This window comes from Streptomyces sp. NPDC047971, assembly GCF_040653355.1.
Taxonomy (GTDB): domain Bacteria; phylum Actinomycetota; class Actinomycetes; order Streptomycetales; family Streptomycetaceae; genus Streptomyces.
This window is the reverse complement of record NZ_JBEZNW010000006.1, coordinates 1-229,559: the sequence shown is the minus strand read 5'-3', so window position 1 is coordinate 229,559 and position 229,559 is coordinate 1. Positions and strand designations below refer to the sequence as shown.

The window sequence follows — 229,559 nt, the reverse complement described above, 5'->3', positions numbered from 1 at the left end:
CACGGCGCGGTCATGCGGTGCCTCCCAGGGCGTTCGGACCGAGGGCGGCCCGCAGTTCGCGGCGGGCCCGCTGGGCACGGGTCTTCACCGTGCCCTCCGGTATCCCGAGCAGCCGGGCCGTCTCGCGCGTCGTCAGGCCGTCGACGACGGTGGCCCGCAGGACCTCGCGGAGCTCGGGCGAGATCCGGTCGAGCGCGGCGCCGACGTCTCCGTACTCCAGGCCCGCGAGGACCCGGTCCTCCGCGGACGGGGCGGGGGCGACCGGTTCGGGCGCGGCGCGCTCCGCACGGGCCCGGGCGCGCTGGGCGTCCACCAGGCGGCGCGCGGCGACGACCCAGAGCCAGCCGCCGGCCTCGCCCCGGCCGCGGTGGGAGCCGGCGGAGCGCCAGACCGTGACGAAGGTGTCCTGGAGGACCTCCCGTACCGTCTCCTCGTCCGCGCAGCGCCGCGCCAGCCGGGCGTGCAGCCAGCCCGCGTGGCGGTCGTACAACAGGGCCAGCGCCTCGGCGTCCCCGCGGGCGACGGCGCGCAACAGCGCGGAGTCGTCCCGGTCTTCTCCCCGTTCGGGGCGCAACAGTCTCACGCCCCACTATCGCTCGATGGGCCCCCGGCGGTTCACGCCGTCGCCGAGGCCGTGGTCGCGGCCGGCACATGGGCGGACTCGGGGGCCGTAGGCGGGGTGGGCTCAGGGGCTGGTCGGGGGGCCGCCGTCGGGGAGGGCCGAGAAGACCCGTCGCAGCGCCTCCGGGCGGTCGCCGTCCGTGCTGACGACGACGCGGTAGTCGTACGTGACCACGTAGGTGAAGCCGTCGTGCACCGGCTTTCCGGACGGCCGCGCGGCCACCTTCGCGTAGGCCGGCGCCTCCAACGCCGCACGCAGCCGCGCCACTTCGGCGGGACTCATGCGGCCGTCGCGCGGCGGCCCGGTGCCGGAGCGGGTCGTGTGGCTGCCGTCGTAGCGGACGGTGAGCCGGTTGTTCACGCCCGCGAGCCCGCCACTGACGTTCACCGTCACCAGGACCTCGCGCGGGCCGTGCTCCCGGTCCTTCCTCGGGCTCCCGTCCGCGTGCGTCGGCACGGGCGGCGCGGTGCCCCCGGGGCCGGTCGGCACGGGCGTCGTCGTGCCGTCCCACGTCGCGACGGGCGGTTCCGGGGTGGCCTCGCCACCGCAGGCCGACAGCGCCGACACCGACAGCGCCAGCACCGGGAGCAGCAGCACCGGCGCGGCCCGGAGCCGCCCCGCGTACCGCCGTCCGCGTCCCGCTCCGCGCGTCACTCCCCTGAGCGTCATGGGTTCGAGCATCCCCTCGGCCGAGCCGATTGACCAGGGTCGCGCGCGGTCCGTCGGCGCCCGGCCGTCCACCGGCCCGGCCGGGTGGTCACGCGTTTCGGACGACTCCGGTCAGCGGGCCCTCGTGCCGCCAGCCCAGGGAGTCGTAGAGGGCCAGGCCGTCCCGCGTCGCCGACAGGACGCCCGTCTCGGCTCCCGCCTGCGCGCCGGCCGCTTCGAGGGTGCGCATGACGTTGCCGCCGAGGCCGCGGCGCCGGTGCTCCGGATGGGTCTCGATCCGGTCGGCGACCGCCGTGGCGCCCGTCGGCGCCAGCCGGCCGGAGGCGGCGAGCGTGCCGTCCGGAGCCACGATCCGGACCCGGATCACCCCGTCCCGGGTCTCCGTCGTCCGCGCGTACCCCTCCGGCGCGGGCGGCCGTGCGCCCGCGTCCAGCGGCTTGGTCATCATGAAGCCGGGGTCGTCCGGGACGGTCCATCCGGGGGTGATCCACTCCACCACGTCCTCCGGCTCCGCCATCACCTTCAGCCACGCGTTCGGCTCGGTGATCTCCGCGCAGAGCTTGCCCACGGACACCGCGTCCGGCGCCGGCAGCACATGCCGGAAGACGTGCGTCGGCAGGCCCACGTCGATGCGGTAGCCCCAGGGCTCCACGACGGCGGGCGGGGTGCCGCGCGAGACGGTCCAGCCGGCCACCCACGCAGATGTAATAGACGCCATATCCATGGAGGTATTACACGCCATCCTTCACCTGGGAGGGAGTGTGATCGCTCAGAGCGAACGCGGTCGGGGGAACATTCGATGGCTCACATGCATTGAGTCCACATAGCTCAACTTGACTGCCGAAGGGGAGATCATGGCTTCGACGTCCTCACCGCTCACTCTGCCTGTGCTGCCGCTCGACGACGAGGTCGTGCTGCCCGGAATGGTGGTGCCGCTCGACCTGTCCGACAACGACGTACGCGCCGCGGTCGAGGCCGCCCAGGCCGCCGCCCGCTCCGGGAGCGGCACCGGGAAGCCCAAGGTGCTCCTGGTGCCCCGCGTCGACGGCACCTACGCCGCGACCGGTGTGCTCGGCACCGTCGAGCAGGTCGGCCGGCTGTCCGACGGCGACCCCGGCGCCCTCATCCGCGCCCTCGGCCGCGTGAGGATCGGCGCGGGCACCACCGGCCCCGGCGCCGCCCTCTGGGTCGAGGGCGGCGTCGTCGAGGAGACCGTTCCCGACCCGCTCCCGGGCTCCGTGACCGAACTGGTCAAGGAGTACAAGGCGCTGGCCACCAGCTGGCTGCGCAAGCGCGGCGCCTGGCAGGTCGTGGACCGCGTCCAGCAGATCGACGGCGTCTCCGCGCTCGCCGACAACTCCGGCTACTCGCCCTTCCTCACCGTCGAGCAGAAGGTCGAACTCCTGGAGACCGCCGACCCGGTCGCCCGCCTCAAGCTCGCCACCGCCCAGCTCCGCGAGCACCTCGCCGAGCAGGACGTGGCCGAGTCCATCGCGAAGGACGTCCAGGAGGGCGTCGACAAGCAGCAGCGCGAGTTCCTGCTGCGGCGCCAGCTGGATGCCGTGCGCAAGGAACTGCGCGACCTCAACGGCGAGACGGACGGCGACGAGTCCGACGACTACCGGGCGCGCGTCGAGGCCGCCGACCTGCCCGAGAACGTCCGGGAGGCGGCCCTCAAGGAGGTCGAGAAGCTGGAGCGCTCCAGCGACCAGTCCCCGGAGGGCTCCTGGATCCGCACCTGGCTCGACACCGTCCTCGAACTGCCGTGGAACGAGCGGACCGAGGACCGGTACGACATCCAGGGCGCCAAGGCGACCCTCGACGCCGAGCACGCGGGCCTGGAGGACGTGAAGGAGCGGATCACCGAGTACCTGGCGGTGCGCAAGCGGCGTGCCGAGCGCGGGCTCGGCGTGGTCGGCGGCCGGCGCGGCGGCGCGGTCCTGGCCCTGGTCGGGCCGCCCGGTGTCGGAAAGACGTCGCTGGGAGAATCGGTCGCGCACGCCATGGGGCGGAAGTTCGTCCGCGTCGCGCTCGGCGGCGTACGGGACGAGGCGGAGATCCGCGGCCATCGGCGCACGTACGTCGGGGCGCTGCCGGGCCGGATCGTCCGGGCGATCAAGGAGGCCGGGTCGATGAACCCGGTGGTCCTGCTCGACGAGATCGACAAGGTCGGCTCCGACTACCGGGGCGACCCGGCGGCCGCGCTCCTGGAGGTCCTGGACCCGGCGCAGAACCACACCTTCCGGGACCACTACCTGGAGGTCGAACTGGACCTCTCCGACGTCGTCTTCCTGGCGACGGCGAACGTCCTGGAGGCCATCCCGGAGGCCCTGCTCGACCGCATGGAACTGGTCAGGCTCGACGGGTACACCGAGGACGAGAAGGTCGTCATCGCCCGTGACCACCTGCTGCCCCGGCAGCTGGAGCGGGCCGGCCTGGAGCCGGGCGAGGTGGTCCTGGAGGACGCGACGCTGCGGAAGCTGGCGGGGGAGTACACCCGGGAGGCGGGCGTACGGAACCTGGAGCGGTCCGTCGCGCGGCTGCTGCGGAAGGTCGCGGCCCAGCACGAACTGGGCGACCGTGAGCTGCCCTTCTCGGTCGGCGTGGACGACCTGCGCGGTCTGATCGGCCGCCCGCACCACGTGCCCGAGTCGGCGCAGGACCCTGCCGAGCGCCGCACCGCGGTGCCGGGCGTGGCGACCGGCCTGGCCGTCACCGGCGCGGGGGGCGACGTCCTCTTCGTGGAGGCGTCGCTCGCGGACCCGGAGACGGGCGCGGCGGGGCTCACCCTCACCGGGCAGCTGGGCGACGTGATGAAGGAGTCCGCGCAGATCGCGCTCTCCTTCCTCCGCTCGCACGGCGCGGAACTGGAGCTGCCCGTGACCGGTCTGAAGGACCGGGGCGCGCACATCCACTTCCCGGCGGGCGCGGTCCCGAAGGACGGCCCGAGCGCGGGCATCACGATGACGACCGCGCTGGCCTCGCTGCTCTCCGGCCGCCTGGTCCGCACGGACGTGGCGATGACCGGCGAGGTCTCCCTGACCGGCCGGGTGCTCCCGATCGGCGGTCTGAAGCAGAAGCTCCTGGCGGCGCACCGCGCGGGGATCACGACGGTCGTGATCCCGAAGCGCAACGAGGCCGATCTGGACGACGTCCCGGCGGAGATCCTGGAGAAGCTGGAGGTCCACCCGGTCACGGACGTCCGCCAGGTCCTGGAGATCGCCCTCGCCCCCGCGGAGATCGCGGTGAGCGCGGCGGCCTGAGCCGGTCGGGTACGAAGAGGCGGGGTGCTCCTCAGGGGCACCCCGCCTCCTCGTGCCGGGTGGCGCTCCTCGTGGCGCGCCCCGCTTTCCGATGCCGGGTGGTGCTCCTCGTGGCGCGCCCCGCCTGCTTCGGCCCGTCAGCCGTTCCGGCGGCGCGTCAGAAGCAGGCTGCCCGCTCCGAAGGCCGCCAGCGCGCCGGCGCCCGCGAGGGCGAGGGGGAGTGGGGAGGAGGGTGTCGGGGCGGATTCGGCGGAGAGCGCGGGTGCCTGCTCGTCGCCGCCGTGGCCCGCGTGGCTCACCGTGGAGCGGTCGGCGCCCGCGGCGATCTTCGCCTCGCTCGGGGCCGAGGCCGCTGTCGTACCGCCGCCGAAGGTGACGTCCGAGCAGCTGTAGAACGCCTCCGGGCTGTCGTTGCGCTGCCAGACCTTGTAGACGATGTGGCGGCCGGTGCGGGCCGGCAGGGTGCCGGTGAACTGGTAGAAGCCGTCGGTCGCCGTGCGGGTGGTGGCGTAGGTGGCCACGGGGGTCGCGTCGAGGTCGGACCAGTTGAGCGGCTGGGTCGGGTCGAAGCCCTGCTTGGTGATGTAGACCGTCATCGTGCCGGAGTGCGGCGCCGTCACCCGCACCTTGAAGTCGAAGGCTCCGGCACCGACCGCCGTGGCCGGCCAGTCCGTGCGGGCCCAGTCGAGCGCGCGGTACTTCTCCCGGTTGGCCGAGCAGAGCTTGCCGTCCGGGATGAGCAGCCGGTGCTGCCCGTCGGCGTTGGCGATGTTCACCTCGTTCCAGTCGTACAGCGGCTGGGTGCCGGAGTCGGCGACCAGGTCCTTGCACACCTGTGACTTCGGCGTCTCGGGCCCTTCCGCGTAACAGGCCGCCACCCGGCTCACCGGGTTGAAGACGGCGCCGTGTGCTCCCGCGGTGGCGGGGGTCAGGGGGATCAGGGCGGCAGCGGACAGGGTGACGGCTGCCGCGGTGCGACGGTACGAGGCCATGACGGGGCTCTCTCTCGTGCGTGGGGAGTAGGGGAGGAGCAACGAGCGGGCCGTGTACGGAAGTTGAAAGCCGTACGCGCTCCCTGAGCCTCGCATTGGTCCATACCAATGAGCAAGGGGGTGGGCGCAGAAAGGCGAAGGCGCCGCGGGCCGTGGGGGCGGACGGTGGACGGGGCGAGCGGGTCCGGACGCGGCTCCGGCCCCGCGCCTCGCCCGTCGGGCAGGGTGCGGGGCCGGAGCCGTCGCGGAGGTCTTTCCGGGGGAGACGGGGCTCGGCTCAGCCGTTGGCCAGCGCCTGGACCCGCGAGAGGTCGCCGTTGAAGCGGTTGTGGTCGCCGACCGTCGGGCCGGTCGAGGTGTACTGCCACATCGTGTAGTACGGCCAGCCCGCAGGGAGCGTGCCGACCGTCGACGCGTACCGCGCGATCCACAGCGGGTTGCTCGCGCCGAAGCCCGCGTAGTTGCCGGTGCACTGCGTCCACCAGCTCGTCGCCGTGTAGATTACGGCGTCCCGGCCGGTCCGCGCCTTGTAGCGGTTGAGGAAGTCACGGATCCACGTGACCATCGCGGACTGCGACTTGCCGTAACAGGTCGCCCCGTAGGGGTTCCACTCGATGTCCAGGGCGCCCGGCAGCGTCCTGCCGTCCTTGGACCAGCCTCCGCCGTTGTTCACGAAGTAGTCGGCCTGGGCCGCTCCCGTCGTGGTGTCCGGCGTGGCGAAGTGGTACGCCCCGCGGATCATGCCGACGTTGTACGAGCCGTTGTACTGCTGCGCGAAGTAGGGGTTCTTGTAGTAGGTGCCCTCCGTCGCCTTGACGTAGGCCCACTTCACCCCGCTGTTCCACAGGGTCGCCCAGGCCACGTTCCCCTGGTGGCTGGAGACGTCCACGCCTTCGGTCTGGACGGCGCGGGGTGTGCCGGGCGTGCCGATCCGGCCGTCGTGTTCGATGACGCCCATGCCCATGTGGGCGGAGCCGCGTGGGGGGACGGCCTCGGAGTCGGCGGCGTTCGCCGCGCCGGGGAGGGAGAGGGGCAGGAGGAGGGCCAGGGCCGCGAGGGCGCTGCCGGCGAGGGTCTTTCCGGATCTGTGCACGGGCATTGCGTGCCTCCGAAAGGCGGTGGGGGAGAGACATGGCCTGGTGTGGACATGTCAGCGAAGCCGCTGGGGAAGACGCTACGCACGTAGACCGGCCGGGCGGAAGGGGGGCTGGGTGCTGCCGTTGGTCTACGCCTGCGAAATACTGGAGGAGCTGCGGCGATGGCCGCGGCCGGAAGAAACTTTCAGCGACCGGAAAGCGCGCGAGGGGTGCTGACGTGCACGGAAGCGGTACGGGGAGTGAAGGCGAGCCGACCGGTTCGTCGGCGCGGAGTGGTGTGGACCAGGAATTCCTCGCCCTCGAAAGGGAACTGGCGGTCTTTCTGCGCCGCGCCCGCGCCCAGTCCGGCGAGATGGCCCGCGAGGTCCACCCCGAACTGGAGCCCGCGGCCTACGGCCTGTTCGTCCGGCTCGACGACACCGGTCCGCAGCGCGCCACCGACCTCGCCGGCTACTTCGGCGTCGGCAAGGCGACGATGAGCCGCCAACTGCGCGCCCTGGAGGAGCTCGGCCTCGTCGCCCGCGACCCCGACCCCGCCGACGGGCGCGCCTCGCTGGTCCGGCTCACGGAGGAGGGGCGCCTGCGCTTCCGCCGGGTACGGGACGCGCGGCGCGGACGGTACGTCCGCAAGCTCGCGGACTGGGACCGGGGCGAGGTCGCCGAACTGGCCCGCCTCCTCCATCAGCTCAACACCCGCGCGGAGAGCTGACCGGCCGTGGCAGACCGTCAGAGGACCGCGTAGGCGGCGGTCGCGTCGTCGTGCGTCTTCCGGCGAGGCATGCCGCCCGCCGCCGCGTCGGCCGTCTCCCGGGCCCGGACCCGGGTGAGCAGCCCGCGCGGGCCCTCCTCCCGCAGCACCCCGCAGCAGTCGGCCCAGTCGCCCTCCGCGAACAGGTCCACCCACCGTGTCGCGCCGTCGGTGAGGGCCGCCACGGCCCGTACGGCGGCGCGGGGCGTCGTCCCCGTCACGGCACGTCGTGCGACGTCCGGGTCGGCGGCCGCCGTGAAGAAGCCGCCCTCCTGGTTGCGCAGCCGGTCCGTCGCCGCCAGGGAACGGCGGATCTCGTCCGGGACCCGGTCGAGCCGGTCGTCGAGCACCGCCCGCACCGAACCGTCCGGCGCCTCCAGGAGCAGCGCGGCGTCGGAGAGGACCAGATGCTCGACCCGGTCCGCGTCCCAGCGGGCCATCGCGACGGTCGCCTGTGGAGTACGGACGTGAGAAAGGTCACAGGTCTCCCGATGGCCGTCCGCGGTGCGCCGGATTGCCAGCGCCAGGATCCCGGAGAGCGTCATATCGGTTCGCGAAGCGGATAGTTCGGTCAAAGCCCCGCCCAGCCGGGCGGTGAACCAGGGCACGTCGTGCACGCAGCCGTCGTCGCCCGCCGGTGGTGTGACCCCGTCCAGCACCACGACCGTCCCGCCCCCGCCGTACGCGGGGAGAGCCGTCGCCACCCAGTCCTCATTAGGGCGTTCGGGGTTGCCGGGGAGGGTGGCCGCTTCGGTGCGCATGATCCCCAGTCTGCCCCCGCTCCGGAAAGCCTGCATGACTCCTTCACACGGCCTCCAAATGGCCGGATCCGGGCCGTACCGAACCTCCATGGGGCGCACGCGGGGCGGAAGGGGGGCCTCCGGGAAGCTGCGGGCGGGCATCCTGCCAAAGCCCGCACGGAAGATCCAACCGGCACACCGAACGGGCCGGTGAAGGTCCTCGCGCGGAGTTGTTCGCCAACTCGGGAGTGTTGTTCACTCGTTCGGGTGGCGGAGCGGCCGATGCGCGTCCCCTTCCCAAAAGCGCTGGAATGGTCGGAAGCCGTACCAGGGGTGGGGGCGCTCTGAGATGTGACCGGTCGTCACCTCTGCTTCATGGGTCGACGAGTCGAGAATGCGAGCACCGGTGCAGAAGAAGCGGCCTCGGAGCAACAGCGGCACGCGGAGCCAGGGCCCCGGTGACCCGCTGACCACAGGCGGAGCCACGAGCCCCGAGAGCGGCGCCACCACCGGCGTCCCCGCGGGCCGGCCCAAGCGCGTCCGCAACAGGCTGGTCGCCGGCGTCGCCCTCGTCGGCGTCACCGTCCTCGCCGCCGGCGCCCCCGCGATCCTCACCGTCTCCGGCGAACTGACCGACGCCCAGAACCTGGTCACCCTGGCCGAGCTCGACCGCCAGGCCGTCACCCTCGCCCACTCGCTCGCCGACGAGCGCGACGAGGTCGTCGCCTACATCGCCGCCGGCCGGGACGAGCAGAAGGGCGACAGCGCGAAGAAGCGGCAGGTCACCAGCGCGCGTTCCACCCGCGTCGACCGGCAGATCGACGAGATCAAGCCCGCCGCCTCCGCCGAACTGCGCAGGGACCTCGCGGACCTTCCGGCCGTCCGCCGTACCGCGCTCACCGGCAAGGGCACCGCCCTGGAAGCCCACAAGGCGTACTCGGACGTCATCGCCAAGCTCCAGGACCTCGCCGACGAGCTCGCCGAACAGACCCCCGCCCGCGCCGCGGAGGCCACCCGCGCCCCTGCCGCCCTCGGCCGCGCCGTCGAGCAGGCGGCGGCGACCCGCGGACTCCTGCTCGCCGCCCTCGCCGTCCCCCAGCCCGAGGCCCCGGGCACCACGACCTACGACCCGGAGACCGGCACCTACGTGCCCGACGAGGCCGAGGGAGCCGACGAGGCCGACCGGGCCCGCAACGCGCTGACGGCCGCCGCCCAGCAGGCCCGGGTCCGCGAACTGGGCGCCCTCGCCGACTTCGACCAGGCCGCCACGGCCGCCGGGCGGGACTCCCTCGCCGGCACCGTGACGGGCCCCGACGTCAAGAGCGCCGAGCGCTTCCTGACCGGTCTCACCGACCAGCCGACGCTCAGCGCGTCCGAGCGCGGCACCGACCCCGAGAAGCTGGAAGCCGCCCTCTCCGCCCGCATCGAGCAGATGCGCGGCGTCGAGTCGGCGCTCTCCACCGAGCAGGTCGCCCGGCTGACCCAGCTCCGCGACGACGACGTCACCGCCCTCGAACTGCGCATCGCCTTCCTGGGCGGCTGTCTGCTGGTCGCGGTCGGCATCTCCACCTTCGTGGCCCGCACCCTGACCCGCCCGCTCGCCGTGGTGCGCATCGGCGCCGCGCGGCTCGCCGCCGCCCCGGAGGCCGAGGAGCCGGTCCGCTTCACCGGCCGCAACGACGAGTTCGCCCAGGTCGTACGGTCCCTCAACACCCTCCAGGGCAAGCTGGCCGACCTCGCCAGGCGCACCGAGCGGCTCGACAGCGAGCGCGCCGACCTGACCGGCGCCCGCGAGGCCCTCACCGCCGAGCTGGCCGACCAGCGCGCCGAACTCCAGGGCCACACCGCCCTCCTCACCGCCGAACTCGAACGCCTCCGGCACACCGTCCACCACACCTTCGTCAACCTCTCGCTGCGCAGCCTCGGTCTCGTGGAGCGTCAGCTCGGGGTGATCGAGAAGCTGGAGGAGCGCGAGCAGGACCCGGACCGGCTGGCCACCCTCTTCAAGCTCGACCACATGGCGACCGTCATGCGCCGGCACAGCGAGAACCTCCTGGTCCTCGCGGGTCACGAGCACGTCCACGGCCACCCCGGAGCGGTCCCGCTCGTCGACGTGCTGCGCGCCGCCGTCAGCGAGATCGAGCGCTACGAGCGGGTGACCATCCAGTCCCTGCCGCCGCACGCCCAGGTCGCCGGCTTCGCCGCGGACGACCTCAGCCACCTGGTCGCCGAACTCCTCGAGAACGCCACGTCCTTCTCGCCGCCCGACGCACAGGTCCAGCTCTCCGGCTGGCTCCTGGAGAGCGGCGAGGTGATGCTCTCCGTCCAGGACGAGGGCATCGGCATGACCGAGTCCCGGCTCGCCGAGCTCAACGCGCGGCTCGCCGAGGCCGACCCCGGCGACATCGCGGGGGAGGGGCTCGGCATCCGGGTCACCGCGCTGCTCGCCGCCCGCCACGGCGTACGCGTGCAGCTGCGGGAGCAGAAGCAGGGCGGCATCGCGGCCGTGGTCGTGCTGCCGCTGCCGCTGCTGCCGACGGCCCCGCCCACCGCGGTCCCGCCGGTGGTCCCGGTCGCCGGGGCGGCGCCCACGCTGAACCTTCCGGGCTCGGTCGCCGAGGCGAACTCCAACGCCTTGCCGTCCCGTACCCGGGATCCCCTGGTGGAGGCCGCGGAGCAGGCGTTCGCCGAGGCCGAGGCCGAGGCCGCGGCGGAACCGGCCACGGAGGCACCCGGGGCGGAGGTGCCCCCGACCACGGCACCCGGGGCGGAGGTGCCCGCGACCGAGGCGCCCGCGACCACGGCACCCGGGGCGGAGGTGCCCGCGACCACGGCACCCGAGCCCACGGCGGCCGAGCCCACGGCACCCGAGCCCACGGCGGCCGAGCGCGAGTCGGCCGTCGGCCCGGACCCCGCCGTGCCGGCCGGGCCCGACCCCGTGCCGGCCGGGCCCGACCCCGTGCCGGCCGGGCCCGAGCCCGTGGCGGACAAGACGGAGCCCGAGCCCACGGCGGCCGAGACGACCCTCCAGGTCCGTCTCCCCGACCCGCCGCCCGAGCCCGACACGCACGAGCGGGCGGCCGAGGAGACCGAGCCGGCCGCCCAGCGCCTCACGGACAAGGGGCTGCCCAAGCGCACGCCCCAGATCGTCCAGCAGGCCGACGCGCCCGCCGCCCCGCGTGCGGGCGCGATCGACGCCGAGGAGCTGCGGCGCAGGCTCGGCGGCTTCCACCGGGGGGCGGAAGAGGGGCGCCGAGACGTCGAGGCGGAGATCGAAGCCGTACAGACACAGACCGCAGGTACCGAGGAGAAGACGGGGGACACAGTCGAGGAGGCACGCAGTTGACTGCGACCGGAACATTCGGACTGAGCAGGGAAGCCCGCAACCTGCAGTGGCTGCTGGGCAACCTCGTCGAGGAGGTGCCAGGGCTCCGCTCGGTCGCCGTCGTCTCGTCCGACGGGCTGCTGCTGCTCTCGTCCGACCCGGCAGCGCAGGCCGCCACTCCCACCGAGGGCCGCGCCAAGGGCCCGCGCGGGTCCAGTGCCGACCTCGCGACCATCGTCTCGGGCATCGGCAGCCTCACCGTCGGCGCGGCACGGCTGATGGACGGCGGCGGCGTCAAGCAGACCATGGTGGCGATGGACGAGGGCAGCGTCTTCGTCATGTCGATCAGCGACGGTTCGCTGCTCGGGGTGCATGCCGACCCCGACTGCGACATGAGTGTCGTGGCGTACCACATGGCGCTCTTCGTCGGACGCGCCGGACATGTACTCACCCCCGAACTCCGCAGTGAGCTGCGCAAATCGTTGGAGAGCACCCAGTGACGTCCGCATCCCACGCCCACAAGCTGCCCCTGCGCGGCGACGGCCGGCGCCCGGCGCGCGTGCGCCCGTACTCGCTCACCGGCGGCCGTACCCGCTTCGGCCACGTCCTGCTCGTCGAGACCTTCGTCGCGGCGCTGGAGGCGTCGCCCGAGCGGAAGGCGCTGACGAACGGCGGGCGGGCCCGCGGGCTGATGCCGGAGATGCGGGCCATCGTCGAGATCTGCCGTCGGATGCGTACCGTCGCGGAGATCTCGGCCCTCCTGAAGATGCCGTTGGGTGTCGTCCGGGTGCTGCTCAGCGACCTGGCCGACCAGGGAAAGATCCGCGTGTACGGGACCGGTCACGGCACCGGCCAGCCCGACCGCGCGCTGCTCGAAAGGGTGCTGAGTGGACTCCGCCGTCTCTGAGGTCGCTGCCCCGCCGCTCGCCGGGATACCGGCCCAGCCCGAAGCCCCCGGTACCCGCACCGAAGAGGGCGCCCAGGACTGGCAGCTCGACCACACCCGGGCCCCGATCGCGACCAAGGTCGTCGTCGCGGGTGGCTTCGGGGTCGGCAAGACGACCTTCGTCCGGGCCGTCTCGGAGATCACTCCGCTGCAGACCGAGGCCCTGATGACCCGGGCCAGCGAGGAGACCGACGACCTCTCCGACACGCCCGACAAGCTCACCACGACCGTGGCGATGGACTTCGGCCGGATCACCCTCGCCGAGGACCTCGTGCTGTACGTCTTCGGTACCCCGGGACAGCAGCGGTTCTGGTTCATGTGGGACGACCTGGTGCGCGGCGCGATCGGCGCGATCGTGCTCGCCGACACCCGTCGGCTGACCGACTGCTTCCCCGCGCTCGACTACTTCGAGAGCTGCGGGCTGCCGTACATCGTCGCGGTCAACCACTTCGAGGGCACCGAGGCGTTCGAGGCCGAGGACGTCCGGGAGGCCCTCACGGTGCCCCCGCACGTGCCGGTCGTGATCATGGACGCGCGCAAGCGGTACAGCGTCATCGAGTCGCTGCTCGCGATGGTCGCGCACGCGCTCGAAGCCACCCCCGAATAACGCGTTAGGAACCCGCCATGCGGAAGATACTCATCGTCGGAGCCGGTCAGTCCGGTCTCCAGCTCGCTCTCGGACTGCAGTCGCAGGGGTACGAAGTCACCCTCATGTCCAATCGCACGGCGGACGAGATCCGGTCCGGCCGGGTCATGTCCACCCAGTGCATGTTCGACACCGCGCTCCAGCACGAGCGGGACCTCGCCCTGAACTTCTGGGAGTCCCAGGCCCCGCGGATCGAGGGCCTCGGCGTCTCCGTGGCGGCCCCGGACTCCAGCCGGGTCATCGACTGGGTGGGCAGGCTCGACGGGTACGCGCAGTCGGTCGACCAGCGGGTGAAGATGGCCGGCTGGATGGAGACCTTCGCCCAGCGCGGCGGCCAGCTCGTCATCCACGGCGCGGCAGTCTCCGACCTGGACTTCTTCTCCCGCACGTACGACCTGGTGCTGGTCTCCGCCGGCAAGGGCGAACTGGTCTCCATGTTCGGCCGGGACGCGTCCCGCTCCCCGTACGCCGAGCCGCAGCGCGCGCTGGCCGTCGCCTACGTCCACGGCCTGGGCCCGCGCCCCGAGCACCCGGACTTCGACGCCGTGCGCTGCAACCTGGTCCCGGGCGTCGGCGAGCTCTTCGTCATGCCGACCCTGACGACCTCCGGCCGTGCCGACATCCTCTTCTGGGAGGGGATCCCCGGCGGCCCCCTCGACGTCTTCCAGGGCGTCAAGGACCCCTCCGAGCACCTCTCCCTCACGCTGGAGCTGATGGAGAAGTTCACGCCCTGGGAGTACGCGCGGGCGACCAAGGTCGAGCTGACCGACGCCAACGGCACGCTGGCCGGCCGGTACGCGCCGACCGTGCGCAAGCCGATCGGCCGCCTGCCCGGCGGCGGCCTGGTCCTCGGCGTCGCGGACGTCGTCGTCGCCAACGACCCGATCACCGGACAGGGTTCGAACTCGGCCTCCAAGTGCGCGGCCGCCTACCTGGCCTCGATCGTCGAGAACGGCGACAAGCCCTTCGACGAGGCGTGGATGCAGGCCACGTTCGACCGCTACTGGAACACCGCGCAGCACGTCACGAAGTGGACGAACGCCATGCTCGGTGTCCCGCCGGAGCACGTCCTGAACCTGATCGGCGCCGCCGGCCAGCTCCAGCCGGTCGCCGACCGCTTCGCGAACGGCTTCAACGACCCGGCCGACTTCGAGAACTTCTTCTACGAGCCGGAGAAGACGTCCGCCTACCTGGCGTCGGTGACTCAGGGCTGATCGAAGCCCTCGTCCGAGCCGTCCGTCGCTCCCTCCGGGAGCGCGGGCGGCGCGTACGTCTCCAGGCCCGGGAGGCCCGGGTCGGGGCGGACGGCGCCCAGGAGCGGGTTGGCGGCGATCGGGGAGACCTTGACCTTCGCTCCCGGGCGCGGTGCCTGCACGACCAGACCGTGGCCGAGGTAGATCGCCACGTGCGTGGCCTCGGGGAAGTAGACCACCAGATCGCCGGGGCGCAGCTCCCCGAGGGACACCCTCGGGAGCGTCCGCCACTGCTCCTGGCTGGTCCGCGGGATCTCCCGGCCGGCGCTCGCCCATGCCTGCGAGGTCAGCCCCGAGCAGTCGTACGACTCCGGTCCCTCGGCGCCCCACACGTACGGCTTGCCGATCTGCCGTACCGCGTACCTCAGCGCCTCCCCGCCCTCCCGCGACGGGGTCAGGCCGGTGTCGAGGACGCCCGAGTCGAGGAGTTCGCGCTGCGCCCCCGCGGTCTGCGTCCTTTCCAGCTCCGTCAGCCGGGCGAGCCGGTCGGGAGAGAGCGTGGCGAGCAGCCTCTGGACGTCCTTCAGCTTCATCTGGACGTCGTCCCGCTGCTTCCGCTGCCGCGCGACGAGCGACTGCTGCCGGTCCAGGGCCTGGCGCGAGCGGCTCGCGAGGGCGTCCGCCTTCTTCTCCGCCTCGGCGAGGCGAGAGAGGGTACCGGCCCGGTCGCGGGCCGCACGGGCCATCAGATGGTGCTGGTCCAGGGCGTGCTGGGGCTCCTTCGCGAGCAGCAGCCGCAGATATCCGGAGATCTCCGAGCGGCCCTGGTACTGCTCGCGCGCCAGCCTCCCGGCCGCGTCACGGCCCTCGGTGAGCGCCTTGCGGGCCGCGGTGAGGGCGGCGGTGACCTTCTTGGTGTCGGCGGTCTGGAGCCGTAGGTCCTCGTCGGTGGCGTTGAAACTCTCGGTGGCCTGCTCGGCCCGGCGGTAGAGGGTCTGGAGTCGGGTGAGGAGGGCGGCGACGGAGTCGCCTCCCGGGGGCGGGAGTTCGGCGGCGTCGTCGAGGGGGGTGCCGTCGGCCGGGTCCGTGGTGGTGCTCGGAGCCGAACCCGTCGGCGCCTCCGGGAGTGCGTCGTCGGCAGGCGGGTCTTCGGCGGGCGGGTCGACCGGCGGGGCCGACGACGCCTCGGCCGGGGTCTCGGCCGGCGCGTCCGCCGGATCGTCCGCGGTCGCCGACGGCAGCCCCGCAAGGGTCGTCGCGGCGACCAGCACCCCCGTGCACACCGTGCGCAGCAGCCTTCCTGACACGTCATCACCTCCAGGGAGATGATGAGCGCGCGGGATGGTGCGATGAGCCCATGAAGGGGCGATTCGGCCTAAGCGGCTCACCCGTTCGGCTTGGACCAGGGCCACTTCAGTTCGTGGCGTTCCCGCCCCTCGGGGGCGTACTCGTAGACCCAGCCGCGCTGGATCCCGAGCCGCTTGGTGTGCCCGGCCGGCTCGCGCCGGTACGCGTGGACGGTCGGTGGCCCGCCGTCGGCGTCCGGCACGGGCACCTCGTACCACTTCGGCGGATGTCCGGTGGGGCCGACGAGGACGGGCAGGACCCGGCCGTCGAGGGGGCCGCCACGGAAGGGGGTGTTCTCGCTTCTCACGCCACCAGTCTCATATGAGGTGTGCCGCCTCGCTCACCACGGGGGTCACTCGGAGCGCGAGGGTGCCTACCGGTCCCTGCGGGCGCTCCTGTGCGAGGAGCCGCTTGACGACCGCCGCCGTCTCCTCGTCGGTCGCGGCCGTGGCGGCGAGCAGCGCGATCAGATGGTCGACGAGCCAGTCCCGCAGCTCGGCGGCGGGCGGCTGCTTGCCCTCGTCGAGCCAGATCAGCGAAGCCGCCTCCACCGCCGCGATCCAGGTGCGGACCATCATCCGCAGCCGGGGGCCGGGGGCGTCCACCCCCAGGTGCACGAGGATCTGCTCGGCCGCGGCCCTCCGCACCTCGTCCACGATCGCCGTCGTACGGGAGGTCTCGGCGACGCTCCCGCCCTGGAGGAGCGCGCTGAACCCGGCGTCGTGCTGGTCGACGAAGGCGAGGTAGCGGTCGAGCACCCTGCCGAGGCGCTCGGTCGGCGGACCGGCGGGGGGCTCCGAGAAGCACCGCTCCAGGGCGTCGGCGGAGGAGCGCAACGCCGCCTCGTACAGCTGCTGCTTCCCGCCGGGGAAGTAGCGGTAGACGAGCGGCCGTGAGACGCCGGCCGCCTCGGCGACGTCGTCGAGGGAGACCTCGTCCGGAGCCCGGTGGGCGAAGAGCGTCAGGGCGGCGGCGAGGAGCTGCAGCCGTCGTTCCTCGACGCTGAGCCGGCGGTACGCGGGCGAGGCGGCACTGGTCATGCCTCGCAGGGTAGCTCCGCGAGGTGACGGGCAGGAGGGCCGCATCGACGCGCGGCTCCACCGCCCGGCCGGGGCGGCCGGTGCGGGCGGGCGCCCGCACCGGAACCGGCGCCGCATCCCGGGGCCGCCCCGCGCGGGGTGCCGCTCACGCCAGCAGCCCGGAGGACTTCCACAGCCGCCGGCCCGGTCCCCGCAGGACCCCGATGTCGTCGAGGAAGTCCGTCAGCCGCTTCGCGCCGGACTGCATGACCTCCCGGCGGTGCCCGCTCGCGCGGACCTGGGCGAGGGCCTGGCGGCGGTCCAGGCCGACGTTCTCGTACACCTGGGGGTTGATGAAGCAGGTGGAGAAGACGCGGGCTGCCTCGCCGCAGCTGAGCCGGGTGAACTCCTGCTCCCAGCGGGGCGCGGTCACCATCTGGCGCCGCAGCTCCTCCCGGGCGTAACGGACATGGCGTGCCTCCTCGACGACGTGGATGCGGGTCACACCGCGCACCAGGGTCTGGACGCGCTCGTCCGGGAAGGTCAGACGCTGCATCCAGTCGAGGATCTCCTCGCCGAGGAGGGTGGCCGCGAAGGAGCCGGGGGTGGTGGAGACGGTCTTCAGGACCCGGGCCAGGTTGTGGTAGATCCGCGGGACCCGGTACGCGGGTGCGCCGCCCTTCTGGATCATCCGGGCGAACATCATCGAGTGCCGGCACTCGTCGGCGATCTCGGTGAGCGCGTAGCGCACGTGGTTGCTGGTGAGGGACTTGTCGTAGATGTGCCGGACGAGCAGCTGCATCAGGATGATCTCGAACCAGATGCCCAGCGAGGCCAGCGAGGCGGCCTCGTGGCGGGCGAGGTCCATCCGCTGCTCCTCGGACATCCTCCGCCACAGCGGGGTGTCGTAGAGGGAGACGAGCTCGGGCGGCCAGAACCACTTGCCGTCCTCGATCGGGGCCTCCCAGTCGAGTTCGGTCTCCGGGTCGAAGGAGTGCTTCAGGGAGGACTCGAGAAGCCGCGCGGCGACCTGCTCCCGGTCGCGCAGGGGGCCGAGGGCGTCCCGGATGAGGGTGAAGTCGTGCTCGGTCCGAGTGGTCATGACGGAGAGACACCTCGCTGTGCACACGGTCGAGTTACCTGGGTCAGCACTTATGAGACTCCCCGTCAGTAAGGTCGTCAATCCCTTGCGCACTACTTGTTGACCGTCTGTCTACCAACGTGTGAGCCTGCCGGAAGGAGCACGTTCGGCGAGCGAAGGAGTCGTCAGTGTCGACGCACGACCTCTACGTGAAGGCCACGAGGGAACCCCTCTGGAACGTCCCCGCGGCCGGGGAGGCCCGCTTCAGCTGGGAGTACGAGGACGGCCGCGAGCGACTCCTCGCCCTCTACCAGAAGGGCAAGGACAAGCAGTGGGACGGCGCCACCCGCATCGACTGGGAGCTGGAGGTCGACCCGTACGACCCGCTCGGCACCCCTGACGACGTCCTCACCCTCCACGGCACGCGCCACTGGGCGATGATGACCGAGAAGGACAAGGGCGATCTGCGCAGGCACTACGCCTCCTGGCAGTTCAGCCAGTTCCTCCACGGCGAGCAGGGCGCGATGGTCTGCGCCGCCCGGATCGTGGAGTCGGTCCCGGACCTGGACGCCAAGTTCTACTCGGCGACCCAGACGATGGACGAGGCACGGCACGCGGAGATCTACGGCCGCTTCCTGCACGAGAAGGTCGGGATGCTCTACCCGATCAACGACAACCTCCAGGGCCTGCTCGGCGACACCCTGCGCGACTCGCGCTGGGACATGCCGTACCTCGGGATGCAGGTCCTCATCGAGGGGCTGGCGCTGGCCGCCTTCGGGATGATCCGCGACACGACGGACAAGCCGCTCCCGAAGCAGATCCTGGCGTACGTGATGCAGGACGAGGCCCGCCACGTGGCCTTCGGCCGGATGGCGCTGCGCGACTACTACAAGCAGCTGTCGGACGCGGAACTGCGCGAGCGCGAGGAGTTCGTGATCGAGGGCTGCTACCTGATGCGGGACCGGCTGCGCGGGGTCGAGGTGCTGGAGAACTTCGGCATCCCGAAGAAGGAGGCGGAGGAGCTCAGCGAGCAGAGCGAGTTCCTGCACCTCTTCCGCAAGCTGCTGTTCAGCCGGATCGTCCCGTGCGTGAAGGACATCGGCCTGTGGGGCGAGCGGCTGCAGCAGGCGTACCTGGACATGGGCGTCTTCGACCTCGGCGACTCGAACCTGGACCTGTTGATGACCCAGGACGAGGAGGTGGCCGAGGCGCTGGACCGTGAGCGCTTCGCGGCGGAGGAGGGGGAGCGGATCGCGGAGGTCGACGAGGCGATCGCGCGGGGCGCGGCGGAGGCGTAGCGCGAGAGTCGGGGCGGGTGGCGGAGGTGTGGCCGGGAAGTTCGGGGCGGTCGCCCGGAGGCGTGAGGCCGGGACGGTCGCCCGAGGCGTGAGGCCGGGACGGACCCGGGGCCCGGGCGTTCGGACCGGTGACGTAGCGTGCCCGGCATGACCATGCCGCCTTCGCCGCACCAGCCGCCCCACCACCCGTACGGCGGCCCGGTGCCGCCCCCGCAGCAGCCGGGAGCGTTCGGGGCTCCGCAGGGCTTCCCCCAGCAGGGCTTCCCGCCGCAGGGTTTCCCCCAGCAGGGTGTGCCGCCGCAGTACCAGGGGCCGGGCGCGGGAGCGTGGGGGCAGCCGTCCATGGGGCCGCCGCCGAAGAAGGGGCTGTCGGCCGGGGCGATCGTGGCCATCGTCGTCGGCTCCCTGGTCCTGGTCGGCGGTATCGGTTACGGAGTGGTCGCCGGGCTCTCCGGTGTCACCGGCTCCTTCCCCGAGGCGACGCACCGGCTGGTCGTCCCCAAGACCCTGCTCGCCGGCGAGTACACGCTGGTCGCCGACCTGTCCGAGACCGAGGGCAAGGAGATCGAGGACACGCCCGACCTCACCGTCAAGGACGCCGAGGCGGCGGTCGGGCAGTACAGCGGCGAGGACGACTCCGCCCTCGTCGTCTCCGGGATGCACGGACGGATCAAGAACGCCGAGCTCACCCGGTCGTCCATCCTCAAGGGCGCCGCCACCGAGAAGGGCTCGACACTCGTCGTCCGGCCCAAGGACTTCACCCCCGCCGGGTACGGCGTGACCATCAGCTGCCAGGTCACCACGTCGAAGGACGGCCTGGCCACGACCACGCTCCCCATGTGCGCCTGGGGCGACGACAACACCGCCGCCGCGGTGGCCCGGGTCACCCCCGAGCAGGCGACCGCCGACCCGAAGGACATCGACCTGGCCGAGCTCGCCGAGATCACGGCGAAGATCCGGGCGGAGATCCGCAAGCCGATCAGCTGACACCCGCGGACGGGGCGGGGCGCAGCGCCTCCTCCATCACCGCCCGGGCGATCGGCGCCGCGCTGCCGCCGCCGCTGATGTCCGTACGGCTGGCCTCCGCGTCCTCGATGACGACCGCCACCGCCACCGCGGGCTGGGCCGCGTCCGCGGCCTGCGCCCAGGCGATGAACCAGGCGTACGGCGTCCCGGTGTTGCCGAGGCCGTGCTGGGCCGTGCCGGTCTTGCCGCCGACCCGCGCCCCGGGGATGGCGGCGTTGCCGCCCGTGCCCTCCTCGACCGCCCTGACCATCAGCCGCTGCAGCTGGGCGGCGGTCGAGGGGCGCATCGCCTGCCGGTAGCTGCGGCGGCCGGTGGTGTCCACCGTGGTGCCGCCGGACGTCGTCGTCCGTTCGACCAGATACGGGTGGGCGATCTCCCCGTTGTTGGCGACCGCCGCCGCCACCATCGCCATCTGCAGCGGGGTCGCCGTCGTGTTGAACTGGCCGATCGACGAGAGTGCCAGCTGGTCGGGGCTCATGTCCGTGTCGAAGTTGGACCTCGCGACCCAGGCGGGGACCTCCAGGCGCGTGTCGTCGAAGCCGAACCTCTCCGCCGCGTCGACCATCCCCGTCAGGCCCACCTCCACTCCGAGCCCGGCCATCACCGTGTTGCAGGACCACTGGATCGCGTACGCCAGCGAGGCGTTCCCGCACCCCTTCGTGGCGTTCGGGAGGACCTGTCGCGTGCCCGGCAGCACGAAGGGGTCCGGGGTGTCCGTCGGCGCGTCGACGTCCGTCACCACGTCCGCGTCCAGCGCCGCCGCCGCGGTCACGATCTTGAAGGTCGATCCGGGGGGATAGGTCTGCCGGATCGCGCGGTTCAGCATCGGCTGGTTCGGCGAGGAGTTCAGTCGCGCCCACGCCTCCTCGACCTTCCGCCCGGTTCCCGAGAGCAGCCCGGGATCGTACGAGGGCGAGGAGACCAGGGCCAGGATCCGCCCGCTCGACGGCTCGATCGCCGCGACCGCCCCGCGCTTCCCGCCGAGCCCCCGGTAGGCGGCCTCCTGCATCGAGGCCCGGACGGTGGTCACGGCCTTCCCGCCCGGCTGCCGGCCCCGGGTGATGTCGTTCCAGAACGGCAGGGGGGCGAGCAGCGCGCTCGTGCCGGCGAGGATGCCGTCCTCGGCGCTCTCGACGAACGCGGTGCCGTACGTCTGGGACGCGTAGCCGGTCACCGGCGCGTACAGCGGCCCCTGTCTGTACGTCCGTTCGTAGCGCAGCTGCTGCCCGCTGTCCCGTGAGCCGGTCACCGGTCGCCCGTCGACGAGGATCGCGCCTCGCGGCTGCTCCCAACGCGCGATGGCCGGGCGCCGGTTGGCGGGGTTCTCGTCCAGCTCGTCGGCCCGGAGGACCATGACCCGTACGGCGTTCACCAGGAGCGCCACCAGGAGGACGAGGCAGAGCGCGGCCGCGCGGCGGATGTAGGGGATCACCGGGCGTCCTCCACGACCGGGGCGACGACCCCGGTCTCGACGGCGTCGGGGAGCGGGGCGCGGGCCGAGTCGCTGACGCGGATCAGCAGCGCCACGATGACCCAGTTGGTGACGACGGACGAGCCGCCCTGCGCGAGGAAGGGCATGGGCATCCCGGTCAGCGGGATCAGGCCCATCACCCCGCCGGCGATCACGAAGACCTGCAGCGCCAGGATGGAGGCGAGGCCGATCGCGAGGAGGCGGCCGAAGGGGTCGCGCAGCGAGAGTCCGGCCCGGTAGCCGCGGGCGACGAGCAGCGCGTACAGCAGGAAGAGCGCGGTCAGTCCGACCAGGCCGAGCTCCTCGCCGGCCGTGGCGAGGATGAAGTCGGACTTGGCGGCGAATCCGATCAGGATGGAGTGCCCGAGCCCGAGACCGGACCCGAGGACCCCGCCGGCGGCGAAGGAGAAGAGGGACTGGGCGAGCTGGCCCGGTCCGTCGCCGGCCTCGATGGAGGCGTAGGGGTTCAGCCAGTCCTCGACCCGGCTGTGCACATGGGGTTCCAGGGAGCCGACGGCGAACGCCCCGACGGCGGCCAGGAGCAGCCCGACGGCGATCCAGCCGGTCCGGCCGGTCGCCACGTACAGCATGATCACGAAGAGTCCGAAGAAGAGCAGCGAGGTGCCGAGGTCCCTCTCCAGGATCAGGACGCCCACGCTCAGCGCCCAGATCGCGGCGATCGGCCCGAGCACCCGGCCCGTGGGGAACTGGAGCCTCCAGATCCTGCGGCCGGTGTAGGCGAGCGCGTTGCGGTTCGCCGCGAGGTAGGCGGCGAAGAACACGGCCAGCAGGATCTTGGCGAACTCGCCCGGCTGGAAGGAGAGTCCGCCGATCCGGATCCAGATCTTGGCCCCGTTCACGGCCGGGAAGAAGATCGGCACCAGCATCAGGGCGAGCGCGCTGGCCATCGACAGGTACGCGTAGCGCTGGAGCACCCGGTGGTCGCGCAGCAGGACGACGACGGCGATGAAGAGGGCCACCCCGAGCGTCGACCAGACCAGCTGGGTGAAGGCCGCCTGGTCGTGGGGGGTCTCCAGGTCCAGCCGGTAGATCAGCACCAGGCCGAGTCCGTTGAGCAGGACGGCGATGGGCAGCAGCAGCGGATCGGCGTACGGGGCGCGCAAACGGACGGCCAGGTGGGCGAGGAGCGCGAGCCCGCCCAGACCGGCGCCGTAGCGGACGGCGTCCGGCGGCACGGCACCGCTCCTGGCCAGGCCGACGTCGGCGTAGCCGAGCACGGAGATCAGGACGGCGCAGACGAGGAGGGAGAGTTCCACGCCGCGGCGCTTCGGGTTGCGAGGCCCGGGCGGGGGAGCGTCCGCCGTCGTTGCGGTCATGGTGCGCAACGTAGCAAGCGGTAACCCTTATATCCCTTATGTGTGACGGTGTGCCGTCAGGGCTCCGGCTCGGTCTCCGTCACGTCGAAGGAGACGTACTCCGGCAGCGTCAGCCTCGCCAGCGCGCCGCCCTCGCCGTCCGGCGCCGCGCCGAAGACCAGCTCCGCGCCGATCACTTCGGTCTGCCCCACGGCGATCGTGAGCCCGAGCCCGTGCCCCTTGCCTCCGCTCTCCGTACGGAACCGCTGCGGCCCGGTCGCCAGGAGGTACTCGGGGTATCCGGGGCCGTGGTCCCGCACCGTGACGACCGGGCCGTCGACGGTCAGGACCACCGGCGGCGCGCCGTGCTTGTGCGCGTTGGCGAGGAGATTGCCGAGGACCCGCTCCAACCGCCGCTTGTCCGTCTCGACGGTGGCGTCGCGGACGACCCGCACCTCGGTTTCCGTCCCCGACGCGCGCACCACCCCTCGGGCGAGCGGGCCGAGGTCGTGCACGGCCAGGTCCACCGTCTCGTTGCGGGCGTCGAGCCGGGAGATCTCCAGCAGGTCCTCGGTCAGATCGCGCATCGCCCGCACCCGGTCGCGTACGAGCTCCGAGGGCCGGCCTTCCGGCAGCAGTTCGGCGGCGGCCGACAGGCCGGTCAGCGGGGTGCGCAGCTCGTGCGCGACATCGGCGGTGAAGCGTTGTTCCGTCTGCAGCTTGCCCTGGAGCGAGGAGGCCATCGTGTCGAGCGCCCCGGAGACCGTGGCCACCTCGTCCTGGGGGCGCGAAGGGTCCTTCGTCCGGGGGTCGTCGACCCGTGCGTCGAGGTCGCCCGCGCTGATCCGCCGGGCGACCTGGGCGGTCAGGTGCAGCCGCCGGGTGACCCGGGTGACGGCGAAGGCGCCGAGCAGCAGCGTGGCCCCGATCGCCAGGACCGAGGACCCCAGGATCGAGCGGTCGAGCCCGTCGATGGTCTCGGCGCTCGTCGTGTAGTCCTGCTGGACGGCGAGGGCGCGGCCGTCCGCGGGACCGGCCGCCCACATCGTCGGCCTGCCCTCGTGCTCCGCGACCATGGTGCCGTGCTCGCCCCGGAGGGCGAGGGCCCGCAGCGAGGCCGGCAGGCCCTCGGGGTCGATCCCGGAGAACCGGGGAAGCGGGTCGCCCGCCTCGTAGGCGCGGGTGGCGGCGGTGAGCCGGGTCAGCGCCCTCTCCCTGGAGTCGGTCACCGTCTGTCCGGCCACCGATACGTGCACGAGCGCGCCGAGCAGCGCCGCAAGGGCGCAGCACATGACCGCGATGAAGACCGTGGACTTCCAGGTGAGGGTCGCGGTCCAGGCGGGGAGGCGCGGCCTCGCACGCCGGGTCACCGGGGCTCTCCGGAGAGCTCGTCGGCGGGCGGGGACGGGCGGGGCGAGGGGGACGGGGGAGCCGTCGGCTCCACGAAACGGGGCGCGGGGGTCGGCGAGGGTGACGGGACCGGCGGTTTGACGCGCACGATCTCGTCCCGGGCCGGCAGCATCGCGCGCTGCTGCTCGTCCCAGGACCAGGCGGTGCGGTACTCGTACCCCGGAATCCCGGCCGAGGCGGCCCGCACGATCACGTCCCGGCCCGCGAGTTCGACGCTGATGACCTGATCGATGGTGGACATGATCCGGGTGAGGGTGTCGTTCTCGGCGAGATAGACCCGCAGGCCGACCTGCTGGTCGGGCATCCGGATGCCGACGATCAGCTCGTCGCGTCCGTTGCCGGTGAGGTCGCGGTAGTACGGCCGCATGACCGGGCACTTCGTGGGCTCGGTGGCGCAGCGGCCGATCTGCCGGGCCGTCTCCTCGTACATGCCGTCGGCGCCGGAGTAGGTGTCGGGGTGGGCGTTCGCCTCGGCGCGGACCACGGCCACGGCGTCGACGCGGTGCACGTCGTTGTCGGGGGCCTTGATGCCGGGGACGGTCTGGGTGTCCGTCTCGCCGTAGTCGAGGGGCGGCTCGCTCGCGGGCGGAAGGTCGGGCCAGAGCCGGACCGGGCCGACGGCGGTCCGCGTGGGGCCGGCGCTCTCCAGTCCGCCCACGCCACCGCAACCGGAGAGCACGAGCGGCGCCGCCGCGGCCAGGGCCACGGCGGCGACGAACGGCCGTCCGCGCGCTCTCACACTGCTCCTCGGGGCTGATGGCTTCGCCGCTTCACCGGGTCGGCGAAGAGGGCGATGTCGTCGGTGCGGTGACCGTCCCGGATCGGGCCGCGCAGGCGTTCGACCGGGGCTCGGGACGGTCGGTCTTCCCGTAGACCTTATTCGTAGGGAAGTCCTTTTTGTCTACTCGCCGGATCTCGCGGACCCGGAAGGCGGCCGTGAAGCCGCCGTCGCCGCGTCGGCGTGCGGTCGCGTCCGGGGTGAGGGCGGCGAGGTCCCGCGCCGGCGGCGCCCCGTGACCGCCGCTCGCAGCCTGCCGCCCCGCGTCCGGCCGCCCGCCGCCCGCCACCCCCCGCCCTGCGACCGGCCGCCCGCACCCGCCAGCCCGCAGCCCGCCGCCCCGACGGCCTCGGCCGGCGGGGCCTTGGGGCGCGGCGGCGGGGGCGTGCTCATCGGGCTGCGGACCCTTGCCGCGACCGCTGACGGACGCGAAGCCGAACGTCCGACATCGCCGCTTCGTGGTCAGAGCCCTGGGGGGTCGCCTCGGAGCTGTTACAGCTCCATCCGGTCGAGCGCCGCACGGCAGAAGGTGAGCAGCTTCTCGTCCTCGTGGACGTCATGGCTGCTGAAGCCGCTCTCGCGCACGTTGTGACGGCGGCGCCGGGTCAGCTCCGCACGGATCAGCCCCTCCGCCGCCGCGGCGGCCGGGCCCATCTCCGCCAGGCACTCGGCGATGTCCACGCGCGCGTGCCGGTTCTCCTCCCAGGCGGCCATGAGCACCGGGAGCGCCGACTCCACGTCCCCGGCGACCCGCCACAGGGCCGTCGCGCTGCGCACCCGCACCCACAGGTCGCGTGCCGTGAGGCCGGGAAGCAGGGACGGCGCGCCGCCGGCCGCGGCCGGACCGATCTCACCCAGGGCCCGCGCGGCGGCGCAGCGGTCGGCGTCCGGCAGACCGGACGACAGCCGGGCCTCCAGGGCGGGCAGCACGGCGCCCCGGTCGCCCTCCACGGACCAGAGCGCGAGCGCCGCCTGGGCCGAGACCGCGGCCGCCTCGCTCTCCAGCAGCTCCCGCACCTCCGGCAGCGCCTCCCGGGCGGCGGGCCCGAAGGCCGCGAGCGCCCGCAGCGCCGCCTCCCGCACCCAGTCCCTGCGGTTCGCCGGCGCCCCGCGCAGCACCCGCAGCACCTCGGGCAGCGCCTGCACGCCCCGGACCGAGGCGAGCGCGAAGAGCAGCGGCGCCGCGTGGTCGTAGAGCCGGTCGTCCAGCTCGACGCGGGCCAGGCGGCGGCGCAGCGCGGGGGCGAGCGGGACCGCGGCGGGGCCCAGGGTGGGCACCGCGTACAGCAGGTCGCGCCGCACCTCGGGCTCCCCGAGAGCCCGGGCGAGCAGCGGCACCGCCCGCGGGTCGCCCGACCTGGCGAGGGCCAGCAGCGCCCTCGCCCGGGCGTCCGGAGCTCCGGGCCCCGGGGCGGCGAGCCACCCGGCGAGGGCGTCGACCGCGGGGCCGGTCAGCTCGAACAGCCCCTCAAGGAACGACGCGGCGGCCTCGCGCAGCCGCGGATCCGGGTCGGCGAGCTGCGCCCCGACCAGCCGCACCACCTCCTCGTACCGCCCCCGCCATACGCGTATCAGCCCACCGCACAGCCAGATCGCGTCCGCCCGCTGGGACCGGTCGGGGCTGCGCAGCTGGGAGAGGACCAGCGCGATCCGGTCGTCGACGCGATCGTCGAGCGCGGTGTGGAGCGTGCGCATCAGCTCGTCGGTCCACGGGGTCGGGCGGCCGGCGGCGCGGTCCTCGAACAGCTCGCGGACCTGCCCGATCAGGGTGGGCGTCGACGGCCGGGGGCTGTCGGGGCGGACCGGCTCGACGGACGCGGTCCGCACCTCGTCCAGCAGGCAGGTCACCCGCTCCACGACGTCGTCCGGAACCTCGCCCGGCGCGCACCTGGCCAGCTGGGCCAGGGCCGCCAGCCGCAGGCCGGGCGCCTGCGCGGCGCGGCTGAGCCAGCCGAGCCACTCGACGGTCTCCGCCCGCAGCGACTCGTGCCGCCGCGCGATCCGCCCGACGGCCTCCACCAGGGCGAGCCGCACCTCCGTGTCGCACTCGACCGTCAGCCGCTCCCGCAGCAGGCTCAGGACGTGCGCCGGGTCGGGGTGCAGCGAGGCGAGCGCGCAGGGGGCCGCCAGCCGCACCTCGGGATCGGGGTCGCCGACCAGGCCGAGGAAGACGTCCGCTCCGGCGGCGACGGCCGCCGCCGCCATCGCGTAGTTGGCGGCCGGGATGAACTCCTCGTCGTCCGGATCCAGTTGGTCCAGCTCGTCGTCGCCGCTCAGGTCGATCCCGCCGATGCTGGTCAGCAACTCGACGATGCCGCCCCGGTCCTGGACCTTCGGATCGGCGACGAGTTCCAGCAGGAAGGGGATGCAGGCGAGCGTCGAGTCGTACACGTCGCCCTGGTGGTGGACCGCGCCGTACATCGCGTCGAGGGCGGTCTCCCGCTCCGCCGGATCCGCGGAGGCGAGTCCCCGCAACAGTCCCGGCACATCGTCCGCGGGGCCGTAGGCATGGCCCAGCGAGGCCCAGTCGACCTCCTCGATCCCCGTCAGCATGCGGCCGCCGCCTTCCCCGTGAGCGCTGTACCAGGCAGCAAGTGTGCACCACGGTCCCGACAACCAGGACCCGCTGACCGGACGCGGTCCACGAACCGCCCCCGGGGCGCATGCTTTGCGCCACGCGCTCGGCGCGGCCGGGGAGTTGCTCCGGGGCGCGGCCGGCGCACGGGACGGCTCGAACCACTGCTTCCGGGTGCCTTCCGTGTGTCCCAGGGCTGAATCGGCCCGGATCGGGAGTAGCGGAGGCCGCTCGGGGTGAGGACTGACCCGTGGATCTGCCCCGTATCGCGCCGATGCTCGCCACGCCCGGCACGCTGCCACCCCCCGGGCGGGACGCAGCGTGGGCCTACGAGACCAAACAAGATGGCCAAAGGGCGATGCTCTATCTCGGCGGGGACGGCGGCCTCGTGGTGCGCTCGCGCTCCGGCGAGGACGTCACCGCCGCCTATCCGGAGCTCGGGGCGCTGGCCCGGGCGCTGCCCGCCGGCCGGGCGGCGGTGCTGGACGCGGAGATCGTCGTGCTCGACGCGAGCGGGCGCGGCGACTTCGCCCGGCTCCAGCCCCGGATGGGCCTGGCGGGCTCGCCGGCCCGGGCGCGGCGGATGGCGGTGAGCGACCCGGTGCACGCCGTCCTGTTCGACCTGGTCTTCCTGGACGGACGGCTGCTCACCGGGCTGCCCTGGACGGGGCGCCGCGAGGAGCTCGAAGGGCTGTCGCTGGAAGGCCCGGCCTGGTCCACGCCGCGCGCCCTGGTGGGCCACGGCGAGGCGGCGCTCAGGGCGACCCGCGAGCACGGCCTGGAGGGGCTCCTCTGCAAGAGGATCACTTCCCGGTACGAACCGGGGGTGCGCTCGAAGAACTGGATCAAGATCCGCAACATGCGCACCGCGGACATCGTCGTCGGCGGCTGGCTGCCCGGCGGCGGACGGCTCTCCGGCCTGCCGGGATCGGTCCTCATGGGCCAGCGTCACGCCGGCGGGCTGCGTTACGTCGGCAGCGTGGGCACCGGCTGGAGCGAGTCCGAACGCGCCGACCTGGCCCGGCTGCTGCACGCCGCCGAGATCGAGGACTGCCCCTTCTCGGAGGTGCCGCCGGTGGCGGGGGCGCGCTGGGTCGTGCCGCGGCTGGTGGGCGAGGTCCGGTACGCCGTCCGCACCAGGAACGGCCTGCTGCGCCAGCCGTCCTGGCTGCGGCTGCGCCCGGACCTGACGCCCGAGGAGTCCGCCGCCGACTTCGCCTGAGGCGACGCGACGCCGGGACGGTGCGCGACGGCTCCCGGCAGGACCCGGCGGGGCCGGGCGGGTTCGGAGAGCGGCCGGTCAGGACGGCGCTGGGAGGGGTGCGGCCCGGGCGGGTTCGAAGAGCGGGGCGAGCAGGTCCCCGTACCGCTGAAGACGTGGCGCGATGTCGTCCATCAGCAGGACGAGATCCTCGGGCTCCCCGCACGCCTCGACCTCCTCCCAGGTCACCGGTGCGGAGACGGTCGGCCGTGGCCGCGCCCGCAGGGTGTAGGGGGTGGCGGTGGTCTTGGCGGCCGCGTTCTGGCTGAAGTCGACGAAGACCTTGCCCGGCCGCAGGGCCCGTGCCATCCGGTGCACGACCAGGGAGGGGTGATCCGCCTCCGCCCGGACGGCGAGCTGTCTCGCGTACGCCGAGACCTGGTCGGACGGTGTCGGCTCCACCGGTACGAGCAGATGCAGGCCCTTGGCGCCGGAGGTCTTCACGAACGCCTCCAGGCCGTCCTCCGCGAGCCGCTCCCGCAGCCAGAGAGCCACCCGGCAGCACTCGACGACGGTCGCGGGGGGCCCGGGGTCGAGATCGAGGACGAGGCGGTCGGCGACGGCGGGGGAGTCGGAGCGCCACTGCGGGGTGTGGAACTCCACCACCAGGTTGGCCGCCCACATCAGTGCGGGCAGGTCCTGGATCATGACCTGCCGGGCGCGCGGGTCCTCGGAGCGCGGCACCGGGGTGGTCTTCACCCAGGCGGGCGTGCCGGGCGGCGGGTTCTTGGTGAAGAAGAGCTGGCCCTCGGGGCCGTCCGGGTAGCGCAGGAAGGAGACCGGGCGGTCGCGCAGATGGGGCAGGAGCGCGGTGCCGACGGTGGCGTAGTAGTGCAGCAGCTCGCCCTTGGTGGTGCCCGTGGCCGGGTGGAGGATCTTGTCCAGGTTGCTGAGCGCCAGGCGCCGCCCCTCCACCTCTGTGATCGGCGTCATACGATGAGAATCCCATGTTTCCGGGAATCTCGTGTGAAAGGGATGAAACGTGCGATCCATCTGGAACGGCGCCATTTCCTTCGGCCTGGTCAGCATCCCGATCAAGCTGGTGAACGCCACCGAGAGCCGGTCCGTGTCCTTCCGCCAGATCCACGCCGAGGACGGCGGCCGGATCCGCTACCGCAAGGTGTGCGAGCTGGACGGCGAGGAGGTCTCCCAGGCGGAGATCGGCAAGGCGTACGAGGACGCCGACGGGACCATGATCCCGATCACCGACGAGGACCTGGCCTCCCTGCCGCTGCCGACGGCGAAGACGATCGAGATCGTGGCCTTCGTGCCGGCGGGGGAGATCGACCCGCTCCAGATGGACGCCGCCTACTACCTCTCCGCGAGCGGGGTGCCGGCCGCCAAGCCGTACACGCTGCTGCGGGAGGCGCTCAAGCGCAGCGACAAGGTGGCGGTGGCGAAGTACGCGCTGCGAGGGCGCGAGCGGCTGGGGATGCTCAGGGTCGTGGACGACGTGATCGCCATGCACGGACTCCTCTGGCCGGACGAGATCCGCGCCCCCGAGGGGGTGGCGCCGGAGACCCCCGTCGCCATCCGCGACGCGGAACTGGACCTGGCGGACGCCCTGATGGCCACGCTCGGCGAGGTGGACATCAGCACGCTGCACGACGACTACCGGGAGGCCGTCGAGCAGATGATCGCCGCGAAGGCGGAGGGCGGTGAGGGGGTCGCGCCCCCGGAGCCGGAGGCGGAGGGCGGCGGCAGGGTCATCGACCTGATGGCCGCGCTGGAGAGCAGTGTCCGCGCGGCCAAGGAGGCCCGCGGGGAGGGCGAGGTCGCCGAGGTGACCAAGCTGGCGTCCCGGAAGACGGCGTCACGGACGCCCAAGGAGACGGGCGCGCGCAAGTCCACGTCGAAGACGGCCGCGAAGAAGACGGCGGCGCCGGCCCGGAAGTCCACGTCCGGGACGGCGGCGGGGGGCAAGGCGTCGACGGCGAAGTCGACCGCCAAGTCCACGGCGAAGTCCACCGCGAAGAAGGCGGCGAAGAAGACGACGGCGAAGAAGGCGACCCCGCGCAAGCGCAGCGCCTGAGCGTCCGACCGGCCCCGTCAGGACCGAGCGGGCGGCCGGGGCACTCCGGGCCACGCCCGCCCGGGCGCCACGCCCGCGCCCGCCCCGCCCGGCCTTGCCCGACCGGGCCCCTTGCCCGGTCGCTCCGGTCGCCCCCCTACCGGGCGTCCCGGAGCAGTTCCCGCAGGGACCCCTTCATGGCGTCGACGAACGCCTCCCGCTCCGTCTCGCCCACCAGGTCGAGCGAGAGGTACGGATTGAGGTCCTCCAGCTCCACGAGCAGCAGCTCCCCGTCCGGGGCGCGGCAGGCGTCGACGCGCTGGATGCCGAAGTCCAGGTCGTTCCAGTCGACGAAGCGCTGCGCGAACTCCAGGTCCGCGGCGGTCGGGGCGTACGGTTCGAGCCGCCAGCGGGCCTCCGGGTCCGGTGCGTACAGCGCGTACTGGAAGGTGCGCCCGACGAAGTAGAAGGACACCTCGTAGGCGAAGTCGATGCGCGGCTGCACGAGCATCCCGGCGGGGTCCACCTCGCCGAGCCGGTCCCGTTCCACGAAGTCGAGGCCGACCGAGTCCGCGCCCAGCAGGGGCTTCACCACGTACTCCGCGGCCTCCGGCAGCAGCGCGAACTCCTCGCGCCGTCCCACCGTGGGAATGACCGGAAACCCCTCCTTCGACAGGTGGAGGAGATAGTCCTTTCCGGCCATGTCCCCCTTGCCGGAGAGCGAGTTGAACATCCGCGTGCCGGCCCCGCGCGCGGCGCGGACGAAGGCGTCGTACGCCTCCTGGTAGTGGATCACGGGCCCGCTGTTGCGTACGACCACGGCGTCGAAGCCGCCCATCAGCGCGGCCGCGTCGAGCGGGTGGCAGAGCGCGACCGCGAACTCCTCGCGGAGCCGGCCGGAGAGCCAGATGTCCTCGTCGCAGTAGCGCCGCCCGCGCGCCTGATAGCCGAGGTCGGTGACGTAGAGAAGCGTTCCCATGGGGGCATCCAAGCAGAACGATCCGATCGCATATCGGACAGGGTCGGTCGCTGGGCGGGCACGAACGAAGGCTCGACCGGTCGCGTTCCCATCCTCGCCGGATCCCCGTGCCGTCTCGCCGCCGATTCCTCCGATCGCCGCACCCGGGTGCGGGAGAATGGCGGGCCGATGGGGCAGGAATCGGGAGGGGACGCACGTGCACGCCCAGGAGACGACGTTCAGCAAGCTGGTCCATGGTGAGACGCAGTTCCAGGTCCCGCTGTACCAGCGCACCTACACCTGGCAGCGGGACGAGTTGCGGCAGTTGTGGGACGACGTGCTGGAGCTCGTCGAGGACAAACTGGAGGGGCGGGAGCCGGCGGCCCACTTCCTCGGGTCGGTGGTGCTCGCGCCGGAGCGGGTCGCGGCGGGCGGGATGCAGCGCTGGCTGGTCGTGGACGGCCAGCAGCGGCTGACCACGCTGATGCTCGCCTTCACCGCGCTGCGCGACCACCACAGGGCCCGGGGGCGGGACAAGAAGGCGGCCCGCATCCACGACCTCATCCTGGTCAACGGCTACCAGGACGGGAACGACCACTACCGCCTGCTGCCGACCCAGGCCGACCGCGAGGCGTTCGTCGCCTGTGTCGAGACGCTTCCCACGGCCGGCGGACCGGGCAACATCGGCGGGGCCTACCGGTTCTTCCTCGCCGCGCTGACCGAGGGGGAGGAGCACTCCGGCGAGGAGTGGGCCGCCGCCGTGGAGTCCGTGCTCCGCGACTTCCTGTCCATCGTGTCGATCACCGCGGCCGAGGGCGACAACGTGTACCGGATCTTCGAGTCCATCAACAACACGGGTGTCGGCCTCAGCCAGAGCGACCTGCTGCGCAACTACCTCTTCATGTGTCTGCCCGAGCGAGGAGAGGCCGTCTACCGGAATCTGTGGCTCCCGATGCAGGAGCTGCTCGGCCCGGCCAGGCTGGAACTCCTCGTCTGGCTCGACCTGGTCGTCGGCGGCGACAACCGCGCCAAGCAGAGCGAGATCTACCGGGACCAGAAGAGGCGTCTCGAACCCCTGAGCTCGGACGAGGCGGCGCTGGAGAGGGAGATCGCCCGGCTGCACGTGCGGGCCGGCCGTCTGATGCGGATCGTCGAACCCGCGCGGGAGGGCGACCCGGGCCTGCGCGAGGTGCTGGAACGGCTCTCCCGCTGGGGCGGCCAGACCCACTTCCCGCTGGCGCTGCTCCTTCTCGACCGGGTGGACGAGGGGAGCTGTGGTCCCGCCGAGGCCGCCACCGCCCTGTCGTACGCGGAGAGCTACATGGTCCGGCGGCTGTTCGCCGGCAACTCCACCACGGGCAACAACCGCACCTTCATGGAGCTGCCCAAGGAGGTGGAGAAGGAGCTGGAGAACGGGCGCTCGCTCCCGGACGCGGTACGCCATGCCCTGTCGGCCAAGACCGGCACCCGCGTCTGGCCCTCCGACGCGGTGACGCGCGAGGCCGTCCGCGCCCGCCCCTTCTACAAGTCGGGCCGCTCGAACCAGCGCTTCGAGATCCTGCGCCGGTTCGAGGAGAGCCACAACGCCAGCGAGCCGGTCGACTACGCCAGGGCGAAGCTCACCGTGGAGCACGTGCTGCCCCAGCAGCCCGCCCAGCAGTGGTTCGATCTCCTCGCGGAGGAGGCCGGCGAGAGCGAGAGCCCGGAGGAGGTGCACACCCAACTGGTGCACACGCTCGGCAACCTCACGCTCTCCGGCGACAACACCCGCCTCTCGAACCACCCTTTCCGGCGCAAGCAGCAGATCCTCGATTCCAGCTCCCTGCGGATGAACCAGCGGATCGCGGCCGAGGGACGCTGGGGGAGGGCCGAGATCCTCGCGCGCGCGGACGAACTGGCGGACCGCGCGATGGAGTTGTGGCCCGGGCCCATCGACGGGGTGGCCCACGCCGGCGCCGAATGGGCGGGCTGGGGCGAGCTGCGCCAGGCCCTCCTCGCGATGCCGTCGGGCACATGGACCACCTACGGTGACCTCGCCGCCCTGATCGGCACCTCCGCCATCGCGGTCGGCAGCCATGTCGGCACCAGGCCCGCGCTGCACGGGGCGTATCGCGTCCTGATGGCCGACGGCAGGATCTCGCCCGGATTCCGCTGGCCGGAAGGGCGGGAGGCGCCCGCCCCGCGGACGGTCCTGGAGTCCGAGGGGGTCGTGTTCGACGAGGCCGGCCGGGCCCGCCGCTCCCACCGGCTGACGGCCGCGGACCTGGCCACGCTGGTCGGCAAGGACGACTTCGAGCAGGAGACGCCCTCCCGGGGCCCCGGCGGCCTCGGGAGCGACGGGGAGACCGCCGCGGGCCGCTTCGAGACGCTGTTGCGCGACAACCAGACGCCCGACACGGTGGAGGGGGTGCTCGCGTCCCTGCGGTTCTGGGAGGAAGAGGGCGGGACCCTCGACTACGGGAAGAAGAGCGAGACCAGCTGCTTCCCCATGCTGTCGGTGGGCGACGGCCGCGCCCGTTCGCTGTGGCCGCTCGCCCTGTACCCCGTGACGGGCACCGTCGAGGTCGTCTTCCAGCATCTGAAGCGCCGGCCCCCCTTCGACGACGAGCTGGCACGACGCGAGCTGATGGCGCGCCTGAACCGGATCGACGGTATCGACCTCGCCGAGGCGAAGCTGGACCTGCGCCCGTCGTTCCCGCTGGAGGTCTTCGCCGAGCACGGTGACGAACTCCGCTCCGTCCTGACGTGGTTCGTCGCCACGGTCGCGTCCGCGGAGACCCGCCGGCCGGCCGGCGGCGACACGGAGGCGGAGCGCTGACCTGACCCGACGCTGTCCTCCGCGAGCATCGCGTCCGAGGGCGGCACCCGCACAGCGCATCGTCGGCCGAGGGCCGCGCGGCAGCCGCCGCGCGGCCCTTCGTCGTGTGCGGGGGTGCTCGGGCGAGGGTTCGCACTCCGATCAGGAGGGCTAATCAACGGGCCCTGGGGCGGCGGCGGTTACCTCCGTATCGTTTTTGGAGGTAACAGCTACGGAGGAGGAACCTTCAGATGAGCCCCATCGCCTCGCGCCACTACTTCGAGACCCAGCTCCAGCTCACCGAGGACCCGCTGCTGGTCGCGGCCCGCCTCGCCGACTCGGGGCTGCACGAGTCGTACGTCGTCTACGAGAACGGTGGCAGCTGGTCCTACGCGGGCGGCGTCCGCGCCGAGCTGACGCTGGACCGCGCCGGCGCCCGGCTGACCCAGGAGGACGTCCCGGACGCCTTCCGCCCCTGGAACGACCAGCCGCTGCGCCTGGTGTCCGAACTGCTCGACACCGTCACCGTGCCGTACTGGAGGGCCTACGGCTGGGCCACCTTCGAGCTCTCCTACGCCAAGGACGGCAACCTGGACGGCATCGGCGACGGCCGCCTCATGCACCTCGTCGTGCCGCGTGCCGAGGTCCGCTTCGAGGCCGGTCACGCCCTGCTGCGCGCCTCCGACCAGGCCACCCTCGACGCGCTCCTCACCACCGTCGCCAACCCCGGCCCGGCCCTGGACGGACAGCCCCGCCCGCTGGACGTGCACGCCACCGGCGGCGCCCAGTACCGCGAGGCGGTGCGGCTCGCCGTCGACGAGATCAACGCGGGACAGCTGCACAAGGTGATCCTGTCCCGTGTCGTCGAGGTCGACGACGACGTCGACCTGACCGGCACCTACGTGGCCGGCCGCCGCGGCAACAACCCGGCCCGCTCCTTCATGCTCAACCTGGGCGGCACCGAGGCCATCGGCTTCAGCCCGGAGATCGTCGTCCAGGTCTCCGAGGACGGTCGCGTCGTCAGCCAGCCGCTGGCCGGCACCCGCGCCCTCACCGGCGACCTGCTCACCGACGAGGGCCTGCGCGCGGACCTGTTCGGCTCTCCCAAGGAGGTCTACGAGCACGCCATCTCCGTCAAGGTCGGCGCCGACGAGCTGGTCGACGTCTGCGTCGAGGGCTCGGTCGAGGTGCCGGAGTTCATGGCCATCCGCGAGCGCGGCAGCGTCCAGCACCTCGCCTCCCGCGTCGCGGGCAAGCTCGCCCCCGGCCGCGAGGCATGGGACGCGTTCGGCGCGGTCTTCCCCGCCGTCACCGCCTCCGGCGTGCCGAAGTCGGCCGCGTACGACTCCATACGCCGGCACGAGCCGGAGTCCCGCGGCCTCTACAGCGGCGCCGTCCTCACCGTCGACCACACCGGGGCGATGGACGCGGCCCTGGTCCTGCGCAGCGCCTACCGCAAGGACGGGCGCACCTGGCTCCGGGCCGGCGCGGGCATCGTCGGCCACTCCACGCCGGAGCGCGAGTTCGAGGAGACGTGCGAGAAGCTCGACAGCGTCGCGCGGTTCCTGGTGCCCGCCGGCGCCGGGGCGGGCGGTACCCGATGAGGGTCGCCCAGGAGGTCTACCTCGCCGGAGTCGGCAGCTGGCTGCCGGACGAGGTGACGACCGCCGACGCGGTGGCGAGCGGCTGGTACGAGGAGGCCGACCGCACGGCGTCCGGGATGCTGGCCGTCCGGGTGGCCGGGGAGCTCCCGGCGCCCGAGATGGCCGTACGGGCCGCCCGCACCGCCCTGCGCAGGGCGGCCCGGACCGGGATCACCCCCGACGACTACGGCGCCTTGCTGCACTGCGCCACCTACCACCAGGGCCCCGACGGCTGGTCCGCCCCGCACTACGTCCTGCACCGCACCCTGGACCGGCCGGTCGGCGCCGCCCAGGTCGGCCCCGGCTGCCTCGGGATGCTGACCGCCCTGGAGATGGCCGCCCACCGGCTGGCGGCCGACGACGGCAAGGACGCCGTCCTGCTCACGGCGGCCGACAACTTCTCCGCACCCCTCGTGGACCGCTGGAACTCCTCCCGGCTCTTCCTGCTCGCCGACGGCGGCGCGGCTGCCGTGGTCTCACGGCGGGACGGCTTCGCCCGGCTGCTGTCCGTCGGCTCGGTCTCCGCCCCCTCGATGGAGGAGCTGCACCGCGGTGGCGAGGAGCTCTTCCCGCCCGGCATCACCGTCGGCCGCTCGCTCAACTTCGAGGAGCGCAGCGACCACTGGCGCAAGCGGTGGGCCGAGGGCGCGGCGCCGCCGAAGGTACACCTCGGCGACGTGGTCGCCGAGGCGGTGGACCGCGCCCTGGTGGACGCCGACACCGACCTGGAGAAGGTGGCGCGGATCTGCCACACCGGCTACGCCGACGGCGCCCTGCACACCATCTACCTCGACCCGCTGGACGTCGAGGCCGCCCACGGGACCTGGGAGTTCACCCGCCACATCGGGCACGTCGGCGCCGCCGACCCGTTCATCGGGCTCGAACGCCTGTGGACACGGGGCGAGGTCGCACCCGGTGACCGCGTGCTGCTGCTCGCGGCCGGCCCCGGCATGGAGGTCGCCTGCGCGGTCGTCGAGATCACCGCGCCCTATCTGCCCGCCGCAGGGACCGACGACGGCGCCGGAACCGAGAGCGACAACGGCACCGCACCTCAGGAGGAGGACCAGTGATGCTCGAAGGATGCACCCCCTGGCCGGCCGAGACGGCCGAGCGCTACCGCCGGGAGGGCGTGTGGAACGGCACCGACCTCGGGTCGCTGCCGCGCGCCTGGGCCGACCGGTACGGCGACGCCACCGCGCTCGTCGCCGGTGAGGCCCGGATCAGCTACACCGAGCTGGCCGACCGGGTGGACCGCAGGGCCGCCGGATTCGTCCGGCAGGGAGTCGAACCGGGCGACCGGATCGTGCTCCAGCTGCCCAACGTGCCCGAGTTCGTCGAGGTGGCCTTCGCGCTGTTCCGGGCCGGCGCCAAGCCGGTGTTCTCGCTCACCTCGCACCGGTCGAACGAGATCCGGCACCTGTGCGAACTGTCGGGCGCCACCGGATACGTCGTCCCGGGCGTCTTCCGCGGCTTCGACCACACCGCGCTGGCCCTGGAGCTCGCGGCCGAACTGCCCGCACTGCGCAGGATCTACGCCCAGGGCGAGCACGGCTCTCCCGCGGTCGTCCCGCTGGAGTCGGTGGACGCCGACCCGGTCGACCTGCCCGCCAACGACCCCTCCGACGTGGCCTTCTTCCTGCTCTCCGGGGGGACGACCGCGCTGCCCAAGCTGATCCCGCGCACCCACGACGACTACGCCTACCAGACCCGCACGGTCGGCGCCCTCGCCGGTCTGACCCCCGAGGACGTCTATCTGGCCGCGCTGCCGGTGGAGTTCAACTTCACCTGGGGCTGCCCGGGAGTCGTCGGCACCCTCGCGGCCGGCGGCACCGTCGTCCTCGCCCCCGACCCCACGGCGGACGACTGCTTCACGCTGATCGAGCGGGAGCGCGTCACCCTCACCTCGGTGGTGCCCACCGTCGCCAGGCTCTGGCTCGACGAGCGCGAGTGGTCCGACGCGGACCTGTCCAGCCTCAAGGTCCTCCAGATCGGCGGGGCCCGGCTCGAACCGGAGCTCGCCGCCCGCGTCACCCCCGAACTCGGCTGCCGGCTCCAGCAGGTCTTCGGCATGGCGGAGGGACTCCTGACGATGTCCCGCCCCGACGACGACCCGCACTCCGTCCTGCACACCCAGGGCCGGCCGGTCTCCCCCTTCGACGAGGTGAAGATCGTCGACGAGCGGGGAGAGGAGGTGCCCGCCGGGGTCACCGGAGAGCTCCTCACCCGGGGCCCGTACACGCTGCGCGGCTACTACCGGGCCCCCGAGCACAACGCCAGGGCGTTCACCACCGACGGCTTCTACCGCACCGGGGACCTCGCGAGCCTCACCGAGGATGGCCGGCTGATCGTCCGGGGGCGGCTCAAGGACGTCGTCATCCGAGGCGGCGACAAGATCGCGGCCGGCGAGGTCGAGGCCCACTTGCTCAGCTGCCCGGGGGTCGCCGCGGCCGCCGTGGTGCCGGTGCCGGACGAGTTCCTCGGCGAGCGGATCTACGCCTTCCTCGTCGGCCGCCCGGACGTCGAGGAGCCCTCCCTGGCCGACCTCAAGGCCGCGCTGCACGCGCGCGGACTCGCCGACTACAAGCTGCCGGACCGCGCCGAGTTCGTCGCGGACCTGCCGCTGACCCCCCTCGGAAAGATCGACAAGAAGGTGCTCTCGGCCGCCGCCGCCGACGCCTCCCTGCCGCGCCGCTGGACCCCCGCGCCCCGGCCCGGGACCACGTCCGACGCCGCGCCCGCGCCCGCGCCCGTCCCGTCCCTCTCGACCTCACAGAAAGGGTGAACCGCCATGGCCGGCATACGTGCCGCACGTACCGCTCCGCGCACCTCACCGCTCTCCGCCGTCGAACTCCGCCAGGAGGTGGCCGCCGTCCTCGGTGCACAGCCCGACACCATCCCCGGTGACGCCCACCTCGTCCACCTCGGACTCGGCTCGCTGGAGATGATGCGCCTCGTCACCCGCTGGCGCCGGCAGGGCCTGCCCGCCGAGTTCGCCGAACTCGCCGCCGCCCCCACCCTCGACGACTGGCACCGTCACCTCACCACCGCCTGGAACACCCGGACCGCGGAGGTGGCGTGATGAGCGCCCTGCTGGTCAAGGGCGGCTGCCTCTATCCGGCGGACGCCGGCGACACCGTCGTCCCCGACGGCGCCGTCCTCGTCGAGGACGGCGTGGTGATCGCGGTGGGCCCGGCCGCCGAGGTCGAGGGCTTCGTCCGGCCCGAACAGCGGGCCGCGCTGCGGACCATCGACGCCCGGGGCCGGATGATCCTGCCCGGCTTCGTCAACCCGCACTGGCACGAGATGTTCGCGATGCGCTTCCCCTTCAAGGGCGCCCTGCGCGACGCCTCCGACCGGGACGACAAGCCGGTGTTCATGGCCCTCGGCGGAGACGTCCCGCAGATCTCCGTCATCTTCGACTCCTTCCACGGCCAGGTGGACCGCCTCACGCCCGACGAGGCACTCGCCATCGCCCGGTACTCGATGTGGACGCAGCTGCGCTCCGGGGTGACCGCACTGGGCGACGTCGGATCCCTCAACAAGCCGGAGGCGCTCGCCCGCGCCGCCCGTGACCTCGGGATGCGCCTCACGGTGAGCACCTGGGCCTCCGACGCGGTGTGCGCCCCCGGGGACACCCGCTTCCGCCGGACCCGCGACGCCGACGACGAGCTCCAGCGCATCGAGAAGCTCCTGATCGACTGCTCGAACGACCCCGAGGGGCTCGTCCGGGCCTGGCCGACCGCGGTGTACGGCACCAACATGACCGATGAACTGGGCGCGGGGTTCGCCGAGTTGGTGGCCCGCTTCGACGTCCCCTTCGCCGCGCACGTCGGGGCGCTGCGCAACGAGGCCGAGGTGATGCTCGCGTACCACGGCTCCACCCCGGTGCGCAGGTTCGCCGACCTCGGACTGCTCTCCGACCGGTTCATGGCCGTGCACTGCGCCTTCGCCGACGCCGGCGAGCGGGCGCTGCTGATCGGCGCGGGCGCGCACATCAGCCACTCGCCGGCCAAGTACGGCCCCGCGGGGGAGGCGTCCCTCACCGAGACCCGGCTGTTCCCCGAGTTCCGCCGGGCCGGACTCGACGTCTCGCTCTCCACCGACGGCGCCGCCATGCCGATCGGCGGCATGGCCGAGTCCATGCGGGTCGCGTGGCAGATCTACAACGAGATGTACGCCGACCCCACCGAGGTGCTCCCCACCGACGCGCTGGCGATGGCGACCCGGCTGCCCGCACGCGGGCTCGACCAGGGCGAGCGGATCGGCAGCCTCGAACCGGGCAAGCAGGCCGACCTGCTGCTGGTGAAGGCCGACGACTGGCGCTACCTCCTCAACCCGCGCCCGCTGGAGGGCTTCCTCGCCCTGGGCGGCTCCATGGACGTGGACACCGTGATCGTCGCCGGCCGGGTGCTGATCGAGGACGGCCGGTCCACCGGCCTGGACGAGGAGGTCCTGGAGGCCGACTACCTGGAGGCGCTGAGCTCCTTCACCGTCCGCTGCCTGGGGGTCGACGCCGACGCGGTCGCCGCCCGGCTGCGGCAGCGCACCGAGACGCTCGCGGCCCGCAGGCTCGCCAGGGCCGGCCTGGTCTCCCTCCCCACCGACCGGAAGGAACGGCGATGAACACGAAGACGGCCCTGGTCACCGGGGCGGCGGGCGGAATCGGGGCGGCCGTCGCCCGCGCCCTCGCCGAGGAGGGCGTACGCGTCGCGCTGCTCGACGCCGATCCGCTCGCCCTGGAACCGCTGACCAAGGAGCTGCGGACGGCGGGCGCGTCCGTCCTCGCGCTGGGCGTGGACGTGCGCTCCAGCGAGGAGGTGGACGCCGCCGTCGACCGCACCGAGCGCGAACTGGGGCCCCTCGACCACCTGGTGAACGCGGCCGGAGTGCTGCGCACCGGTGAGGTCGCGGGATACAGCGACGAGGACTGGGACACCACCTTCGCCGTCAACGCCACCGGTGTCTTCCACGTCAGCCGCGCGGTCGCCAACCGGATGGTGCCCCGCCGGTCGGGGGCGATCGTCACGGTCGCCTCGAACGCGGCGGGAATCCCGCGCTGGAACATGGCGGCCTACGCGGCCTCCAAGGCCGCCGCGACCAGCTTCACCAAGACGCTCGGGCTCGAACTGGCCCGGTACGGCATCCGCTGCAACGTGGTCGCGCCCGGCTCCACCGAGACGCCGATGCTCACCGCGATGTACGCCGACGGCGACGCGGCCCGCCCCTCCGTCGAGGGCTCGCCCGGCACGTACCGCCTGGGCATCCCGCTCGGCAAGCTCGCCCAGCCCGAGGACATCGCGCACGCCGTGCTCTTCCTGCTCTCCGACCGGGCCTCGCACATCACCCTGCACGGTCTGACGGTGGACGGCGGCGCCGCGCTCGGCGTCTGAGCCGCGCGCCCTTGTCCCCGTTCCTCCTCCTCTTATCCCTGGAGCCACCATGGCCATTCCTCTGATCGACTCCTATCCCATGCCGGCCGAGGACGAGCTGCCGCGCAACACCGCGCCCTGGACGGTCGACCCCGACCGCGCGGTCCTGCTCGTCCACGATCTGCAGAACTACTTCCTGAGCCCCTTCGGCCACGGCGGCCCGGACGAGGGCCGTCAGCCCCTGACCGATCTGATGGACCACACCGAGGCGCTGCGCGGAGCCTTCGCCGCGGTCGGCGCGCCGGTCGTCTACACCGCCCAGCCCGGCGGGATGACGGACCGGCAGCGCGGACTGCTCAAGGACTTCTGGGGCGCGGGGATGAGCGCCGACCCGGACCACCGGGCCATTCCGGAGCGGATCGCGCCGGCCCCCGGGGACCGGGTGTTCACCAAGTGGCGGCCGAGCGCCTTCTGCCGTACCGATCTGCTCGCCCTGCTGCGCGACACCGGCCGCGACCAGCTGGTGATCTGCGGCGTCTACGCCCACGTCGGCATCCTGATGACCGCCCACGAGGGCTTCTCCCACGACATCCAGACCTTCGTGGTGGGCGACGCGGTCGCCGACTTCTCCGCCGAGCGGCACCGCGAGACGCTGGAGTACGTCTCCTCCCGCTGCTCGGTCACCGTCTCCACCCGCGCGGTCCTGGCCGCGCTGGACGGAGGGGCGCGATGAGCATCCACCCCCTGCTCGACCGGGTGCTCGGCGCCGATCCACCACCGTTCGCGCTGCTGCACCGGCCCGGCGCCACCGGGCCCGACCGGATCGACCTGATCGTCGGACCGACCGCCGAACACGACCTGATCGCCGACATCCCGCTGCCCGCGGCGGCGGCGGGCGGCGCCCGGCACGAGGTCCTGGCGCTGCTGCCGTACCGCCAGATCCGCGAACGGGGCTACTCCTGCCCCGACGACGGGGCGCCGCTCCTCACCATGGACGTCCGGGACCAGGCGGTGCTGCCGCTCGACGAGGTGCTCGCCGCCCTGCCCGACCTGCCGATCGCCATGGACGAGGGGTGCTTCGACGCCGACGACGAGGAGTACGCGGCCCGGGTGCGCCGGGTGCTCACCGAGGAGATCGGCAGGGGCGCCGGGGCCAACTTCGTCATCAAGCGCTCCTTCACGGCGCGGATCGACGACTGGTCGGCGCGGACCGCGCTGTCGTTCTTCCGCCGGCTCGCGGGCCGCGACCCCGGCGGCTACTGGACCTTCGTCGTCCACACCGGGGACCGCACCTTCGTCGGCGCGTCCCCGGAGCGTCACATCAGCCTGGACGCCGGCCAGGTCGTGATGAACCCGATCAGCGGCACCTACCGCTACCCGGCGGACGGCCCGGAGCTGACCGGACTGCTCGACTTCCTCGCCGACCCCAAGGAGGCCAACGAGCTGTACATGGTGCTCGACGAGGAGCTCAAGATGATGGGCCGGGTCTGCGACCTGGGCGGCCGGGTCACCGGCCCCGCGCTCAAGCAGATGGCCAGGCTCGCCCACACCGAGTACCTCATCGAGGGCCACAGCTCCCTGGACGTACGGGACATCCTGCGCGAGACCCTGTTCGCGCCCACCGTCACCGGCGGCCCGCTGGAGAGCGCCTGCGAGGTGATCAGCCGTCACGAGCCGGAGGGGCGCGGGTACTACGCGGGCGTCGCCGCCCTGATCGGCAGGGACGAGCACGGGGACCGCAGCATGGACTCGGCCATCCTCATCCGGACGGCGGAGATCGACGCGGCGGGACGGGTCCGCATCCCGGTCGGCGCCACCCTCGTCCGCGACTCCGACCCGGCGGGGGAGGCCGCGGAGACCCGGGCGAAGGCGGCCGGGCTCATCGAGGCGCTGCGCTCCCCGGCGGGCGCTCCGGCCGGACGGGACCGGGCGGCGGCCCTCGCCGCCCACCCGGAGGTGCTCCGCGCGCTGGCCGCCCGCAACGAGCCGCTGGCCGACTTCTGGTTCCGGGAGCCCGCCGAGCGCAGCCGCCCCGTGGACGTCCTCGCCGGCCGGCGGGTCCTGGTCATCGACGCCGAGGACACCTTCACGGCGATGGCCCGCCATCTGCTGGAGGCCCAGGGGCTGCGGATCGTGGTCAAGCGCCACGACGAGGACTTCCGGCTCGACGCGCACGACCTCGTCATCGTCGGGCCGGGGCCCGGCGACCCGAGGGACCCCGCCGATCCCAAGATCGCTCGGATGCGGCAGGTGACCGCCGAACTCCTCGAACGGGGCATCCCGTTCCTCTCCGTCTGCCTCGGCCACCAGGTGCTCAGCACCCTGCTCGGGCTCCCGCTCGTCCGGCACCCCATGCCGACCCAGGGGCTCCAGCGGGACATCGAGTGCTTCGGCGGGACCGAACCCGTCGGCTTCTACAACACCTTCGCCGCCCACGCCGAGCAGGACCTCATCGACTGCCCCGCCGGCCGACCCGGGCAGGTGCGGGTGTTCCGCGAGGAGACGGGCGAGGTGCACGCGCTGCGCGGTCCCGGCTTCGCCTCGGTGCAGTTCCACCCCGCCTCGGTCCTGACCAGGCGCGGCGGCGAGCTGCTCGCCGAACTCCTCTCCGGGCTGCTCGGAGAGGTAACGGAGCTTTATCGGGCGGCCGTTGTCCCCGCGTCGATACCTGCATAACGTTTTAACCGGTAACAGAAGTCCGGGCCGCACCGCCTCGGCCCGCCCCCCCCGCGCCCACCCAGGAAGGACCTGTCCGATGCGCTTCGACAACATCTGGATCGCCGGCACCGGAGGCACCCTCGGTGAATCCGTGCCGGTGGACGAGGCGGTGGCCGACGGCTCCTACTCGGCCGACGCCGCCGCCAGCACCGGCATGATCAGCTACTCCCGCTCGGCCGAGGCGCCGCCGGAGATGGCCGTCACCGCGGGCCGGCAGGCGATCAAGGAGGCCGGCGAGAAGGGGGCGACGACCGACCCGGACTCCCTCGTCCTGCACAGCCACGGCCACTTCCAGGGCATCGACATGTGGCCCGCCGCCTGCTGGATCGCCCGCGAACTGCTCGGCCCCACCCTCAACAGCATGCCGATGACCGTCGCCGCCTGGTCCAACGGCTCGCTCGCCTCGCTCGACCTCGCCGCGTCCACCCTGATCGCCCGCCCCGACGTGCCCTCCGCCCTGATCACGCTCGCGGACCGCTTCGCGCCGCCCAGCAACCGCTGGTACACCTCGCCCGGCATGGTCTTCGGCGACGGCGCCGCGGCCGCCGTGGTCACCCGCGACACCGGCCGGCTCCGCCTGCGGTCCCTGGTCAGCGAGACCGACACCGTCCTGGAGGGCCTCTCCCGCGGCGCCGAGCCCTTCCGCACCGCACCCGGCGAGCAGCCGGACATGCGCCGCAGGACCCGCGAGTTCCTCGCCACCGGCGAGGTGTCGCTGCGCGACGTGCAGACCAGGTCGGTCGAGCGCACCCGCAGCGTCGTCGGTCGCGCCCTCGACGAGGCGGACGTGGCACCGGACGGCATCGACTGGCTGGTGACCCCCTTCGTCGGCCGCACGCTGCACCGCGAGAGCTTCGTACGCCACCTGGACATCGCCCCCCGGAACTCGCTGCACGAGCTGGGACTGACCATCGGTCACCTCGGCCCCTGCGACCAGCTGTACGGCCTCGACCACCTGCTGAAGAACGACCTGCTGAGCCCCGGCGACCGCGTCCTCGTCATCGGCACCGGCATGGGCTTCACCTTCTCCGCCGCGGTCCTCACCGCCGACGGGATCTGACCCGCCCCACCACGCTCCTCACCTCCCCTCACGAAAGGGACCCACGCAGATGAGCCTCGTCCGCACACCGGCCACCACCCCCACCGACACCTTCTCCGGCATCCCCGCCGCGGCCCGGCTGCCCACGCCCGCCGAGCTCCGCGAGGAGATCCCGCTGCCTCCGCTCGCCCGCAAGACCACCCAGAGAGCCCGGCGCGAGATCGCCCGGATCCTCTCCGGCCAGGACGACCGCCTGCTCGTCATCGCGGGCCCCTGCTCCGTGCACGACCCGGACGCCGCCCTCACCTACGCCGAGCGGCTCTCCGCGCTCGCCGCGGAGCTGCAGGACCGGATCCTCGTCGTCATGCGGGTGTACGTGGAGAAGCCCCGCACCCGGGTGGGCTGGAAGGGGCTCCTCAGCGACCCCCGCCTCGACGGCTCGCAGGACCTGCCGAGCGGGCTCCGGCTGGCCCGCGGGCTGATGGCCCAGATCGCGGGCAGCGGGCTGCCGGTGGCCTGCGAGTTCCTCGACCCGCTGGTGCCGCACTACCTGTCCGACGCGGTCTCCTGGGGCTGCATCGGCGCCCGTACCGTCCAGAGCCAGGTCCATCGCCAGGTCACCAGTGGCCTCGGTATGCCGATCGGCTTCAAGAACGCCACCGGCGGCAGCGTCGAGGACGCGGTCGACGCCATCGTCTCCGCCTCCCACCCGCACGTGTACCCCGGAATCGGTGACGACGGCAGGGCCGCCGTGGTCAGCACCGACGGCAACCCCGACGGCCACGTGGTGCTCCGCGGCGGCAGCGCGGGCCCCAACTACGGGGCCGAGCCGGTCGCCGACGTCCTGGCGCAGCTGGCCGCCGCCGGGCTGCCGCAGCGGCTCGTCGTCGACGCCAGCCACGGCAACAGCAACAAGGACCACGAGCGCCAGCCGCTGGTCACCGGCGACATCGCCCGACGCGTCGCCGCCGGTGAGGAGGGAGTCGCGGGCGTCATGATCGAGAGCTTCCTCGCCGCCGGCCGGCAGGACCTCCGGATCGGCCGCACGGACCTGCTCACCTACGGCCAGAGCGTCACCGACGCCTGTGTGGACTGGTCGCAGACCGCGCACATGATCGAGGAGCTGGCCGCCGCGGTCACCACCCGCCGCGCGGAGCGGGCGGCGCGCGACACGCACTGACCCGGGGCCCCGCCCGGGCCCCACCGCGAGACCCCGCCGATCACACCCCCCACCGCGACACCCGCCGCCGGGACCCCCACGGGCCCCCCACCACCGCGCGCACCCCCTCCGCGCGCGGTGCCCGCCCGGCGCCCCCTTCCCCGGCAGACCCGGCCCCGCCCTCTTCCGACTTCGTGACCATCCCGAGAGGAATCAACACCGTGGCAGTCAACACGAGTTCGACCCTGCCCCTGGCCCGCGTGCTCGACGGTGCCCGGACCGCGACCCCGCACCGGCACGCCCTCACCGTCCCCGCGCCCGCCGCGGCCCGCCCCGAGGAGCACGCGCTGGCCGCGCTGGCCGCGCTCGTGCACCGCTACACCGGAGAGACGGAACTCCTCGTCGGGCGGCAACGACACCCGGACTCCGTCGAGTCCGTCGCGATACGAGTGGCCGGCGACACCACCGCCGCACAGCTCCTGGAGGCGGCCGCGCGGCCCGCGGCCGACGCCGCCCAGGCCCCCGCGGGCCGTCCGGCGCACGCGGCCGTGACCACCGTCGGCAGCCCCGCCGGCGAGGCGCCGGCCGCCCTCACCCTGGCCGTCTCCCCGACCGAGGGCACCTTCGAACTCCTCCTGGACAGCGCGGAGTTCGACGCGCAGGCGGCCGAGCAGTACGCGCGCCACCTGGAGCGGGTGCTCGACGCCCTGGCCGCCGGGCCCGAGAGCACCGTGCACGACATCGCGCTGCTCACCGAGGAGGAGCTCCACCGCACCCTGGTGGAGTGGAACGACACCGCGGGCCCGGTCCCGCAGCCCTTCTTCCACGAGCGCGTCGCCGAGCACGCCCGCCGGACCCCCGACGCCCTGGCCGTGATCCTGCCCGGCGCCCGGCTGACGTACCGCGAACTCGACGAGCAGGCCAACCAGCTCGCGCACCGGCTGAGGGCCCGTGGCGTGCGGCCCGGCTCCCGGGTCGGCGTCTGCTTCCCGCGCAGCGCCGAGAGCCTCATCGCCCAGCTGGCCTGCTTCAAGCTGGCCTGTGCGGCGATCCTGCTGGACAGCGACTTCCCGGCGGAGCGCATCCGCTACATGATCGAGGACGCCTCGGCCGCCGCCGTCCTGACCCTGGCCGACCACGAGTCGAAGGTCGAGGGGCTCGCCCCGGTCCTGGCCCTGGACACCGACGACTGGCGGACCGAGCCGGTCACCGAGGTCAGCGAGCCCGTCGGCGCCGACGACCTCATCCACATCTGCTACACCTCCGGCTCCACCGGCGCGCCCAAGGCCGTCATGGTCCGCTTCGGCGCCGCCCGCAACCTGATCCACAGCATGAGCGAGCTGTGCGGCATGTCCGGCGCCTCCCAGGGCACCTGGCTGGCCGCCCCCGGCTACGGAATGATCGAGGTCGAGTGCTTCCCCGTGCTCGCCGTCGGCGGCACCGTGCACATCCCGGACGTCTCCGTGGTCGCCTCCGAGTACCGCCTTCAGGAGTGGTTCCTGCGCGAGGGCATCACCACCACCCTGCTGATGAAGCCGATGGCCGAGCGCCTGTGGCGGCTGGAGTGGCCCGAGGACACCCCGCTGGAGAACATCCGCGTCTGCGGCGAGCGCATCCAGTCCTGGCCGCCGGCCGGCCTGCCCTTCCGCCTCATCAACCTGTACGGCTCCGCCGAGGCGACCGTCGTCGCCAGCTGCGACATCACCGAGATGGGCGAGCGGCTCGGCGAGGAGGGCCGCGCCCGCAGGCTGCCGCCCATCGGCCGGCCCACCACCAACGTCACCATCTACGTCCTCGACGAGGACCTCCGCCCGCTGCCGCCGGGCCTGGTCGGCGAGCTGTGCATCGCCGGCGTCAGCCTCTCGGCCGGCTACCTGGGCCGGCCCGAGGCCACCGCCGAGAAGTGGATCACCAACCCGATCGACCCGGCCCGCCACCCGATCATGTACCGCACGGGCGACCTCGCCCGGTACTGGCCGGACGGCAGCATCGAGATCGTCGGCCGCACCGACAACCAGGTCAAGGTGCGCGGCAACCGCGTCCACCTCGGTGAGATCGAGGTCGTCCTGACCACGCTCCCCGGGGTCCAGCAGGCCGCCGTCCTGGCCCGCCAGGACGGTCAGGGCGATGTCCAGCTGACCGCCTACATCGAGCCCGACACCGGCGCCACTCCCTCCGTCCGGGAGATCCGGCGCGGACTCGCCCAGCGGCTGCCGTCCTTCATGGTCCCCGCGGCCTTCGTCGTCGGCGGGCTGCCCACCAGCGTCAACGGCAAGATCGACCGCGCCGCGCTGCCCGAGCCGCCGCGTTCCCGCCCGGACGTCGACACCGCCTACCAGGCGCCGTCGGGAGCCCTGGAGGAGTCGCTGCACGGGCTGTGGACCAAGGTCCTCGAACTGGACGGGGTCGGCGTGCTCGACAACTTCTTCGACCTGGGCGGCGACTCGCTGCGGGCGGCCCGGCTGACCGAGCTGGTCCGCGAGGAGCACGGGGTCGAGCTGGAGCTGGTCGACCTCTTCGACGAGCCGACGGTGGAGAGGATGGCCGCGCTGGTGGCCCGCACCGCCGCCGCGGCCTGACCCGGCCCGGCCGGCACACGACGGTGGCCCCCACGTCTCTCGTGGGGGCCACCGTCGTGTCCGTGGTGCGAGCGCCCGGGCCGTCGGGGGCGCGTCAGGCGCCCAGCATCTCCAGATAGTGCTCGTTGTACATGATGCCCAGGACGTTGCCGAAGGGATCGGTCACGGAGGCGGTGACGAAGCCGGGACCGTACTCGGTCAGCGGCGTGTACAGCGTGGCGCCCATCGACAGCAGCCGGGCGAGCGTGCCCTCCACGTCGTCGACGTGCCAGTGGCCGATCGCCCCGCCGGGGGCGTCGGGGAGGCCCGGAGGGGCGTAACGCCGGTCGATGAGGCCGAGTTCGGTCTGGTGGTCACCGATCCTGAACTCGTAGTAGGCGGCGGGCTGCCCGTCGCCCGGGCGCTCGAAGTACGGCTCGACGCCCAGCAGTTCCGCGTACCACGTCTTGGCTGCTTCCACGTCGTCGGCAAAGAAGTTGACGGTGGCAAGTCCTCGCAGCATGGGTGGTTCCTTCCTTCGTTCCGTATCCGAGACCATCCTCCGACCCAAAGTGCTCACCAATTGAGCACTTTAAAAGAGAAGCTGGGAACATGCGCGCCGACCGACTCGTTTCCGCCCTTCTGCTCATGCAGCGCAGGGGCCGGGTGACCGCCGCCGAACTGGCGAAAGAGCTCGATGTGTCCGTCGCCACCGCCCGCCGTGACCTGGAGGCGATGGCCGCCGCAGGCATCCCGGTGTACCCGCAACCGGGCCGAGGCGGTGGCTGGTCGCTGGTCGGCGGGGCGCGCACCGACCTCAGCGGCCTCTCGGCCAACGAGGCCCAGGCGCTGTTCCTGCTCGTCGGCCCCGCCGCGGCGGCCTCCGGGGACGCCAAGGCGGCGCTGAACAAGCTGCTGCGGGCGCTGCCGCGGACCTTCCGGGCCGACGCGGAGGCGGCCGCCGACGCCACCATGGTCGACCCCACCCCGTGGGGCGAGCGCGAGCGCGGCCGGCCCGAGATGGTCGAGCTCCTGCAGGCCGCCGTGGTCCGCCGCCGCAAGGTCCGGCTGACGTACACCAACGGTGTCCGGGAGCGGACCGAGCGGCTGGTCGACCCCTGGGGCCTGGTCGACAAGGACGACATCTGGTACCTGATCGCCGGCACCGAGCGGGGGCGCCGCACCTTCCGGGTGGACCGGATCGGCGCCGCCGAGCAGACCGGCGAGACCGCCGAACGGCCGGACGACTTCACGCTCGCCACGGCCTGGGAGGAGGTCGTCGGCGACGTGGAGCGCAAGCGCTCGCGCACCTGGGCCACCGTGCTCGTCGAGACGCGCCACGCCGACGTGCTGCGTCACCGGTTCGGCCGCCACTGCCATCCGGACGGCGAGGCCGCCGACGGCCGGGCCCGCATCCGTCTCGCCTCTCCGACCCCGCTGGACGTCGCCCGGAACCTGGCCGGCTGGGGCGGTCTGGTCGAGGTGCTCGAACCCGTCTCCGTACAGCGGGAGCTGGCTCGCATCGGGGCCGAACTGTCCGCCCGGTACGCGGAGGTGGGCGCGGACGGCGACGCCCGGCCGGACGGGCCGGGCCGTCGGGACGCGGGCCACCCGGACCGGAACGCCCGCACGGACGAGGACGACCGCCACCCCTCGCTCGAAGCGGGGTGGCGGTCGCCGTCGGACGCGCCGGGGGAGCCGCGTGTCATGCCGCCTCGGCGAGCGCCAGAGCGGGCTTCCGGGTCTCGGTGAACGACGTGGAGCCGTGCAGCCACGCCACGGCGTCGCGGAGGCCGGCGGGGGAGAGGTCCGCGAGCATCGCGTTGCGTACCGGCACGTCCTCACCCGCCGCGTGGTAGAGCCGTTCGCCCAGTTCGCGCGCGGTCAGGGTGGTGCGGGCGGTACGGTCCCGCCGCAGCGTGTTGTACTCCACCAGCCACCGCGGCGCGTCCACCGACGCGCGGGCACCGAGCAGCCCGCCCAGGACCACCGCGTCCTCCAGGGCCATGCAGGCGCCCTGGGCCGCGTACTGGAGCATCGGATGCGCCGCGTCCCCGAGCAGGGCCACCCGGCCGTCCACCCACCCGTCGACCGGATCGCGGTCGCAGAGCACCCAGATCTTCCAGTCCCTGCCGAGTTCGAGCAGCCGCCGCGCCTCCTCGCAGAGCCCGGGGAACTCGCCGAGGACGTGGGACCGGCCGGCGGGAGCCCCGGTGATCTCCTCGCGGGCGCCGTCGTCCCGGGTGGCCGCGAGGTTGAGGAACGCGCCGCCCCCGATCGGATAGTGCACGAAGTGCCATCCCGGGCCCGCCCACAGGGTGACGGCCTTCGACCGCAGCTCCTCGGGCACCTCCGCCATCGGGATCACGGAACGGTAGATGGTGTGTCCCGAGATCCGCGGGCCGCCGTCGCCGACGAGCTGGGCCCGCACCGCGGAACGCAGCCCGTCGGCGCCGAGCAGCACGTCCGCGGAGAACCGCTCCCCGGCCGAGGTCAGCGCCGTCACCCGGTCACCGGTCTGCCGGTATCCGGCCACCCGGTGACCGGCGAGCAGCTCCACGCCGGCCTCGCGGCAGCCGTCGAGCAGCGCCCGGTGCAGATCGCCCCGGTGGACCACGGCGTACGGGCCGCCGAAGCGGGTCCGGTAGGTGCCGGTCAGCTCCAGGGCGGCGACCCGCTGCCCCGACGTGCCGTCCAGGAACCGCAGTTCGTCGATGAAGTCCGCCCGCTCGGCCACCCGGTCGCGCACCCCGAGGACGCCGAGCGCGTGGAAGGCGTTGGGCGCCAGCTGGATTCCCGCACCGATCTCCGAGAACTCCGGCCGGCCCTCCAGGACCGTCGCCCGGTGTCCGGCCCGGGCCTGGGCCAGCGCGGCGGCGAGTCCGCCGATGCCGCCGCCCGCGACGAGTATGTGAGTCATCGTCTGCTCCTCCTACGATGCGGCGGCCGGCCCCGTCAGCACGGGGCCGGCCGCCGGAATCGACTGCTGGGACCTACTTCGCCGTGGCCGGGGCTCCGACCGTGGCCTTCTTCTCGCCGCCGGAGGGGGCGGCGGGGGCGGCGTGCGCCGAGGCGACCGCGGTACGCCGCAGACCGAGGACCGAGACCACGACGATGGCGACGGAGAGGCCGGTCGTGAACCAGAAGGCGGACTGGAAGCCGCTGACCGGGATGGTCGCGACCTTGGCGCCGTGCACCACGCCGGCGAGGGCGACGCCGACCGCGAGGCCGATGCCGACACCCAGCTGACGGCTGGAGTTGAACAGGCCGGAGGCCAGACCCATCTGAGGGCCGCTGACACCGCTGGTGCCCGCGATGGCGGTGGAGATCATCATCACCGTCACACCGAGGCCGATCAGCACGCCGCCGGGCAGCACGCCCAGCCAGTACGAGCTGTCCGCGGTGACCTGCGCCAGCAGCGCCGCACCCGCGGCCAGCAGCACACCACCGGCGATCAGCACGTTGCGCGCACCCAGCTTGTGGGTGAGCTTGACGACCGGGAGGCTCGCCAGGAAGACCACGAACGCCTGCGGGAAGAAGCCCATGCTCGCCCGCAGAGCGGAGTAGTCGAGCACCTGCTGCATGTACATCGTGATGAAGAAGGTCGACACCGACATCACGCCACCGGACAGGAACGCGATCCCGTTGCCCGCCGACAGCGCGCGGTTGCGGAAGATCGACAGCGGCACGAGCGGCCCGGAGACCCGGGTCTGGACGATCAGGAAGGCGATCAGCAGGGCGGCGCCGCCACCGAGCGAGACGAGGACGCTCGTGGCGCCCCAGCCCTCGTCGGACGCCTCGGTCAGACCGTAGGTGAGGGCGCACATCGCCGAGGTGACCAGGATCGCGCCGGGCAGGTCGAGCTTGGCGGAGCCGGTGGCCTTGTCGGCGACGAGCCGGCGGCCGGCGAGGGCGACGAGCAGGATGCCGACGGGGACGTTGACGAGCATCACGGCGCGCCAGGTGAGGAACTCGGTGAGCAGACCGCCCGCGACGACACCGCCGGTGAAGCCGGCGGAGGAGACCGCGCCGAAGACGCCCATCGCCTTCACGCGCTCGGGGCCCTCGGGGAAGCCGCCGGCGATCATCGCGAGGACCGCGGGGGAGACGGCCGCGGCCGACAGGCCCTGGACCGCGCGGGCGAGCACGAGGATCCACGGCTCGTTGGCGATGCCGCCGACGAGCGAGGCGATCGTGAAGACCGCCAGACCGGTCACGAACATGTGCTTGCGGCCGAAGACGTCACCGGCACGGCCGCCGAGCAGCAGGAAGCCGCCGTAGAAGAGCGCGTACGCGCCGACGACCCACTGCAGCCCGCTGGCGGTGAACCCGAGGTCGCGCTGCATGGCGCCCAGGGCCACGTTCACGATGGCGAAGTCGAGGACGAGCATGAACTGTGCGGCGCACAGCAGCCCGAGCGGCGGCCGGGTCGACCCGGCCGTGCTGGTGGAGCTGGTCATGATGTTCCTTTCACGGGGAGTGAGGAGGGAGCGGGGGATACCGGCGAAACGATGTGGCCGGTAGGGTCTGCGGGATGACGGAACCCAAGCGCGTGCGGCAACCGGGCGACCGTGAGGTGGCCCCCGGCCGGCTCGCTCTGGTCCAGTCCTTCGTCAACAGCGTCAATGTCGAGTTCGGGCCGGACGCGTTCACGTCCGTCGCGGGGCTGACGCGGTGGATGGAGCGGCAGGGCTTCCCCGCGGGAGCCCTCGCCCCCTCCGAGCTCGACCGCGCCGAGGCGGTCGAGGTCCGGGAGGCGCTGCGCGCCCTCATGCGGGAGAACAACGGAGCCGACGCCGACCCGGCGGCCCGCGCCGTCGTCGAACGCGTCGCCGCCGACTGCCCGTTGGTCCTGGCCTTCGACGCCGACGGCGTCCCCGGCCTGCGCCCCGGCACCACCGGCACCCGGGGCATGATCGGCCGGATCCTGGCGATCGTCGTCGAGGCCGCCGGCGACGGCTCCTGGCAGCGGCTGAAGGCCTGCCACGAACACCGCTGCGAGTGGGCCTTCTACGACCGGGCCCGCAACCGCAGCGGCCGCTGGTGCTCCATGGCCGTCTGCGGCACGCGCTCCAAGATGCAGACCTACCGTCAGGGGCTGCGCGCCCCGGCCGGCGCCCGCTGACAGCAGCGCGGCCACGGACCGCACGGCGTCCGCCGGCCGTAACGCGCCTGCCGGGCTCTCGGCCACGGGGGCGGTCACGGCGCGTACTCCTTGCCGAGCAGCATCCGGGCCACGGTCAGCTTCGTGGCCGCGGCCGTGCCGTCCGCGAGCTGGAGTCCGATGACGTCCCGCAGCCGCTGCGCGACCGGTCCGTCCTCGCTCCACCCCTGGTGACCCATGGTCAGCAGCGCCTGGTGCACCGCCTCCACGGCCGCCTTCGGCGCCCACCACTTGGCCATGTTCGAGGGGATGCGGGGATCCTCGCCGCGGTCCGCCTTCCCCAGCGCCTCGAAGGAGACCAGCCGGGCCGCGTGCAGCAGCGTGGTGTGCTCGACGAGCGGGAACACCACCGACTGGAAGCGGCTGATCGGCTGCCCGAAGGCGGTGCGCCCGGTCGCGTGCGCGTACGCCTCCGCGAGGGCGGCGTCCCCGACGGCGATCGCCATCAGAGCGATGTACGCCCGGGAGACCCCGAAGCCGCGCATCACCGCGCCGAAGCCCCCGCCGGGGGTCCCGACCAGGTCCTCGGGCCCGACCCGCAGACCGTCGAAGACGATCCGGCCGCGTCCGCCGGAGCGGCAGCCGAGGTCGGTCAGCGGCTCCTTGCGGACCCGGTCGCCGTCGAGCCGGGTGTAGAAGGCGCTGATGCCGTGCGCTCCCTCACCGCCCGTCCGGGCGAAGACCAGCGCGTGGGTGGCGTAGGCGGTGACCATGATCGAGGTCTTCTCGCCGGAGAGCAGCCAGCCGTCGCCGTCGGGCTCGGCGCGCATCTCGATGCCCGCCGCGTCCGTCCCGTGGCCCGCCTCGGTCAGGGCGAGCGCCACCACCGCCTCGCCGCGGGCGATCGGCGGCAGCCAGCCCTCCAGCTGCTCCGGTGTGCCGTTGGCGGCGAGCACCCCGCCGATGAGCGCGGCGTTGAGCACGGGGAAGCACACGGACAGATCGGCCGCCGCCAGCTTCTCCAGGGCGATGCCCGCGCTGACCGCGTCGAGCCCCTGCCCGCCGTACTCCTCGGGCACCCGCAGCGCGAACAGACCGGCAGCGGCCATGTCCTCGATCAGACCCGGGCGGTACGCGCCGCGGCGGTCGTTCTCCTGCCGGTACGGGGCGATCTTCTCGGCGGCGAACTCCTCTATGCGCTTGCCCAGTTCGTCCTGGGCCGCGGTGAAGGCGTCGTTCATGAGGCCGTGCGTCCTTCCTGGGCCCGGAGCCGGTCCCGCAGAGCGAATTTCTGGATCTTTCCGGAGGGTGTCCTCGGCAGCGCCGGCACGAGCTCCAGCCGCTCGGGCCAGTACGTGCGCGCCATGCCGAGCCCGGCGAGGTGGCTGCGCACGCCCTCCAGGTCGGGGGCTGTGGCGCCGGTCGTGACGAGGAAGGCGCAGGCGCGCTCGCCGAGCCGCTGGTCCGGGTAGCCGACGACGGCGACGTCCCTGACCACGGGATGGCGCAGCAGGGCCGCCTCGACCTCCACCACGGGGATGTTCTCGGCGCCCCGCATGATCACGTCCTTGACGCGGCCCGTGATCCGTATCCCGCCGTGGCCGTCGGCCCGGGCGAGATCGCCGGTGTCGAACCAGCCGTCGGCGGTCACCGAGGCGTCGTACACGTCCTGGCGCCGGAAGTAGCCCAGGCACTGGGCGGACCCGCGCACCTGGAGGTGTCCGGGGGTGCCCGGTGCCACCGGTCCGCCGTCCTTGCCGACGATCCGCACCTCCATGCCGGGCACGGTGGTGCCGTCGCTCTCGGCGGCGCGCAGCGGCGGCTGCTCGGGGCGGGTGACGGTGACACAGCCGTTCTCCGTCATGCCCCACAGCGCGTACACCCGGCAGCCGAGCACCTCGTCCGCGTCCTCCACGAGCAGTGGCGCTATCGGCGCGCTGCCGGTGGCGAAGCTCCGCAGCGCCGACAGGTCGTGGGGCGTCTCGCGCTGGGCGTGGATCAGGTCGGAGAGGAAGGTCGGGGCTCCCATGAAGAAGGTCACCCGCTGCTCCTGGAGCGTCCGCAGCATCTGCGCCGGATCCCAGCGGTCCACCTGGACGGCGGTCGCGCCGAGCAGCAGCGGCATCACGAAGTTCCAGGTGAACCCGGCCTGATGGGTGGTCGGCGACCCCATCGCGGTGACCTCGGAGCCGGTCAGGCCGAGGACGTCGGCCTGCGCCTTGTTCATCGAGTACAGGGTGTTGTGGCTGTGCAGCACGCCCTTGGGCTCGCCGGTCGTCCCGGAGGTGAACATGATCTGGGCGGCGTCGTCCGGCCCGGCCTCGATCGAGTCGAGGGAGGCCAGCAGCTCCGGATCCGGCTCCGGACCGTACAGATCGCGTACGAAGTCCAGGGCGCCGGCCTCGATGTCACCGTCCCCGGCGCCGAGCAGCACCCGGTGGCGCAGGGTCGGCACGGCCTCGGCGATCTCGGCGGCCATCTCCCCGTAGGAGAAGCCGCGCACCTCGGCGGCGGCGATGTACACCGGGCTCGCGGTGAGCCGGGTCATGAACTCCACCTCGCGCCGGCGCATCACCGGAACCACCGGGCCCGCGATCGCGCCGACCCGGGCGGCGGCCAGGCAGAGCGCCACCAGCTCCCAGGAGTTGGGGATCTGCAGGGTGACCACGTCGCCGCGGCGCACCCCGAGCCTGAGCAGGCCGACGGCGAGCCGGTCGACCCTGCGGGCCAGCTCGGCGTAGGTCAGGGTCTCCTGCTCCGCCCCCCGGTAACAGACCAGGGCCGGCTTGTCCGGCCGCTCGCGGGCCCAGCGGCGCAGATCGTGCAGGACGGTCTCGTCCCGCCACCAGCCGGCGGCGCGGTAGGTGTCGGCGGCGGTCACCGGATGCCTCCACGGCGGGAATCGAGAGAGGTACGGGCGCGCTCGGCGATCGCCTCCGCGCTGACCCCGCCCCGTTCGAGCAGATAGCGCTGGCTTCCGGCGACCGGCACGAACTCGTCCGGCAGCGCCATCCGGTGCACCCGCACCGGACGCACGGCGCTGAGCGCCTCGGCGACGGCCGAGCCGAAGCCGCCGGAGCTCCAGTGCTCCTCCACGGTGATCACCGTGTCGCGCACACCGAGCGAGCTCAGCAGAGCCGGGGTGTCCAGCGGCTTGACGGTGTGCAGGTGCAGCACGTTCGCGGTGATGCCCTCGGACTCCAGCAGGTCGGCCGCCTCCAGGGCGGCGAGCGTGGGGTACGGTCCGCAGGCCGCCAGGGTGATGTCCGTACCGTGCCGCAGCTGCTGGGCCTTGCCGAGCCGTACCGGCGGTCCGGCGGGCAGATCGGGGGTGGCGCCCCGGCCGAGCCGGAAGTAGACCGGGCCGCCCAGCGTGAGCGCCTGGCGCAGTAGCTCCTCGGTGCCGGCCGCGTCGCCCGGGACCACCACGGTCATATGGGGCAGCGCCCGCATCACCGCGAGGTCTTCCAGGGCGTGGTGGGTCGGCCCGAGGTGGCCGGCCGACACACCGGAGTGGGTGGCCGCGATCAGCACCGGCAGGTTGCCCATCGCGATGTCGATCTTCACGGCCTCGACCGCGCGGGAGGAGGCGAACGCCGCCATGGTGTTCACCAGCGGGATACGGCCCTCCCGGGCGAGGCCGGCGGCCGTGCCCATCAGGGTGTGCTCGGCGATGCCGAGGTTGAGGTAGCGGTCGGCGGCGGAGCCGAAGTCCACCCCGCCGAACAGTCCGGTGTCGCTGTCCAGGACGACGAGCCGAGGCTCACCGGGGAGCAGCTCGGCCACCGTGTCGCGGTAGACCTCGCGGGCGGCGCGGGGCGGGGCGGGGGCGGGAGCCGTGGTCATCGACGGTCACCGCCCGCCGGGGTGCCGGAGGAGGCGCGGACCGCGTTGAGCGCCCGCTGGTGCTGCCGTCCGCTCAGCCGGGCGTAGTGGCTCTTGGCCTGGCCCTCGATGAACGGCACGCCCTTGCCCTTGACGGTGTGGGCGATGATCACGGTGGGCCTGTCCAGGTCCGCCGGCAGGGTCAGCGCCGTCGTCAGCGCCTCGGTGTCGTGGCCGTCGGCCTCCACCACGCGCCAGCCGAAGGAGCGCCAGCGATCGGCCAACGGCTCCAGGGAGTTGACGGACTCGGTGCCGCCGGTGATCTGGAGGCCGTTGCGGTCGACGACGGCGGTCAGGCTGTTCAGCCGGTGCGCGGAGGCGACCGAGGCGGCCTCCCAGACCGAGCCCTCCTGGAGCTCGCCGTCGCCCATCACCACGAAGCAGCGGCGGTCCGAGCCGTCGAGGCGGTTGGCCAGCGCGTAGCCGACACCGAGGGCGAGGCCGTGGCCGAGCGAGCCGGACGCGATCTCCACGCCGGCGATCTCGGGGTGCGGATGGGCCATCAGATGGCTGCCCGGCCTGGCGTACTGGTCGAGGTCCTCGGCCGGGAAGTAGCCGGCCTCGCAGAGCGTCGCGAACAGGGCGATGCCGCCGTGTCCCTTGCTCAGCAGCAGGACGTCGCGCTCGGGCAGGCCGGGGAAGTGGGGGTCGTGCCGCATCACCCGGAAGTACAGGACGGACAGGATCTCGACGAGGGACATCGACCCGCCCAGGTGGCCGCCCTCGGGGCCGGCGCACATGGCGACGATCTGCTCCCTGATCCGGCCGGTGATGCCGGCGAGCTCAGCCGCGTCGGGGCCGGGTGCGTCCGGGCGGCGCTCGTCGAGGCCGGTGCCGGTGAGATCGGTGCGGGCGGGGGCGCCCCGCAGCAGAGGCGGGCTGCTCATGCCTGGGTCCTTTCGGCTGGTACGTGAGGCGGCTGGTGGGTGGGGCGGGGCTGCTCGGGGTGCGGCGGCCGGGGGCGCGCCGGAGGCGGTCAGTTGGGGTGCAGGCCGGTGAATTCGAGACCGCGCGTCTCGGGCTCCCCGAAGCGCACGTTCATGCACTGCACCGCGTTGCCGGCGCCGCCCTTGACGAGGTTGTCCAGGGCCGCGATCACGGTGACGGTCGCCGCGCCCCGGTCCAGGGCGAACCCGACGTCGCAGAAGTTGGAACCGGAGAGGATCTTGGCGTCGGGGAAGCGGTGCATCCCGCGCCGGGCGGCGACGATCCGCATGAACGGCTCGTCGGCGTAGCGGCGCCGGTACGCGGACCGGATGGCGCGCTCGTCGACACCGTCGGCGAGGGTCGCCCGGCTCAGCAGCTGGACACCGCGCACCGCTTCGACGCCCGTCGCGGACATCCGGACGGTGTGCCCGGTGGCCTGGGCGATCTCCGCCTCGTGCCGGTGCCGCGTGGGGGCGAACACCCGCAGGGCACCGCTGCGTTCGGCGTGCAGGTTCTCCGCGCCCGCCTTGGCGCCCGAACCGCTGGAGCCCGTCCTGGCGTCGACCGTGACGTCGCCGGTGATGAGCCCGGCCTCGGCCAGCGGGACGAGGGAGAGGATGCCGGCCGCTGCCATGCAGCCCGGTACGGAGATCCGGTCCGCGGTGCGCAGCCGGTCGCGCTGCAGCTCCGGGAGCCCCTGGACGAAGGTGCCGATGAGCTCGGGCGCCTCGTGCGGGGTGCCGTAGTAGTCCTCGTACACCTCGGGGTCGGCGAGCCGGAAGTCGCCGGAGAGGTCGATGACGACGTTCGCCCTGGTGAGGAACTCCGGCATCCGCTGCATCGTCTCGCGGTGCGGGGTCGCCAGGAACAGCACGTCGACGCGGGGGAGTTGCTCCTCGGAGGAGAACGTCAGCCGGGTGCGGCCGCGCAGATTGGGGTGGACGCCGTCGATCTGACGCCCCTGGAGGGTGCGCGAGGTGGCGGCCGCCAGGTCGACCTGGGGATGGTTGACGAGCAGCCGCAGCAGCTCCCCGCCGATGTAGCCGGCCGCTCCCAGCACTGCCGCGCGGATCATGACTCTGCCTTTGCTGTCAGGAGGGCGGCGATGGCGTCCGCCACATCGAGGTCGGTTCCGTACGTCGACTGCAGGCCGCGGAACTCGACCCGGTCGTTGACCTCCAGGACGGTGAGCCGGCCGCCCGGCTCCTCCAGGAGGTCCACTCCCGCCACGCAGGCGCCGACGGTGTCCGCCGCCGCGACCGCGAGCTCGGTGAGGTCCGCTTCGAGCGGGCAGCGCTCGCTGACCGCGCCGCGCGCCACGTTGGTGCGCCAGTCCTCGCTGCGGCGGTAGGTGGCTCCGACCGCCCGGCCGCCGACGACCAGGACCCGGATGTCCCGGTCCGCCTTGGCGACCTCACGCTGGACGTAGACGATGTGCGACTGCGGGGAGGGCAGGGCCGCGAGGTGCTCCAGCACCGCCTCGGCCATCGCCCGGTCGGTGACCCGGGTGACGAGCCGTCCCCAGGAACCGACCAGGGGCTTGATCACCGCGGGGTAGCCCAGCTCCTCCAGGGCCTTCAGGGCCGCGTCCGGAGTGAGGGCGAGCGTGGTCTCCGGGGTCGGCAGGCCCCGGGCGACCAGAGCCGCCGAGGTCTGCCACTTGTCCCCGCAGACCGCCGTGGCGGCGGCGCTGTTGAGCACCGTCACGCCCGCCGACTCCAGAGCGGAAGCCGCGTACAGGGCACGGTAGTGACCCACTTCGCGGTTGAGCACGATCTGCGGGCCGTTCCAGGGCGTTCCGGCCCGGACCGACAGAGCGCGGGGGTCGATCTGTTCACAGGCGACGCCGCGCCTCTCCAGCGCGGTCAGGATGTTCTTCTCCTCGAACCGGACCCGGGAGGCGAGGACACCGAGTCGCGCTGCCGCAGAGCTCATCAGGGAAATCTCCTTCTCGTCTTCTCGTCGGGATGGCCGGGCCCGTTACTCGCCCCAGTCCTCCTCGACCTCCGGGGCGAGCAGAAGTCGCGGCGGCTCGACGGATTCGATCTCCAGCTCCAGCCGGCATTCCGGGCACTCGACTATTTCGCTCACCCGGGCATCGGTTCCCAGCGACACCTCTGCGTCGCACTCGGGGCATTCGGGGGCGACAAGGGTTTCCTGCATGGCGATTTCCTCAATTCTTCCGTGAGTTGGCGAACCGGAAATTACTGTAGTGCCGTCGCGACGCCCTATTCCGTGGTGCTCCGACGAATGATCTGATCGGAACGAGGGCGAATGCTTATGGAAGGGAAGAGGCCGTCAGGCCGCGGCGGTCGCGAGCACGGGCGTCCCGGCGGAGCCGGACGGGTCCGGGTCCTGGGCCGTGCCGGCGGCCGGCGCGGACGCCGGATCGGCGGGTGAGCCGGCGCGGGTCTCCGCGTCCGCCTCCGGGAGGAGCGGATAGCCCCTGAGCGCCTGGCGGAACGCCTTGTCCGCGATGGCGGTGAAGCCCTCGGGCACGCCTCCCGGAGCCAGTGCCAGCGTCACCGGCAGCGGCCCGGGCGGCTCCGGAAGCCCGGGGCGCACGGACGGGGTCAGGCCCCACAGTTCGTCCCCGTTGGCGACCAGGCAGGTCATCCCGAGACCCGCCTTGGCGGCCGACCTCAGGCCGATCAGCTCGCTGCTCTCGTAGGCCACGCGCCACTCGATGTCCGACGCGTCGAGGACCTCGCGGACCCGGCCCCGCAGGGTGCACGGCTCGGGGAAGAGCGCCAGGGGCAGCGCGCCCCGCTCCCCGTGGGCGGGCCGTCCGAACCAGGCCATGCGCATCCGGCCCAGCTCCCGGCAGTCCGCGCCGGCGGCGGGCGGATCGGCCTGCAGCAGCAGCGCCGCGTCCAACTGGCCGCCGGCGAGCTGGGCCGCCAGCTCCTCGCTCGCCCCGGTCCGCACGCTCAGCTGGGCCTGGGGCATCCCCCGGTTCAGCAGGCGCAGGAACTCGGGCAGAACCTCCGCGAGCTGGTTCGAGACCCCGATCGAGAGCATGAGCTGGCCGGCCCGCGGGACGAAGCGGTCGACCGCCTCGTCGTTGAGCGCCACCATCCTGCGGGCGTATCTCAGGAGCTCCTCGCCCCGCGGGCTGAGCCGCAGATTGCGTCCCGTGGAGGCGAACACCGGGCTCCGGATGAGACCGCTGAGCTGGCGTATCTGCTGGCTGACGGCGGGCTGGGTGATGTGCAGTGACTCCGCCGCCCTCCGGAACCCGCCGAGCTCGACGACGGCCACCAGAGTCCTCAGCCTGTTTATCTGCAAGTCGTGATGCATTCTCCCACCCACATCGTCGAAGGACGTTCCGTGAAGTCTGCGGCTCAGCCTAGGGTCGGCCGTTTCGACGGCGCCATGGATGCGGTCACGGGCTGGATGTGACATCTTCATGTGACGGGTGTGCAACGCTCAAGAACAGGGGTCCGGGGCGGGAATCAACGCCTCTTATTCGAGCCATAAACACCAGCCATCGACTTTCTCCCTCGAAATGCGCTCGGTTGCCTAATGTGAATGGCCGACCGAACATTTCACCGAACACCCGAGGAGACGTCATGCTGGCAGCCACCGCTGATTCCGCAGTGCAGCAGGGAGTCCAGATACAGCTCGCCGACCCGGCCCTCGCCACCCGCAGCCCGGGCGAGGAGTTCGCCTGGTCGGTCCGCGCGGCCGGCCGGGACCAGGACCACGAGGTGCCCTTCCGCGCCCATCTCCCGGCCGTCTTCCCGCTGTTCGCGACCCGCCCGCGGTACGCCGTGCGGCACCTGCTGAAGACGGCGTCGGTCGCCGACGCGCCGGTCACGTTCGTCCACGAGCCGCCGGCCGCCCGGCTGGCCGCCGCCGGCACCTCGTACCAGGCCACCCCCGAGGGCGCCTTCGCCCCGCGCCTGGAGCAGGCCGAGCTCACCGATCTGACGGTGCGTGTCCCGCTGCCCGCCGGGCTGCTCGACCAGCCGGCGCTGCTCGCCTCCTTCGTCGACTACCGCGTGCTGGTCCGGCTCTCCGTCGTGGAGAACGAGACGCTGCTGCACGGCAGCGCCGACAAGGCGATCAGCGGCCTGCTGAACCTTCCGGAGATCCGCCGCGGCACCCTCGGCGACGACGTGTACGCCGCGATCACCGAGGCCGCCGCCGAGGTCGAGGAGACGGGCGGCTCCTGCGACGGGATCGTCGTCCACCCCTTCACGTACTGGGAGCTGGTCCGGGCCGGAGTCCTCGGCCAGCTGGGCGCGGCCGGCATCACCGTCTCGCGCACCCGCATGATCCCGCGCGGCCAGATCCTCCTCGGTGACTTCCGCGCGGCCGTCACCCTGCTCGTCCCGGGGGTCGCCTCGCTGGCGCTGCGCCGCGGCGCGGGCCCGGACGGCTCCGACGCCGTCGAGGCGACCAGCCGTATCGGTCTCGCCGTCCACCTGCCGCAGCACTTCCTGCTGCTGACCCGCGACTGACGCGGACCGACCCCGCGACCGACCCGCGACGACCGCGCCCGGGACGGACCGGCCACGTCGCGCCCGAGCCCGTGAACACCGGGCCCGCGTCCGGCGGCCACCTCAGGCCCGTGCCCGGCCCGTCGAGGCCGCGCCCGGCCGGCCCAGGCCCGCGCCCGGACCGCGTCCGACCGTGTCGGTGGCACCACGAAGGGACCCCCACCACCATGACAGGCCCCTCCCCGCGCGTCCTCTACATCACCGGATGGATGCGCAGCGGCAGCACCCTGCTCGGCAATGTCCTCAACGAGATCCCCGGCGTCCGGCACGTCGGAGAGCTCTACTACCTCTGGCGCAACGGCGTCCTCGACGCCGGCACCAACTCCAGCTGCGGCTGCGGCAGTCCGCTGCGCGAGTGCCCGCTGTGGGCCGGCGTCCTCGCGGCCCTGCCCGAGGGGTCCGCCGATCACACCGCGCACCGGATGGCCACCCTCCAGCAGGCGCTGCTGCGCACCCGGCACACGCCCGCCCGGCTCGCCGAGGTCCGCGGCGAGCGCCCGACCGCCCCCGGCGTGACGGAGCTCCTCGACCACTCGGCCTCCGTCTACCGGCAGGTGGCCGCCCTCGGCGGCGACCGCCTCATCGTGGACGGCTCCAAGTACCCGGCGGAGGCGGCCGCCCTGCTGGGCCGCACCGACCTGGACGTACGGGTGCTGCACATCGTGCGGGACCCGCGGGCCACCGCACTGTCCTACCGCAGCGCCAAGGACTACATCGACCCCATGTCCCCGGCCCGCAGCAGCGGTTACTGGACCGCCTTCAACCTCGCCTCCGAACTGGTCGGCCGGACCGCGGGCGAGCGCTACCTGCGCATCCGCCACGAGGACCTGGCCCGCGACCCCCGCGAGGTGACGACCCGGGTCCTGCGGTTCGCGGGGCTCGACGACGAGTCCCCTGTGGACGGATCCGGCCGGATCCCGCTCGGCGCCAACCACACCGTCACCGGCAACCCGGACCGGCTGCGCCGCGGCGTCACCCAGATCCGCCCCGACGAGCGCTGGCGCACCGCACTGCCCGGCACCGACATCGCGGCGGCCACGGCGGCGGCGGCACCCCTGCTGACCCGCTACGGCTACCCGCTCGCCCCCGTCCGTCCCTCCCGGACCACCACCGGCGCCCCCCAGGGCTCCGGCCGGAGCTCCGGACCCGCGGGCCGGCCGGCGTCGCGGACCTCGGGTCCGCCCTCGCGAGGTGAGGGCTCGTGAACCTGGGCCTCTCCGGACGCTCCGCCCTGGTCGCCGCGTCCAGCAGCGGGATCGGCCTCGCGGTGGCCAAGGTCCTGGCCACCGAGGGCGCCGACGTGTCGATCTGCGGCCGCGACCCCGAGCGGCTGGCCCGCGCCCACAAGGAGGTGGACGCCTGCGGTACCGGCCGGGTGCTGAGCACGGTCGTGGACCTGAGCGACGAGGACGCCGCCGCCGGCTGGGTGCGGCGCACCGCGACGGAGTTCGGCGCCCTGCACGTGGTCGTCACCAACTCCGGAGGGGTGCCCTTCGGCCCCGTGGAGGAGTTCGAGGTCGCCGAGTACCGCCAGGCGGTCGACGCCAACCTGCTGCCCCACGTGTCGATCTCGCTCGCCGCCGCGCCGTACCTGCGGCACGCCGGCTGGGGCCGGATCGTCATGATCACCTCCGAGTCGGTGCGCCAGCCCCATCCGGGCAGCGGACTGTCCTCGGTGGCCCGGCTCGGCGTCCTCGGGTTCGCCAAGGGCCTCGTCCACGCCTTCGGCCCGGCCGGGGTGACCGTGAACGTGCTGGCACCCGGCTTCCACCGCACCCCGATCCTCGACGTCCAGTACGGCGACGAGGTGGAGGAGAGGCTCGCCGAGGTCGCCGCCGGAATCCCGCTGGGCCGCATCGGACGGGCCGAGGACCTGGGCGCCCTGGTCGCCTTCCTCGCCAGCGAACAGGCCGCGTTCGTCACCGGAGCCGTGCTGCTCGCGGACGGAGGCAACACCCGCGGCATCGGCTGACACCCGCCCCGCCCGCCCCCTCGCGACCGGGGCGGCCCGGCTCGCCCTCCGCGACCCGGGCGGCCCGCTCGCCCACCCCAGGACCGTCCGCCCTCCCAACAGCCGAAGGAGTTCCGTACATGCCAGCCCTCGGGGAAGTCGCCAGCTCACGCGAGGCCGCGCTCTACGTGGTCAAGCTGGGCAGTGCCACGCTGCTCCACACACAGGTCTTCGACGAACTGCTCGAACTCAACCGGCGCGGCGCGCGCCTGCTCGTCATCGCCGGGGGAGCGGCCGGCATCCGGGAGCACTACCGGCGCACCGGCCGCGAGATCCGCACCCTGCTCTCCCGCACCGGCGACGAGATCCGCTACTGCCCGCCGGAGGAGATGCGGCACATCGTCGCCGCGTACGAGGAGGTCACCCTGCCGCTGGTGGAGGAGGAGCTGACCCGGCGCGGACTCTCCGTCTTCGCGGCGGTCGCCCGCACCGGGGCCCTCGTCAAGGCCACCGCCAACGGCCCGCTGCGCGTACAGGAGGACGGCAGGACCCGGGTGATCCGCGACCACCGCGCGGGCACCGTCAGCTCCGTGGACGTCCCCAGGCTGAACGGCCTGCTCGCCACCTTCGACGTGGTCTGCCTCTCCCCGCCGGTCGCCGACGCCGACGGCGGTACGGCGCTCAACGTGGACGCCGACGTGCTCGCCGCCGAGGCCGCGCTCGCCCTGGACGCCGACCATCTGCGGCTGGTCACCGGCACCGCCGGTCTCCTCACCGACCCGGCCGACCCCACCAGCAGCCTGCGCCACCTCACCGAGGGCGAGGGCCGGCGCTACGCGAAGGGCCGGATGCGGCAGAAGGTCAGGGCCGCCGAGATCGCCCTCAAGGGCACCTCCGACACCGCCATCACCGGGCCGCACACCCTCTCCGCGGCCGGTGCCACCTGGTTCTGGCGGGCCCCCGCCCCGGCCCCCGACCTCGATCTGCTCGCCCGGACGGTGGAGCTGTCCTCCGTCTCGCGCGACGAGCGGGAGATCGCCGAGTTCCTCGCCGAGTGGTGCGCGGAGCGCGGCATCAAGGCCGAGGTCGACGCCGCGAACAACCTGGTCGCCACCAAGGGAGCGGGCCCCCGGCGGCTGCTGATGCTCGGTCACCTGGACACCGTCCCGCACCGCTGGCCCGTCCGCTGGGACGGCGAGGTGCTGTCCGGGCGCGGCTCCGTCGACGCCAAGGGCAGCCTGGTGTCGTACCTCCAGACCCTGGCCGACTTCGACCCGCCCGAGGGGGTCGAGGTGCGCGTGGTCGGCGCCGTCGAGGAGGAGATCACCGGCGCGGGCGCCTTCCACGTCCGCGACGCCTACCCGGCCGACGCGGTGATCGTGGGCGAGCCCAGCGGCGCCGAGGCCCTCACCCTCGGCTACTACGGCCTGGTCAAGGTCCGGTACGGCGTCGAGGAACCCACCGGGCACACGGCCGGCGAGGGCGTCCGCACGGCGGGCGACCGGATGGTCGAGGTGCTCGCCAAGGTCCCGGGGACCGTGGCCGGACTGCACCCGGACGCGCTCACCGCCGTGCTCGGCGTACGGGCCCTCAACCAGGGCGACGCCCAGGTCGGCGAGGCCGTCGTGGACGTCCGCGTACCGCCGGGTCTCGACGTGCGGACGACCGTGGACGCGCTGTGCGCGCTCGCGACCGCCCCGGTCCGGATCGACGTGCTGCGGGCCACCCCCGGAGTGAGCACCGGGCGGACCAGTCCGCTGGTCAAGGCGTTCCAGCGGGCCTTCAGGGCGGAGGAGATCACTCCTCGGTACCTGATGAAGAAGGGCAGCAGCGACATGAACACGCTCGCCACCACCTGGCACGGCGTCCCCATGGTCGCCTACGGCCCGGGCGACGCGAAGCTCGACCACACCCCCGACGAACACCTGCACGCGGACGAGTTCCGGCGGGCCCAGCGCCTGCTGGCCGCCGCGGTCCGAGAATGGAGCTTGCTGTGACCGTCCTGATGGCCGCCCCCGGGCACGACCGCGCGGCCCCCGTCGTCCACTGCACCTGCTACCCCGGCTCGACCCTCTGGCTGACCGGACTGCCCAGCGCCGGCAAGACCACCCTCGCCTACGCCACCGCCGAGGTGCTGCGCGCACGCGGCAGACGCGTCGAGGTCCTCGACGGCGACGAGCTGCGCCGGACCTTCTCGGCCGGCCTCGGCTTCTCCCGCGCGGACCGGATCGACAACGTGGAGCGCATCGGCCGGATGGCCCAGGTGCTCGCCCGCAACGGCGTGACCGTCCTGGTCCCCGTGATCGCCCCCTACGCCGAGTCCCGCGACACGGTGCGCTCCTGGCACCGGGAGAGCGGCACCGACTTCCTGGAGGTCCACGTCGCCGCCCCGCTGTCGGTCTGCGCCCGACGGGACGTCAAGGGTCTGTACGCCCGGCAGGCGGCCGGCGAGATCAGCGGCCTGACCGGTGTGGACGACCCGTACGAGGAGCCGGCCGCACCCGACCTGAGGATCGCCTCGCACACCCAGAGCGTCGCCGAGTCCGCCCAGGAGCTGCTCGATCTGCTCACCCGGCGGGGCCTCCTCGCCGACGCGGAAGAGAAGGAGAGGAGTGCCGCATGACCGCCACGACCGTCACCACGTACGCCGCCCCGTCGCTGCCCGACGTCCGGACCGGGGACGCCTTCGGGCTCTCCCACCTCGACGCGGTCGAGTCCGAGGCCGTCCACATCTTCCGTGAGGTGGCGGGCGAGTTCGAGCGGCCGGTGATCCTCTTCTCCGGCGGCAAGGACTCGATCGTCATGCTCCACCTGGCGCTCAAGGCGTTCGCGCCGGCGCCGCTGCCCTTCTCCCTGCTGCACGTCGACACCGGGCACAACTTCCCCGAGGTCCTCGCCTACCGCGACCGCGTCGTCGCCGAGCACGGCCTGCGGCTGCACGTCGCCCGGGTGCAGGACTTCATCGACGACGGCCGGCTGCGCGAGCGCCCGGACGGCACCCGTAACCCGCTGCAGACCGTCCCGCTGCTCGACGCCATCGCCACCGGCCGTTACGACGCGGTGTTCGGCGGCGGCCGACGCGACGAGGAGAAGGCCCGCGCCAAGGAGCGGGTGTTCTCGCTCCGCGACGAGTTCGGCGCCTGGGACCCCCGCCGACAGCGCCCCGAGCTGTGGTCGCTGTACAACGGCCGTCACGCCCCCGGCGAGCACGTCCGGGTCTTCCCGCTCTCCAACTGGACCGAACTCGACGTCTGGCAGTACATCCAGCGCGAGAACATCGCCCTGCCGGAGATCTACTACGCCCACCACCGCGAGGTCTTCGCCCGCGACGGCATGTGGCTGGCCCCCGGCGACTGGGGCGGCCCGCGCGCCGACGAGCACCTGGAGACCCGGCTCGTCCGCTACCGCACGGTCGGTGACATGTCCTGCACCGGAGCCGTGGAGTCCACCGCCGCCACCGTCGAGTCCGTGATCACCGAGATCGCCGCCTCCCGGCTCACCGAACGCGGCGCGACCCGCGCCGACGACAAGCTCTCGGAAGCCGCCATGGAAGACCGCAAACGCGAAGGGTACTTCTAGCCGTGAACCTCACCGAAGCGCCGAACACCGCCCCGTACCCGACCGGTTCGCCCTCCGCCGACCAGCGCGCCGCCGACCCGCAGCGCGCCGTGGACACCCTGCGGTTCGCCACCGCCGGCTCCGTCGACGACGGCAAGTCCACCCTGGTGGGACGCCTCCTGCACGACTCCAAGTCGGTCCTCGCCGACCAGTTGGAGGCCGTCGAGGCCGCCTCCCTCAAGCGCGGCCAGGAGGCACCCGACCTGGCACTGCTCACCGACGGCCTGCGCGCCGAGCGCGAGCAGGGCATCACCATCGACGTGGCCTACCGCTACTTCGCCACCGCCCGCCGCCGGTTCATCCTCGCCGACACCCCCGGCCACGTGCAGTACACCCGCAACATGGTCACCGGCGCCTCCACCGCCGACCTCGCCCTCGTCCTCGTCGACGCCCGCAACGGAGTCGTCGAGCAGACCCGCCGCCACCTCGCCGTCGCCGCCCTGCTCCGGATCCGCCACGTCACCCTCGTGGTCAACAAGATGGACCTGGTGGACTGCTCGGAGGAGGTGTTCGCCCGCACCGCCGCCGCGTTCTCCGAGTGCGCCGCCGCCCTCGGCGTCGAGCGGGTGACCGCCATCCCGATCTCGGCACTGGCCGGCGACAACGTCGTACGCCCCTCGGAGCGCATGGACTGGTACGCGGGGCCGACCGTGCTCGAACACCTGGAGTCGGTGCCGGTGGGCGCCGATCCCCGCACCGAGGCGGCCCGGCTGCCCGTCCAGTACGTCATCCGGCCCAACACCGCCGCGCACCGCGACTACCGCGGCTACGCGGGACAGATCACCTCCGGCGTGCTGCGGGTCGGCGACCGCGTCACCGCCCTGCCCTCCGGCGCGGTCAGCACCGTCGCGGCCATCGACACCCTGGACGGCACGGTCACCGACACCGCCTGGGCGCCCCAGTCCGTGACGGTCCGGCTGACCGACGACCTCGACATCGCCCGGGGCGACCTGCTGGCCCCGGCCGCCGCCGCGCCCCGTCCCGTCCGGCTGCTGACCGCCACCGTCTGCCACCTGGGCGAGCAGCCGCTCCACGCCGGCCGGCAGGTCCTGCTGCGGCACACCACCCGCACCGTACGGGCCGTCGTCGTGGACATCACCTCGCGGCTCGACCTCCAGGACCTCTCCGAACGCCCGGGGCCCGACACCCTCGGCGTCAACGACATCGGCCGGATCGTCGTCCGCACCGCCGAACCGCTCGCCCTGGACGACTACGCGGACTTCCGGCGCACCGGCTCGTTCCTGCTCATCGACCCCGCCGACGGCAGCACCCTCACCGCCGCGATGGCCGACGGGGCGACCCCCGCGGAAGGGGTGTGACGCCATCGCGAGATGACCATGAGAACTTCATGTCGGCCCGGTGACACAGGCACTGTCGGCCCTTCCCGGCGGCCAGCAGACTCTTCCCCGTCAGCAGGTCACCGACTCCAGGAAGGGCCGACATGAACCTCACCGTCGCCACCGCCGTCACCGCCACCCCGGTCACCGAGGACCTGGTCATCGAGGACTTCGGCGCCATGGCCGCCGAGCAGTACCAGCCCGGTACGTGCATCTGCTGGATGGGCGACTCGGTCGCGGAGTAACCGCCCGCACCTCAGCCGCGCACAACCGACCGCAGGCCGCACACCAGACAGGGGGAAACACGGTGGCACACCGCCAGGGCACCACGACCGGACTCGGGTTCAAGCCTCATCTCAAGGCCGAAGTCGTCCCCGGGGAAGGCGTGTTCCTCATATCCGAGCGTGGCGTGACCGCGCTGCGAGGATCCTGCGTCACCGCTCTCGCCCCGCTGCTCGACGGCACCCGCACCCTCGACCGGCTGATCGCCGACGCCGCCGGCTCCCTCCCCGCCGACCAGGTGCGCCAGGTCGTCACCCGCCTCCTCGGCTCCGGACTGCTCGCCCACCGGGCACAGGACACGACCACCAGCGGCTCCGGCGAGGCGTTCTGGGAACTGGCCGGAGTGGACGGCGGCGAAGCCGCCCGCCGCACCGGCAGCGCGGCCGTCGCCGGACTCGGCCGCGGCACGGAGGACGGCGCCGGCACCGAGGAACTGCTCGCCGCACTCGCCTCGGCCGGCCTGCGCATCCACCGCACCGACACGGACACCGAACCCCCCGGTCTCGCCGTCGTCCTCTGCGACAGCTACCTCGACCCCGCGCTCGCCGAGCTCGACGCGGGCTTCCGCGCCACCGGCACCCCCTGGCTGCCCGTCCGGCTGACCGGCGAACAGCCCTGGATCGGGCCGGTCTTCCAGCCGGACGACGGACCGTGCTGGCACTGCCTGGCGGAACCCCTGCGCCGCAACCGCCCCGCCGAGACCTATCTCGGCCAGGCCCTCGGACGCCCCGTCAGCGTGCCGCCCTCCGGTCTCGCCGCGGGCCGTGCCGTCGGACTCCACCTGGCCTGCCTCGAAGCGGTCAAGTGGATGGCCGGACACCGCCACTCCGGTCAGAACGCCCTGTGGACCATGGACACCCTGACCCTGGCCGGCCGCCACCACCCCGTCCGCCGCCGCCCCCAGTGCCCTTCCTGCGGCGACCCCGAGCTGACCGCCCGCCGGATCTGGTCACCGGTCCGGCCGGTCAGCCGCCCCAAGTCCGGCACCGGCACGGGCGAGCGGTCCCTCACCCCCGAGGAGATGCTGGAGACCTACGGCCACCTGGTGGACGACCTGACCGGCGTGGTCAAGGAGGTGCGCCGGGACCGGCGCGACCCCGGATTCCTCAACTGCTTCCACTCCGGCCACAACCCGGCCACCTCGCCCACCGGACTCGCCGCGGTCCGCGCCGGACTGCGCAGCCACAGCTCCGGCAAGGGCACCACCCCGCTGCAGGCCCGGGTCAGCGCCCTCTGCGAGGCCGTCGAACGCCACAGCGGCTACCGGCAGGGTGACGAACCCACCCTCCGCGCCACCTACCGCGAGGTCGCCGACCGCGCCGTCCACCCCGACGCCGTCCAGCTGTTCCACTCCCGCCAGTTCACCGACCGGGCCGCCTGGAACGCCGAACACGGCCCCGCGCACCGGATCGTCGCCCCCTTCGACGAGGACACCCCGGTCGACTGGACCCCCGTCTGGTCCCTCACCGAGGACCGCCACCGGCTGCTGCCGACCTCGATGCTCTACTACGACGCGCCCTGCCCCACCGGCTTCTTCTCCGCCCACTCCAACGGCACGGCGGCCGGCAGCTCCCGCGAGGACGCCATCGTCCAGGGCTTCCTGGAACTCGTCGAACGCGACGCCGTGGCCCTGTGGTGGTACAACCGCACCCACCAGCCCGGCGTGGACCTCGGCTCCTTCGCGGACCCCTGGATCGAGCAGACCCGGGCCGCCCACACCGACCTCGACCGCGAGCTCTGGGTCCTCGACCTCACCAGCGACCTCGGCATCCCCGTCTTCGCCGCGCTCTCCCGGCGCACCGACAAACCCGCCGAGGACATCACCCTCGGGTTCGGCGCCCACTTCGACCCGCGCGTGGCGCTGCGAAGAGCCGTGGCGGAGGTCAACCAGATGCTGCCGCCCGTCGTCAACGTGACAGCGGACGGGACCGGTTACACCTGCGACGACTCCGCCGCGCTGAACTGGTGGCGATCCGCCACCACCGCGAACCAGCCCTACCTGCTCCCGTCGGGACCGGACCGGACGCCCGCCGACTTCCCGTACACACCGCGCGCCGACCTGGCGCAGGACGTGGCCGCGGCCGCGGAGCTCGCCCGCGGCCTCGGCAGCGAGCTCCTCGTCCTCGACCAGACGCGGGCCGACATCGGGCTCCCGGTCGTCCGGGTGATCGTGCCCGGCCTGCGCCCCTTCTGGACCCGCTTCGCCCCCGGCCGGCTGTACGACGTCCCGGTACGCCTGGGCCGGCTCGCCACCCCCACCCGGTACGAGGACCTCAACCCGGTCCCCCTGTTCCTGTAACACCCGTCGCGCGCCATCCGTGAGGTCCCGGCCATGAAGTCATCCGCCCCACCCGCCCCGCGGGAATCCCGACTGATCGAACTGTGGTCGCTCCGCGAGGACACCACGGTGGAGACTGCGGCGGACGATCCCGGCACCGGCCTCGTCAGCACCCGCTGGGACGAGATCCGGCTGCCCTTCACCGACCCGGTGATCTCGCGCGCCCTGGAACGCATGACGTACGGCCCGGTGTCCCTGGACAACGTCCTCCCCGGCTTCAGCGACACCGGGTCCCACCCCGGCGACCCGCGCCGCGCGGCGCTCCGGGCCACCCTCGACTCGGTGCGGCACGCGGTGATCCGCACGCTCGCCCTGTCCGACGGCACCGAGCAGCTGGCGGTCGTCCCCATCGTCCGCGAGGCCCGCTTCGCCCCCGGCAGGCCGCCGCTGGACGCCGTCCACCGGCTCTCCCGGTTCGCCGCCCTGCGCGTCGGCAGCCGCGACATGATCCTCGAATCACCGCTCAGCGCCCACCGGGTGCTGCTGCACACCCCCCAGGCGATGTGGCTGGTCAGCTGCTACGTACGCCCCACGTCGGTGCGCGACACGGCCCGGCTCCTCGACGTCCCGGTGGACGTGGTGCGCACCGCCGTCGGCTATCTGGAGGCGACCGGGATGCTCGTGCCCGGGACGCCCCGGGGAAGCGCCGACGACCTCGCCACCGCGGCGCAGGGCGGCGAGGCGCACACCGTCACCTTCGCCGAGGACGGGGACCCCGCACTGGAGCACTGGTCGCCGCGCGAGCTGATGCTGCACAACCGCAGCAGACCCGGTCTCCACGACGAACCGCTCGGCCTCGACGTCAAGGACGGCGCGACCGCGCGGGAACACCCGGCCCCCGGCGGCGCGCCCCTGACGCTCCCGGTGCCCGACCTCGACCTGGTGCTCGCCCGGGACCCCCGTCTGACCACCGTGCTCGAAGCCCGCCGCTCGGTCCGCCCGGACGGCGGACTTCCGCTGTCCCTGTCCCAGCTGGGGGAGTTGCTCTACCGCTCCGCCCGGGCCCGGCCGGCCGACGGGCGCCCGTACCCGAGCGCCGGCTCCGTCTACCCGCTGGAGCTGTACGTCACCGTCGCGGGCTCCACCGAACTCCCGCGCGGGGCCTACCACTACGACCCGGCGGGCCACACCCTGTTCCCGCTCGGCACCGAGCCGATCCTGGTGGACGCCCTGCTCGGCGAGGCCGGAGCCCACGCGGGGCTGAGCGAGGAGCCGCCCGTACTGATCAGCATGACGGCCCGCTTCCGCCGTATGAGCACCGCCTACCCCGGCAGCGCGTACAGCATGCTCCTCAAGGAGGTGGGGGCGCTGCAGCAGACGCTGTACCTCGTCTCCACGGCCATGGGGATCGGGCCGTGCGCCCTGGCGTTCGGCGACACCGCGACCTCGGCGCGGGCCTTCGGGCTCGACTGGCGCGCCGAGTCGGGAGTCGGCGAATTCGTCCTGGCCGCACTGCCGACCGGGAGCCGTTCGGCGGCCGATGTCGCGGAACACCAAGTTCCGGACGGATCAGGTGGCTTGACCGCGAGAGGTTCCCGACCGGAGATACCTCCCAGTCCGTAACCTACTCGGCCTATGCTGCACACCCCGTGCGAAAACGCAGTCGAGTAGGGAGCCCCTGTGCGATGGTCCCGCACCGCAGATTCAGACGCTCACACCCACCGGGCCACCGAGGGAGGTGACTTGGCGCCGCGCGTCGCCGGCACCATCACCGTCGTCGTCATCCTCTGCTTCTTCGCCGTCGCGCTGACCTACGCGATCGGCGGGGGATTCGGAGGCGCGGAACTCGCCCTGTGCGGGGTCCTCATGCTGATGCTCCTCTTCCTCCAGCTCAGCCACTCCTTCCCGGACTGGATACCGGCGGCCGCCCGCCACCGCCGGTGGACCTTAGCGCTCCAGGCGGTGCTCACCTTCGCCCCGTTCACCCTGTTCGGCGCCGCCTGGCTGGGCATGCCCGGCTTCCTCGCCGCTTCCTCGCTGCTCGTCCTCAGGGCGGCCCTGAGCTGGACCGTCTTCGCCGTCGTCATCGTCGCGACCGGCGTCGTCCAGTTCGCCGTGGGCTACGGCGTGAGCCAGCTGGCGTACAACACCATCGCCACGGTCCTCACCGGCCTGGTCGTCCACGGACTCAGCCGGCTCTCCGGCCTGATCCGGGAGGTGCAGGCGGCCCGTGAGGAACTGATCCGGCTCGCCGTGACACAGGAACGACTCCGCTTCGCCCGCGATCTGCACGACCTGCTCGGCTTCAGCCTCTCCACCATCACGCTCAAGTGCGAACTCGCCCACCGGCTCGTACGGGTCGCGCCGGAGCGCGCCGAGATGGAGATCACCGAGATCGTCCAGACCGCGCGCCAGGCGCTCACCGACGTCCGCTCCGTGGCCAGCAGCTACGTCCAGATGAGCCTGAGCCGCGAGGTCGGCTCCGCGGCCTCCCTGCTGCGCGCCGTCGGCATCCGCACCGACATCCGGGTCACCGACGAGCCCCTGGAAAGCTCCGTGGACACCGTCCTCGCGACCGTACTGCGCGAAGGCGTCACCAACCTGCTGCGCCACAGCAAGGCCCAGAACTGCGTGATCGAGGCGAGGGTCGACGACGGAACCGCCCGCCTGCGCATCGCCAACGACGGCCTGCGCGACCGGGACTCCGCCCACTGCCCCGACAGCGAGGGCGTCACCGGAGGCGTCGGCCTGCGCAGCCTCACGATCCGCGCCGAGGCCGTCGGCGGGCGGCTCACCAGCGGGGTCCGGGACGACGGCTGGTTCGAACTCACCGTGGAACTCCCCGCCCCGGCACCTGGACCCGGCGCGGAATCCCCCGACCACGCGGTGGCGGACACCCCCTGAGCCCCGGAGACCCGGGGGACCCCGGGCGACGGACGCCGCGCCCTGTCCGGCCCTCACCCGCCGGGCACGCCCCGAGGCACCTCCCGCGGACCGGGCCGCGAACGATCACGGACCGGTCCGCGGGACACGCCCCCGCTCACAGCCAGCCGGCGTCCCTCGCGATCCGCACGGCGTCCATCCGGTTCCGCGCGTTGAGCTTGGTCACCACCGTGGTCAGATAGTTGCGCACCGTCCCCGCGGACAGGAACAGCTTCCGCGCGATCTCCGGCGCGTCGAGCCCCTGCGCGGCCAGCCGCAGCACCTCGCTCTCCCGCGCGCTCAACGGACTCCCCCCGGCCGTCAACGTCGCGAGCGCCAACTGCGGGTCCACGACCTGCTCCCCGGCGACCACCTGGTGGATCGCCGCCGCGAGCCGCGTCGGGTCGGCGTCCTTGAGCAGGAATCCGGACACCTTCGCCTCCAGCGCCCGACGCAGGTTCCCCGGCCTGCCGAGACTGGTGAGAATGATCGTCCTGCACTCCGGGAGCTCCCGGCTCAGCAGCTCCGCCGCCCTGATGCCGTCGATCCCCGGCATGTCGATGTCCAGCACCGCCACGTCGGGCCGGGTCTCCAGCGCCACCGGAAGCACCCGGTCCCCGTTGTCGGCCTCTCCCACCACTTCGATGCCGTCCTCCAGCTCCAGCAGCGAGACCAGGGCCCGCCGGAGCATCAGCATGTCGTCCGCGAGCATGACTCTGATCACTGTTGTCCCCCCTCACGAACCCCCCCTTGGGGCCCGTTCGCGAGGTGAATCGTAGTGCGGTAGAGGCGATTTGGCGGATAATCGTCACCGGACTCCGCAATCCGCGCTGGTCAGAGCTCCGGCGAGAGAGCGACCGCCGCGGCATGATCGTCCGGGGTGGCCACATCCCGTACGGTCCAGCCGTCGGGGCCCGCGGCCGGCGTGACACCCGTACCGACGTAGTCCAGCGCGGGGGAGCGGCCGAGCCCCGTACCGATGCCCTTGAGGTACGCCTCCTTGCGCGCCCACGCCCGGGTGAAGGCCGACGGGCGCGACTCCTCGTCGAGCACCGCCAACTCGGCCTGCTCGTCCGGATGCAGGACGGCCGCCGTCTCCGCGATCGCCTCCGGCGTCGGCACACGCTCCACGTCCACACCGAGCGGCACCGGAGCGAGGCCGAGCAGCACCATCGACCCGCCGTGCGAGAGCGAGAAGTGCGCCCCGCCCCCCTCGACCACGGGCCGGCCGTGCGGTCCGCCGCAGCACGGGCACACCGCCCGCCCCAGCCGGACCGCCTCCGGCGCGAGACCGAGCCGTTCGCCGAGCAGCACCCGCAAGGCCACATGGGCCACGAGATAGCTCCGCCGGTCCGCCTCACGCCGCAGCGACTCCGCGCGCCGCTTCTCCCCGGCGTCCAGCACCCGAGGAGCGAGCCGCCCCGCCCAGTCAGCCCAGACATCCGCCTCGGCCAGCCACAACGTCGTCTCCGACGCCCGCTGCACGGGCAGGGCGGACGGCGGCGCGAGGAGCGGCGACGGGGACCGGGGCGGGATCACGGCTGCCTCCGGGGCCCGTGCGGGGGATCGCCGGCCTCCAGCCGCTCGACGTACCCCGCGATCCTGCGCGCCCGCGTCTCCGCCTTCACCGCCTTCTCCACGTTGAGCAGGATCTGGTACCGACCGCTCCTGCTCAGCGCCTCGTAGGCGGTCGCCGCCCCCGGAGAGGCGTCGAGCGCGGCCCGCAGATCGGGCGGCATCTCCGCCGTGCTCTGCGGGGCGTACGCGGCGGCCCAGCGGCCGTCGGCCTTCGCCAGCTCGATCTGGGCGAACCCCGCCGGCCGCATCCGGCCGGCGGCGATCAGCTTCTCGACCTTGGCGCAGTTGATCTTCGACCAGGGGCTGCGGCGCTTACGGGGCGAGAAGCGCTGCGCCCACCAGCCGTCCGGCACGTTCCCGGAGAAGGCCTTGCCGTCGATCCAGCCGTAGCAGAGCGCGACGTCCAGGGCCTCGGACCGGGAGACGGAGGCGACCGGAGTGCCCTTCTTCGGCAGCGCGAGCCAGACCTCGTCGGCCGCCTCGTGATGCCTCTCCATCCAGGCGGCGAACTCCTCGACGGTCGAGCAGCGCAGATTGTCGTCCGTCATGCCGCCGTGTCCACCTCCACCGTCTCCGAGACGCGCGCACCGGAGCGCGCGGTGTCCGGCACGCTGCTCAGCGGCCGGCCCTGCTGCTCGGCGGCGGCCTTGACCCGCTCCAGAGTCATCCGCATCCCCTCACGCAGCTCCTCCGTGTGGTTCTCGTAGCCGCCGAGCATCGAGTTGGCGAAGGACGCGGTCCGCTTGCGCTGCCCGGTGCTCTGTCCCGAGACGTCCCACACCTCGGTGACCAGTGTGCCTCCCTGGCCGTCCCGTTCGAGACGGTACCCCCAGCGCACCCCGTTGGTCGTGGTGTGGAAGGCGAAGGACCTGCCCCGCTCCCACTGCTCGACGGTGTTGGAGGTGATCCAGGCGACCCACCCGCGGCGGTTGACGCCGATGAACTTCGCCCCCACCCCGCGCTTGTCGCCGCGCCAGCGGCAACGGCGGCACTCCGGGCTCCACTCGCCCATCCGCGTCACATCGCTGATCAGGTCCCACACCACCTCGGGAGACGCGTCGATCCGGATCGACACCTCCTCCGGACGGTAGTCGGCCGCGAGCGTCGCACCGGCCTTCCTCGCCAGCTTGGCACCCCGGCGCCGTACCCCCCGCAGCTCGGCGAGGTACGGGTAGTGGTCCACCTGCATGGTGTGCCGCTTGGACGTGATGTACCGCTTGGCGAGCTTCTCCTTGTACCGGGTGATCTCCTTGCGCATCGCGGACAGGGACGGCAGCGCCGCCCTCCCCTGGAGCAGGTCGGCGATCCAGTGCGACTGGGCCTCGGCCAGCACCGTCGTCGCTCCCAGCGGCTGGAAGAGACCGACGAAGTACAGCCCGGGGTGCTGCGGGTCCACCACCCGGTGGAAGAGCGAGACGTCGTTGTCCGTCGGCGCGATCACCGACTCGTCCAGGAACGGGAAGCTGACCTTGTAACCGGTGCTGTAGATGACCGCGTCGACGACCTCGCTGCTGCCGTCGGTGAAGTGCACCGTGTCGCCGTCGAAGTGCGAGATGTTCGGCTTGACCGAGAGGCCGCCGTGGCCGAGCCGGGGGAGCAGGGACTCCGAGACGGTCGGGTGGGAATTGAACAGCTTGTGACCCGGCTTCGGCAGTCCGAAGTCGGTGACCTTGCCGATCGTCATCCGCAGCAGGAGGGCCATGACCCAGCGCTGGGTCTCGCGCGGCATCACCCGGGTGATGAACGGGCTGATCATGTCGTCGCCGGGCTTGCCGAACATGAACTTCGGGAAGACGTAACCACCGGTCCGGATCGACAGGAACGTGCGCTCGGAGACGGTGGAGGTCTCCACCGCGATGTCGGAGGCCGAGTTGCCGAAGCCCAGCACCAGCACCCGCTTGCCGGCGTACTCGTCGGGGACCTTGTAGTAGTGCGAGTGGATCTGGGTCCCGGTGAAGGTGTCCGCGCCGGGGAAGCCCGGCTCGGGGTCGCGCGGGTCCCAGTGATGGCCGTTGGCCACGACCACGGAGCCGTAGTGCCGGGTCGTCTCGGCCCCGGTGTCACGGTCCCGCGCGGTCACGGTCCAGCCGCCGCCCTCCGCGGGCTCCACATGGGTCACCGACGTACGGAAGGCGATCGACTCGCGGAAGCCGAAGTGGTCGACGTAGTCGTCCAGGTACTGCGCGATCTGGACGTGGTCGGGGTAGTGCGGATAGTCCTTCGGCATCGGGTACGCGCGGTACTCGGACAGCTTCTTGGACGTGTTGATGTGCAGCGACCGGTAGCCGGAGGACATGCCGTTGTCGTTGAGATAGCGCCAGTTGCCGCCGACCTTCGAGCCGGCTTCGTAGCAGTCGAACGCGATCCCACGCGCATGCAGGACCTGGCAGGCGGCGAGACCCGACCAGCCGGCTCCGATGATGCAGACCTTCTCCATGGGGGTGCTTCTCCTTGTGTGTCAGGACAGGTGGTGGCCGCCGGCGGTGACCCGGGCGGGCCCCGCGACGGCGGAGATGACCTGGTGGGCGCTGCGGAGCAGCACATGTCCGACGGCCGAGTCGATCGCGCCCGCGAGATGGGGGACGCTCGTGCTGTAGCCGACCTCGAAGACGACCTCGCTGCCACCGGGGACGTCGGTACTGGTCCAGGCCCCCTCCAGATGCTGGAAGTCCCCGCTGACCTGCTCGAACTCGATCCGGTACGGCCCCTCGCCCGTCGGGGCGCCCTCGTCGGTCCGCACGACGGGCCGGGTGCGCTGCACCCAACGCGCCACACCGCCGCGGAAGGCGAGCACCCACTCCTGGTCCCCGTCGGCGGTGGGCGCGACGGAGACGATGTCCTCGGCGTACGAGGGGAACGCCGAACCGTCCGCGAGGCGTTCGATGACCTCGGCGGCCGAGGCGGAGACCGTGGCCTTCAGTACACGGGTCGTCATGACGCGTCCTCCTTGTCCGCCGACGGGCGCAGCACGCTCACGGCCTGGTAGCGGGTGGTGCGCAGCATCGGGTGGCTCGCCTCGCCGAAGGCACCGCCGGTGAGACCGGGGCCGCCCTGGTTGGGAAGGAAGGGGAGGAAGCCGCTGTGCGAGTCGTTGATCTTCAGATTGCCGGCGTTGGTGACCCCGTCCAGGAAGCGCTCGATCGTCGAGAAGCTGGAGGACCAGACGGAGTTGCGCAGCCCGTACGCGTTGCTGTTGACGAACTCCAGCACCTGCTCCAGGAGTTCGTCGTCGGAGGCGACGGGCTCGGGCACGATGACCGGCAGCAGCGGGAAGAAGGTCTCGTCACGGACGACCGAGAGCGACCTGGCCCCCTGCAGCCCCTCCACACGCACGATGCTCGGCTCGACGAAGAAGCCGGTGCGCGACTCCGACCCGTCGACCTCCAGCCGGCGCCCGCCGTGCACGAGCTTCGCCCCCTTGGCGAGCGCCTCGGCCAGGCAGCCGAAGAACCAGTCCACCCCGAGAACGGGGGTGAGGACCACGCCCGGCTCGTCCGGATACCCCGGCTGGATGTCCTTGGTGGCCGCGACGAGCCGCTCGACGAGCTCGTCGGCGATCGCCGGATGGGCGACGACCTGGTTGGGGACGTTGCAGATCTGGCCGGAATTCAGGAAGAACTGGGTGATGGTCTCCACCGCGGCGTCCAGGTCGGCGTCGTGCCAGACCACGCAGCAGTCGTTCCCCGCGAGTTCCAGGATCGGCTTCTTGCCCGCGGCGATCGCGTCCGCCTCGAACTCCAGCCCCTTCTTGCTGCCGCCGAAATAGAGCACGTCGTCGACGTGCTCGCTGGCGAGCCAGGTCTCCAGCATGGGAGCCCCGCAGAACGCGTTGACCGTCCCGGCCGGTGCGCCCACCTCCTCCAGCACGGGCGCCACGACCTCTCTCATCGCGTACATGCAACTCAGCGCGACGCCACGCGGCGCCCGCACCACCACGGTGTTGCCGGCGATGAGGGCGGTGAGCCCGTTCAGCGCGTTCACCGTCGCCGCGTTCTGCGGCGGATTGATGCACACGACGCCGTCGGGAATTCGCCGCAGAATCATCTCCCGCTCGCCGTCGACGCGCCGGAACTCCAACTGCTCGGCACACCATTCGAGCGTTTCCCTGCTCCAACTGGTGAACGGAATTCCGGTGATCATTCCCTCGGCCGCGTCCCGGGGAGTCCCTTCGGCGACCAGAATCTCGACAAGCGGCTCCCGGTGCTCCAGCAGACGCTCTCCGATCCGCCGCCCCACCTCCAGACGTGTCTCGATCGGCACCCGCCGCCACTCGTCGGCGGCCTTGGCGGCCGACTCCAGCGCCAGCGCGGCCATGCCCTCGTCAGCGACGACACAGGCGCCGACGACGCGCTCCCCCGCCGCATCCGGACCGACGATTCCCCGATCGAGATCGCGCTTGAGACGCAGACTGGGGAAGGTGTCCTCGATGAGGGAACGGGCGGTAATGGTGTGTACGAACTGCGGATTGTCGCCGGTGATGTCCTGGCCACCGATGTAGGCCGGATATACGCCGAACTTCATTTCGCCCCCTTCGGTCAGTCCGAATACGGCTGACGTTTGTCCCCAAAGCTAGGGCGGCGAATCGACGCGAACAATGAGCCCACCATCAACCCTCCTTATGGAACCGATCCGGCCCCGCCCCCGGCACGCCACGACCATGACGCCCACGGCTCCCCGAGGTGCCGCGTCACGGACCGTCGGCCGTCTGCCGAGGGCCCGCCGTCGCGAGGCGGAACGGCCCGACGCCCTCACACCGGGCAGGAACACCGCCCACCCCGTCGCTCCGCATCGCCGGGTGACACGCGCGCGACCAGCCGGCCCAGAGGGGCGAGAACGAGACCCGCGGCCGGTTCGTACCCCTATCCGACGGGGCGGGTTCTCTTCACACTCAGGTGGGAGTGAGCGACACGTCCATGGGCTTGGTGCCGAGAGCGCTGGGGGAAAGCCGTTGGCCTACGTTCCGATCCTGAAGGGCAAGGCGGGGGAGTTCGCGGCCCTCGGGCACGTCACGCCGGAGGTGCGCTCGCACATCCGCCCCGTCATGGAGCTGGTCCCCGACCCGGACGTCCGGGATGTCCTGGAGACCTTCTGCGACCGTGCGATGGACGCGGTTCCGCAGGGCGCGGTCCTGAGCGTCGACTGCGGAGCCCTACCGACGGCGCGAGTGCTGGCGGGCGACGCCGGTGGCCCCATGGCCCGACTCAGCGAGTCCCTCGGCCTCCGCGGCGTGGCCATGTGCCCGGTCGTCCGGCACACGGACGAACGAGACGTCCTGGTGGAGGCGGCATGGGCGAGCGCCGAGCACCGGACTGGTGCCTGCCTCAGAGTCTCCGTTGCGCTCGACCCGCCCCGGCGTCTTCCCGACTACGACGAGATCCGGTGGCTCCTCACGGCTCTGCGCCTCGAACCGGAAGAGGTCGACCTCCTCATCGACGCCGGTCCGGTGGATTCGGAGACCGAAAGGGATCGACTCGCCGACCGCGCCGTCCGCGCCCTGGAAGCCCTCGCCCCATGGGGCTGGCGCCACGAGTGCATCGCCGCGGGCGCCTTCCCGGTCGACCTGACCGGCTTCCCGAGGGGCCGGGCGACGCCGGTGGCGCGGCGGGACGCGCAGCTGTGGCGACGGGTCCTGAACGGATGTCACGGGAGGGTCCCGGACTTCGGAGACTTCGGCGTGACGCATCCGCGGATGCCGGCACGGTCCCGGGGGACACCGGACCCCAACCTGCGGTACACGACGCCGGATGCCTGGCAGGTCTTCGTCTATCCGCGAGTCCGCGCCGGCAACGACGACTTCTTCGTCCTGAGCGCCGACCTGGTCGACTCCCCGCACTGGCCGACCACCGGCGCGGGAACGTCGTGGGGCGACGCCCGGCTGAAGGAGTGCGCGAGTCGCCGGAGATCCAGGGCCGGAGGCGGAACGGAGTGGCGGGCCTGGGCCACCTCGCACCACCTGGCAGTGGTGACCGCCGACCTGACCACGCGTGGAGGCCCCTGAGGCACGACACCACCCCGGCCCCCCAGCTCAATATGTCACTGGCCCAGGGTCAGCGACCACTTCACACCGAATGGTGCTTCGACATCGATGAACGCCTGCTCGCGGCGAGTGGTCAGGCTCAGCTGGTTGTACGTACTCAGCACCTTTTCCGCCGTACATTCCAGCGGGAAGCTCATTCCTGTCGGCGTGAGTGACACCGTCAAGGTGCCTTCACCTTGACAATTCACGAGAACGGACAGGTTCCCCGGATCGATGCCGTTCTCCAACTCATAGGTCTGACTGCCCCGTGAAGCCTGGATTTCGAGGAGCGGCTTCCCGTCGACAAGGATGGGCGCCTTCGTGACGCTCTCTGCGGGCCCGGCGGAAGGCGTCGGTGAGGATTTCGACGGACGGGAAGGAGAGACAGACGCAGTCGGATGGGCAGATGCGCCCTGGTCCGCGGTGCATCCTCCGACAGCGAGGGCGGCCATGGACGCCGCGATGAAGACCGATCCACGTCGTAGGTCTCGGCGGGGGCGAGTCATCAACTCTCCTTGAGCCGGCAGCCCACCTTCCAGGGGGGTGCAGCTGGTAGTGGACTTGGCTGTCGCCGGCATTCCGCCGTCGGAACCCCGTAGTAGCCGGTGGTCGTCCTCTGCGGGTGGGCCGCCGGCCGTCGCCGCCTCGACGAGCGTCAGGACTTCGCCAACCGTCGTATCGAGGTTCTCCTCCGCGAAGGCGCGTGAGCCGACCCAACACTGAGGCCCCAGGCGTGTCGTCTGGGGCCTTCTTTGTCTTGAGCCTAGCCGTGCCGGCGCCGGTGCTTCCTCACTTGCGCGGGCAGTTGCGCTTGTCATGCCCGCGATAGTCGCACACGCTGCACTTCCCGGCGTTGGGAGAGACATCGCACGACCGCCTGTCGTGCCCTCCCTCGCCACACCAAGAGCAAGTGCGGGTCCCGCTCGCGCTCATTCGTGTCCTCCGTGTCGTCTGTCGCTGACCGCCGTCGCGACGGAGTCTAAACGTTGCGAACGTTGCCAGTTGGCGTTTTGTCAGACGAAAAGCCCTATAGGGCGGGGGAGTTTGCCGCTGAGCGGTACCCGCCTGCCACATCGGCTCAGCCTGCGTTCCTCTCTCGCGCGGGAGGGCTCTTCGCGGCGCGCCGGCATCCATGGTCTCCCGCGCGCCGGGGCGGCCCGATGGCGCTGCTGGGCAGTCGCCATCGCCGTGACCTCACTCGCGGCGGTCCGTGCAGATCCCGTCCGCGCGCCCCGACACAGGGGCGGCTCAGGCGGCGAATGCCTGGGCATACGACAAGACCCCGTCCTCAGCGTCTTAGCTGGTGGCGGGGTCTTTAGGCACTTCCTGCGAAGTGCCCCCGGCAGGATTCGAACCTGCGCACACGGCTCCGGAGGCCGTTGCTCTATCCCCTGAGCTACGGGGGCGTCCGCCGTGTTCGGCGGCGACGGGTAGAACCCTACCAGCATCCGAGGAGTGCCTGTGAACAGGTATTTCCGTCGAGTCACCGACCCCTCGTTCCCCCTCACGGGTCGGAAGTGGGCAAAACCCGGACGCAGCCCCTCTCCGCGACCTACTCTCGTTCGTGTGTCAGGCGTGTCCGGTCGGGTGCTCGTTGTCGATGACAACCGGGTGATCCGGCAGTTGATCAGGGTCAATCTCGAACTCGAGGGGTTCGAGGTCGTGACCGCGGCCGATGGTGCCGAGTGTCTGGATGTCGTGCATCAGGTATGTCCTGATGTGGTCACTCTCGACGTCGTCATGCCCCGGTTGGACGGGTTGCGTACCGCCGAGAAGCTGCGGTCCGATCCGCGGACCAGTCATGTCCCCGTCGCCATCGTCAGTGCTTGTACGCAGCACGAGATGGACAGCGGTGTCGCGGCCGGTATCGACGCGTTCCTCGCCAAGCCCTTCGAGCCCGCCGAGCTCGTCCGCGTCGTGCGGCAGCTCATGCACCGGGAGCGCGGCGAGCGGCGCGACGGACAGGAGGGGCCTTCTGCCGTCGATGTCGACGGCAGACAGGGGGCCGGGCGTGCCGGCACTCCCAGCGGGTCCCACTAGCGCGTGATTCTCGTACGTGCGTGACTCTCGTACGCACGTGATCCTTACCTACGCGCGTGAGTCTCCACCCACGCGCGTGATCCCCGTGCGCCCGCCACGCCCCGTACAGAGCGTGTGATCGGTCCGGGCGGCTCCTGCTGCGCGCGACCCCGCACCGCGCGACCCCGGACCGCGCGCGTCCCCGCACCACGCGTCCCGCACCACGCGTCCCGCACCGCGCGTCCCCGCACCGCGCAACCCCGCGCCACGCGTCCCGCGCCACGCGTCCCGCGCCGCGGCGGTCATCCTCCATGCGTGGCCGTCAGCGCGTCGCGGCATGGGCCGGGCTCGGTGATCAGCGTCGGGTCACTCCCGCGCCCCCTGCCGCCGCGTCCATCCCGCGCGCGCCTCTCCGCCCCCTGCTGCCGGTCCATCCCGTGCGCGCCTCTTCGCCCCCTGCCCGCATAGCGAAACCGGTTCGCGTTCCGACCCCCCTTCTCCCATACGCTTGTCCCGTGACCCCCGCGGACCTCTCCCTCACCGTGCTGCACGCCGTGCGCCGTGCGGTCGACGACGGTGCGCTGCGGGTCGACAGCGGTGACATGCCCCGGCACGTGAGGGTCGAGCGGCCCCGGCCCGGCGGGCGCGGGGACTACGCGAGCAACGTGGCCCTGACCCTCGCGCGGGCCGCCCGGCGCACCCCCCTCGACGTGGCCGCCATCCTCCGGGACCGGCTCCACCACAGCCCCGGGCTCGCCGCAGTCGACATCACCGGGCCCGGCTTCCTCAACTTCACCCTGCGCCAGGAGGCACAGCAGGACCTCGTGCGCGAGATCCTCCGCCGCGGTGCCGAGTACGGGTGGATCCCACCCTGCGGCGAGACCGTCCAGCCCTGCCACCGCGCCGACCTGCGTGCCGCCGTCACCGCCGACGCGGTGCGGCGGATCCTCGTCTCCCAGGGCTTCGCCGTCCGTACGAGCTGCGAGGGTCCCGCCGACCCCGACTGGGAGCTGCTCGGCGTACGGACCGAGGCCCAGGGCGCGAAGGGGAGGGTGTCCGTCGACATCGCGCCCCTTCCCGTCCCCGACACCTCCCGCGCCCTCCTCCGCCGTCTCGGCGTCGACGCCGCCCGCTGGGGGCTCCTCTCCGCCGCCGCGCACGACCGGGCCCGGCTCGGTGACGAACTGCTCCGGCAGCACGAGGACAATCCCCTCTTCCGGATCCGGTACGCCCACTCCCGTACCCACGCCCTCCTCCGCCACGGCCGGCAGATCGGGATCGGGTCCCTCGCCGTCGAAGACGCCTTCGCGCCCGCCCCGGCCGCCCTCGCCGTCGAAGACGCCTTCGCGCCCGCCCCGGCCGCCCTCGCCGTCCAGGACGCCGCCCCCGCGCCCGCCCACCCCGCAGGCCACGGCGCCGCGCCCGCCCCGGCCCTCGCCGTCGAAGACGCCCCCGCCCAGGACCTCGCCCGTGCCCTCGCCGACCACCCCGTGGTCCTGGCCTCCGCCGCTCGCCATCGCGCCCCCGATCGGGTCGCCCGGCACCTCGAAGTCGTCGCCGACGCGCTGCTCGACTTCCAGCACACCGTCCTGCCCCTCGGCGACGAGAAACCCTCGGCCGCCCACCGCTCCCGGCTCGCGCTCGCCGAAGCCGCCGGGGTGGTGCTCGCCGGTGGCCTCTCCCTGCTCGGCATCAGCGCACCCGACCGGATCTGAAAGATTGCAGACATGAGCCGTTCCGCCCACCCCGCCGGGCCCCGTCACGCCGACGTCCTCCCCGAGGGGCACTACACCGCCCCGCCCTCCGACCTGAACCACCTCGACCCCAAGGTCTGGGCCAGGACCGTCGAGCGGAACGACCTCGGCGTCGTCACCGTCGGCGGCATCGGAGTCGACGAGCTCCGCGAGCAGTTCGGCACCCCCGCGTACTTCCTCGACGAGACCGACTTCCGCGCCCGCTGCCGGGCCTGGGCCGACGCCTTCGGCGCCGACGCCGACGTCTTCTACGCCGGCAAGGCGTTCCTCTCCCGCGCCGTCGTGCGCTGGCTCAAGGAGGAAGGGCTCAACCTGGACGTGTGCTCCGGCGGCGAGCTGTCCACGGCGCTCTCCGCCGGGATGCCCGCGGAGCGCATCGCCTTCCACGGGAACAACAAGTCCGAGGAGGAGATCCGGCGCGCCGTCGAGGTCGGTGTCGGGCGCATCGTCCTCGACTCCTTCCAGGAGATCGTCCGCGTCGCCCACATCGCCCAGTCCCTCGGCAAGCGGCAGCGCGTGCAGATCCGGGTGACGGTCGGCGTCGAGGCCCACACGCACGAGTTCATCGCCACCGCCCACGAGGACCAGAAGTTCGGCATCGCCCTCGCCGGGGGCCAGGCCGCCGAGGCGGTCCGCAGGATCCTCAAGCTCGACGGGCTCGAACTCATCGGCATCCACTCCCACATCGGGTCCCAGATCTTCGACATGGCCGGTTTCGAGGTGTCCGCCCGCCGCGTCGTCCAGCTGCTCGCCGAGGTGCGCGACGAGCACGGCGTCGAGCTGCCCGAGATCGACCTCGGCGGCGGCCTCGGCATCGCCTACACCTCCGACGACGACCCCCGTGAGCCTCACCACATCGCCAAGGCGCTCAACGAGATCGTCACCCGTGAGTGCGAGGCCGCCGGGCTCCGCACGCCCCGCATCTCCGTCGAGCCCGGGCGCGCCATCGTCGGGCCCACCGCCTTCACCCTGTACGAGGTCGGCACCGTCAAGCCCCTCGAAGGGCTGCGGACGTACGTCAGCGTCGACGGCGGCATGTCGGACAACATCCGCACGGCGCTGTACGACGCCGAGTACAGCGTCTCCCTGGTGTCACGGACGAGCGACGCCGAGCCCATGCTCGCCCGCGTCGTCGGCAAGCACTGCGAGAGTGGCGACATCGTCGTACGGGACGCGTTCCTGCCGGCCGACATCGCGCCCGGTGATCTCATCGCCGTACCGGCCACCGGCGCGTACTGCCGCTCCATGGCCAGCAACTACAACCACGCACTCCGCCCGCCCGTCGTCGCCGTCCGCGACGGCGAGGCGAGGGTGATCGTCCGGCGTGAGACGGAGGAAGATCTCCTGCGTCTCGATGTCGGCTGATGAAATAAGCATCTCAGGATCCGGACGAGGGACAGAAACCCTCGTCCGGTGAGTGAGACTGGTCCAACCGTAGAGATACGAAGTAGTACGAGAAACGAGGTCGGATGATGCGTACGCGTCCGCTGAAGGTGGCGCTGCTGGGCTGTGGTGTGGTCGGCTCAGAGGTGGCGCGCATCATGACGACGCACGCCGACGACCTCGCCGCGCGCATCGGCGCCCCGGTCGAGCTCGCCGGCGTGGCCGTCCGCCGCCCGGACAAGGTCCGTGAGGGCATCCCCGCGGAGCTGATCACCACCGACGCCACCGCCCTGGTCAAACGGGGCGACATCGACGTCGTCGTCGAGGTCATCGGCGGGGTCGAGCCGGCCCGCTCCCTCATCACCACCGCGTTCGAGCACGGCGCCTCCGTCGTCTCCGCCAACAAGGCCCTGCTCGCCCAGGACGGCGCGAGCCTCTACGCCTCCGCCGACCAGCACGGCCAGGACCTGTACTACGAGGCCGCCGTCGCGGGCGCGATCCCGCTCATCCGGCCGCTGCGCGAGTCGCTCGCCGGCGACAAGATCAACCGCGTGATGGGCATCGTCAACGGCACCACCAACTTCATCCTCGACAAGATGGACACCTCCGGCGCCGGGTACTCCGAGGCGCTGGACGAGGCGACCGCCCTCGGATACGCCGAGGCCGACCCGACCGCCGACGTCGAAGGCTTCGACGCCGCCGCCAAGGCCGCCATCCTCGCCGGGATCGCCTTCCACACCCGCGTGCGCCTGGACGACGTCTACCGCGAGGGGATGACCGAGGTCACCGCCGCCGACTTCGCCTCCGCCAAGCGGATGGGCTGCACCATCAAGCTGCTCGCCATCTGCGAGCGCTCCGCCGACGGCGGCTCCGTCACCGCGCGCGTCCACCCCGCGATGATTCCGCTGAGCCACCCGCTCGCCTCCGTCCGCGAGGCGTACAACGCGGTCTTCGTCGAGGCGGAGGCCGCCGGGCGGCTCATGTTCTACGGCCCCGGCGCCGGCGGTTCTCCGACCGCCTCGGCCGTCCTCGGCGACCTGGTCGCCGTGTGCCGCAACAAGCTCAACGAGGCCACCGGCCCCGGCGAGTCCGCGTACACCCAGCTGCCCGTGAGCCCCATGGGCGAGGTCGTGACGCGGTACCACATCAGCCTCGACGTGGCCGACAAGCCTGGCGTACTCGCCCAGGTCGCGACGGTCTTCGCCGAGCACGGCGTATCCATCGATACGGTGCGCCAGCAGGGCAAGGACGGCGAGGCGTCCCTCGTCGTCGTCACCCACCGCGCGCCCGACGCCGCCCTCTCCGGGACCGTCGAGGCGCTGCGCAAGCTCGACACCGTGCGCGGTGTCGCCAGCATCATGCGTGTTGAAGGGGAGTAAGGACCCATGACCAGCAAGGGCACCCACCAGTGGCGCGGCATCATCGAGGAGTACCGGGACCGCCTTCCGGTCACGGACACGACGCCCGTCGTCACGCTCCGTGAGGGCGGCACGCCGCTCGTCCCCGCTCAGGTCCTCTCCGAGCGCACGGGCTGCGAGGTGCACCTCAAGGTCGAGGGCGCCAACCCCACCGGTTCCTTCAAGGACCGCGGCATGACCATGGCCATCTCCAAGGCCAAGGAGGAGGGCGCGCAGGCCGTCATCTGCGCCTCCACCGGCAACACCTCGGCGTCCGCGGCGGCTTACGCGGTGCGCGCCGGGATGGTCTCGGCCGTCCTCGTGCCGCAGGGCAAGATCGCGCTCGGCAAGATGGGCCAGGCCCTCGTGCACGGCGCGAAGATCCTCCAGGTCGACGGCAACTTCGACGACTGCCTCACGCTGGCCCGCGCGCTCTCCGAGAACTACCCGGTGGCGCTGGTCAATTCGGTGAACCCGGTCCGTATCGAGGGCCAGAAGACCGCCGCCTTCGAGATCGTGGACATGCTGGGCGACGCCCCCGACATCCACGTCCTGCCCGTGGGCAACGCCGGCAACATCACGGCGTACTGGAAGGGGTACCGGGAGTACGCCGGCGACGGTCTGGCGACGCACACCCCGCGCATGTGGGGCTTCCAGGCGTCCGGATCCGCGCCGCTCGTGCGCGGCGAGGTCGTCAAGGACCCGTCGACCATCGCCACCGCGATCCGGATCGGCAACCCGGCCTCCTGGGACTTCGCGATCGCCGCCCGGGACGAGTCGGGCGGTTTCATCGACGAGGTGACGGACCGTGAGATCCTGCGCGCCTACCGGCTGTTGGCCTCGCAGGAGGGCGTCTTCGTCGAGCCCGCCTCCGCCGCGTCCGTCGCCGGTCTGCTGAAGGCGGCCGAGCAGGGCAAGGTCGACCCCGGCCAGCGGATCGTCTGCACGGTCACCGGCAACGGCCTGAAGGACCCGGACTGGGCCGTCGCCGGCGCACCCCAGCCGGTCACCGTCCCCGTCGACGCGGCGACCGCCGCGGAGCGCCTCGGCCTGATCTGATCGGGCCGCGCGGCCCGATCGGCGGCGGATCCCCGGTGGATCCGCCGCGCCCGGCCCGATCAGTCCCCTGATCTGGCCTGATCCACCTCTGCCTGGCCTGATCCGGCCCCTCCGCGCGGAGGGGCCACCGGGTGAAACCCGATCAGGAACGTACATAGGTGCACAGGATGGCTCGCGACACGCATCGTGCGCCTCCTGTGCGCCCTATGTCGCCACAGAACCTTCCTTCGATAGGCTGTACCGAACCCGCCCCGTTGCATATGCGCGGTGTCGTTGCCGTTGTCGCCCTCCGAGGCAGACGCGGCCCCCGGGTTTCCGTGTACTTCTCTTGAAATCCCGTAGTCGCACATCAAGGAGAGTCATCGAGCGATGGCCGGTCCCGCGTTCCGCGCCGCCGCCGTACGGGTGCGCGTTCCCGCCACCAGCGCCAACCTCGGCCCGGGCTTCGACGCCTTCGGCCTGTCGCTGGGTCTCTACGACGACGTCGTCGTCCGGGTCGCCGACTCCGGGCTGCACATCGACATCGCCGGAGAGGGCGCCGACACGCTCCCGCGCGACGAGAGCCACCTGCTCGTACGCTCCCTCCGCACGGCCTTCGACCTGCTCGGCGGACAGCCGCGCGGCCTCGAGGTCGTCTGCGCCAACCGCATTCCGCACGGCCGCGGCCTCGGCTCCTCCTCCGCCGCGATCTGCGCCGGCATCGTCGCCGCCCGCGCCGTGACCATAGGCGGCGACGCCCGCCTCGACGAGGCGGCCCTCCTCGAACTCGCCACGGAGATCGAGGGGCACCCCGACAACGTCGCCGCCTGCCTGCTCGGCGGCTTCACGCTCGCCTGGACCGAGTCCGGTGCCGCGCGGGCGATCAGGATGAACCCCTCGGATTCCATCGTTCCGGTGGTTTTCGTCCCCGGAAAGCCGGTGCTGACCGAGACCGCCCGCGGTCTGCTGCCGCGCACCGTCCCGCACGTCGACGCCGCGGCCAACGCCGGGCGCGCCGCGCTGCTCGTGGAGGCGCTGACCCGCCGCCCCGAACTGCTGCTCGCGGCCACCGAGGACCGGCTGCACCAGGAGTACCGGGCTCCCGCGATGCCCGAGAGCATCGCCCTTGTGAACCGGCTGCGGGCGGACGGAGTCCCCGCGGTCATCTCCGGCGCGGGCCCCACGGTGCTCGCGCTGGCCGAACACGGGACGGCCGACAAGGTCGCCCGGCTGGCGGGAGAGGGATGGGCCGCGAACCGGCTCGACCTCGACGTGTCCGGAGCGAGTGTTCTGCCGCTCGCGCCCTAGGGACACGTGATTGCCGGTGATGGAGAGGGGGAATGTTTGTTGGAGCCGGTAGTGTTAACCTCAAGTCAGCACCCGGCGCCTTTGAGGCGCGGTGCTGAGTGTCCCCATCCGGGACCACCGATTCTTCCGGGAGCCTCCCCAACTGCCTGAGCAGCCTGCCTGAGCAGTTTCGAGCACGCTCCGGAACCGGCACGACACCCCTCGCTCTTCCCGGTGAGGGCCGAGCAGGGGGCCTCGGGCCGGACCCACAGCACGTCTTTTTCTCTTCCGCCGTACCCGGCGGGACCACCGCCCCGACACGGTCCACAAGCCAGGACCGCTGCCGGACAGCACAACCGGTCGCCGAGCCAGATGGCCGACGTCCGCTCCAGGGAAGGACCCTTCGTGAGCGACACCACCGATCTGATGGGCGTGACTGCCGACAACAGTGTCGACAACGCCGCGCCCGCCGAAGGTGCTGCCACTGGCACCACCGCACGGCGCCGCCGCTCCGGCACCGGCCTCGAGGGCATGGTCCTGGCCGAGCTGCAGCAGGTCGCGTCCGGCCTCGGCATCAGGGGCACCGCGCGGATGCGCAAGAGCCAGCTGATCGAGGTCATCAAGGAGGCGCAGGCCGGAGGCGGCTCGTCCGCCCCCGCCAAGGCCGCCGACACGGCTGCGACCAAGCCGAAGCGCCGCGCCACCTCCAAGACCCGCACGGGCGAGGCCGCGGCCGAGACCGCCGCCCCGCAGCCCGAGAAGGCCGTCGCCCAGCAGCAGATCGACATCCCCGGTCAGCCCGCCAGCGACGACCAGCCGGCCGGCGAGCGCCGTCGCCGCCGGGCCACCGCGCCCGCCGGCAGCCCGGAGGGCGAGGCCAAGGGCGAGACCGCCCAGGCCGTGAAGACCGAGGCCAAGGTCGAGGCCCGCACGGACTCCCGAACCGAGTCCCGTACGGACACGTCCGCCGACGCCAAGGCCGACTCCGCCGTCGAGACCGCCGAGGGCCGCGGCCGTCGTGACCGCGGCGAGCGCCGTGACCGCGGCGACCGTCAGCGCGACCGCCGTGACCGCGGCAAGGGCGACGACCAGCAGGGCGGTGGCCAGGGCGGCCAGCGTCAGCAGCGTCAGGGCGGCCAGCAGGCGAACACCGGCCCGCAGGACGACTTCGACGACGAGGGCGGTCGCCGTGGCCGTCGTGGCCGCTACCGCGACCGTCGTGGCCGTCGTGGCCGTGACGACTTCGCGACCGGCGAGCCGCAGGTCTCCGACGACGACGTCCTGATCCCCGTCGCGGGCATCCTGGACATCCTCGACAACTACGCGTTCATCCGGACCTCCGGCTACCTGCCCGGCCCGAACGACGTGTACGTCTCCCTCGCCCAGGTCCGCAAGAACGGCCTGCGCAAGGGTGACCACGTCACCGGCGCCGTGCGTCAGCCGAAGGAGGGCGAGCGTCGCGAGAAGTTCAACGCGCTGGTCCGCCTGGACTCCTCGAACGGCATGGCCGCCGACTCCGGCCGCGGCCGCCCGGAGTTCAACAAGCTGACCCCGCTCTACCCGCAGGACCGGCTCCGTCTGGAGACCGACCCGGGCGTGCTGACCACCCGCATCATCGACCTCGTGTCGCCGATCGGTAAGGGCCAGCGCGGTCTGATCGTGGCCCCGCCGAAGACCGGCAAGACCATGATCATGCAGGCGATCGCCAACGCGATCACCCACAACAACCCCGAGTGCCACCTGATGGTCGTCCTGGTCGACGAGCGGCCGGAAGAGGTCACCGACATGCAGCGGTCGGTCAAGGGCGAGGTCATCTCCTCGACCTTCGACCGTCCGGCCGAGGACCACACCACGGTCGCCGAGCTGGCCATCGAGCGCGCCAAGCGTCTCGTGGAGCTGGGTCACGACGTGGTCGTCCTGCTCGACTCGATCACCCGCCTGGGCCGCGCGTACAACCTCGCGGCGCCGGCCTCCGGCCGCATCCTGTCCGGTGGTGTCGACTCGACCGCGCTCTACCCGCCGAAGCGCTTCTTCGGTGCCGCCCGCAACATCGAGGACGGCGGCTCGCTGACCATCCTGGCCACCGCGCTGGTCGACACCGGCTCGCGCATGGACGAGGTGATCTTCGAGGAGTTCAAGGGCACCGGCAACATGGAGCTCAAGCTCGACCGGAAGCTCGCCGACAAGCGCATCTTCCCGGCCGTCGACGTCGACGCCTCGGGTACGCGCAAGGAAGAGATCCTGCTCGGCAGCGACGAGCTCGCCGTCACCTGGAAGCTGCGCCGTGTGCTGCACGCGCTCGACCAGCAGCAGGCGATCGAGCTGCTCCTCGACAAGATGAAGCAGACGAAGTCGAACGGCGAGTTCCTGCTCCAGATCCAGAAGACGACTCCCGGAGCCGGCAACAACGACTGAGTGACGTCGACGACCGAGGCGAGACCTCGGTCACACGGCGGGGAACCGGCCTTCCGGCCGTAACCCCGCCGTGACCTGGACAAACACACCGCGCCCACCGTGCCTCGCACGGTGGGCGCGGCGCGTTGCGGTCCGTCGCTCTGCGAAACCTCACAGGTTCCTATGCAACCCTTTTGGGCGCTTCGCCGTCACAGAAGGTGAACCTAGGACCTGAGGTAGCAGATGAGTCAGCAGAGCAGGAGCGGTCGAATACCCGGCAGCGGCAACGGCCGCCGACGCAAGCCGCCCACCAAGGGCCGCCGCGCGGTGACCGTCGCCGCCTGGGGTGCGGCCGCGCTCGTCGTGGTCGGCGGCTCCGGACTCGGCTACGCGTACCTCAAGCTGAACGGCAACCTCAAGGGCGTCGACATCAACGCCCAGCTCGGCACCGAACGCCCCGACAACGTCGACAACGGCTCGATGGACATCCTCGTCCTCGGCTCCGACTCCCGCTCCGGCGACAACGGCGCCTACGGCAAGGACGAGGGCGGGGCCCGCTCCGACACCGCGATGGTCGTCCACGTCTACGAGGGCCACAAGAAGGCCAGCGTCGTCTCCATCCCGCGCGACACCCTCGTCGCCCGTCCCGCCTGCACCGACGGACAGGGGGAGACCGTCGCCGGCGAGAAGCGGGCGATGTTCAACACCGCGTACGAGGTGGGCGGACCGGCCTGCGCGGTGAAGACCGTCGAGTCGATGTCCGGCATCCGCATGGACCACTACATCGAGGTCGACTTCACCGGCTTCACCAAGCTGATCGACAAGCTCGGCGGCGTGGAGGTCACCACGACGCGGCGCATCACGGACGACAAGAGCCACCTCGACCTCGCACCGGGCACCCACACGCTCGACGGCGAGCAGTCCCTCGGCCTGGTCCGCACCCGCAAGTCCGTCGGCGACGGCAGCGACCTCGGCCGGATCCAGCTCCAGCAGGACTTCATGAAGGCGTTCATCGAGCAGGTCAAGGACGTCGGTGTCCTCACCAACCCCAAGAAGCTCCTGGACGTCGCGGACACGGCCACCAAGGCCATCACGCCCGACTCCGAGCTGGACTCCGTCAACGAGCTCATGGGCTTCGCCAAGGGGCTCTCGGGGATCGGCTCGGAGGACGTCCACATGGTGACGATGCCGGTCCGGTACGACCCCGCCGACCCGAACCGCGTCCTGCCCCTGGAAGCCCAGTCGCGGCAGGTCTGGCAGGCGCTCAAGGCCGACAGGTCCATCCCCGCCTCCGCGACGAAGGACACGGCCACCGGGCAGGCGGACGGCGTCGTGAAGTAGCGCCCGGGAGACCGCTCGGCGGCCCCGGAATAGTTTCACCACGGACCCGGTTTTGGGAGATACGGCCGGTCCTGGCAGACTGGTACGTCGGCTCCGGTTCACGCAGGTGCAATCCGCACGGCGACCCGGCGCCCTCCCGAAACTAGGAGACACCTTGAAGCGCGAGATCCACCCCGAGTACGTCGAGACCCAGGTCAGCTGCACCTGCGGCGCGTCGTTCACCACCCGTAGCACCCTGACCGAGGGCACCATCCGTGCCGAGGTCTGCTCCGAGTGCCACCCGTTCTACACGGGCAAGCAGAAGATCCTCGACACCGGCGGCCGCGTCGCCCGCTTCGAGGCCCGCTTCGGCAAGGCTGCGGCCAAGAAGTAGCACGTCACTGCGCCGGTCCTTGGTCACTCCCGCGAGGGGGACCGGACCGGCGCTTTGCCGTCCCCGCAGTCCGTTCGTACGAAAACCAGGAGCCCCCGATGTTCGAGGCGGTCGAGGAACTGATCGGCGAGCACGCCGATCTCGAGAAGAAGCTCGCTGACCCTTCGGTCCACGCGGACCAGGCCAACGCGCGCAAGCTGAACAAGCGTTACGCCGAGCTGACCCCGATCGTCGCCGTCTACCGTTCGTGGAAGCAGAACGGTGACGACATCGAGACCGCCCGCGAGCTGATGCACGACGACCCCGACTTCGCGGCCGAGGTCAAGGAGCTGGAGAAGCAGCGCGAGGAGCTGACCGACAAGCTGCGGCTGCTGCTCGTCCCGCGCGACCCCAGCGACGACAAGGACGTCATCCTGGAGATCAAGGCCGGCGCGGGCGGCGACGAGTCCGCCCTGTTCGCCGGCGATCTGCTGCGGATGTACCTGCGCTACGCCGAGCGCGTCGGCTGGAAGACCGAGATCATCGACTCCACCGAGTCCGAGCTCGGCGGCTACAAGGACGTCCAGGTCGCGGTGAAGACCAAGGGCGGCAACGGCGCCACCGAGCCCGGCCAGGGCGTCTGGGCGCGGCTGAAGTACGAGGGCGGGGTGCACCGCGTGCAGCGCGTGCCCGCCACCGAGTCGGCCGGCCGGATCCACACCTCCGCCGCGGGCGTCCTCGTGACCCCCGAGGCCGAGGAGATCGACGTCGAGATCCACGCCAACGACCTGCGCATCGACGTGTACCGCTCCTCCGGTCCCGGCGGCCAGTCCGTCAACACGACCGACTCCGCGGTCCGCATCACGCACCTGCCGACCGGCATCGTCGCGTCCTGCCAGAACGAGAAGAGCCAGCTCCAGAACAAGGAGCAGGCCATGCGCATCCTCCGTTCCCGGCTGCTGGCCGCCGCGCAGGAGGAGGCCGAGTCCAAGGCCGCCGACGCCCGCCGCAGCCAGGTCCGCACCGTCGACCGGTCCGAGAAGATCCGTACGTACAACTTCCCGGAAAACCGGATCTCGGACCACCGCGTCGGCTTCAAGGCGTACAACTTGGACCAGGTCCTCGACGGCGACCTGGACGCGATGATCCAGGCCTGCGTCGACGCCGACTCTGCTGCGAAACTGGCCGCCGCGTAAGTTCCGTAAGCCCCACCCCGTACCACGGAGGACCAGCGTGAACCTGCTGCTTGCCGAGGTGGCCCAGGCCACCCAGCGGCTGGCCGACGCCGGCGTTCCCTCTCCGCGTTTCGACGCGGAGGAGCTCGCCGCGTTCGTGCACGGCGTCAAGCGGGGGGAGCTGCACAACGTCAAGGACGCGGACTTCGACGCCCGCTACTGGGAGGCGGTGGCGCGCCGGGAGGCGCGCGAGCCGCTCCAGCACATCACCGGCCGCGCGTTCTTCCGCTACCTGGAGCTCCAGGTGGGGCCGGGCGTCTTCGTGCCCAGGCCGGAGACCGAGTCGGTCGTCGGCTGGGCCATAGACGCCGTACGCGCCATGGACGTCGTCGAGCCGCTGATCGTCGACCTGTGCACCGGTTCGGGGGCGATCGCGCTCGCCATGGCGCAGGAGGTGCCGCGCTCGCGCGTGCACGCCGTGGAGCTCTCGGACGACGCGCTGGTGTGGACCCGCAAGAACGCCGAGGGGTCGCGGGTCACCGTGCACCAGGGCGACGCGCTCAGCGCGCTGCCCGAGCTCGACGGGCAGGTCGACCTGGTCATCTCCAACCCCCCGTACATCCCGCTGACCGAGTGGGAGTACGTCGCGCCCGAGGCACGTGACCACGACCCGCAGATGGCACTGTTCTCCGGCGAGGACGGCCTCGACACGATCCGGGGGATCGAGCGCACCGCGCACCGGCTGCTGCGCCCGGGGGGGCTCGTCGTGATCGAGCACGCGGACACCCAGGGCGGCCAGGTGCCGTGGATCTTCAACGAGGAGGCCGGCTGGGCGGACGCGGCCGACCACCCCGACCTGAACAACCGGCCCCGCTTCGCCACCGCCCGCAAGGCGATGCCGTGACCGCCATGACCACGTTTGTGTATGAGGAGGCCCGCTGATGGCTCGGCGATACGACTGCAACGAGGCGACGGACCGAGTGACCGGTCTGCGCGAGGCCGCGTCCGCCGTTCGTCGTGGCGAGCTGGTCGTGCTGCCCACCGACACCGTGTACGGGATCGGCGCGGACGCCTTCAGCTCGGAGGCGGTCGCGGACCTGCTGGACGCCAAGGGCCGTGGCCGCAACATGCCCACGCCCGTCCTCATCGGCTCCCCGAACACGCTGCACGGGCTCGTCACGGACTTCTCCGAGCAGGCGTGGGAGCTCGTCGACGCGTTCTGGCCGGGCGCGCTGACGCTGGTCGCCAAGCACCAGCCGTCGCTGCAGTGGGACCTCGGGGACACCCGGGGCACGGTCGCGATCCGGATGCCGCTGCACCCGGTCGCCATCGAGCTGCTGACCGAGGTCGGTCCGATGGCCGTGTCGTCGGCGAACCTCACGGGACACCCGTCCCCGGAGGACTGCGACGCGGCGCAGGGCATGCTCGGCGACTCCGTCTCCGTCTACCTCGACGGCGGCCCGACCCCGGGGATCGTCCCGTCGTCGATCGTGGACGTCACGGGCAAGGTGCCGGTCCTGCTCCGTCAGGGCGCGCTCTCCGCGGAGGAGCTCCGGAAGGTCGTACCCGACCTCGAGGTGGCCAGTTGACCGCCCCTGAGGGGCGTGGCATAGCGGGGCACGAGAGCACTTCCTTCCGCATCCTCCACGTCAGCACCGGCAACGTCTGCCGCTCACCGATCACCGAGCGGCTGACCCGTCATGCCCTGTGCGACCGCCTGGGAGACCCCCGGGGCGGCGGGCTGATCGTGGAGAGCGCGGGCACCTGGGGCCACGAGGGCGCCCCGATGGAGGCCAACGCGGAGCTGGTGCTCGCCGACTTCGGCGCGGACGCCAGCGGCTTCGTGGGCCGCGAACTCCTCGACGAGCACGTGATCCGCGCGGACCTCGTCCTCACGGCGACCCGCGACCACCGGGCGCAGGTCATCTCGATGGGCCACTCGGCGGGTCTGCGGACCTTCACCCTGAAGGAGTTCACCCGGCTCGTCCGGGCCATAGATCCCGCGACGCTGCCGGACCCCCTGGACGACGGCATGGTCGAACGCGCCCGCGCCCTGGTCCGCGCGGCGGCGGCTCTACGCGGGTGGCTCCTGGCCCCGAACGCGGAGGCGGACGAGGTGAACGACCCGTACGGCGCGCCGATCACGTTCTTCCGCTCGATCGGCGAGGAGATCAACACGGCGCTCGACCCGGTCGTGACGGCGCTGACGGGTGTGCCCGCGCGGCGCTGACGGGGACGGACCGCGCGGCGTCGACGGGTGTGCCCGCGCGGCCTCGGGGGAGCGCCCCGCGTCGTGTCGGCGGACGTGCCCGCGCGACGCCAGGGCCATCCGGCCCAGAGGCCGGATGAACATCGGGCAAACCCTTGCCGGCGCGCCTACATTGGAGCTGAAGCCCAGCCCACGCCTGGAGCCAACGATGCCGGTCACCGCTCCCCCCGAAGAGGATCTCGACGTCCTGCGCCGGCAGGACCCGGAGATCGCCGACGTGCTGCTCGGGGAGGTGCGCCGGCAGGCCGACAGCCTTCAGCTGATCGCCGCCGAGAACTTCACCTCGCCCGCCGTCCTCGCCGCGCTCGGCTCACCGCTCGCCAACAAGTACGCCGAGGGATACCCCGGCGCCCGCCACCACGGCGGCTGCGAGTTCGTCGACGCCGCCGAGCGGATCGCCGTGGACCGGGCCAAGGCGCTCTTCGGCGCCGAGCACGCCAACGTGCAGTCCCACTCCGGCTCCTCGGCGGTCCTCGCCGCCTACGCGGCCCTCCTGCGGCCCGGGGACACCGTCCTCGCCATGGGCCTCGAACACGGCGGGCACCTCACCCACGGCTCGCCCGCCAACTTCTCGGGCCGCTGGTTCGACTTCGTGCCGTACGGCGTCGACGCCGAGACCGGGCTGGTCGACTACGAGCAGGTCGCCGCCCTCGCCCGCCACCACCGCCCCAAGGCGATCGTCTGCGGCTCCATCTCCTACCCCCGGCACCTCGACTACGCGCTCTTCCGCGAGATCGCCGACGAGACCGGCGCCTATCTCATCGCCGATGCCGCCCATCCCATCGGCCTGGTCGCCGGGGGAGCGGCCCCCAACCCCGTCCCGTACGCGGATGTGGTCTGCGCCACCACGCACAAGGTGCTCCGCGGCCCGCGCGGCGGGATGATCCTCTGCGGTGCCGAACTGGCCGACCGCGTGGACCGGGCGGTCTTCCCGTTCACCCAGGGCGGCGCCCAGATGCACACCATCGCCGCCAAGGCCGTCGCCTTCGGCGAGGCGGCGACGCCCGCCTTCGCCACGTACGCCCATCAGGTGGTCGCCCATGCCCGCGTCCTCGCTGACGCGCTGGCCGCCGAGGGCTTCGCCGTCACCACCGGCGGCACCGACACCCATCTGATCACCGCGGATCCCGCCCCGCTCGGCGTCGAGGGCCGCACCGCCCGGCTGCGTCTCGCCGCCGCCGGCATGGTCCTCGACACATGTGCTCTTCCTTACGGGGACGGGCGCGGCATCCGCCTCGGTACGGCCGCCGTCACCACGCAGGGGATGGGGGCGCGGGAGATGGCCCGGATCGCCGCGCTGTTCACGATCGCGCTACGGGACGAGCCCGAGGAGACCGCCCGGGTACGCGGGGAAGTGCGCGAACTCGCCGGGCGATTTCCCCCGTATGGACGGTGATGGCAGGCGGAGCGCAACCATCCTCGCGGGCCGAATGTCCTCAACCACATGGACAGCACGGCTAGGGTGTGGGGCTGAGATGGCCAGCGATTCCTGTGGGGCAGCCCGTGCGTGATTACCTGCTGACGCTCTGTGTCACGGCCGCGGTGACCTATCTGCTGACCGGTCCGGTGCGGAAGTTCGCCATCGCGACCGGGGCGATGCCGGAGATCCGTGCCCGAGACGTACACCGAGAACCGACTCCGCGGCTCGGTGGCATCGCCATGTTCTTCGGGCTGTGCGCCGGACTGCTGGTCGCCGACCACCTCCAGAACCTGAACAGCGTCTTCGAGCTCTCCAACGAACCGCGGGCTCTGCTGTCCGGAGCCGCCCTCATCTGGCTGATCGGCGTCCTCGACGACAAGTTCGAACTGGACGCCCTGATCAAGCTGGGCGCGCAGATGATCTCCGCCGGTGTCATGGTGATCCAGGGTCTGACGATCCTGTGGCTGCCGATCCCCGGTGTCGGGGTGGTCGCGCTGACCAAGGGGCAGGGCACGCTGCTGACCGTGGCCCTGGTGGTCCTCACCATCAACGCGGTCAACTTCGTCGACGGACTGGACGGTCTGGCCGCCGGCATGGTCTGCATCGCCGCCGCCGCCTTCTTCCTGTACGCCTACCGGCTCTGGTACGGCTACGGGATCGAGGCCGCCGCCCCCGCGACGCTCTTCGCCGCGATCCTCATGGGCATGTGTCTGGGCTTCCTGCCGCACAACATGCATCCGGCGAGAATCTTCATGGGCGACTCCGGCTCGATGCTGATCGGCCTGATCCTGGCCGCCTCGGCGATCTCGATCACCGGCCAGGTCGACGCCGACGTGCTGAAGATCTTCGAGGGCTCGACCCGGGAGGCCACCCACGCCGCGCTTCCGGTCTTCATCCCGCTGCTGCTGCCGCTGACGATCATCGCGATCCCGATGGCGGACCTGATCCTGGCCATCGTGCGCCGCACCTGGAACGGCCAGTCGCCGTTCGCGGCCGACCGGGGCCACCTGCACCACCGACTGCTGGAGATCGGGCACTCGCACAGCCGTGCCGTGCTGATCATGTACTTCTGGTCGGCGCTGATCGCCTTCGGGACGCTCGCGTACTCGGTGCACTCCACCTCCATGTGGATCGTGCTCGTCGTGGTGCTGCTCAGCGCGATCGGTCTGGTGCTGCTCCTGCTGCCGCGTTTCACGCCGCGGGCCCCGCGGTGGGCGGAGTCCTTCGTCCCGCCGCGCTACCGGCGCCGTAAGCGGGTGGCGACGGAGCCCCTGGCGGAATCCGCGGTTCAGGTCCCCGCGTCCGTGGAGGAGCCGATGGAGGAGCGCATCCCGGTCCCGGCCGGGGTCAACGGCGCCACCGCCATCGGCCACCGTTCGCGCTTCACCGACCGGCGGAAGGCCGGAACGTCGAGTTGACGAACACCCCATCGGTGTCCAATACCAGACAAGTCGACCCCGTGTCGTGCACACACGCGCACACTCACTCTCATGTGTGACAGTCAGCACACTTCACGGGTAAAGAACTACTCAAATAGTTTGTGATACCGTTCACGAGACCCGGCGACAGAGCCGAAGGACCGTAGTGCGACGGTTCATTGGCCCCGAGACTCACCTCGGACCGGGCTTACGCTCGTCCCTGACGACACCATCGCCCCCACCAGCAACAGCGGAGACACCGCCATGCCGTCCAACGACGCACGCATCCTTCTGTCAGCTGCCATTCCCGCTGCTGCCACCGGCGCCATCGCCGCGGTCATCAGCGGCGTGGTCGCCGGCGGGAAGGGCGCGATCGGCGCCGTCATCGGCTGCGCCCTCGTCATCGCGTTCATGGGTCTCGGGCTCGTGGTGCTCCAGCGGACGGCCAAGTCGTACCCGCACCTGTTCCAGGCCATGGGTCTTCTGCTCTACACGACCCAGCTGCTGCTTCTCTTCGTCTTGATGCTGTTGCTCAAGAACACCACGTTCTTCGACTTCAAGGCTTTCGCCTTCACCCTGCTCGCGTCGACCCTCGTCTGGATCGCCGCGCAGGCGCGTGCCTACATGAAGGCCAAGATCATGTACGTCGACGACCCCAAGAAGCCGGGGTCGTCGACGTGAGGGGTAGGGCCGGGATAAAGGCGCATTCGGCTTCCTGCTATCGTCCGGTGCCAACTGCGGCACTGCGGGCGCGGGCATCCGAGCTGACGCCTGTCCCAGCGCGAGGCTCGAAGCCGAACCGCCGCCCCCTTATCCGTAAGACCAGTCCAGTGCCGACCCGCGGCTGCGTGCCGCGCCGACACAACGAGGTTGCCGTACCTATGCGCCACGCTGAAGGAGCCCGCGGTGAGTGCTGACCAGACGCTTGCCTTCGACCCGGATTGCCACATCTTCAGTGGATGCGGCTTCCCGGCGCCGGGCCTGCACACGTTCATGTACGAGCCCATCGCCACGGTGGGGGGCATCGAGATCACCAAGCCGATGCTCCTCGCGGTGCTGGGCTCCATCGTGGTCGTCGGGTTCTTCTGGGCCGCCTTCAACAAGCCCAAGCTGATCCCCGGCAAGATGCAGATGGTCGGCGAGGCCGGTTACGACTTCGTTCGCCGCGGCATCGTCTACGAGATCATCGGCAAGAAGGACGGCGAGAAGTACGTCCCCTTCATGGTGTCGCTGTTCTTCTTCGTCTGGATCATGAACCTCTGGTCGATCATTCCGCTCGCCCAGTTCCCGGTCACGTCGCTGATCGCCTTCCCGGCCGGTCTCGCGCTGATCGTGTACGTCATGTGGATCTCCCTGACGTTCAAGAAGCACGGCTTCGTCGGCGGCTGGAAGAACATCGTCGGTTACGACAAGTCCCTCGGCGCGATCCTCCCGATGGTCGTCGTCCTCGAGTTCTTCTCGAACCTCATCATCCGGCCCTTCACGCACGCGGTCCGACTGTTCGCGAACATGTTCGCCGGACACCTGCTGATCGTGATGTTCTCCCTGGCCACCTGGTACCTGATGAACGGCCTCGGCTTCGTCTACGCCGGCGCCTCGTTCGTCATGGTCCTCGTGATGACGGCCTTCGAGCTCTTCATCCAGGCCGTCCAGGCGTACGTCTTCGTCCTCCTGGCCTGCAGCTACATCCAGGGCGCGCTCGCCGAGCACCACTGAGCGACTCCCACCCGGGATCCAGCTGCACCCCCAATCCAACAGTCGTCCGGTGGCCAACCCCCACCGGGTCATTGAAAGAGAAGGAAGTAACGGCATGTCCGCTGCTCTCGAGCTGATCAACCTCGCCGCCCCCGGTGACACCGCCAAGACCACCCTCGTCGGCAACGTCGCCTCGATCGGCTACGGCCTCGCCGCGATCGGCCCCGGCGTCGGCGTCGGCATCATCTTCGGTAACGGTACGCAGGCCCTCGCCCGCCAGCCCGAGGCCGCCGGTCTGATCCGCACCAACCAGATCATGGGCTTCGCCTTCTGTGAGGCGCTCGCCCTCATCGGCATCGTCATGGGCTTCGTCTACCAGTAAATCGGACCGACAGCCCATACCTTTTTACGGAAGGCACTGATGTGAACGCTCTGCTTCTTGCGCAGGGAGGGGAAGCCCAGCCTCCGCTCCTGCCGCATCTTGACGAGCTCGTCATCGGCCTGATCGCCTTCGTCATCGTCTTCGGCTTCCTCGCCAAGAAGCTCCTCCCGAACATCAACAAGGTTCTGGAAGAGCGCCGGGCGGCCATCGAGGGTGGCATCGAGAAGGCCGAGTCGGCCCAGATCGAGGCCAAGAGCGTGCTGGAGCAGTACAAGGCCCAGCTCGCCGAGGCCCGCCACGAGGCCGCGCGTCTTCGCCAGGAGGCGACGGAGCAGGGCACCGCGATCATCCAGGAGATGAAGGCGGAAGGCCAGCGCCAGCGCGAGGAGATCATCGCGGCCGGCCACACGCAGATCGAGGCCGACCGCAAGGCTGCGGCGACCTCGCTGCGCCAGGACGTGGGCAAGCTCGCCACCGACCTGGCCGGCAAGCTGGTCGGCGAGTCCCTGGAGGACCACGCCCGCCAGAGCCGCACGATCGACCGCTTCCTCGACGAGCTCGAGGAGAAGGCCGAGGCCGTCCGATGAACGGAGCGAGCCGTGAAGCACTGGCCGCCGCACGTGAGTCCCTCGACGCGCTGACCGACAACACCTCGGTCGACGCCGCGAAGCTCGCGGGCGAGCTGGCCGCAGTCACCGCGCTGCTCGACCGCGAGGTATCGCTGCGTCGGGTCCTGACCGACCCGGCGCAGGCGGGCGAGGGCAAGGCCGAGCTGGCCGGGCGACTCCTCACCGGTCAGGTGGGCGGGGAGACCGTCGACCTGGTCTCCGGCATGGTGCGTTCCCGCTGGTCGCAGTCGCGTGACCTGGTCGACTCGGTCGAGGAGCTGGCGAACACCGCCGACCTCACCGCGGCGCAGCAGGCCGGCGCGCTGGACGACGTCGAGGACGAGCTGTTCCGGTTCGGCCGGATCGTCTCCTCCAGCACCGAGCTCCGCTCGGCGCTGACGGACAAGGCCGCCACGGCGTCCGCCAAGGGCGAGCTGCTGCGCAGCCTGCTCGGCGGCAAGGCCAACGCGGTCACCGAGCGTCTGATCGTCCGTCTCGTGACCCAGCCCCGGGGACGTAGCCTGGAAGCGGGACTCGAGTCCCTCTCCAAGCTCGCCGCGGCGCGCCGGGACCGGATGGTGGCCGTCGTGACCTCGGCGGTGCCGCTGACCGATCAGCAGAAGCAGCGCCTCGGTGCCGTCCTGGCCAAGCTGTACGGCCGCCCGATGCACCTGAACCTGGACGTGGACCCGGCGGTCCTCGGCGGGATCTCGGTGCAGGTCGGCGACGAGGTCATCAACGGGACCATCGCGGAGCGCCTCGACGAGGCGACCCGGCGACTGGCCGGCTGACGGCCGCGGCCACCAACTGAACAAGCATCACCAGCGGCCCGGTTGGGCCGTGCACATTGCAGAAGATTCCTGGGGGTCGGCCCCCAGACCCCCAAGAAAACTTCGGGCCCAACAAGGAGAGCAGGGAACCCAGATGGCGGAGCTCACGATCCGGCCGGAGGAGATCCGGGACGCGCTGGAGAACTTCGTCCAGTCGTACCAGCCGGACGCGGCCTCGCGCGAGGAGGTCGGAACGGTCAGCCTGGCCGGCGACGGCATCGCCAAGGTGGAGGGTCTTCCCTCGGCCATGGCGAACGAGCTGCTGAAGTTCGAGGACGGCACCCTCGGTCTCGCCCTCAACCTCGAGGAGCGCGAGATCGGTGCGATCGTCCTCGGCGAGTTCAGCGGCATCGAGGAGGGCCAGCCGGTGCAGCGCACCGGTGAGGTTCTCTCGGTCGGTGTCGGCGAGGGCTACCTCGGCCGCGTTGTCGACCCGCTCGGCAACCCGATCGACGGCCTCGGCGAGATCGCGACGGAGGGCCGCCGCGCCCTCGAGCTGCAGGCGCCCGGCGTCATGCAGCGCAAGTCGGTCCACGAGCCGATGGAGACCGGCTACAAGGCCGTCGACGCCATGACCCCGGTCGGCCGCGGCCAGCGTCAGCTGATCATCGGCGACCGTCAGACCGGCAAGACCGCGCTGTGCGTCGACACGATCATCAACCAGCGTGACAACTGGCGCTCGGGCGACGTGAACAAGCAGGTCCGTTGCATCTACGTCGCCGTCGGCCAGAAGGGCTCCACCATCGCGTCCGTGCGCGGCGCGCTGGAGGAGGCCGGTGCGCTCGAGTACACGACGATCGTCGCCGCCCCGGCGTCCGACCCGGCCGGCTTCAAGTACCTGGCGCCGTACACCGGCTCCGCCATCGGCCAGCACTGGATGTACCAGGGCAAGCACGTCCTGATCGTCTTCGACGACCTGTCGAAGCAGGCCGACGCCTACCGTGCCGTCTCCCTGCTGCTGCGCCGCCCGCCGGGCCGTGAGGCCTACCCGGGTGACGTCTTCTACCTGCACTCCCGCCTCCTCGAGCGCTGCGCGAAGCTCTCGGACGAGATGGGCGCGGGCTCGATGACCGGTCTGCCGATCGTCGAGACGAAGGCCAACGACGTCTCGGCGTTCATCCCGACCAACGTCATCTCCATCACCGACGGCCAGTGCTTCCTGGAGTCCGACCTGTTCAACGCCGGCCAGCGTCCGGCCCTGAACGTCGGTATCTCGGTCTCCCGCGTCGGTGGCTCCGCCCAGCACAAGGCGATGAAGCAGATCTCCGGTCGCCTCCGTGTCGACCTGGCCCAGTTCCGTGAGCTGGAGGCGTTCGCCGCCTTCGGTTCCGACCTGGACGCCGCGTCGAAGGCGCAGCTGGAGCGTGGTCAGCGCATGGTCGAGCTGCTCAAGCAGGCTCAGTACCAGCCGATGCCCACGGAGAACCAGGTCGTCTCGGTCTGGGCCGGCACCACCGGCAAGATGGACGACGTCCCGGTGGCCGACATCCGCCGCTTCGAGGCCGAGATGCTGGCGTACCTGCGCCAGAGCCACTCGGGCCTCATGAGCTCCATCCGTGAGGGCGGCAAGATGTCGGACGACACCCTGCAGTCCGTGGCCGACGCCATCGCGGAGTTCAAGAAGCAGTTCGAGACCTCTGACGGGAAGCTGCTGGGCGACGACGCTTCCGCTGCCGTCAACGTCTCGAAGTGACGACGGAAGGGACCTGACTCATGGGAGCGCAGCTCCGGGTCTACAAGCGTCGCATCAAATCCGTCACCGCGACGAAGAAGATCACCAAGGCGATGGAGATGATCGCCGCCTCGCGCGTCGTCAAGGCGCAGCGCAAGGTGCAGGCGTCGACCCCGTACGCGATCGAGCTGACCCGCGCGGTCACCGCGGTCGCGACGGGTGCGAACGACAAGCACCCGCTGACCACCGAGGTGGAGAACCCGACCCGCGCCGCGGTCCTGCTCCTGTCGAGCGACCGCGGTCTGGCCGGCGCCTTCAACTCCAACGCCATCAAGGCGGCGGAAGCCCTCACGAAGAAGCTGGAGAGCGAGGGACGCCAGGTCGACATCTACGTCGTCGGCCGTCGTGGCATCGCGCACTACAACTTCCGTGAGCGCAAGCTGGCCGACTCGTGGACCGGTTTCACGGACCAGCCGGAGTACGCGGACGCCAAGACGATCGCGGCTCCGCTGATCGAGGCGATCGAGAAGGACACGGCCGAGGGTGGTGTGGACGAGCTCCACATCGTCTACACCGAGTTCGTTTCGATGATGACGCAGACGGCGGTCGAGGCCCGGCTGCTGCCCCTCAGCCTCGACGAGGTGGCGAAGGAGGCGGGCGAGCAGGACACGCTCCGTCCGCTGTACGACTTCGAGCCGTCGGCGGAGGACGTCCTCGACGCCCTTCTGCCGCGCTACGTCGAGAGCCGGATCTACAACGCGCTGCTCCAGTCGGCTGCCTCCAAGCACGCCGCCACGCGTCGTGCGATGAAGTCGGCGACCGACAACGCGGGAGACTTGATCAACAACCTCTCCCGACTTGCCAACGCGGCCCGCCAGGCCGAAATCACCCAGGAAATCAGCGAGATCGTCGGTGGCACCGCAGCCCTGGCCGACGCGACCGCGGGGAGTGACAAGTAATGACGACCACTGTTGAGACGGCCGCCGCCACGGGCCGCGTCGCCCGGGTCATCGGCCCGGTCGTCGACGTGGAGTTCCCCGTCGACGCGATGCCGGAGATCTACAACGCGCTGAACGTCGAGGTTCCGGACCCGGCCGAGGAGGGCGCGACCAAGACGCTGACCCTCGAGGTCGCCCAGCACCTCGGTGACGGCCTCGTCCGCACCATCTCCATGCAGCCCACCGACGGTCTGGTCCGCCAGGCCCCGGTGGTCGACACCGGCGACGGCATCACGGTGCCGGTCGGCGACGTCACCAAGGGCCGCGTGTTCAACACGCTCGGTCAGGTGCTGAACGCCGAGGCCTCCACGGTGGCCGACGCCCCGCGCTGGGCGATCCACCGCAAGGCCCCCGCGTTCGACCAGCTCGAGTCGAAGACCGAGATGTTCGAGACCGGCCTGAAGGTCGTCGACCTTCTCACCCCGTACGTCAAGGGTGGAAAGATCGGTCTGTTCGGTGGCGCCGGTGTCGGCAAGACCGTTCTGATCCAGGAAATGATCGTCCGTGTGGCCAAGCTGCACGACGGTGTGTCGGTCTTCGCGGGCGTCGGCGAGCGCACCCGTGAGGGCAACGACCTCATGGTGGAGATGGAGGAGGCCGGCGTTCTGGACAAGACCGCGCTGGTCTTCGGCCAGATGGACGAGCCGCCGGGCACGCGTCTGCGCGTCGCCCTGGCTGGTCTGACCATGGCGGAGTACTTCCGCGATGTGCAGAAGCAGGACGTGCTGTTCTTCATCGACAACATCTTCCGCTTCACCCAGGCCGGTTCCGAGGTCTCCACGCTGCTCGGCCGTATGCCCTCCGCGGTGGGTTACCAGCCGAACCTGGCCGACGAGATGGGTCTCCTCCAGGAGCGCATCACGTCGACCCGTGGTCACTCGATCACCTCGATGCAGGCGATCTACGTCCCCGCGGACGACCTGACCGACCCGGCCCCGGCCACCACCTTCGCCCACCTCGACGCGACGACGGTTCTCTCCCGTCCGATCTCCGAGAAGGGCATCTACCCGGCCGTGGACCCGCTGGACTCCACGTCCCGGATCCTGGACCCGCGCTACATCGCGCAGGACCACTACGACGCCGCCACGCGCGTCAAGGGAATCCTGCAGAAGTACAAGGACCTCCAGGACATCATCGCGATCCTCGGTATCGACGAGCTGAGCGAGGAGGACAAGCTCGTTGTCCACCGCGCCCGCCGTGTCGAGCGCTTCCTGTCCCAGAACACCCACGCGGCGAAGCAGTTCACCGGTGTGGACGGTTCGGACGTTCCGCTCGACGAGTCGATCGCCGCGTTCAACGCGATCTGCGACGGTGAGTACGACCACTTCCCCGAGCAGGCCTTCTTCATGTGTGGTGGTCTTGAGGACCTCAAGAAGAACGCCAAGGAGCTCGGCGTCTCCTGAGCCCCGTGCTCTCGTGAGGGGGGCGGGCCTGTCCCGCCCCCCTCATCACGCCCATTAGAATTGACCCCAACACCCGGCACGACCGCCGGGTGGTGACCCGAGGAGCCACCCTTGGCTGCTGAGCTGCACGTCGAGCTGGTCGCCGCGGACCGGAGTGTCTGGTCCGGCGAGGCCACCTTGGTCATCGCACGTACCACCTCCGGCGACATCGGCGTCATGCCCGGCCACCAGCCGCTGCTCGGTGTGCTGGAGTCGGGCCCGGTGACGATCCGTACCAGCGAGGGCGAGACCGTCGTCGCCGCTGTGCACGGTGGATTCATCTCGTTCGCCGACGACAAGCTGTCTCTGCTCGCGGAGATCGCCGAGCTGGCGGACGAGATCGACGCCCAGCGCGCCGAGCGTGCGCTGGAGCGCGCCAAGTCGGAGTCGGACGCCGCCGCCGAGCGTCGCGCCGATGTCCGGTTGCGTGCGGTAGCGGTCCGCTAGCGGACCGCGCCGAGAGTTGTGCCCTCAGCCGCGGCACGGCTGGAATTCTCCAGACCGTGTCGCGGCTGAGGCGATGCATATGCAGGTCGTATTCGGTTACGCCGGCGAAGCCGGTCACGGGACGCAGCGAGGAGGTCGGTGAAGATGTTCCTCGCGCTGCTCCTGAGCGGCCTGGTCGTCGCACTGGTGGTGATCGGACTCTTCGTCTTCGGGTTGCGCCGTCGCCTGATCCAGCGTGCCGGCGGCACCTTCGACTGCTCCCTGCGCTGGAACGTTCCCGAGGAGCCGGACCTGTCCGGCAAGGGCTGGGTGTACGGTGTCGCGCGCTACAGCGGTGACCAGGTCTCCTGGTTCCGCGTCTTCTCCTACGCCCCCCGCCCGCGCCGTGTCCTCGAACGCTCGGCGATCGAGGTCCTGGAGCGGCGGATGCCGGAGGGCGAGGAGGAGCTGGCGCTGCTCTCCGACGCCGTGATCCAGGGCTGTATGCACCGGGGGACCCGACTGGAGCTGGCGATGAGCGAGGACGCTCTCACCGGCTTCCTCGCCTGGCTGGAGGCGGCGCCTCCGGGTCAGCGGGTCAATGTCGCGTGAGCGAGGACGTACGACGGCGGGGACGGTGTGCTGCACCGTCCCCGCCGCGTTTCCTCCGGGCTAGTTCAGCCCGCTGTTGATGGCTCCGACCAGCTCGCCGTTGCCCGTGTCACCGCTGAACTCCCAGAAGAACGCGCCGCCCAGGCCCTGGTTCTTCGCCCAGCTCATCTTGGACGTGACCGTGGCCGGGGTGTCGTAGCTCCACCAGTTGGAGCCGCAGTGCGCGTACGCCGTACCGGCCACCGTGCCGTTGGCCGGGCAGGAGTTCCTGAGGACCTTGTAGTCCTCGATGCCCTGCTCGTACGTTCCGGCCGCCGGGCCCGTCGCGCTGCCACCCGGGGCCGACTGGGTGACGCCGGTCCAGCCGCGGCCGTAGAAGCCGATGCCGAGCAGCAGCTTGTTGGCCGGGACGCCCTTCGCCTTGAACTTGGCGATCGCCTCGGCGGAGTTGAAGCCCGCCTGGGGGATGCCGGCATAGGAGGTGAGCGGGGAGTGCGGGGCCGTCGGGCCCTGCGCCGCCCAGGCGCCGAAGAAGTCGTACGTCATCACGTTGAACCAGTTCATGTACGGCGCCGCGCCCGCGTAGTCGGCCGCGTCGATCTTGCCGCCGGAGGAGGCGTCGGCGGTGACGGCCGCGGTGACCAGGTTGTTCGCGCCGAACTTGGCGCGCATGGCCTGCATCATGTTCTTGAAGGAGGCCGGGCCGCTGGTGTCGCAGGACAGACCACAGGCGTTCGGGTACTCCCAGTCCAGGTCGATGCCGTCGAAGACGTCGGCCCAGCGGGGGTCCTCCACCAGGTCGTAGCAGGACTGCGCGAAGGCGGTCGGGTTCTGGACGGCCTGGCCGAAGCCGCCGGACCAGGTCCAGCCGCCGAAGGACCACAGCACCTTGATGTGCGGGTACTGGGCCTTGAGCTTGCGCAGCTGGTTGAAGTTGCCGCGCAGCGGCTGGTCCCAGGTGTCGGCCTTGCCGTCGACGGACTGGTCGGCGGTGTACGCCTTGTCGTAGTCGGCGTAGGCGTCACCGATGGTGCACCGGCCGCCCTGGACGTTGCCGAAGGCGTAGTTGATGTGGGTGATCTTGGACGCGGAGCCCGACGTCACGATGTTCTTGACGTGGTAGTTCCGGCCGTAGACGCCCCAGTTGGTGAAGTAGCCCAGCTTCACGGTGTTGCCGACCGGCGGGTCTCCGCCGCCCGTGGTGCGGACGTTCGCCGCGCCGCTGGCGGGTCCGGTCTGGTCGATGGTGTCGCGGGCGACGACCGTGTAGCTGTAGTCGGTTCCGGCGGTGAGGCCGGTGTTGGTGTACGTCAGTCCGGTGACCGTGGCGACCGTGGTGCCGTTCCGCTTGACGTCGTAGTTCTTGATGCCCTTGTCGTCCGTGGCCGCGGTCCAGGTCAGCTTGACCGAGGTGTTGGTGATGTCGGAGGCGACGGGGGTGCCGGGCGCCGAGGGCGCGTTGTCGCCGGGCTGGGTGGTGCCGTCGCAGGAGGCGCCGTTGATCTTGCAGCCGCTGGGGGCGCCGGAGCCGGAGCCGTTGAAGCCGAACGAGACGGTGGCGCCGGGGGCGAGGGTGCCGTTCCAGCCGACGTTCTTGGCGGTCCAGTGGGTGCCGGAGCTGGTGACGGTGGCGTCCCAGGCGGAGGTGACGGCGGTGCCGGCGGGGTAGTCCCACTCGACGGTCCAGGAGGAGAGCGTGGTGGTGCCGGTGTTCTTCACCGTCCACTTGCCCTCGAAGCCGGAGCCCCAGTCGGAGACCTTGGTGTACGTGGCGGTGGCCGCCGTGGCGGCCTCGGCGGGTGCTGCGAGGCCGACCATCGCGGCCAGGGGCAGGATCAGGGCGGTCAGACCGGCGGCGGCCCGGTGTCTGAACCCTGTTCTGCGCGTCGGTGCTTGAGTGCTCAACGGTGCTCCTCAAGTTGCGGACGGACAAGCGGGGGATGGTCCGTGAACTGTGCGCGCGCCCCGAGAGCGTAGAAAGGTCTGGACCAACCGTCAAGAGGTCCAGACCAACGTCGGAAGTGGTGCGTCAGACCCCCAACTCCTGTGCCAGTACGGCCGCTTGGACCCTGCTGCGCATCTTCAGCTTCGCCAGCACCTTGCTGACGTGGGTCTTCACCGTGGCCTCCGCCATGTCCAGGGCGACGGCGATCTCGGCGTTCGACAGGCCCCGGCCGAGCGCGGAGAGCACCTCCCGCTCGCGCGGGGTCAGCGCGTCCACCACGGACGGGTCCGGCCCGCCCGGTGCCCGCACCGGCGTGCGGGGAGCGGCGAACTCGGCGATCAGCCGCCGCGTCACGGCCGGGGCGATGAGACCCTCCCCGCGCGCCACGGTCCGCACCGCCTCGATCAGGTCCTTCGCGTCGGTGTTCTTCAGCAGGAAGCCCGCCGCACCGGCCCGCAGCGCCCCGAAGACGTACTCGTCGAGATCGAAGGTGGTCAGGACCAGTACGTCGGCCAGGCCCTCGGAGACCACCAGCCGGGTCGCGGTCACCCCGTCCATCCGTGGCATCTGCACGTCCATCAGGACCAGGTCCGGCCGGAGTTCACGGGCCAGCTCGACCGCCTTCTCGCCGTCCGCGGCCTCCCCGACCACCTCGATGTCCGGTGCGCTGCCCAGGATCAGGACGAGCCCCGCCCTGACCGCGCTCTGATCCTCGGCCACGATCACCCGTACCATGCCGGCGGCTCCTTGTCGCTCGTCCGTACGGGCAGGACAGCCCGTACCCGCCATTCTTTCCGCCCGTCGTCGGCCGTCACCGGACCGGACTCGAACTCCCCGTCGAGCAGCGCCACCCGCTCCCTCATCCCCACCAGACCCGCCCCGGAGCCCGGGGCGCGAGGCCCGGGCTGCCCGCCGAGCACACTGGTCACACCCACCGTGAGACCACCGTCGGGGCGGCGGCCCAGCTCCACCCGCACCTCGCCGGGGGCCGCGTGCTTGAGGGCGTTGGTCAGCGACTCCTGCACGATCCGGTACGCGGCGAGCTCGACGGGAGCGGGCAGCGCCGCGGCGTTCCCCGGCCGGCTGTCGTCGAGGGTGAACCTCAGCCCGCTCGACCCGCCGTTCGTCGCCGCCTGGGCCACCAGCGCGTCCAGCCCGTCCAGGGTGGGCGCCGCCGCGGGTTCCGCGTCCCCGCTGCTGTCCCGCAGCAGCCCGATCAGCCGCCGCATCTCCGCGAGACCCTCCACGCTGTTCTCGCGGATCACGGTCAGCGCCTGGCGGGTGGTCGCCGGGTCGTCCAGCGAGAGCGCGGCCGTGGAGTGGATCGCGATCGCGGAGAGGTGGTTGGCGACCATGTCGTGCAGCTCCCGGGCCATCCGGGCGCGCTCGGCGACGACGGCCTGGCTGCGGTCCATCTCGGCGAGCAGCGCGGTCTGCTCCGCGCGCAGGCGGGCGGCGTCGGCGGCCTGGCGGTGATTGCGCACGACGGCGCCGGTGACGGCGGGCAGGAACGACACCATGCCGGTGATCAGGCCGATGAGCAGGGCGACCGCGTTCTGCCACCAGACCAGGAAGCCGATCGTCACACCGATCGTGATCAGTCCGGTCGTGTACGGGATGCGCCGGGCGGCCGCGGGCGGCCCGTAGACCACGGCCGAGTAGACGAGGTCCGTGAACATCAGCGGGGTCACGAGGATGCCGTAGGTGAACTGGTCCGCGACGAGCGCGACGGTGCCGACGGCGAGGGCGGTCTGCGGCATCGAGCGGCGCAGGGTCGCCATCGCGGCCATGACGACGAGCGGGATCAGGGTGGCCCACCGCGCGGTGATCAGCCGGCCGGTCTGGGTGTGCAGCCCGAACGACCACATCAGCAGACCGATGGCGAGGCCGCCGGCGGCGATGAGCAGGTCGTCGCGGTGCGGTCGGGGGAGTGTCACGTTCCCATCCAACACGGCCGGGGGACCCGGGGCCTCGCCGTCGGGGCCGATCCGAGCCTCCGTCGAAGGATGTAGGCGTACTTCGTCATCGGCGACGACGATCCGGGCGGAACGCGACGGGACGCTGGAGGGGAACCGAGAGGGGAGTACCGCCGTGATCGTCACGCTCATCGTGATCTGCGAAGTCGGCTTCTGGGTCCTGCTGGCCGCGGGTCTCGCCACCCGATATCTGCTGAAGATGCCCCGGACGGGTCTCGCCCTGCTGCTGTGCGAGCCGCTGCTGGAGATCCTGCTGCTGGTCGTCACCGCGATCGACCTCAAGAACGGGGCGGAGCCGAGCTGGCGGCACGGTCTCGCGGCGGTGTACATCGGCTACACCGTCGGCCACGGCCACCGCACCGTGAAGTGGCTGGACGGACACGCCGCCCACCGCCTCGGTGGCGGGCCGCCGCCCGTGAAGCCGCCGCGGTACGGCATGGCGCGTGCCCGCCACGAGGGCGCGGTCTGGCTGGGGTCGGTGACGGCCGCGGCCGTCGCGTCCGGCCTGCTGCTGCTCGCCACCTGGTACGTCGGCGACGACGGGAACACCGACTCGCTGCGGAGCTGGATCTTCGTCGCCTGGCGGGCGGCCGGCATCCACGGCCTGATCGCGCTCACCTACGCGATCTGGCCGAAGAAGGCCCCGGCCAGGGACCCGGAGTCAGCGATCCCCGCCCGGGACCCAGAGCACGTCCCCGACCTCCTTGTTCGCCACTCGCGCAAGGATGAAGAGCAGGTCTGAGAGGCGGTTGAGGTACGTGGCGGTCAGCGGGTTCATGGTCTCGCCGTGGACCTCCATGGCCGCCCAGGTGGAGCGCTCCGCGCGCCGGACCACCGTGCACGCCTGGTGCAGCAGGGCCGCACCGGGCGTGCCGCCGGGCAGGATGAAGGAGCGCAGTTTCTCCAGCTCCTCCAGGAAGCGGTCGCAGTCCCCTTCCAGCTTGTCGATGTACGACTGCTCGACCCGCAGCGGCGGGTACTTCGGGTCCTGGACCACCGGGGTGGACAGGTCGGCGCCCACGTCGAACAGGTCGTTCTGGACGCGGACGAGGACCTTCACGACCTCCTCGTCGAGCTGCCCGAGGGCGACGGCCGTGCCGAGCACGGCGTTGGCCTCGTTGGCGTCGGCGTACGCCGAGATCCGCAGATCGGTCTTGGCGGTCCTGCTCATGTCGCCCAGCGCGGTGGTGCCCTGGTCGCCGGTACGGGTGTAGATGCGCGTCAGATTGACCATGACCCCAGCGTAGTTACGCTCCGGCCCTCCGGAACGTCCGTGTGCCGACCGTCACGGCGAGGGCCGTGAGCGCGACCGCCACCAGGACGCCGTACAGCATGGTCGTCGTCGCGTACCGCCCGACGTAGGCGTCCCGTACCGCGTCCACCAGATAGCGGAACGGCATGAGGCGCGAGAGCACGTCCAGCCAGCCGGGTGCGAGCGCCATCGGCAGCATCAGCCCGGAGAGCAGCATCGCGGGCAGCGAGAGAGCGTTGATCGTCGGGCCGAACTCCTGCGGGGTGCGGACCTTCATCGCCAGCGCGTACGAGAGCGACGCGAGCGCGAAGGTCAGCAGGGCGACGAAGACGAAGCCGATCAGGATCCCGGCCAGCGGCGCCCGCAGCCCCATCGCCAGCGCGGCGAGCACCAGCAGCACCGCCTGGAAGACGAAGAGCGAGGCGTCCCGCAGGACGCGGCCGAGGAGCAGCGCGAGCCGGCTGACGGGGGTGACGCGCATCCGCTCCACGACGCCCCAGTTCTTCTCCATGATGAGCGAGAAGCCGGCGAACGAGGCTCCGAAGAGGCCGAGTTGGAGCAGCAGGCCGGGGACGAGGATCTGCCAGGAGTCGCCCTCGCGGCCGAGTGGGAGGTCGGCGAGCAGCGGTCCGAAGAAGAAGAGGTACAGCAGCGGCATCAGGACGCCGAAGAGCATCTGGAATTTCGAGCGCAGGGTCTGGCGGGCGTAGCGCCCGAAGATCAGCGCGGTGTCGTGGAGGAACAAGGCGGGTCCTATACGGCTACGGGGGAGAGGTCGGCGGGGGCCGGGCCGCGCCCGGTGATGGCGAGGAACGCGTCCTGGAGGGTGGTGACGCCGTGCTCCGCCTTGAGGGCGGCCGGGCTGCCCTCGGCGACGACGACCCCGTTGTCCACGATCACCAGTCGGTCCGCGAGGGCGTCGGCCTCGTCGAGGTAGTGGGTGGTGAGGACGACGGTCGTGCCGAAGTCGTCGCGCAGCCGGCGCACCAGTGCCCAGAGTTCGGCGCGACTGCCCGGATCGAGCCCGGTCGTCGGTTCGTCGAGGAAGAGCACCTCGGGCCGGTGGGTGAGGCCCATGGCGAGGTCGAGGCGGCGTCGCTGGCCGCCGGAGAGCGCGGCGGTCGAGCGGTCGAGGAGGTCGGTGAGGCCGAGCCGGCCGGCCAGCTCCTCGGCCCGGGCCGCCGCGTCGGCCCTGGAGAGGCGGTAGAGCCGCCCCTGGGTGACGAGTTCCGAGCGGACGGTCTCCTGCGGGTCCACCCCGCCGGACTGGGCGACGTACCCGATCCGCCGTCGCACCGCGGCGGGGTCGGCGAGCAGGTCGTGCCCCGCGACCGAGGCCGCGCCGCCGGTGGGCGGGAGCAGCGTGGTGAGCATGCGCAGCGTGGTGGTCTTGCCCGCGCCGTTGGGGCCGAGGAGGCCGAGGATCTCGCCCGGCCGCACGGTCAGGTCGATCCCGCGCACGGCTTCCACGGGGCCGAGTTTCGTCTCGAAGGTCCGGGCGAGCCCGGCCGTACTGATGATTGGCATAGCGACTACAAAAACAGAGTCACTGCAATTTTGCAATGACACCAAAATTCCATCGGCTCTAGGATGAGGGCATGGCTGAGGGGCTCAGGGAGCGCAAGAAGCGCGAGACGAAGCAGCGGATCTCCGACATCGCGACCGGGCTCTTCCTGGAGCACGGCTTCGTGACCGTGACCGTCGCGGACGTCGCCGACGCGGCGGACGTGTCCGTCAACACCGTCTACAACTACTTCCCGGCCAAGGAGGACCTCTTCCTCGACCGGATGGAGGGCGTCACCCTCCGCCTCTCGCGGATGATCCGGGGCCGCGACCGGGGGGAGTCCGCCGCCCAGGCCGTACTGCGCGAGATGCGCGGCCAGATCGGCGCCGTGTCACCCGCGTACGGACTCATGGACGGCTTCGACGCCTTCATGAACGTCATCGAGCACGCCCCCACGCTCAAGGCCCGGCTCTTCCACCTCCAGGAGCAGGTCCACGACGCGGTCGTCACCACCCTGCGCGAGGAGACCGGCGCGCCCGCCGGCGATCCGCTGCCCCTGCTCGTCGGCGGACAGATCGCCTGGATCGAGAACACCGCCGTCGGCTACATCACCCGCGAGATGACCGCCGGACGCAAGGCCACCACCGTCTCCCGCGAGACCCTCGTCCTCCTCGACGAGATCGAGGAGCTGCTGAGCGAGCGGGTCCTCACGTACGCGGTGCGCGGCTGAGGGGTCCGCGTCACCCGGTCGGGGCCTGTCGTGAGTGTGACGTCCGTCAAACCGGGCGTGACGCGCATTACTTCACGGTCACATGCGGCCTCACTCCCGCTAATCTCCGCCGGAGAGTCAGAGAAGTGAACAGGCGTTAAGGGGTGGAAGACCGTGGCCAGGAAGCTCGCCGTCATCGGAGCCGGACTCATGGGATCCGGAATCGCGCAGGTCTCGGCCCAGGCGGGGTGGGACGTCGTTCTGCGTGACGTCACCGACGCCGCGCTGACGCGGGGCACCGACGGCATCAAGGCGTCGTACGACCGCTTCGTCGCGAAGGGCAAGCTCGACGCCGCCGACGCCGAGGCCGCCCTCGGCCGCATCACCGCCACCACCGAGCTCGACGCGGTCGCCGACGCCGACATCGTCGTCGAGGCCGTCTTCGAGAAGCTGGAGGTGAAGCACGAGATCTTCCGAGCCCTCGACAAGACCGTCAAGGACGGTGCGGTCCTCGCCTCCAACACCTCCGCCATCCCGATCACCAAGATCGCCGCGGTGACGGAGCGCCCCGAGGCCGTCGTCGGCACCCACTTCTTCTCGCCGGTCCCGATGATGCAGCTCTGCGAGCTCGTCCGCGGCTACAAGACCAGCGACGCCACCCTCGCGACCGCGCGGGAGTTCGCCGAGTCCGTCGGCAAGACCTGCATCGTGGTCAACCGCGACGTCGCCGGCTTCGTCACCACCCGCCTCATCTCGGCCCTCGTCGTCGAGGCCGCGAAGCTCCAGGAGTCGGGCGTCGCCACCGCCGAGGACATCGACATCGCGTGCAAGCTCGGCTTCGGCCACGCCATGGGGCCGCTCGCCACCGCCGATCTCACGGGCATCGACATCCTGGTGAGCGCCACGAGCAACATCTACACCGAGACCCAGGACGAGAAGTTCGCACCGCCGGAGCTGATGCGCCGGATGGTGGACGCGGGTGACATCGGCCGCAAGAGCGGGCAGGGGTTCTACAAGCACTGAGATCCGACGGCCGTTTGGGCCTGCACTCGAAAGGGTGAATTCGGTATCAGTTCGCTTACAAGGCGCAACGCTTCTGCGCCAACGGCAGTCAGTTGATGCAAAGACGGAGCACTCCCGGGGAGCGCATATGCACATCAGGGGCGACCACGTCGAGCTGGTCGTCGGGGGCCGCCTCGACGTGCGCAGCGCGGCGGACGCCCGTACGGTCCTGCACTCGGCCGTCGACGACGGAGTCGGCGACCTGGTGCTCGACCTGACCGGTCTCGACTCCTGGGACGCCACCGGGCTCGGGGTCATCATGGGCGCACATCGCAGGGCCGGCCGCTGCGGCCGCCGGCTGGTGCTGCGCGGGGTCCCCCCGCAGATGCAGCGCCTGCTCGTGGCGACGCGGCTGCACCGGATCCTCGCCATCGAAGGCGGGATCGCGGCGGAGTCCCTGCCGCGCGTCTGAAGCCCCGTCCCCGGCGGTGGGACGGGGTGGACCGCGGCACGCACCGACGTCGCACCGACTGTGAAGCTGCTGTGAGAAACCGGCGTCCCGGGCGAATCCTTAGCGGACCGTGACGTCTTGGGCGGGGTGGCACCCCGCCTGTTCCCGGATACTCGAAGAACGTCTAGGGTTCGGTCGCCTGCCCATTGACGGACCCACCCGGCGGGCACCGGACCAGAAGCGACAGCGAGCGTGCAGATCGGCCGGAGGGGCTTCCGCACGCACCGCTTTTGGGGGGCTTGAACCATGGACCCGATGAACCGGGAGCCGGAAGAGTACGGCTACGGCCACGAGGGCGACGACGCCCGCGACACCCGCGGCGGTCTCCTGCCCGAGCGCGGCCCGTCCACGCCCGCCCGCGTCCGCACCGCCCGGGTCGTCGCCGGCGATCTGCTCCTCACGGTCAACCCCGTCGACGGCAGCGAGATCGAGGCATGCCCCCCCGGGGAGCAGCCCGCCCCGTCCCGCCGCCGCACCGCCCAGGAACGCGTCGAGGCCGCCCGCGCGGTCGCCCCGCCGGTACCGCCGGGCCCCGCGGCCCCGCGGCTGCCGCTCCTGGAGAGACAGGAGGAGCACGAGCGCCTCGTGCAGCTCCTCTCCCGCGGCCGCTCCGTCCGTCTCACCGGCCCCGCGGGCTCCGGCCGCACCGTCCTGCTCGACGCCGTCGCCGCGGAGTGCGCCGACCTCGCGCCCGACGGAGTCGTCCGGCTCTCCGGCCACCACCGCACCCCCACCGAGCTGCTGTACGAGCTCTTCACCACCGTCCAGCACGCCCCGGACCACCGGCCCGACCGCCCCGCCCTGCTCGAACAGGTCCGGGACATCGGCGCCGTCGTCGTCGTCGACGACCTGGAGTTCGGCGGCGCCACCCTCGACGAGCTGATCACCGCCGCCCCCGAGTGCGCCTTCCTCCTCGCGGCCACCCCCGACGTCCCGGCTCCCTCGCCGGACGCCCACATCGAAGAGGTCTCCCTCACCGGCCTCGGCCGGGCCACCGCCATCGAGCTCCTGGAGAGCGCCGTCGACCGGCCGCTCACCGACGACGAGGCCAACTGGGCGGGCGACCTCTGGTTCGAGTCCGAGGGCCTCCCGCTGCGGTTCGTCCAGGCCGGTGCCCTGCTCCGGCAGCGCGACCGGCTCCGGGTCACCCCCGCCGAGTTCGACGCCTTCGGTGCCCAGGAGGAGGCCCCCGCCGAGTTCGACGCCTTCGGCGCCCTCGACGACGCCTTCGGACCCAGCGACGCGGCCCCCGCGGACGCCACCGACATCGAGCTGCGCGACATACCCCTGCCCAGCCTCGGCGAGGGCGCCGCCCCCGCCGCCCTGCTCGCCTCCCGGCTCAGCCGCTCCGCCCAGGAGACGCTGCGGTTCGCCGTCGCCCTCGGCGGCGAGGTGCCGCACCAGGCCCACCTCCCCGCCCTCGTCGGCGACACCCACGCCGACGCCGCCCTCGGCGAACTCCTGACCTGCGGCCTGCTCACCCCGGTCGGCCCCCGCTACCGACTCGCCGCCGGAATCCTCACCCAGCTCCGCGCCGAGGGGTACGCCGGCACCGACGAGGAGACCGCCGCCCGGGCCCACACCGTCGCCCAGCACTACGCCTGGTGGGCCGGACACCCCTCCGTCACCCCCGCCCGCGCGGTCGCCGAGTCCGACGCCCTGCTGGCCGCCCTCACCGCGCTCCGGCCCGCGACGAACCCGGAGCACCCCGCCACCGCCGCACAGCTCGCCCGCAGCGCCGCCCCGGCCTTCGCCGCCGGACTCCACTGGGGTGCCTGGGAGCGTGCCCTGCGCAGCGGCCAGGAGGCCGCCAGGATCGCCGGGGAGGTCGCCGAAGAGGCGTACTTCCACCACGAGTTGGGCGTTCTCGCGCTCTGCTCCGGCAACCTGGAGCGGGCCCGCGCCGAGCTGGAGGCGTCCATCGGGATGCGCGGGGTCCTCGCGGACAAGCGGGGCACCGTCGCCGGCCGGCGGGCGCTCGCCCTGGTCTCCGACCGTGCCGGAGAGCCCCTCGGCGGCGACCGCACCCCGGCGGGCGACGAACCGCCCGCCGCCCGGTCCGAGGAGCCCGTCTCCCCGCCCCGCGGCATCCCGAAGCCCATCGTCCCCCTCCGGTCGACCGCGCCCAGGACCACGCCGATCGCGGCGTTCCCGGACTTCGCCGACGAGGGCCCGACGCTCATCACCCGCTCCGACGCCCCGCCGAGCGACGGCGGTACGAAGCCTGGCGGCCTGAAGGCCGGCCGCTTCGGCATCATCGCCGGAGCCCGCCGCAATCTCGTCGCGGTCGGTACGGGAGCGCTCCTGGCCGCCGTGCTCGGCACCGTCGTGACGATCGGGGCCACCTCGGGCAACGCCGAGGACCCGGGCTCGAACCGCGTCACCTCGGACCGGACGGCCGGCGAGGACGGCACCGACGACGGTCTGGACGCCGAGGCACCGGCCGACGACCCGGCCGGCGACCCCTCGGACACCCCGAGCTCCCCCGGCCCCTCCGGTTCGGCGACGACCCCGGGAACCCCCGGCACCTCGGGCGCCCCGTCCTCACCGAACGGCTCCACGAGCCCGGCCGCCCCGGCGACGGGGTCGTCGTCGACGACTCCGGGCACCCGGCCGACGCCGTCCCAGTCGACCAAGCCGACCCCGAGCCAATCGCCGTCGGGGTCCCCGTCGGAGAGCCCCACCGGCACCCCCTCGACGACTCCGTCGACGACGCCTCCCACGACACCCCCGACCGAGACGACGCAGAGCCAGGGCAGCCCGTCCAACACCACCACGGCGACGCTCGGCAGCGGGCCCGGCACCGCCTCGGCCACCACCGAAGGCACCCCCGCCTGACCCGCCACGACGACGGCCCCGGGTGCGTTCGCCGCACCCGGGGCCGTCGACGTACGTCCGGCACGCGTCCGTACTAGAAGAGCCTCAGCTTGTCGTCCTCGATGCCGCGCATCGCGTCGTAGTCGAGCACCACGCAGTCGATGCCCCGGTCCGTGGCCAGCACGCGCGCCTGCGGCTTGATCTCCTGCGCCGCGAAGACGCCCTTCACCGGCGCGAGGTGCGGATCGCGGTTCAGCAGTTCGAGGTAGCGGGTCAGCTGCTCCACGCCGTCGATCTCGCCACGCCGCTTGATCTCCACCGCGACCGTCGCCCCGTCGGCGTCCCGGCACAGGATGTCCACGGGGCCGATCGCCGTCGGGTACTCACGGCGGATCAGCGTGTGCCCCTCGCCGAGCGTCTCGATGCGGTCGGCGAGCAGCTCCTGGAGGTGCGCTTCCACGCCGTCCTTGATGAGACCGGGGTCGACCCCGAGCTCGTGCGAGGAGTCGTGCAGGATCTCCTCCATCGTGATGATCAGTTTCTCGCCCGCTTTGTTCACCACGGTCCAGATGCCCGCCTCGCCGTCGACTCCCTCCTTGAGGGTGCACGGCGGGGACATCCAGTTGAGGGGTTTGTACGCGCGGTCGTCCGCGTGGATGGAGACGCTGCCGTCTGCCTTGACCAGGATCAGACGGGGGGCGGAGGGCAGGTGGGCGGTGAGCCGGCCCGCGTAGTCCACGGAACAACGGGCGATGACGAGACGCATGGTCGGCAACGCTACAAGACGCACGCTCTTCCGCGCGATTCGGCTGTTAACGCCCGCCCAACCTCCGTCGGTTATTGGCCGGTTGTGTTCCCAATCTCCTGGTGCGCTCCGAAGGACGCGCTTACCGTGGAAGCAGGAGGTCGCCGTCCGTGCACGCAGCGTGTCGTGCGGAGGGTCCTCCATCCCTGCCCGTAAGACCCCGCCCGTCGGGGTCGCGAGAGGAGAACCCATGTCGCTCGACGTCTCACCGGCGCTGTTGGAACAGGCCGAGCGAGGCGAGGTCGACGAAGCCGACTTCGTCGACTGCGTCCGGACCTCCCTGCCCTACGCATGGGAGATGATCAGTTCTCTGGTGGCCCAGCTGAAGGTGGACGGTGGAGAGTTCGCCGACAACCAGACGCCGCCGCCGAACGAGCAGGCACGTGGCCAGCTGTTGCGTGCACTCGCGAGTGACGCGATCCGTGGTGCGCTGCAGCGGCACTTCGGGGTGCGTCTGGCCTTCCAGAACTGCCACCGCGTGGCGGTGTTCCCGCTGGACCCCGCGGTGGACGAGCGGCTCGCCCGCTTCACCTCCGTACGGGGTCAGCTGCTCAACCAGTCGCCGGAACTTCGCGACTGCTGACACACGGTGCTGCCGCTCCGCATCGCGGGAGACGCGAACGATGCGAGAGGTGCCGGAGCGGCGGCATCACACCCGAACCACCCATGAACTCACACCAGCAGGGGGAGCACCTCGGCCCCCAGCCGCCGGACGTTCTCCTCGGTGGCCGCGAGATCGCCCGTGCCCTCGGAGAGCAGCGCGAAGCGCGTGATGCCCGTCCGCTCCGAGGTCGCCGCGAGCCGGTCCGCCGCGATCCGGGGCGTACCCACCGGGTGGAGTCCGCACAGCAGCTCCGTGTACGCGACGGGGTCCCGCATCGCGCGGTGCCGGCCGTCCACCGTCACATGGGCGTCCAGGCCCCGCTTCAGCCAGCCCGGCATCGCCTTCACGAGGGCCTCGGCCGCGTCCGCACCGCGATCGGCGAGCTGGGCGACGCCCGCCGAGACATGGCAGGCGCCGATCCGCGCGATCTCGTCGGGGTCCCGCCCGGCGTCCCGCGCACAGCGCGCCCAGGCGGCCACCATCTCGGCCTTGTCCTCGTCGCCGCAGTGCATCCCCAGCAGCATCGGCAGCCCGCGCTCGGCGGCCAGCCGGACGCTCTTGGGGGAGGTGCAGGCGACGACGACCTCGGGCGCCGCCTCCCCGCCGATGAGCTCGTCGGCGCGTGGCACGACGGCCACCTCGCGGAAGGCGAATCGTTCTCCCTCGGCCGACACCCGGGGCTCGGACAGCCAGCGCAGCAGCAGGTCGAGGGATTCGGGGAAGCCCTGTTCGTACGCCGGGAGACCGGCACCGAACACCTCCAGGTCGACCCACGGGCCGCCTCTGCCCACCCCGAGCGTGAACCGCCCCCCGGAGGTGAGGTGCAGCAGCGCGGCCTGCTCGCCCAACGCCACCGGATGGACGGTCGGCAGCACACTGACCGCCGTGCCGACCCGGAGGCGGCGCGTGCGGCCCAGCAGCAGCGCCGCCAGGGTCACGGCCGACGGACAGACTCCGTACGGAACGAAATGGTGCTCGGCGAGCCAGACGGAGTCGAGCCCCGCCTCCTCGGCCACCTCGGCGGTCCGCACCGCCCGGTGCAGCGCCTCACCCTGGCCCTGACCCGGGAACTGGGCGGCCAGCACAAACGTACCCACGCGCATCGCCTTCTGCCTCCTTGCGGCCGACGCGTTTCTCCCCCTCGTACTGGCAACAACGTCTGACACGTGCCAAAGGCAACGGCCTCGCATGAAGTTCTTGCGATTTTCCGCTGATTCGGCCTGGAGGGTGGACCGGCCCACCGTGTCGCGGCCCGTAGGCTGGAGAGAACCGTCCGTGTTCCCGCCCCCGGCCCCGTGAGGTGATTACGTGTCCCCGCGTCGCAACCGTCCCAGTGGCGGCGAGAAGCCCGAACCTCAGGCTGAGTCGGGCGACCGGTACGGGGGATCCCAGCGCAGCGAGACCTGGCAGGGGGAGGAGTGGTACGTCCGCCATGTCGCCGGCGCCAGCGCCCCCGGCAAGCGCTACCGCTGCCCCGGCTGCGACCAGGAGATCCCCGGCGGCGCGCCGCACGTGGTGGCCTGGCCGGAGTACGGGGGAGTGGACGACCGCCGGCACTGGCACAGGGCCTGCTGGAACGCGAAGGACCGCCGCACCTCCAGGGTGCAGCGGTCCCGTAACGCGCCGAGGTACTAGACGTCCGGTCAGACGTCCCGGCTGTTCAGCAGGGCGTACGCGCCGCCCATCGTCGCGGCCGTGACGACCAGCAGGATCCACACCGGGTCCCAGCCCGTGGGACCGGAACCGCCGCTCATGGCCGACTTGCCCGCGTACAGCGCGATGAGCTGGCTCGGGATCGCGTAGTCGAGCAGCCATTCCTGCACCGAGGCGAGCGACTCCGAGAACATGAACATGGCGGCGACCAGCGGCAGCAGCAGAACGCCGATCATGATGGTGATCGCGCCCGCCGAGTGCCGGATGATCGCGCCGATCGAGAGCGCCAGCAGGCCGAGCTCGGCCACGAAGAGGCCGACGCCGACCGTCGCCCGCAGCCACTCCCCGGAGGTGGGCTCCACGGCGGTGTCCACGATCGCCAGCTGCGCCATGGCGACGAGGGCCGCCGTCACCGTGGTGATCGTGAAGACGAGGGCGAAGAAGACGATCGCCTTCGCCGTCAGCACCCGGGCGCGGCTCGGGCAGGCGGTGAGCGTGGTGCGGATCATGCCCGTGCCGTACTCGGAGGCGATGGTCAGCACGCCCAGCGTGATCACGCAGATCGAGCCGAGCAGGACGCCGAAGAAGCCGAGGCCGAGCGCCGACTCGCCTTCCGTCGGCACCTCCGACGCCGCCACGATGGCGGCCACACCGAGACCGATGCCCAGCATCAGCAGCACCATCACCCCCAGCGTCCACATCGTGGAGCGCAGGGAGCGGATCTTCGTCCACTCCGACGCGATCGCGTCACCCAGGTGCGCCTTGCGCACGGGGATGGGGGAGACGTACGAGTAGGGGGCGGGGGCGGTCATCGGGCGTCCTCGTCGTTCTTGGCGGGCTCGCTCTGCGGCGGGGCGGCGTACGGGTTCTGTCCGGGCGGCGGCGGGGCGTACCAGCCCTGCTGCGGCACCTCCTGGACCGCCGGCTGCGGCGGTACGGCGTACCCGTGCGGCTGAGGCTGCTGGAGATGGGCCAGCTGGTCATCGGTGGAGCGGTAGTCCACGGCGCCCTGCGTCATCCGCATGTACGCCTCCTCCAGCGAGGCCTGGTGCGGGGACAGCTCCCAGAGCCGTACGTCGGCGTCGTGCGCCAGATCGCTGATCCGGGGCAGCGGCAGGCCGGTCACGCGCAGCGCGCCGTCCGGCTCGGACATCACGCGGCCACCGGCCTCCGTCAGCGCCGCCGTCAGCTTCTCCCGCTGCTGAGGCTCGGTCTGCGGGGTCCGCACGCGGGCGAAGTCCGCCGAGTTCGCCGAGATGAAGTCCTTGACGCTCATGTCGGCCATCAGCTGGCCGCGGCCGATCACGATCAGATGGTCGGCGGTCAGCGCCATCTCGCTCATGAGGTGGCTGGAGACGAAGACCGTCCGCCCCTCGGCGGCGAGCTTCTTCATGAGGTTGCGGACCCAGAGGATGCCCTCCGGGTCGAGGCCGTTGACCGGCTCGTCGAACAGCAGCACCTGCGGATCGCCGAGCAGCGCCGCCGCGATCCCGAGCCGCTGGCCCATGCCGAGCGAGAAGCCCTTGGAGCGCCGCTTGGCGACGTCCTGGAGGCCCACGACCCCGAGGACCTCGTCGACCCGCTGCGCCGGGATACCGGCGAGCTGGGCGAGCGACAGCAGGTGGCTGCGGGCGCTGCGTCCGCCGTGCACCGCCTTCGCGTCGAGCAGCGCGCCGACCTGGCGGGGCGCGTTCGGCAGCTGCCGGAACGGATGACCGCCGATCGTGACATGCCCGGAGGTGGGCTGGTCGAGCCCGAGGATCATGCGCATGGTCGTGGACTTGCCGGAGCCGTTGGGGCCCAGGAAGCCGGTGACGGTCCCCGGCCGCACATGGAAGGAAAGGTTGTACACGGCCGTCTTGGCGCCATAGCGCTTCGTCAGGCCGACTGCCTCGATCATTCTCCAGCCCCATCGACAGTTCAGGTCGTCGTCGGGGCCGTGGCCGACAGGCGCAGCCCCCCGTATGAGCTAGGAGCTTATCCAGCCGTTGACGGTTCCGGCCAAGTCCGATCAGCCGTTACCGGTCCGGTTCGGCAGGGAGCCCGCCAGCGGGGGCAGGCCGTCGTACGGCAGCAGCTCGGCGGACTCGTCGAGATAGGGGAGGAAGTCGGTCTGCGGAAGGACCCAGCCCTCCTCGCCGAAGATCGTCGTGCCACTCGCCCGTGTGCCCCGGTCGTGTCCGGCGCGGTCGACCCAGGCGGCGGCGTCCGGCCCCAGCAGCTCCCGGAGCCGGGCCGAGCCGGCGAGCAGCCCGCCGAGCAGGGTCGCCTGGTCGCCGCCGCCCGGCAGCGGCCGCTCCCCGTCGGGCGCCAGCACGCCGTGCGCGCTGAAGTAGATGTACGCCCCGCCGAGGCGCTCCTCGGACGGCATGGTCATGTCGAAGACGTCGCCCGGCAGGATCGCACGGCGGTAGTCCGGGAACTCGGTGTCGTCGACCGCCTTGAGCTGGCGCGCGTCGAGCCAGGTGACGACCAGGGTGGTGCGGGCCGTGTGATCGACGAACGGGGTGCCCGCCACGTACCCCGCGGGACTGATGTGTCCGGAGCAGCCGACGCCGATCCCGCCGACCCGTACCGGGATCATGGGGACGAAGACCGGCAGGTTCAGTCGGCGCAGCTTGTGCCGCACCTGGCCCGGCGAGGCGTTCGAGCCGACGGCGATCACCGGGTACCGGCGCCCGACGGGCTCCTGCCCGTGCAGCGTCAGGATCTCGTCGAGCCGCCCGCCCTGATCGACCGTCCACTCGCCCAGCCGCGTGGCCCGGACGTCCAGCGGCAGCAACTCGTCGTCGAGGAGGAGCGAGGGCTCCGTCACGGGGCGTCCGGGGTAGATCAGGGGACGCTCGACGGCCACGTCGTCCAGGCCGAGGGCTGCCAGGCTGCGGTCCATCACGTGAGCCCTTCGAGGTCGTGCAGGTGGGGCGGTGCACCGGCCGTGCCGGATCTGCTCCCGAGAGCGTACGGGACGTGGGTCGTCGCGTATACCGGACACACCTCCGCTCGGGCAGAATGTGATCGCTGCGTCAATTCACTTGGGGGGAAGTGGAGTTGCTGGTGACAGGGAGATTCAGGAGACGGGGGCGCCGCCCCCACCCGAGACGTCGTACGTCCGTTCGGTGGTGGATCGCCGGGCGTTCGGTCCACGTCCTGATGGCCATGACCCTCGGTGCGCTGATGGCGCTCTCCGTCGTCATCGCCGTCGTCTGGACCCTCACGGAGTCCTCGCCCGCCTCGCTCGCCGACCGCTTCGGGGACGTCGAGGGGCTGGTGAGCACCGCGCTCGAAGCGCTGCGGGCCTGCGTGGGCACGGACAACCTCAGCCCGCAGGACGAGAACCTGGCCCATCAGCTGCTGGCCTCCGTCGCCTCCGTGACCGGCGCCCTGGCGCCCGCCGTGGTGCTCGGCATCGTGCTGATCAAGCTCTTCGCCCTGCGGCCGTTCGTCTGGCGCAAGCGGGCCAGCATCTCCCACGCCTGGGCGGCCGACTTCCCGGGGTACGCGCGCGCCCACGCCGGCAGCGAGGACGGCATCATCGCGGTGCGCTTCTACAACTACCTCGACAACCTCTCCGTGGTGGACCTGCGGGCCCGGGTGCACCTGCGCTACCTGGAGAGGTCGCCCCACGACGGCAGCCTCGTCATCTACAAGAAGTGGCTCAAGGTCCTCGACGAGAAGGGCGAGCCCGCCGAGGAGCGTGCCTGGCTCGCGGTGGAACGCGGAGCGCCCTTCACCGTGTGGATCCCGCTGGACGCGCCCGCGGCCACGCTCCCCTTCCGAGAGATCCAGGGCAAGGACCTCTCGGACTCGGTGGGGGTGAAGCTGCTGGTCCGGCTGACCGCGCGCACCGTCGGTCTCGGCACGGAGGTCGTCGACGAGCGGTGGTTCGACCTGGACGGCGACGACTTCGAGCGCGGCCGCTTCGTGCCGCTCCACCCGGACACGGCCGTCGACGTGTGGGACTGGCAGGGCTGGACCGAGTTCGACCAGGTCCTCCCCGACGAGGGCCGACCGCCGCAGGCGCTCCCCGCGCCCAGGGACCCCACCACGACGGGCTGAGGGGGCCCCGCCGGGTCAGGCGTCCCGCTTCTTCAGGACCAGATAGCCGCCGAGCAGTGCCACCGCCACCCAGATCACCATGATGCCGAGCCCGCCCCAGGGCCCGTACGGAGCCTCCTCCGTGTTCATGGCGTCCGGCACCACCTGCATGATCTTGGAGCCGGCCTGGTCGGGGAAGTAGAGCGCCACCTCCTTGGCCTTGGGCACGGCCGAGAGGATCTGCGAGACCAGGAAGAAGAACGGGACGAGGATGCCGAGAGAGAGCATCGACGAGCGCAGCATCGTCGCCACACCCATCGAGAAGAGCGCGATCAGGCCCATGTAGAGCCCGCCGCCGACGACGGCCCGCAGCACGTTGTCCGCGCCCAGGGAGGTGCGGTGCTCGCCCAGCAGGGCCTGGCCCAGGAAGAACGAGAGGAAGCTGGTCGCCAGTCCCACCACCAGGGCGAGCGCCCCGGCCACCGCGATCTTGCTGAAGATGAAGGTCGCCCGCTGCGGCACCGCCGCCAGGGACGTCCGGATCATGCCGGAGCTGTACTCGGTGCCGACCACGAGGACGCCGAAGACCACCATCGCCAGCTGGCCGAGCACCATCCCGGAGAAGCTGACGAAGGTCGGGTCGAAGGTCGCCTGCTCGGCCTCGGAGAGGTCCGAGAAGGTCGACTTCAGCAGGGCGCAGAGCGCGGCGCTCATCGCCACCGTCACCAGGAGCGCGCTCGCCAGGGTCCAGACCGTCGAGGAGACCGTCCGGATCTTGGTCCACTCGGACTGGAGGACCGCGGATACCGCTGCCATCGTTCAGGCTCCCTTGGTGTTCTCGCCCCAGCGGGGGCCGGCGGCGGGCGCGTCCGCGCCGTGTACGTCCGTGCCGTGCGCGTGGTACTCCACGGCACCGGCCGTCATCTGCATGAAAGCCTCTTCGAGGGAGGCGCGCTGGGAGCTCAGTTCGTGCAGCACGAGCTGGTTCTCGGCGGCCAGTTCACCGAGCTTCTCGGTGGTGGCCCCGTCCACCTCCAGCGTCCCGTTGCCCGCCTCGACGGGAGTGAAGCCGTTGGCGTGCAGGACATCCCGCAGCCGCTCCTGCTGCGGCGAGCGCAGCCGTACGTAGCTCCGCGAATTCTGGTGGATGAAATCCGCCATCGACGTGTCGGCCAACAGCTTTCCCTGGCCGATCACGATCAGGTGATCCGCCGTCAGCGCCATTTCGCTCATCAGATGGCTGGAAACGAAGATCGTCCGGCCCTCGGCCGCGAGCGCCTTCATCAGATTGCGGATCCAGTGAATTCCCTCGGGGTCCAGACCATTGACGGGTTCGTCGAACATCAGGATCTCGGGATCACCGAGCAGCGCCGACGCGATTCCCAGCCGCTGCCCCATGCCGAGGGAGAAGCCCTTCGACTTCTTCCGCGCGACCGCCGTCAGACCGACCAGATCGAGGACCTCACCGACCCGGCTCGACGGGATGCGGTTGGACTGCGCGAGACAGAGCAGGTTGTTGTACGCGGACCGGCCGCCGTGCATCGCCTTGGCGTCGAGCAGCGCCCCGATGTACTTCAAGGGCTCCTGGAGCTCGCGGTAGTGCTTGCCGTCGATCCGGACCGTCCCGCTCGTCGGGTTGTCCAGATCGAGCATCATGCGCATGGTCGTCGACTTGCCCGCGCCGTTGGGGCCGAGGAAGCCGGTCACCACACCAGGGCGTACCTGGAAGGAGAGATGGTCCACCGCCGTCTTCGATCCGAACCGTTTCGTCAGGCCCTCGAGCTCGATCATGCGACCAACCTACGGGTGCGCAAAACCCTCCGCCACTGGAATGGCGGAGGGTTTTGCGGGTGCTCGCGTTCCGGTTACCGGGACGGCAGACGCACGGTGCTTACCGGGTCTGCTGCGCCGGGACGCCGCGGGTGGCCGGCTCGTCGTCGATCGGGGAACCGGCGGCCGCCACGGCGGCACCGGTCAGCGTCGCCAGCATCTCGCGGACGTTGGTCAGCTGGGCGTTGATGGAGTCGCGGCGGTTCGTCAGAGCCGCGAGCTCGCGCTCCGATTCCGAGCGGATCCGGTCGGCCTTGGCGTTCGCGTCGGCCACGATGTCCTCGGCCTGGCGCTGCGCGGTCTCCACCGTCTGGCGGGCCCGGCGCTCCGCGTCCGTGCGCAGCTTCTCGGCCTCCAGGCGGAGCTGCTCGGCGCGGTGCTCGATCTCGGCGAGGCGCTTCTCGGCCTTGGCCTGACGCGAGGCCAGGTCGCGCTCCGACTGCTCGCGGCGCTTGGCCAGGTTCGTCTCGAAGTCCGCGGCGGCCTGGGCGGCCTTGGCGCGGGTCTCCTCGAAGAGCGCGTCCGCCTCCTCGCGCTTGGACTGCGCGTCCTTCTGCGCCTCGGCACGCAGCGAGTTGGCCTCACCCTGTGCCTTCTCGACGATCCGAACGCCCTCGTCCTCGGCCTTCGCCTTGCGCTCCGCCGCGAACGACTCGGCGTCGTTCCGCACCTGCTGGGCGGCCGACTCGGCCAGCTCGCGGTGCTGCTCGGCGGCGCGGCGGGCCTCCTCGCGCAGGTCCTTCGCCTCCTCCTCGGCGAGGCGGAGGATCTTCTCGACACGCGCGCCGAGACCTGCGTACGACGGCTCGGCGTCGGTGACCTGGGCCTGGGCGTTCTGCGTCTCGAGGTGGAGTTCCTCGATGCGCTTTTCCAGAGAGGTGATTCGGGCCAGAGCACTGTCACGGTCGGCGACGAGCTTGGTAATGCGGTCGTCCACCTGACCGCGGTCGTAACCACGCCGCACGAGCTCGAAGCCGAAGGGGGAGGAAGTGTCGCTCATGGGGTTCCTGTCGAATGAGACCGGTGAGGTGTTAGGGGGAATCCTAGGGGCCGAAGCGGCGTGTCATCGAGCGGATGCCCGTTTGATATGGAGAATGTCCAGCCTTTTGAGTGGCTAGCCGTCGGAGGACTTGCCACTCGAACGTGTCGCCCCCGCTGACGCACCTGCCTTGACGTCGTCCTTCGCGCCGCCGGACTTCGCTCCGCCCGCCGGTGCCTCGAAAGACTCCAACGCTTCGAGGACGTCCTGGACACGGGAGATCTCGGCATTGATGTCCTCGCGACGGCGCACGAGGACATCCAGGTCCCGCTTGCCCTCGGAGATCATCTGCTCGGCCTCGGTCTCGGCCTCCGTCCTGATCCGCTCCGCCTCGCCGACCAGGGACGCCTTCTTCTGCTCGGCCTCCTTGAGCAGCGCCTCGGCCTTCCGCACGGCCGCGATCCGGACCTTGCTGGCCTCCGAACTCGCCTCGGAGAGCATCTCCTTCGACTTCTCCTCGGCCTCGGCCCGCTGCTCCTCCGCGGCCTTCACGAGCTTGTCGACGCGTTCCCCCGCCGTCTTCATCTGCTCGGCCGTCTCCCGCCGCGCCCGCTCGTGCAGCTCCTCGATCTCGCCCTCGATCCGGCCGCGCAGCTCCTCGGCCCGCTCCCTTATGGCCGTCGCGTCGGTGCGCGCGCCCACCAGGAGCTCGTCCGCGTCCGTACGGGCCTTCTCCACCAGGGAGTTGCCCTCGACGGTCGCCTCGGCCACGATCCGCTCGGCCTCCTGACGGGCCGCGCCGACCATCGTGTCCGCCTGCGACTCCGCCTCGGTGGTGGCGCGCAGCGCCTCCTCCTGGGCCTTCGCGATCAGCTGGTCGGCCTGCTCGGCCGCGTCCGACCGGCGCTTGGCACCTGCCTCGCGCGCCTCGTCGAGCGTACGGTCGGCAGCGGCCCGCGCCTCGGAACGCATCTGCTCCGCCGCCGCCTCGGCCTCCGCCCGCAGCCGCTCGCCCTCGGCACGGATCCGCTCGACGGCCTGCTGCGCCTGCCCCACGTTCTCCGCGGCCTCGGCCCGCAGCCGCTCCGCCTCGTCGCCGGCCTCGGCCGTGATCCGCTCGGCCTCCCCCGTGGCCTCCGCGATGAGGGAGTCCGCCTGCTCGGCCGCGTCCGCGCGCCGCTTGTCGGCGGCCTTGCGGGCCTCGTCGAGGACCTGCTCGCCGTCCGCCCGGGCGGCCGCCCGCAGCGCCTCGGCCTGCGCCTCGCCGTCCTCCTTGACCTGCTCGGCCTCGGTCCGCAGCCGCAGCGCGTCCTGCTCGGTCGACTCCAGCAGCTCGGCGGCCTCGGTAGTGAGCCGCTCGGCCTCGCCGGTGGCCTCCGCGATGAGCGCGTCGGCCTGCTCGGCGGCGTCCGTGCGCCGCTTGTCGGCGGCCTTGCGGGCCTCGTCGAGGACCTGCTCGCCGTCGGCGAGCGCGGCGACCCGCAGCGCCTGGGCGTGCGCCTCGCCGTCGGTCTTCAGCTGCTCCGCCTCGGCACGCAGCTGCTCCGCCTCGGTGGTGAGCCGCTCGGCCTCCGCCGCCGCCTCCGTGACGAGCGTGTCCGCCTGCTCGGCGGCGTCGGTGCGCCGCTTGTCGGCGGCCTTGCGCGCCTCGTCGAGGATCTGCTCGCCCTCCGTGCGGGCGATCGTGACGAGCTCCTCGGCCTCGGCCGTCAGCCGGTCGGCCTCCGTCGCGGCCTCGGAGCGGATGCGGTTGGCGTCCTCGCGGGCGTCCGCCCGGGAGCGCGCCGCGTCCTGCTCGGCGGCGCCCAGCGCCTCCGACGCCTCGGTCCGTACCCGCTGCGCGTACTCGGCGGTGTCCGCGCGCAGCTTCTCCGACTCGGCGATCGCGTCCGCGACCGTCCGCTCGGCCAGCGCGTTCGCGGCCTCGGACTCCTCCTGCGCGCGGGTACGGACGCGGTTGGCGTCCTCGGTCGCCCGCTCCCGCTCCTCGTACGCGTCGGCGCGGACCCGGTCCGCCTCCTCCTGCGCCTCGGTCCTGGTGCGCTCCGCAGCGTGCTCGGCGGCGCTGCGCAGACCGGTGATCTCCTCCTCGGCCTGCTCGCGCAGACCCGCGACCGAGTCGCGGACCTCCTGCGCGGCCCGCTCGGCGGCGGACACCATCTCCGTGGCCCGCCGGTCAGCCTCCTCGACCAGGCGGTGGGCCTCGGTCTGGGCCTCCTCCACCCGCTTGCGGGCGGAGGCCAGCAGCTCCTCGGACTGCTCGCGGGCGTGCTCCCGCTCGCGGTCGGCCTCGGAACGGGCCGACTCCAACGTCTCCTCGGCCTCCCGGCGACGCCGGTTGGCCTCCTCCTGCGCGGCGGCCAGCGCCTCGGCGGCCTCGGTGGCGACCCGCTCGGCCGCGGCCGCGGCCTCGGCCCGTACCCGGTCCGCGGTCTCCTGCGCCTCCGACTTCAGCCGCTCGGCCTCCGTCGCCGCCTCCGTCCGCAGCCGTACGGCGGCGGTCTCGGCCTCCGCGCGCGACGTGGACGCGTCCGACGCCGCCTCCGTGCGCAGCCGCTCGGCCTCCTCCTCGGCCTGCGCCTGGAGCGTGCGGATGCGCTCCGCGGCCTCCGTGCGGAGCCGATCGGTCTCCTCCGCGGCCTCGCGCCGCAGCCGCGCGCTCTCGCCGCGGGCGTCGGTCAGCGCCTGCTCGGCGGACTCGACCCGCGTCGCGGCCTCGGTGTGCAGCCGGGTGAGCTCGTCGGCCGCCTCCGCGTGCCGGGCCTCGGCGGCCCGCTCGGCGTCCTCGCGCACCGTGGCCGCGTCACGCTCGGCGGCCTCCTTGACCGACTCGGCCTGCTCCTCGGCCTCCGTGCGCGTCCGCTCGGCCTCGGTGCGGGTGCGCTCCAGCGTCTCCTCGGCCTGGGTGCGCAGCGTCTGGGCGCGCTCCATCGCCTCGGAGCGGACCCGCTCGCCCTCCGCGCCCGCGCTCGCGCGCAGCTCGTCGGCGTCGGTACGGGCCTTGGTCAGCAGCTCCTCTGCGGTGCTCGCCGCCTCCTCGATCTGGCCGACGGCCTCGCGCCGGGCCTCGCCGCGGATCTTCTCGCCCTCGGCGATCGCCTCGGCCCGCAGCTGCTCGGCCTCGCCGCGCAGCCGGCGCGCCTCCTCCTGCAGCTCGACCGTCTTGGCGCGGTACTCCTTGGTGTCGTCCTTGGCCGAGCCGAGCACCTCGTCGGCCTGCTCCTCGGCCTGGTTGCGCAGCCGGTCGGCCTCCGTCTCGGCCTCGCGCCGGATGCGTTCGGCCTCCTCGGACGCCTTGCGGGTGGTCGCCTGGGCGTCCTCGGACGCCTTGGTGAGGACCTCCTCGGCGGTCCTGGCGGCCTTGGCGAGGGCCGCGGCCGAGTCCTCGGCCGCGACCGTGCGGGCCTTGTCGGACGCCTCGGAGACCAGCTTCTCCGCCTCGGCGGTCGCCTCGCGGAGCTTCTCCTCGGCCTCCGCCTTGAGGTCCTCGGCCTCCTTGGTGGCCTCGCCGACCAGCCGTGCGATCTCCGCCTTCGCGGTGCGGGTGCGCTGCTCGTTGACGGACTCCGCCGACGACAGCTGCTTGGCGGCCGCCTCCTTGGCCTCGGTCAGCGCCTTCTCGGCCTCCGCCCGGGCCTCGCGCACCCGGTCCTCGGCCTCCTGCAGCCGCTGCTCGGCGGCGCGGGACAGCTCGGTGGCCTGCTGGCGGGCCTGCTCGCTCTCGGCGGTGGTGGAGGAACGCAGCTGCTCGGCGTGGCTGGTGGCCTCCTGCGCCTGGGTGGACGCGGCGTTCAGGAGCCGCTCGGCGTCCTTGCGGGCGCGCAGCAGAATCGCTTCGGCCTCGGCACGGGCCGCCTCCGCCTCCGAGCCGACCCGCTGGCGGGTCTCCTCGGCGAGCCGGGTGGCCTCGGCGCGAGCGCCGGCGAGCGCCTGCTCGGCGTCGGCCCGCGACTCCTCCATCAGGCGGCGGGCCTGGGCCTCCGTACGGGCGCGCAGCTGCTCGGCCCAGGCGACGTTCTCGTTGACGTGCGCCTCGACGGTCTGGCGGCGCTCCGAAAGTTCTTGGTCCAGCCGCTGCCGGCGCTGGACGGCCTCGGCGTGCAGCTCCGCCTGGAGCCGCGCCTGGTGCTCGGCGTGCTCCTGCAGGATGCGCTGGGTCTGGGCGCGGGCCTCGCGCAGCTCCCGCTCGGCGTCCTGGCGCAGCTGGTCGGCCTGGATCTGCGCGTTCCGCAGCAGCTGCTCGGCCTGGTAGCCGATGTCCGCGCTGTCGAACGAGGGGCGGGATGCGATGGTCCGGCGCGCCTCGTGGAGCTTGGCGCGCAAGACCTCGACCTGGTAACCGAGGTCCTCGGCGTGCTGGACGGCCTTCTCCCGCTCGGTCTTCAGCCGGTCCATCTCGGCTTCGAACCGCGAAAGATGGTCGTCTTCAGCTCGGTGGCTCTCCTGGTGTTCGTAGCCCCGCACTGCGCGGTCCCATCCGTCCCCTGGTCGCAACACTCCAACGAGCACCGTTCCCCGAAGAACGGCCCCCCGGAATCGTGGCAGATCGGATACCCCGACTTCGACGCCGCATGACATGCGGCACCGACCGGCCCCGGCCCGGAGCCGCCCACTCTACCGGGCCAGGAATCCGGAGGTCAGTGCTCCGTTGAGGAGGGGTCGGCGGAGGTGACCAGTTCGGTCAGGACACCGTGGCAGTCCTTGGGGTGCAGGAAGGTGATGCGGGAGCCCATGGAGCCGATCCTCGGCTCGTCGTAGAGGACCCGCACGCCCTTGGAGCGGATGTCCGCGGCGTCCCCGTCGACATCGGCGGTGCCGAAGGCGATGTGGTGCACTCCCTCGCCGTTCTTGGCGAGCCACTTGCCCACCGCGGAGTCCTCGCGGGTGGGCTCCAGGAGCTGGAGGTACGAGGCTCCGCCGTCGGAGGTGTCATTGATCTTGAGCATGGCCTCGCGGACGCCCTGCTCCTCGTTCACCTCGGAGTGGAACACCTCGAAACCGTAGGTCGCACGGTAGAACTCGACGGTCTTGTCGAGGTCGAAACAGGCGATCCCGATGTGGTCGATTCGCGTCAGCATGACCCCAGTGCAGCGCCCACCGGGTGGTTACGCAACGTGCGCGCCGTCACACCGGCCGGGCGGTGACCAGCCGAGGCACCGCTCAGTACATTGGCGGTAAACCCTCGTTCACTCCTCATCTCAAGGGGCTGTGCCTCATGTCTGGAACGACCGGTACCACCTCAGTGATCGTCTCGGGCGCCCGCACGCCCATGGGACGCCTGCTCGGTTCCCTCAAGTCCTTCTCCGGCGCGGAGCTGGGCGGCTTCGCCATCAAGGCCGCGCTCGACCGGGCCGGCATCGGCGGCGACCAGGTGCAGTACGTGATCATGGGCCAGGTGCTCCAGGCGGGCGCCGGCCAGATCCCCGCCCGCCAGGCCGCCGTCAAGGCCGGCATCCCGATGAACGTCCCGGCGCTCACCATCAACAAGGTGTGTCTGTCCGGCCTCGACGCGATCGCCCTCGCCGACCAGCTCATCCGCGCGGGTGAGTTCGACGTGGTCGTCGCCGGTGGCCAGGAGTCGATGACCAACGCCCCGCACCTGCTGCCGAAGTCCCGCGAGGGCTACAAGTACGGCGCCATCGAGATGCTCGACGCCATGGCGTACGACGGCCTCACCGACGCCTTCGAGAACATCGCGATGGGCGAGTCCACCGAGAAGCACAACAGCCGCCTCGGCATCGCCCGCCCCGAGCAGGACGAGATCGCCGCGCTGTCGCACCAGCGCGCCGCCGCCGCGCAGAAGAACGGCATCTTCGAGGCCGAGATCACCCCGGTCGAGATCCCGCAGCGCAAGGGCGAGCCGGTCGTCTTCTCCAAGGACGAGGGCATCCGCGGCGAGACCACCGTCGAGTCGCTCGGCAAGCTCCGTCCGGCCTTCGCCAAGGACGGCACCATCACCGCCGGCACCTCCTCGCAGATCTCGGACGGCGCCGCCGCCGTGGTCGTGATGAGCAAGGCCAAGGCGGAGGAGCTCGGCCTGGAGTGGATCGCCGAGATCGGCGCCCACGGCAACGTGGCCGGCCCCGACAACTCGCTCCAGTCGCAGCCGTCCAACGCGATCCAGCACGCCCTGAAGAAGGAGGGCCTGGGCGTCGAGGACCTCGACCTCATCGAGATCAACGAGGCGTTCGCGGCCGTCGCCGTCCAGTCAATGAAGGACCTGGGCGTGACCCCGGAAAAGGTGAACGTCAACGGCGGCGCGATCGCCCTGGGGCACCCGATCGGCATGTCCGGCGCCCGTGTGGTGCTCCACCTGGCCCTGGAGCTCAAGCGGCGCGGCGGCGGTGTCGGCGCGGCGGCGCTGTGCGGCGGCGGCGGTCAGGGCGACGCTCTGATCGTTCGCGTACCCGGCAAGTAGTCCCGGAAGCAAGGAGCGGTTGAACATGGTGGACGTCCCCGAACTGGTCGCCCAGGCACGGGAGGGCCGGCCGCGCGCCGTGGCCCGGCTGATCTCGCTCGTGGAGGGGGCGTCCCCGCAGCTGCGTGAGGTGATGGAGACGCTGGCGCCGCTCACCGGCGGCGCGTACGTGGTGGGCCTGACGGGCTCGCCCGGCGTGGGGAAGTCCACGTCGACGTCCGCGCTGGTGACGGCGTACCGGCGAGCGGGCAAGCGGGTCGGCGTCCTGGCCGTCGACCCCTCGTCCCCCTTCAGCGGGGGAGCGCTGCTCGGCGACCGGGTCCGGATGTCGGAGCACGCCTCCGACCCGGGCGTCTACATCCGCTCGATGGCCACCCGCGGCCACCTGGGCGGGCTCGCCTGGTCGGCCCCGCAGGCGATCCGCGTCCTGGACGCGGCCGGCTGCGACGTGATCCTCGTGGAGACCGTCGGCGTCGGGCAGTCCGAGGTCGAGATCGCCTCCCAGGCCGACACCTCGGTGGTGCTCCTCGCGCCGGGCATGGGCGACGGGATCCAGGCCGCGAAGGCGGGCATCCTGGAGATCGGCGACGTGTACGTGGTCAACAAGGCGGACCGGGACGGCGCGGACGCGACGGCCCGCGAGCTGAACCACATGCTGGGCCTGGGCGAGGCGCGCGGCCCCGGCGACTGGCGGCCGCCGATCGTGAAGACGGTCGCGGCGCGCGCCGAGGGCATCGACGAGGTCGTCGAGGCGCTGGAGAAGCACCGCGCCTGGATGGAGGAGCACGGGGTGCTGGCCGAGCGCCGCCGCGCGCGCTCGGCGCGCGAGGTCGAGACGATCGCGGTCACGGCGCTGCGCGAGCGCATCGGCGATCTGCACGGCGACCGCCGGCTGGACGCGCTGGCGGAGCGGATCGTGGCGGGCGAGCTGGACCCGTACCGCGCGGCGGACGAGCTGGTGGCGGGGCTGACCGAGGGCTGACCGGCCGCGCGCCGGCCGCGCGTGCGGCCGGGCCACCCGGTGTCTCGCGGCTGACGGCCCGAGGCAGCCGGGTGTCGGGCCGCCGGCCGCCCGTCGGCCCCTGGGCCCGGCGACGTCCGCCGGGTCGCCCGGCGACCGGCGGCGAAGACGACGAAGGCGCCGTCGGCGGGGCTTCTGCCCGGCCGACGGCGCCTTCGCGCGGTGCGAGGACGGGGCCGCCGACGGCGGCGGCCCGTCCCCTCAGTCGTCGGCGGGGTCGTCCGCGTCCCCGGCCGCGTGGTCGGCCGTGTCGTCCCGGTCGTCGGCGTGGTCGTCCGCGCGGTCGTCCGCGTCGTCCCGGTCGTCGTCCGCCCTGACCTCGGCCGTCTTCAGACCGACCTCCCAGTCGCCGTTCACGGTGTCCACGTCCCAGGCGGCCGCGCCGCGGTCGTCCTCGTCGAGGCCCACCGAGGTCACGGCCCCCTTCGCGGCGGCCGCCTCGGCCGCCTCCCGGGCGTCGACGGTGGCGCCCCGCAGGGCGCGGCGGTCGTCGGCGTCGTCCCCGTCGTCGTCCCGGTCGGTCTCCTTGCCGAGGATCTCGCCGGTGCCGGCGTCCACGTGGACCGTGTACGAGGTCGTACCGGCGCCCAGGACGTCCACCTCCCAGCCGCGGCCGTCGTCGTCCAGGTCGGCCGAGACGGCCGTTCCCGGCTGCGCCGTGAGCGCGGCGCCGATCGCCTGGGCGGCGGTCACCTTCGCGTCCCGTACGGCCGTCCTGTCGTCCCGTCCCCCGTCGTCGGCGAAGGCGACCGCGGTTCCGCCGCAGACCACGGTGGCCGCCGCGACGGTGGCGATGACGATGTTGCGCTTCATGGGGTCCTCCAACCCGGCGTGGTTCGCTTCGACGCACCCCACTGTGCGGAGACCGACCTGAACGCGAGCTGAAGTCACCTGAAGGCGGCTTCAGCTTCGGTTTGCGAACCTGTCCTCATGCGCCCACCCGTCGCCCACCACTCCGGTCGAGACGCCCCGGCCCGGCCCTCCCGCCTCTTGATCGTGGAGGACGAGCGGCGGCTCGCCGTCTCCCTGGCCAAGGGTCTGACCGCGGAGGGGTACGCCGTCGACGTCGTCCACGACGGCCTGGAGGGGCTGCACCGGGCGAGCGGGGCACCGTACGACCTGATCGTGCTCGACGTGATGCTGCCCGGGATGAACGGCTACCGGGTCTGCGCCGCGCTGCGCGCCGCCGGCGACGAGGTGCCGATCCTCATGCTGACCGCGAAGGACGGCGAGTACGACGAGGCCGAGGGCCTCGACACGGGTGCCGACGACTACCTCACCAAGCCGTTCTCCTACGTCGTCCTGGTGGCCAGGATCCGGGCCCTGCTGCGGCGGCGCGGCGCGGGTCCCTCCCCGGTCCTCGATCTCGGAGAGCTGCGCGTGGACACCGCGGCCCGGCGCGTGCACCGAGGCGAGGAGGAGGTCGTGCTCACCGCCAAGGAGTTCGCGGTCCTGGAGCAGCTCGCCGTGCGTTCCGGCGAGGTGGTGTCGAAGGCCGAGATCCTGGAGCACGTCTGGGACTTCGCCTACGAGGGCGACCCGAACATCGTCGAGGTGTACGTCAGCACGCTGCGCCGCAAGCTGGGCGCGTCCCTGATCCGGACGGTGCGCGGCGCCGGGTACCGCCTGGAGGCGCGGTGAGCGGCCGCCGACGGTTCTCCTCGGTCCGGGCGAGGGCCACCCTCGGCGCGACGGTGGTGGTGGCCCTCGCTCTCGTCGCCGCGGGTGTGGCCGTCCTGTTGTCGCTCCGCGGCGATCTCACGAGCCGGGCGGACGCCGAGGCGGACGGTGTCGCCCGCGAGGTCGCCGCGCGGATCGCCGCGGGCACCCCGTACCCGTCGCTGGACCTGCCGGACGGCGAGGACAGCCCGGTGCAGGTCGTCGACCGCGACGGCCGGGTCCTGGCGGTCAGCGAGGGGCTCACGGCGATCAGCGGGACCGGTGTGCCCGACGTCGTCCCGGGCGAGAGCCCGGGGACCGGGCGGGACGATGACGACGACGCGGACGATCCCGCCCCGGGTGAGGTCGGGGAGCTCACCTGGCACGGGCAGGGCACGGCCACCGTCGACGGGGAGAGCGGGGACTACCGGTTCAGCCGGGTGGAGGTCACCGACCGGCGGGACGAGACGGTCTGGGTGTACGCGGGCGCGTCGCTCGGGGCGCAGCGGGACGCGGTGGGCACCGCGGCCACCGCCATGCTGATCGGCCTGCCGGTGCTGCTGCTCGTGGTGGGGGGTGTGACCTGGATGGTGACCCACCGGGCCCTGCGCCCGGTCGAGGACATCCGCCGCGAGATGGCCGCCATCACCGCCTCGCAGGATCTGAGCCGCCGGGTGCCGGAGCCGGACACCGGCGACGAGGTGGCCCGCCTCGCGCGCACCACCAACGAGACGCTGACGGCCCTGGAGTCGTCCGTGGAGCGGCAGCGGCGGTTCGTCGCCGACGCCTCGCACGAGCTGCGCAGCCCCATCGCCTCGCTGCGCACCCAGCTGGAGGTGGGCGCCGCGCATCCGGATCTCCTGGACGTCCCGGGCGCGGTCGAGGACACCGTACGGCTGCAGCGGCTCGCCGCCGACCTGCTGCTGCTCGCCCGGCTCGACGCGGGGGAGCGGCCCTCGGGCGCGCCGGTCGACCTCGCGGCGCTGGCGCGGGAGCAGGCGGCCGGGCGCCCGGGCGTGACGGTGGCGGCGGCGGAGCCGGTCGAGGTGACCGGCTCCCGGGGGCAGCTGGGGCGTGTGCTCGCCAATCTCCTCGGCAACGCGGGGCGCCACGCCCGTGCGGAGGTGACGGTCACCGTCCGGAAGGAGGGGGACCGGGCCGTGCTCGCGGTGGCCGACGACGGGCCGGGGGTGCCGGAGGCGGACCGCGAGCGGATCTTCGAGCGGTTCGTGCGGCTCGACGACGCGCGCAGCCGCGACGAGGGCGGCGCGGGGCTCGGCCTGGCCATCGCCAGGGACGTCGCGGTACGGCACGGGGGCACCCTCACCGTCGGCGAGGCGCCGGCGGGCGGGGCCCTCTTCGAACTCCGCCTGCCGCTCCCGGAGGGCGGCCGCCGGGGCCTGCCCCGCCCCGAGGACCGCTAGGGCTTGCCCCGGCGGCCGCGCAGCTGTTCCGCGACGGGCTTCAGCGACTCGTGGAGGTCGCCGAGCGCCTCGGAGCTGAGCTGGTCGATGAAGTGCTTGCGCACGGACTCGACGTGGTGCGGTGCGACCTTCCGCATCGTCTCCATGCCGTGGTCGGTGAGCACCGCGTACAGCCCGCGGCGGTCCGACTCGCAGTTCTCACGGCGCACGAGCCCCGCGTTCTCCATGCGGGTGATCTGGTGCGAGAGCCGGCTCTTGGACTGGAGCGTCGCCGTGGCGAGGTCGCTCATGCGCAGTCGGCGCTCCGCCGACTCCGAGAGGTTCACCAGGATCTCGTAGTCGTTGATGGTCAGGCCGAACGGCTGGAGATCCTTCTCCAGCTGGTACGTCAGCATCCTGTTGACGTCCAGATACGTGCGCCATGCACACTGCTCGGCGTCGTTGAGCCAGGGGGTGGCCGTCTCGGTCTCCATGTATGGATTCTACCTAAGAAGTTGAATGCTGGACGAAATGCGGGAGTGTGACGCCGGGCACCCGGGGTCCCGACGGGCGGGTGCGGGGAATCGAACGGCGCTCGACGCCGTTCGATGGCGTCACACTCCGCAGACTACCGGCTACAGCCCGAAGCGACGCTGGAGGTCTCCGAGCTGACCGGGAAGGCGCGGTACGGATCCGCCCTGGCCGTGGCCGGAACCGAACGGTCCATGACCGCCCGGCACCCCCGCCTGCGCCGGCGTCTCACCGATCGCCCGTTCGGCCATCAGCAGCTCTGTCGACTGGAGCAGTACCGTACCCGCCCCCACGAACTCGAACTGGTGCTCCTCGCCCGAGGTGCCGCCGATCCCCGTCAGCGCCCGTACGCCGCCCATCACACCGGTCAGGTAGCCGTGGTCGTAGTGGTGGCACGGGGAAGGGCAGTCCGCCCAGCCCACCAGCGCCTGCGGATCCACCCGCATCGGCGGCTCCATGAAGACCACCGGCCCGTTCGACGCGGCCACGAACTTGCCCGTGCCGATCAGGGTCACGAACCCCGGCACGATCGACTGCTTCAGCGCCAGCGTCGGCTGGTAGGCGAGGAGGTTGCCCGAACGGATCGTCAGGTTGCCGTCGTCCAGGTCGAACGAGTTCACGTCGAAGGCCCGGTCGGCCAGCAGCATCTTGCCGCTGCCCTCCGCCACCACCCAGTCGCTCGCGTGCAGCGGCGAGTGGAACGACGTACGGACCAGCCGGTCCAGCCGACCGTGGCCGATGCCGTTGAACTCGATCCGCCCGTAGTAGGCGATCATCTTGCCCTTCTGCAGGAACCACTGGGAGCCCTTGAGCTCCACGCAGAAGGTGTACGGATTGACGTTGTCGTCGCTCGGCAGCGAGTGCGGGTCAAGGACCACCGGACCGGTCACAGCTTCTCCTCCGACGCCTGCACGTACACCGCACCGCTGCCGCTCAGCTCCAGCTGGAACGCCTCGCCCGAGCCGCGCCCCACCATGTCGCGCCAGCCCAGCGCGGTGGAGAGCTTGTTGCGTACGTCACCCTGGTGGGCGACGTACGCCTGCGGGTCCACATGGACCGCCCGTCCGGGGGTGATCGGCAGCTCGATCACACCGCCGTGCGCCATGACCGCGACCGAGCCGTGGCCCTTCAGCGTCGTCGTGAAGAGCCCCTGGCCGGTCACCTGGCCGCGCACCATGCCCATGACGCCGCCCTGGGAGCCCATGAACATCGTGCCCTGCTCCAGGGTGCCGTCGAAGGCGAGGAGCCGGTCGGCCTCGACGAAGAGGGTCTCGCCGGTCAGCCGGATCACCTCGATGTGGTGACCGCCGTGCCCGAACATGACCGTGCCGCTGCCCTCGACGGTCATCAGCGGGGTCGCCTCGCCCGCCACCCGGCGACCGATCATCGACATCACGCCGCCCTGGCCACCGGCGATGTTCGGCGTGAAAGTGACGTCGCCGCGGTACGCGAGCATCGCGCCACGCTGGCTGAACATGCGCTGCCCCGGCACCACCTGGGCCTCGACCATCTTCGAGTTGATCTCACGGAACGGCATCAGACGTCACCCCCCACCGTGTTGCGCTCGCTCGGCTGTACGTAGACGAGTCCGTCGCCCTCGAAGCGGATCTGGAACGCCTCACCGCCGCCCTCGCCCAGGAAGGTGCGGAAGGTCACACCGGACTGGAAGCTCTGCTGGAGGTTTCCCTGGTGGGCGACGTACGCGCCGGGGTCCACGGAGAGCGGGTACTGCGGTGTCACGCGCAGCACCACCGCCGGGCCGTCCGACATGATCGCCGCCTGGCCGGTGCCCTCGATCGTCGTCGTGAAGAGACCGTTGCCGGTCGCTCCGCCGCGCAGCCCGGTGAAGCTCGTGCCGGTGCGCAGTCCCGCGTCGGTGCAGAGCAGATTGCTCGCCTCGACGAAGAGCTTGTCGCCGTGCAGGGAGACGAGGTTGATCTCGGAGGCGCGGTCCGCGAACCAGCAGGTTCCCTGGCCCTTCACCTCCATCACCTCCATCTGCTCGCCGGTGAGCCGACGGGTGACCATGCCGCGCAGGCCCTCGCCGCCGCCGGACATCTTTTTGAAGGCCATCTGGCCGTCGTACGCGACCATCGAGCCGTTCTTCGCCTTGACGGCGTCACCGGTCATGTCGACGGCCAGCACTTTGCTGCCTTGGAGTCGAAACGTTGCCACGGAGGGAGGTTACGGGGCCCCCGGACAAAGGGACAGTAAAGTCGGGTGCCACAATGAGGCGACGCTTGTGCATCCATTCACAAGATCACCGGCCCCTCCCACCCCGAAGGTGACCCCCGTGGACATCAAGACCGCCTCCTCCCTCCAGCGCCTCCGGCTCGTCTCCGCTCCGGAGGCCGTCTCGTTCCTCCTTCTGCTGGTCTGTTCCGTGCTGAAGCGGACGACGGAGTTCAACGCGGTGCCCGTCATGGGCGCGATCCACGGAATCCTCTTCATCCTCTACGTGCTCTTCTGGCTCGACGCCTGGAACCGCACGAAGTGGAACTTCATGACGGCGGCGCTCTACTTCGTCCTCTCCGTGCTGCCCTTCGGCGGCTTCTTCGCCGAGCGCAAGCTCAAGCGCGAGGCCGAGAACGCGGTGATCGCCTCCCGCGCCCGCCGCGAGGGCACGGTGAACGCGTGATCGTCGCCTTCTCCGTCACGCCGCTCGGAGTCGGCGAGGAGGTCGGCGAGTACGTCGCCGACGCCGTCCGGGTCGTACGGGAGTCGGGCCTGCCGAACCGTACCGACGCGATGTTCACCTCGATCGAAGGCGACTGGGACGAGGTGATGGACGTGGTCAAGCGCGCCGTCGCCGCGGTGGAGGCGCGGGCACCGCGCGTCTCGCTGGTCCTGAAGGCCGACATCCGGCCGGGCGTGACCGACGGACTGACCTCGAAGGTCGCCACCGTGGAACGCCACCTGGAGGGCTGAGCCCCCACCCCGTGTCGAGCCCCCGAACCCGCCAGGGTCCGGGGGCTCAGTCGTGCGGTCCGGCGGAGGCGGCCAGGGCGATGCCGAGGGGGGTGCGTTCGTAGAGGACCTGGTGGCCGTAGCGACGGGAGGTCAGCAGGCCGGCCTCCCTCAGGACGGACAGGTGCGCCGACACGGAGGAGGGGGCCAGACCGAGGCGGTGGGCGAGCGTGCTCGTGCCGGCCGGGTCGTCCAGGGCGCACAGCACGTCCGCGCGGGCCCGGCCGAGCAGCCGGGCGAGCGCGTCGGGCGTCCGGTCGCGGGCCTCGGTCCACAGCCCGCCGATCCCGCGCGCCGGGTAGACGACGGTCGGTTGCCAGGGCGGGTCGAAGCCGCTGACGACGTCCGGCCAGGTGAAGACGGACGGCATCAGGACCAGGCCCTGTCCGTCCAGGGCACGCACGTGCTCGCCGCGGTAGGCGACGGTCAGCGTCGCGCTGTCGGCGGCCCAGTCGAAGCCGGGGTGCAGCTCGCCGAGGAGACGCTCCAGACCGCCGTCGGCGAGCCGGCGCGAGTGGTAGGCGACATCGGCTTCGAGGAGGGCGCGCAGCCGGGGCCAGACAGGGGCGATCAGCGCGTCCCAGGCGTCCTGGAGCAGATCGGCGAGCCGCTGCACGGCGCCCGCGGGATCGGCGACCATCCGGCGGCCCTCGGCGGTCTCCGCGGCGCCGGGGGTGTCGGCGAGGGAGCGCGCGAAGTCGGCCAGGGCGAGGGCGGGATCGGTCCCGCGCACGGCCGCGATCTCCTCCTCGAAGGAGGCGGCGGGGCCGAGGGGCGGCGGATAGAGGAAGTCGGGGCTGTGTCCGTGCCGGGGCATCAGCAGATGCAGCGGCCCCAGGTCGATCCCCTCGGCCGCGCCGCGGATCCGCCGCAGCCACGGCAGGTGGTACCCCTGCTGCCGGGGCCGGGCGAGCACGCGTACGGCGGACTGCGTCTCCCAGAGCGGCGAGAGTGCGAAGCGGATGCGCAGGGGGTCGGCCTCGCCGAACCGGAGGTGATAGGGCATGGCTCCCCACGGAAGATTCGGCTGGAGCCGAAAGTCTAGGCCGGGGCTGGTGGCGGGGGAGAGCCTCGCCCCATGCAGAAGGAGAACACCAGCGCCCCCGCGAGCCCGGATCCCGCGGACACCCTGCCGGCCGTGACCACCCGCCGGGGTGAGCCGTCGGCCACGGCACACGTCGACGCGGAGCCGCCCAAGCCGTCCGCCGGCCCGGGCTCCGCCGAGACGGCGGACGCCGCTTCGGGCGGGGGCTCCGGTGCCGAGCCCGGTCCGTTCGGGTCCGAGGCCGCGACGCGGGGCGGGGATTCCGGTGCCGAGCCCGGTCCGTTCGGGTCCGAGGCCGCGACCCGGGGCGGGGGTTCCGGTGCCGCCGGGTCGGCGGCGGGTGCTTCCGGCGGGGGCTCCGGTGCCGCGCCCGGCTATCGCGCCGTGTTCGCCGTGCGGGAGTTCAGGACCGTGTTCGTCGCGCACCTGCTCTCGCTGCTCGGGCTCGTCGTCAGCGAGATCGCGCTCACCGTCCTCGTCTACGACCTCACCGGCTCGCCCCTGCTCTCCTCTCTCACCTTCGCCCTCGGGTTCCTGCCCTACCTGCTGGGCGGCACCCTGCTCGCCGGCGTCGCCGACCGCTATCCCGCACGGCGCGTGCTCGTCGTCTGCGATCTCGTCTGCGCCGGCTGCGTCGCGCTGATGGTCGCGCCCGTGACACCCGTCGCCGGGCTGCTCGTGCTGCGGTGCGCCGTCGCGGCCGTCGCGCCCGTCTTCAACGGGACCCGGATGGCGACCCTCGCCGACATCCTCGGCGAGGGCGACCTCTTCGTCCTCGGCCGCTCCCTCCTCCGCATCGTCTCGCAGAGCGCCCTGCTCGCCGGGTTCGGAGTCGGCGGCGTGCTGCTGACGGTCGTCCCGCCGCGCGGCGCCATCGCGATCACCGCCGTCACCTTCCTCCTCTCCGCGCTGCTGCTGCGCTTCGGGACGGCCCACCGCCCGGCCCGGGCGAAGGCGGGCACCGAGCGCCAGGGCCTCGGCGGCACCTGGGGCGTCCTGCGCGACCGCAGGATCCGCGCGCTCATGCTCCTGTTCTGGATCCCGCCCCTCTTCGTCGTCACCCCCGAGGCCCTCGCCGCCCCCTACGCCCGCGAGTTGGGCGCCTCCACCGCGGCTCTGGGGCTCCTGATGTGCGCGATGCCCGTCGGCGCCATCGCGGGCGAGCTCTTCGCCGGCTCCGCCCTCAGCTCCCGGGTCCGCGAGCGGATCGTCGTCCCGCTCGTGGCCGTGGGGCTGCTGCCCTTCCTCCTGTACGCCGTCGAGCCCGGCGTCGCCCTCGCCGCCGTCGCCCTCGCGCTGGCCGGCGCCTCCAGCGCGTACACCCTCGGCCTCGACGCCTGGTTCGTCGCCGCCGTCCCCGAGGAGCAGCGGGGCCGCGCCATGACCCTGATGACCGCGGGCATGATGACCATCCAGGGCGTCGGCATGGCCGGAGCCGGGCTCGCCGCCGAGTTCCTCCCCGTTCACGTCGTGGTCGTCGGCGCCGGAGTGCTCGGCACGGTCTGCGTCCTGGCGGTCGTTGCCGAGGTCCGTGCGACCGAAGTTCGAGACGGGGCTGACCACCATGTGACCAGTGGGTAAGGTCGACGCGTGCCGAAGCCGCTCAGTCTCCCGTTCGACCCCATCGCCCGCGCCGACGAGCTCTGGCAGAACCGCTGGGGACCCGTCCCCTCGATGGCCGCGATCACCTCGATCATGCGGGCCCACCAGATCCTCCTCGCGGAGGTCGACGCCGTCGTCAAGCCGTACGGGCTGACCTTCGCGCGCTACGAGGCCCTCGTGCTGCTCACCTTCTCCAAGGCCGGCGAGCTGCCGATGTCCAAGATCGGCGAGCGGCTGATGGTCCACCCGACCTCGGTCACCAACACGGTCGACCGGCTGGTGAAGTCCGGTCTCGTCGACAAGCGGCCCAATCCCAACGACGGTCGCGGAACCCTCGCCTCCATCACCGAGAAGGGCCGCGAGGTGGTCGAGGCGGCCACCCGCGACCTGATGGAGATGGACTTCGGTCTCGGGGTCTACGACGCCGAGGAGTGCGCCGAGATCTTCGCGATGCTGCGGCCGCTGCGGGTGAGCGCGCACGACTTCGACGAGGGCTGACGCGAAGCCGGGCCCGCCCGAAGATCGCCCGGAACGTGCCGTTACGCTCGACGGCATGAAATCCAGCGTGCTGACCCGTTACCGCGTGATGGCGTACATCACCGCCGTCATGCTGCTCGTGCTGTGCACCTGCATGGTCTTCAAGTACGGGTTCGACATGGGCGAGGACGTGACCTTCGCGGTCTCCCAGACCCACGGTGTCCTCTACATCATCTACCTGATCTTCGCCTTCGACCTGGGCTCCAAGGCGAAGTGGCCGTTCAGCAAGCTCCTGTGGGTGCTGCTGTCCGGGACGATCCCCTTCGCCGCCTTCTTCGTCGAGCGCAAGGTCGTCCGCGAGACGCTTCCGCTGGTCAACGGCGCGCAGCCGGCTCCCGCCAAGGCCTGAGGTACACCCCCGCACGGATGTGCGGGGGTTTCCCATCGACATTTACTAGGACGTCCTAGTAAATTTGAAGCATGGACGCTGACGCGATCGAGGAAGGCCGCCGACGCTGGCAGGCCCGCTACGACAAGGCCCGCAAGCGCGACGCCGACTTCACGACGCTCTCCGGTGACCCGGTCGAGCCCGTCTACGGCCCCCGGCCGGGGGACACCTACGAGGGCTTCGAACGCATCGGCTGGCCCGGGGAGTACCCCTTCACCCGCGGTCTGCACCCGACGGGCTACCGCGGCCGGACCTGGACCATCCGCCAGTTCGCCGGCTTCGGCAACGCCGAGCAGACCAACGAGCGGTACAAGATGATCCTGGCCGCCGGCGGCGGCGGGCTCTCGGTCGCCTTCGACATGCCCACCCTCATGGGCCGCGACTCCGACGACCCGCGCTCGCTCGGCGAGGTCGGCCACTGCGGTGTCGCCATCGACTCCGCCGCCGACATGGAGGTCCTCTTCAAGGACATCCCGCTCGGCGACGTCACCACCTCGATGACCATCTCCGGGCCCGCCGTGCCCGTCTTCTGCATGTACCTGGTCGCCGCCGAACGCCAGGGTGTCGACCCGGCCGTGCTCAACGGCACGCTCCAGACCGACATCTTCAAGGAGTACATCGCCCAGAAGGAGTGGCTCTTCCAGCCCGAGCCGCACCTGCGCCTGATCGGCGACCTCATGGAGCACTGCGCGCAGGGCATCCCCGCGTACAAGCCGCTCTCGGTCTCCGGCTACCACATCCGCGAGGCCGGGGCGACGGCCGCGCAGGAGCTCGCGTACACCCTCGCCGACGGCTTCGGCTACGTGGAGCTCGGCCTCTCCCGCGGCCTGGACGTCGACGTCTTCGCGCCCGGTCTCTCCTTCTTCTTCGACGCGCACCTCGACTTCTTCGAGGAGATCGCGAAGTTCCGCGCCGCCCGCCGGATCTGGGCGCGCTGGATGAAGGAGGTCTACGGAGCCAAGACCGACAAGGCGCAGTGGCTCCGCTTCCACACCCAGACCGCCGGTGTCTCCCTCACCGCGCAGCAGCCGTACAACAACGTCGTGCGGACCGCCGTCGAGGCGCTCTCCGCCGTCCTCGGCGGCACCAACTCGCTGCACACCAACGCCCTCGACGAGACCCTCGCGCTCCCCAGCGCGCAGGCCGCCGAGATCGCGCTGCGCACGCAGCAGGTGCTGATGGAGGAGACGGGTGTGGCCAACGTGGCCGACCCGCTGGGCGGTTCCTGGTACGTCGAGCAGCTCACGGACCGGATCGAGGCCGACGCCGAGAAGATCTTCGACCAGATCAAGGAGCGCGGCCGCCGGGCGCACCCGGACGGTCAGCACCCGATCGGTCCGATCACCTCCGGCATCCTGCGCGGGATCGAGGACGGCTGGTTCACCGGCGAGATCGCCGAATCCGCCTTCCGGTACCAGCAGTCCCTGGAGAAGGGCGACAAGCGCGTCGTCGGCGTCAACGTCCACCACGGCTCGGTCACCGGCGACCTGGAGATCCTCCGGGTCAGCCACGAGGTCGAGTGGGAGCAGGTCCGGGTCCTCGGCGAGCGCAAGGGTCGTCGTGACGACGCCCGGGTCCGCGCCGCGCTGGACGCGATGCTCGCCGCCGCCCGCGACGGCTCGAACATGATCGGCCCGATGCTCGACGCGGTCCGCGCGGAGGCCACGCTCGGCGAGATCTGCGACGTGCTCCGCGAGGAGTGGGGCATCTACACGGAGCCCCCGGGCTTCTAGCCGTACGGGAAAGGGGCGGTACGGGACTTCCCGTACCGCCCCTTCGCGCTTCGGACCGCGCCTCGGCCGTGGCCCGCGCCCTCGTCGGGCTCGTGCCGCGCCGCCCGGGAGGCCGTCACCCCAGGGGGGCCGCCGCCGCGCTCAGCCCGCCGATCAGGAGGGCGGTGAAGCGCTGGACCCATGCCTCGTCCACCGGTTCCGCGCTCACCAGGGCGCGGTGGACCACCGCGCCCGCGATCACGTCGAAGATCAGGTCGTCGGTGTCGTCGACCGACACCGGGTCCCGGTCGGCGGGGAGTTCGCCGCGCTCCTGGGCGCGCTGGCGACCCTCCAGAACCAGCCGCTTCTGCCGGTCGACGATGGAGCTGCGGATGCGCTCGCGCAGCGGCTCGTCGCGAGTCGACTCCGCCACCACCGCCATCAGCGCCGTCTTGGTCTCCGGCCGCTGGAGCAGCGCGGCGAACTGCAGCACCACGTTCTCGATGTCGGCCCGGAGGGAGCCGAGGTCCGGGAGTTCGAGCTCGTCGAAGAGGACGGCGACGGCGTCCACGACCAGTTCGTTCTTGCTCGCCCAGCGCCGGTACAGCGTGGTCTTGGCGACCCCGGCACGGCCGGCGACATCGCCCATCGTCAGCTTGGACCAGCCCAGTTCGACCAGGGCGGCACGGGTCGCCTCCAGGATCGCGGCATCGGCCGCGACGCTGCGGGGGCGTCCGGTACGGCTTCGGGAACTGGTGCGGCTACACATGGGGATCGACCATACCCGCCGGTAGGTATTGCGCCAGAGGCGCGTGATGTGAGCCAGTTCACCGGTCGGATCTGTTCATGGAGCGGGCGGGACAGTTACGCTACGACCCGTAGCGAAAGGCTGTCACCGGCCCGAGCGACACACCACACGCACCAGGTGGGGACCCGGTGCGACAGAACGCGAGCCGTGCACTCCGGTGCACGGTTCAGCCATGACGTACCAGTCACGCGCGCGGAAGGGGGAGGATGTACTCATGCAGCCCAGAAACATGTCCATGAGCGGCGTCGTCGACCTCGCCGCGGTGAAGGCGGCCGGAGAGGCCAAGGCGAAGGCGGAGCAGGCGCGTGCCGAGGCCGCCCGGCAGGGTGGCGTGGCGGCGGTCTCCCCTTCTGCCCTGGTGATCGATGTCGACGAGGCCGGATTCGAGCGGGACGTCCTCCAGCGCTCGGCCGAGGTTCCGGTCGTCATCGACTTCTGGGCCGAGTGGTGCGAGCCCTGCAAGCAGCTCGGCCCGCTCCTGGAGCGGCTGGCCGTCGAGTACAACGGACGCTTCCTCCTCGCGAAGGTCGACGTCGACGCCAACCAGATGCTGATGCAGCAGTTCGGCATCCAGGGAATTCCGGCCGTTTTCGCGGTGGTCGCCGGTCAGGCGCTGCCGCTCTTCCAGGGCGCCGCGCCCGAGGCCCAGATCCGGCAGACCCTCGACCAGCTGATCCAGGTCGGCGAGGAGCGTTTCGGCCTGACGGGCATCGCCGTCGATCCGGACGCCGACGTCTCCGGCGGGCCCGCCCAGGCCCCGGTGCCCGCGGGCCCGTACGACGCGCTGCTGGAAGCGGCGATGTCGGCGCTCGACGCCGGTGACCTGGCCGGCGCCGTGCAGGCGTACAAGAACGTGCTGGCCGACGACCCCGGCCACCCGGAGGCGAAGCTGGGCCTGGCCCAGGCCGAGCTCCTCACCCGCGTGCAGGACATGGACCCGCAGGCGGTGCGCAAGAGCGCGGCCGACAACCCGGCCGACGTCACGGCGCAGATCGCCGCGGCGGACCTCGATCTGGTGGGCGGTCACGTCGAGGACGCCTTCGGACGGCTCGTGGACGCGGTGCGGCGTACGGCCGGTGAGGACAGGGACGCGGTGCGGCTCCGGCTGCTGGAGCTGTTCGAGGTCATCGGCCCTGAGGACCCGCGGGTCACGACGGCCCGTCAGGCCCTCGCGCGGGTGCTGTTCTAGACGCCTCCAGGGCACGCCGAATCGCGCCGATTTGGCGACACAGTGACATTTCGCGGCCGCGCTTTACCAAAACTTGGTAAACGCGGCCGCTGTTACTTGCAGTAAATCGAACCCGGCGATCTGTCCGGCTTTCATCCTCAACATCCTGATGTACGGCCCCGGTGAGCTGCACCCTGTGTTGCCGGGCGACATCGCCCTGTCGTGGCGTGGTTATCCACCCGTTACTAGCCGGTAACGAACCCCCTTGTGCCCCGGCCCGTAATGGACCACGATCGGCGACGCTCGGTCCGATACCGCACCAGCCCGGCAACCAGCCGGGTTCGCGGCGAGGGTCCCCACCGAGTGGGTCGGCGACAGTGGCGCCGGCCGTGGACAGGGGGGTTCCCGCCTTCGCCGGCGGGGCCTGTCCAAGGAGGTTGCGCGCAAGGCGTGGCCAGTGGTTGTCGCTCGGGGGTGATCGCCGGTGAATCGGGTGCGGGTCGCGCCCGGTGTTCGGCGCTTCTTCCCGAGGACGTAGCACTTCTCCCATCCCAGGACGGGCCCTGGGCCCATCCGGAGATGTACGTCCGAGAAGGAGGATTCTCATGAAGTCCCAGGTTCGTGGCGGGACCAGATGGAAGCGGTTCGCCGTTGTCATGGTGCCGAGTGTGGCCGCGACGGCCGCGATCGGTGTCGGCCTGGCCCAGGGCGCGCTTGCCGCGTCCTTCAGCATCTCCGGCCAGGAGTTCAAGGTGAAGGCCGACAGCCTTGTCGGTAAGGACTTCGTCCAGTACGGCAATGTCGTCTCGGGCAAGGACCTCGAGGGCAAGCCGTTCGCTCAGCCGGTCGGTGTCTCGGGCTTCTCCGAGGCCTGGATCACCAACATGTGCCAGTCCGTCGTGACGCCGAACGTGCCGTTCCTCGGCAACGTCTCGCTGGAGCTGCGGGCCGGTACGGACGCGAAGAACCCCGTGTACGCGAAGGACATCTACCTCGATGTCTCGTCGCTCGACGCGGACGCCGAGTTCGGCAACATCGACATCGGTGTGGCCGCGGGCGCGCTCCCGAAGGCCGACGGCAAGCCCGGCATCCAGCCCGGCACCAAGGCCAACCCGTACGGCTTCTCGCAGCGTGCCGAGACGGCCAAGCTGTCGGACGTGAAGCAGAAGGCGTGGGCGACGACCGCCGCCACCTTCAAGCTTCCCGACCTCAAGCTGAAGCTGCACACGGGTGCTCCCAAGGAGTGCTTCACCGAGTAGTACGCACTCGGCGGGTGGGGCCGTTCCGTACGGCCCTGCCCGCTCCGGTCCGTACCGCCGTTCACCACCTTTCTTACGCAACACCGCTTCCAGGGAGCTGTTTTCCATGAGCGCCGAGTCCACTGCTTCCCGCGGAGTCCCGAGCGAGAACCGTTTCCGTACCTGGCGGGGCGAACGCCCCTTCTGGGCGGGCCTGCTCACGATCCTCGGCGGCGTACCGATCGCGTATCTCCCGTACGGCGACATGCGACTCGGCAACATGACGATCGCCATCGCCACCACGGCCGGAGCGGGTGCGCTGATCATCGGCGTCCTGCTCATCACGCTCGGTCTGACGATGTGGTTCCAGCCCATCGTCCGGGTGTTCGCCGGCGTCGCGGCGATCGTGCTGGGGCTCGTCTCCATCCCGGTCTCGAACTTCGGCGGCCTCGTCGTCGGATTCCTGCTCTCCCTGATCGGCGGCGGGATGTCGATCGCCTGGGCGCCCGGCGTCCCGGTGGAGGAGACGGCCGAGGCGGACGCCCTGCAGGGCGAGCACGAGAACGACGGTCAGCCGCACGGCGCCGAGGCCCAGGAGGAGACCCAGCCGGTCGCCTTCGAGAAGGCCCCGGTCCCGGAGCAGCGTGCAGCGGAGGACGCGCAGGCGACCGAAACGACGATCGACGCCAACGGCGGGAGGAACAGTGCGGGGTGACGAAACACAGTCGTCGCAGTCGGCGACGGCTGCGGACGGCGCCACTCTGGCAGGCAGGGGTCCGCGGCACGCGGCTCCCCGCAAGTCCCTGCTGAACAAGATCCAGGGTCCCGCGGGCAAGGCGATGGCCCTGGCGGCCATGCCGACCGCGGTCCTCATGGGCATGGGCATGGCGCCCAAGCTCGCCCTCGCCGACGAGAAGGACATCCCCTTCGCACCCGGTCCGTGCGTGACCCGCTCGGACGAGCCGGTGGCCGAGGAGTCGACGAAGCCCGCCGAGACCGAGAGCCCGAAGCCGACCGCGAGCGCGTCCGCCTCGCCGAAGCCGGAGGAGACCAAGGAGCAGGAGGCGCCCAAGCCGACCTCCAGCCCCTCGGCGACCGCCGGCACGGAGCAGGGCACCGCCACGCAGCAGAACGCCGACCAGGCGCAGGTCGCCGCTCCCGAGCCCACCGCGACGAAGAGCGTCAACCCGCTCGACCCGCTGGGCCTCGGCGACAAGATCAAGGACCTGTTCGACGGGCCCGACGAGGAGCCGACGGCCACGCCGGAGCCGACCGCCACGCCGAGCGAGAAGCCGGCGACGACGGCACCGAAGACGGACACGGCACCGAAGACGGACACGGCGGAGAAGGCCGACACCCAGGCCGAGACCCCCGTCGACAAGACCAAGGCCGCGATCGAGGAGGCCGCCGCCAAGGTCGGCGCCGAGGTCGAGGAGCTGCCGGAGGACGCCAAGGGCCTCGACGCCAAGAAGGACGAGGACATACCCGAGGGCGCCAAGCCGCGCTTCCCGTGCCCCGAGCCCGACCCCGAGGCGCTCGCGGCGGCGGAGCTGGAGCCGGGCCTCCCGCTGCTCCCGGACGAGCCGTGGATCCTCAACAGCACGAGGCTCACGCTCAAGGGCCTCAAGTACCACGGCATCGTCGAGGTGAAGACGGGCAGCGGAAAGATCAAGAAGGTCCTGAAGTTCACCGCGAAGGACGGCGTGGACATCAAGGACCTGCACCAGCGCACCGTCCACTCGGAGGGCTACACGGGACACGTCCGCTCCGACAAGGGCTCGACGTCGACCATGAGCAACGGCACGGTGACCATGTACACGGAGCGGCTGAAGGGCAACCTCTTCGGCATCATCCCGGTCACCTTCAGCCCGGAGAGCCCGCCGCCGCTCGACGTACCGTTCGCGATCTTCACGGACGTCGAGGTGCGCCAGGCCGGCCAGTTCGGCGGCACGCTCACGGTGCCCGGCCTGCGCAACACGGTCGAGCCCAACTGATCGCTGAAGCCCGTCAGGGAGCCGCACATGACGAGGGCCCCCGTCCGGATCGGACGGGGGCCCTCGTCATGCCGGGAGAACGGCGGAGCGTGTCACGCGTGCTCTCGGCCGCCCAGGTGGTGCACCCGGACCATGTTGGTGGTGCCGGGGACGCCGGGGGGAGAGCCGGCCGTGATGACCATGGTGTCGCCCTCGCTGTAGCGCTGGAGCTTCAGCAGCTCCGCGTCGACGATGTCGACCATCGCGTCCGTGGTCTCCACGAACGGGACGAGGAAGGACTCCACGCCCCAGCTCAGCGTGAGCTGGTTGCGGGTGGACTCGTCCGTGGTGAAGGCGAGGATCGGCTGGATCGTGCGGTAGCGCGAGAGGCGGCGCGCGGTGTCGCCGGACTGGGTGAAGGCGATCAGCGCCTTGCCGCCCAGGAAGTCCGCGATCTCGCAGGCCGCACGGGCGACCGAACCACCCTGCGTGCGCGGCTTCTTGCCGGGCACGAGCGGCTGCAGCCCCTTGGAGAGCAGCTCCTCCTCGGCCGCGGCGACGATCTTCGACATCGTCTTCACGGTCTCGATCGGGTAGGCGCCCACGGAGGACTCGGCCGACAGCATGACCGCGTCCGCGCCGTCCAGGATCGCGTTGGCCACGTCGGAGGCCTCGGCGCGCGTGGGGCGGGAGTTGGTGATCATCGACTCCATCATCTGGGTGGCGACGATGACCGGCTTGGCGTTGCGGCGGCACATCTCCACGAGGCGCTTCTGCACCATCGGGACCTTCTCCAGCGGGTACTCCACGGCGAGGTCGCCACGGGCCACCATCACGGCGTCGAAGGCGGCCACCACGTCCGCCATGTTCTCCACCGCCTGGGGCTTCTCCACCTTGGCGATGACCGGGACCCTGCGGCCCTCCTCGTCCATCACCTTGTGGACGTCCTTGACGTCGTCGGCGTCGCGGACGAAGGAGAGGGCGACCATGTCGCAGCCCATGCGGAGCGCGAAGCGGAGGTCCTCGACGTCCTTCTCGGACAGGGCCGGGACGTTGACCGCCGCGCCGGGCAGGTTGATGCCCTTGTGGTCGGAGATCACACCGCCCTCGATGACCACGGTCTTGACCCGCGGGCCCTCGACCTCGACCACCCGCAGCTCGACGTTGCCGTCGTTGATCAGGACCTGGTCGCCCTTGGAGACGTCGCCCGGCAGGCCCTTGTACGTGGTGCCGCAGATGGACTTGTCGCCGGGGACGTCCTCGGTGGTGATGGTGAACTCGTCACCGCGCACCAGCTCGACGGGGCCCTCCGCGAAGGTCTCCAGACGGATCTTGGGGCCCTGGAGGTCGGCGAGCACGCCCACGGCGCGGCCGGTGTCCGCCACCGCCCTGCGGAGACGGTCGTACCGCTCCTGGTGCTCTGCCTGGGTCCCGTGGCTCATGTTGAATCGGGCCACGTTCATACCGGCCTCGATGAGAGCCTTCAGCTGCTCATACGAGTCGACGGCGGGGCCCAGCGTGCAGACGATTTTGGAACGGCGCATGAGGCGGATCCTATCGGTTTGTTTCACTGCGGAATATTCCGTCTGGTGGAAAGTACAAATGGGCGCGAGGGCGCTCAGGCGTTCACTCCTCCGAGCGGCTCTCCGCACACCAGAGCGAAGGTCTGGCGGGCGATCTCCAGCTCCTCGTCCGTCGGCACCACCGCCACCGCCACCCGCGCGTACTCCGGCGAGACGATCCGCGCCTCGTCGGACCGTACGGCGTTCAGGCCGGCGTCCACCACCAGCCCCAACTCCTCCAGACCGGCGATCGCAGCTTCCCGCACCGGAGCCGCGTTCTCGCCGACACCCGCCGTGAACGCCACCGCGTCCACCCTCCCGAGTACCGCGTAGTACGCCCCGATGTACTTCTTCAGCCGGTGGATGTAGATGTCGAACGCCAGGGCGGCCCGCTCGTCGCCCTCGTCGATCCGGCGGCGGATCTCCCGCATGTCGTTGTCACCGCAGAGCCCGACCAGACCCGACCTCTTGTTGAGCAGGACGTCGATCTCGTTCTCGTCCATCCCCGCCACCCGCTTGAGATGGAACGTCACCGCCGGGTCGATGTCACCCGACCGGGTCCCCATCACCAGGCCCTCCAGCGGCGTGAGCCCCATCGAGGTGTCCACGCACCGCCCGCCCCGGACGGCCGAGGCGGAGGCCCCGTTGCCCAGATGCAGCACGATCACGTTCACCTCCTCGGGTGCCCTGCCCAGCAGCCTCGCCGTCTCGCGCGACACATAGGCATGCGACGTGCCGTGGAAGCCGTACCGCCGGATCCGGTGCGCGTCCGCGGTCTCCACGTCGATCGCGTACCGGGCCGCCGACTCCGGCATCGTGGTGTGGAAGGCGGTGTCGAAGACCGCGACCTGCGGAAGATCGGGCCGCAGCGCCATCGCCGTACGGATACCCGTGAGGTTCGCCGGATTGTGCAGCGGCGCCACCGGGACCAGCCGCTCGATCTCGGCCAGCACCTCGTCGTCGATCACCGTCGGCGCGGTGAACCGCAGCCCGCCGTGCACCACCCGGTGTCCGATCGCGGCCAGTTCGGGCGAGTCCAGGCCCAGCCCGTCCGCCGCCAGCTCCTCGGAGACCGCCTTCAGCGCGGCCGCGTGATCGGCGATCGGCGCGACCTTCTCGCGCTTGACCCCGCCTCCCCCCTGGAGCGGGGTGTGGACCAGACGCGAGGTCTCCTCGCCGATCCGCTCCACCAGGCCGACCGCGAGCCGGGAGCGCTCCTTCATGTCCAGGAGCTGGTACTTCACCGACGAGGAGCCGGAGTTGAGGACGAGAACGCGCGTGGCGCTGGCGTTGCCGGTCATGCGGGGAGCTCCTGAGCCTGGGACTGGATCGCCGTGATGGCGACCGTGTTGACGATGTCGCTGACGAGCGCGCCCCGCGAGAGGTCGTTCACCGGCTTGCGCAGGCCCTGCAGCACCGGACCCACGGCCACGGCGCCGGCCGAACGCTGCACGGCCTTGTAGGTGTTGTTGCCCGTGTTCAGGTCCGGGAAGATCAGCACGGTCGCCTGCCCCGCCACCTCCGAGCCCGGCAGCTTCGTCGCGGCGACGGACGGCTCGACCGCGGCGTCGTACTGGATCGGCCCCTCGATCCGCAGCTCCGGGTGCGCCTCCCGCACCAGCTTCGTCGCCTCGCGGACCTTGTCGACGTCCGCGCCCGAGCCGGACGTGCCCGTGGAGTACGACAGCATCGCGATCCGCGGCTCGACGCCGAAGCGGGCCGCGGTCGCCGCCGACTGGACGGCGATGTCCGCCAGCTGCTCGGCGTTCGGGTCCGGGTTCACCGCGCAGTCGCCGTACACCAGGACCTTGTCGGCCAGGCACATGAAGAAGACCGAGGAGACGATCGACGCCTCCGGCTTCGTCTTGATGATCTCGAAGGCCGGGCGGATCGTCGCGGCCGTGGAGTGCACCGAACCGGAGACCATGCCGTCGGCCAGGCCCTCCTGCACCATCAGCGTCCCGAAGTAGTTCACGTCCGAGACGACGTCGTACGCCAGCTCCACCGTCACGCCCTTGTGGGCCCGCAGCTCCGCGTACTTCTCCGCGAACGAGTCGCGCAGCTCCGAGGTCTGCGGATCGATCAGCTGCGTCGACGAGGACGACAGGTCGATACCGAGGTCGGCGGCGCGCTTGCGGATGGTCTCGACGTCGCCGAGCAGGGTCAGATCGCAGACGTCACGACGCAGCAGGACGTCCGCGGCGCGCAGCACCCGCTCCTCGGTGCCCTCCGGGAGGACCACGCGGCGGCGGTCGGCACGGGCCTGCTCCAGGAGGTCGTGCTCGAACATCATCGGAGTGACCCGGCCGGTGCGCGCCACCGAGATCCGCTTCAGCAGGTCGGCGGTGTCCACGTGCCGCTCGAACAACCCGAGCGCGGTCTCCGCCTTGCGCGGTGTCGCCGCGTTCAACTTGCCTTCGACGGAGAAGAGTTCGGTCGCCGTGGTGAAGCTGTTGCCCGGGACCGACAGCACGGGCGTGCCGGGCGCGAGGCGGTGGGCGAGCGTCAGTATCTCCTCGCTGGGGCGCTCGTTCAGAGTGAGCAGCACGCCGGCGATGGGCGGGGTGCCGGCGGAGTGGGCCGCGAGCGCGCCCACCACCAGATCGGCGCGGTCCCCGGGGGTCACCACCATGCAGCCGGGGGTCAGCGCGTTGAGGAAGTTCGGCAGCATCGCCCCGCCGAAGACGAAGTCCAGGGCGTTGCGGGCCAGGCCCGAGTCGTCACCCAGGACGACCGACGCGCCGAGCGTGTGGGCGATCTGGGCGACGGTGGGGGCGGCCAGCGAGGCGTCGTCGGGAACGACGTAACAGGGCACGGGCAGCCGGGCCTTGAGCCGCTCGGCGATCCCCTCGCGGTCCTCGCCCGCCACCCGGTTGACGACCATGGCGAGAACGTCGCAGCCGAGCCCGTCGTACGCCCGGAAGGCGTTGCGCGCCTCCGCCCGCACGGACTCGGCGGTCTGCCCCTTGCCGCCGACGACGGGTATCACCGAGGCGCCGAACTCGTTGGCCAGGCGCGCGTTGAGCGCCAGCTCGTCGGGCAGCTGGGTGGCCGAGTAGTCCGTGCCCAGGACGAGGACGACCTCGTAGTCGCGGGCCACCGTGTGGAAGCGGTCGACGAGCCGGGAGACCAGCTCGTCGGTGCCCTGCTCGGCCTGGAGCGCGGAGGCCTCGTGGTAATCCATGCCGTAGACGGTCGACGCGTCCTGGGAGAGCCGGTACCGCGCCCGCAGGAGATCGAAGAGGCGGTCGGGGCCGTCGTGCACCAGCGGCCGGAACACCCCCACCCGGTCCACCTGGCGGGTCAGGAGTTCCATGACTCCCAGCTCGACGACCTGCCGGCCGTCCCCGCGGTCGATCCCGGTCACGTACACGCTGCGCGTCACGCCGTGGTCTCCTGTCCAGTCCTGTCCGCCCGGCCTCGTCAACCGAGTGTGTTCAAAAAACCCGTAAGGGTGGCAATGCCCTCTTGACAATACCTCTGGGGGTGGGTAGGACGCCCGCCGGGCGAAGGGCCTGGAACGGTGGGACGAAAGGCCCCTGGGGGCGGGCCGGGGAGCGGCAGCGAGCGCGGGGGCCCCGCCGGGCGTGGGAGAATCGACAAAGCTCACATGTACCACTCACCGAGCAGGAGACACGGCACGATGCGCATCGGAGTTCTCACCGCAGGCGGCGACTGTCCCGGCCTCAACGCAGTGATCCGGTCGGTCGTGCACCGGGCGCTGACCGGCCACGGCGACGAAGTCATCGGCTTCGAGGACGGGTTCAAGGGTCTCCTCGACGGGCACTACCGGCCCCTCGACCTCAACGCAGTGAGCGGCATCCTCGCCCGCGGCGGCACCATCCTCGGCTCCGCCCGCCTGGAGCGCAACCGGCTGGCCGAAGCCGCCGAATCCGCCCAGGAGTTGGCGAAGCTGCACGGCATCGACGTGCTCATCCCGATCGGCGGCGAGGGCACCCTGACCGCTGCCCGGATCCTCGCCGACGCCGGGATGCCCGTGGTCGGCGTCCCGAAGACGATCGACAACGACATCTCCTCCACCGACCGCACCTTCGGCTTCGACACCGCCGTGGGCGTGGCGACGGAGGCCATAGACCGTCTCAAGACCACCGCCGAGTCCCACCAGCGCGTGATGGTCGTCGAGGTGATGGGCCGGCACGCCGGGTGGATCGCGCTGGAGTCCGGCATGGCGGGCGGCGCGCACGGCATCTGCCTGCCCGAACGGCCCTTCCAGGTCGACGACCTCGTCAAGATGGTCGAGGAGCGCTTCGCGCGCGGCAAGAAGTTCGCCGTCATCTGCGTCGCCGAGGGCGCCCACCCGGCGGAGGGCTCCATGGAGTACCGGAAGGGCGCCATCGACCAGTACGGCCACGAGCGCTTCCAGGGCATCGGCAACCGGCTCGCGGTCGAGCTGGAGCGGCGCCTCGGCAAGGAGGCGCGGCCGGTCATTCTCGGGCACGTCCAGCGCGGCGGCACGCCGACGGCGTACGACCGGGTGCTCGCGACCCGCTTCGGCTGGCACGCGGTGGAGGCCGCGCACCGCGGCGAGTTCGGGATGATGACGGCGCTGCGCGGCACGAACGTCGAGATGGTGCCGCTGGCCGAGGCCGTGACGCAGCTCAAGACCGTCCCGGAGAGCCGGATGTTCGAGGCCGAGTCGGTCTTCTGAGCCCCGCACCTCCCGGAGCCGGCCCGCCGGGGCGACCTGCCGTGGCGGCCCGTCGGAGCCGGCCTATCGATAGCGACCCGTCGGAGCCGACTTCGCGGTGGCGGCCCGTCGGAGCCGGCCCGCCGGGGGCGGCCCTCCGGGGGCGGTCCCTTCGGGCGTGGGCCCTTCGGCCCCTCCGGCCGGGACCTCGGCCCCGAGATCGTCCCGACCTCCCGATGCCCCGGCACCGCCTCGCATCCACCTGACGCCGTCCGGACGCGGGTCCGGACGGCGGTCCGGACGCCGGAAGGGCCCCGATCGCCCCCCGTGGACGATCGGGGCCCTTCCGCGTTCCCCCGTGCTTCCCCCGTGACGATTCCGGACCGGACCGGAATTGCCGGATTCCACTCTTGAGTCGAACGGCTCGATCAACAAGGCTTGGGCCTGTCCCGGACATGTCCCAACCCTGTCCGGGGGAGGGGCGGGGGCACGCATGACCGAGGGTTACGCCGGCGGGCGCAGCGCGCCCGACCCGCGCGAGGCCACCGACGCCGCCTCGTTCATCGCACAGCTCCAGGCGCTCAAGGACTGGTCCGGACTGACCTACCGCGAGCTGTCGTCCCGCGCCGACGCGGTCGGCGACGTCCTGCCCCGCTCGACCGTCGCCAACATGCTCGCGCGCTCGACCGTCCCCCGTGAGGAGCTTCTGATCTCCTTCGTCCGCGCCTGCGGGGTGGGCCCCGGAGCGCTGGAGAGCTGGCAGGCCGTCCGCAAGGAACTGGCGGTACGGGGCGTGTACGAGCCCTCCGCGACCGACGCGCCCTCCGTGACCGGTCCCGCCGCGACCGACGCGCCCTCCGCGACCGGTCCCGCCGCGGACGACGAGCCCTCCACCGCCCGGTGGCCCACCGCGCCCGCGCCCGATGCCGAGCCCAGCGCCGATCCCGCCGTCGAGCCCGCCCGCCCCCGGTCGCGGACGAACCGGACGCTCGTCGGCGCCGTCGCCGTCACCGGGCTCGTCCTCGCCGCCGTCAGCCTGGTCTTCGCCCTCGTCCGGGACGGCGACGGCGGCAGGTCCGTGACGGGCGCCCCGATCACGCCCGCCGCCGGGGACGTGCACATACGGGTGATCGGCTCGGACCTCTGCCTGAACGAACGAAGGGGCGGCCGCAGCGGCCGGATCCACCAGCGGACGTGCGAGGGCGCCGACGTCCCGCGCTACTCCCTCATGGACCTGGGGGCGGGGACCTGGCGGATCGTCTCCGACCACCCGGACTACGGTCCGGGCTGCTCGGGCATCCCCGCCGGCGGGCGCATCGCGGACGCCGCGTTCGAGGACTCGGAGTGCGGCGACCCGAGCCGTGTCGAAAGGTTTCGCCTGGAGCCGTACGGCAACCCGGTGACCGGCTACCGCATCGTCCCCGTCGACTCGGCGACGGCCGGCTCCTGTGTGACCGTGACGGGCGACCGCAGGGCCGAGTGGGCCGCGCTGGCCCAGGCGCCCTGTCGTGCGGACGCCCGGGGCCAGCTCTTCAGCTTCGACCGCCGCGGCTAGTTCGATGCACGCCCAGGGGCTCGTCGATCATGCCGGGCTCCCGGCCTCCGCGCCCGCCGGCTCCACCAGACGCTCGCGGAGGGTCTCCACCACCGCCGGGTCCAGGCCGACGTACCCGGTGACGTACGCCTCCACCGATCCGTACTCCGCGCGCAGGTCGGCGAGGAAGAGCCGCATGATCTCCGCGGGTGCGCGGCCGTACCCCGGCCAGCGCAGCTCCCGCCCCGGGTGGGCCGCGCGCCAGTCGGCGATCAGCCGCTCCGTGGCCAGTTCGGTCAGGGCGAAGTCGTCGAGGATCTGCTCGTCGGAGACGTCGAGGAGGGAGAGCACCACGGCGGCGAGCAGGCCCGTGCGGTCCTTCCCCGAGGCGCAGTGGAAGACGAGCGGTCCTCGCGCGGAGGCGATCACCTCCAGGGCCTCGCGCAGCTCCACCGCGCCGTCGGCCGCCACCTCGGCGAACCGGTCGGCGAGGTAGCGCCACGGGTCGAGGTCCGGGTCGATCTCCGCCTGGTCGTACGGCCGGTGCTCGATGCTCAGGTTGTGCCAGGCGATCCCGTCGGTCTGCGGTGTCTCCGGCATACGGCCCTTGGCCGAGATCTCCCACGGGTAGCGCAGGTCGATCACGGCGGAGACGCCGAGCTCCTGGAAGCGGTCCAGGTCGGGGCCGCGCAGCTTGGCGAGCGAGTCGGACCGGTAGAGGGCCCCCCAACGGACGCTTCCACCGTCGGCGGTCCGATAGCCGCCCAGGTCACGGAAGTTGTGGAGGTCGTCGAAGTCGATGTGTCGTCTCACCTCCACACCTTATGGTCCGACCAACTCCCAGAAACGGTCGACGATTTCGTCCAGATACGCCCGGCCCGAGTCCCCGCTGTCACCCGAGGCGCCCCAGCTGCTGGTGGCCGCCATCCTCGCGTGGTAGTCGGTGTGCAGCCGCTGCAGCGCGGACTCCAGCGTCCGCTTCGGTATCGGCAGCAGCTTCACGACCGGGCGCACGTACGCCTGCCAGCGGGTCGTGGCCGCGTCACGCAGCAGCTGGGCCAGGTCCTCGTTCCTGCCCGTCGCCGTGAGCAGCGCGCGCGGCCCGAGGCCGAGGACCTCGGCGAGGGCCGAGGTCTGGCGCTCGTTGCCGCGCCAGCGGCCCGACTCCTCCATCCGCAGATAGCCGGGCGCGTCGAGACCCACCCGCCGGGCCAGGTCGTCCGGGGCCAGGCCACGCGCCATCCGGTGCTCGCGGAGGGTGGTGGCGGCCGCGATCAGCTCGCCGGGAGCGCACCAGAGGACGCCCGCGAGCGCGGTGAGCTCCTGGGTGGTCGGCGCGAGCCGGCCGCGTTCCCAGGCGACGACGGTGTCCGGGGTGGTCGCGAGGCCGTACTGCGCGCGCAGGCCGTAGGCGACGTGGCCCGGCGCCATGCCGAGGCCCTCGCGCAGTCGGCGCGCGGCGAGCGCGTTGAAGGGTGGGGAGGGAGGGGAGGGTTGCACCCTGGAACGGTAGATGCGGAACGTCACCATTGGCTACGGTGTGTTCACCCAAGGCCAGAGTCCGTAGAAACGTCGGAACCGGTCGGTAACAATCCGTATCGATCATCGTCGCGTTCGGTAACCGGAGGGCGGTGTCCGATCCCCGAGCACGATGGCGACTCGGCGGCCGACCGTCCGGCCGAACCGGCGGGCATGGGGCCGGCTCAGTGGCCGACCGTCAGGGATGGCGCGCGTCCAGCGGCCGACCGTCGGGCACGGCGCGCGTCCAGCGGCCGACCGTCGGGCACGGCGCCCGTCCAGCGGTCGATCGCCGGGCAGCCGCCGGCTCAGCGGCCGATGGTCGTGATCCACCGGTACTGCAGCTCCGGCCGACCGATCTGCCCGTACTGCGGCGCCCGCGCCGCCCGCCCGTCCGTGACCAGGTGCTCCAGGTAGCGGCGCGCGGTGATCCGGGAGATCCCGACGGCCGCCCCCGCCTCGGCCGCGGTCAGACCGTCCGGGGCGTCCCGGAGCGTGCGGGTGACGGCCTCCAGCGTCGGGGCGCTCAGCCCCTTGGGCAGCGAGGCGGGCTGCGGGGTGCGGAGCGTCGCGAGGGCCCGGTCCACCTCGTCCTGTCCCGACGCCTCACCGGCGGCGGCGCGGAACTCGGCGTAGCGGGTGAGCCGGTCCCGCAGGGTCGCGAAGGTGAACGGCTTCAGGACGTACTGGACGACCCCGAGGGAGACCCCTTCGCGGACGATCGCGAGATCGCGGGCCGAGGTGACGGCGATGACGTCGGCCGAGTGCCCGCCGGCGCGCAAGGACCGCAGCAGCTGCAGGCCGTGGCCGTCGGGGAGGTACAGATCGAGCAGGATCAGGTCGACGGGCAGCCGGTCGAGGACGCGCACGGCGGCCGCCCGCGAGTGCGCCACCGCGACGACCGTGAAGCCGGACACCCGCCCGGCGTAGAGCGCGTGGGCGTCGGCGGCGACGGGGTCGTCCTCGACGACCAGCACGCGGATGTCCTCCTTCATGCCGACACCTCCGCGCCGGTGGGGCCGGTCGCGGCCGTCGAGGCCGCGCCGGGAGCGGTCGGAGCGGTCGGAGCGGTCGGAGCGGTCGCGCCGGGAGCGGTCGGGGCGGGCGCCGGCCCGGCCGGGCGCGGCCCGTGGGGCGGCTCCGCTGCCGGGTCCGGCCAGGTGTCCCCGGTCCGCGGCGCCGGTTCGGGGCCGGACTCCGTCGCCCGTCCCGCCCCCGCCTCCGTGGTCAGCGGCAGTCGTACGGTGAACTCCGCGCCGCCCTCCGGGGCCCGGGCCAGGAACACCGTGCCCCCGGCCCGCGTCGTCGCCTGGCGGACCAGGGCGAGACCGAGGCCGCGGCCGGGGCCCCGGGTCGACCAACCGCGGTCGAAGACCGCCTCCGGGTCGCCCGTGTCGATCCCCGGGCCCGTGTCGGAGACCTTGAGGAGGAGCTCGCCGCCGTGGGTGCGGGCCGTGACCGTCACCTGCCCCTGCGGCGTGCCGCTGGCCGCCTCGACCGCGTTGTCGATGAGATTGCCGAGGATCGTGACCAGGTCCCGGGACGGCAGCCCCGGCGGCAGCAGTCCGTCGTCGATGCGGCTCTCCTCGGTCAGGACCAGCTCCACCCCCGACTCGTTGGCCTGCGCCGCCTTGCCGAGCAGCAGCGCCGCCAGGACCGGCTCGCCGACCGCGTCGACCACCCGGTCGGTGAGTGCCTGCGCCAGCTCCAGCTCGGCCGTTGCGAAGCCCACGGCCTCGTCCACCCGGCCCAGCTCGATCAGCGAGACGACCGTGTGCAGCCGGTTCGCCGCCTCGTGGGCCTGGGAGCGAAGCGCCTGGGTGAACCCCCGCTCGGAGGTCAACTCGCCTGCCAGCGCCTGCAGTTCGGTGCGGTCCCGCAGCGTGACGACCGTCCCGCGGCGCTCCCCGCCCACCACCGGACGGGTGTTGACCACCAGCACGCGCTCGGCCGTCAGATGCAGCTCGTCCACCCGAGGCTCCGAGGCCAGCAGCGCGCTGGTCAGCGAGACCGGCAGCCCCAGCTCCGCCGCCGACCGGCCCACCACGTCGGCGCCGAGGCCGAGCAGCTCCCGCGCGCCGTCGTTGATGAGCGCGATCCGTCGCTGACCGTCCAGCATCACGAGCCCCTCGGACACCGCATGCAGCGCGGCCTCGTGGTAGTCGTGCATCCGGCTCAACTCGGCGGCGTTCATGCCGTGCGTGTGCCGCCGCAGCCGGGCGTTGATGACGTACGTACCGAGACCGCCCAGCGCCAGCGCCGCCCCCGCCATCCCGAGCAGGGCCGTCACCTGCTCCCGTACCTGCTCGCTGATCTTCTCGATCGTGATGCCCGAGCTGACCAGGCCGACGACGCGCCCGTCGTCGAGGACCGGCGCGACCGCCCGGACCGAACGGCCCAGGGTGCCCATGTGCGTCTCGGAGAAGGTCGTCCCCTTCAGGGCCGGCTCGATGTGACCGAGGTACGTACGGCCGATCTGGTCGGGCTCGGGATGCGTCCAGCGCGTGCCGTCCGGAGCCATGATCACCACGAACGCGACCCCGGAGTGCCGTCGCAGCGATTCGGCGTACGGCTGGAGCCGCGCGCTCGGGTCCGCGGATCCGGCGGCCTCCACCACCGAGGGGGACTCGGCGACGGCCGTGGCGAGCGCGGTGACCTGGCGGGTCGCGGTCTCCTCGGCCTGGGCGCGGTCCGTGAGGTAGGCGAAGACGGCGCACCCGGCCACGATCGCGGCCACCAGCACGACCTGCATCGCGAAGAGCTGGCCGGCGAGGCTCCGAGGCCGGGGGACGGGTATGCGCATGTCGGTAAGTGTGCACCGCCGGATTTGCGACGGGTAATCCCGTTCCCGAATCGTTCCCGGCGACAGGCTCGGTCGTCGACGGCCGTGGTTCGGTCGTGAACGAAAGGAACGCAAGGGTGACCCGGGTCACAGGGTGATGGATATTCGCTGGGATCCACCGGGACGTGGACACCCCATCAGCGCGAGGAGGACCCCGTGGCCGCAGCACAACGGGACCGTACCCACTATCTGTATCTGGCAGTCATCGCCGCCGTCGTACTCGGCATCACGGTCGGGTTCGTGGCGCCGGGCGTCGCCGTCGAGCTCAAGCCGCTGGGCACCGGCTTCGTGAACCTGATCAAGATGATGATCTCGCCGATCATCTTCTGCACGATCGTCCTCGGCGTCGGCTCGGTCCGGAAGGCCGCGAAGGTCGGCGCGGTCGGCGGACTCGCGCTCGGGTACTTCCTCGTGATGTCGACCGTGGCCCTCGCCATCGGTCTTCTCGTGGGCAACCTCCTGGACCCCGGCTCCAGCCTCCACCTCACCAAGGAGGTCGCCGAGGCCGGCGCCAAGCAGGCCGACGGGGCGAGCGAGTCCACCGTGGACTTCCTCCTCGGGATCATCCCCAAGACCCTGGTCTCCGCCTTCACGGAGGGCGAGGTCCTGCAGACCCTCCTCGTCGCCCTCCTCGCGGGCTTCGCGCTCCAGGCCATGGGCAAGACCGGTGAGCCGGTCCTGCGCGGCATCGGGCACATCCAGCGGCTGGTCTTCCGCATCCTCGCCATGATCATGTGGGCGGCCCCGATCGGCGCCTTCGGCGCCATCGCGGCGGTCGTCGGCGCGACCGGCGTCGACGCGCTGAAGTCCCTCGCGGTCATCATGATCGGCTTCTACGTGACCTGCGCCCTCTTCGTCTTCGTGGTGCTCGGCGCACTGCTGCGCATGGTCGCCGGGGTCAACATCCTCGCGCTGCTGAAGTACCTCGGCCGCGAGTTCCTGCTGATCCTCTCCACCTCGTCCTCCGAGTCGGCGCTGCCGCGGCTCATCGCCAAGATGGAGCACCTGGGCGTCAGCAAGCCCGTCGTCGGCATCACCGTGCCGACCGGCTACTCCTTCAACCTGGACGGCACGGCGATCTACCTGACGATGGCCTCGCTCTTCGTCGCCGAGGCGATGGGGAACCCGCTCTCGCTCGCCGAGCAGGTCAGCCTCCTGGTCTTCATGATCATCGCGTCGAAGGGTGCGGCGGGCGTCACCGGCGCCGGGCTCGCGACCCTCGCCGGCGGCCTCCAGTCGCACCGTCCCGAGCTGGTCGACGGCGTCGGCCTGATCGTCGGCATCGACCGCTTCATGAGCGAGGCCCGCGCCCTGACGAACTTCGCCGGCAACGCGGTCGCGACCGTCCTCGTCGGCACCTGGACCAAGGAGATCGACAAGGCCCGGGTCACCGAGGTCCTGGCCGGCCGGGTCCCGTTCGACGAGAAGACCCTGGTCGACGACCACGCCCCGGCCGACTCCGTGCCCGACCAGCGCGCCGACGGTCCCGAGGAGGGCGTGGAGAAGGTCCGGGCCGGCGTCTGACGCCTCCCGGGTCCCGGGCCTTGAGCCGGATCCGGGCCCCGGGGAGAGGGACGACCCCGGCCGCACACGGCCGGGGTCGTCCTGCTCGTATCGCGCTCACCGCCTCCCGGCGCGCCGGGTCACGAGAACGGAATCCTGACCACCGACTGGTTGCCGACGCCGACCGTGCTCGGCCCGTTCCCGATCGCGGTCCACACCTCGATCCGGACCCGTCCGTTCACCAGGTTCCCGTGGCTGCCGGTCACCGACCGCACGCCCCTCGCCTGGGTGTAGTGCTCCCAGCCCGGTACGGGATCGGTGGCGAAGTACTGGTACGTCTCCACCCGCTCCCAGCTCCCGTCCCCCGTACGGTCGTAACTCACCCGCACCTGCTGCCCGTTGGCGACCACCGACCCGGCGTCCACGAACAGGTCGAACTCCGTCGACCCGCCGTTGTACGTCCGGGTGATCGGGCCCGAGGTGAACACCTGCGCGTTGGCCGGGGTGCCGTCGTGGTTGGCACCGCCCGCCGAGGCCAGGGTCGCGGCGGAGGCGGCCGACTGGGCGTCACCCGCGCCGGCTCCCGTCCGCAGGTAGAGCTGCGCGGAGCCCGAGGGCGGGGGAGTCGTCGGCGGGGTGGTCGGCGGGGTCGTGCCGCCGCCCTTCGTCCACACCGCCACGTAGTCGACGAGCATCGGGCGGCCGGACACCGTCGCCGCCGTCGGCGTCTTCCCGGCGAGCGCGTCCGGGAACGCCCCGCCCATCGCCACGTTCAGCAGGATGAAGTAGCCGGCGTGACTGGTCATGTCGGCCCACGCCTGCGCGCCGACACGGGTCTCGTTCACGCTGTGGAAGAGCTGGTCGTCCACGTACCAGCGCAGCTCGTTGGGAGAGGTCGAGCGGTCCCACTCGAAGCGGTACGTGTGGAAGGCCGACTGGCAGCTCGCGCCGGGGCAGGTGCGGCTGGCGCCGATACCGGTCGTCTCCCCGCAGGGCCCGCCCGGGTTCACCCCGCAGTGCAGCACGCCCCAGACCGAGTTGAGGCCGTTGACGTTCTCCATGATGTCGAACTCGCCGATGGCCGGCCAGTTCCAGTAGTTGCCCCGGTAGGGCGCGCCGAGCGCCCAGAAGGCGGGCCAGTAGCCGAGGGCCGCCTCTCCGGTCACGTTCGGCATCTGGATCCGGCCCTCGATGCGCAGGGTCCCGCCCGCGGGCGCCTTGAAGTCGGCGCGCTTCGTCTCGATGCGCGCCGAGGTCCAGTTGCCCGCGCCGTCCTTGAGCGGGGTGATCCGCAGGTTGCCGGTGCCGTCGAGGCGCAGGTTGTCGGGGCTCGACGTGTAGTTCTGGATCTCTCCCGTGCCCCAGTTGGCGGGGCCGCCCGGGTATCCGTGGCCGGTGTCGATCTGCCAGTCGGCCGCGTTCGGCAGGGCGCGGTCGGGGCCGTCGAAGTCGTCGCTCCACTGGAGCGACCAGCCGGGCGCCGGGGGAGGGACGGCGCCGCTGGCGGTACCGGCCCCGCCCAGACCGAGCAGGGCGGTCGTGGCGAGGGCGGCGGCGAGGAGAGAGGCGAGCAGGGGGGTGCGTCGGACGCGGCTCAAGGAGAACACCTCCGGTGGGGGCTGAGCGCCTGAGAGCGCTCTCAGGAGGCTTTTGTAGTTGGAGACACCGGCCCCGTCAATGGGTCTCGTGCCTTCGGTTACTGAACGCCCAGCTCGGCCAACTCGGCTGTATCCAGCACGAGTTCGGCAGCCGCAGCCGAATCCCTCACCGTCTCCGGACGGCTCGCCCCCGGGATCGGCAGAACCGTCTCCGACCGTGCCAGCAGCCAGGCGAGCGCCACCCGCTGCGGACTCACCCCACGCGCCCGCGCCACCCGGTGGAACCCCCCGAACTCCGGATCCGCCGCCAGGGCCGACGCCCCGTCCAGCGAACTGCGCGAGATCCCGCCCAGCGGACTCCACGGCATGAAGGCCAGACCGAGCTCCGCGCAGAGCCGCAGCTCCGCCTCGGACGTCCGCACGGCGGGGGAGTAGCGGTTCTGCACGGAGACCAGCCGGTCACCCAGGATCTCCCGCGCGAGCCGGATCTGCGCCGTGTCCACATTGGAGATCCCGGCCAGCCGGATCGTGCCCGCGTCCAGCAACTCCCGCACCGCGCCCAGCGATTCGGCGTACGGCACGGCCGGATCCGGCTTGTGCAGCTGGTACAGCCCGATCGCCTCGACCCCGAGCCGTCGCGCGGACGCCTCGGCCGCCCGCCGCAGGTGGGCGGGGGTGCCGTCGACGGTCCACCCGCCGTCGGCCGTCCGGCCCCGGCCGCCCTTCGTGGCGACCAGCACCTCGTCCGTCCCGCTCCCGCCCCGGCCGCGACCCCCGTACGCGGCCAGGGCCCGCGCCACCAGCAGTTCGCCCTCACCCGGCTCGCCGCCCGGCGGGTGGTACGAATCCGCCGTGTCGAGCAGCGTCACCCCCGCGTCGAGCGCCGCGTGGACGGTGGCGACGGCGCGCGCCTCGTCGGGACGGCCCTCGATCGACAACGGCATCGCACCGAGACCGACCGCCCCGACACGTACGTTTCCGAGCATCCGGTACCGCATCAGCGCGCCCCCAGCGTCTCGGAGAGGGCCCGCGACAGCCACTGCGCGGAGTCCGAGAACGAGAAACCGAGAGCCGTCGCACGGGAGTTGTCCATTCCGTACGAGCGGGTGAAGGAGAACGGTGACACCTCGCCGACCTCCACCTCCTGGAGAACGGTCCTTCCGCCCACCTGCCGCTCGATCTCGGCGCACATGTCGGCGGTGGTGAGCGGACCATGGGAATGGGCGTTGACCGGCCCGGTGAATTCGGCCTCCACCGCCCACGCCAGGAATTCCGCTATCTCCTCGACGTACACATAGGTGGCCGGACGGTTCACGGCCGGCACGGCGATCGGCTCACCCGCCCGAATGCGGCGGGCATAATGCTCGACCCGCCCCGTGAAATCGTCCTCGCCGCCCAGCACATGGGCGACCCGCACAGCCGTGTACGGGAACGGCGGCGCGGCCGCGAAGACCGCCTCGGCCTGCCGCTTCCCCTCCCCGTAGTGCGCGCCGAGGAACCCCTCGTCCTCCCAGGGCAGGTCGAGATCGACGGCGACCGCACGCGGATCGACCGCCTCCTCCCGTACGGGCGCGGCCGAGTCCTCGTACTCGTACACCTCCACGGTCGACGTCATCACATAGCGCCGCGCGCGCCGGCCGAACACCCGCCGGGCGATGGCGGCCTGACGCGGGGTGTAGCAGACCTGGTCGACGACGACATCGAAAGTCCGGTCACCGAGCACGGATTCCAGAGCGGCCTCGTCGTTCCGGTCGGCGATCAGCTGCTCGACCGGGAGCGGGGCTCCGGCCCCGACACCCGCCGGGGCAGGGGAAGAACCCCGGTTGAGAATCGTCACGACGTGTCCGGAATCCAGAAGGCGGGCGGTCAACCGCTTTCCGACATAGCGGTTCCCGCCGATGATCAGAATGTTCATGCGCCAAGTGTTACGTTGTGCGCGCGCCGTCTGAAGGGGGAATCATGGGAGTTCCGGCCGCCGCACCGAAGGAACCACGGCATCTGCGCTCCGCCGCCGACGAAACGTCGGGAGCCGGCTTCGACCCCATCGACCGGCAGATCCTGGAGCTCGTCCAGACCGACGGCCGCATCAAGCTCAGCGAACTCGGCCGGCGCGTCCGCCTGAGTCCCGCGGCCGTCACCGAGCGGGTCCGCCGCCTGGAGGCGTCCGGGGCGATCACCGGATACGGAGCCCACGTCTCCCCGTCCCGGCTCGGCTACGGCATCCAGGCGTTCATCCGCGTCAACCCGCACGGCGGCTACACCCTCAAGCACCCCCGGACCCTCGAACTCACCGCGCGTCCCGAGATCCGCGAGGTCCACCACGTGGTGGGCGAGGACTGCTGGATCCTCAAGGTCGCCGTCACCGACACGATCCACCTCGAAGAGATCCTGGAACAGGTTTCGGCGCTGGGCCGGACGACGACCTCGATCGTCCTGTCGTCCCCGGTGGACCGCAAACCCCTGCCACCTCCGGGCGCCGTCGGCACGAGCGGATAGGCGACGGGGGTTTGCCGGGGCTCTCGGGGCTCTCGGGGCTGGGGGTTCGGGGCTCCTGGCTTTGGGGGGTCTCGGGTCTCTGGTCTCTGAGGGTCTTGGTGTGGGCGGTCAGGCGAGTTCCTGGCTCGGCCGCCCTCGTTCCGAGTGTGGCGACCGGAGGCGGTGCGTCAAGGGCGCTCCTCCGTCGCGTCGGCTCCGCCGATTCCGCTCCGCTCCACCCTTGACCCACCGCCTCCGGTCGCCTTTTCACACTCGGAGGGCGGCCGGGGGGCGTGGCCACGCGACAACTCCCCTGGACTGGCCCGGAGATCGGCGCCTGCGGGTGTGCGGGTGGTGCGCGGCAGTTGAATGGGGCGGTGACGGCACCGGCTCAGCGTGCCGAGGCGAGTGAGCGGCTGGGCCTCATGCCCCGCTGGTCACTCGGGGTGGGTGGCAGGGAGGTGAATGCCTCGCTGGTCTCTCGGGGTGGGTGGCAGGGACGCGCCTGCTCCGCCGGTCACTCGGGAGGGGCGGCAGGGGGAATGCCGCGCTCGTCACTCACGGGCGGTGGGCGGGGTCGCCCGGGCGCCGACGGTCCGCCGGCGGTGTACGCCTTCGAGCGGGGCCCAGCCCCGGTCGGCGATCTCGTCGCCGAACTCGCTGCGCCGCCCTTCCCCGCCCTCCATCGATGTGGAGCCGACAGCTGGCGACCGCAACTCTCCACTACTCGCGGTAACTTCAGCGCGATCCGCCTCCTTGGGCCGGATGACGGCGAGTCGTGGAGAGAAAGGGACCCATCGCGATCGAACCACCCCACCCCCCACCGGGAGTGACCAGCGGGGCATGAGTCCCGGCCACGCACCCGGCTCAGCACGCTGAGCCGGTGCCGTCACCGCCCCATTCCACTGCCGCGCAACACCACCCACACACCCGCAGTCGCCGGGCCGAGCGGCACCGCTCCCGGGCGTTTCCGCGTGGCCACGCCCCGGGCCGCCCTCCGAGTGTGAAAAGGCGGCCGGAGCCGGGCGGTCAAGGGTGGAGCGAAGCGGAATCGGCGGAGCCGACGCGACGGAGGAGCGCCCTTGAGGGCCCGGCGGAGGGCGCCACACTCGGAGAGAGGGCGGCCGAGCCAGAAGCCCGCGACCCCGCTCCGCCCAAGACCCCACCCCACGTCCCACCTTCAGCTCCGACTCGACCTCACCTCACCTCACCCCACCCCCCAACCGGGGCACCTCGTCGATTCCGGCCGCTTGCCTTGACGTCGGCGTCAAGGCTTACGTTTCGGTCCATGCGAATCGGCGAGCTGGCCGAGCGGGCCGGAACCACCACGCGGACTCTGCGCTACTACGAGTCCCGGGGCCTTCTGGCCGCCCGGCGGGCGGAGAACGGCTACCGCACCTACGACGAGGACGACCTGCGGCTCCTCCAGCAGATCAGGACCCTGCAGGACTTCGGGTTCGAGCTGGAGGAGACCCGGCCGTTCGTCGACTGCCTGCGGGCGGGGCACCCGGCGGGGGACGCCTGTCCCGCCTCGCTCGACGTGTACCGGCGCAAGCTCGCGGAGCTGGACGGACTCGTCGAGCAGCTGCAGGCGGTGCGCGCCCAGGTCGCCGCGCAGCTGCTGAGGGCCGAGGCGGAACTGCCCGGCGGCCCGGAACCCACCTGTGAACTCGGAGGATGACGGAATGATCCGGACAGATGGTGTCACCGAGGTGACGGACGCCGATTTCGACGCCGAGGTCCTCGGCGCGGAGCTGCCGGTCCTGGTGAAGTTCACCGCGGACTGGTGCGGGCCCTGCCGCCAGCTCGGCCCGGTGCTCGGCGCGGTCGCCGAGGAGGAGGCGGACCGGCTGAGGATCGTCCAGCTGGACGTGGACAGGAACCCGGAGACCCCGGCGCGGTACGGAGTCCTCGCGACGCCGACGCTGATGGTGTTCCGGGCGGGCGAACCCGTGAAGTCGCTGGTGGGTGCCCGCCCGAAGCGCCGGCTCCTGGCGGAGCTGGAGGACGTGCTCGTGTAGGGCCGCGAACGCCCGAACCGTCCCCGGCTCGTCCCACAGCTCGGCCCTCCGCGCCCGTCCGAACCGTCTACACCCCGTCCCACAGCTCGGTGCTGTGCGCGCGGACGAGGTGCTCCATCCGGTCGAGGAACTCGTCCGAGGGCAGTGCGTCGAGGCGGCGGCCGTCTCGCAGGCGCGGTGCCACGAGGCCGTCGGCCGCCTCCTTCGCGCCCACGACCGCCTGGTACGGGACGAGGCGTGCCTCCCGGATGCGGGCGCCCAGGGTGCCGCGCTCCGGGCCCACGACCTCGGCCCGCAGGCCGCGTTCGGTGCACCGGGCGGCCAGCGCGTCGGCGGCCGGCAGCTGGGAGTCGGAGAGGGGCAGGACGGTCAGTTGGACGGGGGCGAGCCAGGCCGGGAAGGCGCCCCCGTGGTGGTCGAGGAGGTGGGCGACGGCCCGTTCCACGCTGCCGACGACGCTGCGGTGGATCATGACCGGCCGGTGCTTGGCGCCGTCGGCCCCGATGTAGTGCAGTCCGAAGCGTTCGGGCTGGTGGAAGTCGATCTGCACGGTCGACAGGGTCGACTCCCGCCCCGCTCCGTCGGCGACCTGCACGTCGATCTTCGGCCCGTAGAACGCGGCCTCGCCCTCGGCGGCCTCGTACGCGATCCCGGAGGCGTCGAGCACGTCGCGCAGGAGCGCGGTGGACCGTTCCCACAGCTCGGGTGCGGCGACGTACTTGCCGCCGGGCCCGGGGAGCGAGAGCCGGTACCGGGCCGGTGCGATGCCCATCGCCGCGTACGCCCGCCGGATCAGCTCCAGGGCCGCCGCGGCCTCCTCCGCGACCTGGTCGAGGGTGCAGAAGATGTGGGCGTCGTTCAGCTGGATGGCCCGGACCCGGGTCAACCCGCCGAGCACACCGGAGAGTTCGGAGCGGTACATGCCGCCGAGTTCGGCCATCCGCAGGGGCAGTTCGCGGTAGCTGTGCGCGCGGGAGCGGTAGATCACCGCGTGGTGCGGGCAGAGGCTCGGCCGCAGGACGACCTGCTCGCCGCCGAGATCCATGGGCGGGAACATGTCGTCGCTGTAGTGGGACCAGTGCCCGGAGATCTCGTACAGCTCCCGTTTGCCGAGGACGGGCGAGTACACGTGCCGGTACCCGGCCCGCCGCTCCACCTCCCGGACGTACTCCTCCAGGGAATGCCGTACGACCGCTCCGGCGGGCAGCCAGTAGGGCAGACCGGCCCCGATGAGCGGGTCGGTGTCGAACAGGTCCAGCTCGCGGCCGAGCCTGCGGTGGTCGTGGTGCATGGCGTCCTCCTGGGGTGCTCGCCGGGGGGCGAGCGGCCGGGGACGACGAAGCCCCGGGGCGCTCGGCCCCGGGGCTTCGTGACGTATGGACAGCGGTCAGCGCGCCGGGACACTCTCCGGCGTCGTCGTGATGACCGCGGCACGCTTCATACGGACGACGGTAGCGGCTCCGCCCGCAGGCCGCACCGGCTTATCCCGACGTCCGGGCCGTGTCGGCCTGTCCCGACCCCCGAGCCGTGGAGCGGGCCTGTCCCGGCAGTCCGAGTCGCACTCGGCGCCTGAGGAGGTTGACGGAGGTGACCTCCACGGTCAGCTCGTCCCCCTCGCGTGGGGTGAGGCCGCCGAGGTCGTTCTCGTGGAGCAGCCCCTCGATACCCGGGGCCACCCGGACGAAGGCCCCGAAGGGGACGATCTTCGTGACCCTCCCGGTGCGGGCGCCGGTGAACCCGGCGCGGGCGAACGCGGTCATCGGATCGGGCTCCAGCGCCTTGAGCGAGAGCGCGATCCTCTCGCGGTCCATGTCGATGTCGAGGACCTCGACGGTCACCTCCTGGCCCTCCCGCACCACGTCCGAGATGGCGTCGAAGGGGCTCCAGGACAGTTCGGCGACGTTGATCAGGCCGTCCAGGCCGCCCAGTTCGACGAAGGCCCCGAATCGTTCGATCCGGGAGACGACGCCGGTGCGGACCTCGCCGCGCTCCAGCCCGCGCAGGAACGCCTCACGCTCCGCGCCCTCCAGGGTCAGCAGCTTCTGGGCCGCCGCGAGGGCGGGTTCGGTGAGCAGGTCCCGCCAGCGGGTGAAGAGTCTCAGCAGCGGGCCGCCGTACCGGGCCCACAGCTCCTGGTTCTCCCGCAGCACGTCCAGTTCGTTCGCGGCCGTCAGTTCCGCGAGGTCCGCCCGCTGTCGGCTCGTCGGTGCGAAGGTCTCGCCGGTGAAGCGGTTCCGGAAGAGTCCGTCCTCGCGCTCCATCCCCGGGTACGAGAATTCCCGGTCGCAGCCGGCGTAGGCGTACACGATCTCCTCGGCCTCCGCGCCGATGGCGGCCGCGAGGACGTCGCGGCGTTCCAGCGGCAGCAGGTGTTCGGCGAAGCCGTCCGTGCCGTAGAAGGCGTGGCACAGGCCGGCGAGCCGGAGTTCCTCCCGTGCGCCCCAGGAGGCCAGCCGGGCCTCGACCCGGTCCAGGTGGGCGAGCAGCGTGCCGCCCGGGTGGTCTCGTGTGTCCGCGCCGTGCGAGATCAGCAGTTCGCGGGCTTCGTCTCTCCCCATGAGACATGAAAATACCCCGACTAGAATTGCAGTCGGGGCTGTTTCTCGCGTATATTCATGGATTCCGTGTCTGCGCACAACAAAAGACGCGGAGAAGTTCAATAAACGCACTGTATCGCGCCGGGAGTCGAATTGTCAACCGAAGAATTTCGGAATGAGCAGCAATTCATCACAGAGCTCTACGCACGACTCGACGACCTGAGGGACCGGGCCGAGGCCGATGTCGGCCAGGCACTCAAGGCGCCGTGGGTCGGCAACCAGGGCCGGCTGGAGCGGGACGTGATGGTCGCCGAGCGGTCCGGGCTGCTCGCCGCCTTCAACGCGGGGGAGAGCGGGCTCTGTTTCGGACGCCTCGTCTTCCGGGACGGGCGTGACCACCACATCGGCCGCATCGGCATCCGTGAGGACGACCCGGACCGTACGCCCCTCGTCGTCGACTGGCGCGCCGAGGCCGCCCGCCCCTTCTACCTCGCCACCGGGTACGAGCCCATGGGGCTCAGCCGCCGCCGGCACATCACCACCCAGGGCCGCGACGTCACCGCCCTCCACGACGAGGTGCTCGACCTCGCGGACGCGACCCGCACCGGGCACGAGAACCGGGACGCCGACGAGGTCCTGCTCGCCTCGCTCGACGCCGCCCGCACCGGACGGATGCACGACATCGTGCAGACCATCCAGGCCGAGCAGGACCGGATCATCCGCTCCCCGCACCGCGGCGTCCTCGTCGTCGAGGGCGGCCCCGGCACCGGCAAGACCGCCGTGGCCCTGCACCGCGCCGCGTACCTCCTCTTCGCGCACCGCGAGCAGCTCGCCCGGCGCGCCGTCCTCATCGTCGGCCCCAACCCGGCCTTCCTCGGCTACATCGGCAACGTCCTGCCCTCCCTCGGCGAGACCGGCGTCCTGCTCGCCACCCCCGGCGAACTCTTCCCCGGCGTCCGTGCCACCGGTACGGACACGCCCCGCGCCGCCGCCGTCAAGGGCGCCGCCGCCATGGCCGAGGCCCTCGACCGGGCCGTACGGGACCGGCAGCAGGTCCCCGAGCGGGGTGAGCCGCTCGTCGTGCCGCACGACGACGGCGACCTGATCATCGACTGGGACATGGCTCTCGAAGCGCGCCACAAGGCCCGTGAGACGCGTCTGCCGCACAATCTGGCCCGGCCCTACTTCGTCTTCCACCTCCTCGACGCGCTCGCCGAACAGCTCGCCGACCGCATCGGCGCCGACCCCTACGGCGGCCCCAACTTCCTCGGCCCCGACGACATCGCCCTGCTGGCCAAGTCCGTCGCGGCGAGCGCCGATGTCCACGCCGCCATCGACACCCTCTGGCCGCCTCTCACCCCCGAGTCCTTCCTCGCCGACTACCTCGCCGAGCCGACCCACCTCACCGAGGAGGACGCGGCGGCGATCCGGCGCGAGACCGGCCCCTGGACCCCCGCCGACGTCCCGCTCCTCGACGAGGCCGCCGAGCTCCTCGGCGAGGACGACTCGGCCGCCCGGGCGGCGGCCGAGGCGGAGCGGGAGAAGCAGATCCAGTACGCCCAGGGCGTCCTCGACGTCTCGTACGCCTCGCGCACCTACGAGTTCGAGGACAAGGAGGAGCTGGACAAGGACGCCGCCGAGGTCCTCTCGGCCCACGACATCATCGACGCCGAGCGGTTCGCCGAGCGGCACGAGGAGGCCGACCACCGCAGCGCCGCCGAGCGCGCCGCCGCCGACCGCACCTGGGCCTTCGGCCACATCATCGTCGACGAGGCGCAGGAGCTCTCCGCGATGGCCTGGCGGCTGCTGATGCGCCGCAGCCCGACCCGGTCGATGACCCTGGTCGGCGACCCGGCCCAGACCGGTGACGCGGCGGGCGTCGGCTCGTGGCAGGACATCCTCACGCCGTACGTGGAGGACCGCTGGGAGCTCGTACGGCTCGGCGTCAACTACCGCACCCCCGCCGAGATCATGGCGGTCGCGGCAGAGGTGCGACGGGAGGCCGACCCGGGGTTCGAGCCACCGCGCTCGGTCCGCTCCACCGGGGTCGAGCCCTGGCAGCGGACCGTGGAGGACCCCGTGAAGGAGACCGCCGACGCGGTCGCCGCCGAGCTCCGCGGCGAGGGCCGGCTCGCGGTGATCGCCCCGCCGGAGCTGCATCCGGCCCTCACGGCCGCGCTGCCGGACGCCTCGTACGGACCGGTCCCCGACCTCACCCGGCCGGTGGTCCTCCTCGATCCGCGCCAGGCCAAGGGGCTGGAGTTCGACACGGTACTGGTCGTCGACCCGGACGGCATCCGGGCCCGCGCCACGCACGGTGTGAACGACCTGTACGTGGCGCTGACCCGGGCCACTCAGCGCCTGGGCGTGATCAGGCAGGTCTGAGCCGGGCCGGTCCGGCTCAGGCGGGCCTGAGCCAGACCGTCGCCAGCGGCGGCAGCGTCATCCGCACGCTCGCCGAACGGCCGTGGGAGGGCACCGACTCGGTTTTCACCGGGTCGGTGTTCGCCACGCCGCCGCCGCCGTACCGCGGGTCGTCCGTGTTCAGGACCTCCGCCCAGGCCGCGCAGGTGTCCGGGACGCCGAGCCGGAAGTCGTGCCGGACGACGGGGGAGAAGTTGCAGACCGCGAGCAGCGGCGAGCCTTCGGCGTCGTAGCGGAGGAACGCGAAGACGTTGTCCTCGGCGGCGTCGCCGACCACCCACTGGAAGCCCTCGGGGGAGGTGTCCCGCTCCCAGAGCGCCGGGGTCCGTCCGTACACCGTGTTCAGATCGCGCACCAGGTCCCGTACGCCCCGGTGGTCCGGCTCCGCGCCGTACGACGGGTCGAGCAGCCACCAGTCGGGGCCGTGCTCGGCGGACCACTCCGCGCCCTGGGCGAACTCCTGCCCCATGAAGAGGAGTTGCTTGCCGGGGTGGGACCACATGAAGCCGAGGTACGCCCGGTGGTTGGCGCGCTGCTGCCACCAGTCGCCGGGCATCTTCGAGACCAGGGCCTGCTTGCCGTGGACGACCTCGTCGTGCGAGATCGGCAGGATGTAGTTCTCGCTGTACGCGTACACCATCGAGAAGGTCATCTCGTTGTGGTGGTACTTGCGGTGCACCGGCTCCTTCCCGACGTAGCCGAGGGAGTCGTGCATCCAGCCCATGTTCCACTTCATGCCGAAGCCCAGGCCGCCGAAGCCGCCGGGGCCGAGCTGGTCCGTCGCCCGGGTGACCCCGTCCCAGGCCGTCGACTCCTCGGCGAAGGTGATGATCCCCGGGCAGCGCCGGTACACCGTCGCGTTCATCTCCTGGAGGAAGGCGACCGCGTCGAGGTTCTCCCGCCCGCCGAACTCGTTCGGCAGCCACTCGCCGTGCTCGCGCGAGTAGTCGAGGTAGAGCATCGAGGCGACCGCGTCCACCCGCAGGCCGTCGAGGTGGAACTCCTCGCACCAGTAGACCGCGTTGGCGACCAGGAAGTTCCGTACCTCCTTGCGGCCGTAGTCGAACTCCAGCGTTCCCCAGTCGGGGTGCGCGGAACGGCGCGGGTCCTCGTGCTCGTACAGCGGCCGGCCGTCGAACTCCGCCAGCGCCCAGTCGTCGCGCGGGAAGTGCGCGGGCACCCAGTCCATCAGGACGCCGATCCCGGCCCGGTGCAGGGCGTCGACCAGATGCTTGAAGTCGTCGGGCGTACCCATGCGGGAGGTGGGCGCGTAGAAGCCGGTGACCTGGTAGCCCCACGAGCCGCTGAAGGGGTGCTCGGCGACGGCCATGAACTCCACGTGCGTGAAGCCGAGGTCGCGGACGTAGGGGGGCAGCTGCTCGGCGAGCTGCCGGTACGTCAGTCCCGGCCGCCAGGAGGGCAGGTGGACCTCGTAGACGGAGAGCGGCGCCTCGTGGTGCGGGCGGGCGCCCCGGCTCCCCATCCACTCCGCGTCGCTCCACTCGTGGTGCGACTCGGTGACGATCGAGGCGGTGTTCGGCGGGCATTCGGTGCGGCGGGCCATCGGGTCGGCGCGCAGCGTGTGGGAGCCGTCGGGGCGGGTGATGTCGTACTTGTAGACCTCGCCCTCGCCGATGCCCGGCACGAACAGCTCCCAGACGCCGGTCGCGCCGAGGGAGCGCATCGGCAGGCCGGTGCCGTCCCAGTGGTTGAAGCCGCCGGTGACGCGGACACCGCGGGCGTTGGGGGCCCAGACGGTGAAGCGGGTGCCGGTCACCCCCTGATGGGTGATGATCCGCGACCCGAGCGCCTGCCACAGCTCCTCGTGGCGGCCCTCGCCGATGAGATGGAGGTCGAGGTCGCCCAGGGAGGGCAGGAAGCGGTACGGGTCCTGCACGGCGAGCTCGTCGCCGTCGTAGCGGACGCGCAGCTCGTACTCGGGGACCTTGCGCAGCAGCGGAAGGACGCCGGAGAAGAAGCCGTCTCCCTCGTCGTGCAGGGTGGTGCGCTTCCCCTTGGCGAGGACGGCGACCTCGCGGGCGTACGGGCGCAGGACCCGGATCGCGATGCCGCCGCGGACGGGGTGGGCGCCGAGGTGGGCATGCGGGTCGTGGTGCTCCCCAGCGAGCAGCCGTGCCCGGTCCCCCGCGTCGAGTGGCGGCGCCTTCTTCACCTTCCGTACGGGATCCTGGGCCGCCCGGGGCGCGGGTGTCTTCGCCGGGGGCACTGCCGTCTTGCGAGCGGATCGGGCGGTCACGGGGATGCCTCCTGCAAGGGGGGTCGAAGGATGGGGTGGGGAAATGCGCCGGTTCCCACGCAACCGCAACGGCGCGGGCCCCGCACAGGACACTCCGCCGAATGGGCTCCGCGCGCGCCGCGCGCGCGTCGGCGGGCTTCTGCCCGCACCCACTCATGCGCCTGGGTCGTGGGCAGGCGTTCCCCAGGGCTGGGGGTGCCCCCAGCCCGGCGGAACGACTGCCCGCAACGGGGGTGGCGGGTGTCACTCCGCTCCCGCCAGGCGTTCGATCGCGGACATGGGCACCGGGAGCCAGTCCGGGCGGTGGCGGGCCTCGTAGACGACCTCGTAGACCGCCTTGTCCGTCTCGTACGCCCGCAGCAGCGCCGGGTCCGTGCGCGGGTCCGTGCCCGACGCCTCGGCGTAGCCGGTGCAGTAGGCCGCGCGGCAGCGGGCCGCCCACTCGGCGTTCCACGGGCGGTGCGTGCGCGCCGCGTAGTCGAAGGAGCGGAGCATCCCCGCGACGTCGCGGACCGCCGGCTGCGGGCGGCACCGCTCGGCGAGCGGCTTCGCGGGCTCCCCCTCGAAGTCGATCACCGTCCAGCCGCCGTCGTCCGCCGCCCGCAGCGTCTGTCCGAGGTGCAGATCGCCGTGGACCCGCTGGAGCAGACCGGAGCCGACGGCGCCGCCCGCCGCCGCGAAGACGGCGCGCAGACCGGGGACGTACGGGAGCAGCGCCGGTACGGCCTGCGCGGCCGCGTGCAGCCGCTGGTCCATCTCCCCGGCCAGATGCTCCGTCTCCGTGCGGCGCAGCCGCTCGGTCGGCAGCGCGGTCGCCAGCGCGAGGTGCACCTCGGCCGTGGCCCGGCCCAGGGCGTGTGCCTCCTCGGTGAACTCCCGCCCGTCCGCGAGGGCGTCGAGGGCGAGTCGCCAGCCGTCCCGGGAGTCCCGGAGGTACGGCTGGAGGACACCGAGGGTGCTGGCCCCCGACTCGAACCAGGCCACCGGCGCCGGTACCCGGGAACAGCCCGCCCGCGCGAGTGCGAGCGGCAGCTCCAGATCGGGGTTGGCGCCGGGGCTGACCCGGCGGAAGATCTTCAGGATGTACGTATCGCCGTACACGATGGAGGAGTTGGACTGCTCGGCGTCCAGCATCCGGGGCGCGAGCGAGGGCGGTAGTTCGACGGTGCGGTGGAAGCCGAGCGGACCGATCCGGCCCGGTGTGCGCAGCCGTTCGTAGAGCAGCCCGGCGAGCCGCGGATCGCGCAGCCCTTCGTAGACCGCCCGGCCGGCCAGCGGCCCCTGCCGGATCCGCCCGATCAGGGCGGGGGCGAGACGGGGCGGCAGCTGGGTCCTTACGCCCAGGAGCAGTTGGTAGCAGTCGGCGGGTGTGCCGGCCGGGCGGCCCGGCTGTTCCACCCGTACGAGGAGGTGCAGCAGCCCGGGTCCCGCGCCGTCCAGCGGCAGCAGCTCGGTGGCCGCTTCCAGCGTGAATCCGATGACCCGGCGGCCCTTGCCCGCGAACCAGCGCTGCCGGGGCAGCCATTCATGGAGCAGGGGAGCGAGTGACGGGAGGAGGGCGGCCGGGGCCCGGGTGGTGGATGCGGTCTCCGGCATGGCATCGCGTCCTTTCCCCGGGGGGCGCAGAATCGAGTTCGTGTGAATCGAGTTCAAATGCGCAAAGTGTCCCGGATGGCGGCTTCGACTGTCCGGATGTGCGGGACGTGTCGGGAGGGGAAGATCCGTACGGGCCCGACAAGAAGGCCCGTATGGACCTGAATCGACCGTGTGTGGGACACAGTGCCCAGGGTGGCGCGGGGGAAACCCGCTCCACCCCGGGCAGTTGGCCGTTCTTCGGTCAGTTCTTCGGACGAGCCGTCGGAAGAGCGGTTCGACGAGCCGTCGGACGAGCCGTCGGGCGGCGCGTCGTCGGTCCGTCGATCCGTCAGTCCGTCGGTCGGCTCGCCGGTCGGCCGCCGGCCGCCGGGGCCTTCAGCCGGAACCAGTAGAAGCCGTGACCCGCCAGGGTGAGCAGGTACGGCCACTGGCCGATGGCCGGGAAGCGCACCTGACCGATCAGCTCCACCGGGCTCATCCCGTCGAACTGCCTGAGGTCCAGCTCCGTCGGCTGCGCGAACCGCGAGAAGTTGTTCACGCAGAGCACCAGATCGTCGCCGTCCTCCCGGAGGAAGGCGAGCACCGCCGGATTGGACGACGGCAGCTCCGTGTACGAGCCGAGCCCGAAGGCCCGGTTCTGCTTACGGATCTCGATCATCCGCTTCGTCCAGTGGAGCAGCGAGGACGGCGAGCTCATGCCCGACTCGACATTGGTGACCTGGTAGCCGTGGACCGGGTCCATGATGGCCGGCAGGGTGAGCCGGCCCGGGTCGCAGGACGAGAAGCCCGCGTTCCGGTCGGGCGTCCACTGCATCGGGGTCCGCACCCCGTCCCGGTCGCCCAGCCAGATGTTGTCGCCCATCCCGATCTCGTCGCCGTAGTACAGCACCGGCGAGCCGGGCAGCGAGAAGAGCAGCGCGGTGAACAGCTCCATCTGCTTGCGGTCGTTGTCGAGCAGCGGGGCCAGCCGCCGTCGGATGCCGATGTTGGCCCGCATCCGGGGATCCTTGGCGTACTCCGCGTACATGTAGTCGCGCTCTTCGTCCGTGACCATCTCGAGCGTCAGCTCGTCGTGGTTGCGCAGGAAGATGCCCCACTGGCAGTGGGCCGGGATCGCCGGGGTCTTGGCCAGGATCTCGGAGACCGGGTGGCGCGACTCCCGCCGCACCGCCATGAAGATCCGCGGCATCACCGGGAAGTGGAACGCCATGTGGCACTCGTCGCCGCCCGAGGCGAAGTCCCCGAAGTAGTCGACCACGTCCTCGGGCCACTGGTTCGCCTCGGCGAGCAGCACCGTGTCGGGGTAGTGGTCGTCGATCTCCTTGCGGACCTGCTTGAGGAAGGTGTGGGTGGCGGGGAGGTTCTCGCAGTTGGTCCCCTCCTGCTGGTACAGGTAGGGCACGGCGTCCAGCCGGAAGCCGTCGATGCCGAGGTCCAGCCAGAACTTCAGGGCCGAGAGGATCTCCTCCTGCACCGCCGGGTTCTCGTAGTTGAGGTCCGGCTGGTGCGAGAAGAACCGGTGCCAGTAGTACTGCTTGCGCACCGGGTCGAAGGTCCAGTTCGACGTCTCCGTGTCGACGAAGATGATCCGGGCGTCCGGGAACTGCTTGTCGTCGTCGGCCCAGACGTAGTAGTCGCCGTACGGCCCGTCGGGGTTGGCGCGCGACTCCTGGAACCACGGATGCTGGTCGCTCGTGTGGTTCATGACGAAGTCGATGATCACACGCATCCCGCGCTGGTGCGCCGCGTCCACGAACTCCACGAAGTCGGCGAGATCGCCGAACTCCGGCAGCACGGACGTGTAGTCCGCGACGTCGTAGCCGCCGTCCCGCAGCGGGGACTTGAAGAACGGCGGCAGCCAGAGGCAGTCGACGCCCAGCCACTGCAGATAGTCCAGCTTGGACGTGATGCCCTTGAGATCGCCTACGCCGTCCCCGTTGCTGTCCTGGAAGGACCTGACGAGCACTTCGTAGAACACGGCCCGCTTGAACCAGTCCGGGTCACGGTCCTTGGCGGGCGTGTCCTCGAAGGTGTCGGGGACGGGTTCGTTGACAGTCATGATGTGGGTGACCCTCCGGTCTGCGGGGACGGTCGCAGGGTGAGGACGTGCGCGGGCGTGATGCCCGGCTCGAGGCGCACATAGTTGGCCCTGCCCCAGTGATAGGTCTCTCCGGTGAGCTCGTCGCGCACCGGAACGGTCTCGGGCCAGTCGAGGCCGAGTTCCGGCATGTTCAACGAGACCGTGGCCTCCTGGGTGTGGTGAGGATCGAGGTTGGCGACCACCAGAACGGTGTTCGAGCCCGATCGCTTGCTGTACGCGATCACCGCGTCGTTGTCCGTCGCGTGGAACGTCAGGTTCCGAAGCTGCCGCAGGGCGGGATGGCGACGCCTGACACGGTTGAGCGTGGTGATGAGCGGGGCGATCGAGGCGCCCGAGCGCTCGGCCGACTCCCAGTCACGGGGCCGGAGTTGGTATTTCTCCGAGTCGAGGTACTCCTCACTGCCGTCCCGGAGCGCGGTGCCCTCGCAGAGCTCGTAGCCGGCGTACACGCCCCAGGTGGGCGAGAGGGTGGCGGCGAGCACCGCCCGCACCTCGAAGGCCGGCCGGCCGCCCTGCTGGAGGTAGGCGTGCAGGATGTCCGGGGTGTTGACGAAGAGGTTCGGCCGCATCTGCGCCGCCACGTCACCCGAGAGCTCCGTGAGGTACTCCGTCAGCTCCGCCTTGGTGTTGCGCCAGGTGAAGTACGTGTACGACTGCTGGAAGCCGATCGCGCCCAGGGTGCGCATCATCGCCGGCCGGGTGAACGCCTCCGCCAGGAAGATCACGTCCGGGTCGGCCCGGTTGATCTCGCCGATGACCCGCTCCCAGAAGACCACCGGCTTGGTGTGCGGGTTGTCGACGCGGAAGATCCGTACCCCGTGGTCCATCCAGTGCCGCAGGACCCGCACCGTCTCGGCGACGATGCCGTCCATGTCCCGGTCGAAGGCGATCGGATAGATGTCCTGGTACTTCTTCGGCGGGTTCTCCGCGTACGCGATCGAGCCGTCCGGGCGGTGGTGGAACCACTCCGGGTGCTTCTCCACCCACGGGTGGTCGGGGGAACACTGGAGGGCGAAGTCCAGGGCGATCTCCAGGCGCAGCTCACGCGCGCGCGCCACGAAGGCGTCGAAGTCCTCGATCGTGCCCAGGTCCGGATGGACCGCGTCGTGACCGCCCTCCGGGGAGCCGATCGCCCACGGGACACCGACGTCGTTCGGACTCGCCGAGAGCGCGTTGTTGGGGCCCTTGCGATGGGTGGTGCCGATGGGGTGGATGGGCGGCAGATAGACGACGTCGAACCCCATCGCGGCAATGGCCGGAAGTCGCTCCGCCGCGGTACGGAAATTCCCCGGGACCGTCCTGCCGCGGACCTTCTTCACGCCCTCCGAGCGCGGGAAGAACTCGTACCAGGAGCCGAACAGCGCGCGCTCGCGCTCCACCTGGAGCGGCAACGCGGGCGAGGAGCTGACCAGTTCGCGCAGCGGGTGCCGGTCCAGGACCCCCGTCACCTGCGGGGCGAGCGCCGCCGCGAGCCGCGCGGCGGCGGACCGGCTCTCGTCGCGCAGCGCGTCCGCGGCCGCCAGCACGGCCTCCCGGCCGCCGCCCTTCTTCGGGACGCCCTTCGCGGCCCGCTCGTGGAGCTCGGCGCCCTCGGCGAGGACGAGTTCGGAGTCGATCCCCGCCGGGATCTTGATCCTGGCGGCATGCCGCCAGGTGGCGAGGGGGTCGCTCCACGCCTCGACCGTGTACGTCCACCGGCCCTCGACGTCCGGCGTGACCTCGGCGCCCCACCGGTCGGTGCCGGGGGCCAGTTCACGCATCGGGATCCAGGGGCCGGGCCGTCCTGACGGGCGACGCAGCACGACATTGGCGGCGACGGCGTCGTGGCCCTCGCGGAAGACGGTGGCCGTCACCTCGAAGGTCTCACCGGCCACCGCCTTCGCGGGGCGGCGACCGCAGTCGACCAGCGGGTGGACGTCCAGTACGGGAATACGTCCCATGAGCGGATTCACAGCATCACCTGAGGGTTTACGGGGGTGCGGGTGGTGGTGCGCTCTTTGTAGCTCCGTCGACGGCTGGCGGGTTGCGGGCATGGCCGCTCCTGTGCGCGTTCACTCGGATGGCGGGTCTACGGGGGTGTACCGGGCAAGCCTTCCACCGACTTCCGGTGGCCAATCCGGCGCTTTGTTAACTACTAGGACGTAGCCGTACGGACAAGCACACGGCACGCACAAGATTCCGGCCCCGTCCTTGTGGGACGGGGCCGGTTCACGAACGGGCGTGCGGATGGGGCCTGTCGGTTCGCTGCGTTGATCGGGGACGGAGTCCGAGTACGGCCGAGGGCGGGGGCTCGGGCCGTCCGGCGGTCGCGATCAGCCCTGGGCCGACGGCGACTGCTCCTCCGTGTCGCCGGCCCACACCTGCCACGGCTGCCGGGTCACCCACTCGTCCACCGGTGCCGCCCGCACACCGAGGACCCCGGCCGCGACCCCCTGGTCGGCCGCGAGGAGCAGCGGGTCGGCCCCCGTCGCCATGTAGTGGTAGATCCCGGCGACCCCGGACGCCGTGTCCGGGCCGAGCAGCTGGGCCAGGCCGCGCTGGAACACCGCCGGCGGCAGCTGGACGTACCGCACCCTCCGGCCCAGCCCCCGGCCGAACGCGTCCGCGAGCTCCGGGCCGGTCAGCGAGTGCGTACCGCCGATGTCGAAGGTGCGGCCGTCGAGGCCGTCCACGGTCAGCGCCGCGTACACGGCCTCCGCCAGATCCCGGTGCGAGATCCACGCCGTCGGCGTGGACGGGGGCAGCGGATAGGCGAGGACGCCCTCGTCGACGAGGGCCGGGCCGTTCCACGGGGAGAAGAGGTTGTCCAGATAGACCGGAGGCCGTACGACGACCAGCGGGACGCCGCTGTCGCGCAGCACCTCCTCGGCGATCCGCCGGGTCTCGAAGGCGGGCACCGCCGTCGGGCGCTGCGGAACACGGGTGTTGGCGTTGAGGACCAACCGCGCGACACCGGCGTCCAGGGCCGCGAGGGCGATGTTGCGGGCGTACAGCCGTACCCGCTCCGGCTCGTACACCAGCGGTAACGTCACCGCGGCATGGGTCGTTCCCTCGAAGAGCCGCCGCACGTCCTCAGGGCGCGCCAGGTCGCCCGCCACGAACGTGGCGTCGGGCAGCGGCGGGCGGTCGCCCGCGGGGCGGCGGGTGAGCGTCCGCACCCGGTGGTGCCGCTCGGCGAGCAGACGCGCCATCGCGCCGCCCTGGAAGCCGGTCGCTCCCACGACCGCTACGCGCATCGGTATCTCTCTGGACATGTGTGGTTGAGGCCCTTCGATAGGCTGTCGCTGTTGCCGTGACGGCTCTCTCAGGCTGGCGGCGGCTGCTTCGTCCGTTCAATTAACAAACCGGGGCGGAAGTTGAAGGATCGTCCATGGACATGGTGGGAACCGACCGTGACGACCGGCACGGGGGCGAGCACGACGACCTCCTGAGCGAGCTGCTCCAACCGCTGCGTCTCACCGGCGTCTTCGACAGCCGCTGGCACGTCCGCGCGCCCTGGGCCATCGAGGGGGACGCCGAACAGAGCTGCGCCGTGCTGCACTACATCGTCGAGGGCGGGTGCTGGATCACCGCCGAGGACCGGACGCCGCTGCAGCTGAGCGCCGGCGACCTGATCGTCTTCCCGACCGGCACCGCCCACCGGCTCGCCGACCGGCCGGACCGCCAGGGGGTCCCGCTCAAGGCCGTCCTGCCCGAGCGGCGGCCCGGCACGTCGGGCGAGATCGTCATCGACGGCCCGGGGCCGCAGAGCCGGCTGCTCTGCGCAGGACTGCACTACGACATCAGCGCCGCGACCGGCCTCTACACCTCACTGCCCTGGGCGCTCGTCCTCGACGGTGCCCAGGTCGACCGCGAACCGCTGCTCCGCGACACGCTCAGCCTCCTGGCCTCACCCGACCGGCCCGTGGGCCCAGGGGACCGGCTGATCACCCTGCGCGCCTTCGAGATGGCCCTGGTCCTCGCCCTGCGCCCGCTGCTGCGCGAACTCGCCGACAACCCGACGTCGCTCCCGATGCTGCGGCATCCGGGGATCAGCCGCGCCCTGGTGGTGATCGCCACCCGCTTCGCCGAGGCGTGGACGATCGACTCCCTGGCCCGCGAGGTCGGCATGTCCCGCTCCGCGTTCACGGCGGCCTTCCGCGCCCTCGTCGGCGAGTCCCCGGCCCGCCACCTGACGAGCCGCCGCATGCAGGAGGCGGCCCGCCTCCTGACGGAGACCTCGATCCCCCAGTCGGCGGTCCCGGCACGGGTGGGCTACCAGAGCGCGGTCGGCTTCCACCTGGCGTTCCGCAAGTGGTTCGGGGTGACACCGGGGGAGTACCGGACGGGGGCGGAGAGGGCGGCGTGAGGGTGGGCGGGCTGCCGCCGCACGGGCTCGGCTTCGGTTCGGCGGAAAGTCGTTCGTGAGAATGCGGGACTGAGGCGGACGCAGGGGCCTCTTGCTCGCGGACTCCATGCGCGGATGTACTGCGCCTCTTTTGATCGTGCTCTGAGGGGCTCAGTGCGTTTCGTGCGGCCTGTGTCTTTTGCTGTCGCCTTTGTGTAGGTCATCCCTGTATACGGCGACCCTTCCTCGGCGATGCCGACCAAGGTGCAGTTCTTCTCCATGGGAACGGTCGATGTGCGAAGCGAGTTCGACAACACGGCCGCGGCCACATACAGATGTTGGGAACGGAAAGGTATGCGGATGTCTTCGTCTTCTGACGATCTGTCCCGGATCCTGGGGCGCTCTCCCTGGCCCGAGCGCACCCTGGCGGGCGTCGAGCAGGGCTGGGGAGTCGACCTGCCCGCGGAAGTTCACCGCGTGCTGTCGTCCTACGGGGACGTGATGGTCGACGGCTTCCTCTACCTCTTCGGCCCGCTCTCCCTGGAGGAGAAGGGAGAGTGGATGAGTGGCTACGTGAAGCGCGGTGAATCGCGGCTGATCGTCGATCCCGTCCTGCCGGAAGCGGCGGGGATGCTCCATTGGGGCCACACGATCGACGGCGACCGACTCTTCCTCGTGCCCCACGGCCCGGGGGAGCCTTGGACGGTCTCCGCGTTCCGACGCAACTGGGGTGACTGGCACGAGACGAGCCTTCCCCTTGAGGAATGGCTCGTGGGCACCCTCCGTGGGGACATCGAGACGGACTGGATGCCGGAATGGCCCGAGATCCACGAACTGGAGGCGGACGACGACTGACGTCACTTCCGGCCGACGGGATGACGTCGAATGCCTCCCAGTTTCAAACGCTTCGCCCCGCCGATTCTTCGATCGGTGGGGCGAAGCGCGGTGCGGGCGCGCCAGCGCCGTCATGAAACGCGCCTGTCCCTAAGAGGTCGCTTCCCGCCGTACCGGCCGCCTGGTTTGGCGGTTCATGGCCAGGCGGCGGCGGCGGGCTCAGGGTTCGGCGAGGTGTTTGTGCTGCTGTGCTTCCCGTAACTGCCGGGCGGGGGCTCGCCGGTGGATGCCTCTGGGGCGGCGGCTACTGTCGGTGATCACCGCTCGTCTCCCTCCCGTCTGCGCCAGCCGGTCGCGAGCAGGTCGAGTGCGTCCGGCAGCGGAGGGAAGTGTGGGGCGCAGTCGGGGCAGGCGTAGACGTTGAAGCCCGGGCCGGAGGCCTGGTGGACCTCCGAGACGGTGATCGGGGTCGTGGTGATCCGGGCGCAGCGGACGCACATGCGGACCGGCTTGCGGGGGCCGGGTGGTGGGGTGGCCGTTGCACACGAGTGGCAGATCTGACGGTGGACCTCGCCGGGCGTCGTTTCCTTGATCAGTGGGTCTGGTGCCGCCGTACCGCACACCTCGCATGTGCCCTCCATCAGGCCACCCCCAGCCCGTGCACGTCCCGTGTGTCCAGGTCGATGCCGAAATCCGCCGCCAGTACCAGGGCGAGCCGCCGCTGGAGTTGGTGCGCCCGCCGTTCGTGCGCGAGGAGGTACGGCCGGACCATGGCCGTCTCGTCGGCGTCCAGCGGCTCGTCGAGCCCGTACGGGGAGCGCGGGGTGGAAGGTCGCGCCGGCTCCGGGGGTTGGGTCGCGGGGCGGAAGGCGGCCGTGTGTGGTTGGTGTCGGTTGCTCGGGGTCGGCGCGAGCAGCAGCCTCACCCAGAGGGCGAGGGCGCGGATAAGGTCTGACATGTCGACGCTCCTTCGAAGCGTTGGCCATGCCCCGGGAGGTCTAGCCACCTCGCCGGGGTCCTTGGTGCTCCGGAGCGTACACCTAGCACGCTATAGCGTGCTAGGTGTGGCCCATCTCGCCTGATGTGCGATGGCTTGCTTAGCGTGGCGATCGTGATGGAATTTGCCCCCGACCAGCCCCGATGGCGCCAGGTTGCCGCCGTCCTCCGGAAGCGCATCGCCGATGGCACCTACGCAGCCGGGACGCGCATTCCCTCGGTGATCCAGCTCCAGGAGGAGTTCGGCATCGCCGGCGCGACCGGCCAGAAAGTGCACCGTGCGCTCCGCGAGGAGGGGCTGATCTACACCGAGCCCGGCCTGGGGTCGTTCGTCGCGAAGTCGCCCGAGGGCGGCAGCCCCACCGGTTAGCGCGCCTCCTACGACCGCGAACCCCTCGTGAACCCGAGGCGGCTGGACGGTTCTTAAGGAGCGCTGGACGGACGTTCATTGCCTCGCACCGGCTCGCGATGAAAGCTCGGGGCCGTGCCCGCCCCGCGGGTGCTGTCGTGGTTCGCGAGGAGAGGCGATGCTGACGTGACGAGGTCCGGGCAGGAGTATCTGGAGGCACTGCGCGACGGGCGGGAGGTCTGGCTCGACGGGGAGCGGGTCAAGGACGTCACCACGCATCCCGCCTTCCGGGCCACCGCCGCCTCCTTCGCCCGGCTCTTCGACCTCGCCCACGACTCGCCGCACGCCCCCGCGCTCGTCCAGGGCGGGGTGCATCGCGCCTGCGCCGTGCCCCGGTCGTACGAGGATCTGGTGGCGCGCAGGGGGGCGTACAAGGTGTGGGCCGAGGCGAGTTACGGCTTCCTCGGGCGCACCCCCGACTACATGGCCTCCGGCGCCGCCGGGTTCGCCGCCGCGCCCGAGGTGTTCGACACCGAGTGCTTCGGCGGGGCCGAGAACGCGCTCGCGTTCCACCGGCGGCTCGCCGAGGGCGGGCTGCACTGCGCGTTCACGCTCACGAACCCGGCGGGAGAGGGCGTCCGGGTCGTCGAGGACCGGGCCGACGGGATCGTCGTCCGCGGCGCCAAGACCATCGGCACCGGCGCCGTCTTCGCCGACGAGATCCTGGTCGGGACCATCGAGCCGCTCGCCGCCGACGACCTCGACCGGGCGCTGACCTTCTCCTTACGGGCGGACACGCCCGGGCTCACGCTCATATCGCGGGTCTCGTACGAGGGGCAGGCCCGGTCGGTCTTCGACCAGCCGCTCTCCTCCCGCTACGACGAGAACGACGCGCTGCTCGTCTGCGACGACGTCTTCGTGCCCTGGGAGCGGGTGCTGACCTACCGCGATCCCGCGGCCACCTCCGCGATCTGGTGGGACACCCCCGCCTATCTGAACCTCGTGCACCAGTCCGCCACCCGCTTCTGGACCAAGCTGGAGTTCCTCACCGGACTCGCGATCCTGATCGCCCGGTCGAACGGCACCGACACGCTGCCGGCCGTCACCCAGGCGATCGGACGGCTCCTCGGGATGGTCGCGCAGGCCAAGTCCTTCGTGCTCGCCGCCGAGGCGTCGTACGAGGAGGTGGACGGCGGGCGGGGCGGGGTGCGGCCCGGGCGGGACATCTCCTTCGCGCAGCGCATCATGGCCGGCGAGCTGTACCCCCGGGCCGTCCAGGACATCAAGCTGCTCGCGGGCGGTGCGCTCGTCCAGACCCCGGCGAGCGGCCGCGACCTGCTCCACCCCGAGCTCGGCGGACTCGTCCAGCGGTACTTCCGCAGCCCCGGGCACCCCGCCGAGGACCGCATCAAACTCCTCAAGCTCGCCTGGGACGCGCTCGGTTCGGAGTTCGCAGGACGGCACGAGCAGTACGAGCGCTTCTACCACGGCGCCCCGCACGTCTACCTGACGATGCAGACCTGGGCGGGCGCGGCCGACCACTGCGAGGGCCTCGCCCAGGCATGTCTGGACGGGTACGACCTCGGGACCGTCCGATGACAGGGGGCCCGACGGGCGGGGCGCCCGGCGCCGCACCGGCCCCGACGGCGAAGACCCGTGGATCGCGCGGTGCTCTCGCGCTGCTCGCCGCCACCCAGCTGCTGCTCATCCTCGACACCGCCGTCGTCAACGTCGCCCTGCCCTCCATCGGCGCCGACCTCGGCGCCGGGGCCGCCGGGCTCTCCTGGGTGGCGAACGCGTATCTGATCACCTTCGGAGGGCTGCTGCTGCTCGGCGGGCGGGTCGCCGATCTGCTCGGGCACCGGCGGGTGCTCCTCGCCGGGCTCGGGCTGCTGGCGGCCGCCTCCGCCGTCGGCGCCCTCGCGCCGGGCACGGGCGTCCTGGTCGCCGCCCGCGCCGCGCAGGGCGCCGGCGCCGCGCTCGCCGCGGCCGCCGCGTTCGCCCTGCTGCTCGTCCTCTTCCCCGACGGGCCCGCCCGCCACAAGGCGCTCGGCGCCTTCGCCGCGATGGGCGGCCTCGGCGGGGTGCTCGGGACCGTACTCGGAGGAGTCCTCACCGACCTCCTGGGATGGCGGTCCACGATGTGGCTCAACGTCCTCGCCGCCGCGCTCCTGGGCGCCCTCGCCCTCCGCATGCTCGAAGGGGCCCGCGGCGCCCCGGGAGGCGGCCGCTTCGACCTCGCGGGGGCCCTCACCGGCACCGGCGGTCTCGGGCTCGTCGCCTACGCGCTCGTCGGCGCCGCCGAGAACGGCCCGCTGTCCGCGCCGACCCTGGGCGCGGGCGCCGGCGGACTCGCCCTGCTCGCCGCCTTCGCCGCCGTCGAGACACGGTCCGCCCGGCCTCTCGTGCCCCCGACCGTCCTCGCGCGCCCCGCCCTCCTGCGCGCCAACGTCCTCAGCGCCCTCGCCCAGATGACGCTCTTCCCGATGTTCTTCCTCGTCAGCGTCCATCTGCAGAGCGTCCTCGGGTACTCGCCCCTCGGCGGCGGCCTCGGCCTGCTGCCCCTCTCCCTCGTGGTCGTCGCCGTCGCCCCGCAGACCGGCCGGCTCATCTTCCGGCTCGGACTGACCCGGACCATGACCCTCGGCTTCGCGCTGCTGTGTGCCGGCACCGTCTGGCTGGCCCTCTCGCTCACCCCCGACGACGGCTTCCTCACCACCGTCCTCGCCCCCAGCCTCCTCCTGGGCGCGGCCCTGCCGCTCGTCGTGGTCACCACGAACGTCGCCGCGACGGCCGAGGCCGCGCCCGAAGAGACCGGACTGGCCTCCGGGCTGGTCAACACGAGCCAGCAGTTCGGCTCGGTCCTCGGTCTCGCGCTCCTCGTGGCCGTCGCCACCACCCGTACCGAATCAGCCACCGCGGCCGCCCAGACCGACGGCTTCCGGGCCGCTCTGCTCGTCGGAGGGGCATTCGCCGCCGTGGCCACGTTGATCTCCGTACGCTTGCGCCTGCCCATGCCCACCCCGGCGCCGCCACGCCGCGGGCGAGTGGCCGAACCACGGTGACCACGTAGACCTCGGCGAGTGAGCCGAAGGGGAGTGCGCCCGTTCGACGCGCGCCCCCGAGGCGAACGAGCCCCGACCGGAAGGGGCATTCCGTTGGCCCTGTACGACCTTGTCGCGCCCCGACTCGAAGAACGCGGCGACCCGCGCTACCGCCTCGCCGACATACGCGCAGCCGACCCGCTCGGCGCCGACGCGGTCCTCGCCGCGTTACCCGCGATGAACGGCGACGCCGACGGGCCCGCGCTCACGGTCGCCCTGCGCACCCTCGTCCCCGACCCCGACCTGGCCGCCGAGTGGAGCGTGATCGACGCGCTCGCCGCGATGCGCGACCTCGGCATGCTGCTCGGCTCGCTCAAGCGCCACGGCATCCAGCCCGTGGCCGCCGTCCCCGAGGTCCTGCCCGTCCTCGAACTCCTCGGCCGCCGCACCGACATGGTGCCCCGCGACACCGTGCACCACTACACGACCTGGAACCCGTCAGGGGCCCGAAGGCGGACGTACACCGGCCACCCCATGGAGGCCCACCTCCAGGAAGCCGTCCGGATGGTCTTCCCCGGACTCGTGGCCGCCCTCGACACCTGCTCCCGGCTCGCCAGGCTCGAACCGTACGACCCCGGCTTCGCCGGAGCCCTCGACCGCGTGGCTCAGCACCTGCAGACGATGGTCGACTCCATCGACCACACGGTCGCCCACGTCAGCCCGGAGTTCTTCGCGCTCACCCTGCGCCCCTACTTCGAGGAGATCGACGTCGCGGGACGCGACTACCTCGGTCCCGCCGCCGCCCAGGTCCCGCTCTGGCTGGTCGATCTGACGCTCTGGCAGTGCGACCGCTCGAACCCGGAGTACGACGGGTTCCTCGCCGACTCCCTCCCGTACAGCCTGCCGTCCTGGCGGGACTTCCACGCCCGGCACGCCGGCGGGGTCTCCGCCGTCAGCAAGCTCTCCGCGGCCGTCAGCTGGGAGAACGTCGAGCGGCTGCCCCCGCAACTGGCCGCGTCCGCGGAGGCCCTGGGCCGGGTGCTCCGCATCCTCAAGACCTTCCGCGCCCGCCATCTGGGCGTCGCGCGGAAGGCGTACGCGGACGACCTGCGGCTGTACGAGGAGGGGAGCGGCGGTGCCCCGATCGCCCTGCTGCGCTCGATCCTCGACCTGACCCGCGACAACGAGACCATGGCGCGCCACGCGACCGGAGCGCGCGCGGACCGTGCGAGGCCCGACGGCTCCGGCCGCCGATCCGGCAGGGAGTCCGGAGCCCGTTCCGGCGACGCCGCGTGTTGAGGGAGGTCCCGATGACGCACGGCACCCCGTACGAACCCTTCCTGCCCGACGGCGGGCGCGATCTGCCCGGCAACGGGCTCCTGCACGTCGTCGTCGCCGGCGGCGGCATCGCCGGGCTCACCACCGCCCTCGCCCTGCATGCGGCGGGATTCGACCGTGTCACCGTCGTCGAGTCGACCAGGGAGCACCGGTGCGTCGGCGGGGGCCTCAACCTCCTGCCGCCAGCCGTCCGTGAGCTGGACGTGCTGGGGCTGCTCCCGCGCCTTGAGGCCGGCGCCCTGCGCACCCGCGAACTGCGCTACTACCACCGCTGCGGCGGTCTGATCTCCCGTGAACCGCGCGGGCTCGGCGCCGGATACCGCTGGCCGCAGCTCTCGATCCGCCGCGCCCACCTCCAGCAGGTCCTCGCCGACGCGGTACGGGAACGGCTCGGCGCGGCCGCCCTGGTCACCGGAGTCCGGGTCACCCGGGTGGAACCGCTGCCCGACGGCCGTCCCCGTGTCCAGTTGGAGCACCGCGACGGCGCCCGGCGCGGCAGGGCCTCCCTGGAACCCGACGTGCTCATCGGCGCGGACGGCATCCGCTCCGCGGTCAGGGCCGCCCTGAACCCGGGTGAGGGCAGTCCTCCCTGGAACGGGCAGCTGGTGTGGCGCGGCGTCTCGCGGATGCCGGCGCGTGCCGTCGGCTCGTTCATGTTCATCGCGGGCGACGACCGGCGGAAGGCCGTGGTCTATCCGTTGCTCCGGTCGGGGAACGAGGCCGTGGTGAACTGGGCGCTCGCCGGGCCCGCCGACGTCGCGGACGAGGAGTTCCGGGGGGACTGGAACCGTCCGGTCCCTGTAGAAACGTTCCTGCACCTCTATGAGGGGTGGGAGTTCGACGGCGTCAGCGTGCCCGAGGTGCTGCGGGCCGCCGAAACCGCCCACGAGTATCCGATGGTCGATCGCGAGCCGCTCGAACGGTGGAGCCACGGCCGCACCACCCTGATCGGGGACGCGGCCCACGCGATGTACCCGGTCGGCTCCAACGGAGCCACCCAGTCCGTCGTCGACGCCCGGGCCCTCGCCCACGCCCTCGCCCTCCACCGCGATCCGACGGAGGCCCTCGCCGCGTACGAGCGCGACCGCAGGCCCGCCACCACCGCACTCCAGCTCGCCAACCGGCGGCTCGGACCCGAGGTCGTCATCGATCTGGCGCACCAGCGGGCCCCGCACGGGTTCACCGACATCCACGAGGTGATCCCCGCCGCCGAGCTGGCCGCCATCGCCGCCCGCTACGCGGCCACCGGCGCCTGCGAACCGACCGCCGTCAACGAGGGATCGCCCTACACCGTGTCGCTCGGCGCGCTGCCCTGACGTGCCGCGCCGCCGGGCGCGGCGCGCTCCCCGTCACCGTGCCACCGCCCGTGCCACGGCGCGCGACCCCCGCGCGCCGTGGTCCGGGAGGGCGAGGTGGCCTACCGTCAGGGGGATGCTCAGTCGGCTGCACAGCGTGGTGCGTCCGCTCCGCTCCGTACTCCCCTGCGAAGGTGGAACGCGTGAAGGCAATCCGTCGATTCACCGTGCGTCCCGTCCTCCCCGACACCCTTCGACCCCTCACGGAACTGGCGCGAAACCTGCGCTGGTCCTGGCACGAGCCGACCCGTGAGCTCTTCGACTCCCTCGACCCCGGCTCCGACTCCCGCGCCGACGCCGACCGCGCCGTCCGGCCGGGGGCCCGCTGCGGCGAGGACGTCGACCCGGTCCGGCTGCTCAGCTCCGTGTCCGCCGAACGCCTCGCCGTACTCGCCGCCGACCAGGACTTCCTGGCCCGGCTGCGGTCCGCGGCCGAGGACCTCGACCACTATCTGCACGCCCCCCGCTGGTACCAGGAGCAGAACGGCGGGCTGCCCGCCTCCGTCGCCTACTTCTCCCCCGAGTTCGGGGTCACCGCCGCGCTGCCGCAGTACTCCGGCGGCCTCGGCATCCTGGCCGGCGACCACCTCAAGGCCGCCAGTGACCTCGGCGTCCCGCTCGTCGGCGTCGGTCTGCTCTACCGGCACGGCTACTTCCGGCAGTCCCTCTCCCGCGAGGGCTGGCAGCAGGAGCACTACCCCGTCCTCGACCCCGGCGAGCTGCCCGTCGCACTGCTCCGGGAGCACGACGGCACACCCGCCCGGGTCACCATCGCCCTGCCCGGCGGCCGCAGTCTGCACGCGCACATCTGGACCGCGCAGGTCGGCCGGGTGCCGCTGCTCATGCTCGACTCCGACGTCGAGGAGAACGCGCCCGCCGAACGCGAGGTCACCGACCGGCTGTACGGCGGTGGCAGCGAGCACCGGCTGCTCCAGGAGATGCTCCTCGGCATCGGCGGTGTCCGCGCGGTCCGCATCCACTGCCGGCTCACCGGCACCCCCGAGCCCGAGGTGTTCCACACCAACGAGGGTCACGCGGGCTTCCTCGGGCTCGAACGCATCCGCGAGCTGGCGGGCGAGGGGCTCGACTTCGACGCGGCCCTGGAGACCGTCCGCGCGGGAACGGTCTTCACCACCCACACGCCCGTCCCCGCCGGCATCGACCGCTTCGAGCGCGGCCTGGTCGCCCGCCACCTCGGCGAGGACGGCGAGCTCCCCGGTGTCGACGTGGGCCGCATCCTCGCCCTCGGCGACGAGACCCCGCTCGGCGGCGAGCCCGGGCTCTTCAACATGGCCGCCATGGGCCTGCGGCTCGCCCAGCGGGCCAACGGCGTCTCCACCCTCCACGGGTCCGTCAGCCGCGACATGTTCGCCGGCCTGTGGCCCGGCTTCGACCCGGACGAGGTGCCGATCGGCTCGATCACCAACGGTGTCCACGCGCCGACGTGGACCGCGCCCGAGGTCGGCCGCTGTCCGGCGGGGGCCGACGACCGCGAGCTGTGGGAGCTGCGCAGGACCCTGCGCGGACAGCTCGTGACCGAGGTACGGGAACGGCTGCGGGCCTCGTGGCGGCAGCGGGGCGCCGCGGCGGCCGAGCTCGGCTGGACGGACTCCGTCCTCGACCCCGACGTGCTCACCATCGGCTTCGCGCGCCGGGTCCCCTCGTACAAGCGGCTCACGCTGATGCTGCGCGACCCCGACCGGCTGCGTGCCCTGCTCCTGCACCCGGAGCGGCCGGTGCAGCTCGTCGTCGCGGGCAAGGCGCACCCGGCCGACCACGGCGGCAAGCGGCTCGTGCAGGAGCTGGTGCGGTTCGCCGACGATCCGCGGGTGCGGCACCGGATCGTCTTCCTGCCCGACTACGGCATGGCCATGGCCCGCAAGCTCTACCCGGGCTGCGACGTCTGGCTCAACAACCCGCTGCGCCCCCTGGAGGCGTGCGGGACCAGCGGGATGAAGGCCGCCCTGAACGGCTGTCTCAATCTGTCGGTCCTGGACGGCTGGTGGGACGAGTGGTTCGAGCCCGACTTCGGCTGGGCGATCCCGACGGCCGACGGGGCGGCGGCGCATGACGAGGAGCGCCGTGACGACCTGGAGGCGGCCGCGCTCTACGAGCTGATCGAGCGCCGTGTCGCCCCGCGCTTCTACGACCGGGGCGCGGACGGGGTGCCCGCCCGGTGGACCGAGATGGTCCGCAGGACGCTGGGCGACCTCGGACCGAAGGTGCTCGCCGACCGGATGGTGCGCGAGTACGTGGAGAAGCTGTACGCCCCCGCGGCGCTGGCCCACCGGTCCCTCCCGGCCCGCACCGCCCGGGACCTGGCCGCGTGGAAGGAGCGGGTGCGCGGCGCCTGGCCCAAGGTCGTCCTCGACCACATCGAGATCGGCGAGGTCGGCGAGGACCTGGCCGACGCGGAACTCGGAGCGACGACGGCGGTACGGGTGCGGGTGGCGCTCGGCGAACTGCGCCCGGACGACGTCGAGGTGCAGGCGGTCGCCGGGCGGGTGACTCCGGACGACGCGCTCGTCGACACCCGGGTGTGCGCGCTGAAGCCCGCGGGCGGCCCGGACCTGGAGGGCCGGGTGCCGTACGAGGGCTCGCTCGTCCTGGACCGTACGGGCCCCTACGGCTGCACGGTCCGGGTGCTGCCCTCGCATCCCCTGCTCGCCTCGCCGGCGGAACTGGGTCTGGTGGCCCTGCCGACGGAGACGACGGTGGAGGGGGCGGGTGTGCTCCTGCGCTGATCCATCGAGTTGATTGGTATGGACCAGGGTCTTGACGTGTCCATGCGGCGTCCTCTACGTTCCACGCTCGACGCGGAGTTCATTCATCCGCTCGACGTTCACATACAGGAACGAAAGGCACCCCCCACATGCGCCTCAGAGCCCTGGTCCCCGCCCTTGCCGCCACCCTGGCGGCGGCCGTCGCCGTCACACTCGCGCCGACGGCCGCCGCCGGACCCGAGCCGGCCCCGGCGCGGGCCGCCGGTCCCGCCCCGGCGGCCGCCCCCGCGGCCTTCACCCACCCCGGCGTCGTCGTGTCCCGGCCCCAACTCGACTTCGTCCGGTCGAAGGTGCAGGCCGGCGCCCAGCCCTGGAAAGCCGCCCACGACCAGATGATGGCGAGCTCCTACGCCTCCCTGACCCGCACGCCCCGACCGCGCGCGATCGTCGAGTGCGGCTCGTCCTCCAACCCCAACCACGGCTGCACGGACGAGCGTCAGGACGCCGTCGCCGCCTACACCCAGGCCCTCGCCTGGTACATCACCCGGGACGACCGCCACGCCAGGAAGGCGATCGAGATCATGGACGCCTGGTCGGCCGTGATCAAGGACCACACCAATTCCAACGCCCCGCTCCAGACCGGCTGGGCCGGCTCCTCCTGGCCTCGCGCAGCCGAGATCATCAAGCACACCTACACGGGGGGCTGGGCGAACTCCGGCCGCTTCGCCACCATGCTCCGCACCGTCTACCTCCCCGAGATCATCAACGGGGCCGCGACGAAGAACGGCAACTGGGAACTCATCATGACCGAGGCCGCCCTCGGCATCGCCGTCCACCTGGAGGACCGGGCGGCCTACGACAAGGCCGTGAAGGCCTATCTCGGCCGGGTCCCCGCGTACATCTATCTCTCCACCGACGGCGCCACGCCCGCGCCGCCGCCGAACAGCTCCATCGACACCCGGGACGAGATCGTGAAGTACTGGCAGGGCCAGTCCACCTTCGCGGACGGCCTCTCCCAGGAGACCTGCCGGGACTTCGGCCACACCGGCTGGGGCCTCGCCGCCGCCGTCCACACCGCCGAGACCAGCCGCATCCAGGGCGCGGACCTCTACCCCCAGGTCTCCGAACGGCTGCGGCACGCGCTCGGCTTCCACACCAGGTACGAGAACGGCACGGCGGTCCCGTCCTGGCTCTGCGGCGGAACGGTCAAGCCCGGCCTGGGGCGGGTGACGGAGGTCGGCTTCAACGCCCTCCAGGGCCGGATGGGCATCTCCATGACGAACACCCGGATCTACACCGAGGCGCACCGGCCCTCCGGCACGGACAACTACTTCGTCTCCTGGGAGACCCTGACGCACGCGGGGAACCCGAACTGACGCCGGTTCACCCCACGACCGCCTTGTCGGCGAGCCGCCCGTCGACGAGGCACAGGCGGTAGACGGGCACGGCGGCCGTCATCGTCGCCCGGTAGTACAGGCACCCGTCCATGCCCGGCGGCTGCGGCGGCGCGTCGGCGGGCGGGCCGTCCAGCGGGTGCGGCGGGAGCCGTTCGGCGTCCGCGGAGAGCGGGTCGCCCACGCGCAGCGAGACGTAGTCGTCCCGGTCCAGGAAGGACCGGGACTGCGTCCACAGCCCGAAGAGCAGCATCACGAGGCCGAGCGCGGCGACGAGCGTGAGGGGGATCCAGATCGCCCGCGCGAGCCCGCGCCGCACCGCCCGCCGGGCCAGGTCCCGTTCCCGTACGGCGACGGGCTCGGCGGGGGACGCGGGGGCGCCCGGCTCCAGCGGCAGCACCGCCACGACGGCGAACCCGCCCGCTCCGTCGGGACCGTGACGCAGCCGCCCCCCGGCCAGCCGCACCCGCTCGTCCAGCCCGACGAGGCCGGTGCCGCCGGTCGTGCCCGCGCGGCGGTGCGGGACGTCCGGTACCGCGTCGGTGGCCGGGCCGTTGGAGACCGACACCGTCAGCGTGCCGTCCGCGCGCGCCAGCGCGACCCGGACCGGGGCGCCCGGCGCGTGCTTGGCCGCGTTCGTGAGGGACTCCACCACCAGCCGGTGGACCGCGCGGTCGACCATCGGCGGTGTCCCACCGCCGGGGCCGGTCACCGTCAGCTCCACCCGCAGTCCGGACGCGCCGGCCCGCTCCACGACCTGCTCGACCGTCTCCCCGACCGGCGCCGTCGGGGCGGCGGCCGGCCCCGTCCCCTCGTCCGCCCGCAGGACACCGATGATGTCCCGCAGCCGGGCCGTCGCGTCGGCGGCCGCGACGCGCAGCTCCCCCGCGGCGGCCTGCTGCCGGGCGCCGAGCTCCGGATCGACCTCCAGCGCGGCGGCGCGCAGCGCGATCAGCGCGAGGTCGTGACCGAGCGAGTCGTGCATGTCGCCCGCGATCCGGGAGCGTTCACGCAGCCGCTCCCGGTCGGCGACGACGGCCTGTTCGCGCTCCATCCGCGCGGCCAGCTCCCAGCCGGCCCGGACGAGCCGGGCGTACTGGTGGACGTACCGGCCCGTCAGCCAGGGGGCGACGATCGCCAGGGCGAGGACCAGGACGACGGTGAACCCCTGGGAGACGTTTCCGTCCGCGAGCGGGACGAGCGCGAAGCCGACCACCGCGACCGCGGCGAACAGCGCGAGCGCGCCCCGGGTGCGCCGCTGCCGCCGTCCGGCGAGATAGCCGAAGACGACGAGCGCGAGGGCGTACGGCGCGGTGAAGAGCTCGGGGGAGGTGGCGAGACTCAGCGCGACGACGAGGGCGAGCGAGACGAGCGGCAGCGCACGGCAGCACGCCACGGCCGCGCCGAGCACGACGACCCCCACGGCGATCTGCCGCCAGGAGCCCCCGTCATGGGGATCGAGCAGCAGGAGCACGGGGGTGCCGAGCAGTGCCCAGAGTCCCAGGTCGAGCAGAAGATCCCGAAGCCGTTCACGACGCATCCCCCCAGCTTGCCGGAGAGGCGGGAGCCGGACCCCTGACCGAAGTCAACGGTCCCGGCCGTCAGGCGAGATCCACCAGCCCCGCCTCGTACGCCAGGATCGCGAGCTGTACCCGGTTCTTCAGACCGAGGCGGGCCAGGACCGCGCTCACATGGGCCTTCACGGTGCCCTCCACCACGAACAGCCTCGCCGCGATCTCGCCGTTCGACAGGCCCGCGCCGACCAGGGACACGACCTCCCGCTCCCGCCCGGTCAGCGGCTCCAGCCGTTCCCGGGCCTCCGCCGCGCGGGAGAGCCGGCCGGTCGGCAGCCGGTCGATGACCCGTCGGGTGACCTCGGGGGAGAGGAACGCGGCCCCGGCGGCCACCGCCCGTACCCCCGCGAGCAGTTCTCTCGGGTCGCCGGACTTCAGCAGGAAGCCGCTCGCCCCCGAGCCGAGGGTTCGGGCGACGTACTCGTCCTCGGAGAAGGTCGTGAGCATCACGACCGCCGTCTCCGGGGCCGCACGGCGCAGTTCCCCCACCGCCGCGAGCCCGTCGAGCCTCGGCATCCGGATGTCGAGCAGCACGACGTCCGGACGGTGCCTGCGGGCGAGTTCGACGGCCTCGTGCCCGTCCCCGGCCTCGGCGACCACCTCGATCCCCGGGTCGGCACCGAGAATCGCCCGCACCCCGGCCCGGATCATCGCCTCGTCGTCCGCGAGCAGCACCCTGATCATGCCCACCAGCCTAGGGAACGCGCGGACGCCCGGAGGGAGCGAACCCTCCGGGCGTCCGTCACTCACCCGGTGTTACGGGAAGGTGAGCTTGAAGCTGTTGATGTAGCCGGTGTCGATCGCGGCCCGGTCCTGGACGCGGAGCTTCCAGGCGCCGTTGGCGACCTCCGAGGAGGCGTTCACGGTGTAGGTCTGCACGAGGTTGTCGGCGCTGCCGCCGGAGCGGTTGTGCAGGTTGTAGACCGAGCCGTCGGGGGCGACGAGGTCGACGACGAGGTCACCGCGGTAGGTGTGGACGATGTTCACGTCCACCTTGAGGGCGGAGGGCGCGTTGCCGGTGATGCCGGTGACGTTGACCGTGGAGGTCACGGCGGCGCCGTTGTCCGGGATGGACACGTCGGCCGCGTTCTCGAAGACCTTGCCCGGCTGCGGCTCGCCGCCGCCGGGACGCGAGCCCACGTTGATGCCGGCCCAGGCGTGCTCGACGGCCAGGACCTCGGGGCTGCCGGCGCCGTACAGCTCGGTGGCCACCGCGACCGTGCCGGTGCGGGCACCGGCGTAGTTGGTGTTCGAGCCGAACTTGGTGGTGAGCGCCTTGAACCAGATCAGCGACGCCTTGTCCCGGCCGATGCCGGTGACGGGCAGGCCGTCGGAGGTCGGCGAGTCGTAGTTGACGCCGTTGACGGTCTTCGCGCCGCTGCCCTCGGAGAGCAGGTAGTACCAGTGGTTCGCCGGGCCCGAGGAGTAGTGGACGTCGATGTTGCCGATGCCCGAGTACCAGGCGTCCTTGGACGAGCCGTCCTTGCTCGGCTTGTCCATGTAGCGCAGCGGGGTGCCGTTGCCGCGGATGTCGATCTTCTCGCCGACCAGGTAGTCGCCCTTGTCCTGGGCGTTGTTGGCGTAGAACTCGACGGCCGCCGCGAAGATGTCGGAGGTGGCCTCGTTCAGACCGCCGGACTCGCCGCTGTAGATCAGGCCGGCCGTGTTGGAGGTGACGCCGTGCGTCATCTCGTGCGCGGCCACGTCGATCGAGGTCAGCGGCTTGGTGTTGCCCGCGCCGTCGCCGTACGTCATGCAGAAGCAGGAGTCCTGCCAGAAGGCGTTGACGTACGCGTTGCCGTAGTGGACCCGGGAGTACGCGCCGACGCCGTCACCGCGGATGCCGGAGCGGCCGTGCACGTTCTTGTAGTAGTCCCAGGTGACCCCGGCGCCGAAGTGCGCGTCCGCGCCCGCGGTCTCCAGGTTCTGCGGGGTGCCGTCGCCCCAGATGTCGTCGGCGCCGGAGAACAGGGTTCCGGTGCCGGAGGTGCCGCGGTTGAGGTTGTACGTCTTGTGGTTGCCGCGGCCGGTGTCGGTCAGCGTGTACGAGGGCGCGGTGCCCAGCGTCACCTGGCCGCTGTACTGCGTGTTGCCGGTGCCGGTGTGGACGGCCTGCCACTCGTACAGCTTCGCGCCGGTGGTGGCGTCGGTGACGACGTGCAGCTCGTTCGGGGTGCCGTCGTGCTGGAGGCCGCCGACGACGGTCTCGTACGCGAGGACGGGCGAACCCTGCGCCATCCAGACGACCTTGCGCGGGGCGCGCTCGGCGGCGGTCTTCTTCGAGCCCTCCGCGGCGGCGGCGCCGAGCGCCTGCTTCTCGGCGGCGGCGGGCGCGACGTCGGCGGTCGTGTCGACGTTCTTCAGCTCGGCGCGGGAAGCCTTGGTGACGCCCTGGGTCACGCCCGCCTTGGTCTCCTGGACGACCATGTCGCCACCGAGGACGGGGAGTCCGGCGTAGGTGCGCTCGTAGCGCGTGTGGGTCGTGCCGTCGCGGTCCTGGACGACGTCGCGGACGACGAGCTTCTCCTGCGCGCCGAGGCCGAGGGCCTTGGCGGTCGCCGCCTTGTCGGCGTCGGCCGCGCGTATCAGCGCGGTGCGCTGGGCGGGGGAGAGGTCGGCCGGGAGCTTGCCGGGGTTGGCCTGTCCCGCGGCCTGCGCCTTGGGGGCGATGGGCAGGCCGGGGTCGTCGGCGGAGGCGGAACCGGTCTGGACGCCGACGGCGATCATGGCCGCGGCAGCGATCAGAGCGCCGGTCGCGGTGGCGCGACGGCTGGGCGTGGATCTCACGCAGACTCCTTTTGCGAGGGGGGTACCGGACCACTGGGTGGGACGGTCCGGGCAGAGCAAACAGAGCTGTGGAGCACGTACCTGTGAAGCGCGAACTCTCTTACGAGTCGGGGAGAGATTGGCAGCAGTGACGGGCGTCTGTCAGGAGCGCGTCAACAAGTTGGCCGGAAATCGTCCGGTGCCCGAAAGGTCGTGTTCGTTAACCGGACGTTTCGTCGATCATGGCCGCCACGCCGTCCAGCGTTCTCCGGAGCCCGAATTCGAAGAGCGACTCCAGGTCCACCTCGAAGTCCGCGCCCGTCGAGAGCGCGTCGAGCAGGGGATAGGCGCCCCCGGCCGAAATCGCGTCGAACCGTGGCTCGTTCTGGTCCATCCACTCGCCGTCCGACATCCCGGTGTCCTGGCGGGCCTGCTCCTCCAGATCGTCGGCCAGCGCCAGGCCCTGGATGTAGGCGAAGATCGCCAGATGCGTGTGGAGCTTCTCGAACGGGGTCAGCGGCGTGTCGCGCAGCGCCCCCAGAACCCACTCCAGATACGCCATCGCGTTCGGCGAGGCGATCGGCCGGGTGAACGAGGCCATCGCCTGCGCCATCCACCGGTGACGGGTGTACACCCCGCGCAGCCACCGCGCCCCTTGCTCGAGTCCCGTGCGCCAGTCCGCCGGCACCGGCCCGAGCGGCACCTCCCCGCAGGCCGCGTCCGTCATCAGCCGCACCAGCTCGCCCTTGCCCGGGACATGGCGGTACAGGGCCATCGTGGAGGTGTTCAGCGAGGTCGCCACCCGGCGCATCGTGAGCGCGGACAGGCCCTCGGCATCCGCCAGTTCGAGCGCCGCGCGCACGATCCGCTCCCGGGTGAGCCCCGTCGCAGGCCGCGCCGAGGCCGGCGCCGCCACCACCGTGCCGACACCCGGCTCGGGCCGGACCAGACCCTCCTGGCGCAGCGCCGCCAGCGCCTTGGACGCCGTCGCCATCGCGACACCCCACTCACGCGTGATGGCCCGGGTGGACGGCACCCGATCACCGGCGGACAGCTCGCCGGAGAGGATCCGCCGACGGATCGAGGCGGCGATGGCGAGGTAGGGCGGCGGAGGGGTCACCGCGGCAGTGTACTAGTGCACCTCGATCCGCGTACGCGGCCCTGAACTGCCGCTTCTCCGGAGGGGGGTGAGGTGCACTAGGGCGACCGTGGCACCGTACGCGGACGGCTGCTTCGCTCCCCGCATGACGCTCACGACACCACCGGAACACCTCCTCGCCGGCCGCCGCGAATGGACCGCGCTCGCCGTGCTGATGCTGCCGCTCCTCCTCGTCTCCATGGACGTCTCGATCCTCTACTTCGCCATCCCCTCCATCAGCGCCGACCTCCACCCCGGGGCCACCGCGCAGCTGTGGATCCTCGACATGTACGGCTTCGTCCTCGCCGGACTCCTCATCACCATGGGGGCGCTCGGGGACCGCGTCGGCCGGCGCAGGCTGCTCCTCGGCGGCGCCGCGCTCTTCGGCCTCGCGTCCGTCGCCGCCGCCTACGCCCACAGCCCCGGCGCGCTGATCGCCGCCCGGGCGCTCCTCGGGGTCGCCGGCGCCTGCCTGATGCCGTCCACGCTCGCCCTGATCCGCACCCTCTTCCGCGACGAGGCACAGCGGGCCAAGGCGGTCACGTTGTGGACCACCGTGATGGCGAGCGGGATCTCCCTCGGACCGGTCGTCAGCGGCGCGCTCGTCGAACACTTCTGGTGGGGCTCGGTCTTCCTGATCAACCTGCCCGCGATGGCCCTCCTCCTGCTCCTCGGACCCGCACTCCTTCCCGAGTCCCGAGGCGCGACGGCGCGCGGCCGGTTCGACTGGACCAGCGCGCTGCTGTCGCTGGCCGCGCTGCTGCCGCTGATCCACGGCATCAAGGAGCTGGCCAAGGAAGGCTGGAGCCCGCTGCCGGCGCTCGCGGTCACGACGGGCCTCCTGGTCGGCCTGGTGTTCCTGCGCCGTCAGAGCCGGCTCGCGGAGCCGATGGTGGACCTCGCGCTGCTGCGCAAGCGGGCGTACGGGGGGTCGGTGCTGGTGAACCTGCTCGCCATGGTCGCGACCGTCGGCTTCGCCGTCTTCCTCACCCAGTACCTGCAGTCCGTCCTCGGCCAGGGCCCGTTGGAAGCGGCGCTGTGGAGCCTGGCGCCCTCGGCCGGCGTCATGGTCGCCGCGCCCCTGGCCGCGGTGCTCGCGGGGCGGGTGGACCGGGCGCACGTGATGGCCGGCGGATTCCTGTTCTCGGCGGTCGGCTTCGCCCTGCTGACGCTCATCGACGCCGACACTCCGCTGTGGGTCGTCCTGCTCGGCGCCACCGTCTACGCCTCCGGTCTCGTCTCGGCGATGACCCTCGCCAACGAGAGCGCGCTCGGCGCGGCCCCGCCGGAGCGGGCGGGCGCGGCGGCGGCGGTGCTGGAATCGGGCACGGAGCTGGGCGGGGCGCTGGGGATGGCGATCCTCGGCTCGGTCGGCGCCGCCGTCTACACGGCAGAGATGCCGGCGTCCGCGCCCGCGGCGGCACGGGAGACGCTGGGCGGTGCGATGGGGTTTCCGGGGGAGGTGCTGGACGCGGCCAGATCCGCGTTCACGTCCGCGCTGAACGGGGCCGCCTACGGGGCGGCCGGGGTGATGGTCCTCGCGGCGGTGGTGTGCCTGGCGCTGCTGCGAGGGCGCCGGGCCTGACCGGCCGGGGGCGGGCCCGCCGGGCTCAGGTACGACGGGCCCCGCGCGGGCCGGTACGGCGTGCCCCCGCGCGGGCCGGCACGACGCGTCCGGTGGGTCCCGCCGGGCGGGCCGGTACGGCGTGCCCCGTCGCGTGCCGGCACGTGCCCCCGCGCGGTCCGGCACGACGCGTCCGGTGGGTCCCGCCGGGCGGCGTCCGCCCCGGGGGCCCGTCTCGCGCGCGGCGGAGCACCGTCCGTCAGCCCACCAGGCTGTCCCGCCAGGCGCGGTGGAGGGTCGCGAAGCGGCCCTCGCCGCGCACCAGGTCCGACGGGCGGCCGTCCTCGACGATCCGGCCGTGCTCCATGACCAGGACGCGGTCCGCGATCTCCACCGTCGACAGGCGGTGGGCGATCACCACGGCCGTCCGGCCGGCCAGCACCGTGTCCATCGCCCGCTGCACCGCCCGTTCCCCCGGCACGTCCAGGGAGCTCGTCGCCTCGTCCAGGATCAGCACCGCCGGATCCGCCAGGAGCGCTCGGGCGAAGGCGACCAACTGCCGCTGGCCCGCCGAGATCCGGCCGCCCCGCTTCCGTACGTCCGTGTCGTACCCGTCCGGCAGACCCGCGATGAACTCGTGCGCGCCGATCGCCTTCGCCGCCTGCTCGATCTCCGCCCGGGTCGCGTCCGGGCGCCCGATCGCGATGTTCTCGGCGACCGTCCCCGAGAACAGGAACGCCTCCTGCGTCACCATCACCACGCCCCGCCGCAGGTCGGGCGTCGACAGCTCGCGTACGTCGACCCCGTCGAGCAGGACCCGCCCCTCCGTGGGGTCGTAGAAACGGGCCAGCAGCTTGGCGAGGGTCGACTTGCCCGCGCCCGTGGAGCCGACCACCGCGACCGTCTGGCCCGCCGCGATCGTCAGGTCGAAGCGGGGCAGCACCTCGCCGCCCGTCCGGTACGCGAACCGCACCCCGTCGAAGACGACCTCGCGCCCGGGCGTCCCGTCCCGGCGAGCCGGGAGCTCCTTGGGCGAGACGGCCTCCGGGACACCCGGCTCCTGCGCCAGCAGACCCGCGATCTTGGCGAGCGACGCGGCCGCCGACTGGTACGAGTTGAGGAACATGCCGAGCCGGTCGATCGGGTCGTACAACCGCCGCATGTACAGCACCGCCGCCGCCAGCACACCGAGCGCCAGGGTCCCCCCGGCCACCCGGTACGCGCCCCACAGACACATGCCGGCCACGGCCGTGTTCGCCACGAGGCGCGAACCGACGACATAGCGCGCCATCTCCAGGAGCGCGTCGCCGTTGCTGCGCTCGTGGCGGTGGTTGAGGGCGGCGAACTCGGTGTCGTTGGCCCGCTCCCGGCGGAAGGCCCGCACGGGCCGGATCCCGTTCATCGTCTCCGCGAACTTCACGATCACACCCGCGATGGCGGTGGACCGCTCGGCGAAGACCAGGGCCGCGCGCCGCTGGTAGACCCGGACGAGCAGATACAGCGGTACGAAGGAGGCGACGGCCACCGCGCCGATTCCCAGGTCCAGCCAGAGCAGCATCGCGGAGATGTACACGAACGCGAGCACGACGCCGATCAGCTCCTGGAGCCCCTCGGAGAGCAGCTCCCGCAGCGACTCCACGTCCGTGGTGGAGCGGGAGATGAGCCGGCCGGAGGTGTACCGCTCGTGGAAGTCCACGCTGAGCACCTGGGCGTGGCGGAAGATCCGGCCGCGCAGGTCGAGCAGCACGTCCTGGTTGACGCGGGCGGCGCCGCGGACGAAGGCGTACTGGAGGAGTCCGGCGGCCGCCGCGCACAGGAGATACCCGACGGCGACGGCCACGACGGGACCGTGGTCGCCGTCCCTGATGGCGGGCACCCCGTGGTCGATGGCGTACGCGACGAGCAGCGGACCGGCCTGCACGGCGGCCTGCTGGACCAGCAGCACGAGCGCGGCGACGGCCACCCGCGCGCGGTGCGCGGAGAGCAGCGAACGCAGCAGCGCGCCGGTGGCCCCGGGCGCGGTGGGCAGGTCGTCCCGGTCGAAGGGGTCCTCCCGACCGGCCGCCGACGTACCGGCGCCGGGCTTCCCGGCGGCGGAGGGATCGGCTGCCCCGGGGCCCCCGGCCGTGGACGGACCGGAACCCGTCCCGGCCGTCCCGACGGGTGCGGGCGCCGGCGTCTGCGGAGCGTGCCGCGGTGCCGTCCGCTCCGTGTCCGTCGCTGAGGTCGTCAGGGGATCCGTCATCGCTCCTCGTCTCCCTCGCCCGACATCAGCCAGGCGTACTCGGCGTTGTTCCGCAGCAGTTCGTCGTGGGTGCCCACCGCCGTGATCCGGCCCTCCGAGAGGAGCGCGACGCGGTCCGCGAGCATGACGGTCGACGGGCGGTGCGCCACGACCAGCGCGGTCGTCTCGCGCAGGACCTCCCGCAGCGCCGCCTCCACCAGGGCCTCGGTGTGGACGTCCAGCGCGGACAGCGGGTCGTCGAGGACGAGGAACCGCGGCCGGCCGACGACCGCGCGCGCCAGGGCGAGGCGCTGGCGCTGGCCACCGGAGAGGCTCAGGCCCTGCTCGCCCACCTGGGTCGCCGTACCCTCGGGAAGCGCGGTCACGAACCGCTCCGCCTGGGCCACCCCCAGCGCGCGCCGCAGCTCCGGCTCGCCGGCCTCCGCCCCCGTGCCCATGAGCACGTTCTCGCCCACGCTCGCGGAGAACAGCGTGGGCTCCTCGAAGGCCACCGACACCAGCGCGCGCAGCCGTTCGCGCTCCATGCGGGTGATGTCCTCGCCGTCGAGCAGGATGCGCCCCGCGGTCGCCTCGTGCAGCCGCGGGACCAGCGCGGTCAGGGTGGTCTTGCCCGAGCCGGTGCCGCCGACCAGCGCGAGCGTCTCGCCGGACCGGATGTGCAGGTCGACGCCGTCGAGCACGGGCGGGGTGTCGTCCGGCGCGTCCGGGTAGCGGAAGGTGACGTTCTCGAACCGCACACCGTCCGGCGGGGTGGCGCCCGCGGCATGCGGCCGGGACGACTCCGGCCTCGGCCCGGGCCTCTCCTCCGCCTCGTCCATCACCTCGAAGTACCGCTCCGTCGCGGTCGCCGCCTCCTGGCTCAACGCCAGCAGGAAGCCGATCGACTCCACCGGCCAGCGCAGCGCGAGCGCCGTGGAGAGGAAGGCGACGAGCGTGCCGGCGGACAGCTCGCCGTCGGCGACCTGGACGGTGCCGAGGACGAGGGCCGCGCCGATCGCGAGCTCCGGGAGGACGGTGATGAGCGCCCAGATCCCGGCGAGCAGCCGGGCCTTGACCAGCTCGGTGCCCCGCAGCCGCTCGGCCAGCTCACGGAAGGCGAGGGCCTGGCTGCGGTGCCGGCCGAAGCCCTTGACGATCCGGATGCCGAGGACGCTCTCCTCGACCACGGTGGTCAGATCGCCGACCTGGTCCTGGGCGCGCCGGGCGACCACGGAGTACTTCGTCTCGAACAGCGAGCACAGGATCACCAGCGGGACGACGGGGGTGAGCAGCACCAGGCCGAGCGTCCAGTCCTGGCCGAGCAGCAGGACGAAACCGGCGAGGATCGTCACGCCGTTGACCAGCAGGAAGGTCAGAGGGAAGGCGAGGAACATCCGCAGCAGCATCAGATCGGTCGTGCCGCGCGACAGCAGCTGACCCGAGGCCCACCGGTCGTGGAAGGCGATCGGCAGGCGTTGCAGACGCGCGAACAGATCGGCCCGCATCCGCGCCTCGACCCCGGCCAGCGGCCGCGCCACCAGCCATCGCCGGAAGCCGAAGAGCACCGCCTCCGCGATCCCGAGCAGCAGCAGGTACAGCGCGCCCAGCCACACGCCGCCCGGGTCACCGGCGGCGACGGGCCCGTCGACCATCCACTTCAGGACGAGCGGAATGACGAGCGAAAGGCACGAGGCGACTATCGCGACGACGGCGGCCGTGACCAACCGCCCGCGCACCGGTCGTACATAGGGCCACAGGCGCAGGAGCGTGCGCACGGCCGAGCGGTCGGGGGACTCCTTGGCGACTACATCTTCTCCGGGCATCAGGTCCGAGCCTAGGGTTCACCACTGACAACCCTCACCTGGTTTTCCCCCCGTCGCAGCCCTCCCGAGCGGCCCCTTGACGCGCAAACCAGCAGGCCACAGACTTTCCCGACCCCGGAGCCGGGGTACGTACACAGGGGTGGGACCGCATGACGACAACCGAGGCAGGGGCCGAGACGTACCGCGAGCGCTGCGAGCAGCTCTACCTGGCGGGCGGGAGCGCCGCGGTCCGGCGCGTGGCGAGGGAGGGCCTCGACGCCCTCGGCCCGACGGCCGATCTGTACTGCTGGCTCGCCGCCGGACACGCCGTCGAGGACGAGGACGACCATGACGACCGCGCCGAGGAGGCGTTCCGGGCCGGTCTGAAGCTCGACCCCGACCACCTCGGACTGCTCGCCGGGTACGCCGAGCTCTGTCTGCGCGCCGACGGGTTCAGCTACCCGGGGCGTGCCGCCCGCGCGGTCGAACTGACCGCCAGGATCAAGCAGCTGGACCCCGGGTCCCCCGAGGCCACGCGCGTCGACGCCGCCCACGCATGGCGGACCCGGAGCTACTGGGAGGACATCCGGTTCCAGTACGCCCGATCCGTGGTGACCCGGCGGGCCGTCGAGCAGCAGAGCACGGACCTCGCGCACGCGCTGCGCAAGGGCGGTGACCCGCAGGTGCGCGAGTCCGCGGGGGCGTACGTCGCGGCCCGGCCGGACGACCACCGAGCGGCCGTGCTCGCCGCGACCCTCGACGTCCTCTCCGAGCCGGGGCAGGCGCCCGTACGTCTCCTGGCCCGCCACCGGGCCGTCGCCTGGGCGGTCTGCGTACTCCTGGCCTTCGTCACCAACTACACGCTCGTCGCGACCGGCGTCGTCGACTCCTTCTCCCTGTGGGGCTGGCTCTGGGCCCTCCCGATGGTGGTGGTCGACCGTCGTCTGGCAGCGGCGCGGCGACTCGCGGAGGAGCGGGTCCTGGCCCGGGTCGAGGCCGAGCACGCGGCGGCGCAGGGCTGACCGTCGGCCCTCGACCCCGCCCGTCGAGGGCGCGACCGCCCTCGGCTCCCGGCACGGCCTCGGCTCCCCCCGGCGGGGGAGGACCCGGCACCGCCTCGGCTCCCGGCCGCCCTCGGAGTCGTACCGGCCGTCAACCGATCGGTTGACCGCGTTTCGAGCGGGATGGCCGATGCCCGTGGCTCGCCTCGGCGGCCACGCTGGGGACATGCCAATGATCGAAGTGAAGGGCCTGCGCAAGGCCTACGGCGGCCGGAGCGTCGTCGACGGCGTCTCGTTCGAGGTCGCCGAGGGGGAGATCTTCGGGATCCTCGGACCGAACGGGGCCGGCAAGACCACGACCGTGGAGTGCGTCGAGGGGCTCCGCGTGCCGGACTCCGGGACCGTACGGGTCGGCGGGCTCGACCCCGTCGGCCGGCACGCCGACGTCACCCGGATCCTCGGGGTGCAGCTCCAGGAGAGCGAGCTCCAGCCCAAACTGACCGTACGGGAGGCGCTGGAGCTGTACGCCTCCTTCTACGAGCGACCCGCCGACTGGCGGGCCCTCGCCGAGCGGCTCGGGCTCGACGCCCACCTGACCGCCCGGTTCGGCAAGCTGTCCGGAGGGCAGAAGCAGCGGCTGTTCATCGCGCTCGCCCTCGTCGGCAACCCGCGCGCCGTCGTCCTCGACGAGCTCACGACGGGACTCGACCCGCGCGCCCGGCGCGAGACCTGGTCCCTGGTCGAGGACGTCCGGGCGGGCGGGGTGACCGTCCTGCTCGTCACCCACTTCATGGAGGAGGCCCAGCGCCTCTGCGACCGGATCGCCGTCATCGACAAGGGCCGGATCGCCGCGCTCGACACCCCCCACGGGCTGATCGGCCGCGCCACGGCCTCCAAGGTGATCTCCTTCGCCGCCGAGACGCCCCTCGACCCCGCCGAACTCCGCGCCCTGCCGAAGGCGGCCGCCGTGGAGACGAAGGACGGCCGGACCGTCGTCACCGGCACCGACGAGACCGTCAACGCGCTCATCAGGCTCCTCGCCCGGCGCGCCGTCACCGCCCACCAACTGCGGGTCGTCGACGCCACCCTCGACGACGCCTTCCTCGACCTGACAGGAGCCGACCCCCGATGAGCACCGCGACCACGATGGTCCTGAAGACCGAGGTACGTCTCTTCACCCGCGAACCCGGCGCACTGTTCTGGGTGATGGTCTCGCCGACGCTCCTCCTGGTGATCCTCGGGCTGATCCCGTCCTTCCGCGAGGTGTCCGAGGACTTGGGCGGCCGCCGCGTCATCGACCTCTACGTCCCCGTCTCCGTCCTCTTCGCCATGATCATGGCCGGGATCCAGGCGATGCCTCCCGTCCTCGCCGGCTACCGCGAACGCGGCATCCTGCGGCGGATGTCGACCACCCCGGTCCGCCCGGCCTCCCTCCTCACCGCCCAGATCGCCCTGCACGGTGCCGCCGCGCTCCTCTCCTCCGCGCTCGTCGTCGTCGTGGGCCGGCTGGCCTTCGGCGTCCGGCTGCCGCAGAACCTCCCCGGGTACGTCCTCGCGCTGCTGCTCGCGATCGCCGGGGGCCTCGCGCTCGGTGCCGCCGTCTGCGCCGTCTGCCGTACGCAGAAGATCGCCACCGCGGTCGGGTCGGCCGTCTTCTTCCCGACGATGTTCACGGCCGGCGTCTGGGTCCCGGTCCAGGCGATGCCGGATACGCTGCAGCGGATCGTCGGGTTCGCGCCGTTCGGTGCCGCCTCGCAGGCCCTCGACGCCGCCGCGTCGGGAGGTTGGCCCGGGTGGGCGGCGCTCGGGACCATGGTCCTGTGGACGGTCGTGCTGACCGCCACGGCGGCCCGCTGGTTCCGCTGGGAGTGACGGCGAGGGGAGAGCCGATGACCGCGACGACGGTCGAGGAGCGCTGGCGGCAGTTCTTCCGCTGGGGACCCCACGGCCTGCTGGCCCTCGCCACGGTCCTCGGCGCCGCGGCCGCCGACCGGATCATGGACCGTACGGAGACGGCGGCCGCCGCGGTCCTGCTCGTCGCGGCGCTCGCCCTCCAACTCGGCTGGGACGCCCGCCAACGCCGGGTCGAGGCCGCGGGGACCGCTCCCGACGAGGCGGGCGCCGGTCCCGCCGGCCCGGAGGCCGCCGCCGTCGGGGGGACCGCCGGCGGCGGGGGAGCCGGACTCGACGAAGAGGGCGAGGGACTCGTTCCGGGCGCTCCCGGCACCGCGTCCCTCTGCTACTTCGCCCTGCGTACCGTGCTCGCCTTCGCGCTCACCTGGCTCAACCCCTTCTTCGCCGTCTACGCCTGCATCGGCTACTTCGACGCCGTCCACCTCCTGCCCCGCCGTCTCGCCCCGGCCGGGCTCCTCGTCACCGCCGTCACCATGGCCGGCTCCCAGTCCGGTGGTCTGCCGCCCGCGACGCTCGTCCACTGGTTCGTCTTCGCCGGCCTCTTCATCCTCAACGCCTGCCTCGCCGTGGTCTTCTCCCACCTCGGTGCGAAGGAGGCCGAGAAGGCCGCCGAGCGGGCCGCCACCATCACCGCACTCGCCCGCACCAACGCCCGTCTGGAACAGGCCCTCGACGAGAACGCGGCCCTGCAGGCCCAACTGCTCCTCCAGGCCCGCGAGGCCGGGGTCGCCGACGAGCGGCGGAGGCTCGCGGCCGAGATCCACGACACCCTCGCCCAGGGGCTCGCCGGGATCATCGCCCAGCTCCAGGTCGTCACCGCCACCCCCGATCCGGAGCTCGCCCGGGTGCACGTCCAGCGCGCCGCCGACCTCGCCCGCCACAGCCTCGGTGAGGCACGCCGCTCCGTGCAGAACCTGAGCCCGATCGCCCTGGAGCACGACACGCTCCCCGAGGCGCTGCGCAAGACCGTCTCCGACTGGTCCGAACGCACCGGCATCAGCGCCCGGTTCACCGTCACCGGGACCGAGGAACTCCTGCACGACGAGGTCGCCGCCACTCTGCTGCGCATCGCCCAGGAAGCCCTCGCCAACGCCGAGCGCCACTCGGGCGCGTCCAGGGCCGGCGTCACCCTCTCCTACATGGGCGACGAGATCACCCTCGACGTACGGGACGACGGCCGCGGTTTCGACCCCGGCGCCGTCCCCGCCCGCGCCGGCGGGGGCGGCTTCGGCCTGGACGGGATGAGGGCCCGCGCCGAACGCCTCACCGGTGCGGTCACCCTGGAGACCGGGCCCGGCGAGGGAACGGCGGTCTCCGCCCGCGTACCGTTGGTGCACCATGGCTGAGAACCCGCGCATCACCCTGCTGATCGTCGACGACCACCCCGTCGTCCGGGACGGCCTGCGCGGCATGTTCACCGCCGGCACCCCGGGCACCCCCGGCACCCCGGGCACCCCCGGCTTCGAGGTCCTCGGCGAGGCGTCGAACGGTGTCGAGGCCGTCGAACTCGCCCTGCGCCTCGACCCGGACGTCGTCCTCATGGACCTGCGGATGCCCGGCGGCAACGGCGTCGACGCCATCGCCGAACTCACCCGGCGCGGGGCCCGCTCCCAGGTCCTCGTCCTCACCACGTACGACACCGACACGGACACGCTCCCCGCGATCGAGGCCGGTGCCACCGGCTACCTCCTCAAGGACGCGCCCCGCGAGGAGCTGTTCGCCGCGGTCCGGGCGGCCGCCGAAGGCCGCACGGTCCTGTCCCCGGCCGTCGCCTCCCGGCTCGTCTCCCGTGTCCGCACCCCCGCCGCCCCGGTGGACGAGAGCCTCTCCGCACGCGAACGCGAGGTCCTCGAACTCGTCGCCAAGGGCACCTCGAACCGTGCGATCGCCGCCGAGCTCTTCATCAGCGAGGCGACCGTGAAGACCCATCTGACGCACATCTACGGGAAACTGGACGTCAAGGACCGCGCGGCCGCGGTCGCGGTCGCGTACGACCGCGGCATCCTGGGCCGCACCTGACCGAGGGCTCGCCGTTCCGGGTCCCTCACCCCCCGACCCGCAGCAGCAGCACCGACCGCGCGCCCACCGTCACCGTCGAGCCGCCCGCGTGGATCGTCCCCGGGGCGCGGCCCTGGTCCTCCAGCGTGGTGTCGAGCACCAGCTCGTACGACTCCGCCCACGGCGGGCCCGGCAGTCGGTACGCGAGGGGGCGCGGGCCCGCGTGGAGGACCGCCAGGAAGCTGTCGTCGGTGATCTGCGCGCCGCGCGCGTCCCGGCCGGGGATGTCGCGGCCCGAGAGGTAGAGGCCCAGGGTGGCCGCGGGGGCGTACCAGTCCTGCTCCGTCATCTCCCGGCCGCCCGGCGTGAACCACGCCAGGTCCCGCAGGCCGTCCGCGCGCTGCGGGCGGCCGGAGAAGAACGCGCGGCGGCGCAGTACCGGGTGGGCGTGCCGCAGGGCGAGCAGCCGGCGGGTCAGGGCCAGCAGCTCCCGGCGTCCGGGGTCCTCGGGCAGCGACCAGTCCAGCCAGCTCGTCTCGTTGTCCTGGCAGTACGCGTTGTTGTTGCCGCCCTGGGTGCGGCCCATCTCGTCGCCCGCGACCAGCATCGGCACCCCGGTCGACAGCAGCAGCGTCGTGAGCAGGTTCCGCAGCTGGCGCAGGCGCAGCGCGCCGATCTCCGGGTCGTCGGTCTCGCCCTCCGCGCCGCAGTTCCAGGCGCGGTTGTCGTCGGTGCCGTCCCGGTTGCCCTCCCCGTTGGCCTCGTTGTGCTTCCGCTCGTAGGTGACCAGGTCTCGTAACGTGAACCCGTCGTGGGCGGTGACGAAGTTGACCGAGGCGTAGGGGCGGCGGCCGCCCCAGGCGTACAGGTCGCTGGAGCCCGACAGCCGGTAGCCGAGGTCCCGTACGTCGGGCAGCGCGCCGCGCCAGAAGTCCCGCACCGCGTCGCGGTAGCGGTCGTTCCACTCCGTCCACAGCGGCGGGAAGGCGCCGACCTGGTAGCCGCCGTTCCCGACGTCCCACGGCTCGGCGATCAGCTTGACCCGCCGCAGCACCGGATCCTGGGCGATGACCGCGAGGAAGGGCGAGAGCATGTCGACGTCGTGCATCGAGCGGGCGAGCGCCGCAGCCAGGTCGAAGCGGAAGCCGTCGACGCCCATCTCCGTCACCCAGTACCGCAGCGAGTCCGTGATCAGCCGGAGCACCTGGGGCTGGACCACGTGCAGCGTGTTGCCGCAGCCCGTGTAGTCGGCGTACCGGCGGGCGTCGGACTGGAGCCGGTAGTAGCCGCGGTTGTCGATGCCCTTCAGGGAGAGCGTGGGCCCCAGTTCGCCGGCCTCGGCGGTGTGGTTGTAGACCACGTCGAGGATGACCTCGATCCCGGCGGCGTGCAGCGCCCGGACCATCCGCTTGAACTCGCCGACCTGCTGGCCCGCGGTCCCCGACGAGGAGTAGCCGGCGTGCGGGGCGAAGTAGCCGATGGAGTTGTAGCCCCAGTAGTTCCGCAGGTCCCTGCGGAGCAGATGGTCCTCGTGGGCGAACTGGTGCACCGGGAGCAGCTCGACCGCCGTCACCCCGAGCCGTACGAGATGCTCGATCGCCGCCGGGTGCGCGAGCCCGGCGTAGGTGCCCCGGAGTTCCTCGGGGATGCCCGGGTGGAGCTTGGTGAAGCCCTTCACGTGCAGCTCGTAGATGACCGAGTCGGGCCAGGGGGTCTTCGGCCGGCGGTCGTCGGACCAGTCGTCGTCGTCCAGGACGACGACGCCCTTCGGGACGAACGGCGCCGAGTCGCGGTCGTCCCGCACGGTGTCGGCGACATGCTGCTGCGGCCAGTCGCGGACGTGCCCGTACACCTCCGGCGGCAGCGCGAAGTCCCCGTCGACGGCTCGCGCGTACGGATCGAGGAGCAGCTTGGCCGGGTTCCAGCGGGCGCCCGTCCACGGGTCCCAGCGGCCGTGCACCCGGAAGCCGTACCGCTGGCCGGCCCCCACTCCCGGCACGAAGCCGTGCCAGATCTCATGGGTCAGCTCGGTCAGCGGCAGCCGTCTCTCCGTCTCCCGACCCGCGCCGTCGGTGTCGAAGAGGCACAGCTCGACGGCCTCCGCCCCACCCGCCCACAGCGCGAAGTTGGTGCCGGCGACCCCGTCGGGTCCCACCCGGCACCGCGCGCCCAACGGGGTGGGCGCCCCCGGCCACACCACGGGCCGGGGCGGCCCCGGGGCAGCGGAGAGCCCCACTCCGTCCCGTACCGCCTCCTGCTCGGCTGCGCTCGACACCTGTCGGCCTCCCGCGGCTCGTCGGGCCCTCCCCCACAGCCACCGGCATGGGAGGTACCCCCATGTCGCGGAGGGCGCGGCGTCCCGGCCGCGACTCCCCGCACGTGGTCCTCCCACCTGTTCTGCCCGGCCGACCGGTCTCCCAACATGACCCGCACGCACGTTTCCCCTGGAGGGTGGCTGTCGTTGGGCCGGGCGTGAAACACGTAATGAAGCGGGTGAGGGCCGGCGCGGGGCTCGCCCTGGCGGCGGCGGGACTGGTGGCCGGGCTTGTGGGCTGCACCGACAAGGGTGGTGGCGGCGGCGGTGGAGGCATCGACATCTCGCTGCCGGGGAAGGCGCGGGCACCCGGCGACGTCATCCGGATCAGCCCGGAGGACGGCAGCCGGGCCGTGTCCGCCGAGGGGCCCGTCGAGGTGAGGGTGGACAGCGGACGCCTCGAACGGGTGACCGTCGTCCAGGTCGAGGACGCCCAGCGGACCGCGGTCCCCGGCGCGATCAGCGAGGACGGGCTGCGGTGGCGGCCGAAGGCCGGCGCGCGGCTCGCGCTCGCCGCGAAGTACAGCGTGGACGCGGTGGCGCTCGACGCCCACGGCCGGCGCTCCGCCCGGCACACGACGTTCACCACCGTCGTGCCCGAGCGCCGGTTCATCGGCTACTTCAAGCCGGAGAACCGTTCGACGGTCGGCACCGGCATGATCGTTTCGTTCGCCTTCAACCGGGCCGTCGAGAACCGGGAGGCGGTCGAACGGGCCATCAGGATCACCTCCGAGCCGCCGGTGGACGTCGTCGGCCACTGGTTCGGCGAGGAGCGGCTCGACTTCCGTCCGGAGGAGTACTGGCGGCCCGGTACCAAGGTGACCGTCGACCTCGCGCTCCGCGATGTCGAGGGCGCGCCGGGGGTGTACGGAATCCAGCGCAAGACGGTCGGGTTCACGGTCGGACGCTCCCAGGTGTCCGTCGTCGACGCGGCGGCGCACACGATGGAGGTGCGCAGGGACGGTGACGTCCTGGCGACCGTGCCGATCACGGCCGGTGCCCCGAAGACCACCACGTACAACGGGAAGATGGTGGTCACGGAGCTCTTCGACGTGACGCGGATGGACGGCCGCACGGTCGGCTTCGGCGGCGAGTACGACATCAAGGACGTACCGCACGCGATGCGGCTGACCGAATCGGGGACCTTCCTGCACGGCAACTACTGGGCCGATGCCTCGACCTTCGGCTCGGCCAACGTCAGCCACGGCTGCATCGGTCTGCGGGACGAGAAGGGCGGCAGCGCGGACTCCCCGGCGGGCTGGTTCTTCGACCGGACCCTCATCGGTGACGTGGTGGAAGTGGTCAACTCCCGTGACCGAAAGGTCGCTCCCGACAACGGGCTCGGAGGATGGAACATGGAGTGGGACCGGTGGAAGGCCGGCTCCGCCCTGCGGTGAGCCCCTCGTCGTCCCCTCGCTGACCTGTCTCACGTGCACGGTTCCCGGATCGACTGGGACTGAACGGTGACATTCGCGTGGAACTTTCGTGTCCTACGGTGTGATTATCTAGCGCCGTGTGCGCGGAGGATGCGCGCGGGGGTGCGGGCCGTGGTGAGACCAGGCCGTGCGAGGGGAGACGACCATTTTGAACGGGCAGCCGATATCGGCCGGGGTGGGGCGTGGACGGCGGCGCGGGGGCGCACGTCTGCAGGCCCTGGCTGTGGGAGCGTTGCTCCTGGTGCTGACGGCGTGCGGGGGCGGGGACCCGGCGGGCGGCGGCAAGGGCGGACAGGACCCCGCGCAGAGCGGGGGCAAGCAGGAGAACGCGGCCTCGCAGGCGGTCGTGACGATCGCCCCGAAGGACGGTGCCGACTCGGTCGCCACCAGCGGCGCGCTGAAGGTGACGGCGGAGCAGGGCAAGCTGACCACGGTCACCGTCGCCGACTCCAAGGGCACCGAGGTCGAGGGCAAGATCGCCGCGGACGGCTCGAACTGGACTCCGGTCGGCCACCTGGCGGCGGGCACGCAGTACAAGGTCCACGCGATCGCGAAGGACGCCGAGGGCCGTGAGTCGGCCAAGGACACCACCTTCACCACGCTGACCCCGAAGAACACCTTCATCGGCCACTACACGCCCGAGGACGGTTCGACCGTCGGCGTCGGCATGCCGGTCTCCATCCGCTTCACCCGGGGCATCACCGACCCGGCGGCCGTCGAGAAGGCCATCAAGGTGACCGCCGAGCCCGCCGTCGAGATCGAGGGCCACTGGTTCGGCAACGACCGCCTGGACTTCCGCCCGGAGAACTACTGGGCCGCCGGCACCAAGGTGAAGGTCGAGCTGAACCTGGACGGCGTCGAGGGCCGCCCGGGTGTCTACGGCAAGCAGAAGAAGACCGTCTCCTTCACCATCGGCCGCCGTCAGGTCTCCACCGTCGACGCCACCGCGAAGACGATGAAGGTCGAGCGCGACGGCAAGATCATCAAGACGATCCCGATCACCGCGGGCGCGCCGTCCACGACCACGTACAACGGTCAGATGGTCATCAGCGAGAAGTACAAGGTGACCCGGATGAACGGCGCCACGGTCGGCTTCGGCGGTGAGTACGACATCAAGGACGTGCCGCACGCGATGCGTCTGTCGAACTCGGGCACCTTCGTCCACGGCAACTACTGGGCCTCGCCCGGCACCTTCGGCTCGGCCAACGTCAGCCACGGCTGCGTCGGTCTGCGGGACGCGCGCGGCGCCGGTGACGGCTCCACCCCGGCGGCCTGGTTCTACGACCGCTCGCTCATCGGCGACGTGGTGGTCGTGAAGAACTCGAAGGACAAGCAGATCGCTCCGGACAACGGCCTGAACGGCTGGAACATGTCCTGGTCGGAGTGGATCAAGTAGTTTCCCGGACCACCTCGTACGACGGACCCGGTGCTGTGAGCAACAGCACCGGGTCCGCCGTCGTTAACGGCGGCTAACCTGCCGGGTATGACTGTGAACCTCGAAGTCGCCGAAGGCGTCGGCACCATCCGTCTCGACCGTCCCCCGATGAACGCCCTCGACATCGCCACCCAGGACCGGCTGTTGGAGCTGGCCCGGGAGGCGACCGACCGCGACGACGTGCGGGCCGTGGTCCTGTACGGCGGCGAGAAGGTGTTCGCGGCGGGCGCGGACATCAAGGAGATGCAGGTCATGGACCACGCGGCCATGGTCAAGCGGTCGCGCGCGCTCCAGGACTCCTTCACCGCGATCGCCCGCATCCCCAAGCCCGTCGTCGCCGCGATCACCGGCTACGCCCTGGGCGGCGGCTGCGAACTGGCCCTGTGTGCCGACTACCGGATCGCCGCGGACAACGCCAAGCTCGGCCAGCCCGAGATCCTGCTCGGTCTGATCCCCGGCGCCGGCGGCACCCAGCGGCTGTCCCGTCTGGTCGGCCCGTCGAAGGCCAAGGACCTCATCTTCACGGGCCGGATGGTCAAGGCCGACGAGGCGCTGACGCTCGGCCTGGTGGACCGTGTCGTTCCGGCGGCCGAGGTGTACGAGCAGGCGCACGCCTGGGCCGCGAAGCTCGCCCAGGGTCCCGCCATCGCGCTGCGTGCCGCGAAGGAGGCGATCGACCAGGGTCTGGAGGCCGACATCGACACCGGTCTTGCGATCGAACGCACCTGGTTCGCGGGTCTCTTCGCCACGGAGGACCGCGAGCGCGGGATGCGCAGCTTCGTCGAGGAGGGTCCGGGCAAGGCGAAGTTCGTCTGATCTCCGGCTCCCGGGGCGGCCGGCGGTACCCTACTCGTCAGTACCGCCGTCCGCCAAGGGCATATGCCCTATGAATTCGGCGGAATTGCCGATTCCGGGGCCCTGATTCCCGCGGAACGGCCCCGCGGCCCGTTCCGTCCGGCCATGATGGGGGGCATGGCGGGCCTGGAGGGTGTGGAACAACCGCGGCAGCACGGCGGTGCGACCGCAGCGCGGTGGGTGCCGACAGCCGAGGACGAACAGGCCCTCAAAACGCTGGAGTTGTACGGGAACCCGGCCGAGGAGGACGTGCGACTGCCGTCCCGTCCCGAGTCCGCCGCCGTCGCCCGCAGGCTCACCCAGTGCGTCGTTCTGCGTCAGTGGGCGCTGTCCCCGCAGATCGCCGAGCACGCCGTTCTGCTCGTCTCCGAACTCGTCGGCAACGCCGTGCGGCACACCGGCGCCCGGGTCTTCGGGCTGCGGATGCTGCGTCGCCGCGGCTGGATCCGGATCGAGGTGCGCGACCCTTCGCGCGGGCTGCCGTGCCTCATGCCGGTCCAGGAGCTGGACATCAGCGGGCGCGGGCTCTTCCTCGTCGACAAGCTCTCCGACCGCTGGGGCGTGGATCTGCAGCCGCGGGGCAAGACGACCTGGTTCGAGATGCGCGTCTCGGACCGCTGACCTCCCCTCCGCTCGGACTGGCGGTCGCGGGTCTGCGCCGGACGCCCCGGACGCACAGAAGCCCCCGTCCGCCGCTGTGGGGCGCCTGGGGGCTTCCGTGAGGACGGCCGTGGATCGGGGGGGTGTATCCACGGCCGTGAAAACGACCTGGCCCGGGTCAATGGGGGTCGTGTCTTCGACTATGGCAGACGGCGGGCCATCCCGCCAAAAGTCCCTAGTGGGGCAAAATCGGTCAAAGGGTGATAGTTCTCCGATGAATCGTTGGTGACCTAGAGCACCCACCTTGTAAATGGTGAATAAGTATGGCGTTCACCGCTTGTTTCATCGACTCGACCGCACGGTCGACGTCGGCGCGCGACCCGCAAACGTCCTGAATTGGCCCAATCGTTAGAAAACGGGCATCGCGGGCCTTAAATGGGCGCGTGACCCCGACCGACCGCCGTGGCGCACTCCGGGCCGGTGCGGCGGCCGCCGTCGCGGGAGCGCTCACCACCGCCTGCGGCACCGACGCCCGCCCCGCGCCCCACCGCCCCGTGCCCGCCCCCGTGCAAGCCGCCCCGGCCCCCCGCCGCTTCCCCGGCCGTCCCGTCGAGATCACCAACGGACCGCGCGACCGCCCCGAGGTCGCCCTGACCTTCCACGGCCAGGGGGACCCCGCCCTCGCCCGTGCCGTCCTCGCCGCGGCGGAGAAGGGCGGCGCCAGGGTCACCGTCCTCGCCGTGGGCGACTGGCTCGACACCCACCCCGACATGGCCCGCCGGATCCTCGACGGAGGCCATGACCTCGGCAACCACACCCAGCGCCACCTCGACGTCAACGCCATGAGCGAGGACGAGGCGCATGCGGAGATCAGCGCCTGCGCCGCGCGGCTGCGCCGGCTCACCGGCTCCATCGGCACCTGGTTCCGGCCCTCCAGGGGGCGCGGCGCGAGCCCGGCCGTCCAGCGGGCCGCCCGCCGGGCCGGCTACCCGCACGTGCTCTCGTACGACGTCGACTCCCTCGACTTCACCTCGCCCGGCGCCGCGGCCGTCGTCCGCAACGTCACCGGGCCGATCCGCAACGGGTCGGTGGTGAGCCTGCACCTCGGCTACCCCGACACGCTCGCCGCCCTGCCGCCCCTCCTCGCCGACCTCGACCGCCGCGGCCTGCGCGCGGTGACGACCACGGAGCTGCTGACCTGATGCTGCCACTCACCAAGAGATCGAAGAGCCTCCTCGCCGCCACGCTGCTCGCCGCGCTCGCCGGGTGCGGCGCCGCCGACGACGGGGCCGAGCCCCGCGGCGGCGCCAAGAAGGAGGCGGTGGCGCGCCCGGCCGTACCGAAGGAGGCCGCCACGGACGGCCTGCCCGGGATGCCGCCGCTGCTCGACCCCAAGGACGTCTACGCGGCCGACCGGCCCGGCCGGCTCTCGCCCGTGGTCAAGGACTTCCCGTCCCGGGTCTACGTGCCCAACACCAACTCCAACACCGTCTCCGTCATCGACCCGACGACGTACAAGGTGATCGAGACCATCCCCGTCGGCGTCCAGCCGCAGCACGTCGTCCCCTCGTGGGACCTGAAGACGCTCTGGGTCAACAACAACCGCGGCCACACCCTCACCCCGATCGACCCCGCCACCGGGACCGCCGGCAAGCCCGTCGAGGTGCACGACCCGTACAACCTCTACTTCACGCCCGACGGCAAGTACGCCGTCGTCATGGCCTCCCTCGACCGGGAGCTCGTCTTCCGCGACCCGCACACCATGGACCGCAAGAAGACCGTCCCGGTCTCCTGCTACGGCGTCAACCACGCCGACTTCTCCGCGGACGGGCGGTACTTCGTCGTCTCCTGCGAGTTCTCCGGCGAGCTGCTGAAGGTCGACACGGCGAAGATGGAGGTCATCGGCCAGCAGAGGCTGCCCTTCCAGGGGGCGATGCCGCAGGACGTGAAGCTCTCCCCGGACGGGAAGACCTTCTACATCGCCGACATGATGGCCCACGGCATGTGGGTCCTGGACGGCGAGAAGTTCACCCCTCCGCGGCTGATGCCGACCGGCAAGGGCGCCCACGGCCTCTACGTGTCCCGCGACTCCAAGGAGATGTACATCCCCAACCGGGGCGAGGGCTCCATCTCGGTCTTCGACTTCGGGAAGAACGAGCTGACGAAGAAGTGGTGGCTGCCGGACGGCGGCTCCCCGGACATGGGCGGCGTGTCGGCCGACGGCAAGGTGCTGTGGCTCTCGGGACGCTACGACTCCGAGGTCTACGCGATCGACACCGCGACCGGCAAGCAGCTCGCCCGCATCCCCGTGGGCGGCGGCCCCCACGGCCTCGCGGTCTACCCCCAGCCCGGCCGCTACTCCCTCGGCCACACGGGCGTGTTCCGCTAGTATTCTGAGTCGGGAATTCTGTTCAGATGTGTAGGCTTGCTGCATGGCGCGGACGGGGCGGCCGAAGGCCGAGTTGACGTTGTCGGACGAG

198 protein-coding genes and 1 tRNA gene (1 of these 199 running past the window's edge) are annotated in these 229,559 nt (G+C 72.0%); 112 read left to right on the top strand and 87 right to left on the bottom strand.

The window, feature by feature from the left end; genetic code table 11:
- From AB0D99_RS09085 to AB0D99_RS09070, 4 genes are all read right to left on the bottom strand, one after another.
- Window positions 1-14: the 5' portion of a zf-HC2 domain-containing protein gene (locus AB0D99_RS09085; RefSeq protein ID WP_362358351.1), read on the bottom strand. The gene continues 883 nt to the left of window position 1, outside the view; only the first 14 of its 897 coding nucleotides appear in the window; its start codon is at window positions 12-14; the stop codon falls past the left edge of the window.
- Window positions 11-583, bottom strand: coding sequence for an RNA polymerase sigma factor (locus AB0D99_RS09080; protein ID WP_362358350.1), 573 nt, complete (start codon window positions 581-583; stop codon window positions 11-13). Before AB0D99_RS09080 ends, AB0D99_RS09085 begins: the two co-directional genes overlap by 4 nt.
- Before the next feature lie 102 nt (window positions 584-685).
- Window positions 686-1,291 carry a hypothetical protein gene (locus AB0D99_RS09075; protein WP_362358349.1) on the bottom strand — a complete coding sequence of 202 codons (606 nt, stop codon included), beginning with the start codon at window positions 1,289-1,291 and terminating at the stop codon, window positions 686-688.
- 88 nt (window positions 1,292-1,379) lie between these two features.
- The gene (locus tag AB0D99_RS09070; protein ID WP_362358348.1) at window positions 1,380-1,985 is read right to left on the bottom strand and encodes a GNAT family N-acetyltransferase; all 606 of its coding nucleotides are present in this window, start codon (window positions 1,983-1,985) and stop codon (window positions 1,380-1,382) included.
- A gap of 160 nt (window positions 1,986-2,145) precedes the next feature.
- On the opposite strand from AB0D99_RS09070, the gene lon reads away from it, so the two are divergent.
- Complete coding sequence (gene lon, locus AB0D99_RS09065) at window positions 2,146-4,554, top strand: endopeptidase La (protein ID WP_362358347.1); 2,409 nt, start codon at window positions 2,146-2,148, stop codon at window positions 4,552-4,554.
- A gap of 137 nt (window positions 4,555-4,691) precedes the next feature.
- On the opposite strand, the gene AB0D99_RS09060 is transcribed toward lon, so the two are convergent.
- Both AB0D99_RS09060 and AB0D99_RS09055 read right to left on the bottom strand, forming a co-directional pair.
- The gene (locus AB0D99_RS09060; protein WP_362358346.1) at window positions 4,692-5,546 is read right to left on the bottom strand and encodes a lytic polysaccharide monooxygenase; all 855 of its coding nucleotides are present in this window, start codon (window positions 5,544-5,546) and stop codon (window positions 4,692-4,694) included.
- 277 nt (window positions 5,547-5,823) lie between these two features.
- On the bottom strand, window positions 5,824-6,645 hold the full coding sequence (locus AB0D99_RS09055) for a lysozyme (RefSeq protein WP_362358345.1): 822 nt from the start codon (window positions 6,643-6,645) through the stop codon (window positions 5,824-5,826).
- A gap of 215 nt (window positions 6,646-6,860) precedes the next feature.
- On the opposite strand from AB0D99_RS09055, the gene AB0D99_RS09050 reads away from it, so the two are divergent.
- Entirely contained in the window at window positions 6,861-7,352 is a 492-nt protein-coding gene (locus AB0D99_RS09050; RefSeq protein ID WP_362358344.1) for a MarR family transcriptional regulator, read from the top strand.
- A gap of 17 nt (window positions 7,353-7,369) precedes the next feature.
- On the opposite strand, the gene AB0D99_RS09045 is transcribed toward AB0D99_RS09050, so the two are convergent.
- Complete coding sequence (locus AB0D99_RS09045) at window positions 7,370-8,152, bottom strand: hypothetical protein (RefSeq protein ID WP_362358343.1); 783 nt, start codon at window positions 8,150-8,152, stop codon at window positions 7,370-7,372.
- A 373-nt stretch (window positions 8,153-8,525) separates the two neighbouring features.
- Here AB0D99_RS09045 and AB0D99_RS09040 point away from each other — a divergent pair, with 373 nt between their 5' ends.
- From AB0D99_RS09040 to AB0D99_RS09020, 5 genes are read left to right on the top strand one after another with little or no spacing between them, the layout of a single operon-like run.
- Window positions 8,526-11,477 carry a nitrate- and nitrite sensing domain-containing protein gene (locus tag AB0D99_RS09040; protein ID WP_362358342.1) on the top strand — a complete coding sequence of 984 codons (2,952 nt, stop codon included), beginning with the start codon at window positions 8,526-8,528 and terminating at the stop codon, window positions 11,475-11,477.
- On the top strand, window positions 11,474-11,956 hold the full coding sequence (locus tag AB0D99_RS09035; RefSeq protein ID WP_362358341.1) for a roadblock/LC7 domain-containing protein: 483 nt from the start codon (window positions 11,474-11,476) through the stop codon (window positions 11,954-11,956). The genes AB0D99_RS09040 and AB0D99_RS09035 overlap by 4 nt, the downstream gene beginning before the upstream one ends.
- Window positions 11,953-12,363, top strand: a complete 411-nt coding sequence (locus AB0D99_RS09030; RefSeq protein ID WP_362358340.1) for a DUF742 domain-containing protein — start codon at window positions 11,953-11,955, stop codon at window positions 12,361-12,363. Before AB0D99_RS09035 ends, AB0D99_RS09030 begins: the two co-directional genes overlap by 4 nt.
- A complete protein-coding gene (locus AB0D99_RS09025) occupies window positions 12,344-13,009 on the top strand; it encodes an ATP/GTP-binding protein (protein WP_362358339.1) in 666 nt (221 codons plus the stop codon). The genes AB0D99_RS09030 and AB0D99_RS09025 overlap by 20 nt, the downstream gene beginning before the upstream one ends.
- Window positions 13,010-13,026: 17 nt before the next feature.
- Window positions 13,027-14,262 carry a styrene monooxygenase/indole monooxygenase family protein gene (locus AB0D99_RS09020; protein ID WP_362358338.1) on the top strand — a complete coding sequence of 412 codons (1,236 nt, stop codon included), beginning with the start codon at window positions 13,027-13,029 and terminating at the stop codon, window positions 14,260-14,262.
- Here the strand turns inward: AB0D99_RS09020 and AB0D99_RS09015 are convergent.
- The 4 genes from AB0D99_RS09015 to AB0D99_RS09000 form a co-directional block, all read right to left on the bottom strand.
- Complete coding sequence (locus AB0D99_RS09015; RefSeq protein ID WP_362358337.1) at window positions 14,253-15,548, bottom strand: NlpC/P60 family protein; 1,296 nt, start codon at window positions 15,546-15,548, stop codon at window positions 14,253-14,255. The two genes, AB0D99_RS09020 and AB0D99_RS09015, sit on opposite strands and share 10 nt — an antisense overlap.
- A 77-nt stretch (window positions 15,549-15,625) precedes the next feature.
- A complete protein-coding gene (locus tag AB0D99_RS09010; protein ID WP_362358336.1) occupies window positions 15,626-15,895 on the bottom strand; it encodes a hypothetical protein in 270 nt (89 codons plus the stop codon).
- A gap of 10 nt (window positions 15,896-15,905) precedes the next feature.
- The gene (locus AB0D99_RS09005; RefSeq protein ID WP_362358335.1) at window positions 15,906-16,628 is read right to left on the bottom strand and encodes a TetR/AcrR family transcriptional regulator; all 723 of its coding nucleotides are present in this window, start codon (window positions 16,626-16,628) and stop codon (window positions 15,906-15,908) included.
- A gap of 145 nt (window positions 16,629-16,773) precedes the next feature.
- Window positions 16,774-17,709, bottom strand: a complete 936-nt coding sequence (locus AB0D99_RS09000) for a diiron oxygenase (RefSeq protein ID WP_362358334.1) — start codon at window positions 17,707-17,709, stop codon at window positions 16,774-16,776.
- Window positions 17,710-17,876: 167 nt separating this feature from the next.
- Here AB0D99_RS09000 and AB0D99_RS08995 point away from each other — a divergent pair, with 167 nt between their 5' ends.
- Together AB0D99_RS08995 and AB0D99_RS08990 are read left to right on the top strand one after the other, a co-directional pair.
- Complete coding sequence (locus tag AB0D99_RS08995; protein ID WP_362358333.1) at window positions 17,877-18,986, top strand: ferritin-like domain-containing protein; 1,110 nt, start codon at window positions 17,877-17,879, stop codon at window positions 18,984-18,986.
- 147 nt (window positions 18,987-19,133) lie between these two features.
- Window positions 19,134-19,973 (top strand): hypothetical protein, encoded by an 840-nt coding sequence (locus AB0D99_RS08990; RefSeq protein ID WP_362358332.1) that lies wholly within the window; start codon window positions 19,134-19,136, stop codon window positions 19,971-19,973.
- Here the strand turns inward: AB0D99_RS08990 and AB0D99_RS08985 are convergent.
- The 5 genes from AB0D99_RS08985 to AB0D99_RS08965 all read right to left on the bottom strand — a co-directional run bounded on the left by AB0D99_RS08985 (window position 19,966) and on the right by AB0D99_RS08965 (window position 27,540).
- The gene (locus AB0D99_RS08985; RefSeq protein ID WP_362358331.1) at window positions 19,966-21,444 is read right to left on the bottom strand and encodes a penicillin-binding transpeptidase domain-containing protein; all 1,479 of its coding nucleotides are present in this window, start codon (window positions 21,442-21,444) and stop codon (window positions 19,966-19,968) included. The two genes, AB0D99_RS08990 and AB0D99_RS08985, sit on opposite strands and share 8 nt — an antisense overlap.
- Window positions 21,441-22,820, bottom strand: a complete 1,380-nt coding sequence (locus AB0D99_RS08980; protein ID WP_362358330.1) for an FtsW/RodA/SpoVE family cell cycle protein — start codon at window positions 22,818-22,820, stop codon at window positions 21,441-21,443. The genes AB0D99_RS08985 and AB0D99_RS08980 overlap by 4 nt, the downstream gene beginning before the upstream one ends.
- 56 nt (window positions 22,821-22,876) lie before the next feature.
- A complete protein-coding gene (locus tag AB0D99_RS08975) occupies window positions 22,877-24,169 on the bottom strand; it encodes a HAMP domain-containing sensor histidine kinase (RefSeq protein WP_362358329.1) in 1,293 nt (430 codons plus the stop codon).
- Window positions 24,166-24,948: a hypothetical protein gene (locus AB0D99_RS08970; RefSeq protein ID WP_362358328.1), complete on the bottom strand. Its 783-nt coding sequence runs from the start codon at window positions 24,946-24,948 to the stop codon at window positions 24,166-24,168. The genes AB0D99_RS08975 and AB0D99_RS08970 overlap by 4 nt, the downstream gene beginning before the upstream one ends.
- 531 nt (window positions 24,949-25,479) lie before the next feature.
- Entirely contained in the window at window positions 25,480-27,540 is a 2,061-nt protein-coding gene (locus AB0D99_RS08965) for a PBS lyase (RefSeq protein WP_362358327.1), read from the bottom strand.
- A 272-nt stretch (window positions 27,541-27,812) separates the two neighbouring features.
- On the opposite strand from AB0D99_RS08965, the gene AB0D99_RS08960 reads away from it, so the two are divergent.
- On the top strand, window positions 27,813-28,784 hold the full coding sequence (locus AB0D99_RS08960) for an ATP-dependent DNA ligase (RefSeq protein ID WP_362358326.1): 972 nt from the start codon (window positions 27,813-27,815) through the stop codon (window positions 28,782-28,784).
- 78 nt (window positions 28,785-28,862) lie between these two features.
- Here the strand turns inward: AB0D99_RS08960 and ligD are convergent, their stop codons facing one another.
- Window positions 28,863-29,756 carry a non-homologous end-joining DNA ligase gene (gene ligD / locus AB0D99_RS08955; RefSeq protein ID WP_362358325.1) on the bottom strand — a complete coding sequence of 298 codons (894 nt, stop codon included), beginning with the start codon at window positions 29,754-29,756 and terminating at the stop codon, window positions 28,863-28,865.
- Window positions 29,757-29,805: 49 nt separating this feature from the next.
- Between ligD and AB0D99_RS08950 the strand changes: the two genes are divergently transcribed.
- The gene (locus tag AB0D99_RS08950) at window positions 29,806-30,855 is read left to right on the top strand and encodes a Ku protein (RefSeq protein WP_362358324.1); all 1,050 of its coding nucleotides are present in this window, start codon (window positions 29,806-29,808) and stop codon (window positions 30,853-30,855) included.
- 136 nt (window positions 30,856-30,991) lie between these two features.
- Here AB0D99_RS08950 and AB0D99_RS08945 read toward each other — a convergent pair whose 3' ends face one another.
- Complete coding sequence (locus AB0D99_RS08945; RefSeq protein ID WP_362358323.1) at window positions 30,992-31,813, bottom strand: hypothetical protein; 822 nt, start codon at window positions 31,811-31,813, stop codon at window positions 30,992-30,994.
- A 196-nt stretch (window positions 31,814-32,009) separates the two neighbouring features.
- Between AB0D99_RS08945 and AB0D99_RS08940 the strand changes: the two genes are divergently transcribed.
- The 12 genes from AB0D99_RS08940 to AB0D99_RS08885 all read left to right on the top strand — a co-directional run bounded on the left by AB0D99_RS08940 (window position 32,010) and on the right by AB0D99_RS08885 (window position 49,096).
- Window positions 32,010-34,610 carry a DUF262 domain-containing protein gene (locus tag AB0D99_RS08940; protein WP_362358322.1) on the top strand — a complete coding sequence of 867 codons (2,601 nt, stop codon included), beginning with the start codon at window positions 32,010-32,012 and terminating at the stop codon, window positions 34,608-34,610.
- Window positions 34,611-34,840: 230 nt separating this feature from the next.
- Complete coding sequence (locus tag AB0D99_RS08935) at window positions 34,841-36,193, top strand: salicylate synthase (protein WP_362358321.1); 1,353 nt, start codon at window positions 34,841-34,843, stop codon at window positions 36,191-36,193.
- Window positions 36,190-37,302 (top strand): ketoacyl-ACP synthase III family protein, encoded by a 1,113-nt coding sequence (locus tag AB0D99_RS08930; RefSeq protein ID WP_362358320.1) that lies wholly within the window; start codon window positions 36,190-36,192, stop codon window positions 37,300-37,302. The genes AB0D99_RS08935 and AB0D99_RS08930 overlap by 4 nt, the downstream gene beginning before the upstream one ends.
- Window positions 37,302-39,014 (top strand): AMP-binding protein, encoded by a 1,713-nt coding sequence (locus tag AB0D99_RS08925; RefSeq protein ID WP_362358319.1) that lies wholly within the window; start codon window positions 37,302-37,304, stop codon window positions 39,012-39,014. The genes AB0D99_RS08930 and AB0D99_RS08925 overlap by 1 nt, the downstream gene beginning before the upstream one ends.
- Window positions 39,015-39,020: 6 nt before the next feature.
- Window positions 39,021-39,311: a phosphopantetheine-binding protein gene (locus AB0D99_RS08920; protein WP_362358318.1), complete on the top strand. Its 291-nt coding sequence runs from the start codon at window positions 39,021-39,023 to the stop codon at window positions 39,309-39,311.
- The gene (locus AB0D99_RS08915; protein ID WP_362358317.1) at window positions 39,311-40,855 is read left to right on the top strand and encodes an amidohydrolase family protein; all 1,545 of its coding nucleotides are present in this window, start codon (window positions 39,311-39,313) and stop codon (window positions 40,853-40,855) included. The genes AB0D99_RS08920 and AB0D99_RS08915 overlap by 1 nt, the downstream gene beginning before the upstream one ends.
- Window positions 40,852-41,622, top strand: a complete 771-nt coding sequence (locus AB0D99_RS08910; protein WP_362358316.1) for a 2,3-dihydro-2,3-dihydroxybenzoate dehydrogenase — start codon at window positions 40,852-40,854, stop codon at window positions 41,620-41,622. Before AB0D99_RS08915 ends, AB0D99_RS08910 begins: the two co-directional genes overlap by 4 nt.
- 49 nt (window positions 41,623-41,671) lie before the next feature.
- Window positions 41,672-42,334 (top strand): isochorismatase family protein, encoded by a 663-nt coding sequence (locus AB0D99_RS08905; protein WP_362358315.1) that lies wholly within the window; start codon window positions 41,672-41,674, stop codon window positions 42,332-42,334.
- Window positions 42,331-44,277: an anthranilate synthase family protein gene (locus tag AB0D99_RS08900; protein ID WP_362358314.1), complete on the top strand. Its 1,947-nt coding sequence runs from the start codon at window positions 42,331-42,333 to the stop codon at window positions 44,275-44,277. The genes AB0D99_RS08905 and AB0D99_RS08900 overlap by 4 nt, the downstream gene beginning before the upstream one ends.
- A 79-nt stretch (window positions 44,278-44,356) precedes the next feature.
- On the top strand, window positions 44,357-45,379 hold the full coding sequence (locus tag AB0D99_RS08895; RefSeq protein WP_362358313.1) for a ketoacyl-ACP synthase III family protein: 1,023 nt from the start codon (window positions 44,357-44,359) through the stop codon (window positions 45,377-45,379).
- A gap of 49 nt (window positions 45,380-45,428) precedes the next feature.
- Window positions 45,429-46,538 (top strand): 3-deoxy-7-phosphoheptulonate synthase, encoded by a 1,110-nt coding sequence (locus tag AB0D99_RS08890; protein WP_362358312.1) that lies wholly within the window; start codon window positions 45,429-45,431, stop codon window positions 46,536-46,538.
- A 200-nt stretch (window positions 46,539-46,738) separates the two neighbouring features.
- Window positions 46,739-49,096 carry a non-ribosomal peptide synthetase gene (locus AB0D99_RS08885; RefSeq protein WP_362358311.1) on the top strand — a complete coding sequence of 786 codons (2,358 nt, stop codon included), beginning with the start codon at window positions 46,739-46,741 and terminating at the stop codon, window positions 49,094-49,096.
- 94 nt (window positions 49,097-49,190) lie between these two features.
- Here the strand turns inward: AB0D99_RS08885 and AB0D99_RS08880 are convergent, their stop codons facing one another.
- Window positions 49,191-49,598: a VOC family protein gene (locus AB0D99_RS08880; RefSeq protein ID WP_362358310.1), complete on the bottom strand. Its 408-nt coding sequence runs from the start codon at window positions 49,596-49,598 to the stop codon at window positions 49,191-49,193.
- A gap of 89 nt (window positions 49,599-49,687) precedes the next feature.
- Here AB0D99_RS08880 and AB0D99_RS08875 point away from each other — a divergent pair, with 89 nt between their 5' ends.
- The gene (locus AB0D99_RS08875) at window positions 49,688-50,827 is read left to right on the top strand and encodes a WYL domain-containing protein (protein ID WP_362358309.1); all 1,140 of its coding nucleotides are present in this window, start codon (window positions 49,688-49,690) and stop codon (window positions 50,825-50,827) included.
- Here AB0D99_RS08875 and AB0D99_RS08870 read toward each other — a convergent pair.
- Together AB0D99_RS08870 and AB0D99_RS08865 are read right to left on the bottom strand one after the other, a co-directional pair.
- A complete protein-coding gene (locus AB0D99_RS08870; RefSeq protein WP_362358308.1) occupies window positions 50,781-51,995 on the bottom strand; it encodes an FAD-dependent monooxygenase in 1,215 nt (404 codons plus the stop codon). The two genes, AB0D99_RS08875 and AB0D99_RS08870, sit on opposite strands and share 47 nt — an antisense overlap.
- A 73-nt stretch (window positions 51,996-52,068) precedes the next feature.
- Window positions 52,069-53,535 (bottom strand): MFS transporter, encoded by a 1,467-nt coding sequence (locus tag AB0D99_RS08865; protein WP_362358307.1) that lies wholly within the window; start codon window positions 53,533-53,535, stop codon window positions 52,069-52,071.
- Between the two features lie 74 nt (window positions 53,536-53,609).
- On the opposite strand from AB0D99_RS08865, the gene AB0D99_RS08860 reads away from it, so the two are divergent.
- Window positions 53,610-54,200 (top strand): CGNR zinc finger domain-containing protein, encoded by a 591-nt coding sequence (locus AB0D99_RS08860; protein ID WP_362358306.1) that lies wholly within the window; start codon window positions 53,610-53,612, stop codon window positions 54,198-54,200.
- A gap of 74 nt (window positions 54,201-54,274) precedes the next feature.
- On the opposite strand, the gene AB0D99_RS08855 is transcribed toward AB0D99_RS08860, so the two are convergent.
- The 8 genes from AB0D99_RS08855 to AB0D99_RS08820 form a co-directional block, all read right to left on the bottom strand.
- Window positions 54,275-55,420 carry an acyl-CoA dehydrogenase family protein gene (locus tag AB0D99_RS08855; RefSeq protein ID WP_362358305.1) on the bottom strand — a complete coding sequence of 382 codons (1,146 nt, stop codon included), beginning with the start codon at window positions 55,418-55,420 and terminating at the stop codon, window positions 54,275-54,277.
- Complete coding sequence (locus AB0D99_RS08850; protein WP_362358304.1) at window positions 55,417-57,060, bottom strand: AMP-binding protein; 1,644 nt, start codon at window positions 57,058-57,060, stop codon at window positions 55,417-55,419. The genes AB0D99_RS08855 and AB0D99_RS08850 overlap by 4 nt, the downstream gene beginning before the upstream one ends.
- Window positions 57,057-58,025, bottom strand: coding sequence for a transketolase C-terminal domain-containing protein (locus AB0D99_RS08845; protein ID WP_362358303.1), 969 nt, complete (start codon window positions 58,023-58,025; stop codon window positions 57,057-57,059). The genes AB0D99_RS08850 and AB0D99_RS08845 overlap by 4 nt, the downstream gene beginning before the upstream one ends.
- A complete protein-coding gene (locus AB0D99_RS08840) occupies window positions 58,022-58,951 on the bottom strand; it encodes a transketolase (RefSeq protein ID WP_362358302.1) in 930 nt (309 codons plus the stop codon). The genes AB0D99_RS08845 and AB0D99_RS08840 overlap by 4 nt, the downstream gene beginning before the upstream one ends.
- An 89-nt stretch (window positions 58,952-59,040) precedes the next feature.
- Window positions 59,041-60,066 carry an N-acetyl-gamma-glutamyl-phosphate reductase gene (argC, locus tag AB0D99_RS08835; protein WP_362358301.1) on the bottom strand — a complete coding sequence of 342 codons (1,026 nt, stop codon included), beginning with the start codon at window positions 60,064-60,066 and terminating at the stop codon, window positions 59,041-59,043.
- Window positions 60,063-60,926, bottom strand: a complete 864-nt coding sequence (locus tag AB0D99_RS08830) for a RimK family alpha-L-glutamate ligase (protein ID WP_362358300.1) — start codon at window positions 60,924-60,926, stop codon at window positions 60,063-60,065. Before AB0D99_RS08830 ends, argC begins: the two co-directional genes overlap by 4 nt.
- Window positions 60,927-60,971: 45 nt before the next feature.
- On the bottom strand, window positions 60,972-61,154 hold the full coding sequence (gene lysW, locus AB0D99_RS08825) for a lysine biosynthesis protein LysW (protein ID WP_329115996.1): 183 nt from the start codon (window positions 61,152-61,154) through the stop codon (window positions 60,972-60,974).
- Window positions 61,155-61,289: 135 nt separating this feature from the next.
- Window positions 61,290-62,291, bottom strand: coding sequence for a LysR substrate-binding domain-containing protein (locus AB0D99_RS08820; protein ID WP_362358299.1), 1,002 nt, complete (start codon window positions 62,289-62,291; stop codon window positions 61,290-61,292).
- Between the two features lie 272 nt (window positions 62,292-62,563).
- Here AB0D99_RS08820 and AB0D99_RS08815 point away from each other — a divergent pair, with 272 nt between their 5' ends.
- The 11 genes from AB0D99_RS08815 to AB0D99_RS08765 all read left to right on the top strand — a co-directional run bounded on the left by AB0D99_RS08815 (window position 62,564) and on the right by AB0D99_RS08765 (window position 75,866).
- Complete coding sequence (locus tag AB0D99_RS08815; protein WP_362358298.1) at window positions 62,564-63,457, top strand: family 3 encapsulin nanocompartment shell protein; 894 nt, start codon at window positions 62,564-62,566, stop codon at window positions 63,455-63,457.
- Between the two features lie 206 nt (window positions 63,458-63,663).
- Entirely contained in the window at window positions 63,664-64,701 is a 1,038-nt protein-coding gene (locus tag AB0D99_RS08810; RefSeq protein ID WP_362358297.1) for a sulfotransferase, read from the top strand.
- Window positions 64,698-65,468: an SDR family oxidoreductase gene (locus tag AB0D99_RS08805; protein ID WP_362358296.1), complete on the top strand. Its 771-nt coding sequence runs from the start codon at window positions 64,698-64,700 to the stop codon at window positions 65,466-65,468. Before AB0D99_RS08810 ends, AB0D99_RS08805 begins: the two co-directional genes overlap by 4 nt.
- 119 nt (window positions 65,469-65,587) lie before the next feature.
- A complete protein-coding gene (locus AB0D99_RS08800) occupies window positions 65,588-67,444 on the top strand; it encodes a M20/M25/M40 family metallo-hydrolase (RefSeq protein ID WP_362358295.1) in 1,857 nt (618 codons plus the stop codon).
- A gap of 8 nt (window positions 67,445-67,452) precedes the next feature.
- On the top strand, window positions 67,453-68,070 hold the full coding sequence (gene cysC, locus AB0D99_RS08795) for an adenylyl-sulfate kinase (RefSeq protein ID WP_362358383.1): 618 nt from the start codon (window positions 67,453-67,455) through the stop codon (window positions 68,068-68,070).
- Window positions 68,067-69,026, top strand: a complete 960-nt coding sequence (gene cysD / locus AB0D99_RS08790) for a sulfate adenylyltransferase subunit CysD (RefSeq protein ID WP_362358294.1) — start codon at window positions 68,067-68,069, stop codon at window positions 69,024-69,026. Before cysC ends, cysD begins: the two co-directional genes overlap by 4 nt.
- An 89-nt stretch (window positions 69,027-69,115) precedes the next feature.
- Window positions 69,116-70,384 (top strand): GTP-binding protein, encoded by a 1,269-nt coding sequence (locus AB0D99_RS08785; RefSeq protein WP_362358382.1) that lies wholly within the window; start codon window positions 69,116-69,118, stop codon window positions 70,382-70,384.
- Between the two features lie 122 nt (window positions 70,385-70,506).
- On the top strand, window positions 70,507-70,647 hold the full coding sequence (locus tag AB0D99_RS08780; RefSeq protein WP_362358293.1) for a hypothetical protein: 141 nt from the start codon (window positions 70,507-70,509) through the stop codon (window positions 70,645-70,647).
- Between the two features lie 62 nt (window positions 70,648-70,709).
- Window positions 70,710-72,983, top strand: a complete 2,274-nt coding sequence (locus AB0D99_RS08775; protein ID WP_362358292.1) for a TOMM precursor leader peptide-binding protein — start codon at window positions 70,710-70,712, stop codon at window positions 72,981-72,983.
- A gap of 33 nt (window positions 72,984-73,016) precedes the next feature.
- Complete coding sequence (locus AB0D99_RS08770) at window positions 73,017-74,585, top strand: SagB family peptide dehydrogenase (protein WP_362358291.1); 1,569 nt, start codon at window positions 73,017-73,019, stop codon at window positions 74,583-74,585.
- Window positions 74,586-74,705: 120 nt separating this feature from the next.
- The gene (locus tag AB0D99_RS08765) at window positions 74,706-75,866 is read left to right on the top strand and encodes a histidine kinase (protein WP_362358290.1); all 1,161 of its coding nucleotides are present in this window, start codon (window positions 74,706-74,708) and stop codon (window positions 75,864-75,866) included.
- Window positions 75,867-76,002: 136 nt separating this feature from the next.
- Here AB0D99_RS08765 and AB0D99_RS08760 read toward each other — a convergent pair whose 3' ends face one another.
- The 6 genes from AB0D99_RS08760 to AB0D99_RS08735 form a co-directional block, all read right to left on the bottom strand.
- Window positions 76,003-76,608 (bottom strand): response regulator transcription factor, encoded by a 606-nt coding sequence (locus AB0D99_RS08760; protein WP_362358289.1) that lies wholly within the window; start codon window positions 76,606-76,608, stop codon window positions 76,003-76,005.
- A 110-nt stretch (window positions 76,609-76,718) separates the two neighbouring features.
- Window positions 76,719-77,423 (bottom strand): 4'-phosphopantetheinyl transferase superfamily protein, encoded by a 705-nt coding sequence (locus tag AB0D99_RS08755; protein WP_362358288.1) that lies wholly within the window; start codon window positions 77,421-77,423, stop codon window positions 76,719-76,721.
- Window positions 77,420-78,010, bottom strand: a complete 591-nt coding sequence (locus AB0D99_RS08750; RefSeq protein WP_362358287.1) for a YdeI/OmpD-associated family protein — start codon at window positions 78,008-78,010, stop codon at window positions 77,420-77,422. Before AB0D99_RS08750 ends, AB0D99_RS08755 begins: the two co-directional genes overlap by 4 nt.
- Window positions 78,007-79,899: an NAD(P)-binding domain-containing protein gene (locus AB0D99_RS08745; RefSeq protein WP_362358286.1), complete on the bottom strand. Its 1,893-nt coding sequence runs from the start codon at window positions 79,897-79,899 to the stop codon at window positions 78,007-78,009. The genes AB0D99_RS08750 and AB0D99_RS08745 overlap by 4 nt, the downstream gene beginning before the upstream one ends.
- Before the next feature lie 21 nt (window positions 79,900-79,920).
- Complete coding sequence (locus tag AB0D99_RS08740; RefSeq protein WP_362358285.1) at window positions 79,921-80,397, bottom strand: SRPBCC family protein; 477 nt, start codon at window positions 80,395-80,397, stop codon at window positions 79,921-79,923.
- The gene (locus AB0D99_RS08735; RefSeq protein WP_362358284.1) at window positions 80,394-81,983 is read right to left on the bottom strand and encodes an aldehyde dehydrogenase; all 1,590 of its coding nucleotides are present in this window, start codon (window positions 81,981-81,983) and stop codon (window positions 80,394-80,396) included. The genes AB0D99_RS08740 and AB0D99_RS08735 overlap by 4 nt, the downstream gene beginning before the upstream one ends.
- A 427-nt stretch (window positions 81,984-82,410) precedes the next feature.
- Between AB0D99_RS08735 and AB0D99_RS08730 the strand changes: the two genes are divergently transcribed.
- Window positions 82,411-83,460 carry a hypothetical protein gene (locus AB0D99_RS08730; protein WP_362358283.1) on the top strand — a complete coding sequence of 350 codons (1,050 nt, stop codon included), beginning with the start codon at window positions 82,411-82,413 and terminating at the stop codon, window positions 83,458-83,460.
- Between the two features lie 35 nt (window positions 83,461-83,495).
- On the opposite strand, the gene AB0D99_RS08725 is transcribed toward AB0D99_RS08730, so the two are convergent.
- On the bottom strand, window positions 83,496-83,726 hold the full coding sequence (locus tag AB0D99_RS08725; protein WP_362358282.1) for a hypothetical protein: 231 nt from the start codon (window positions 83,724-83,726) through the stop codon (window positions 83,496-83,498).
- A gap of 1,086 nt (window positions 83,727-84,812) precedes the next feature.
- Window positions 84,813-84,884, bottom strand: a tRNA-Arg gene (locus AB0D99_RS08720).
- A 169-nt stretch (window positions 84,885-85,053) separates the two neighbouring features.
- On the opposite strand from AB0D99_RS08720, the gene AB0D99_RS08715 reads away from it, so the two are divergent.
- The 25 genes from AB0D99_RS08715 to AB0D99_RS08595 all read left to right on the top strand — a co-directional run bounded on the left by AB0D99_RS08715 (window position 85,054) and on the right by AB0D99_RS08595 (window position 111,390).
- Window positions 85,054-85,518 carry a response regulator gene (locus AB0D99_RS08715; RefSeq protein WP_362358381.1) on the top strand — a complete coding sequence of 155 codons (465 nt, stop codon included), beginning with the start codon at window positions 85,054-85,056 and terminating at the stop codon, window positions 85,516-85,518.
- 494 nt (window positions 85,519-86,012) lie between these two features.
- Entirely contained in the window at window positions 86,013-87,212 is a 1,200-nt protein-coding gene (gene nrtL / locus AB0D99_RS08710; protein WP_362358281.1) for an ArgS-related anticodon-binding protein NrtL, read from the top strand.
- 12 nt (window positions 87,213-87,224) lie between these two features.
- A complete protein-coding gene (gene lysA, locus AB0D99_RS08705) occupies window positions 87,225-88,616 on the top strand; it encodes a diaminopimelate decarboxylase (protein ID WP_362358280.1) in 1,392 nt (463 codons plus the stop codon).
- A gap of 104 nt (window positions 88,617-88,720) precedes the next feature.
- Entirely contained in the window at window positions 88,721-90,013 is a 1,293-nt protein-coding gene (locus AB0D99_RS08700; protein ID WP_362358279.1) for a homoserine dehydrogenase, read from the top strand.
- A 6-nt stretch (window positions 90,014-90,019) separates the two neighbouring features.
- Window positions 90,020-91,090, top strand: a complete 1,071-nt coding sequence (gene thrC / locus AB0D99_RS08695; protein WP_362358278.1) for a threonine synthase — start codon at window positions 90,020-90,022, stop codon at window positions 91,088-91,090.
- Between the two features lie 369 nt (window positions 91,091-91,459).
- On the top strand, window positions 91,460-92,377 hold the full coding sequence (thrB, locus tag AB0D99_RS08690) for a homoserine kinase (protein ID WP_362358277.1): 918 nt from the start codon (window positions 91,460-91,462) through the stop codon (window positions 92,375-92,377).
- A gap of 384 nt (window positions 92,378-92,761) precedes the next feature.
- Window positions 92,762-94,771 (top strand): transcription termination factor Rho, encoded by a 2,010-nt coding sequence (gene rho, locus AB0D99_RS08685; RefSeq protein WP_362358276.1) that lies wholly within the window; start codon window positions 92,762-92,764, stop codon window positions 94,769-94,771.
- 222 nt (window positions 94,772-94,993) lie between these two features.
- On the top strand, window positions 94,994-96,091 hold the full coding sequence (locus tag AB0D99_RS08680) for an LCP family protein (RefSeq protein ID WP_362358275.1): 1,098 nt from the start codon (window positions 94,994-94,996) through the stop codon (window positions 96,089-96,091).
- A gap of 154 nt (window positions 96,092-96,245) precedes the next feature.
- Window positions 96,246-96,464 carry a 50S ribosomal protein L31 gene (gene rpmE, locus AB0D99_RS08675; RefSeq protein ID WP_046909139.1) on the top strand — a complete coding sequence of 73 codons (219 nt, stop codon included), beginning with the start codon at window positions 96,246-96,248 and terminating at the stop codon, window positions 96,462-96,464.
- Between the two features lie 98 nt (window positions 96,465-96,562).
- On the top strand, window positions 96,563-97,639 hold the full coding sequence (prfA, locus tag AB0D99_RS08670) for a peptide chain release factor 1 (protein WP_361434704.1): 1,077 nt from the start codon (window positions 96,563-96,565) through the stop codon (window positions 97,637-97,639).
- 37 nt (window positions 97,640-97,676) lie between these two features.
- Complete coding sequence (prmC, locus tag AB0D99_RS08665) at window positions 97,677-98,522, top strand: peptide chain release factor N(5)-glutamine methyltransferase (protein WP_362358274.1); 846 nt, start codon at window positions 97,677-97,679, stop codon at window positions 98,520-98,522.
- 37 nt (window positions 98,523-98,559) lie between these two features.
- The gene (locus AB0D99_RS08660) at window positions 98,560-99,207 is read left to right on the top strand and encodes an L-threonylcarbamoyladenylate synthase (RefSeq protein WP_362358273.1); all 648 of its coding nucleotides are present in this window, start codon (window positions 98,560-98,562) and stop codon (window positions 99,205-99,207) included.
- The gene (locus AB0D99_RS08655; RefSeq protein ID WP_362358272.1) at window positions 99,204-99,848 is read left to right on the top strand and encodes a protein-tyrosine-phosphatase; all 645 of its coding nucleotides are present in this window, start codon (window positions 99,204-99,206) and stop codon (window positions 99,846-99,848) included. The genes AB0D99_RS08660 and AB0D99_RS08655 overlap by 4 nt, the downstream gene beginning before the upstream one ends.
- 187 nt (window positions 99,849-100,035) lie before the next feature.
- Window positions 100,036-101,283 carry a serine hydroxymethyltransferase gene (glyA, locus tag AB0D99_RS08650; RefSeq protein ID WP_362358271.1) on the top strand — a complete coding sequence of 416 codons (1,248 nt, stop codon included), beginning with the start codon at window positions 100,036-100,038 and terminating at the stop codon, window positions 101,281-101,283.
- Window positions 101,284-101,390: 107 nt separating this feature from the next.
- Window positions 101,391-102,725 carry an MraY family glycosyltransferase gene (locus AB0D99_RS08645; RefSeq protein WP_362358270.1) on the top strand — a complete coding sequence of 445 codons (1,335 nt, stop codon included), beginning with the start codon at window positions 101,391-101,393 and terminating at the stop codon, window positions 102,723-102,725.
- Between the two features lie 264 nt (window positions 102,726-102,989).
- Window positions 102,990-103,406 carry a hypothetical protein gene (locus AB0D99_RS08640; RefSeq protein WP_362358269.1) on the top strand — a complete coding sequence of 139 codons (417 nt, stop codon included), beginning with the start codon at window positions 102,990-102,992 and terminating at the stop codon, window positions 103,404-103,406.
- Window positions 103,407-103,631: 225 nt separating this feature from the next.
- Window positions 103,632-104,441, top strand: coding sequence for a F0F1 ATP synthase subunit A (gene atpB / locus AB0D99_RS08635; protein ID WP_362003809.1), 810 nt, complete (start codon window positions 103,632-103,634; stop codon window positions 104,439-104,441).
- Window positions 104,442-104,535: 94 nt separating this feature from the next.
- The gene (gene atpE, locus AB0D99_RS08630) at window positions 104,536-104,802 is read left to right on the top strand and encodes an ATP synthase F0 subunit C (protein ID WP_362358268.1); all 267 of its coding nucleotides are present in this window, start codon (window positions 104,536-104,538) and stop codon (window positions 104,800-104,802) included.
- 41 nt (window positions 104,803-104,843) lie between these two features.
- A complete protein-coding gene (locus tag AB0D99_RS08625) occupies window positions 104,844-105,389 on the top strand; it encodes a F0F1 ATP synthase subunit B (protein WP_362358267.1) in 546 nt (181 codons plus the stop codon).
- Window positions 105,386-106,201: a F0F1 ATP synthase subunit delta gene (locus AB0D99_RS08620; RefSeq protein ID WP_362358266.1), complete on the top strand. Its 816-nt coding sequence runs from the start codon at window positions 105,386-105,388 to the stop codon at window positions 106,199-106,201. The genes AB0D99_RS08625 and AB0D99_RS08620 overlap by 4 nt, the downstream gene beginning before the upstream one ends.
- A 133-nt stretch (window positions 106,202-106,334) precedes the next feature.
- Window positions 106,335-107,933, top strand: coding sequence for a F0F1 ATP synthase subunit alpha (gene atpA, locus AB0D99_RS08615; RefSeq protein ID WP_362358265.1), 1,599 nt, complete (start codon window positions 106,335-106,337; stop codon window positions 107,931-107,933).
- Between the two features lie 20 nt (window positions 107,934-107,953).
- On the top strand, window positions 107,954-108,871 hold the full coding sequence (locus AB0D99_RS08610) for a F0F1 ATP synthase subunit gamma (RefSeq protein ID WP_362358264.1): 918 nt from the start codon (window positions 107,954-107,956) through the stop codon (window positions 108,869-108,871).
- On the top strand, window positions 108,871-110,313 hold the full coding sequence (gene atpD / locus AB0D99_RS08605) for a F0F1 ATP synthase subunit beta (RefSeq protein WP_362358263.1): 1,443 nt from the start codon (window positions 108,871-108,873) through the stop codon (window positions 110,311-110,313). The genes AB0D99_RS08610 and atpD overlap by 1 nt, the downstream gene beginning before the upstream one ends.
- Window positions 110,314-110,424: 111 nt before the next feature.
- Window positions 110,425-110,799: a F0F1 ATP synthase subunit epsilon gene (locus AB0D99_RS08600; RefSeq protein WP_355107918.1), complete on the top strand. Its 375-nt coding sequence runs from the start codon at window positions 110,425-110,427 to the stop codon at window positions 110,797-110,799.
- Between the two features lie 144 nt (window positions 110,800-110,943).
- Window positions 110,944-111,390 carry a DUF2550 domain-containing protein gene (locus AB0D99_RS08595; RefSeq protein ID WP_362358380.1) on the top strand — a complete coding sequence of 149 codons (447 nt, stop codon included), beginning with the start codon at window positions 110,944-110,946 and terminating at the stop codon, window positions 111,388-111,390.
- Between the two features lie 60 nt (window positions 111,391-111,450).
- Here AB0D99_RS08595 and AB0D99_RS08590 read toward each other — a convergent pair whose 3' ends face one another.
- The 3 genes from AB0D99_RS08590 to AB0D99_RS08580 all read right to left on the bottom strand — a co-directional run bounded on the left by AB0D99_RS08590 (window position 111,451) and on the right by AB0D99_RS08580 (window position 115,272).
- Entirely contained in the window at window positions 111,451-113,208 is a 1,758-nt protein-coding gene (locus tag AB0D99_RS08590; protein ID WP_362358379.1) for a glycoside hydrolase family 18 chitinase, read from the bottom strand.
- Between the two features lie 211 nt (window positions 113,209-113,419).
- Window positions 113,420-114,070 (bottom strand): response regulator transcription factor, encoded by a 651-nt coding sequence (locus tag AB0D99_RS08585; RefSeq protein ID WP_362358262.1) that lies wholly within the window; start codon window positions 114,068-114,070, stop codon window positions 113,420-113,422.
- Window positions 114,058-115,272 carry a histidine kinase gene (locus AB0D99_RS08580; protein ID WP_362358261.1) on the bottom strand — a complete coding sequence of 405 codons (1,215 nt, stop codon included), beginning with the start codon at window positions 115,270-115,272 and terminating at the stop codon, window positions 114,058-114,060. The genes AB0D99_RS08585 and AB0D99_RS08580 overlap by 13 nt, the downstream gene beginning before the upstream one ends.
- Before the next feature lie 154 nt (window positions 115,273-115,426).
- On the opposite strand from AB0D99_RS08580, the gene AB0D99_RS08575 reads away from it, so the two are divergent.
- On the top strand, window positions 115,427-116,053 hold the full coding sequence (locus AB0D99_RS08575; RefSeq protein ID WP_362358260.1) for a hypothetical protein: 627 nt from the start codon (window positions 115,427-115,429) through the stop codon (window positions 116,051-116,053).
- On the opposite strand, the gene AB0D99_RS08570 is transcribed toward AB0D99_RS08575, so the two are convergent.
- Genes AB0D99_RS08570 through AB0D99_RS08560 form a run of 3 tightly spaced genes read right to left on the bottom strand, consistent with a single transcriptional unit; the run spans window position 115,973 to window position 118,090 of the window.
- Window positions 115,973-116,545: a cob(I)yrinic acid a,c-diamide adenosyltransferase gene (locus AB0D99_RS08570; RefSeq protein ID WP_362358259.1), complete on the bottom strand. Its 573-nt coding sequence runs from the start codon at window positions 116,543-116,545 to the stop codon at window positions 115,973-115,975. The two genes, AB0D99_RS08575 and AB0D99_RS08570, sit on opposite strands and share 81 nt — an antisense overlap.
- Before the next feature lie 13 nt (window positions 116,546-116,558).
- Window positions 116,559-117,308, bottom strand: a complete 750-nt coding sequence (locus AB0D99_RS08565; RefSeq protein ID WP_362358258.1) for an ABC transporter permease — start codon at window positions 117,306-117,308, stop codon at window positions 116,559-116,561.
- Window positions 117,309-117,316: 8 nt separating this feature from the next.
- Window positions 117,317-118,090 carry an ATP-binding cassette domain-containing protein gene (locus tag AB0D99_RS08560; protein WP_362358257.1) on the bottom strand — a complete coding sequence of 258 codons (774 nt, stop codon included), beginning with the start codon at window positions 118,088-118,090 and terminating at the stop codon, window positions 117,317-117,319.
- Window positions 118,091-118,161: 71 nt separating this feature from the next.
- Between AB0D99_RS08560 and AB0D99_RS08555 the strand changes: the two genes are divergently transcribed.
- The 4 genes from AB0D99_RS08555 (at window position 118,162) to AB0D99_RS08540 (ending at window position 123,127) form a co-directional block, all read left to right on the top strand.
- Window positions 118,162-118,797 (top strand): TetR/AcrR family transcriptional regulator, encoded by a 636-nt coding sequence (locus tag AB0D99_RS08555; RefSeq protein ID WP_362358256.1) that lies wholly within the window; start codon window positions 118,162-118,164, stop codon window positions 118,795-118,797.
- Between the two features lie 153 nt (window positions 118,798-118,950).
- A complete protein-coding gene (locus AB0D99_RS08550; protein ID WP_362358255.1) occupies window positions 118,951-119,799 on the top strand; it encodes a 3-hydroxyacyl-CoA dehydrogenase family protein in 849 nt (282 codons plus the stop codon).
- Window positions 119,800-119,926: 127 nt separating this feature from the next.
- Window positions 119,927-120,250 carry an STAS domain-containing protein gene (locus AB0D99_RS08545; protein ID WP_362358254.1) on the top strand — a complete coding sequence of 108 codons (324 nt, stop codon included), beginning with the start codon at window positions 119,927-119,929 and terminating at the stop codon, window positions 120,248-120,250.
- A gap of 285 nt (window positions 120,251-120,535) precedes the next feature.
- The gene (locus AB0D99_RS08540) at window positions 120,536-123,127 is read left to right on the top strand and encodes an ATP-binding protein (RefSeq protein ID WP_362358253.1); all 2,592 of its coding nucleotides are present in this window, start codon (window positions 120,536-120,538) and stop codon (window positions 123,125-123,127) included.
- Between the two features lie 73 nt (window positions 123,128-123,200).
- Here the strand turns inward: AB0D99_RS08540 and nucS are convergent, their stop codons facing one another.
- A complete protein-coding gene (gene nucS, locus AB0D99_RS08535; protein ID WP_329115828.1) occupies window positions 123,201-123,872 on the bottom strand; it encodes an endonuclease NucS in 672 nt (223 codons plus the stop codon).
- Window positions 123,873-124,101: 229 nt separating this feature from the next.
- On the opposite strand from nucS, the gene AB0D99_RS08530 reads away from it, so the two are divergent.
- On the top strand, window positions 124,102-124,494 hold the full coding sequence (locus AB0D99_RS08530; RefSeq protein WP_017236120.1) for an SCO5389 family protein: 393 nt from the start codon (window positions 124,102-124,104) through the stop codon (window positions 124,492-124,494).
- An 89-nt stretch (window positions 124,495-124,583) separates the two neighbouring features.
- Here the strand turns inward: AB0D99_RS08530 and AB0D99_RS08525 are convergent, their stop codons facing one another.
- Window positions 124,584-125,618: an LLM class flavin-dependent oxidoreductase gene (locus AB0D99_RS08525; RefSeq protein ID WP_362358252.1), complete on the bottom strand. Its 1,035-nt coding sequence runs from the start codon at window positions 125,616-125,618 to the stop codon at window positions 124,584-124,586.
- Between the two features lie 205 nt (window positions 125,619-125,823).
- Here AB0D99_RS08525 and AB0D99_RS08520 point away from each other — a divergent pair, with 205 nt between their 5' ends.
- Window positions 125,824-126,150: an ATP/GTP-binding protein gene (locus AB0D99_RS08520; RefSeq protein ID WP_362358251.1), complete on the top strand. Its 327-nt coding sequence runs from the start codon at window positions 125,824-125,826 to the stop codon at window positions 126,148-126,150.
- Between the two features lie 8 nt (window positions 126,151-126,158).
- Here AB0D99_RS08520 and AB0D99_RS08515 read toward each other — a convergent pair whose 3' ends face one another.
- From AB0D99_RS08515 to AB0D99_RS08505, 3 genes are all read right to left on the bottom strand, one after another.
- Window positions 126,159-126,980, bottom strand: a complete 822-nt coding sequence (locus AB0D99_RS08515) for an ABC transporter permease (protein ID WP_362358250.1) — start codon at window positions 126,978-126,980, stop codon at window positions 126,159-126,161.
- Window positions 126,977-128,068, bottom strand: coding sequence for an ATP-binding cassette domain-containing protein (locus AB0D99_RS08510; protein WP_362358249.1), 1,092 nt, complete (start codon window positions 128,066-128,068; stop codon window positions 126,977-126,979). The genes AB0D99_RS08515 and AB0D99_RS08510 overlap by 4 nt, the downstream gene beginning before the upstream one ends.
- A 111-nt stretch (window positions 128,069-128,179) precedes the next feature.
- Entirely contained in the window at window positions 128,180-129,058 is an 879-nt protein-coding gene (locus AB0D99_RS08505) for a hypothetical protein (protein ID WP_362358248.1), read from the bottom strand.
- Between the two features lie 260 nt (window positions 129,059-129,318).
- Here AB0D99_RS08505 and AB0D99_RS08500 point away from each other — a divergent pair, with 260 nt between their 5' ends.
- Window positions 129,319-130,224 carry a hypothetical protein gene (locus AB0D99_RS08500; RefSeq protein ID WP_362358247.1) on the top strand — a complete coding sequence of 302 codons (906 nt, stop codon included), beginning with the start codon at window positions 129,319-129,321 and terminating at the stop codon, window positions 130,222-130,224.
- Window positions 130,225-130,239: 15 nt separating this feature from the next.
- Here the strand turns inward: AB0D99_RS08500 and AB0D99_RS08495 are convergent, their stop codons facing one another.
- The 5 genes from AB0D99_RS08495 to mce form a co-directional block, all read right to left on the bottom strand.
- Window positions 130,240-131,019, bottom strand: coding sequence for an ABC transporter permease (locus AB0D99_RS08495; RefSeq protein ID WP_362358246.1), 780 nt, complete (start codon window positions 131,017-131,019; stop codon window positions 130,240-130,242).
- Window positions 131,020-131,022: 3 nt separating this feature from the next.
- Entirely contained in the window at window positions 131,023-131,994 is a 972-nt protein-coding gene (locus tag AB0D99_RS08490) for an ATP-binding cassette domain-containing protein (RefSeq protein WP_362358245.1), read from the bottom strand.
- A 100-nt stretch (window positions 131,995-132,094) separates the two neighbouring features.
- Entirely contained in the window at window positions 132,095-133,033 is a 939-nt protein-coding gene (locus tag AB0D99_RS08485; protein WP_158990544.1) for a cellulose-binding protein, read from the bottom strand.
- Between the two features lie 114 nt (window positions 133,034-133,147).
- Window positions 133,148-137,476, bottom strand: coding sequence for a polarized growth protein Scy (gene scy / locus AB0D99_RS08480; RefSeq protein ID WP_362358244.1), 4,329 nt, complete (start codon window positions 137,474-137,476; stop codon window positions 133,148-133,150).
- Window positions 137,477-137,649: 173 nt separating this feature from the next.
- Entirely contained in the window at window positions 137,650-138,090 is a 441-nt protein-coding gene (mce, locus tag AB0D99_RS08475; RefSeq protein WP_329115806.1) for a methylmalonyl-CoA epimerase, read from the bottom strand.
- Between the two features lie 137 nt (window positions 138,091-138,227).
- On the opposite strand from mce, the gene AB0D99_RS08470 reads away from it, so the two are divergent.
- Window positions 138,228-139,430 (top strand): acetyl-CoA C-acetyltransferase, encoded by a 1,203-nt coding sequence (locus AB0D99_RS08470; RefSeq protein WP_362358243.1) that lies wholly within the window; start codon window positions 138,228-138,230, stop codon window positions 139,428-139,430.
- Window positions 139,431-139,455: 25 nt separating this feature from the next.
- On the top strand, window positions 139,456-140,412 hold the full coding sequence (meaB, locus tag AB0D99_RS08465; protein ID WP_362358242.1) for a methylmalonyl Co-A mutase-associated GTPase MeaB: 957 nt from the start codon (window positions 139,456-139,458) through the stop codon (window positions 140,410-140,412).
- 240 nt (window positions 140,413-140,652) lie between these two features.
- Here the strand turns inward: meaB and AB0D99_RS08460 are convergent, their stop codons facing one another.
- Window positions 140,653-141,264 carry a PepSY domain-containing protein gene (locus tag AB0D99_RS08460; RefSeq protein ID WP_362358241.1) on the bottom strand — a complete coding sequence of 204 codons (612 nt, stop codon included), beginning with the start codon at window positions 141,262-141,264 and terminating at the stop codon, window positions 140,653-140,655.
- A 117-nt stretch (window positions 141,265-141,381) separates the two neighbouring features.
- Here AB0D99_RS08460 and AB0D99_RS08455 point away from each other — a divergent pair, with 117 nt between their 5' ends.
- Window positions 141,382-142,092 carry a response regulator transcription factor gene (locus tag AB0D99_RS08455; protein ID WP_362358240.1) on the top strand — a complete coding sequence of 237 codons (711 nt, stop codon included), beginning with the start codon at window positions 141,382-141,384 and terminating at the stop codon, window positions 142,090-142,092.
- Window positions 142,089-143,534: a HAMP domain-containing sensor histidine kinase gene (locus tag AB0D99_RS08450; protein WP_362358239.1), complete on the top strand. Its 1,446-nt coding sequence runs from the start codon at window positions 142,089-142,091 to the stop codon at window positions 143,532-143,534. The genes AB0D99_RS08455 and AB0D99_RS08450 overlap by 4 nt, the downstream gene beginning before the upstream one ends.
- Here the strand turns inward: AB0D99_RS08450 and AB0D99_RS08445 are convergent.
- The 4 genes from AB0D99_RS08445 to AB0D99_RS08430 all read right to left on the bottom strand — a co-directional run bounded on the left by AB0D99_RS08445 (window position 143,531) and on the right by AB0D99_RS08430 (window position 146,219).
- Complete coding sequence (locus AB0D99_RS08445; RefSeq protein ID WP_362358238.1) at window positions 143,531-144,007, bottom strand: MarR family transcriptional regulator; 477 nt, start codon at window positions 144,005-144,007, stop codon at window positions 143,531-143,533. The genes AB0D99_RS08450 and AB0D99_RS08445 overlap by 4 nt on opposite strands.
- Window positions 144,008-144,148: 141 nt before the next feature.
- Window positions 144,149-144,934, bottom strand: a complete 786-nt coding sequence (locus AB0D99_RS08440; protein ID WP_362358237.1) for an AIM24 family protein — start codon at window positions 144,932-144,934, stop codon at window positions 144,149-144,151.
- A complete protein-coding gene (locus tag AB0D99_RS08435; RefSeq protein WP_362358236.1) occupies window positions 144,931-145,581 on the bottom strand; it encodes an AIM24 family protein in 651 nt (216 codons plus the stop codon). Before AB0D99_RS08435 ends, AB0D99_RS08440 begins: the two co-directional genes overlap by 4 nt.
- A complete protein-coding gene (locus AB0D99_RS08430) occupies window positions 145,581-146,219 on the bottom strand; it encodes an AIM24 family protein (RefSeq protein WP_362358235.1) in 639 nt (212 codons plus the stop codon). The genes AB0D99_RS08435 and AB0D99_RS08430 overlap by 1 nt, the downstream gene beginning before the upstream one ends.
- A gap of 118 nt (window positions 146,220-146,337) precedes the next feature.
- Between AB0D99_RS08430 and AB0D99_RS08425 the strand changes: the two genes are divergently transcribed.
- Together AB0D99_RS08425 and AB0D99_RS08420 are read left to right on the top strand one after the other, a co-directional pair.
- Entirely contained in the window at window positions 146,338-146,682 is a 345-nt protein-coding gene (locus tag AB0D99_RS08425; RefSeq protein ID WP_362358234.1) for a DUF3817 domain-containing protein, read from the top strand.
- Entirely contained in the window at window positions 146,679-146,972 is a 294-nt protein-coding gene (locus tag AB0D99_RS08420) for an MTH1187 family thiamine-binding protein (protein ID WP_362358233.1), read from the top strand. Before AB0D99_RS08425 ends, AB0D99_RS08420 begins: the two co-directional genes overlap by 4 nt.
- A 46-nt stretch (window positions 146,973-147,018) precedes the next feature.
- On the opposite strand, the gene AB0D99_RS08415 is transcribed toward AB0D99_RS08420, so the two are convergent.
- Window positions 147,019-148,017 (bottom strand): DUF5937 family protein, encoded by a 999-nt coding sequence (locus AB0D99_RS08415; protein WP_362358232.1) that lies wholly within the window; start codon window positions 148,015-148,017, stop codon window positions 147,019-147,021.
- Window positions 148,018-148,089: 72 nt separating this feature from the next.
- On the opposite strand from AB0D99_RS08415, the gene AB0D99_RS08410 reads away from it, so the two are divergent.
- The 4 genes from AB0D99_RS08410 (at window position 148,090) to AB0D99_RS08395 (ending at window position 152,316) form a co-directional block, all read left to right on the top strand.
- Entirely contained in the window at window positions 148,090-149,637 is a 1,548-nt protein-coding gene (locus AB0D99_RS08410) for an MFS transporter (RefSeq protein WP_362358231.1), read from the top strand.
- Between the two features lie 9 nt (window positions 149,638-149,646).
- The gene (locus tag AB0D99_RS08405; protein ID WP_362358230.1) at window positions 149,647-150,156 is read left to right on the top strand and encodes a MarR family transcriptional regulator; all 510 of its coding nucleotides are present in this window, start codon (window positions 149,647-149,649) and stop codon (window positions 150,154-150,156) included.
- A 55-nt stretch (window positions 150,157-150,211) separates the two neighbouring features.
- The gene (locus AB0D99_RS08400; RefSeq protein WP_362358229.1) at window positions 150,212-150,544 is read left to right on the top strand and encodes a DUF3817 domain-containing protein; all 333 of its coding nucleotides are present in this window, start codon (window positions 150,212-150,214) and stop codon (window positions 150,542-150,544) included.
- A gap of 71 nt (window positions 150,545-150,615) precedes the next feature.
- A complete protein-coding gene (locus AB0D99_RS08395; protein ID WP_362358228.1) occupies window positions 150,616-152,316 on the top strand; it encodes a methylmalonyl-CoA mutase family protein in 1,701 nt (566 codons plus the stop codon).
- Window positions 152,317-152,431: 115 nt separating this feature from the next.
- Here AB0D99_RS08395 and AB0D99_RS08390 read toward each other — a convergent pair whose 3' ends face one another.
- Window positions 152,432-153,064 (bottom strand): TetR/AcrR family transcriptional regulator, encoded by a 633-nt coding sequence (locus AB0D99_RS08390; protein WP_362358227.1) that lies wholly within the window; start codon window positions 153,062-153,064, stop codon window positions 152,432-152,434.
- A 253-nt stretch (window positions 153,065-153,317) separates the two neighbouring features.
- On the opposite strand from AB0D99_RS08390, the gene AB0D99_RS08385 reads away from it, so the two are divergent.
- From AB0D99_RS08385 to AB0D99_RS08370, 4 genes are all read left to right on the top strand, one after another.
- Complete coding sequence (locus AB0D99_RS08385) at window positions 153,318-154,292, top strand: tetratricopeptide repeat protein (protein WP_362358226.1); 975 nt, start codon at window positions 153,318-153,320, stop codon at window positions 154,290-154,292.
- 584 nt (window positions 154,293-154,876) lie between these two features.
- Window positions 154,877-155,530, top strand: coding sequence for a DUF6230 family protein (locus AB0D99_RS08380; RefSeq protein WP_362358225.1), 654 nt, complete (start codon window positions 154,877-154,879; stop codon window positions 155,528-155,530).
- Between the two features lie 106 nt (window positions 155,531-155,636).
- Window positions 155,637-156,224, top strand: a complete 588-nt coding sequence (locus AB0D99_RS08375) for a DUF6114 domain-containing protein (RefSeq protein ID WP_362358224.1) — start codon at window positions 155,637-155,639, stop codon at window positions 156,222-156,224.
- A 46-nt stretch (window positions 156,225-156,270) separates the two neighbouring features.
- Window positions 156,271-157,503: a hypothetical protein gene (locus tag AB0D99_RS08370; RefSeq protein ID WP_362358378.1), complete on the top strand. Its 1,233-nt coding sequence runs from the start codon at window positions 156,271-156,273 to the stop codon at window positions 157,501-157,503.
- Window positions 157,504-157,595: 92 nt separating this feature from the next.
- Here AB0D99_RS08370 and pyk read toward each other — a convergent pair whose 3' ends face one another.
- From pyk to pta, 3 genes are all read right to left on the bottom strand, one after another.
- Window positions 157,596-159,026, bottom strand: coding sequence for a pyruvate kinase (gene pyk / locus AB0D99_RS08365; RefSeq protein WP_362358223.1), 1,431 nt, complete (start codon window positions 159,024-159,026; stop codon window positions 157,596-157,598).
- 74 nt (window positions 159,027-159,100) lie between these two features.
- Entirely contained in the window at window positions 159,101-160,345 is a 1,245-nt protein-coding gene (locus AB0D99_RS08360; protein WP_362358222.1) for an acetate kinase, read from the bottom strand.
- Window positions 160,342-162,429, bottom strand: a complete 2,088-nt coding sequence (gene pta / locus AB0D99_RS08355; protein WP_362358221.1) for a phosphate acetyltransferase — start codon at window positions 162,427-162,429, stop codon at window positions 160,342-160,344. Before pta ends, AB0D99_RS08360 begins: the two co-directional genes overlap by 4 nt.
- Before the next feature lie 258 nt (window positions 162,430-162,687).
- On the opposite strand from pta, the gene AB0D99_RS08350 reads away from it, so the two are divergent.
- Both AB0D99_RS08350 and AB0D99_RS08345 read left to right on the top strand, forming a co-directional pair.
- A complete protein-coding gene (locus AB0D99_RS08350) occupies window positions 162,688-163,713 on the top strand; it encodes an ATP-dependent 6-phosphofructokinase (RefSeq protein ID WP_362358220.1) in 1,026 nt (341 codons plus the stop codon).
- 472 nt (window positions 163,714-164,185) lie between these two features.
- On the top strand, window positions 164,186-165,247 hold the full coding sequence (locus AB0D99_RS08345) for a hypothetical protein (RefSeq protein WP_362358219.1): 1,062 nt from the start codon (window positions 164,186-164,188) through the stop codon (window positions 165,245-165,247).
- 27 nt (window positions 165,248-165,274) lie between these two features.
- Here the strand turns inward: AB0D99_RS08345 and AB0D99_RS08340 are convergent, their stop codons facing one another.
- From AB0D99_RS08340 to AB0D99_RS08325, 4 genes are all read right to left on the bottom strand, one after another.
- Window positions 165,275-166,039, bottom strand: coding sequence for a tyrosine-protein phosphatase (locus AB0D99_RS08340; protein ID WP_362358218.1), 765 nt, complete (start codon window positions 166,037-166,039; stop codon window positions 165,275-165,277).
- 9 nt (window positions 166,040-166,048) lie between these two features.
- Entirely contained in the window at window positions 166,049-166,657 is a 609-nt protein-coding gene (locus AB0D99_RS08335; protein ID WP_362358377.1) for a helix-turn-helix transcriptional regulator, read from the bottom strand.
- A gap of 395 nt (window positions 166,658-167,052) precedes the next feature.
- A complete protein-coding gene (locus AB0D99_RS08330) occupies window positions 167,053-167,739 on the bottom strand; it encodes a response regulator (protein WP_362358217.1) in 687 nt (228 codons plus the stop codon).
- Complete coding sequence (locus AB0D99_RS08325) at window positions 167,736-169,547, bottom strand: sensor histidine kinase (RefSeq protein WP_362358216.1); 1,812 nt, start codon at window positions 169,545-169,547, stop codon at window positions 167,736-167,738. Before AB0D99_RS08325 ends, AB0D99_RS08330 begins: the two co-directional genes overlap by 4 nt.
- A 195-nt stretch (window positions 169,548-169,742) precedes the next feature.
- Here AB0D99_RS08325 and AB0D99_RS08320 point away from each other — a divergent pair, with 195 nt between their 5' ends.
- Window positions 169,743-171,110 carry a cation:dicarboxylase symporter family transporter gene (locus AB0D99_RS08320; RefSeq protein ID WP_362358215.1) on the top strand — a complete coding sequence of 456 codons (1,368 nt, stop codon included), beginning with the start codon at window positions 169,743-169,745 and terminating at the stop codon, window positions 171,108-171,110.
- A 119-nt stretch (window positions 171,111-171,229) separates the two neighbouring features.
- Here AB0D99_RS08320 and AB0D99_RS08315 read toward each other — a convergent pair whose 3' ends face one another.
- From AB0D99_RS08315 to AB0D99_RS08305, 3 genes are all read right to left on the bottom strand, one after another.
- Window positions 171,230-172,687, bottom strand: a complete 1,458-nt coding sequence (locus AB0D99_RS08315; protein WP_362358214.1) for a glycoside hydrolase family 16 protein — start codon at window positions 172,685-172,687, stop codon at window positions 171,230-171,232.
- 98 nt (window positions 172,688-172,785) lie between these two features.
- Window positions 172,786-173,685 carry an aldo/keto reductase gene (locus AB0D99_RS08310; RefSeq protein ID WP_362358213.1) on the bottom strand — a complete coding sequence of 300 codons (900 nt, stop codon included), beginning with the start codon at window positions 173,683-173,685 and terminating at the stop codon, window positions 172,786-172,788.
- Window positions 173,685-174,602 carry an NAD-dependent epimerase/dehydratase family protein gene (locus AB0D99_RS08305; RefSeq protein WP_362358212.1) on the bottom strand — a complete coding sequence of 306 codons (918 nt, stop codon included), beginning with the start codon at window positions 174,600-174,602 and terminating at the stop codon, window positions 173,685-173,687. The genes AB0D99_RS08310 and AB0D99_RS08305 overlap by 1 nt, the downstream gene beginning before the upstream one ends.
- Before the next feature lie 44 nt (window positions 174,603-174,646).
- Between AB0D99_RS08305 and AB0D99_RS08300 the strand changes: the two genes are divergently transcribed.
- The gene (locus AB0D99_RS08300; RefSeq protein ID WP_362358211.1) at window positions 174,647-175,183 is read left to right on the top strand and encodes an Lrp/AsnC family transcriptional regulator; all 537 of its coding nucleotides are present in this window, start codon (window positions 174,647-174,649) and stop codon (window positions 175,181-175,183) included.
- A gap of 533 nt (window positions 175,184-175,716) precedes the next feature.
- Here AB0D99_RS08300 and AB0D99_RS08295 read toward each other — a convergent pair.
- Window positions 175,717-175,848, bottom strand: a complete 132-nt coding sequence (locus AB0D99_RS08295; protein ID WP_362358210.1) for a hypothetical protein — start codon at window positions 175,846-175,848, stop codon at window positions 175,717-175,719.
- A 602-nt stretch (window positions 175,849-176,450) separates the two neighbouring features.
- Here AB0D99_RS08295 and AB0D99_RS08290 point away from each other — a divergent pair.
- Window positions 176,451-176,843, top strand: coding sequence for a MerR family transcriptional regulator (locus AB0D99_RS08290; protein WP_362358209.1), 393 nt, complete (start codon window positions 176,451-176,453; stop codon window positions 176,841-176,843).
- Window positions 176,844-176,847: 4 nt separating this feature from the next.
- Window positions 176,848-177,183: a thioredoxin domain-containing protein gene (locus AB0D99_RS08285; RefSeq protein ID WP_362358208.1), complete on the top strand. Its 336-nt coding sequence runs from the start codon at window positions 176,848-176,850 to the stop codon at window positions 177,181-177,183.
- Between the two features lie 67 nt (window positions 177,184-177,250).
- Here AB0D99_RS08285 and thrS read toward each other — a convergent pair whose 3' ends face one another.
- A complete protein-coding gene (gene thrS / locus AB0D99_RS08280) occupies window positions 177,251-178,561 on the bottom strand; it encodes a threonine--tRNA ligase (RefSeq protein WP_362358376.1) in 1,311 nt (436 codons plus the stop codon).
- A 103-nt stretch (window positions 178,562-178,664) separates the two neighbouring features.
- Window positions 178,665-179,741 (bottom strand): DUF6817 domain-containing protein, encoded by a 1,077-nt coding sequence (locus AB0D99_RS08275; RefSeq protein ID WP_362358207.1) that lies wholly within the window; start codon window positions 179,739-179,741, stop codon window positions 178,665-178,667.
- A 132-nt stretch (window positions 179,742-179,873) separates the two neighbouring features.
- Here AB0D99_RS08275 and AB0D99_RS08270 point away from each other — a divergent pair, with 132 nt between their 5' ends.
- Complete coding sequence (locus tag AB0D99_RS08270) at window positions 179,874-182,105, top strand: ATP-binding domain-containing protein (RefSeq protein WP_362358206.1); 2,232 nt, start codon at window positions 179,874-179,876, stop codon at window positions 182,103-182,105.
- 16 nt (window positions 182,106-182,121) lie between these two features.
- On the opposite strand, the gene glgB is transcribed toward AB0D99_RS08270, so the two are convergent.
- The 5 genes from glgB to AB0D99_RS08245 form a co-directional block, all read right to left on the bottom strand.
- A complete protein-coding gene (gene glgB / locus AB0D99_RS08265) occupies window positions 182,122-184,371 on the bottom strand; it encodes a 1,4-alpha-glucan branching enzyme (protein ID WP_362358375.1) in 2,250 nt (749 codons plus the stop codon).
- 273 nt (window positions 184,372-184,644) lie between these two features.
- The gene (locus AB0D99_RS08260) at window positions 184,645-185,997 is read right to left on the bottom strand and encodes a phosphotransferase (RefSeq protein ID WP_362358205.1); all 1,353 of its coding nucleotides are present in this window, start codon (window positions 185,995-185,997) and stop codon (window positions 184,645-184,647) included.
- A gap of 328 nt (window positions 185,998-186,325) precedes the next feature.
- Window positions 186,326-188,056, bottom strand: a complete 1,731-nt coding sequence (gene treS, locus AB0D99_RS08255) for a maltose alpha-D-glucosyltransferase (protein WP_362358204.1) — start codon at window positions 188,054-188,056, stop codon at window positions 186,326-186,328.
- The gene (locus AB0D99_RS08250) at window positions 188,053-190,038 is read right to left on the bottom strand and encodes an alpha-1,4-glucan--maltose-1-phosphate maltosyltransferase (RefSeq protein WP_362358203.1); all 1,986 of its coding nucleotides are present in this window, start codon (window positions 190,036-190,038) and stop codon (window positions 188,053-188,055) included. The genes treS and AB0D99_RS08250 overlap by 4 nt, the downstream gene beginning before the upstream one ends.
- A gap of 372 nt (window positions 190,039-190,410) precedes the next feature.
- Entirely contained in the window at window positions 190,411-191,334 is a 924-nt protein-coding gene (locus tag AB0D99_RS08245) for an NmrA family NAD(P)-binding protein (RefSeq protein WP_362358202.1), read from the bottom strand.
- A 134-nt stretch (window positions 191,335-191,468) separates the two neighbouring features.
- Between AB0D99_RS08245 and AB0D99_RS08240 the strand changes: the two genes are divergently transcribed.
- Together AB0D99_RS08240 and AB0D99_RS08235 are read left to right on the top strand one after the other, a co-directional pair.
- Entirely contained in the window at window positions 191,469-192,446 is a 978-nt protein-coding gene (locus tag AB0D99_RS08240) for an AraC family transcriptional regulator (protein WP_362358201.1), read from the top strand.
- Between the two features lie 339 nt (window positions 192,447-192,785).
- Entirely contained in the window at window positions 192,786-193,280 is a 495-nt protein-coding gene (locus tag AB0D99_RS08235) for a hypothetical protein (RefSeq protein WP_362358200.1), read from the top strand.
- A gap of 296 nt (window positions 193,281-193,576) precedes the next feature.
- Here AB0D99_RS08235 and AB0D99_RS08230 read toward each other — a convergent pair whose 3' ends face one another.
- Together AB0D99_RS08230 and AB0D99_RS08225 are read right to left on the bottom strand one after the other, a co-directional pair.
- Window positions 193,577-193,759 carry a hypothetical protein gene (locus AB0D99_RS08230; RefSeq protein ID WP_362358199.1) on the bottom strand — a complete coding sequence of 61 codons (183 nt, stop codon included), beginning with the start codon at window positions 193,757-193,759 and terminating at the stop codon, window positions 193,577-193,579.
- 140 nt (window positions 193,760-193,899) lie between these two features.
- On the bottom strand, window positions 193,900-194,217 hold the full coding sequence (locus AB0D99_RS08225) for a hypothetical protein (protein ID WP_362358198.1): 318 nt from the start codon (window positions 194,215-194,217) through the stop codon (window positions 193,900-193,902).
- Window positions 194,218-194,361: 144 nt separating this feature from the next.
- Between AB0D99_RS08225 and AB0D99_RS08220 the strand changes: the two genes are divergently transcribed.
- The 7 genes from AB0D99_RS08220 to AB0D99_RS08190 all read left to right on the top strand — a co-directional run bounded on the left by AB0D99_RS08220 (window position 194,362) and on the right by AB0D99_RS08190 (window position 204,440).
- Window positions 194,362-194,625 carry a winged helix-turn-helix domain-containing protein gene (locus AB0D99_RS08220; RefSeq protein WP_362358197.1) on the top strand — a complete coding sequence of 88 codons (264 nt, stop codon included), beginning with the start codon at window positions 194,362-194,364 and terminating at the stop codon, window positions 194,623-194,625.
- Window positions 194,626-194,790: 165 nt separating this feature from the next.
- Window positions 194,791-196,203: a 4-hydroxyphenylacetate 3-hydroxylase N-terminal domain-containing protein gene (locus AB0D99_RS08215; protein WP_362358196.1), complete on the top strand. Its 1,413-nt coding sequence runs from the start codon at window positions 194,791-194,793 to the stop codon at window positions 196,201-196,203.
- On the top strand, window positions 196,200-197,669 hold the full coding sequence (locus tag AB0D99_RS08210) for an MFS transporter (protein ID WP_362358195.1): 1,470 nt from the start codon (window positions 196,200-196,202) through the stop codon (window positions 197,667-197,669). Before AB0D99_RS08215 ends, AB0D99_RS08210 begins: the two co-directional genes overlap by 4 nt.
- A gap of 93 nt (window positions 197,670-197,762) precedes the next feature.
- Window positions 197,763-198,947 (top strand): monodechloroaminopyrrolnitrin synthase PrnB family protein, encoded by a 1,185-nt coding sequence (locus tag AB0D99_RS08205; protein WP_362358194.1) that lies wholly within the window; start codon window positions 197,763-197,765, stop codon window positions 198,945-198,947.
- An 11-nt stretch (window positions 198,948-198,958) separates the two neighbouring features.
- Entirely contained in the window at window positions 198,959-200,302 is a 1,344-nt protein-coding gene (locus AB0D99_RS08200; RefSeq protein WP_362358193.1) for an FAD-dependent monooxygenase, read from the top strand.
- A gap of 182 nt (window positions 200,303-200,484) precedes the next feature.
- Complete coding sequence (gene glgP, locus AB0D99_RS08195) at window positions 200,485-203,085, top strand: alpha-glucan family phosphorylase (RefSeq protein WP_362358192.1); 2,601 nt, start codon at window positions 200,485-200,487, stop codon at window positions 203,083-203,085.
- A gap of 128 nt (window positions 203,086-203,213) precedes the next feature.
- A complete protein-coding gene (locus tag AB0D99_RS08190; RefSeq protein ID WP_362358191.1) occupies window positions 203,214-204,440 on the top strand; it encodes an alginate lyase family protein in 1,227 nt (408 codons plus the stop codon).
- A 7-nt stretch (window positions 204,441-204,447) separates the two neighbouring features.
- Here AB0D99_RS08190 and AB0D99_RS08185 read toward each other — a convergent pair whose 3' ends face one another.
- From AB0D99_RS08185 to AB0D99_RS08170, 4 genes are all read right to left on the bottom strand, one after another.
- Window positions 204,448-205,998 carry a histidine kinase gene (locus AB0D99_RS08185; protein ID WP_362358190.1) on the bottom strand — a complete coding sequence of 517 codons (1,551 nt, stop codon included), beginning with the start codon at window positions 205,996-205,998 and terminating at the stop codon, window positions 204,448-204,450.
- Between the two features lie 61 nt (window positions 205,999-206,059).
- Complete coding sequence (locus tag AB0D99_RS08180; protein WP_362358189.1) at window positions 206,060-206,716, bottom strand: response regulator transcription factor; 657 nt, start codon at window positions 206,714-206,716, stop codon at window positions 206,060-206,062.
- 72 nt (window positions 206,717-206,788) lie between these two features.
- Entirely contained in the window at window positions 206,789-208,819 is a 2,031-nt protein-coding gene (locus tag AB0D99_RS08175) for a M4 family metallopeptidase (protein ID WP_362358188.1), read from the bottom strand.
- Between the two features lie 199 nt (window positions 208,820-209,018).
- Window positions 209,019-209,918 carry a TetR/AcrR family transcriptional regulator C-terminal domain-containing protein gene (locus AB0D99_RS08170; RefSeq protein WP_362358187.1) on the bottom strand — a complete coding sequence of 300 codons (900 nt, stop codon included), beginning with the start codon at window positions 209,916-209,918 and terminating at the stop codon, window positions 209,019-209,021.
- A gap of 124 nt (window positions 209,919-210,042) precedes the next feature.
- Between AB0D99_RS08170 and AB0D99_RS08165 the strand changes: the two genes are divergently transcribed.
- A complete protein-coding gene (locus tag AB0D99_RS08165; protein WP_362358186.1) occupies window positions 210,043-211,521 on the top strand; it encodes an MFS transporter in 1,479 nt (492 codons plus the stop codon).
- 238 nt (window positions 211,522-211,759) lie between these two features.
- On the opposite strand, the gene AB0D99_RS08160 is transcribed toward AB0D99_RS08165, so the two are convergent.
- Entirely contained in the window at window positions 211,760-213,745 is a 1,986-nt protein-coding gene (locus tag AB0D99_RS08160) for an ATP-binding cassette domain-containing protein (RefSeq protein WP_362358185.1), read from the bottom strand.
- Window positions 213,742-215,547, bottom strand: coding sequence for an ABC transporter ATP-binding protein (locus AB0D99_RS08155; protein ID WP_362358184.1), 1,806 nt, complete (start codon window positions 215,545-215,547; stop codon window positions 213,742-213,744). The genes AB0D99_RS08160 and AB0D99_RS08155 overlap by 4 nt, the downstream gene beginning before the upstream one ends.
- A 149-nt stretch (window positions 215,548-215,696) precedes the next feature.
- On the opposite strand from AB0D99_RS08155, the gene AB0D99_RS08150 reads away from it, so the two are divergent.
- The 5 genes from AB0D99_RS08150 (at window position 215,697) to AB0D99_RS08130 (ending at window position 220,460) form a co-directional block, all read left to right on the top strand.
- On the top strand, window positions 215,697-216,548 hold the full coding sequence (locus AB0D99_RS08150) for a hypothetical protein (protein WP_362358183.1): 852 nt from the start codon (window positions 215,697-215,699) through the stop codon (window positions 216,546-216,548).
- 205 nt (window positions 216,549-216,753) lie between these two features.
- Window positions 216,754-217,659, top strand: coding sequence for an ABC transporter ATP-binding protein (locus tag AB0D99_RS08145; protein ID WP_362358182.1), 906 nt, complete (start codon window positions 216,754-216,756; stop codon window positions 217,657-217,659).
- Complete coding sequence (locus AB0D99_RS08140; RefSeq protein ID WP_362358181.1) at window positions 217,656-218,399, top strand: ABC transporter permease; 744 nt, start codon at window positions 217,656-217,658, stop codon at window positions 218,397-218,399. Before AB0D99_RS08145 ends, AB0D99_RS08140 begins: the two co-directional genes overlap by 4 nt.
- Before the next feature lie 17 nt (window positions 218,400-218,416).
- Window positions 218,417-219,787 carry a sensor histidine kinase gene (locus tag AB0D99_RS08135; protein WP_362358180.1) on the top strand — a complete coding sequence of 457 codons (1,371 nt, stop codon included), beginning with the start codon at window positions 218,417-218,419 and terminating at the stop codon, window positions 219,785-219,787.
- A complete protein-coding gene (locus AB0D99_RS08130; protein ID WP_362358179.1) occupies window positions 219,780-220,460 on the top strand; it encodes a response regulator transcription factor in 681 nt (226 codons plus the stop codon). Before AB0D99_RS08135 ends, AB0D99_RS08130 begins: the two co-directional genes overlap by 8 nt.
- A 25-nt stretch (window positions 220,461-220,485) precedes the next feature.
- Here the strand turns inward: AB0D99_RS08130 and glgX are convergent, their stop codons facing one another.
- Entirely contained in the window at window positions 220,486-222,675 is a 2,190-nt protein-coding gene (glgX, locus tag AB0D99_RS08125; RefSeq protein WP_362358374.1) for a glycogen debranching protein GlgX, read from the bottom strand.
- A gap of 248 nt (window positions 222,676-222,923) precedes the next feature.
- On the opposite strand from glgX, the gene AB0D99_RS08120 reads away from it, so the two are divergent.
- The 6 genes from AB0D99_RS08120 to AB0D99_RS08095 all read left to right on the top strand — a co-directional run bounded on the left by AB0D99_RS08120 (window position 222,924) and on the right by AB0D99_RS08095 (window position 229,468).
- Window positions 222,924-224,150, top strand: a complete 1,227-nt coding sequence (locus tag AB0D99_RS08120) for an Ig-like domain-containing protein (RefSeq protein ID WP_362358178.1) — start codon at window positions 222,924-222,926, stop codon at window positions 224,148-224,150.
- A 187-nt stretch (window positions 224,151-224,337) separates the two neighbouring features.
- A complete protein-coding gene (locus AB0D99_RS08115; RefSeq protein WP_362358177.1) occupies window positions 224,338-225,585 on the top strand; it encodes an Ig-like domain-containing protein in 1,248 nt (415 codons plus the stop codon).
- Between the two features lie 87 nt (window positions 225,586-225,672).
- Window positions 225,673-226,440 carry an enoyl-CoA hydratase-related protein gene (locus tag AB0D99_RS08110; RefSeq protein ID WP_362358176.1) on the top strand — a complete coding sequence of 256 codons (768 nt, stop codon included), beginning with the start codon at window positions 225,673-225,675 and terminating at the stop codon, window positions 226,438-226,440.
- 156 nt (window positions 226,441-226,596) lie between these two features.
- On the top strand, window positions 226,597-227,100 hold the full coding sequence (locus tag AB0D99_RS08105) for an ATP-binding protein (protein WP_362358175.1): 504 nt from the start codon (window positions 226,597-226,599) through the stop codon (window positions 227,098-227,100).
- A 422-nt stretch (window positions 227,101-227,522) separates the two neighbouring features.
- Entirely contained in the window at window positions 227,523-228,281 is a 759-nt protein-coding gene (locus tag AB0D99_RS08100; RefSeq protein WP_362358174.1) for a polysaccharide deacetylase family protein, read from the top strand.
- The gene (locus AB0D99_RS08095; protein ID WP_362358173.1) at window positions 228,281-229,468 is read left to right on the top strand and encodes a hypothetical protein; all 1,188 of its coding nucleotides are present in this window, start codon (window positions 228,281-228,283) and stop codon (window positions 229,466-229,468) included. Before AB0D99_RS08100 ends, AB0D99_RS08095 begins: the two co-directional genes overlap by 1 nt.
- Window positions 229,469-229,559: the final 91 nt, after the last annotated feature.

Excerpts from the sequence above, each read along its gene's own strand:
- AB0D99_RS08285 (WP_362358208.1), top strand. The coding sequence starts at position 176,848 with ATGATCCGGACAGATGGTGTCACCGAGGTGACGGACGCCGATTTCGAC.
- AB0D99_RS08510 (WP_362358249.1), bottom strand. The coding sequence starts at position 128,068 with ATGATCGAGGCAGTCGGCCTGACGAAGCGCTATGGCGCCAAGACGGCC.
- AB0D99_RS08345 (WP_362358219.1), top strand. The coding sequence starts at position 164,186 with ATGACCGAGGGTTACGCCGGCGGGCGCAGCGCGCCCGACCCGCGCGAG.
- AB0D99_RS08585 (WP_362358262.1), bottom strand. The coding sequence starts at position 114,070 with ATGGTACGGGTGATCGTGGCCGAGGATCAGAGCGCGGTCAGGGCGGGG.
- atpD (WP_362358263.1), top strand. The coding sequence starts at position 108,871 with ATGACGACCACTGTTGAGACGGCCGCCGCCACGGGCCGCGTCGCCCGG.
- AB0D99_RS08500 (WP_362358247.1), top strand. The coding sequence starts at position 129,319 with ATGGCCATGACCCTCGGTGCGCTGATGGCGCTCTCCGTCGTCATCGCC.
- AB0D99_RS08145 (WP_362358182.1), top strand. The coding sequence starts at position 216,754 with ATGCCAATGATCGAAGTGAAGGGCCTGCGCAAGGCCTACGGCGGCCGG.
- AB0D99_RS08990 (WP_362358332.1), top strand. The coding sequence starts at position 19,134 with ATGACCATGCCGCCTTCGCCGCACCAGCCGCCCCACCACCCGTACGGC.
- nucS (WP_329115828.1), bottom strand. The coding sequence starts at position 123,872 with ATGCGTCTCGTCATCGCCCGTTGTTCCGTGGACTACGCGGGCCGGCTC.
- AB0D99_RS08560 (WP_362358257.1), bottom strand. The coding sequence starts at position 118,090 with ATGCCAATCATCAGTACGGCCGGGCTCGCCCGGACCTTCGAGACGAAA.
- AB0D99_RS08925 (WP_362358319.1), top strand. The coding sequence starts at position 37,302 with ATGCTCGAAGGATGCACCCCCTGGCCGGCCGAGACGGCCGAGCGCTAC.
- AB0D99_RS08275 (WP_362358207.1), bottom strand. The coding sequence starts at position 179,741 with ATGGGGAGAGACGAAGCCCGCGAACTGCTGATCTCGCACGGCGCGGAC.
- AB0D99_RS09040 (WP_362358342.1), top strand. The coding sequence starts at position 8,526 with ATGCGAGCACCGGTGCAGAAGAAGCGGCCTCGGAGCAACAGCGGCACG.
- AB0D99_RS08235 (WP_362358200.1), top strand. The coding sequence starts at position 192,786 with ATGTCTTCGTCTTCTGACGATCTGTCCCGGATCCTGGGGCGCTCTCCC.
- AB0D99_RS08160 (WP_362358185.1), bottom strand. The coding sequence starts at position 213,745 with ATGACGGATCCCCTGACGACCTCAGCGACGGACACGGAGCGGACGGCA.
- AB0D99_RS08540 (WP_362358253.1), top strand. The coding sequence starts at position 120,536 with ATGGACCCGATGAACCGGGAGCCGGAAGAGTACGGCTACGGCCACGAG.
- AB0D99_RS08325 (WP_362358216.1), bottom strand. The coding sequence starts at position 169,547 with ATGCGCATACCCGTCCCCCGGCCTCGGAGCCTCGCCGGCCAGCTCTTC.
- prfA (WP_361434704.1), top strand. The coding sequence starts at position 96,563 with ATGTTCGAGGCGGTCGAGGAACTGATCGGCGAGCACGCCGATCTCGAG.
- AB0D99_RS08815 (WP_362358298.1), top strand. The coding sequence starts at position 62,564 with ATGCTGGCAGCCACCGCTGATTCCGCAGTGCAGCAGGGAGTCCAGATA.
- AB0D99_RS08890 (WP_362358312.1), top strand. The coding sequence starts at position 45,429 with ATGAGCCTCGTCCGCACACCGGCCACCACCCCCACCGACACCTTCTCC.
- AB0D99_RS08375 (WP_362358224.1), top strand. The coding sequence starts at position 155,637 with ATGAGCGCCGAGTCCACTGCTTCCCGCGGAGTCCCGAGCGAGAACCGT.
- AB0D99_RS08875 (WP_362358309.1), top strand. The coding sequence starts at position 49,688 with ATGCGCGCCGACCGACTCGTTTCCGCCCTTCTGCTCATGCAGCGCAGG.
- AB0D99_RS08305 (WP_362358212.1), bottom strand. The coding sequence starts at position 174,602 with ATGAACATTCTGATCATCGGCGGGAACCGCTATGTCGGAAAGCGGTTG.
- AB0D99_RS09060 (WP_362358346.1), bottom strand. The coding sequence starts at position 5,546 with ATGGCCTCGTACCGTCGCACCGCGGCAGCCGTCACCCTGTCCGCTGCC.
- AB0D99_RS08555 (WP_362358256.1), top strand. The coding sequence starts at position 118,162 with ATGGCTGAGGGGCTCAGGGAGCGCAAGAAGCGCGAGACGAAGCAGCGG.
- AB0D99_RS08105 (WP_362358175.1), top strand. The coding sequence starts at position 226,597 with ATGGCGGGCCTGGAGGGTGTGGAACAACCGCGGCAGCACGGCGGTGCG.
- AB0D99_RS08930 (WP_362358320.1), top strand. The coding sequence starts at position 36,190 with ATGAGGGTCGCCCAGGAGGTCTACCTCGCCGGAGTCGGCAGCTGGCTG.
- AB0D99_RS08230 (WP_362358199.1), bottom strand. The coding sequence starts at position 193,759 with ATGTGCGTCCGCTGCGCCCGGATCACCACGACCCCGATCACCGTCTCG.
- AB0D99_RS08260 (WP_362358205.1), bottom strand. The coding sequence starts at position 185,997 with ATGCCGGAGACCGCATCCACCACCCGGGCCCCGGCCGCCCTCCTCCCG.
- AB0D99_RS08360 (WP_362358222.1), bottom strand. The coding sequence starts at position 160,345 with ATGACCGGCAACGCCAGCGCCACGCGCGTTCTCGTCCTCAACTCCGGC.
- AB0D99_RS08140 (WP_362358181.1), top strand. The coding sequence starts at position 217,656 with ATGAGCACCGCGACCACGATGGTCCTGAAGACCGAGGTACGTCTCTTC.
- AB0D99_RS09000 (WP_362358334.1), bottom strand. The coding sequence starts at position 17,709 with ATGACCACTCGGACCGAGCACGACTTCACCCTCATCCGGGACGCCCTC.
- lysW (WP_329115996.1), bottom strand. The coding sequence starts at position 61,154 with ATGCAGGAAACCCTTGTCGCCCCCGAATGCCCCGAGTGCGACGCAGAG.
- AB0D99_RS08740 (WP_362358285.1), bottom strand. The coding sequence starts at position 80,397 with ATGACGACCCGTGTACTGAAGGCCACGGTCTCCGCCTCGGCCGCCGAG.
- AB0D99_RS08545 (WP_362358254.1), top strand. The coding sequence starts at position 119,927 with ATGCACATCAGGGGCGACCACGTCGAGCTGGTCGTCGGGGGCCGCCTC.
- pyk (WP_362358223.1), bottom strand. The coding sequence starts at position 159,026 with ATGCGCCGTTCCAAAATCGTCTGCACGCTGGGCCCCGCCGTCGACTCG.
- AB0D99_RS08470 (WP_362358243.1), top strand. The coding sequence starts at position 138,228 with ATGTCTGGAACGACCGGTACCACCTCAGTGATCGTCTCGGGCGCCCGC.
- AB0D99_RS08900 (WP_362358314.1), top strand. The coding sequence starts at position 42,331 with ATGAGCATCCACCCCCTGCTCGACCGGGTGCTCGGCGCCGATCCACCA.
- AB0D99_RS08130 (WP_362358179.1), top strand. The coding sequence starts at position 219,780 with ATGGCTGAGAACCCGCGCATCACCCTGCTGATCGTCGACGACCACCCC.
- AB0D99_RS08870 (WP_362358308.1), bottom strand. The coding sequence starts at position 51,995 with ATGACTCACATACTCGTCGCGGGCGGCGGCATCGGCGGACTCGCCGCC.
- AB0D99_RS08570 (WP_362358259.1), bottom strand. The coding sequence starts at position 116,545 with ATGGTCAATCTGACGCGCATCTACACCCGTACCGGCGACCAGGGCACC.
- AB0D99_RS08505 (WP_362358248.1), bottom strand. The coding sequence starts at position 129,058 with ATGGACCGCAGCCTGGCAGCCCTCGGCCTGGACGACGTGGCCGTCGAG.
- AB0D99_RS08150 (WP_362358183.1), top strand. The coding sequence starts at position 215,697 with ATGACGACAACCGAGGCAGGGGCCGAGACGTACCGCGAGCGCTGCGAG.
- AB0D99_RS08210 (WP_362358195.1), top strand. The coding sequence starts at position 196,200 with ATGACAGGGGGCCCGACGGGCGGGGCGCCCGGCGCCGCACCGGCCCCG.
- AB0D99_RS08735 (WP_362358284.1), bottom strand. The coding sequence starts at position 81,983 with ATGAAGTTCGGCGTATATCCGGCCTACATCGGTGGCCAGGACATCACC.
- AB0D99_RS08640 (WP_362358269.1), top strand. The coding sequence starts at position 102,990 with ATGCCGTCCAACGACGCACGCATCCTTCTGTCAGCTGCCATTCCCGCT.
- AB0D99_RS08460 (WP_362358241.1), bottom strand. The coding sequence starts at position 141,264 with ATGAAGCGCAACATCGTCATCGCCACCGTCGCGGCGGCCACCGTGGTC.
- AB0D99_RS08745 (WP_362358286.1), bottom strand. The coding sequence starts at position 79,899 with ATGGAGAAGGTCTGCATCATCGGAGCCGGCTGGTCGGGTCTCGCCGCC.
- AB0D99_RS08390 (WP_362358227.1), bottom strand. The coding sequence starts at position 153,064 with ATGTGTAGCCGCACCAGTTCCCGAAGCCGTACCGGACGCCCCCGCAGC.
- AB0D99_RS08855 (WP_362358305.1), bottom strand. The coding sequence starts at position 55,420 with ATGAACGACGCCTTCACCGCGGCCCAGGACGAACTGGGCAAGCGCATA.
- AB0D99_RS08350 (WP_362358220.1), top strand. The coding sequence starts at position 162,688 with ATGCGCATCGGAGTTCTCACCGCAGGCGGCGACTGTCCCGGCCTCAAC.
- AB0D99_RS08225 (WP_362358198.1), bottom strand. The coding sequence starts at position 194,217 with ATGTCAGACCTTATCCGCGCCCTCGCCCTCTGGGTGAGGCTGCTGCTC.
- AB0D99_RS08945 (WP_362358323.1), bottom strand. The coding sequence starts at position 31,813 with ATGGGAACGCTTCTCTACGTCACCGACCTCGGCTATCAGGCGCGCGGG.
- atpA (WP_362358265.1), top strand. The coding sequence starts at position 106,335 with ATGGCGGAGCTCACGATCCGGCCGGAGGAGATCCGGGACGCGCTGGAG.
- AB0D99_RS08180 (WP_362358189.1), bottom strand. The coding sequence starts at position 206,716 with ATGATCAGGGTGCTGCTCGCGGACGACGAGGCGATGATCCGGGCCGGG.
- argC (WP_362358301.1), bottom strand. The coding sequence starts at position 60,066 with ATGATCCGCGCGGCAGTGCTGGGAGCGGCCGGCTACATCGGCGGGGAG.
- AB0D99_RS08880 (WP_362358310.1), bottom strand. The coding sequence starts at position 49,598 with ATGCTGCGAGGACTTGCCACCGTCAACTTCTTTGCCGACGACGTGGAA.
- AB0D99_RS08290 (WP_362358209.1), top strand. The coding sequence starts at position 176,451 with ATGCGAATCGGCGAGCTGGCCGAGCGGGCCGGAACCACCACGCGGACT.
- AB0D99_RS08820 (WP_362358299.1), bottom strand. The coding sequence starts at position 62,291 with ATGCATCACGACTTGCAGATAAACAGGCTGAGGACTCTGGTGGCCGTC.
- AB0D99_RS09020 (WP_362358338.1), top strand. The coding sequence starts at position 13,027 with ATGCGGAAGATACTCATCGTCGGAGCCGGTCAGTCCGGTCTCCAGCTC.
- AB0D99_RS08380 (WP_362358225.1), top strand. The coding sequence starts at position 154,877 with ATGAAGTCCCAGGTTCGTGGCGGGACCAGATGGAAGCGGTTCGCCGTT.
- AB0D99_RS08515 (WP_362358250.1), bottom strand. The coding sequence starts at position 126,980 with ATGACCGCCCCCGCCCCCTACTCGTACGTCTCCCCCATCCCCGTGCGC.
- AB0D99_RS08965 (WP_362358327.1), bottom strand. The coding sequence starts at position 27,540 with ATGCTGACGGGGATCGAGGAGGTCGACTGGGCCTCGCTGGGCCATGCC.
- AB0D99_RS08190 (WP_362358191.1), top strand. The coding sequence starts at position 203,214 with ATGCGCCTCAGAGCCCTGGTCCCCGCCCTTGCCGCCACCCTGGCGGCG.
- AB0D99_RS08495 (WP_362358246.1), bottom strand. The coding sequence starts at position 131,019 with ATGGCAGCGGTATCCGCGGTCCTCCAGTCCGAGTGGACCAAGATCCGG.
- AB0D99_RS08185 (WP_362358190.1), bottom strand. The coding sequence starts at position 205,998 with ATGCGTCGTGAACGGCTTCGGGATCTTCTGCTCGACCTGGGACTCTGG.
- AB0D99_RS08810 (WP_362358297.1), top strand. The coding sequence starts at position 63,664 with ATGACAGGCCCCTCCCCGCGCGTCCTCTACATCACCGGATGGATGCGC.
- AB0D99_RS08110 (WP_362358176.1), top strand. The coding sequence starts at position 225,673 with ATGACTGTGAACCTCGAAGTCGCCGAAGGCGTCGGCACCATCCGTCTC.
- lon (WP_362358347.1), top strand. The coding sequence starts at position 2,146 with ATGGCTTCGACGTCCTCACCGCTCACTCTGCCTGTGCTGCCGCTCGAC.
- AB0D99_RS08800 (WP_362358295.1), top strand. The coding sequence starts at position 65,588 with ATGCCAGCCCTCGGGGAAGTCGCCAGCTCACGCGAGGCCGCGCTCTAC.
- AB0D99_RS08595 (WP_362358380.1), top strand. The coding sequence starts at position 110,944 with ATGTTCCTCGCGCTGCTCCTGAGCGGCCTGGTCGTCGCACTGGTGGTG.
- AB0D99_RS08435 (WP_362358236.1), bottom strand. The coding sequence starts at position 145,581 with ATGCCGTTCCGTGAGATCAACTCGAAGATGGTCGAGGCCCAGGTGGTG.
- glyA (WP_362358271.1), top strand. The coding sequence starts at position 100,036 with ATGCCGGTCACCGCTCCCCCCGAAGAGGATCTCGACGTCCTGCGCCGG.
- AB0D99_RS08660 (WP_362358273.1), top strand. The coding sequence starts at position 98,560 with ATGGCTCGGCGATACGACTGCAACGAGGCGACGGACCGAGTGACCGGT.
- AB0D99_RS08610 (WP_362358264.1), top strand. The coding sequence starts at position 107,954 with ATGGGAGCGCAGCTCCGGGTCTACAAGCGTCGCATCAAATCCGTCACC.
- AB0D99_RS08245 (WP_362358202.1), bottom strand. The coding sequence starts at position 191,334 with ATGCGCGTAGCGGTCGTGGGAGCGACCGGCTTCCAGGGCGGCGCGATG.
- AB0D99_RS08095 (WP_362358173.1), top strand. The coding sequence starts at position 228,281 with ATGCTGCCACTCACCAAGAGATCGAAGAGCCTCCTCGCCGCCACGCTG.
- AB0D99_RS08300 (WP_362358211.1), top strand. The coding sequence starts at position 174,647 with ATGGGAGTTCCGGCCGCCGCACCGAAGGAACCACGGCATCTGCGCTCC.
- AB0D99_RS08680 (WP_362358275.1), top strand. The coding sequence starts at position 94,994 with ATGAGTCAGCAGAGCAGGAGCGGTCGAATACCCGGCAGCGGCAACGGC.
- cysD (WP_362358294.1), top strand. The coding sequence starts at position 68,067 with ATGACCGCCACGACCGTCACCACGTACGCCGCCCCGTCGCTGCCCGAC.
- AB0D99_RS08840 (WP_362358302.1), bottom strand. The coding sequence starts at position 58,951 with ATGAGCAGCCCGCCTCTGCTGCGGGGCGCCCCCGCCCGCACCGATCTC.
- AB0D99_RS08770 (WP_362358291.1), top strand. The coding sequence starts at position 73,017 with ATGAAGTCATCCGCCCCACCCGCCCCGCGGGAATCCCGACTGATCGAA.
- AB0D99_RS08165 (WP_362358186.1), top strand. The coding sequence starts at position 210,043 with ATGACGCTCACGACACCACCGGAACACCTCCTCGCCGGCCGCCGCGAA.
- AB0D99_RS08385 (WP_362358226.1), top strand. The coding sequence starts at position 153,318 with ATGCAGCCCAGAAACATGTCCATGAGCGGCGTCGTCGACCTCGCCGCG.
- AB0D99_RS08910 (WP_362358316.1), top strand. The coding sequence starts at position 40,852 with ATGAACACGAAGACGGCCCTGGTCACCGGGGCGGCGGGCGGAATCGGG.
- AB0D99_RS08530 (WP_017236120.1), top strand. The coding sequence starts at position 124,102 with ATGTCGCTCGACGTCTCACCGGCGCTGTTGGAACAGGCCGAGCGAGGC.
- AB0D99_RS08750 (WP_362358287.1), bottom strand. The coding sequence starts at position 78,010 with ATGACGGACGACAATCTGCGCTGCTCGACCGTCGAGGAGTTCGCCGCC.
- AB0D99_RS08485 (WP_158990544.1), bottom strand. The coding sequence starts at position 133,033 with ATGAGCGACACTTCCTCCCCCTTCGGCTTCGAGCTCGTGCGGCGTGGT.
- AB0D99_RS08410 (WP_362358231.1), top strand. The coding sequence starts at position 148,090 with ATGCAGAAGGAGAACACCAGCGCCCCCGCGAGCCCGGATCCCGCGGAC.
- AB0D99_RS08335 (WP_362358377.1), bottom strand. The coding sequence starts at position 166,657 with ATGGCGCCGGGCCACGTCGCCTACGGCCTGCGCGCGCAGTACGGCCTC.
- lysA (WP_362358280.1), top strand. The coding sequence starts at position 87,225 with ATGAGCCGTTCCGCCCACCCCGCCGGGCCCCGTCACGCCGACGTCCTC.
- AB0D99_RS08455 (WP_362358240.1), top strand. The coding sequence starts at position 141,382 with ATGCGCCCACCCGTCGCCCACCACTCCGGTCGAGACGCCCCGGCCCGG.
- AB0D99_RS08915 (WP_362358317.1), top strand. The coding sequence starts at position 39,311 with ATGAGCGCCCTGCTGGTCAAGGGCGGCTGCCTCTATCCGGCGGACGCC.
- AB0D99_RS08445 (WP_362358238.1), bottom strand. The coding sequence starts at position 144,007 with ATGGAGACCGAGACGGCCACCCCCTGGCTCAACGACGCCGAGCAGTGT.
- thrB (WP_362358277.1), top strand. The coding sequence starts at position 91,460 with ATGGCCGGTCCCGCGTTCCGCGCCGCCGCCGTACGGGTGCGCGTTCCC.
- AB0D99_RS08525 (WP_362358252.1), bottom strand. The coding sequence starts at position 125,618 with ATGCGCGTGGGTACGTTTGTGCTGGCCGCCCAGTTCCCGGGTCAGGGC.
- AB0D99_RS08250 (WP_362358203.1), bottom strand. The coding sequence starts at position 190,038 with ATGGGACGTATTCCCGTACTGGACGTCCACCCGCTGGTCGACTGCGGT.
- AB0D99_RS09005 (WP_362358335.1), bottom strand. The coding sequence starts at position 16,628 with ATGACCAGTGCCGCCTCGCCCGCGTACCGCCGGCTCAGCGTCGAGGAA.
- mce (WP_329115806.1), bottom strand. The coding sequence starts at position 138,090 with ATGCTGACGCGAATCGACCACATCGGGATCGCCTGTTTCGACCTCGAC.
- AB0D99_RS08920 (WP_362358318.1), top strand. The coding sequence starts at position 39,021 with ATGGCCGGCATACGTGCCGCACGTACCGCTCCGCGCACCTCACCGCTC.
- AB0D99_RS08895 (WP_362358313.1), top strand. The coding sequence starts at position 44,357 with ATGCGCTTCGACAACATCTGGATCGCCGGCACCGGAGGCACCCTCGGT.
- AB0D99_RS08620 (WP_362358266.1), top strand. The coding sequence starts at position 105,386 with ATGAACGGAGCGAGCCGTGAAGCACTGGCCGCCGCACGTGAGTCCCTC.
- AB0D99_RS09055 (WP_362358345.1), bottom strand. The coding sequence starts at position 6,645 with ATGCCCGTGCACAGATCCGGAAAGACCCTCGCCGGCAGCGCCCTCGCG.
- AB0D99_RS08155 (WP_362358184.1), bottom strand. The coding sequence starts at position 215,547 with ATGCCCGGAGAAGATGTAGTCGCCAAGGAGTCCCCCGACCGCTCGGCC.
- AB0D99_RS08200 (WP_362358193.1), top strand. The coding sequence starts at position 198,959 with ATGACGCACGGCACCCCGTACGAACCCTTCCTGCCCGACGGCGGGCGC.
- AB0D99_RS08780 (WP_362358293.1), top strand. The coding sequence starts at position 70,507 with ATGAACCTCACCGTCGCCACCGCCGTCACCGCCACCCCGGTCACCGAG.
- AB0D99_RS08845 (WP_362358303.1), bottom strand. The coding sequence starts at position 58,025 with ATGACCACGGCTCCCGCCCCCGCCCCGCCCCGCGCCGCCCGCGAGGTC.
- cysC (WP_362358383.1), top strand. The coding sequence starts at position 67,453 with ATGGCCGCCCCCGGGCACGACCGCGCGGCCCCCGTCGTCCACTGCACC.
- AB0D99_RS08295 (WP_362358210.1), bottom strand. The coding sequence starts at position 175,848 with ATGGAGGGCGGGGAAGGGCGGCGCAGCGAGTTCGGCGACGAGATCGCC.
- AB0D99_RS08860 (WP_362358306.1), top strand. The coding sequence starts at position 53,610 with ATGACGGAACCCAAGCGCGTGCGGCAACCGGGCGACCGTGAGGTGGCC.
- meaB (WP_362358242.1), top strand. The coding sequence starts at position 139,456 with ATGGTGGACGTCCCCGAACTGGTCGCCCAGGCACGGGAGGGCCGGCCG.
- AB0D99_RS08590 (WP_362358379.1), bottom strand. The coding sequence starts at position 113,208 with ATGGTCGGCCTCGCAGCACCCGCCGAGGCCGCCACGGCGGCCACCGCC.
- treS (WP_362358204.1), bottom strand. The coding sequence starts at position 188,056 with ATGACTGTCAACGAACCCGTCCCCGACACCTTCGAGGACACGCCCGCC.
- atpE (WP_362358268.1), top strand. The coding sequence starts at position 104,536 with ATGTCCGCTGCTCTCGAGCTGATCAACCTCGCCGCCCCCGGTGACACC.
- AB0D99_RS08700 (WP_362358279.1), top strand. The coding sequence starts at position 88,721 with ATGATGCGTACGCGTCCGCTGAAGGTGGCGCTGCTGGGCTGTGGTGTG.
- AB0D99_RS08490 (WP_362358245.1), bottom strand. The coding sequence starts at position 131,994 with ATGATCGAGCTCGAGGGCCTGACGAAACGGTTCGGATCGAAGACGGCG.
- AB0D99_RS08415 (WP_362358232.1), bottom strand. The coding sequence starts at position 148,017 with ATGCCCTATCACCTCCGGTTCGGCGAGGCCGACCCCCTGCGCATCCGC.
- AB0D99_RS08330 (WP_362358217.1), bottom strand. The coding sequence starts at position 167,739 with ATGAAGGAGGACATCCGCGTGCTGGTCGTCGAGGACGACCCCGTCGCC.
- thrC (WP_362358278.1), top strand. The coding sequence starts at position 90,020 with ATGACCAGCAAGGGCACCCACCAGTGGCGCGGCATCATCGAGGAGTAC.
- AB0D99_RS08830 (WP_362358300.1), bottom strand. The coding sequence starts at position 60,926 with ATGAGCTCTGCGGCAGCGCGACTCGGTGTCCTCGCCTCCCGGGTCCGG.
- AB0D99_RS08400 (WP_362358229.1), top strand. The coding sequence starts at position 150,212 with ATGAAATCCAGCGTGCTGACCCGTTACCGCGTGATGGCGTACATCACC.
- AB0D99_RS08935 (WP_362358321.1), top strand. The coding sequence starts at position 34,841 with ATGAGCCCCATCGCCTCGCGCCACTACTTCGAGACCCAGCTCCAGCTC.
- AB0D99_RS08135 (WP_362358180.1), top strand. The coding sequence starts at position 218,417 with ATGACCGCGACGACGGTCGAGGAGCGCTGGCGGCAGTTCTTCCGCTGG.
- AB0D99_RS09045 (WP_362358343.1), bottom strand. The coding sequence starts at position 8,152 with ATGCGCACCGAAGCGGCCACCCTCCCCGGCAACCCCGAACGCCCTAAT.
- ligD (WP_362358325.1), bottom strand. The coding sequence starts at position 29,756 with ATGACGCCGATCACAGAGGTGGAGGGGCGGCGCCTGGCGCTCAGCAAC.
- AB0D99_RS08905 (WP_362358315.1), top strand. The coding sequence starts at position 41,672 with ATGGCCATTCCTCTGATCGACTCCTATCCCATGCCGGCCGAGGACGAG.
- AB0D99_RS08395 (WP_362358228.1), top strand. The coding sequence starts at position 150,616 with ATGGACGCTGACGCGATCGAGGAAGGCCGCCGACGCTGGCAGGCCCGC.
- AB0D99_RS09075 (WP_362358349.1), bottom strand. The coding sequence starts at position 1,291 with ATGACGCTCAGGGGAGTGACGCGCGGAGCGGGACGCGGACGGCGGTAC.
- AB0D99_RS08120 (WP_362358178.1), top strand. The coding sequence starts at position 222,924 with ATGAAGCGGGTGAGGGCCGGCGCGGGGCTCGCCCTGGCGGCGGCGGGA.
- AB0D99_RS08240 (WP_362358201.1), top strand. The coding sequence starts at position 191,469 with ATGGACATGGTGGGAACCGACCGTGACGACCGGCACGGGGGCGAGCAC.
- AB0D99_RS08980 (WP_362358330.1), bottom strand. The coding sequence starts at position 22,820 with ATGACCGCAACGACGGCGGACGCTCCCCCGCCCGGGCCTCGCAACCCG.
- AB0D99_RS08865 (WP_362358307.1), bottom strand. The coding sequence starts at position 53,535 with ATGACCAGCTCCACCAGCACGGCCGGGTCGACCCGGCCGCCGCTCGGG.
- AB0D99_RS08310 (WP_362358213.1), bottom strand. The coding sequence starts at position 173,685 with ATGCGGTACCGGATGCTCGGAAACGTACGTGTCGGGGCGGTCGGTCTC.